Annotated in this window: 142 protein-coding genes, 3 tRNA genes and 9 pseudogenes; 81 read left to right on the top strand and 73 right to left on the bottom strand. The window is 41.3% G+C overall.

Translation table 11 applies throughout. The annotated features are described in order from the left end of the window. Positions 1 to 74: 74 nt before the first annotated feature. The 4 genes from WKU26_RS01760 to WKU26_RS01745 form a co-directional block, all read right to left on the bottom strand. Positions 75 to 1,646, bottom strand: a complete 1,572-nt coding sequence (locus WKU26_RS01760) for a peptide MFS transporter (protein ID WP_340320679.1) — start codon at positions 1,644 to 1,646, stop codon at positions 75 to 77. A 113-nt stretch (positions 1,647 to 1,759) separates the two neighbouring features. Then, positions 1,760 to 3,313, bottom strand: coding sequence for a peptide MFS transporter (locus tag WKU26_RS01755; protein WP_340320678.1), 1,554 nt, complete (start codon positions 3,311 to 3,313; stop codon positions 1,760 to 1,762). Between the two features lie 214 nt (positions 3,314 to 3,527). Continuing rightward, complete coding sequence (locus tag WKU26_RS01750) at positions 3,528 to 4,139, bottom strand: OmpH family outer membrane protein (protein ID WP_340320687.1); 612 nt, start codon at positions 4,137 to 4,139, stop codon at positions 3,528 to 3,530. 30 nt (positions 4,140 to 4,169) lie between these two features. Continuing rightward, complete coding sequence (locus tag WKU26_RS01745; protein WP_340320677.1) at positions 4,170 to 4,397, bottom strand: hypothetical protein; 228 nt, start codon at positions 4,395 to 4,397, stop codon at positions 4,170 to 4,172. A gap of 152 nt (positions 4,398 to 4,549) precedes the next feature. Here WKU26_RS01745 and WKU26_RS01740 point away from each other — a divergent pair. The 3 genes and pseudogenes from WKU26_RS01740 to WKU26_RS01730 form a co-directional block, all read left to right on the top strand. Further along, a pseudogene (locus WKU26_RS01740) lies at positions 4,550 to 4,798 on the top strand (cytosol nonspecific dipeptidase); the annotation flags it as partial. A gap of 378 nt (positions 4,799 to 5,176) precedes the next feature. After that, complete coding sequence (locus WKU26_RS01735; RefSeq protein WP_340320676.1) at positions 5,177 to 5,899, top strand: hypothetical protein; 723 nt, start codon at positions 5,177 to 5,179, stop codon at positions 5,897 to 5,899. A gap of 55 nt (positions 5,900 to 5,954) precedes the next feature. Next, positions 5,955 to 6,539 (top strand): hypothetical protein, encoded by a 585-nt coding sequence (locus WKU26_RS01730; protein WP_340320675.1) that lies wholly within the window; start codon positions 5,955 to 5,957, stop codon positions 6,537 to 6,539. Between the two features lie 240 nt (positions 6,540 to 6,779). Here the strand turns inward: WKU26_RS01730 and WKU26_RS01725 are convergent, their stop codons facing one another. Next, entirely contained in the window at positions 6,780 to 7,775 is a 996-nt protein-coding gene (locus WKU26_RS01725) for an IS110 family transposase (protein WP_340320674.1), read from the bottom strand. Between the two features lie 299 nt (positions 7,776 to 8,074). After that, the gene (locus tag WKU26_RS01720; RefSeq protein WP_340320673.1) at positions 8,075 to 8,278 is read right to left on the bottom strand and encodes a hypothetical protein; all 204 of its coding nucleotides are present in this window, start codon (positions 8,276 to 8,278) and stop codon (positions 8,075 to 8,077) included. 656 nt (positions 8,279 to 8,934) lie between these two features. Between WKU26_RS01720 and WKU26_RS01715 the strand changes: the two genes are divergently transcribed. From WKU26_RS01715 to WKU26_RS01705, 3 genes are read left to right on the top strand one after another with little or no spacing between them, the layout of a single operon-like run. Then, positions 8,935 to 10,392 (top strand): aminoacyl-histidine dipeptidase, encoded by a 1,458-nt coding sequence (locus WKU26_RS01715; protein WP_340320672.1) that lies wholly within the window; start codon positions 8,935 to 8,937, stop codon positions 10,390 to 10,392. Then, on the top strand, positions 10,389 to 11,405 hold the full coding sequence (locus WKU26_RS01710) for an endonuclease/exonuclease/phosphatase family protein (RefSeq protein WP_178265547.1): 1,017 nt from the start codon (positions 10,389 to 10,391) through the stop codon (positions 11,403 to 11,405). The genes WKU26_RS01715 and WKU26_RS01710 overlap by 4 nt, the downstream gene beginning before the upstream one ends. A 23-nt stretch (positions 11,406 to 11,428) precedes the next feature. Next, complete coding sequence (locus WKU26_RS01705; protein ID WP_340320671.1) at positions 11,429 to 12,358, top strand: DMT family transporter; 930 nt, start codon at positions 11,429 to 11,431, stop codon at positions 12,356 to 12,358. A 208-nt stretch (positions 12,359 to 12,566) separates the two neighbouring features. Here the strand turns inward: WKU26_RS01705 and WKU26_RS01700 are convergent, their stop codons facing one another. After that, on the bottom strand, positions 12,567 to 13,181 hold the full coding sequence (locus WKU26_RS01700) for a Crp/Fnr family transcriptional regulator (protein ID WP_340320670.1): 615 nt from the start codon (positions 13,179 to 13,181) through the stop codon (positions 12,567 to 12,569). Between the two features lie 137 nt (positions 13,182 to 13,318). Here WKU26_RS01700 and hcp point away from each other — a divergent pair, with 137 nt between their 5' ends. Together hcp and ric are read left to right on the top strand one after the other, a co-directional pair. Further along, positions 13,319 to 14,974 (top strand): hydroxylamine reductase, encoded by a 1,656-nt coding sequence (gene hcp, locus WKU26_RS01695; RefSeq protein ID WP_340320669.1) that lies wholly within the window; start codon positions 13,319 to 13,321, stop codon positions 14,972 to 14,974. A 1-nt stretch (position 14,975) separates the two neighbouring features. Continuing rightward, positions 14,976 to 15,707, top strand: a complete 732-nt coding sequence (gene ric / locus WKU26_RS01690) for an iron-sulfur cluster repair di-iron protein (protein WP_445323200.1) — start codon at positions 14,976 to 14,978, stop codon at positions 15,705 to 15,707. 305 nt (positions 15,708 to 16,012) lie between these two features. Here ric and WKU26_RS01685 read toward each other — a convergent pair. The 4 genes from WKU26_RS01685 to recR all read right to left on the bottom strand — a co-directional run bounded on the left by WKU26_RS01685 (position 16,013) and on the right by recR (position 17,856). Further along, a tRNA-Asp gene (locus WKU26_RS01685) sits at positions 16,013 to 16,086 on the bottom strand. Between the two features lie 151 nt (positions 16,087 to 16,237). Next, a complete protein-coding gene (locus WKU26_RS01680) occupies positions 16,238 to 16,777 on the bottom strand; it encodes a GNAT family N-acetyltransferase (protein ID WP_269876230.1) in 540 nt (179 codons plus the stop codon). Beyond that, a complete protein-coding gene (locus WKU26_RS01675; protein ID WP_340320667.1) occupies positions 16,774 to 17,226 on the bottom strand; it encodes a hypothetical protein in 453 nt (150 codons plus the stop codon). Before WKU26_RS01675 ends, WKU26_RS01680 begins: the two co-directional genes overlap by 4 nt. 12 nt (positions 17,227 to 17,238) lie before the next feature. Then, positions 17,239 to 17,856, bottom strand: coding sequence for a recombination mediator RecR (gene recR / locus WKU26_RS01670; RefSeq protein WP_178267301.1), 618 nt, complete (start codon positions 17,854 to 17,856; stop codon positions 17,239 to 17,241). A gap of 71 nt (positions 17,857 to 17,927) precedes the next feature. On the opposite strand from recR, the gene WKU26_RS01665 reads away from it, so the two are divergent. Beyond that, complete coding sequence (locus WKU26_RS01665; RefSeq protein WP_340320666.1) at positions 17,928 to 19,400, top strand: sodium:solute symporter; 1,473 nt, start codon at positions 17,928 to 17,930, stop codon at positions 19,398 to 19,400. Between the two features lie 41 nt (positions 19,401 to 19,441). Here WKU26_RS01665 and WKU26_RS01660 read toward each other — a convergent pair whose 3' ends face one another. Next, a complete protein-coding gene (locus WKU26_RS01660; protein ID WP_178267297.1) occupies positions 19,442 to 20,323 on the bottom strand; it encodes a pyridoxamine kinase in 882 nt (293 codons plus the stop codon). A 43-nt stretch (positions 20,324 to 20,366) separates the two neighbouring features. Continuing rightward, entirely contained in the window at positions 20,367 to 23,129 is a 2,763-nt protein-coding gene (locus WKU26_RS01655) for a hypothetical protein (RefSeq protein ID WP_340320665.1), read from the bottom strand. A gap of 158 nt (positions 23,130 to 23,287) precedes the next feature. On the opposite strand from WKU26_RS01655, the gene WKU26_RS01650 reads away from it, so the two are divergent. Next, positions 23,288 to 24,793 carry a TrkH family potassium uptake protein gene (locus WKU26_RS01650; RefSeq protein WP_340320664.1) on the top strand — a complete coding sequence of 502 codons (1,506 nt, stop codon included), beginning with the start codon at positions 23,288 to 23,290 and terminating at the stop codon, positions 24,791 to 24,793. Between the two features lie 114 nt (positions 24,794 to 24,907). On the opposite strand, the gene gcvP is transcribed toward WKU26_RS01650, so the two are convergent. The 4 genes from gcvP to WKU26_RS01630 are packed head-to-tail and all read right to left on the bottom strand — an operon-like array spanning position 24,908 to position 29,950. Next, a complete protein-coding gene (gcvP, locus tag WKU26_RS01645) occupies positions 24,908 to 27,760 on the bottom strand; it encodes an aminomethyl-transferring glycine dehydrogenase (protein WP_340320663.1) in 2,853 nt (950 codons plus the stop codon). Positions 27,761 to 27,811: 51 nt separating this feature from the next. After that, entirely contained in the window at positions 27,812 to 28,450 is a 639-nt protein-coding gene (locus WKU26_RS01640; RefSeq protein WP_340320662.1) for an MBL fold metallo-hydrolase, read from the bottom strand. A gap of 15 nt (positions 28,451 to 28,465) precedes the next feature. Beyond that, a complete protein-coding gene (gene rsmG, locus WKU26_RS01635; protein WP_178267292.1) occupies positions 28,466 to 29,092 on the bottom strand; it encodes a 16S rRNA (guanine(527)-N(7))-methyltransferase RsmG in 627 nt (208 codons plus the stop codon). Between the two features lie 6 nt (positions 29,093 to 29,098). After that, positions 29,099 to 29,950, bottom strand: a complete 852-nt coding sequence (locus WKU26_RS01630) for an RsiV family protein (RefSeq protein ID WP_340320661.1) — start codon at positions 29,948 to 29,950, stop codon at positions 29,099 to 29,101. 163 nt (positions 29,951 to 30,113) lie between these two features. Here WKU26_RS01630 and lipB point away from each other — a divergent pair, with 163 nt between their 5' ends. Further along, on the top strand, positions 30,114 to 30,785 hold the full coding sequence (lipB, locus tag WKU26_RS01625) for a lipoyl(octanoyl) transferase LipB (protein ID WP_340320660.1): 672 nt from the start codon (positions 30,114 to 30,116) through the stop codon (positions 30,783 to 30,785). 104 nt (positions 30,786 to 30,889) lie between these two features. On the opposite strand, the gene WKU26_RS01620 is transcribed toward lipB, so the two are convergent. The 4 genes from WKU26_RS01620 to feoB form a co-directional block, all read right to left on the bottom strand. After that, positions 30,890 to 30,962 (bottom strand) — tRNA-Lys (locus tag WKU26_RS01620). Between the two features lie 16 nt (positions 30,963 to 30,978). Continuing rightward, positions 30,979 to 31,050: transfer RNA gene (locus WKU26_RS01615), tRNA-Cys, on the bottom strand. A 73-nt stretch (positions 31,051 to 31,123) separates the two neighbouring features. Further along, positions 31,124 to 31,294, bottom strand: a complete 171-nt coding sequence (locus tag WKU26_RS01610; protein ID WP_340320659.1) for a FeoB-associated Cys-rich membrane protein — start codon at positions 31,292 to 31,294, stop codon at positions 31,124 to 31,126. A gap of 23 nt (positions 31,295 to 31,317) precedes the next feature. Beyond that, entirely contained in the window at positions 31,318 to 33,810 is a 2,493-nt protein-coding gene (feoB, locus tag WKU26_RS01605; protein WP_340320658.1) for a ferrous iron transport protein B, read from the bottom strand. A 228-nt stretch (positions 33,811 to 34,038) separates the two neighbouring features. On the opposite strand from feoB, the gene WKU26_RS01600 reads away from it, so the two are divergent. From WKU26_RS01600 to tilS, 5 genes are all read left to right on the top strand, one after another. Further along, a complete protein-coding gene (locus tag WKU26_RS01600; protein ID WP_178267286.1) occupies positions 34,039 to 34,725 on the top strand; it encodes a response regulator in 687 nt (228 codons plus the stop codon). Further along, the gene (locus tag WKU26_RS01595) at positions 34,722 to 36,092 is read left to right on the top strand and encodes a HAMP domain-containing sensor histidine kinase (protein WP_340320657.1); all 1,371 of its coding nucleotides are present in this window, start codon (positions 34,722 to 34,724) and stop codon (positions 36,090 to 36,092) included. The genes WKU26_RS01600 and WKU26_RS01595 overlap by 4 nt, the downstream gene beginning before the upstream one ends. A 169-nt stretch (positions 36,093 to 36,261) precedes the next feature. Next, positions 36,262 to 38,913: a magnesium-translocating P-type ATPase gene (gene mgtA, locus WKU26_RS01590; RefSeq protein ID WP_340320686.1), complete on the top strand. Its 2,652-nt coding sequence runs from the start codon at positions 36,262 to 36,264 to the stop codon at positions 38,911 to 38,913. A 3-nt stretch (positions 38,914 to 38,916) separates the two neighbouring features. Continuing rightward, positions 38,917 to 39,966, top strand: coding sequence for a hypothetical protein (locus tag WKU26_RS01585; protein ID WP_340320656.1), 1,050 nt, complete (start codon positions 38,917 to 38,919; stop codon positions 39,964 to 39,966). Between the two features lie 18 nt (positions 39,967 to 39,984). Continuing rightward, positions 39,985 to 41,271, top strand: a complete 1,287-nt coding sequence (gene tilS, locus WKU26_RS01580; RefSeq protein WP_340320655.1) for a tRNA lysidine(34) synthetase TilS — start codon at positions 39,985 to 39,987, stop codon at positions 41,269 to 41,271. 531 nt (positions 41,272 to 41,802) lie between these two features. On the opposite strand, the gene WKU26_RS01575 is transcribed toward tilS, so the two are convergent. After that, positions 41,803 to 42,249 carry a hypothetical protein gene (locus WKU26_RS01575; protein ID WP_340320654.1) on the bottom strand — a complete coding sequence of 149 codons (447 nt, stop codon included), beginning with the start codon at positions 42,247 to 42,249 and terminating at the stop codon, positions 41,803 to 41,805. A gap of 143 nt (positions 42,250 to 42,392) precedes the next feature. On the opposite strand from WKU26_RS01575, the pseudogene WKU26_RS01570 reads away from it, so the two are divergent. The 4 genes and pseudogenes from WKU26_RS01570 to WKU26_RS01555 all read left to right on the top strand — a co-directional run. After that, a pseudogene (locus WKU26_RS01570) lies at positions 42,393 to 43,103 on the top strand (ATP-binding protein); the annotation flags it as partial. Between the two features lie 326 nt (positions 43,104 to 43,429). Then, positions 43,430 to 44,158, top strand: a complete 729-nt coding sequence (locus WKU26_RS01565) for a hypothetical protein (RefSeq protein WP_340320653.1) — start codon at positions 43,430 to 43,432, stop codon at positions 44,156 to 44,158. Between the two features lie 6 nt (positions 44,159 to 44,164). Continuing rightward, on the top strand, positions 44,165 to 44,527 hold the full coding sequence (locus WKU26_RS01560) for a VOC family protein (protein ID WP_340320652.1): 363 nt from the start codon (positions 44,165 to 44,167) through the stop codon (positions 44,525 to 44,527). A 167-nt stretch (positions 44,528 to 44,694) separates the two neighbouring features. Then, positions 44,695 to 44,907 (top strand): annotated as a pseudogene (locus tag WKU26_RS01555) (hypothetical protein); the annotation flags it as partial. A gap of 214 nt (positions 44,908 to 45,121) precedes the next feature. On the opposite strand, the gene WKU26_RS01550 reads toward WKU26_RS01555, so the two are convergent. Next, positions 45,122 to 45,682: a nitroreductase family protein gene (locus tag WKU26_RS01550; protein ID WP_340320651.1), complete on the bottom strand. Its 561-nt coding sequence runs from the start codon at positions 45,680 to 45,682 to the stop codon at positions 45,122 to 45,124. Positions 45,683 to 45,855: 173 nt separating this feature from the next. Here WKU26_RS01550 and WKU26_RS01545 point away from each other — a divergent pair, with 173 nt between their 5' ends. Beyond that, positions 45,856 to 46,416, top strand: coding sequence for a cyclase family protein (locus WKU26_RS01545; protein WP_340320650.1), 561 nt, complete (start codon positions 45,856 to 45,858; stop codon positions 46,414 to 46,416). A gap of 2 nt (positions 46,417 to 46,418) precedes the next feature. Then, complete coding sequence (locus tag WKU26_RS01540) at positions 46,419 to 47,564, top strand: DUF418 domain-containing protein (protein ID WP_340320649.1); 1,146 nt, start codon at positions 46,419 to 46,421, stop codon at positions 47,562 to 47,564. A gap of 347 nt (positions 47,565 to 47,911) precedes the next feature. Here the strand turns inward: WKU26_RS01540 and WKU26_RS01535 are convergent, their stop codons facing one another. Further along, positions 47,912 to 48,322 carry a SecDF P1 head subdomain-containing protein gene (locus WKU26_RS01535; RefSeq protein WP_340320648.1) on the bottom strand — a complete coding sequence of 137 codons (411 nt, stop codon included), beginning with the start codon at positions 48,320 to 48,322 and terminating at the stop codon, positions 47,912 to 47,914. Between the two features lie 104 nt (positions 48,323 to 48,426). Here WKU26_RS01535 and WKU26_RS01530 point away from each other — a divergent pair. Then, positions 48,427 to 48,894, top strand: a pseudogene (locus tag WKU26_RS01530) (transposase); the annotation flags it as partial. A 174-nt stretch (positions 48,895 to 49,068) separates the two neighbouring features. Continuing rightward, positions 49,069 to 49,317, top strand: coding sequence for a hypothetical protein (locus WKU26_RS01525; protein WP_340320647.1), 249 nt, complete (start codon positions 49,069 to 49,071; stop codon positions 49,315 to 49,317). Between the two features lie 325 nt (positions 49,318 to 49,642). Here WKU26_RS01525 and WKU26_RS01520 read toward each other — a convergent pair whose 3' ends face one another. Further along, complete coding sequence (locus tag WKU26_RS01520; RefSeq protein ID WP_340320646.1) at positions 49,643 to 50,785, bottom strand: iron-containing alcohol dehydrogenase; 1,143 nt, start codon at positions 50,783 to 50,785, stop codon at positions 49,643 to 49,645. Positions 50,786 to 51,608: 823 nt separating this feature from the next. Between WKU26_RS01520 and WKU26_RS01515 the strand changes: the two genes are divergently transcribed. The 9 genes from WKU26_RS01515 (at position 51,609) to WKU26_RS01475 (ending at position 62,110) form a co-directional block, all read left to right on the top strand. Beyond that, positions 51,609 to 53,114 carry a class I SAM-dependent DNA methyltransferase gene (locus WKU26_RS01515; protein WP_340320645.1) on the top strand — a complete coding sequence of 502 codons (1,506 nt, stop codon included), beginning with the start codon at positions 51,609 to 51,611 and terminating at the stop codon, positions 53,112 to 53,114. A gap of 9 nt (positions 53,115 to 53,123) precedes the next feature. Further along, on the top strand, positions 53,124 to 53,849 hold the full coding sequence (locus WKU26_RS01510; RefSeq protein WP_340320644.1) for a hypothetical protein: 726 nt from the start codon (positions 53,124 to 53,126) through the stop codon (positions 53,847 to 53,849). 11 nt (positions 53,850 to 53,860) lie between these two features. Next, positions 53,861 to 54,952, top strand: coding sequence for a restriction endonuclease subunit S (locus WKU26_RS01505; RefSeq protein ID WP_340320643.1), 1,092 nt, complete (start codon positions 53,861 to 53,863; stop codon positions 54,950 to 54,952). A gap of 11 nt (positions 54,953 to 54,963) precedes the next feature. Then, positions 54,964 to 55,368: a hypothetical protein gene (locus WKU26_RS01500; protein ID WP_340320642.1), complete on the top strand. Its 405-nt coding sequence runs from the start codon at positions 54,964 to 54,966 to the stop codon at positions 55,366 to 55,368. A gap of 155 nt (positions 55,369 to 55,523) precedes the next feature. After that, on the top strand, positions 55,524 to 56,807 hold the full coding sequence (locus WKU26_RS01495) for an AAA family ATPase (protein ID WP_340320641.1): 1,284 nt from the start codon (positions 55,524 to 55,526) through the stop codon (positions 56,805 to 56,807). Between the two features lie 6 nt (positions 56,808 to 56,813). Then, the gene (locus WKU26_RS01490) at positions 56,814 to 57,494 is read left to right on the top strand and encodes an RloB family protein (protein ID WP_340320640.1); all 681 of its coding nucleotides are present in this window, start codon (positions 56,814 to 56,816) and stop codon (positions 57,492 to 57,494) included. A 46-nt stretch (positions 57,495 to 57,540) separates the two neighbouring features. Beyond that, a complete protein-coding gene (locus WKU26_RS01485) occupies positions 57,541 to 60,663 on the top strand; it encodes a type I restriction endonuclease subunit R (protein ID WP_340320639.1) in 3,123 nt (1,040 codons plus the stop codon). A 131-nt stretch (positions 60,664 to 60,794) separates the two neighbouring features. After that, on the top strand, positions 60,795 to 61,508 hold the full coding sequence (locus tag WKU26_RS01480) for a hemerythrin domain-containing protein (protein ID WP_445323197.1): 714 nt from the start codon (positions 60,795 to 60,797) through the stop codon (positions 61,506 to 61,508). After that, positions 61,505 to 62,110 carry a response regulator transcription factor gene (locus WKU26_RS01475; RefSeq protein WP_338158439.1) on the top strand — a complete coding sequence of 202 codons (606 nt, stop codon included), beginning with the start codon at positions 61,505 to 61,507 and terminating at the stop codon, positions 62,108 to 62,110. The genes WKU26_RS01480 and WKU26_RS01475 overlap by 4 nt, the downstream gene beginning before the upstream one ends. Before the next feature lie 208 nt (positions 62,111 to 62,318). Here the strand turns inward: WKU26_RS01475 and trpA are convergent, their stop codons facing one another. Genes trpA through trpB form a run of 7 tightly spaced genes read right to left on the bottom strand, consistent with a single transcriptional unit; the run spans position 62,319 to position 68,683 of the window. Next, positions 62,319 to 63,098, bottom strand: coding sequence for a tryptophan synthase subunit alpha (gene trpA / locus WKU26_RS01470; RefSeq protein ID WP_340320638.1), 780 nt, complete (start codon positions 63,096 to 63,098; stop codon positions 62,319 to 62,321). Further along, positions 63,095 to 63,712 (bottom strand): phosphoribosylanthranilate isomerase, encoded by a 618-nt coding sequence (locus tag WKU26_RS01465; protein ID WP_340320637.1) that lies wholly within the window; start codon positions 63,710 to 63,712, stop codon positions 63,095 to 63,097. Before WKU26_RS01465 ends, trpA begins: the two co-directional genes overlap by 4 nt. Further along, complete coding sequence (gene trpC / locus WKU26_RS01460) at positions 63,709 to 64,497, bottom strand: indole-3-glycerol phosphate synthase TrpC (RefSeq protein WP_340320636.1); 789 nt, start codon at positions 64,495 to 64,497, stop codon at positions 63,709 to 63,711. Before trpC ends, WKU26_RS01465 begins: the two co-directional genes overlap by 4 nt. Positions 64,498 to 64,501: 4 nt before the next feature. Next, complete coding sequence (trpD, locus tag WKU26_RS01455; protein WP_340320635.1) at positions 64,502 to 65,497, bottom strand: anthranilate phosphoribosyltransferase; 996 nt, start codon at positions 65,495 to 65,497, stop codon at positions 64,502 to 64,504. 12 nt (positions 65,498 to 65,509) lie between these two features. Further along, a complete protein-coding gene (locus tag WKU26_RS01450; RefSeq protein ID WP_340320634.1) occupies positions 65,510 to 66,073 on the bottom strand; it encodes an anthranilate synthase component II in 564 nt (187 codons plus the stop codon). 16 nt (positions 66,074 to 66,089) lie between these two features. Further along, a complete protein-coding gene (locus WKU26_RS01445; RefSeq protein ID WP_340320633.1) occupies positions 66,090 to 67,490 on the bottom strand; it encodes an anthranilate synthase component I family protein in 1,401 nt (466 codons plus the stop codon). An 8-nt stretch (positions 67,491 to 67,498) separates the two neighbouring features. Continuing rightward, positions 67,499 to 68,683, bottom strand: a complete 1,185-nt coding sequence (gene trpB, locus WKU26_RS01440; protein ID WP_340320632.1) for a tryptophan synthase subunit beta — start codon at positions 68,681 to 68,683, stop codon at positions 67,499 to 67,501. A gap of 560 nt (positions 68,684 to 69,243) precedes the next feature. On the opposite strand from trpB, the gene WKU26_RS01435 reads away from it, so the two are divergent. Genes WKU26_RS01435 through WKU26_RS01425 form a run of 3 tightly spaced genes read left to right on the top strand, consistent with a single transcriptional unit; the run spans position 69,244 to position 72,025 of the window. Continuing rightward, entirely contained in the window at positions 69,244 to 69,972 is a 729-nt protein-coding gene (locus WKU26_RS01435) for a porin family protein (protein ID WP_340320631.1), read from the top strand. A gap of 23 nt (positions 69,973 to 69,995) precedes the next feature. After that, positions 69,996 to 71,195 carry a S41 family peptidase gene (locus WKU26_RS01430; RefSeq protein WP_340320630.1) on the top strand — a complete coding sequence of 400 codons (1,200 nt, stop codon included), beginning with the start codon at positions 69,996 to 69,998 and terminating at the stop codon, positions 71,193 to 71,195. A 17-nt stretch (positions 71,196 to 71,212) separates the two neighbouring features. After that, the gene (locus WKU26_RS01425) at positions 71,213 to 72,025 is read left to right on the top strand and encodes a hypothetical protein (RefSeq protein ID WP_340320629.1); all 813 of its coding nucleotides are present in this window, start codon (positions 71,213 to 71,215) and stop codon (positions 72,023 to 72,025) included. 153 nt (positions 72,026 to 72,178) lie between these two features. On the opposite strand, the gene pflA is transcribed toward WKU26_RS01425, so the two are convergent. From pflA to WKU26_RS01410, 3 genes are all read right to left on the bottom strand, one after another. Then, complete coding sequence (gene pflA, locus WKU26_RS01420; RefSeq protein WP_340320628.1) at positions 72,179 to 72,907, bottom strand: pyruvate formate-lyase-activating protein; 729 nt, start codon at positions 72,905 to 72,907, stop codon at positions 72,179 to 72,181. Between the two features lie 128 nt (positions 72,908 to 73,035). After that, positions 73,036 to 75,258, bottom strand: coding sequence for a formate C-acetyltransferase (pflB, locus tag WKU26_RS01415; protein ID WP_340320627.1), 2,223 nt, complete (start codon positions 75,256 to 75,258; stop codon positions 73,036 to 73,038). A 178-nt stretch (positions 75,259 to 75,436) separates the two neighbouring features. Next, entirely contained in the window at positions 75,437 to 76,333 is an 897-nt protein-coding gene (locus tag WKU26_RS01410) for a DUF4858 domain-containing protein (RefSeq protein ID WP_269876261.1), read from the bottom strand. A 203-nt stretch (positions 76,334 to 76,536) separates the two neighbouring features. Here WKU26_RS01410 and miaA point away from each other — a divergent pair, with 203 nt between their 5' ends. From miaA to WKU26_RS01375, 7 genes are all read left to right on the top strand, one after another. After that, positions 76,537 to 77,454 carry a tRNA (adenosine(37)-N6)-dimethylallyltransferase MiaA gene (gene miaA, locus WKU26_RS01405; protein ID WP_340320626.1) on the top strand — a complete coding sequence of 306 codons (918 nt, stop codon included), beginning with the start codon at positions 76,537 to 76,539 and terminating at the stop codon, positions 77,452 to 77,454. Positions 77,455 to 77,466: 12 nt separating this feature from the next. After that, positions 77,467 to 78,399, top strand: coding sequence for a diacylglycerol/lipid kinase family protein (locus WKU26_RS01400; protein WP_340320625.1), 933 nt, complete (start codon positions 77,467 to 77,469; stop codon positions 78,397 to 78,399). A 16-nt stretch (positions 78,400 to 78,415) separates the two neighbouring features. Continuing rightward, complete coding sequence (kdsA, locus tag WKU26_RS01395) at positions 78,416 to 79,210, top strand: 3-deoxy-8-phosphooctulonate synthase (RefSeq protein WP_340320684.1); 795 nt, start codon at positions 78,416 to 78,418, stop codon at positions 79,208 to 79,210. 98 nt (positions 79,211 to 79,308) lie between these two features. Continuing rightward, positions 79,309 to 80,058 (top strand): class I SAM-dependent methyltransferase, encoded by a 750-nt coding sequence (locus WKU26_RS01390; protein ID WP_340320624.1) that lies wholly within the window; start codon positions 79,309 to 79,311, stop codon positions 80,056 to 80,058. A 189-nt stretch (positions 80,059 to 80,247) separates the two neighbouring features. After that, a complete protein-coding gene (locus WKU26_RS01385) occupies positions 80,248 to 81,711 on the top strand; it encodes a DUF3375 family protein (RefSeq protein WP_178267258.1) in 1,464 nt (487 codons plus the stop codon). Further along, positions 81,708 to 82,286 carry a DUF4194 domain-containing protein gene (locus WKU26_RS01380; protein WP_269876264.1) on the top strand — a complete coding sequence of 193 codons (579 nt, stop codon included), beginning with the start codon at positions 81,708 to 81,710 and terminating at the stop codon, positions 82,284 to 82,286. The genes WKU26_RS01385 and WKU26_RS01380 overlap by 4 nt, the downstream gene beginning before the upstream one ends. Next, positions 82,270 to 85,662, top strand: coding sequence for an ATP-binding protein (locus WKU26_RS01375; protein ID WP_340320623.1), 3,393 nt, complete (start codon positions 82,270 to 82,272; stop codon positions 85,660 to 85,662). Before WKU26_RS01380 ends, WKU26_RS01375 begins: the two co-directional genes overlap by 17 nt. Positions 85,663 to 85,701: 39 nt before the next feature. Here WKU26_RS01375 and WKU26_RS01370 read toward each other — a convergent pair whose 3' ends face one another. Continuing rightward, the gene (locus tag WKU26_RS01370; protein WP_340320622.1) at positions 85,702 to 86,292 is read right to left on the bottom strand and encodes a hypothetical protein; all 591 of its coding nucleotides are present in this window, start codon (positions 86,290 to 86,292) and stop codon (positions 85,702 to 85,704) included. 294 nt (positions 86,293 to 86,586) lie between these two features. On the opposite strand from WKU26_RS01370, the gene WKU26_RS01365 reads away from it, so the two are divergent. From WKU26_RS01365 to WKU26_RS01350, 4 genes are all read left to right on the top strand, one after another. Next, positions 86,587 to 87,627: an alcohol dehydrogenase gene (locus tag WKU26_RS01365; protein ID WP_340320621.1), complete on the top strand. Its 1,041-nt coding sequence runs from the start codon at positions 86,587 to 86,589 to the stop codon at positions 87,625 to 87,627. Between the two features lie 191 nt (positions 87,628 to 87,818). Beyond that, positions 87,819 to 88,379 (top strand): flavin reductase family protein, encoded by a 561-nt coding sequence (locus WKU26_RS01360; protein ID WP_340320620.1) that lies wholly within the window; start codon positions 87,819 to 87,821, stop codon positions 88,377 to 88,379. Between the two features lie 38 nt (positions 88,380 to 88,417). Beyond that, positions 88,418 to 89,356 (top strand): endonuclease/exonuclease/phosphatase family protein, encoded by a 939-nt coding sequence (locus WKU26_RS01355; RefSeq protein WP_340320619.1) that lies wholly within the window; start codon positions 88,418 to 88,420, stop codon positions 89,354 to 89,356. A gap of 20 nt (positions 89,357 to 89,376) precedes the next feature. Then, complete coding sequence (locus WKU26_RS01350) at positions 89,377 to 90,033, top strand: heterodisulfide reductase-related iron-sulfur binding cluster (RefSeq protein WP_340320618.1); 657 nt, start codon at positions 89,377 to 89,379, stop codon at positions 90,031 to 90,033. 24 nt (positions 90,034 to 90,057) lie between these two features. Here the strand turns inward: WKU26_RS01350 and WKU26_RS01345 are convergent, their stop codons facing one another. The 3 genes from WKU26_RS01345 to WKU26_RS01335 form a co-directional block, all read right to left on the bottom strand. Then, positions 90,058 to 90,714, bottom strand: a complete 657-nt coding sequence (locus WKU26_RS01345) for a DUF1847 domain-containing protein (RefSeq protein WP_340320617.1) — start codon at positions 90,712 to 90,714, stop codon at positions 90,058 to 90,060. A gap of 64 nt (positions 90,715 to 90,778) precedes the next feature. Beyond that, on the bottom strand, positions 90,779 to 91,489 hold the full coding sequence (locus WKU26_RS01340) for a LytR/AlgR family response regulator transcription factor (protein ID WP_340320616.1): 711 nt from the start codon (positions 91,487 to 91,489) through the stop codon (positions 90,779 to 90,781). Then, positions 91,486 to 92,619, bottom strand: coding sequence for a sensor histidine kinase (locus tag WKU26_RS01335; protein WP_340320683.1), 1,134 nt, complete (start codon positions 92,617 to 92,619; stop codon positions 91,486 to 91,488). The genes WKU26_RS01340 and WKU26_RS01335 overlap by 4 nt, the downstream gene beginning before the upstream one ends. 247 nt (positions 92,620 to 92,866) lie before the next feature. Here WKU26_RS01335 and WKU26_RS01330 point away from each other — a divergent pair, with 247 nt between their 5' ends. Continuing rightward, the gene (locus WKU26_RS01330) at positions 92,867 to 93,466 is read left to right on the top strand and encodes a hypothetical protein (RefSeq protein WP_340320615.1); all 600 of its coding nucleotides are present in this window, start codon (positions 92,867 to 92,869) and stop codon (positions 93,464 to 93,466) included. Beyond that, entirely contained in the window at positions 93,463 to 94,020 is a 558-nt protein-coding gene (locus WKU26_RS01325; protein WP_340320614.1) for a hypothetical protein, read from the top strand. Before WKU26_RS01330 ends, WKU26_RS01325 begins: the two co-directional genes overlap by 4 nt. Before the next feature lie 83 nt (positions 94,021 to 94,103). On the opposite strand, the gene WKU26_RS01320 is transcribed toward WKU26_RS01325, so the two are convergent. Next, on the bottom strand, positions 94,104 to 95,129 hold the full coding sequence (locus WKU26_RS01320; protein WP_340320613.1) for a threonine aldolase family protein: 1,026 nt from the start codon (positions 95,127 to 95,129) through the stop codon (positions 94,104 to 94,106). Positions 95,130 to 95,593: 464 nt separating this feature from the next. Here WKU26_RS01320 and WKU26_RS01315 point away from each other — a divergent pair, with 464 nt between their 5' ends. Beyond that, positions 95,594 to 96,373, top strand: a complete 780-nt coding sequence (locus WKU26_RS01315; protein ID WP_445323199.1) for a carboxymuconolactone decarboxylase family protein — start codon at positions 95,594 to 95,596, stop codon at positions 96,371 to 96,373. A 73-nt stretch (positions 96,374 to 96,446) separates the two neighbouring features. Here WKU26_RS01315 and WKU26_RS01310 read toward each other — a convergent pair whose 3' ends face one another. Continuing rightward, positions 96,447 to 97,370: a helix-turn-helix domain-containing protein gene (locus WKU26_RS01310; RefSeq protein ID WP_340320611.1), complete on the bottom strand. Its 924-nt coding sequence runs from the start codon at positions 97,368 to 97,370 to the stop codon at positions 96,447 to 96,449. Positions 97,371 to 97,660: 290 nt separating this feature from the next. Here WKU26_RS01310 and WKU26_RS01305 point away from each other — a divergent pair, with 290 nt between their 5' ends. The 7 genes from WKU26_RS01305 (at position 97,661) to WKU26_RS01275 (ending at position 104,369) form a co-directional block, all read left to right on the top strand. Continuing rightward, positions 97,661 to 98,671 (top strand): alpha/beta hydrolase, encoded by a 1,011-nt coding sequence (locus WKU26_RS01305; protein WP_340320682.1) that lies wholly within the window; start codon positions 97,661 to 97,663, stop codon positions 98,669 to 98,671. A 7-nt stretch (positions 98,672 to 98,678) separates the two neighbouring features. Then, a complete protein-coding gene (locus WKU26_RS01300; protein WP_340320610.1) occupies positions 98,679 to 99,242 on the top strand; it encodes a sugar O-acetyltransferase in 564 nt (187 codons plus the stop codon). Between the two features lie 7 nt (positions 99,243 to 99,249). Then, positions 99,250 to 100,668 carry an MATE family efflux transporter gene (locus WKU26_RS01295; protein ID WP_340320609.1) on the top strand — a complete coding sequence of 473 codons (1,419 nt, stop codon included), beginning with the start codon at positions 99,250 to 99,252 and terminating at the stop codon, positions 100,666 to 100,668. Between the two features lie 26 nt (positions 100,669 to 100,694). Beyond that, the gene (locus WKU26_RS01290; protein WP_340320608.1) at positions 100,695 to 101,225 is read left to right on the top strand and encodes a cyclophilin-like fold protein; all 531 of its coding nucleotides are present in this window, start codon (positions 100,695 to 100,697) and stop codon (positions 101,223 to 101,225) included. Between the two features lie 12 nt (positions 101,226 to 101,237). Further along, the gene (locus tag WKU26_RS01285) at positions 101,238 to 102,104 is read left to right on the top strand and encodes a DUF3737 family protein (RefSeq protein WP_269876288.1); all 867 of its coding nucleotides are present in this window, start codon (positions 101,238 to 101,240) and stop codon (positions 102,102 to 102,104) included. 2 nt (positions 102,105 to 102,106) lie between these two features. After that, the gene (locus WKU26_RS01280) at positions 102,107 to 103,297 is read left to right on the top strand and encodes a MalY/PatB family protein (RefSeq protein WP_340320607.1); all 1,191 of its coding nucleotides are present in this window, start codon (positions 102,107 to 102,109) and stop codon (positions 103,295 to 103,297) included. 271 nt (positions 103,298 to 103,568) lie between these two features. Continuing rightward, positions 103,569 to 104,369: a TrmH family RNA methyltransferase gene (locus WKU26_RS01275; protein WP_269876290.1), complete on the top strand. Its 801-nt coding sequence runs from the start codon at positions 103,569 to 103,571 to the stop codon at positions 104,367 to 104,369. Positions 104,370 to 104,403: 34 nt separating this feature from the next. Here WKU26_RS01275 and WKU26_RS01270 read toward each other — a convergent pair whose 3' ends face one another. The 3 genes from WKU26_RS01270 to WKU26_RS01260 form a co-directional block, all read right to left on the bottom strand. Next, positions 104,404 to 104,802 carry an FKBP-type peptidyl-prolyl cis-trans isomerase gene (locus WKU26_RS01270; protein WP_340320606.1) on the bottom strand — a complete coding sequence of 133 codons (399 nt, stop codon included), beginning with the start codon at positions 104,800 to 104,802 and terminating at the stop codon, positions 104,404 to 104,406. 97 nt (positions 104,803 to 104,899) lie between these two features. Then, on the bottom strand, positions 104,900 to 105,997 hold the full coding sequence (locus WKU26_RS01265; RefSeq protein WP_340320605.1) for a glycerate kinase family protein: 1,098 nt from the start codon (positions 105,995 to 105,997) through the stop codon (positions 104,900 to 104,902). A 29-nt stretch (positions 105,998 to 106,026) separates the two neighbouring features. Then, positions 106,027 to 106,917, bottom strand: coding sequence for a LysR substrate-binding domain-containing protein (locus WKU26_RS01260; protein ID WP_340320604.1), 891 nt, complete (start codon positions 106,915 to 106,917; stop codon positions 106,027 to 106,029). Positions 106,918 to 107,063: 146 nt separating this feature from the next. Here WKU26_RS01260 and WKU26_RS01255 point away from each other — a divergent pair, with 146 nt between their 5' ends. From WKU26_RS01255 to WKU26_RS01240, 4 genes are all read left to right on the top strand, one after another. Continuing rightward, positions 107,064 to 107,942: an SMP-30/gluconolactonase/LRE family protein gene (locus WKU26_RS01255; protein ID WP_340320603.1), complete on the top strand. Its 879-nt coding sequence runs from the start codon at positions 107,064 to 107,066 to the stop codon at positions 107,940 to 107,942. A gap of 237 nt (positions 107,943 to 108,179) precedes the next feature. Next, the gene (locus tag WKU26_RS01250) at positions 108,180 to 108,386 is read left to right on the top strand and encodes a hypothetical protein (protein ID WP_269876295.1); all 207 of its coding nucleotides are present in this window, start codon (positions 108,180 to 108,182) and stop codon (positions 108,384 to 108,386) included. Positions 108,387 to 108,523: 137 nt separating this feature from the next. After that, positions 108,524 to 108,988, top strand: coding sequence for a flavodoxin domain-containing protein (locus WKU26_RS01245; RefSeq protein ID WP_340320602.1), 465 nt, complete (start codon positions 108,524 to 108,526; stop codon positions 108,986 to 108,988). Positions 108,989 to 109,008: 20 nt separating this feature from the next. Beyond that, on the top strand, positions 109,009 to 110,469 hold the full coding sequence (locus WKU26_RS01240; protein ID WP_340320601.1) for a catalase: 1,461 nt from the start codon (positions 109,009 to 109,011) through the stop codon (positions 110,467 to 110,469). 113 nt (positions 110,470 to 110,582) lie between these two features. Here the strand turns inward: WKU26_RS01240 and WKU26_RS01235 are convergent, their stop codons facing one another. From WKU26_RS01235 to WKU26_RS01220, 4 genes are all read right to left on the bottom strand, one after another. Further along, positions 110,583 to 111,074: a 3'-5' exonuclease gene (locus WKU26_RS01235; protein WP_340320600.1), complete on the bottom strand. Its 492-nt coding sequence runs from the start codon at positions 111,072 to 111,074 to the stop codon at positions 110,583 to 110,585. A gap of 20 nt (positions 111,075 to 111,094) precedes the next feature. Then, positions 111,095 to 111,985: an EamA family transporter gene (locus tag WKU26_RS01230; RefSeq protein WP_340320599.1), complete on the bottom strand. Its 891-nt coding sequence runs from the start codon at positions 111,983 to 111,985 to the stop codon at positions 111,095 to 111,097. Positions 111,986 to 112,046: 61 nt separating this feature from the next. After that, positions 112,047 to 112,517 (bottom strand): pyridoxamine 5'-phosphate oxidase family protein, encoded by a 471-nt coding sequence (locus WKU26_RS01225; protein WP_340320598.1) that lies wholly within the window; start codon positions 112,515 to 112,517, stop codon positions 112,047 to 112,049. Between the two features lie 43 nt (positions 112,518 to 112,560). After that, positions 112,561 to 113,190, bottom strand: a complete 630-nt coding sequence (locus WKU26_RS01220; RefSeq protein ID WP_340320597.1) for a hypothetical protein — start codon at positions 113,188 to 113,190, stop codon at positions 112,561 to 112,563. Between the two features lie 278 nt (positions 113,191 to 113,468). On the opposite strand from WKU26_RS01220, the gene WKU26_RS01215 reads away from it, so the two are divergent. Beyond that, positions 113,469 to 115,118, top strand: coding sequence for a dipeptidyl-peptidase 3 family protein (locus tag WKU26_RS01215; RefSeq protein WP_340320596.1), 1,650 nt, complete (start codon positions 113,469 to 113,471; stop codon positions 115,116 to 115,118). Between the two features lie 116 nt (positions 115,119 to 115,234). On the opposite strand, the gene WKU26_RS01210 is transcribed toward WKU26_RS01215, so the two are convergent. From WKU26_RS01210 to WKU26_RS01195, 4 genes are all read right to left on the bottom strand, one after another. Then, positions 115,235 to 116,212 carry a bile acid:sodium symporter family protein gene (locus WKU26_RS01210; protein WP_340320595.1) on the bottom strand — a complete coding sequence of 326 codons (978 nt, stop codon included), beginning with the start codon at positions 116,210 to 116,212 and terminating at the stop codon, positions 115,235 to 115,237. Between the two features lie 335 nt (positions 116,213 to 116,547). Next, the gene (locus WKU26_RS01205; RefSeq protein WP_340320594.1) at positions 116,548 to 117,921 is read right to left on the bottom strand and encodes a cytochrome-c peroxidase; all 1,374 of its coding nucleotides are present in this window, start codon (positions 117,919 to 117,921) and stop codon (positions 116,548 to 116,550) included. Positions 117,922 to 117,957: 36 nt separating this feature from the next. Next, positions 117,958 to 118,740 (bottom strand): cytochrome c biogenesis protein CcsA, encoded by a 783-nt coding sequence (gene ccsA, locus WKU26_RS01200; protein WP_445323198.1) that lies wholly within the window; start codon positions 118,738 to 118,740, stop codon positions 117,958 to 117,960. Between the two features lie 33 nt (positions 118,741 to 118,773). After that, the gene (locus tag WKU26_RS01195) at positions 118,774 to 119,679 is read right to left on the bottom strand and encodes a cytochrome c biogenesis protein ResB (protein ID WP_340320592.1); all 906 of its coding nucleotides are present in this window, start codon (positions 119,677 to 119,679) and stop codon (positions 118,774 to 118,776) included. A 1,119-nt stretch (positions 119,680 to 120,798) separates the two neighbouring features. Between WKU26_RS01195 and WKU26_RS01190 the strand changes: the two genes are divergently transcribed. The 10 genes from WKU26_RS01190 to WKU26_RS01145 all read left to right on the top strand — a co-directional run bounded on the left by WKU26_RS01190 (position 120,799) and on the right by WKU26_RS01145 (position 132,923). Beyond that, on the top strand, positions 120,799 to 121,227 hold the full coding sequence (locus WKU26_RS01190; protein ID WP_340320591.1) for a DUF3791 domain-containing protein: 429 nt from the start codon (positions 120,799 to 120,801) through the stop codon (positions 121,225 to 121,227). Positions 121,228 to 121,733: 506 nt separating this feature from the next. Then, positions 121,734 to 122,318, top strand: a complete 585-nt coding sequence (locus WKU26_RS01185; RefSeq protein WP_117689091.1) for a metallophosphoesterase — start codon at positions 121,734 to 121,736, stop codon at positions 122,316 to 122,318. Positions 122,319 to 122,322: 4 nt separating this feature from the next. Then, complete coding sequence (locus WKU26_RS01180; RefSeq protein ID WP_340320590.1) at positions 122,323 to 123,093, top strand: metallophosphoesterase; 771 nt, start codon at positions 122,323 to 122,325, stop codon at positions 123,091 to 123,093. A gap of 8 nt (positions 123,094 to 123,101) precedes the next feature. Further along, positions 123,102 to 124,418: a hypothetical protein gene (locus WKU26_RS01175; protein WP_340320589.1), complete on the top strand. Its 1,317-nt coding sequence runs from the start codon at positions 123,102 to 123,104 to the stop codon at positions 124,416 to 124,418. A 289-nt stretch (positions 124,419 to 124,707) separates the two neighbouring features. After that, entirely contained in the window at positions 124,708 to 125,016 is a 309-nt protein-coding gene (locus tag WKU26_RS01170) for a helix-turn-helix domain-containing protein (RefSeq protein WP_340320588.1), read from the top strand. An 8-nt stretch (positions 125,017 to 125,024) separates the two neighbouring features. Beyond that, on the top strand, positions 125,025 to 126,518 hold the full coding sequence (locus tag WKU26_RS01165) for a type II toxin-antitoxin system HipA family toxin (protein WP_340320587.1): 1,494 nt from the start codon (positions 125,025 to 125,027) through the stop codon (positions 126,516 to 126,518). 45 nt (positions 126,519 to 126,563) lie between these two features. Next, positions 126,564 to 127,760 carry a hypothetical protein gene (locus tag WKU26_RS01160; RefSeq protein ID WP_340320586.1) on the top strand — a complete coding sequence of 399 codons (1,197 nt, stop codon included), beginning with the start codon at positions 126,564 to 126,566 and terminating at the stop codon, positions 127,758 to 127,760. A 69-nt stretch (positions 127,761 to 127,829) separates the two neighbouring features. Beyond that, a complete protein-coding gene (locus WKU26_RS01155) occupies positions 127,830 to 128,381 on the top strand; it encodes a condensin complex protein MksE (protein WP_235327567.1) in 552 nt (183 codons plus the stop codon). Next, positions 128,365 to 132,027, top strand: coding sequence for an ATP-binding protein (locus WKU26_RS01150; RefSeq protein ID WP_340320585.1), 3,663 nt, complete (start codon positions 128,365 to 128,367; stop codon positions 132,025 to 132,027). The genes WKU26_RS01155 and WKU26_RS01150 overlap by 17 nt, the downstream gene beginning before the upstream one ends. Before the next feature lie 17 nt (positions 132,028 to 132,044). After that, positions 132,045 to 132,923, top strand: coding sequence for a hypothetical protein (locus WKU26_RS01145; protein ID WP_340320584.1), 879 nt, complete (start codon positions 132,045 to 132,047; stop codon positions 132,921 to 132,923). 368 nt (positions 132,924 to 133,291) lie between these two features. Here the strand turns inward: WKU26_RS01145 and WKU26_RS01140 are convergent. The 14 genes and pseudogenes from WKU26_RS01140 to WKU26_RS01075 all read right to left on the bottom strand — a co-directional run. Then, a pseudogene (locus tag WKU26_RS01140) lies at positions 133,292 to 133,474 on the bottom strand (CatB-related O-acetyltransferase); the annotation flags it as partial. 24 nt (positions 133,475 to 133,498) lie between these two features. After that, positions 133,499 to 134,788 (bottom strand): MATE family efflux transporter, encoded by a 1,290-nt coding sequence (locus WKU26_RS01135; protein WP_340320583.1) that lies wholly within the window; start codon positions 134,786 to 134,788, stop codon positions 133,499 to 133,501. Positions 134,789 to 135,049: 261 nt separating this feature from the next. After that, complete coding sequence (locus tag WKU26_RS01130; protein ID WP_340320582.1) at positions 135,050 to 135,616, bottom strand: YdeI/OmpD-associated family protein; 567 nt, start codon at positions 135,614 to 135,616, stop codon at positions 135,050 to 135,052. Between the two features lie 386 nt (positions 135,617 to 136,002). Continuing rightward, the gene (locus tag WKU26_RS01125; RefSeq protein ID WP_340320581.1) at positions 136,003 to 136,302 is read right to left on the bottom strand and encodes a glutaredoxin-related protein; all 300 of its coding nucleotides are present in this window, start codon (positions 136,300 to 136,302) and stop codon (positions 136,003 to 136,005) included. A gap of 1,416 nt (positions 136,303 to 137,718) precedes the next feature. Continuing rightward, entirely contained in the window at positions 137,719 to 140,676 is a 2,958-nt protein-coding gene (locus WKU26_RS01120) for a DEAD/DEAH box helicase (RefSeq protein WP_340320580.1), read from the bottom strand. After that, positions 140,673 to 142,460, bottom strand: a complete 1,788-nt coding sequence (locus WKU26_RS01115) for a phospholipase D family protein (protein WP_340320579.1) — start codon at positions 142,458 to 142,460, stop codon at positions 140,673 to 140,675. Before WKU26_RS01115 ends, WKU26_RS01120 begins: the two co-directional genes overlap by 4 nt. Then, complete coding sequence (locus WKU26_RS01110; RefSeq protein WP_340320578.1) at positions 142,453 to 143,631, bottom strand: DUF6361 family protein; 1,179 nt, start codon at positions 143,629 to 143,631, stop codon at positions 142,453 to 142,455. The genes WKU26_RS01115 and WKU26_RS01110 overlap by 8 nt, the downstream gene beginning before the upstream one ends. Then, entirely contained in the window at positions 143,628 to 146,342 is a 2,715-nt protein-coding gene (locus WKU26_RS01105; RefSeq protein ID WP_340320577.1) for an AAA domain-containing protein, read from the bottom strand. Before WKU26_RS01105 ends, WKU26_RS01110 begins: the two co-directional genes overlap by 4 nt. Before the next feature lie 12 nt (positions 146,343 to 146,354). Continuing rightward, complete coding sequence (locus WKU26_RS01100; RefSeq protein ID WP_340320576.1) at positions 146,355 to 148,670, bottom strand: DEAD/DEAH box helicase; 2,316 nt, start codon at positions 148,668 to 148,670, stop codon at positions 146,355 to 146,357. Continuing rightward, the gene (locus WKU26_RS01095; RefSeq protein ID WP_340320575.1) at positions 148,667 to 149,392 is read right to left on the bottom strand and encodes a hypothetical protein; all 726 of its coding nucleotides are present in this window, start codon (positions 149,390 to 149,392) and stop codon (positions 148,667 to 148,669) included. Before WKU26_RS01095 ends, WKU26_RS01100 begins: the two co-directional genes overlap by 4 nt. A gap of 6 nt (positions 149,393 to 149,398) precedes the next feature. Beyond that, entirely contained in the window at positions 149,399 to 153,511 is a 4,113-nt protein-coding gene (locus WKU26_RS01090) for an Eco57I restriction-modification methylase domain-containing protein (RefSeq protein WP_340320574.1), read from the bottom strand. 15 nt (positions 153,512 to 153,526) lie between these two features. Next, positions 153,527 to 156,406, bottom strand: a complete 2,880-nt coding sequence (locus tag WKU26_RS01085; RefSeq protein WP_340320573.1) for a helicase-related protein — start codon at positions 156,404 to 156,406, stop codon at positions 153,527 to 153,529. Between the two features lie 5 nt (positions 156,407 to 156,411). Beyond that, complete coding sequence (locus tag WKU26_RS01080) at positions 156,412 to 161,598, bottom strand: DEAD/DEAH box helicase (RefSeq protein WP_340320572.1); 5,187 nt, start codon at positions 161,596 to 161,598, stop codon at positions 156,412 to 156,414. A gap of 15 nt (positions 161,599 to 161,613) precedes the next feature. After that, on the bottom strand, positions 161,614 to 161,826 hold the full coding sequence (locus WKU26_RS01075; protein ID WP_072542540.1) for a helix-turn-helix transcriptional regulator: 213 nt from the start codon (positions 161,824 to 161,826) through the stop codon (positions 161,614 to 161,616). 167 nt (positions 161,827 to 161,993) lie between these two features. Between WKU26_RS01075 and WKU26_RS01070 the strand changes: the two genes are divergently transcribed. After that, positions 161,994 to 163,022 (top strand): hypothetical protein, encoded by a 1,029-nt coding sequence (locus WKU26_RS01070; RefSeq protein ID WP_340320571.1) that lies wholly within the window; start codon positions 161,994 to 161,996, stop codon positions 163,020 to 163,022. 206 nt (positions 163,023 to 163,228) lie between these two features. Here WKU26_RS01070 and WKU26_RS01065 read toward each other — a convergent pair whose 3' ends face one another. From WKU26_RS01065 to WKU26_RS01050, 4 genes and pseudogenes are all read right to left on the bottom strand, one after another. After that, on the bottom strand, positions 163,229 to 163,633 hold the full coding sequence (locus WKU26_RS01065; protein WP_340320570.1) for a hypothetical protein: 405 nt from the start codon (positions 163,631 to 163,633) through the stop codon (positions 163,229 to 163,231). A 20-nt stretch (positions 163,634 to 163,653) separates the two neighbouring features. Continuing rightward, positions 163,654 to 164,595 (bottom strand): annotated as a pseudogene (locus WKU26_RS01060) (relaxase/mobilization nuclease domain-containing protein). Further along, positions 164,585 to 164,893 carry a MobC family plasmid mobilization relaxosome protein gene (locus WKU26_RS01055; protein ID WP_340320569.1) on the bottom strand — a complete coding sequence of 103 codons (309 nt, stop codon included), beginning with the start codon at positions 164,891 to 164,893 and terminating at the stop codon, positions 164,585 to 164,587. The pseudogene WKU26_RS01060 and the gene WKU26_RS01055 overlap by 11 nt, the downstream one beginning before the upstream one ends. A 139-nt stretch (positions 164,894 to 165,032) precedes the next feature. Beyond that, positions 165,033 to 165,606, bottom strand: a pseudogene (locus WKU26_RS01050) (DUF6371 domain-containing protein). Positions 165,607 to 165,913: 307 nt separating this feature from the next. Here WKU26_RS01050 and WKU26_RS01045 point away from each other — a divergent pair. From WKU26_RS01045 to WKU26_RS01025, 5 genes and pseudogenes are all read left to right on the top strand, one after another. Further along, entirely contained in the window at positions 165,914 to 166,126 is a 213-nt protein-coding gene (locus tag WKU26_RS01045; RefSeq protein ID WP_340320681.1) for a helix-turn-helix transcriptional regulator, read from the top strand. Between the two features lie 261 nt (positions 166,127 to 166,387). Continuing rightward, positions 166,388 to 166,552 carry a hypothetical protein gene (locus WKU26_RS01040; protein WP_340320568.1) on the top strand — a complete coding sequence of 55 codons (165 nt, stop codon included), beginning with the start codon at positions 166,388 to 166,390 and terminating at the stop codon, positions 166,550 to 166,552. Positions 166,553 to 166,730: 178 nt separating this feature from the next. Beyond that, positions 166,731 to 167,186: pseudogene (locus WKU26_RS01035) on the top strand (PDDEXK nuclease domain-containing protein); the annotation flags it as partial. Between the two features lie 110 nt (positions 167,187 to 167,296). Then, the gene (locus WKU26_RS01030; RefSeq protein ID WP_340320567.1) at positions 167,297 to 169,375 is read left to right on the top strand and encodes an AAA family ATPase; all 2,079 of its coding nucleotides are present in this window, start codon (positions 167,297 to 167,299) and stop codon (positions 169,373 to 169,375) included. Further along, a complete protein-coding gene (locus WKU26_RS01025; RefSeq protein WP_340320566.1) occupies positions 169,372 to 170,601 on the top strand; it encodes an HNH endonuclease in 1,230 nt (409 codons plus the stop codon). The genes WKU26_RS01030 and WKU26_RS01025 overlap by 4 nt, the downstream gene beginning before the upstream one ends. A gap of 4 nt (positions 170,602 to 170,605) precedes the next feature. Here the strand turns inward: WKU26_RS01025 and WKU26_RS01020 are convergent, their stop codons facing one another. Then, entirely contained in the window at positions 170,606 to 171,118 is a 513-nt protein-coding gene (locus WKU26_RS01020; RefSeq protein ID WP_340320565.1) for a 3'-5' exonuclease, read from the bottom strand. A gap of 177 nt (positions 171,119 to 171,295) precedes the next feature. On the opposite strand from WKU26_RS01020, the gene WKU26_RS01015 reads away from it, so the two are divergent. Together WKU26_RS01015 and WKU26_RS01010 are read left to right on the top strand one after the other, a co-directional pair. Then, positions 171,296 to 171,859 carry a Crp/Fnr family transcriptional regulator gene (locus WKU26_RS01015; RefSeq protein WP_340320564.1) on the top strand — a complete coding sequence of 188 codons (564 nt, stop codon included), beginning with the start codon at positions 171,296 to 171,298 and terminating at the stop codon, positions 171,857 to 171,859. Between the two features lie 101 nt (positions 171,860 to 171,960). Continuing rightward, positions 171,961 to 172,392, top strand: coding sequence for a GNAT family N-acetyltransferase (locus WKU26_RS01010; RefSeq protein WP_340320563.1), 432 nt, complete (start codon positions 171,961 to 171,963; stop codon positions 172,390 to 172,392). Positions 172,393 to 172,485: 93 nt separating this feature from the next. Here WKU26_RS01010 and WKU26_RS01005 read toward each other — a convergent pair whose 3' ends face one another. Together WKU26_RS01005 and WKU26_RS01000 are read right to left on the bottom strand one after the other, a co-directional pair. Beyond that, positions 172,486 to 173,688, bottom strand: coding sequence for a 3'-5' exonuclease (locus WKU26_RS01005; RefSeq protein WP_340320680.1), 1,203 nt, complete (start codon positions 173,686 to 173,688; stop codon positions 172,486 to 172,488). Next, a pseudogene (locus tag WKU26_RS01000) lies at positions 173,658 to 174,131 on the bottom strand (transposase); the annotation flags it as partial. The gene WKU26_RS01005 and the pseudogene WKU26_RS01000, both read right to left, overlap by 31 nt. 138 nt (positions 174,132 to 174,269) lie before the next feature. Here WKU26_RS01000 and WKU26_RS00995 point away from each other — a divergent pair. Continuing rightward, positions 174,270 to 175,673 carry a hypothetical protein gene (locus WKU26_RS00995; RefSeq protein WP_340320562.1) on the top strand — a complete coding sequence of 468 codons (1,404 nt, stop codon included), beginning with the start codon at positions 174,270 to 174,272 and terminating at the stop codon, positions 175,671 to 175,673. The last annotated feature ends 201 nt before the right edge of the window (positions 175,674 to 175,874 follow it).

The following is a 175,874-nucleotide window of genomic DNA, read 5'->3' as shown; positions in this document are numbered from 1 at the left end:
TAAAAAAACAGAGACCATCTCAAGCTTATTTTGAGATGGTCTCGTCCTTTTATGATAAGTTGTATTGTAATCGCTTATTTAGCTACTTTTTCCAACCATTTTACCATAGAGAGCATTACTATCATGGAAGCACCGGTAGCGCCTACGAATACCAACCAGCATGCCCAGATAGGAACTGTGGTGTACAAGATACCTCCGACAAACAGCAGTGAGTTTCCTACAGCTGTAGCTGCAAGCCAGCATCCTTGCATCAATCCTTGCAAATGAGGAGGAGCCACTTTCGAAACGAATGACAATCCTAATGGAGAAATAAACAGCTCGGCTACTGTCAGGATGAAATACAAGCCAATCATAATCCATGGTGTAACACGGATGGCATCAACCTGTTCTGCAGTCATGGTACTCAAAGCATCTTTTGTTGGAAGTGTGAATGAGAATACCATAAGGAAGATGTAAGCCAAAGCTGCAATACCCATACCGATGGCAATCTTCATCGGAGTAGAAGGTTCTTTACCCTTTTCTTTCATTGAACTGAAAATCCACATGATAAGCGGAGTCAGTGTTACTACGAAGAATGGGTTTACAGACTGGAAGATTTCTGCTCCTTTGATTTGAGTAAATCCTAAATCGATATTGATTACACTGAGGTCTACATAGTCGCGGGCAAAGTAAGTCAGTGAGTAACCGTTCTGGTGGAACGACAACCAGAAGAAGATAACGATGCCAAATACAGCAAACAAAGCATAGATACGCTGTTTGATTTCTTTAGCGTTCATCTGGATTTCTTCTTTATTTACTGTTGCTTTTGCAGCTTTGCTTTCTGTTGCTTTCTTTCCTGGATCTGGGAATGTATTCTTGTTAGACAGATAGATTACCAGTGAAATAATCATTGCTACGATAGCAGCCATAAATGCATAGTGGAAACCACGGTTGAATACGTCAAGGTAATTGTTTACGAAAGCTCCCATGTCAGTAACAGCTTCACCGCTCAGAGAAACCTTGTTTGCCAATACTGTCAGGTTTTCCATAGCCTGTGGAGCCATCTGTGCACCACCCTGCATGGCTTCACGATATTGGTGACAGAGTTCCGGCAAAGTTGCATCATAATCGAAGTTGTTTGCTTTCAGCCACCAGTTACGGACACCAATTGCAATAAATGGAGCGAATACAGCACCTACATTGATAAACATGTAGAATATCTGGAATCCGGCATCGCGTAAATGTGAATATTTAGGGTCATCGTACATTTGTCCTACCAGCGCCTGAAGGTTTCCTTTGAACAAACCATTACCGAAGGCAATTACAGCCAATCCCAGGCAAGTTAATCCTAAGTAAAGAGGAAGACTTGGAACTGGAGTAGGAGTAGGGATGGCAATAATCAGATATCCGATAGCCATCAGAACGAGACCGGCGAAAATAGTTCCTTTAAAGTTTTTAGTTTTGTCAGCTATTATACCTCCGGCCAGAGCCAAAATGTAGATAGATGCATAAAAAGCTGAATAGATATATCCGGTTGTGGTTTCAGACAAACCGAATTTAGCAGAGATAAACAAGGTTAGAATTGCCATCATGATGTAAAAGCCAAAACGCTCTCCCATATTGGCTAAAGCTGCGGCAACCAACCCCTTTGGATGTTTGTTGAACATAAATTGATGAAGATTTAAAAAGTTAATATTAGATTTTATTAATATGCAAAGATAAAATTTTTATAGAATGTACATATGTTTTATCTGTATAAATTCATTTGTAGGGTATGCACTTATACGTCTTTCATCATTTTTTGTAATTTCCCGGAAATAACAAACAGGATGATGGCTGCTGCTCCACTCATAAATACAAACAGCATGAAGAAGTCGTAAAGGTTTTCTATCTGATATCCTAAAAAGTGTCTTACATTTCCATGTTCGGGATAGTATCCACTTAGAACTCCGGCAAATTTATTGGCTGCCGAAGTACTCAGATACCATACTCCCATCATCAGAGAAGAGAAACGTACCGGAGAGAGTTTGTATACCAACGACAATCCTATTGGAGCCAGACAGAGTTCTCCCATTGTATGAATCAGATACAATCCAGTAAGCCAAACCATGCTGACTTTTACACCGGGCTCAATGTCTTTTACACCGAAAGCAATGTATAAGTATCCCATTGAAAGGAGGAGCAAACCAATAGCTTGTTTGCGTGGAGAACTGGGTTCCAATCCTCGTTTGCCTAAGAAAGACCAGATAGCTGCAAAAACCGGAGCAAGCGTTACAATCATAATAGGATTGAACGATTGGAAATAGGCTGCCGGCATTTCCCAATTGCCTATATGACGATCGGTCTGCTCGTCTGCAAAGAATGTGAGTGAGGCTCCAGCCTGTTCGTAGGCAGCCCAGAAAAAGATGACAAAAAATGCAATAATATAGATTACCCCGATTCTCATTTTTTCGGTGCCAGTCAGCGAGTGGTCTGTGATAATCGTAAGTGGTATGATTATGGTTGTAGCATAAATCAAGGCACCTATCCAGTCGGTGTTGGCAAAGACAGACCATCCGGATGCATTCCAGTCGACAGCAAACAACAAGGTCAGAATCAAGGTTCCCATTACCATGAAAGTAGTTCTTTGGGTGGCTTTACTTTTGCAGGGTTGCTCTGGTGTATTCTTGTCTGCCTGAGGGTATTTGGCAGGAGGCATACCTACAGGCTCGCCATCGGGGCCGCAAATGTATTTGTTTTTGAAAATCTGGAATACGGTAGCTCCCAATAACATTCCTATACATGAAGCCAGAAATCCCCATTTGAAATCTTCCGGATGTCCGGTATTTCCAACTAACCCACATACTAGTGGGGCAAGTGTAGAACCTACGTTTACTCCCATATAGAAAATGGTGAAGGCTGCATCTTTTCTTTTATCGTCTTTTGTATAAAGTCTTCCTACCATGGTTGAAATGTTAGGTTTGAAAAAACCGTTCCCTAAAATAAGAAGACCAAGTCCGCAAAACATCAGATATTTTGCCAGAGCAATTTCATGAAAGAAACATGCACTGAGGAATAGCAGGAATTGTCCGATTGCCATTGTTAATGCACCTACAACAATGGAGCGGCGGTTTCCCCAGTATCGGTCGGCAATGTATCCTCCTATCAGTGGGGTAAGATAAACCAATCCTGTATAGCTGCCATATACTTGCGAAGCCGTTTCTTTGTCGAAGAGTAAGGCTTGTACCATGTAGAGCATGAATAGGGCACGCATGCCATAGTAGCTGAACCGCTCCCACATCTCTGTTACAAATAAAAGGTATAATCCTTTTGGATGCCCTTTTGTGTGTTTCATTTGCTTTTTGTTGATAAAATGTTATGATATTGATTAAAAAACTTTGCAAAAATAATAAATAAATCCATTTTTACAAAAATGAGGATTGAAGGGCTTTCTTTTTAAGGTTATGATAAGGATGAGATAAAAGTGTACTGTAACAAAATAAAAATCCCCTTTTGCCGTTATGTATTGGTTTTTGGCAAAAGGGGATTGTATATTTTGTATTAATCAATTATTTCTTAACAGCAGCACTTGGAGTATAACGTGCATTCAGTCCTTCTACGATTTCTTCAGTGATGTTGAATGCCTTGTCAGCATAAAGCAGGTTGTCAAAACCTGTATTGCTGAAAATCAAGCTATATCCTTTATCTTTGTTATACATTTTCAAGAATGAGTTGATAGAGTCGCGGAGCTGCAAGCTGTTTTTCTGGTTCTCAGTCTGCAATTCGTTAGCCAGTTTTTCCTGCAACTGCTGCAAATCGCGTTGCTTTTGTGCAATACGGAGATTTTCCTGTTCTGCACGTTCGCGGCTTGCAAAACCATTGTTTTCCAATTTACGCTGGAATTCTCTCATTTCTTGTTCAAGTTCCTTTGCTTTTTCGTTCAGAGTTGTACGGATGTTTTCTTCTTTCTGAATCATCATCTCATTCAAATCATTCCAAAAACGATATTTAGTCAGCAAAGAATCGATTTCTACATATGCGATTTTCAGTTCGCCTGATGCAAGAGCTGCAGCAGGTGTTGCATTGCCTTCATTAGCATTTTTGTTGTCGGCACATTGTGTAAACATAAATGCCATTGCCAGCATTAAAAATCCTTTCAGGATATACTTTGTTTTTTTCATCATGTTTTATATCTTAAAAAGTTAATATTATTAGTCATTTTGTTCTGGCTGTCTACGCTCTGCTATTGCATGCGGATTGGTAGCCTGAGCTTCCCGGTCCTGCGATTGTACACATCCTATTCCTCTTTTTCGCATAGCTTTGCTTCCGCTGACATGCGTATTGGGGAATCGTCCATTCTTTTTAAAGAGTATTTTTACAGATAATAGTGCAATACAAATAGCAACTATTAACATTGTTATCAGAATAGTCTTAACCATTTCTATTATTTTTGTGCTGCAAATATATAGTTTTTGTCACTATTCCATCTGCTTTTTGATTGAAAAAAGTACATACCGATGTGTAAAGTGAGCTATTTAACTTCTTTTTGCAGAAAAAATAAAGGGTAAAAACAATTTAATAAACTTGATTTATGGAAAAGAAAGATTTACAACCAGCTTCAGTGTTTCATTATTTTGAGGAAATATGTCAGGTTCCTCGTCCTTCCAAGAAGGAAGAAAAAATCAGAGCTTATCTGATTGGTTTTGCACAGAAGCATGGTTTGGAATATAAAGAAGATGAAGCCGGTAATATTTTAATAAAGAAATCTGCTACACAGGGTATGGAACATGTGAAAACTGTTATTTTGCAGTCGCACATGGATATGGTTTGTGAAAAGAATAAAAAATGTCTTTGCTAAATTTTAGGTATAGAACAAACAACCTTTAATAACCAGTTGGTTAATAAATAAGGTATGTTAATTAACTCAGCGTTGTTGTTTTTATAGGATTATCCGGATGTTTCAACTAAATGGCTATTCTGTGGGCAGGGAGAAATGTTTTTGAAAGAAGAGAGCAAGAACCAGCTGTTACTTCACAGTAAAACGAAAATGAAGATGCGTAATTTATGCGTGAAAGAATTATCTCTCTGGAATCGGAGAATAAGGTTCTAAGAGAAATGCTCGGTCTGCAGCGGGACTGCGAAAAGATTGCGTTGTAATTGATTTAAAAACAGGGAAAAGAATTAAATAATTTGTTTAACGGCTACTAAATATTATCTTATGAACGAAGAAATTACGATGGAGACAATTCTTTCTATCTTTAAAAATTATTCAGACGGAAAAAGATTAAAAGAAATAAAGGATTGTGTGGTGAAGATAAGTACTCCGGAGGGTGAACTGATGTGTCCCAATCAGGCTGAAATAGAAAAGCAGGTTGAGGATCTTATTAGGGCTGATAGGAAATTGGATAAAGAATCATCTTTGATTTATTCAAATGGTATTTATAAAAAGCGAAAAAGTAAACGTGATCCAGAAGAAGCTTTTCGTGCAAGTTCATCTGAATATGTAGGACGCGCAGGCGAGTGTGCAGTTATGTCTGAACTTATGTTCAGGGGTTATAACGCAAATAGAATGATGATTGATGAAGGTGTTGATATTGTTGCTGTAAAACGTAATATATATTATTATGTGCAAGTTAAAACTACATTTGTAAAGGATGGCAGAATTTATTGTCAGATTGGCATAGATAGATTTGATCATTATATAGATGCTCAGATAAGGTATGTTATTGTTGCCAGATATAGAGATAAGGATGAGGAGAAAAATATGTTTTTTGTATTTACTCCAAGAGAAATAGAAAAATATGTTCATGACAGGTGTATTAAAAGAGGAGAAACAAGTATTTCAATAAAAATAGCTTTCAATGATAAAACAGGTGAACCATATCTATATGATGAAAAAAATGCTGATATTTCTTGGAACAAGAATAGGTTTGATTTATAATATTCAAACGAATAAGAATAATATAAAATAAGATATATTCATAGGAAATCTGAAAATGAATAAATTATTTTTAATATTAATTTTGATTTTATTATCAATAAATGTTTATCCTCAATCGTCATGGGATAGAAATAAATACATATATAAAAATTATGATTATGGATTTGCTTGGATTTTCCCGGATTTTGCTAAATGGGAAGAGGATATGACGCTTGAAAAGCATACTGTATTTAAAGTTCGCCAACCGGATATGGGGATTGTGGTTTATATGAATGTAAATGATACTCCTGTTAAAGATTACTGGGAACAATATGATTTATTTCTTCAATTAATGGAAAAGTCTTTAATGATAATGAATAAGAACATCGGAGCAGAAATATATGATAAATCATATAAAAAGTTTTTATTGGCAGGGCAACATGCAGTAAAAGTAAAGTATAAATTTACAATTAAAGATGATAGATATGATACCCCTCTAAATACTTCTGTCGTTAGCTACTATTATGTCTCTAATTATAAATCTTACATTTTAACATTACAGGTTCCTACCGAGGTGTTTACATTTGAAGGATTTGAAGAAGAGGTTGTAACTGAAATTTTTAAAGGATATCATATTTTGTACTCTAAAAATCAAGATTAACCTCGTATGAACGAGTTATTATCAAATGGAGTAATATCTATTCTTTATATTTGAGATGGGATAATAATATAAACAAGAGGGTGAATTCTAAGTCCTCTCCAAATAAAATCTTTAAAATCTTGCCCAAGTTTACGTACCTTAACGTATTCTTGGGTAAGTTTGTATATGTACATGACAATTCATTAGAAATCCTAACGGTTCCCTAAATCTAAGAATTTTTCGAGGTTATTCCAATTTTTATTATGCAACCAATGTTACAAATGGGGTCTGCCTTCGTATCACGGCAAAAGCTCTAGCTATGATTTTAGCTCGTACGGCATTGATGACAGATGCTTTATGTTTTCCTTCCGCTATTTTTCTTTGATAATATGCTTTCATTTGTGGATCCCAAGAGATGGCAGTGATAGCAGCTCTGGTAAGGTATACTTTTATTTCTTTGCTGGCCAATGGAGATGTCTGTGTTTTTCCTCGAATGGAAATCCCTGAAGTATGTTCAAATGGGGCAACTCCACAATAGCAGGCTAATTTCCTAGGATTGTCAAATCTTTGAAAATTATCAGTTACACACAGTAATACAATAGCATTGATTATACCTATTCCTTTTATACTTCTTAATAATAGATAGTTTGTGTAAAGAGAATTATTAGCAGCTATTAATTGCTCCATAGCTTCTTCAACCTTCAGGATTTTTTCTTTTATTGAATCAAGTTGCTCTTCTAAAAAAGAAATGGATTCTGTTACATCAGCTAACTTAGCCATTTGGGAGAATGTTTCCAATAACTTTGTACCTGATACTTTTTGCTTAACCAAGTTATCACGTATAATAATCCACCCTCTTAATCTCACCAGGTCTTTATCTGGCAATTTGTATAATTTCAGTTTTCGATAGTGCAGTACCGCATAATTTGCTATTCTTTTGGCATCTATACGGTCATTTTTACCTCGTTGTAGACCTATTGATTTCTTTATGGTTAACTGACAAACTAAAGTTAAAGAGAATCCCATGGTAACACTAGAAACAGATAATTCCGTGACGTAACTACCCATATTTTCGGCACAAAACAAGACTTCAGATAAAGAAAGCTGATAATTGTCAATCCAAGCCAACATGGACTGTATTCCTTCCGGAGTGTTATCAAAAGACTTGTGAGACAATTCTTTTTCCTCAGCAGACATTAATGATGCATCAAAAGTGTTTTTTCCTACATCAAGACCTACAAAATGAGAATAATTCATAACTTTGTATTTACAGTATTAAACATATAGGAGAAGCAGCTAATACATTTATTAGGTCGTGAACCTACAATTCTAACTGGCTAGGTTCTCCAATTAAGAGAGTTGCAGTCTAATTCACCCTACAGTCATTTAAGACTAGTGTCAAAGTTAGTTCACTGCAACTCTTCTTTTTTAATATACACTTTTATTCTATTAGAATATTAATACTGCAAATGTAAATGTGTCAAAATTGTACTGCACCCCAAAAGTTGGACGTTCAATTAAAATTGATGATCAATTCATTGATGGATGCACGCAAATTAGACAGACAGATAGATATTGATAGTGGCAGGTCTCAGTCCTTTTCTGACAAAGCGCTCTTCCAGTATGCGTATATCGTTAGGAGTAATGTATCTGACAAGTGTGTCCGGCTTCAGAACGGAGGCCACAGCATTGTAGGAAGCCTGTACAATTATGGCATGACGATTGCGGCCACACTCCTGCAGCCTTTTCAGTTTATCCATGTACATGCCTTGCATTGTGATTGAGCTTGCATCACTCGGATCTTATAAAAGTGCATCTTTGATGGACGAACATGTATCGCATACGGAAGGATTTATACGCTTGAGACTTTCAAGATATTCTTCCATGACAAACTGCATCCGTTTGTTCATCATAGCTGCATCTTTCCGATAACACACCTGACCGTTTCAAACTGGTACTCTTCGTCAATCTCAAACTCCGTGGAAATGTAACGCACTTGCTTCTTGTGGGAGACAGCCAGGTATATACCCAGCTTGCCAGACGCTTTCCGGCGCGTAGGCAGAATTTTGTAGTTCAAAGTAGTCATAATGGTATGAGTATTAGTTTTCGACAAACCTTTTCGACAAACCTTTCATCTCACGGGTGGGTTTTCGGCTTGTTTTTTTATTCTCATGTTATGACTGAGAGAAAAAGGATATTTTGTAAATGTCTGATATACAATATGTTTAAAGGGCGCTTAAACAGCTCTTGGGAATAAAAATATTTTCTATTATTTTTGTGCTGCAAATATATAGTTTTTGTCACTATTCCATCTGCTTTTTGACTGAAAAAAGTGCATACCGATGTGTGAAGTGAGCTATTTAACTTCTTTTTGCAGAAAAAATAAAGGGTAAAAACAATTTAATAAACTTGATTTATGGAAAAGAAAGATTTACAACCAGCTTCAGTGTTTCATTATTTTGAGGAAATATGTCAGGTTCCTCGTCCTTCCAAGAAGGAAGAAAAAATCAGAGCTTATCTGATTGGTTTTGCACAGAAGCATGGTTTGGAATATAAAGAAGATGAAGCAGGTAATATTTTAATAAAGAAATCTGCTACACAGGGTATGGAACATGTGAAAACTGTTATTTTGCAGTCGCACATGGATATGGTTTGTGAAAAGAATAAAGATACAGAACATAATTTTGATACTGATCCGATACAGACCTATGTAGATGGCGAGTGGCTTAAGGCAAAAGGTACTACACTCGGTGCAGATAACGGTATCGGTGTAGCTACTCAGTTGGCGGTACTGGCTGCCGATGATATCAAGCACGGACCAATAGAGTGTCTGTTTACTGTAGACGAAGAAACCGGACTGACAGGAGCCTTTGCTTTGAAGGAAGGATTTATGGAAGGGGATATATTAGTCAATCTGGATTCGGAAGACGAAGGTGAATTGTTTATTGGTTGTGCTGGAGGTGCCGGTACAACAGCACAGTTCCCTTGTCCGATGATTGCTGCTCCGGAAGGTTACTTTTTCTTCCGTGTGGTAGTAAAGGGTTTGACCGGAGGACATTCGGGTGACGATATCAATAAAAACCGTGCCAATGCGAATAAGCTACTGAACCGTTATCTGGTACAGTTGAGCCAGAAGTATGATTTGTATCTGAGCGAGATAGACGGAGGTAATCTGCACAATGCTATTCCTCGTGAAGCATCGGCTGTGTGCGCTGTTCCTATGAAGGATAAGGAATCGGTACGTGTGGCGTTGAACATCTTCCTGGCTGAAGTAGAAAATGAATTTGCAGTAACAGAACCTAATCTGATGATGGATTTGGAGTCGGAAGCTGCTTATGCAGAAGTGATGGAGCCTCAGGCTATGAAGCGTTTCCTGCATTCTATTTATGCTGTACACAACGGAGTGTATGCGATGAGTCAGGATATCGAAGGACTGGTAGAAACTTCATCGAATCTGGCATCGGTAAAACAGCGTGACGGTATGATTGTAGTTGTAACAAGTCAGCGCAGTTCTATTCTTTCTTCTCGTAAGGATATGTCGCAGATGGTTCGTTCTGCATTCGAACTGGGTGGAGCTACAGTTACTACCGGCGATGGCTATCCGGGCTGGAAGCCTAATCCATCTTCTGAAATATTGCATATTGCCAAAGAAAGCTATTTACGTCTGTTTGGTACAGAACCTAAGGTGAAAGCAATTCATGCAGGATTGGAATGTGGACTTTTCCTGGAGAAATATCCTTCTTTGGATATGGTTTCGTTTGGTCCGACATTACGTGGCGTACATTCTCCCGATGAACGTATGCTGATTCCTACTGTCGACAAGTTCTGGCGTCATTTGTTGGATGTATTGGCTCATATACCTGCAAAAGCATGAAACTGAAAACAATATTAGGAGTTTTTGTTGTGTGCTGTACCTGTCTGTCGGTACAGGCACAACAACAGTTCCGTGTGATGGAATATAATGTAGAGAATTTGTTCGACTGCCGGCATGATTCGCTGAAAAATGATAAAGAATTTCTGCCGGAAAGTCCTAAGGGCTGGAGTTACAATCGTTATCAGGATAAGCTGAAGAAGATAGCAAAAGTAATTCTTGCTGCCAGTCATGAGCAGGTTCCCGATTTGGTAGGTTTGTGTGAAGTAGAAAATGAATATTGTTTGGATGGGTTGACCCGATATTCTCCCTTGCGTGATGCCGGTTATCGTTATGTGATGACTAATTCGCCCGATGAGCGAGGGGTAGATGTGGCTTTGCTGTATCAGCCGGCTACTTTTCGTCTTATCGGATCACAATATATAGGTATACCTTATAAAGAGATAAACCGTCGTCCTACTCGCGATATTCTTCATGTCACAGGAAGAGTAGTGAGCGGAGATACGTTGGATGTTTTTGTCTGCCATATGCCGTCCCGTTCGGGTGGGGAAGTCAAGAGTGAACCTTATCGTCTGTTTACGGCACGCCATCTTCGTCAGGCAGCCGATTCTGTGATGAGAGTCCGAAAGACCCCACATGTTATTATTATGGGCGACTTTAATGATTATCCTTCCAACCGTTCTATTGCCGAAGTGCTGGGAGCTGTAAAACCTGGTAGAAAAATACAGAAAACGACTTTGTATAATTTGATGGATGGAAAAGAAGGGGGAACTTATCGTTATCGTGGAGAATGGGGGATTTTAGACCATATGATAGTGAACGGCATGATGCTGAATAAAAAATCCCGGATTCGGACAAACTACAAGGAAGCACGGATTTTAACTTTCCCTTTCCTGTTGGAGGAAGATGAACGCTATGGAGGTGATACTCCTTATCGGACTTATTGGGGGAAAAGGTATCATGGCGGATATAGTGACCATTTACCCATCGCAGTCGATTTATATATAAAAGATTAAAGTATTAGTAAAGGTAAAAAGAGATGGAATGGCAAAAGTGGAAAGGACATGGAGCCATGTTCTGCGCAAATGCCATGTGGGGGTTAATGTCTCCTTTGGCAAAACTTGTTATGTTAGGAGGGGCGGTAACTCCTCTTGTTGTGACAGATTTGCGCATTTTTGGTGCAATGATCTTGTTTTGGATAGCTTCGTTTTTCAGAAAGCCTGAGCATGTAGGGCATAAGGATCTTGCAAAATTGTTTGTGGCTTCTTTGTTGGCAATTGTGTTTAATCAGGGCTGCTTTATCTTTGGAGTGGGACTGACTTCTCCGGCCGATGCTTCGATTATTACCACCAGTATGCCACTTATAGCAATGGTGCTGGCTGCTATTTATCTGAAAGAGCCTATTACAGGAAAGAAAGTATTGGGTATTGCGCTGGGAGCTACAGGAGCTTTATTGCTTATTATGGGAAGCCAGCATACCGATACGGCTCAAAAGGCTGGAGAGCATTATATCTGGGGCGATTTGCTGGTATTATTGGCGCAATGCAGTTATGCACTTTATATCGTGCTTTTTAAAGACTTTGTAGGTAAATATTCTTTGTTTACTATTATGAAATGGATGTTTACTTATGCTTTTATCTGCGCCTTACCGTTTTCGTATCATGATTTGCTGAATGCATCTTGGGATATGCTGACTTGTACTGAAATTGCTTCATTGACTTTTATTGTGGTAGGAAGCACTTTCTTCAGTTATATTTTTGTAGTGGTAGGTCAGAAGAACCTGCGTCCTACGGTGGCCGGTATGTATAATTATGTGCAACCGATCATTGCAAGTATTGTGGCTGTATGTTGGGGTATGGACTCATTTAACTGGGTAAAAGTGCTTTCTGTAGGACTGATATTTGGCGGAGTATATATGGTTACTATCAGTCGTTCCCGTAATGATTTGTCTCAGAAAGCAAAAAGTTGATTATTTACGTATTGTACGTATGAGTAGACAATAACCGGTTGTGATGAATGATGGTTTGTTATCAGCGCCGCTGTTTGTATAGCTGTTGATGTTGCCTCTGCAATCGGCGGTGCTGATTGTATAGTTGTTATTGTCGGCAATAGTTGAAGACTGGTGTCCGAAATAGATGGCGTTGAGTTAGCGCAGTTCGGGTTATAGAGTTGGAATCTTATTCTGCCTTCAGTCTATACCGGTTCTCTTCCTTTTCTATAACTCCTTCATTTATCAATACAGAGATAGCTCTTGAAAGTGAAGGACGGGCTACTCCTATGATGGAGGCTACTTCTTGTATGTTTTGTATTTGTCCGTGCCGTTTCAGGTAATTTACAATTCTCTCATTTAAGTTCTGTAAGGCAAATTCATTCAGTTTCTTGCTTAGAAAAACCGAACGGTCGGATATGTGTTGCAGAAAATTGCGAAGAACATTTTTGTCTGTTGTCATTAAGTCGAGGAAACCCTCTCTTGAGAGTGTCCAGATACGTACTTCTGTCTCTGCTTTTAGAGTGACAGGAAAAAAGTTTTCACTGCTATACAGGAAAGCAGGAGCCAATACTTCTGGAGCTTTCAGTCTTTCAATGATAATTTCTTTACCTTCATCATTAACCATACGTGCAGAAAGTTCTCCGGCGCATAGAAGCATCAATGAGAGACAGGGTGATCCTTGAAGTGCTATCAAGTCATCTTTCTTATAAGTGCTGATACGGTTGGACGTTTGTTGCAGAAACTCTTCTATTGCGCATCCTGTAAATAAGGGAAAGTCGCGTAACTCGTAGAATTTGCTCATGGCTTTATAGGGAAAACAGGATTTAACTTCTTTTTTTGTCGGGTGTAACATAGGTTACACTTCATCTGTATCCGATGGAATATCTTTGCGCAAAGATAAAGCAATATTTAGTAAAGTATTTATTTAAAGATATTTTTATGGAGAATAATCAGATGTTCTGTTTTCAGTGTCAAGAGGCGGCTAAAGGAATTGCGTGTACATTGAAAGGTGTATGCGGAAAAAACAATACTACGTCTGCCGCAATGGATTTACTGCTTTTTGTAGTAAGAGGTGTATCGGTTGTAGCTGATGTCTTGTATGACAATGGTATGACAGCCGATAATGAAACTTGCGGTTTTGTAACGGATGCTCTTTTTTCTACCATTACCAATGCAAATTTTGATGAAGAAAGTATTCTGGCGAGAGTAGACAAAGGACTTGTGCTGAGAAATCGCCTGATACAAAAAGCAGAAGAGGCTGGAATTGTTTTGCCGAAAGTGGATGAACTGAGTTGGCAGGGGAGTCGTGAGGTATATAAGGAAAAAGCGCAGCGTGTAGGCGTTCTTCGTGAAACGGATGCCGATTTGCGTTCATTGAAGGAATTGGTTCTGTATGGCTTGAAAGGAATAGCAGCTTATCATGAACACGCCATGCGCTTGGGATATAATGATGAGGCTATTCATGCTTTTATGCACCATGCCTTAAGATGTATGGCAGAAAATCTGTTATCTGTTGAAGAGTGGTTGAATTTAGCTTTACAGACAGGAGAATACGGGGTAAAAGTAATGGCTTTGTTGGATAAAGCCAACACAGAGCGTTATGGTCATCCTGAAGTCACTGCTGTGAATATTGGTACCCGTCAAAACCCGGGTATTCTGATTAGCGGACACGATCTGCATGATATAGAAGAACTTCTGAAACAGACAGAAGGAACCGGTGTGGATGTGTATACACATAGCGAAATGTTGCCGGCCCATTATTATCCGGCATTCAAGAAATATTCCCATTTTGTAGGAAATTATGGCAATGCCTGGTGGAAGCAGCGTGAGGAATTTGCTTCATTCAATGGACCGATTGTCTTTACTACAAACTGTATTGTTCCTCCTTCGGCTACGGCTTCGTATAAAGACCGTATTTTTACCAGCAATTCAACCGGTTACCCGGGATGTCGTCATCTTGAATCTGATGCAAACGGAAAGAAAGATTACTCGGAGGTTATTGCGTTGGCCCGTCAGTGTAAGGCTCCTGAGCAGATTGAAGAAGGTCAGATAATAGGTGGTTTTGCCCATCATCAGGTTTTGCAATTGGCAGATAAGGTCATAGAGGCGGTAAAGACAGGTGCCATACGTAAATTTATAGTAATGGCAGGATGTGACGGACGGATGAAGAGTAGGGAATATTATACAGAGTTTGCCCAGAAACTTCCTCACGATTGTGTCATTCTGACGGCAGGTTGTGCCAAGTACAAGTACAATAAATTGTCATTGGGCGACATTGATGGTATTCCACGTGTACTTGATGCCGGACAATGTAATGATAGTTATTCACTGGCTGTTATTGCTCTGAAGCTGAAAGAAGTGTTTGGTTTGAATGATATCAATGAATTGCCTATTGTGTATAACATAGCCTGGTACGAACAGAAAGCGGTTATTGTTCTGCTTGCCTTACTCTCATTGGGAGTGAAAAATATCCATTTGGGACCTACGCTTCCTGCTTTCCTTTCTCCGGGTGTGGCGAAAGTGCTGGTAGAGCAGTTTGGTATAGCCGGTATAGGAACTGTAGACGAAGATCTGAAATTGTTTAATATCTTATAAAATAAAAAGTATGAATATATTACATAAAAATGTGGGAGATATTGTGGCTGAACGTTTTTCAACCGCACAAGTATTTAAGCGCTATGGCATTGATTTCTGCTGTCATGGAGGTGTGACTCTGGAAAAAGCTTGTGCCAATGCCGGAGTGGATACAGCACAGGTATTGGATGCTTTACAAAAGGAGGAAACTGCCATAGCTGGAGGAGAAATTCCGTTTGCTTCATGGCCTTTGGACTTGCTGATAGATTATGTATTGAAAATACACCATCGTGGCATTCGTAGCAAGGGGCCGGAGTTGCTGGATTTAATCGCAAAGGTGAGAAGAGTGCATGGGGAAGCTCACCCCGAGTTGAATGAGTTGTACGAACTGGTCCGTGCATCTCTCGAAGACTTGGAAATGCATTTGCAGAAAGAGGAAAATGTCCTGTTCCCTTACCTGTACGACTTGTTTGAAGCTGCACAGCAGGAACATAGTATCGGAGCAATGCATTGTGGAAGTATTGCCAACCCGATTGGAGTCATGCATATGGAGCATGAGAATGAAGGCAATCGCTATTTGCACATCAGAGAAATAACTCATGGTTTCCGCGTCCCCGAGGATGCTTGTGGAAGCTATCGCCTGATGCTTGCAGAACTGGAGCTTTTTGTAGATGCTTTGTTTGAGCATATTCATATAGAAAATAATATCCTTTTCCCGAGATTCGTGGAATTGGAGAGAGAATGGGTGCGATAGAGAGTAGTATATATTTTTTTGAGGATGCTTCTGTATGGGTTGGGCTTGAGCCTGACTATATGGAGGCATTCTTGTTTTGTATTAAGAAATGAAGTCGCATAGAAGTTTGCAAGGGATAAAAAGGGCAGTTCGAAACTTTCAAAAACGTGACTTGTATCGTGAGCTTACGATACAAGTATCGTTGGCCTTCGATACAAGTCGCGTAAGCTCACGATACAAGTCGCGTTTTTTGAAGTAAATTGTAATGGGATAATTGTATATAAAAAGAAATCGTCCGTCTGAATTTAGACGGACGATTTTAAGTGCGGTGCGTACGGGACTCGAACCCGTGACCCCATGCGTGACAGGCATGTATTCTAACCAACTGAACTAACGCACCATTAAGTTTTTGTTTTTATCGTTGCTATCTCTCTCGATTGCGATGCAAAGGTACAACCTTTTTTTGAATTACCAAATCTTTTGGGCACTTTTTTGTGAAAAAAGTTATTTTTTTGTCATTCCTTCTTTTTGATGAAAAGCATAAGAACTTCTTATCGTGGAGTCAAAGTGTTTATTTTCTGTACAATACATACATCCTTATAGCCGTTTCCGGTATATAGCCATTCTTTCAACTCTCCGCAGATAAAATACCCACATTTTTGAAACAACTGTATGCATGCGATATTGTCTTTGCGAATATATGCATATATCTGGTGAATACCGAGCCGGCGAAAGCAGTGTTGTTCCAGCAGGAACAGAGCCATTTGGGCAAATCCTTGCCGGCGAAAGGACGGATGAATCACAATTCCTACTTCGGCCCGGTTGTGGCGTGGGTCGAACTGGAATAAATCAATAATGCCTGCAATCTGTTTGGATTGAGTTTCTATCAATAAGCGAAGCTGATGGTCTGCATACAAGTCGTTCTGGTTTTCGCTGATGTATTTTTTTAGTTGATAGCGGGAGTAGGGGGCAGTAGTATTGCCCATATCCCACAACTCTTCATCGTTTTCGAAAGCCAGCATCACATCGATATCTTCGGGCTCTGGTGCGCGGAGAGTTATTTCCTGATTTTGAAGTCTGTATGTATTCACTGTTTATCTTGCAAGTCAAGTTCGTTCAACATACGTTCACGTCCGGGGATGCAGAACATGGAAGCTATCAGTACCATGCCGACACATAACAAGCCTGTAGTATTCATGCTCCAGTAATAGATAGACAGGTTGATAAGGGCTGGAACCAACAGCAATGCGATGCGTACTTCATTCCACCGGCGATAGCTTTTCAATGCATCCATCAAGTTAAGCTGCTTGATGTATTTGGTAAGAGATAAACTGAACAGGCGGAGTGATACGGGAATCAGTCCTACTGTGAGTAAGATTCCTACAACCTGTAGAATGTAGTCGGCACGCGGATCATCTACGAAAATGCCTTGTGGCAGGATGTCCATTTCGTATAAAAGAACTGTTGCAGCACATAAAATCCACAACAGAAAATATTCTACCTTTAAGTAATTCAATAAACGGGTCATTTCTTTTTCCATGGTAATAAAGATTTATAGAGTACCGGTAAAGACGGTACGGTTTACGATTGATCGTCCTAATGTTACTTCATCTGTATATTCCAGCTCGTCGCCGATGGAAATTCCGCGGGCAATCATTGTCAGCTTTACATCGTAAGGGGCGAGTTTCCGGAAGATATAAAAGTTGGTTGTATCTCCTTCCATGGTAGAACTGAGTGCAAGAATAACTTCTTTCACTTCTCCCGATTTTACTCTTTCAACCAGACTTTCAATTTGAAGATCGGAAGGGCCGATGCCGTCCATGGGGGAAATGACTCCTCCCAATACATGGTACAAACCTTTGTATTGCTGGGTATTCTCTACTGCCATTACATCGCGGATGTTTTCTACCACGCACACGGTTGACGAGTCCCGTGAAGGGTTGGAGCAGATTTTACAAACTTCTGTATCGGATATATTGTGGCAGACTTTGCAGTATTTTACCTCGTGTTTTAATGTAATCATGGCATTGCCGAATGCTTCCACTGTCTGTGCATCCTGACGGAGCAGATGCAGTACGAGACGCATGGCAGTTTTCTTGCCGATGCCGGGTAGCTTGGCAAACTCACCAACGGCTTTTTCCAAAAGTGCTGACGGATATTGCTGGCTCATGTGTTTTCTTTTATTTGCGTGCAAAAGTACAAAAACTTCTCGCTATATTTGCCGCTAAAAGCAGAAATCTGATGAATGGAATATTTATTCTTGTAACAATTGTTCTTTACTTTGGCTTATTGTTATTGGTCTCACGTTTGGCGGGGCAGTCGCATGCAGACAATGATGCGTTTTTCCGTGGTAACAGACAGTCGCCTTGGTATTTGGTGTCATTTGGGATGATTGGGGCTTCTCTTTCCGGAGTTACCTTTGTATCGGTGCCGGGAATGGTAGGAGGTATTGATATGACTTATTTACAGACCTGTCTTGGGTTCAGTGTAGGATATCTGGTCATTGCACATGTGTTGTTGCCTTTGTATTATCGCTTGAACCTGACTTCTATTTATACTTATTTGGGGGAAAGGATTGGTGTACGCTCGTATAAAACCGGAGCTTCTTTCTTTTTGCTTTCCAAATTGCTTGGAGCTTCTGCACGCCTCTATCTGGTGTGTCTGATTCTGCAGCGCTATGTGTTCGATGTATACAATATACCTTTTGCCCTGACGGCTACGGGAACGGTTGTTCTGATTTGGCTTTATACCCGTCGGAGTGGCATCCGTACCATAGTGTGGACTGATACTTTACAGACTTTCTGTCTGCTTGCTGCATTGGGACTTATATTATATAAGGTATCGGATGTGCTGCATGTGCATGGAAGCAGCCTGTTTGAACTTGTACGCAATAGTGAGCATAGCCGTATTTTTGTGTTCGATGACTGGCATTCGAAGCAGAACTTCTTCAAACAGTTTTTCAGTGGAATCTTTATTACTATTGTGATGACAGGTCTCGATCAGGATATGATGCAGAAAAATCTAACTTGTCGTAGCTTGAAGGAAGCACAAAAGAACATGTATTGTTATGGGTGTTCTTTTTTACCGGTCAACTTGCTGTTTCTGATATTAGGCATTTTATTGCTAATGGCTTATTCGCAGTTTGGAGTGGAAATTCCGGCCAAAGGGGATGAACTTCTTCCGCAACTGGCAGCAGGGGGATATTTAGGATATGGAGTGTTGGTGCTGTTTACGATTGGGATTATTGCAGCAGCTTTTTCGAGTGCTGATTCGGCTCTGACTGCACTGACCACCAGCTTTTGTATTGATCTTTTGGGAATAAACCGCTATACCGAACAGAAGGCAAGAGGAATACGCCGGAGAGTACATTTCTTTATCTCATGTGTATTTATAGGTTGTATTCTGGCATTTGAAGCCATAGGAAGCCAAAGTGTTATTGACACTATTTACGTTTTGGCTTCTTATACGTATGGACCTTTATTGGGATTGTTCTGTTTTGGACTCTTTACACACCGTTGCCCGAGAGATCGTTTTGTTCCTTATATTGCATTGGCTTCTCCACTGTTGTGCTATGCATTGGACGAAACCGTGTGGAGGCTGACTGGATATAAATTCGGATACGAAATGCTGATGTTCAATGGCCTGCTTACTTTCTGCGGGCTGTATATGTTGAGTATGGGAAATCCGTTTCGAAAGGCAGTTGAAAAACTATAACAGGTTAGAGTCTTTTTTTCAACAGGCTGATTCCCTTTGGCTTATTCTACCAGTTCGTAGCTGCAAATCTGTATAGGCATATCCAGGTTGTGTAAGACTTTTTCCAACATAATACCTTCCAGATTGTTGTATTCATATCCGAATGTGGCGCGGATGCCTTGCAAGATGAATTGAGTCGCACGGTCGAGTGCAATTGGAAGACTGTCTCCCTGCATCAGCGAGCCGGTTATTACGCTGGTAAAGGTGTCGCCTGTCCCCGGATAATGGGCCGGCAAATAAGGACAAGTTACTTTCCAGTATTTATTCCCATTTCGATTATAGGCATATACAGAGGTCATGTGAGGGTTGTCTGCTACAGGCACACTGGTAACGATGACAATCTCCGGCCCTGCCTCCGACAGATCTTTCAGATAAAGTTTCAGCTCCTTATCGCTGACAGCAGACTGATAAGGTTTATCCAGCAGGCGGAACAGTTCAGTCATGTTGGGAGTAATGATATCAGCATAACGGATAAGATGGCGCATCTCTGTGACCATCTCTTCCGAAATACCGGTATATAACTTGCCATTGTCTCCCAATACCGGGTCGACTACAACCAGATCCTGGTCGGGACGGCGAAATTTAGCAATAAATTCACCTACAATCCGAGCCTGACGGGGAGAACCCAGATAGCCGGTGTAAAAAGTATCGAATCGCATATTCAGTTTTTCCCAGTTCTCGATGATGCGTGTCATTTCATCGGTAAGGTCGAGAAAAGAGAAAGTAGGATATTGGGTATGTGTCGATAAAACCGCTGTGGGTAGGGGGCAGACTTGAAATCCCATTGATGAAAGGATGGGAATGACTGCCATAAGTGATACGCGTCCTACCCCCGAGAGGTCGTGTACGGCTACTACTTTTTTTACTTGATTCTGAATATGCATAATTGGGTCTTTTAAAAATAACGTGCGAAAGTAGCAATAATGCTTAAATTTCCCAACCTTCTTCACGTAAAGCCTCTTTCAGTTGCTCAAAACTTTCGTTTTCTACTCCTTTCTCTATGAACTCATCGAAGGCATTGCCATTGAACTGTTGCCAGGTAAAATGGGAGTCAATATGAGCATCGGGGGCGATGGATAGATACAATTCCATTGCTTTTTCATAATCTCCCGTAAGTATATTGTAATGAGCCCATCGGCTGATTACCTGAGGCTTTTCCTTAAATTGTGAAGGAAGACACTGGTAAATCATTTCGGCAGCTTCGGGTTGTGATGCCAATAAAGAAATGTATAAGCCATTTATTAAAGTATCAATACCTTTTTGAGTCGTCACAAAAGCGTCAAATATCTGTATGCTTTGTATTTGAGTAATGGTGAAAGCCCGTGCTTCCTGATGGTGTGCATGCATAGCCAGAATGTGTTCACTGTCTATTTCTCCCTCCAGCATGTCATTGAACAGACCTTCGTAAGGCAGGCTGATTCTGTTTTTATTCTGGGGCTGGAAGCAGACCCAATAAAGATTACGTTCGGACGAGCGGCCGTTCTTGTCGCGGTAGGTGATGTGCAGCGGATGGTAACTGCAGATAGCCATCAGTAAGGTTTCTGCTATTTCACTGCCATTTCCTTCGTCCGAAAAATCGCAGATCATACTGTCGGTCAGGTAGGGAGTTTCCAGTCCTTCTATACGGCTTATTTCATCGTGTGCAATGAAATGTGGCTCATCGAGAATGACTTCTTTTCCTTCTATTCCCCAAGTGAATAATTCTGTCTTGACCTGAAGATTTTTTGACTCATAAATATATTGAGAACCATTATGCATTGTGGTGACACGGGTGTACGGATAATGCAGGGTACTTTTCTCAAGTTTTGCTTTCATATCTTGATAGGCCTGCAGTAAATCACGGTTTTCTTCGGGTGCATTTATTTCCGGTTGAACAGCCTCTTCTTTGCATTCAATTTTTTTGCTATTATCCGTTAATTCATTCTGTCCTTCAGTCTGTTCATCAATAGGTGCTTCCTCTGTCTCGTTTTCTGTACCTGCAGAGGTTGTATCTTCTGGCTGATTCTGTTCGGCTGTATCTTCTATGTCGTTTGCTTCTGTTTGTGTATCCTCCTTCTTTTGGCTTTCATTTTCCTTGTTAAGGTTTTCCTGCAAGGCTTTTACAGCTTCCTCTTTTTCCTGTTTAAGTTGCTGAAGTTTCTCTTGAAGTTCGGCACAGTCTTTTTCCAGTGCTGTATTATCTTGTATAGCCTGGTTTAAGTTACTTTCCGTGTTTATCTGCTCTTGTTTGGACTGCTGGAGCTCTTCTTTCAGATTGACTATATTCTTTTCCAATACAGCTTTATCTTCAACGCTTTGGTTGAGAGTCTGCAAGATGTCTGTGTATTGTTTTTGCCATTGTTGTACTTCTTCTGTAGTTCGATTATGTTCCTTTTCTACCTGAGAAAGTTGTGTATGCAGCAATTCTACTTCCTGCTGCAATTTTTGGTTTTCCTGTTGCTGTGCAGTAAGGCTTTCTTCGAGCTGTGCAATCTCTTTGTTGCGGTTTGTCTCTTCTTTTTCAAGACTCTCCGACAATGCTTTTACTTTCTCTTCTTTCTCTTGTTTAAGCTGTTGGAATTCTTCTTTTAAAGACGCTACGTTCTTTTCCAGTACAGCTTTTTCCTGCTCCGATTGAGCCAGGCTTTCCTGCGAATCCGTATATTTGTTCTGCCACTCTTGTACTTCTTTCTGTGTTTTCAGCTCTCTGTCTTTTGTTTGAGAAAGTTGTGCTTGGAGCTGTTTGTTTTCCTGTTGCAGGCTCTGGTTTTGATGTTGTTGTGCAAGAATGTTCTCTTTGAGCTGTGTCACTTCCTTGTTACGGCTCATCTCTTCCTTACTCAAGTTCTCCGATAATGTTTGAGTCGTTTTTTCTTTTTCTTCCTTGAGTAGCTGAAGTTCTTTTCTCAACTCATCAAGAGCTTTTTCCAATGTCGTGTTTTCTTGCTCTGATTGAGCCAGACTCTGTTGAGTGTTTGTATACTTGCGTTGCCACTCCTGTATCTCTTTCAATGCCTCTTGTTTATTGCTTTCTACTTGAGTCAACTGCGTGCGCAATGCTTCCAGTTCGTTCTGTAAACTTTGGTTTTCCTGTTGTTGGGCATGAATAGTAGCCTTATGGCCTTCCCTTTCTTGTTCTGTAGCCTGTAACACTTGTTTAAGCTGACTGTGTTCTGAAGCTGTATGGGTAAGAGTAGTGATTTGCTTGGCTTGTTCCTCTTTGGTGGTTTCCAGCAAGGCATATTTTTCACTTAGCTGTTCCAACTGTACAGCAAGCAACTGATTCTCTTCTTCTGCCTTTTGTGCCTGTTGGCGTACAGACAGAATCTGTTCGGACAACCGGTCGATTATTCCTTTCTGATCAGTGATTTCTTTCTCCTGCAGACCGCTGGTATGAAGTTGCTGCTCCAATTTAGTCTGTAAAGACGCTACCGTTTTCAGCAGACCACTTGAGTCTTTTTGTAAGATAGCGATTTCCTGCTGTTGGGCAGCAATAGCAATCAATTGTTCTTTGATTTTATCTTCTGATTTAGATAATTGTTTTTGGGCATCGGAGAGCTGTGTACGTTTGTATGAAACCTCCTTATTGGCATCCTTGATGAGGAAAGACAATTGTTGGTTTTTGGTTTGTAATACATCAATGCTGTTTTCCAGTTCTTCTATGTCAATACCTGTAAGTCCTTTTATCAGGTGCAGTGTAAGTTTATTCATAATAATCAGAAAGATAGATGATTTAAATTTGGCGCAAATTACGGAAATATTCTTGAGAGTACAAGAGTATTCCTCAATTTAAATTAATATTTATGAATGAAAATTTACTAAAAATGCTCTCTTTTCATTAGTTTTGTACGCGATAATGATAAATTGATATGGAAAATAAGATTACTTCAAATCTTTATGTAGGGAGAAACAAAAACAATAGTTTGATAAATAAGAAAATGATATTCCGTATTTTAGGCATTTTATTGTTCCTGGAAGGAATAATGTTTCTTGTGTGTGCCGGAGTATCGCTTTGTTATCGTGAAGCTGATTATATTTATTTTATATATTCAACTCTGATTGTAGCTGCAGTAGGAAGTTTGTTTTTGTTCTTAGGAAAAAATGCAGAAAATACGGTTACCCGTAGAGATGGATATTGTATTGTAGCGTTTACATGGTTATTGTTTTCTGGTTTTGGAATGTTGCCTTTTTATATTAGCGGTGAAATTCCTTCTGTAGCTGATGCTTTTTTTGAAACAATGTCAGGTTTTACTACGACGGGAGCTACTATTTTGGATGACATAGAAGCACTTCCGTATGGAATGTTGTTTTGGAGAAGCTTTACTCAGTGGATTGGTGGATTAGGGATTGTATTCTTTACCATTGCAGTTTTGCCTATTTTTGGAGTAGGAAATCAGGTCTTGTTCTCGGCAGAGGCTACAGGAGTGACTCATGATAAAATACATCCTAAAATCAGTATGATGGCAAAATGGCTTTGGACAGTATATGTTATTCTGACTGTAGTAGAGGCAATTTTGCTGATGTGTGGGGGAATGAATCTTTTTGATGCGGTATGTCATTCGTTTTCTACTACTGCGACTGGCGGATATTCTACGAAGCAGGATAGTGTAGCTCATTGGAATTCACCTTTTATAGAGTATGTAATAGCTGTCTTTATGATTCTCTCCAGTGTGAACTTCTCTCTGTATTTTATGTGCTTGAAGGGTAAATTTACTCATTTGCTTAAAGACGATGAGTTTAAAGGTTTCCTGATTTCAATAGGAGTTGTGACGCTGATTATTACCTTATCTCTGATAACTTATAATAATTATGGCGTGGAGAGTGCTTTTCGTAAGGCATTATTCCAGGTTGCTTCGGTACATACATCTTGTGGATTTGCTACCGATGATTATAATGCTTGGGCGCCATTTACTTGGATGTTGCTTATTTATACAATGGTGGCAGGAGGATGTACCGGTTCTACTGCTGGAGGTATAAAAAGTATGCGTTTGCTGATAGTCTTGCGTAATATCAAGAACGAATTCAGCCGTCTGATTCATCCCAGAGCAGTATTGTCTGTCAAGATTAACTCTCAGACAGTTTCACCCTCTACTATTTCTACAGTAATGACTTTTGTACTCACATTTTTTATCTGTGCTTTTGTAGGATGGGTTGCCCTGATGTTTCTTGGTGTAGGACTGACTGAATCTTTTAGTACAGTTGTTTCCAGCCTGGGCAATGTGGGACCGGGATTAGGGGCATTTGGTCCGGCTTTTTCATGGAGTGCCTTGCCTGATGCTGCAAAATGGATTTTGTCGTTTCTGATGTTGATAGGCCGTCTGGAATTGTTCGGTATCTTACTTATGTTTGCTCCAAGCTTCTGGAGAGGACAATAAGCAAGGAAATACGTTTTCTCTTAGCTGCCGGCAGTTGTATTTAATAAAAAAAACAGACCATATTCTGGAGCTTGTGTCTCCAGTATATGGTCTGTTTTCTTATATAAATCTTATTCAGGATTCAAACTTTCCATAACGTGTAGGCAAGAGGGTTCTGTCTCCCAAAGTATTATCTATTCGTGCTACATTTATCCAGAATTTATTCTCTCTGACACTTTCTATGGGGTAGACTGCCTTTTCGCGGCTGTATGCATGTGTCCATTGATTGCCTACAGCTTCATATTCCGGGTGAGGAGCGTTGATTAATACATTGTCTTCGCGAGAGGCATCTCCTTGTTTCACTTCTTCTATTTCTTTCCAGATTTGTTGCATGGAGCGAATAAAGTTATCCAGCTCATTCAGACTTTCACTTTCTGTTGGTTCAATCATCAATGTACCATGAACGGGGAAGGAAAGTGTAGGAGCATGATAACCATAATCCATGAGTCGTTTTGCTATATCGTTTTCGGAAATTCCGCTTTCTTCATGTGTTTTACGGCATTCCAGTATCATCTCATGCCCCACAAAGCCATTCTTTCCCTGATATACAACCCCATAAGTATCTTTTAAGGAAGCTGCCAGGTAATTGGCATTTAAAATGGCTGTTTCGGTAGCACGTTTTAATCCTTCAGCTCCCATCATACAGATGTATGCATAAGTAATCGGGAAAATACCGGCACTACCGTAAGGTGCTGCTGAAACTTCATTCTGCGGATGTCCAAAATGTACGTGTCCGGGTAAGAATGGAATCAAATGTTCGGCTACGCATACAGGACCTACACCCGGACCACCACCTCCATGAGGTATAGCAAATGTTTTGTGTAAGTTCAGATGACAGACATCGGCACCGATTGTTCCGGGATTTGTCAGTCCTACTTGAGCATTCATATTGGCCCCGTCCATATAGACTTGCGCTCCACATTTATGGATAATCTCACAGATTTCCTTGATGTCTGTCTCAAAAATACCATGAGTAGACGGGTAAGTAATCATCAGAGCAGCCAACTGGTCTTTGTGTTCTTCTGCTTTTGTGCGCAAATCTTCCAAATCGACATTTCCATGTTCGTCGCAAGCACAAGTCAGAGTCTCGTAACCGGCTTGTATGGCCGATGCCGGGTTGGTTCCATGGGCTGAGGCCGGTATGAGAATGAGATGGCGGTGTCCTTGACCTATACTTTCCAGATAGCTGCGTATGATGCGGAGTCCGGTATATTCTCCGGCTGCTCCAGAGTTGGGTTGTAAAGTTACTCCTGCAAATCCGGTGACAATTTTCAGCTGTTCGGAAAGATTGGTTATTAATTCTGTATATCCCACTGCCTGATCTTCAGGTACAAGAGGGTGGATATTCATCCATGCAGCGTTGCTCAATGGAAGCATTTCGGCTGCTGCATTCAGTTTCATGGTGCAAGAACCCAATGAAATCATAGAATGGGCGAGTGAAATATCTTTCCTTTCCAGTCGTTTGATGTAACGCATCATTTCAGTCTCTGTATGATATTTCTGGAATATTTCGTGGGAAAGATAGCTGCTGGTACGGCACAGTTCCTGCGGAATAGAATCTTGCTGTGGTATATCGTATACCTCATGTACAGACTCTTCGGCGGCAATTCCAAACACAGACAGCAACTGATGGCAGTCTGCCGGAGTTGTTGTTTCGTTCAGGCTGATGCCGACTTCTCCGTTGTCGAAATAGCGGAGATTGATTTCTTTGCTTAGTGCAATGGTGCGCAGTTTCTGAGGAGAAACATGTGCAGGAAGCCCTAAACGGAGTGTATCGAAGAAAGAAATGTTCTTTTGTGTGTATCCTAAATGAGTAAGCTGATTGCCGAGCCAGGTAGTCATGTGATGAATGCGTGTGGCAATCTCCTTTAAGCCCTCAGCCCCATGATATATTGCATAGAAGCCAGCCATTGTAGCCAATAAGGCCTGTGCTGTACAAATGTTTGAGGTTGCTTTTTCACGTTTGATATGCTGCTCGCGCGTTTGCAGTGCCATACGGTAGCATAAGTGTCCATATTTGTCTTTAGACAGACCGATGATACGTCCGGGCATGCTTCTCTTGAATTCGTCGCGTGTTGCGAAGTAGGCTGCAGAAGGTCCTCCATAGAACATCGGAATACCCAGTCTTTGTGTACTGCCAAATACAATGTCTGCTCCCCATTCTCCGGGAGGTACCAGCAAGGTGAGGCTGAGAACATCTGCGTCTACAGCCACTTTACATCCCGCTTCGTGCGCACGTGCTGTAAATTCTCGATAGTCCTCAATATTACCACTGTTGTTCGGATATTGTACAATACATCCGAAGATATCCGGAGTAAACTCCAATTCCTTATAGCTTCCTACGCGGACAGTAATACCTTGAGGGATAGCACGTGTCTGGATAACAGCTAGGTTCTGAGGAAATATTTCTTCGTCTACAAACAGAGTGTTGGCTCCACTTTTCTGTTGGGCACGAGAGCGGAGATTATGCATCATGGTAGCTGCTTCTGCCGCTGCCGTAGCTTCATCCAAGAGCGAGCAGTTGGCCAATGGCATAGCCGTCAGGTCGCTGATCATAGTCTGGAAATTAATCAAGGCTTCCAGTCGTCCTTGTGAAATCTCGGCCTGGTACGGGGTATATGAAGTATACCAAACCGGATTTTCAAATACATTTCTTTGAATGACAGGAGGAGTAAAGGTGTCGTACCATCCGCATCCTATGTAAGATTTGTAAATCTTGTTATGAGAGGCCAGTTGAGTAATGTGAGTCGCAAATTGATGTTCTGTCATGGCCGGTGGAAGTGCAAGCGGTTCTTTCAGAAGAATATTTTCAGGAATTGTTTTGCTGATTAATTCTTCAAGGCTATTCACTCCAACTTTTTCCAGCATGGTGGAAAGATTTTCTTCTGTAATGCCGATGTGTCTGTCGGCAAAGACATCTGTTTTCATGTTTTTAAGGTTTTATAAAGGTAGTAATGCGGTAATCCTTTTTTATGAGGATTACCGGAAGAAAGGGTTGGCTGTTTTTTCCCGTCCGATAGTGGTTGCGTCACCATGTCCGGGGTACACTGTCGTTTCATCGGGAAGGATAAAGAGGCGATTGGTGATTCCGTTTCGGAGCGTGGTAAAATCACCTCCGGACAAATCTGTACGCCCGATGCTTCCATTGAAGAGCACATCACCACTGAACATACATTGAGCTGAGGCTGCATAAAACACAAGACTACCGGGAGAATGCCCGGGCACGTGAATCGCTTCTAAAGTCGTATTGCCAAAACGAATAAGCTCTTTATCTTCGATGTATCGGCCTAAAGGTACGGCAGGTTCGTTGATTTCGAAACCAAACATGCGGCATTGGTCGGCTACTTGATTGAGCAGGAATTCGTCAGCTTTATGTGCTTCGGCCTGTAATCCGAATTCACGTTTGACAAACGGATTGCCAAACACATGGTCCAAATGCAGGTGAGTGTTCAGCAAGTGAGTTACTTTCAGATTGTTGTCTGTGATGTATCTTTTCAATTCCTGCTGTTCATCAGGGTAAAAGCATCCGGCATCAATGATTACCGCTTCCTTGGTGTCGTCCGATAATACATAGCAGTTTACCGGAAACATATTGAATTCAAATCGTTTAATTTTCATAGATGCAATCAGTTCTTATCGGTTGATAGTCACATATACCACTTTTTTAGTCTCGAAAAACTCTTCACTGAAAAAGTCTTTCAAGTCGGAAATTACAGTCTGGTGTTTCACCGGAAGAATTTCCTTTTCCAATTCTCCTCCTTTCAGGCAGATCAGTCCATTGGGAAGAGCATTCTGCTGCTCTTTTTTGATGTTTTTTCTGACTATTTTCAATAGGTCGGTAAGCGGCATTACGGCGCGGCTGACCACAAAATCGAACAGTTCCTTTTCTTCTTCAGCCCGGCAGTGTCGTGTCGTTACATTGGTTAGTCCTATAGCGTGGGCTATTTCTGTGGCGACTTTCACCTTCTTTCCTATACTGTCTACTAAATGAAAGTGAGTGTCGGGGAAAAGAATTGCCAATGGTATTCCCGGAAAACCTCCTCCTGTACCTAAGTCCATGATGGTTGTTCCCGGTTTGAATTGGATAATTTTAGCTATTCCCAAAGAATGCAGGATATGATGTTCGTACAGGTTGGTAATATCTTTGCGTGAAATCACGTTGATTTTACTGTTCCAGTCTGTATATAGGTCATATAATGCAGCGAACTGCTGTTTCTGTGTTTCTGTAAGGTTTGGAAAATACTTGAGGATAATGTCCATATTGTATTATTTGTTCAAATAAGTTTCTATATTGTTGTAAGGAATGGTCAGTTTGAAATCTCCGCAGGCATAAGGAGCAATTTCATATCGGTTGTATAAGAAGCTGACTTCGTCTTTGCCCAAAAGGAAGTTTTCCGGAATATAAGGATCGGATTCCAGCAAAATACCTATCGATTGCAAGTCTTCTATCGTACGGATGGTGTCTGTTTTCATCCGTGTGTTGACTTCTTTTATCAAAGCCTGTAAAATAAGACCACATATTTCTTTTTCGTTTTCTTTTTTAAATACATCTTCTGCAGTCAGAACTCTTCCGGAAGTTGCATCAATATTCAGCCATTTAGAGTAAGTGTTGGGGTGTGCCCCTCCTGTAGATTCGAATGTAGCTACAGTATAGTTCCATATGCTGTCTCTTCCTTTTTCCAGATTAGCCTGGATGTCATATCCATAATTGTACCATCCCGGAATATCCTGTTCGTCCATGCCGTTATATACATCAGCCTCGTAAAGCTTCAGTACATCTGTTCTATACGAACGTATGTAGTTGTCGGCCATTTTGGCTGAAACAGATTCGGGAGCTACTCCGATGTATTTCCCTTCGAATAAATTCTTTTGTATTTCACTGTTGATCAGCATAGACAGTGAATCTTCAGCTGAAGCCGGAGTCAGATAAGTGTACTCTATATAGATTTTACAGGAAGGAGATGATTTTACATCGGACTTCAGGTAAATCGTTGTATCAATAACGGAACTGGTTATTTCAGCCTGTGGCTTTTGTTTCTGTTCAGTACAGCTTTGCATCAAAATACCGGATGCAAGGAAACAAAAGAAAGTAGATAGTAAAAGGTAAGTTTTTCTCATTGCCTTTATTCTTTTGAGGTTATTCTATGTTTTCTGTCTCTATTTTGACAAATATAGTATTTCTTCTCGAATTGACCACTTAAAAAAACGACTTCTTTCGTGTGTATGAGTTAATATTTCTTTTTATTTTTGTCAATATGCTACTTTAAATGAAATGGATATTATGAAAACAGAATATTGGGGGCAGATTGCCTATGCTGATTCGTGGCATCGGCAGGCAGAGCTGTTCGAGGAATTGGTTGCGGCAAAACAGCAGCATCTGCCGTATTGTAATCGTTTGATTTTTTGCGAGCATCCGCATGTATATACTTTAGGCCGTCATGGAAAGCCGGCAAATATGTTGCTGAATAAAGAGCAGTTGCAGGCAGTTCATGCGGAGCTGTTTCAGACAGACAGGGGAGGGGATATCACGTATCACGGACCGGGACAAGTGGTTTGTTATCCTATTTTAAATTTGGAGGATTTTCATCTGGGCTTGAAGGATTATATTAACTTGCTGGAAGAAGCTGTAATCAGAGTATGTGCAGCCTATGGGATACAAGGGCAACGGGTTGCCGGAGCTACGGGAGTATGGATTGAGGTGGGGACTTCAAGAGAACGTAAAATTTGTGCCATAGGAGTACGCAGCAGTCATTATGTGACGATGCACGGACTGGCACTAAACGTAAATACAGATTTACGATACTTCAGTTATATACACCCTTGTGGATTTGTGGACAAAGGAGTTACTTCTATTGCCTGGGAAACCGGATGTGAAGTTTCTATAGAAGAAGTTGTGAAAAAGCTGGAGTATGAATTAAGAGATTTGCTGGAAAGAAGAATGAAAGTTTCTTGAACGGCAGTAGTGTCGGCTGAGTTGTTGTTCTGAAAATACAGAAAGAATGATAGTGGATAAAAAAAGAAAAGACCTTTAAGAATTTCTTAAAGGTCTTTTTATTGTACACCCTCAGGGATTCGAACCCTGGACCCACTGATTAAGAGTCAGTTGCTCTACCAACTGAGCTAAGAGTGCATCCGTTTTTTTAGGGAGGTTCCTGGCGGATTCGAACCGCCGTACACGGTTTTGCAGACCGCTGACTAAGCCACTCATCCAAGGAACCGTTGCTTGTTTTCTCAATTGCGATGCAAAGGTACGACTATTTTTGTAATTTGCAATAGCTATGCTTAATTTTTTTAAATTTTATCTTTGCATGAGTTGGCTTTCTGAGACAGTTGACACCCGGAACATCCACAACTACAGCCATTTCCTTTGCCTGCACTTTTTTTCTTAAAAAATCCGAGAATGTGTTTCCCCGCGTAAGCAACGCAGAGAAACACAATAATATATACAATGATGTTTTGCATAAACAGGTTGTTTTGACTTTAAATTATACAATCAGACTGCCTATCTGGAATACAAGGAAAGATACAATCCATGCCAGTATAGTGGTGTATCCCGCAGCAAAGGCGGCCCATTTCCAACTGCCCGACTCCTGCCTGATGGCTGCAATGGTAGCTATACACGGGAAGTAAAGCAGGGTAAACAGCATATAGGCAAAGGCTACCAGTGGTGTAATTTGCGATTGCTGTGCAATACGGGTAGGCAGTGTGTCGTCGTCCAGATTTCCGTCGTTGGTATACAAGACTCCTAGTGTACTGACCACTAATTCTTTGGCTCCAATACCCGACAGAATGCCGATACCCATTTTCCAGTCGAATCCTAAAGGCTTGATTACCGGTTCGATGGCTTTTCCTACCTGTCCGATGTATGAGTTTTCCTGTTGTTCTGCTATTGTATCATATTTATCGTGATTCGGGTAATATCCTAAGAACCAGATAATGATAGATGCAATCATGATAATGCCTCCCATCTTTTTCAGATACTGTGCACCCTTTTCCCATGTATGTCGTAAGACAGCTTTGCTGGTCGGCATACGGTAAGGAGGAAGCTCCATTACAAAAGGCGTATCGTCACCCTTTATCAGGAATTTGGTAAACAGACGGGCCATCAATACAGCCAGCAGAATACCGGTTGCGTAGATTATCAGCAGCATAAGTCCTGCCTGATGAGGGAAGAAGGCACCCACCAGTACCAGATAAATAGGTAGACGTGCACTGCAGGATATCAGCGGGTTAATCAATATCGTGACCAGTCTCGATTTGCGGCTTTCGATAATACGCGATGACATGATAGCCGGCACATTACATCCGAATCCCATAATCAGAGGAATAAACGATTTGCCGTGCAGCCCCATCTTGTGCATAATCTTATCCATAATGAAAGCAGCTCTTGCCATGTATCCGGAATCTTCCATGAAGGAGATGAACAGATACAGCAATAAGATATTAGGCAGAAATACAATGACACCTCCTACGCCCCCTATGATACCATCTGTAATCAGATCCTTCAGCGGACCGGCCGGCATGAATGCCTCTACCAAGGCTGCAATTTGTTCTACAATCCATTCTATCCCTGCTTTAGGGTATTCTCCGAAAATGAAGGTACATTCAAACATCAGATAGAGGAAGATAAAGAAGATAGGGAAGCCCCAGATTTTATGTGTAACGATGCTGTCTACAATGCGGGTAAACATCTCGCTGTTCTGATGCTTGTCGATGAAAGTTTCTTTCAGTGCTCCGGAAATAAATCCATATTTTGCATCTGTAATTGCCTGTTCACAATCCTCGTTCAGCGACAGTTTTATCCGCTGCTCTTCTTTATGCAGTGTAGTGAGAATTTCGTCCCGGTTGGGAAGATTATTGATTACACTGGTTTCAATGTCTTTATCATTCTCCAGTAGCTTGATAGCCAGAAAACGGGTAGAATATTTACTGCGGATATTTTCGTTCTTGCCTATTTCCTTTTTTACAGCATCGATGGCTCTTTCCAGTTTAGGTCCGTGGTTGATGTGGATGTGGCGGATGTAGTTCTGGGTTTCAATTCCTTCCTCTTCCCCCGATGTACTTCCGTATTTATGGTCCGGTACATATTCATCGTGCCAGGTGCGGAACTCCCGTAAGGCTTCGGTTTCTATTTCTTCTTTCTGTCCTTTAAAGTCAGCTCCTTCATACAGTCCGATAATGACATGAAACAACTCCTCTATACCTTTGCCGTTTCTGCTGATGGTTGGAACAATGGGGACTCCCAACAACTGGCTTAGCTTTTTGTGATCCAGCTTGTTGCCACTATGCAGTAAGGCATCGTACATGTTGAGTGCGATAACCATTCGTACATTCATGTCGATAAGTTGTGTGGTAAGATATAAGTTACGTTCCAGATTCCCTGCATCTACCACATTGATAATGACGTCCGGTGTTTCTTCGATGATGTGTTTGCGCACATACAATTCTTCAGGGCTGTATGCCGACAAAGAATAAGTACCCGGAAGGTCTGTCAGCCGGAAGTGATAGCCCTGAAAATCGAAATGTCCCTCTTTGGCATCCACGGTTACTCCACTATAGTTGCCTACATGTTCGTGTGATCCCGATGCCACATTGAAGAGAGAAGTCTTTCCGCAGTTCGGATTCCCGACCAGTGCCACATTGATTGTGCGGCGTTTTCCTTGTGCAATGGCCTTCATTTTCTCGTCGGGCACAGGAATACTTTCGGAAATCGGTTCATGAAAGCTGAATTCGTTGATGGTAGAGCGCGCTTCTTCTTCGCTGATAATTTCAATCATGTCAGCCTCTTGCCGACGTAAGGATATCTCGTATCCCATTACCTTATACTTGATAGGGTCTTTTAATGGAGCATTCAGCAGTACTTCTACGGTTTTTCCTTTGATGAATCCCATTTCAATGATACGACGGCGGAATCCTCCGTGACCTAATACTTTGACAATGACTCCTTTTTCTCCAGTCTTTAATTCTGATAGTCTCATGCTTGTAATCTTTTGCATCGCAAAGATAAATAATAGAAAAATGCTGTGCAAGTTATTTAGATTGTTTTTAAATAACGATGCTTTTGCGTTTGATTACAGTTTATTTTAAAAGTGTTTTAAGTCATTGTTTTTTATTTTTGTTTTTCAGATAAAGTTCTGAAATAAGCCTGCTACAAGTTGAATTTCGGGTATAAATCTTATCTTTGTATTATTTCATTTCAGACAAGTATGCAAACTATTTTAATTATAGAAGACGAGAAACGGGTAGCCGATTTGCTGAAGGCCGGCTTGGAAGAAAACGGTTATCAGACCATGGTAGCCTACGATGGAGCCATGGGCTTGAGGCTGTTTCAGGCTTACTCGTTTCAGCTGGTTATATCCGATATTATTTTACCCAAACTGGACGGCTTTGAGTTGTGCAAGGAGATTCGTAAGCAGAATGAGCGGATTCCAATTCTGATGCTCACGGCTTTGGGTTCTGCCGATGACAAGCTGGAAGGGTTTGATGCCGGTGCCGACGATTATATGGTGAAGCCGTTCGATTTCAGAGAACTGATAGCCCGGGTAAAGGTTCTGTTGCGGAGAAACGGAGAGGCGGTAGTAGCCCCTCCCGAAGAAGTAGTGTATGCAGACCTGGTCATCAACCGGAACCGGCATGAAGTGACGCGGCGGAATATTCCCATCAAGCTCTCTCCAAAAGAATACAATCTGCTCCTCTATATGGTAGAGCATGCAGAGAAGGTAATCAGCCGGGTAGAAATAGCAGAAAAGGTATGGAATACCCACTTCGATACAGGTACCAACTTTATAGATGTGTACATCAATTACCTGCGCAAGAAAATTGACAAGGAGTTCGATGTCAAGCTCATTCATACCAAGCCGGGAGTTGGATTCATTTTAACAGACAAATTATGAAGATACGTACAAAACTGACCTGGCAGAATACCGGCGTTACTGCAGCTGTATTTTTGTTTTGCATGTGCCTGATTTATCTGTTGAGCGAACAGGCACGCAGCCGTACGTTTTTCCACGATTTGAAGAGCGAGGCTTTGACCAAGGCACACCTGTATCTTCAGAATCAGGTAGATGCCCAAACCATGCAGTCCATTTACCTTAACAACAGGAAGTTTATCAACGAAGTAGAAGTGGCGGTCTATACCACCGACTTCCGTATGCTCTATCACGATGCCATACAAAGTGATATCATAAAGGAAGACCGGAGCATGATAAACGATATTCTGAAGCGCAAAGAAATCGAGTTTTATATAGGCCGTTATCAGGGAATCGGTATGCTCTATCCGTTCGGGGGAAAAGAGTATATTGTGACCGCGGCAGCCTACGACGGATACGGGTATGACAATCTGTATGAGCTGCAGCAAACACTTCTGATACTTTTTGTGGTGGGTCTGACCTTGCTGTTTCTTGCCGGATATTTCCTTGCCCGTGCATCCTTGAAGCCTATTCGCGACATTGTAAAAGAAGCAGAGAGCATCACGGCGCAGCATATCCACAAACGCCTTCCCGTGAAGAACGGGAAAGATGAATTGGGCGAACTCAGTACCACGTTCAATGCCCTGCTGGAGCGTCTGGAAATATCGTTCAATTCCCAGAAAATGTTTGTCAGCAATGTGTCGCACGAGATGCGTACCCCACTGGCCGCCCTGATGGCAGAATTAGACCTGGCCTTGCAGAAAGAAAGAACAGGAGAACAATACAGGCAAGCCATGCAGAATGTCTTGCAGGATGCCCGCCGGATGAACAAGCTGATCGACGGACTGCTCAATCTGGCAAAGGCTGATTACCAGAAAGAACAGATCAAGATGCAGGAAATCCGTCTGGACGAATTGCTGCTCGATGTAAGAGAATTCATTCTCAGGGCACACCCCGAGTATCATATCGATCTTCTGTTCGAGCAGGAGGAAGCCGATGACGACCGTCTGATTACCGTCATGGGAAACCTTTATCTGCTGAACATCGCTTTCTCCAATCTGATAGAGAACAACTGTAAGTACTCGGACAACAAATCTTCGTTTATACAAATCTCTTATTGGGACAAGCATACCGTCATTCGTCTTTCCGACAGTGGCATTGGCATGTCGGATACAGACAAAGCACATCTTTTTACCCTGTTTTACCGGGGAACACAAGAAAGTGTCACAGAAGGACACGGCATCGGTATGGCCTTGTCGCAGAAAATCATTCATCTGCATCAGGGTACAATCTCTGTACATTCGGAGGAAGGCAAGGGTACTACCTTTGTGGTTGAACTGCCTCATATCTGATATTAAAACGAACATAACCCTTTGTGTAAGAGTGGTATTGGAATTCACTGGAATTTTTCTAATGGTTTTCTAATACCACTCTAATACTTTTCTAACGGCTGCTTTGGCAAGTACGGTATACTTTTGCGGCGTGATAAGACAAAACAAATACTAACTTGTAAACCAAAGTATCATGTGGAAGAAAAAGAAACGTACCTCTCAATTTGCTTTTAATGCAGAGAAAGTATTTTTGGCAGCAGCACAACCACTCGAATCCGTATTCAGTTATTTTCAGACCACCCGTTCCGGTCTTGACTCGCAGGAAGTAGAGAGCCGTCAGTCTTTGTATGGTAAGAATGAAGTAGAGCATGAAAAGAAGAAAAATCCCATATCGTCGTTCGTCAAGGCGTTCATCAATCCCTTTATAGGTGTACTTACCGCTTTGGTTATCATCTCGTTTGTACTGGATGTGTTACTTGCCGAACCCGGAGAGCAAGACTGGACAGCCATTGTCATTATTTCCAGCATGGTGATATTCAGTGCTATTCTCCGTTTCCGTCAGGAATGGAAAGCCAACATGTCGAGCGAGGCTTTGCTGAAGATGGTAACCAACACTTGCTATGTAAAGCGTGTGGGTTGTCACGACGAGGAAATCAGCATCGCAGAACTGGTACCGGGCGACATTGTCATGATTGCAGCAGGCGATATGATTCCCGCAGATATCCGCATCGTCGAGGCCAAAGATCTGTTCGTCAGTCAGTCTTCCCTCACAGGAGAATCGGACCCCATAGAGAAATGTCCGGAACAGAAAGACCACAAGTACAGCAAGGGAAGTGTCGTCGAACTGGACAATATCTGCTATATGGGTTCTAACGTAGTCAGCGGGTCGGCCACCGGAATTGTTTTTGCTACCGGAAACCATACCTATCTGGGTACTATTGCAAAGAGCATTGCCGGACACCGTGCCGCTACAGCTTTCGACAAGGGCATCAGCAAAGTCAGCTTCCTGCTCATCCGTTTTATGCTTGTCATGATTCCCTTTGTATTTCTGGTAAACGGATTGACCAAAGGCGACTGGCTTGAAGCATTCATCTTCGCAGTTTCTGTGGCAGTTGGTCTGACCCCCGAAATGCTCCCTATGATTGTTACCGCCAATCTGTCGAAAGGCGCAGTGGCCATGTCGAAGAAAAAAACGATTGTAAAAGACCTGAATGCAATACAGAACTTCGGAGCCATGAATATCCTCTGCACCGACAAGACCGGTACATTGACCTGCGACCAGATTGTATTGGAAAAATACATCAATGCAGACGGAAGCAGCGATAACGACAAGCGTATACTGCGCCATGCCTATTTCAACAGCTTCTTTCAGACCGGACTGAAGAATCTGATGGATAAGGCCATCCTGTCGCACGTAAAGGAATTGTCTCTTGAGCATCTGAAAGACAATTACAGGAAAGTAGACGAAATACCTTTCGACTTTACACGCCGCCGCATGTCGGTCGTGGTAGAAGACAACCAGGGAAAACGCCAGATTATTACCAAGGGAGCGGTAGAAGAGATGCTTGAAATCTGTTCGCATGCCGAGTTCGACGGAAAGGTACAGGCTTTTACTCCGTCTCTGAAAAGCAAGGCAAAGGAGATAAGCGAACAAATGAATAAGCAAGGCATGAGAGTCATCGCCGTGGCGCACAAAAGTTATCTTGACAAGGACTGCTGTTTTGAAGTGAAAGACGAGAGCGATATGGTACTGATTGGCTATCTGGCTTTTCTCGACCCTCCCAAGCAGTCGGCTGCAAGTGCCATCAAGCAATTGCATGAACATGGCATCGAAGTAAAGATTCTTTCTGGCGATAATGATGCAGTAGTACGTACGATTGCCCGCCAGGTAGGTATTGATACCCGCCATGCGGTGACCGGTATGGAACTGGCTGCAATGAGTGAGGAAGAACAGCAGAAAGCGGTACGCGAATCGAATGTCTTCTCCAAACTGACTCCCATCCAGAAGACCCAGATTATTACCTTGCTTCAGGAACAGCAGAATACAGTCGGTTTCCTGGGCGACGGTATCAATGATGCCGCAGCTCTTCGTCAGTCGGATATCGGAATCTCGGTCGATTCTGCAGTCGATATCGCAAAAGAAAGTGCCGATATCATTCTGCTGGAAAAAGACCTGATGGTACTGGAAGACGGAGTACTGGAAGGACGGAAGACCTTTGGAAACATCACCAAATACATCAAGATGACGGCAAGCTCCAATTTCGGAAACATGTTCAGTGTGATGGCTGCCAGTGCATTCCTGCCTTTCTTGCCCATGCTGCCCATTCACCTGCTTATCCAGAATCTGTTGTATGACGTGTCGCAAACCACCATTCCCTTCGACCGTATGGATGCGGAATATTTGCGGAAACCCCGCAAGTGGGATGCCTCGGACTTGAGCCGTTTCATGATTTTCGTGGGTCCTATCAGTTCCATTTTCGATATTGTGACCTATCTGGTGATGTGGTATGTCTTCAGCTGCAATTCGCTGGAACATCAGACTCTGTTCCAGTCCGGATGGTTCATCGAAGGACTGTTGTCGCAGACACTGATTGTGCACATGATCCGTACGCGTAAGATACCGTTCATCCAGAGTTGCGCTTCCTGGCAGGTCACCGGTCTTACCTTCCTTATCATGGCCATTGGTATTCTGATACCTTTTACTCCTTTCGGCACCTCTATCGGGTTGCAGCCACTGCCTTTGGAGTATTTCCCGTGGCTGGCAGGTATCCTGCTTTCTTATTGCGTACTGACACAACTTGTAAAGAACTGGTATATCAAACGATTTGTAAAATGGCTTTAAATCATGCAGATAAAGAAACAGATCATGCTTGGGGTGATGATGGTGGTTGCGACGGGCAACCACCGCCTCGAAGCGCAGGAATTCGGACTGACTTACACTACCGAACTGCAGACCGATTTTCGTAAAGGAAGCAACTGGGTAAATTTGTTGCGGAGCGATTTCTCTTTTCCGATAACCCGTCAGGTGGAACTGAAAGCCGCTACAATCAGCGTGGCACGGACAAGAGAGGCGCGTCTGGCAGACGATTTGCAGACTTTTTCGAATATAGAGGAAGAAAACATTCCGCTTGCACTGGCTGTATGTGGGGCAGAGTGGCATACCGGAAGATCAACGTTCTTTGTAGGGATACGTAATTTGAATGAAGACTACTTCGCCTCTCCCTGTACCTCTCTGTTTACAAACAGCTCCTGCGGTATCTTCCCAACCTTGTCGGCCAATTATCCTATCGCCAACTATCCGTTGGCATCGGTAGGCATAGACTACAAGCTGACGCTGGAACATTGGGAGGTGGAAACTTCGCTCTACAACGGTACCGGTTACCGCATGTGGGCCGGAAGAGAAAATGTATTCCGTGTGTGTCCGGCTACAGACGGAATACTCAGTGTGGCATCAATAAACTATCGGAAAAATGGCAGCAACTATTATATGGGGTTTGCTTTACGCAGCGGCCTGCCTGTGGGCGATGAGAATGGAAACGAAACACAGGCATCGGCACCGGAAACGCAAAGACAACTGAACACCGTAATCTGGACGTATGCAGAGCAGCGTCTTTCTTCCCGTGTGTATGCACTGTGTCAGTATTCCTTCAATCCTACAGAAAAAAACGGATGCCGCAGCTATACAGGTGCCGGACTGGTCTGGCACTGCGGGAAGACAGAAGGAGGTGCATTTGCCGATTATGCCGATTTCTCTTCCGAACACGAATGGGCTGCCGAACTGACCTGGAAAGTTCCCTGCCTGAAACACGGATACCTGCAGCCCACTTTGCATCTTATCAGAAATAGTCATGAAAGCAAGGTGATTGGTTTGCTCCGGTTGGGATATTTCATTTAAAATTTATAAGTTTGTATCATGTTTATCCGTAAAATCAGTCAGTATATAGAAGACAGGCAACTGTTTTTCCCCGGAGCGAAAATCTTGGTTGCCTTGAGTGGGGGAGCAGACTCTGTAGCCTTGCTGCGTGTGCTGCTTCAGTTGGGATATTCCTGTGCAGCTGCCCATTGTAATTTTCATTTGCGCGGAGCCGAGTCGGACCGCGATGAGGCTTTTGTGCGTGGTCTGTGCCAGAAGTTCGGTGTACCCTTGTCTGTCACCCATTTCGACACACAGGCTTATGCCGTACAGAAAGGGCTGTCCATTGAGATGGCTGCCAGAGAACTGCGTTACGAATGGTTCGAGAATACAAGAAAGGTAATACATGCCGATTTCATCGCTGTGGCCCATCACCGTGACGACAGTGTGGAAACCTTCCTGCTCAATCTGATTCGTGGAACCGGTATTGCCGGACTGACCGGTATTGCTGCAGTCAACGGAAAGATTATACGTCCGCTGCTTGGTGCCGGACGAAGTGAGATTCTCGATTATCTGGCAGAGCTGGGACAGGACTATGTGACAGACAGTACCAATCTGGAAGATGCCTATACGCGAAACAAGTTGCGCTTGAATATACTCCCGCTGCTGCGCGAAATCAATCCCTCTGTCGACGAGTCGATAATGGAAACCGCACACCGTCTGGCCGATGTGGAAACGGTATATAGAAAATCTGTGCTCGAATCGTGTAAACGGGTGATGGAAAATGAAAACAGCATCAGCATACCCCGTCTGCTGGAAGAATCTTCTCCTCAGGCAGTGTTGTTCGAACTCTTATATCCGCTGGGCTTCAATGCCGCTCAGCAAAAAGATGTCTACCGAAGTCTTTCTGCCGAGTCCGGACGTCTTTTCTATTCCAAAACGCACCGTTTGCTGAAAGACCGCAATAACCTGCTGATTCAGAAACTGGAGAACCGTACAGTCTGTATGACTCTTCATCAGAAAGTAGTCGATTTGGCTACGGCAAAAACTTTGCTGCGCCACAAAAATGTAGCTTGTCTGGACAGAAGTAAAATACACGGTCCGCTGGTGCTCCGAAAATGGCAGGCAGGCGACCGTTTCATTCCTTTTGGCATGAAGGGCTTCAAGCGGGTACGCGACTATCTGTGCGACCGGAAATTCTCTCTCTACCAGAAAGAAGAACAATACGTAGTCTGTGCCGGGGAAGATATTGTGTGGCTGGTCAATGAACGGACCGACAACCGCTATCGTGTGACCGATGCAACTACCGCCGTACTTGTCTTGTCGGTAGAACCTTCGGTGGAGTGAGGTTGAAAAAAAGAGATTTTTTCAAAGTTATTTGATGGATATCGTGATATAAACACATAATAATCAAGTCAATGGGGAGGTTTTTAGCAAGCCTGAAAAAATGGTAAATACTACCTGTAAGGTGGAGATTTGGCGTTTTTGCGGGCTTGTTTTCACTCCCGCCTACCTTTGCCAATGTTTCAATCAGTTAAGGGAAAATAGAATACCGCTCTCCCTGCCCGAAGGGTAGGGGTTATGCGTTAGGGATTGCAGGGGAAAGCCCACAGCAAAGCGAGGACTTGCAGCGGAAAGCCCGACCTGAAGGGGAACGCCCAAAATATCAAATGCTGTCAATCACGTTCAGAATAGAATCCGGCTTCTCGACTGCTCTCAAAACAGAATCCGGGTCAAAACCCATATACCCGATATAAGTACGTATAAGGTTATAATGGCGTCTTGCATATGTAGTATCAATGGCACGGGCAGCATTGAAACATATAGGTTCATGATGGGCAATACGGTTCCTAAATTCACGAATAGCCGTCAGATCCTTTAAATATCTGACTGTTTTAAGCCATGTGCCTTGTTTGGGAATATTTTGAGCAATGTCTTGCCACCCACACGATAATTTCTCTTAGTGAAAAGATAAGTCCAGAAGCCAAAAGTAAAGGAAGCAACCATCTTATCATTGTTATAAACGCCCATAGCTGTATATGAATTCTGTGTCTTCTGAATATCGGCAGCATCATGTTCAAGTAGGCCACCAACACGTGCCTGATTGATTATCCAGTTGGTATCATGAAAATAACCTTGATAGTGTATATTGATAGCATTACGCAATATTATTTCAAACATACCTATAACACCATAGAAACGCTGGCTCAACTTGATATTATACTGATAAAGCCGTAAGGTTTTGGTTCTGTCATTGCCACAGGCTTGTGCGTATTTATTTAGTCTTGCTGGTGAAAGAACCCGCAAACATTCATCATATTTCATTTGAAAATTTATTAAAAGTGAAGTTTTTCTTACAAAAATAGAAATTAATGCCTATATTTGCAAGCGTAAGATCCTGCAGTCCCTGCTTGTAAGAGCAAACTACAGGGTTATTGTTTTTTATAGAAGTAAACGTAATTAAATAAAAGGGCAGAACGCTGACACCCTATTATTATCAAGACGGAACACGTACAGCTTATACACGAGTGGGTAATGAAAGTGTGGAATGCAATTCGCAACAACTTCTTTCATTGGTATTAAAGGGTACGCACATGACCTGGGATTCTCTGCCTACACAAGTGGATGCCAACAAACATTCTTTCGTTATCCTTGCCAACACTTTCCGCGAGCAAACCCATCAGGAATGGAACGATAAGTATTTGGAATCATTCGGACTTGTCACATCTGAAGGCAAACTGACCAATGCCGGATTGCTGTTTGTAGACAATTGCACTGTATTCCAATCACGTATTTTCTGCACCCGTTGGACAGGACTTTATAAAGACGATGCAATCAGTTCCGTAGAGCATCGGGCAAATCTTGTATTGCTTTTGAAATATGGCATGGACTTCATCAAGAACTATACCATGAGCGGATGGGTGAAGATGCCGAACTATCGCCTGAATCTCCCCGACTATTCCGACCGTGCTATCTTTGAAGGATTGGTAAACCATCTTATCCATAGAGATTACACAGTAATGGGTGGTGAAGTACATATTGACATCTATGATGACCGGGTAGAATTGGTATCACCAGGAGCAATGCTTGATGGCACACAAATCCAAGACCGGGACATATATAAAGTACCGTCCATGCGCCGGAACCCTGTTATAGCGGATATGTTTACCCAATTGGACTAAATAGCAAGCCTGAAAAAATGGTAAATACTACCTGTAAGGTGGAGATTTGGCGTTTTTTGCGGGCTTGTTTTCACTCCCGCCTACCTTTGCCAATGTTTCAATCAGTTAAGGGAAAATAGAATACCGCTCTCCCTGCCCGAAGGGTAGGGGTTATGCGTTAGGGATTGCAGGGGAAAGCCCACAGCAAAGCGAGGACTTGCAGCGGAAAGCCCGACCTGAAGGGGAACGCCCTAACAGAAAATCAAGAATTTCTAATCTTTTTGGTAAGTAATAGATGATAAATAGCTACCTTTGAAGATGATACAGAAAGAAGAACAATAAATATGAAAGATAATTGGCTTGAAATATACGATATACTTAGTTACTGCATCAACAATGGAGTAATGGAATCAACCTACCAAAGAGAGATAGAGAACTGCTTTAAAATACTCGGCTGGAGAAAGACGAACGGCACTTTGCAGTCACAAGTGCCCATACCTATAGGAAGTAATAACTTCATCAGACCTGATATAGTATTTCAGAAAGAAAATGAGAACGGCAATATCGTACCTGTAATAGCGGTAGAGATAAAGAGACCGGACAACATAAAGAGTGAAAGACAGGAACTGCAACTGTTTTCATACATGAGACAGCTTCGTCTGAACTTTGGATTGTATATTGGAGAGAAAATACAGTTATATTATGATGCTCAGGACAACAAAGAGAATCCAATAGCAACCCCCGTACCTGTAATAAATGAACATATACCTGAGAGTAACAGTTCACAAACAAGAGATACGACTCGATTCTCCTTTGATGGTGGAGCAAAATACTATAACAAAAGAAAGTTTGTACTGGAGATTATAAAGGACTATATCCAAAAACATCCGGGAATAACATTTAATGAAATGGAAAAGGTATTCTATCCGGAAATTCATAGTAGAAGTAGAGGGGTTATCAAGAGATATGAGGAAGTACAGCAAATGGAAACAGCTATCATAATACCGGCACACAATATTCCGGCTTTCAAGCCAGCAAAGGAATTTGTAAAGGAGGTGAGTAAAATAAATTAAAGAAAGATGAGAAAAGAACATGAACTAGCAGACTGTATAAAGTGGGGATGGATATATCACCATACAGGAATACCAACAACCGAAAAAAAAGAGGGTGAAGTGTACATACCTCATTTGAAATTTTATGTATCCGGTTTCCCGACCAGTCCTTTTGGTATAGAATGGATGCGTTTTGAGGAAGATTGTCCCATGCACCCGCTGATAAAGAAAGTACCTCATATTGCATTTGAGGTAAAAGATATAGAAAAGGAAATAAAGGAAAGAGGGCTAACTGTACTAACACCGATAAACTCACCTGCAGAAGGTATATTTGTCGCAATGATAGAACACAATGGCGTACCCATTGAGCTTATTCAATTTGATATCTAATAAACTTTGGAACCTATTTCCCCTGTATCAGAAATTCAGGGGAAAACATCCTTCACGCAGCATATATATGTAAAATCACATCCCTATTCCAAAATCCCGGCTTCTTTTCCTGGTCTGGTCGAGTTCTTCCTCCAGCTGCTTCTTCCGCTGCGGTACCTGGTCGATTTCCGGAACTTAAAGCAACAGAAGAAAAGGTGCGTGCTGAAATGAAGTCTGAAGAACAGGCTAAAGAGCTCCAGGTTCTTCAGGAAGAAAACGACCGATTGCGTAACGAAATCAAAGTTCTTCAGGAGTACAAGGAAAAAGCACACCGGGAACTTTGCCGGGTACGTGATGAACAGAAAACATTCGGAAAAATACACGTGAATACGGAACTATAAACAAAGCAGATTGATAACGTGTTATACTATAAACAAAATAAAGAACAGAAATATGGACAAAATGGAATTAATGATATATCTGCATCGTAACAATAAAATGCAGGTCTATTACAGCTATGGTTTCTATATAGCTCTCCAATTATGAATATAAAATGCCTCTGGCTATTGAAAAGCCGGGAGGCTAAACTGTTTGTATTGATTTATGTAATTATCGTTAATCTATAAAACGCAGAATCTCTTCTACTTCTTTTCTTGTAGGAGCTTCATGATGTTCTCCATCTTCGTAACCGTAAACAATAAGCGCTGCCACTTTTTCGTTTTCAGGCAGGCCAATTCTTTTAGCAATAGCTTCGTTGTTGATTACTCCCAAAACACATGTGGCAACTCCTTTTGCATATGCAGAAAGACAGAATTGCAGACAAGCTATACCGGCATCAAAACACTCCCATGCAGCACTGTCACCCGGAACGGCGTCTTCCGGTTTTACCTTGCCTTCCAAAGAACCGCTTTTACCTGTTACATAGCTTAATACTACTACACCACTTGCTCTGGTGAGTGTTTTAGTATTATACACAAAACCTTGTACGCAGTTGTTGGCAATGTCTTCTATAATAGTCTTGTTATCAATTATATTATACCTTGCTATCTGGTAGTTGGACCAAGAAGGGGCAAACTGACTCAGTTTTACAATCTCTGTAATAAGTTCTCTCGGAATATCCTGACTTTTGTATTTCCGAACACTTCTTCTGTTTTTCAGTAATTGAATTGCATCCATAAACATAATTAAATTTGACATTAACAGCTACAAAAATAATGTAAACAAGATTGTTGGCAAAATCTTATGAACCCGTTATTGCAGAAAAAGTAATTTTCTCATTAGAAACAGTATTAAATTATAAGTTTTTATATACTTTTATCAGTTAGAATAAAAATAAACGAATAAAATACATGAAACAGTTACATATAAAATTGAATGAAAATTCATCTGTAATAAAATGGGCTGATGCACAAGCTGACAGAATAGGAGCAAGAGGACATGTAGGTACTCACTTGGATTGTTACACTAAAGTTCCGGAAAAGCCTGAATACAATATCACTGCAATCGTTCTTGATTGTCAGAATGAAATGCCCAAAGAGGAAGATATTAAAAGTCTTACCACCCTTGAAAATATGGCTTTGCTGTTGCATACTGCCAATTTGGAGAGAAACGAATACGGAACGGAAATATATTTCGCAACAGAAACATTCCTGAACGAGGAAGTCCTTCATACTATTTTGGAGAAGAAACCGCTTTTTATTATCATCGATTCTCATGGCATCGCTGAAAAAGGGAAGAAGCATATAGAATTTGATAAAATATGTGAAGCTAACGGCTGCCATGTAATAGAAAATGTTGATTTATCATGCATCGGCAATCAAAAGAAAGTTCAACTGAAAATATTAATCAATATTGAACACAAGTCAACGGGTAAACCATGTGAATTGTATTCATATAATAACAACCTATAAAAATGGCAAAAGAAAGACAATTAATTATTGACGGTTTTAGAGGATATGCCATAATCTGCATTGTGGCATTGCATTTTCTCAATCATTTCATTTCAATTTATCCAACTGACTATTTATTTCCAAGTTGGTTGAACAAGGCAGTATGGGAGACACTGTATTTCGTTTTTGAAGGAAAGTCATATACAGTATTTGCACTTCTGCTTGGAGTCACATACGGTATTCAATATACCAGACGCAAGGCAAGAGGGGAGAGCTTCAACCTTAGGTTTGTATGGAGAATGCTTGGACTGGTGATTTTCGGTTATATCAATGCTTTGATTTTTCCGGGTGGTGACCCTCTTGTTTCCTTTGCATTATCTTCCGTTATCCTGATAGTCGCATCATTCCTACCGACAAAAGGAGTTCTTTTGCTGGCTGGTCTGCTGCTTGTTCAGCCCATAGAGATATATCACATACTGAACTATTATATTACAGGGGCAGCCCCCGAGACAAAAAATCTGTCCGATGCCTTTTATGTACAATTAGCCCCTTATATCGAGAATGGGAACATTATGGAAATGTTCAAGGCAAATGTAACCATCGGTATGAAGGCTTGTCTGTTATGGGCTTATGATTTCGGAAGGGTAACACAGACCCCCGGATTGTTCTGTTTGGGATATTGGTTGTATATTACAGGCTTCTTCAACAACGGAAGAAAGCATACTCTCAAAAGACTGCCTGTTGTTCTGGTTATTGCCGGAGTGTTATTTTGCATAAGAAACTATGTACCAGATATGCTTGATGCAAATGTACAGGTACAAGCCAAGAAACTGTTTACTGCATGGTATAATCTTGCCGGAACAGGTATTCTGTCTATTGTAGTCTTATATCTGTTACAGAAATATGAAGGGGAAAGGTTATCAAGACTTTACTCATTCGGAAAAATGAGCCTGACCAACTATATAGGTCAGAATCTGGTCGGTTCATTTATTCTACTGCCTTGGGGATTGAACTTGGGAAAATATTTCGATGTAACTTCAAGTCTTCTATTGGCTCTCGTAATAGCTTGTTGTCAGATTTATATATCAAGCATGATTGCAGCAAGATATAAACACGGACCATTGGAAGGTATTTGGCATAAATGGACTTGGATAGGAACTAATAAATAAACATAAAGCCTCCGGCGAGATAACTTGCTGGAGGCTTTATGCATTTGCACACAACACCCAAAATACACAGCAAAACAATGTACAAAATGTTGGTGATACCCCAGATACGGAACTGTAATTTGGTATATGTTTATATCATAGGATGAGTGACACACATTTCAAGACTTTCTTCAGGATATCATGTGAATATAGTAATTGCTGGGTTATGTGTCGTTTTATCCTGTGGTCTTGGCTGTTGGTGCAGCCAGTTGAAACAGGAAAGGGATATGTACAAGGCTGGATATGAAAAGCTGTATAGAGAAATAAAAGAGCCTCAGAAAAAATAATCCTGAGGCTCTTTTATTACTCTATAATTGTTCTTTTAAGCTATTGTACACATTTTCAAGTAAAGAAGAATCGGAATTTGTAATTTGCATAAATTCAGAAGAAATTTTCTCGTTGACAAGAGGCATTGAAATGATAGTGCCATCATAAAAGAAAGCAATATATTTACCCTTTGATAAGCCTGTTGCTTTTTCCAGCTTTTTTATACCTTCTTTTTTGAGTTTCAACATGATGAAGATATTTCCAGAATTATCCGTTTCAAGAGAAACTCCTGATATATCATCAGTAGTCATAAAGGGAGTATCCGACAGCTCTTTACTATTATTGTCAGAAACATAATACCATCCGTTTTCTCTTTCTTTATTATCACATCCTGCAATAACAAAAAGACTTGAAATTAAGACTAATAAGCTAAAATAGATTTTCTTTCTCATAATTATTGAATTTAAATTGTTGCGTATTTGTCAAGCTCTTTGATTCATAGCGATAAGGTATTAAACTTATAGTGCTGAATTATAATATTTAAACGATTACCACTATGTTTCCAAAGTCTAAAGTTACAGAGATTTATTGTATGGCTGATGATTTTTGCAAGGAATTTGCGTTACAACAGGAAAAATATATGATTGAAGACAGTAAAAAGAAGCATCGCAACAAGCCCAACCGCATGAGTGATGCTGAGATTATAGTTATTCTTATTCTGTTCCATTCTGGCGGTTTTCGCTGTTATCTGATAATCAATGACAAGGGTGAAATTCTCAATTTCATGTTTACACCTGCAAACGTAGATGATCGTGAGCCATTGAAACAGGGTAAGTTCGTGGAAAACATTAAGGGAAAACTATGTGCAGATAAAGGATATATTGGGCAGGCTTTGTTTGAAAATCTCTTCCTAAACGGTATTCAGCTTGTTACAAAGGTTAAAAGCAACATGAAGAATTCACTCATGAGTATAGCTGATAAGATTCTGCTTAGGAAAAGAGCCTTGATTGAAACGGTCAATGACGGACAACTGTCTATTTTCTAATCTTATATCGAACTCATGTTAAATTAAATTGATACGAGAAAAGAGCACGAACTTGTTGAATGTATAAAGTGGGGCTGGATATATCATCATACAGGAATACCGACTACGGAAAAGAAAGAGGGAGAAGTATATATACCTCATTTGAAATTTTATGTGTCAGGATTTCCGACCAGTTTTTTCGGTATAGAATGGATGCGTTTTGATGAAGATTACCAAATGTATTCTCTCATACAGGAAATACCTCATATTGCATTTGAGGTACAGAATATAGAAAAGGAAATCAGGGAAAGGGGACTGAGGGTACTTACACCTGTAAACTCTCCGACAGATGGAATAGGGATTGCAATGATAGGGCACAATGGCGCACCGATTGAACTGATTCAATTTGAGAGAGATATGTGATATAAAAAGCTTCCGACGGAATAACTTGAGGATACTCTTTATTGGAGATAGCCTTCGTCTAATCAGTACTTGATATCTTGCTTTTTTATACTGCTATTTCCCCTTAATCGACGTCGTCGGATGTACAAATGGCGTCGTTGGCCCGTTGTTCAGCGCCGTTGGCTTTATAGCCGACGACGTCGGATACAGTCTGTGATTCGTAACGGCGGGCAATGGTTTTACAGATAAACCTAGCCATGATACAAAACCTTGATAAACAGAAAAAGAGTTCTTATGGAAGAAATCTTCTGCCGTAAGAACTCTTTTCTATTGTGGTAAATGAAAATTAGAGTACGCGAGTCAAAATAGCTTTGGCTGTAGCTCCGTCTACCAGACCGTCTTCGCCGAAGTGTACACCTCGTTCGTTAAAACGTTTTTCAATTTCGTCAATTACATCAGTACCGATACCTTCTTCGCTCAGGCGGGTAGTCAGGCCCAAAGAACGGAAGAACTCTTCTGTCTTGCGTATGGTTTCGTCGATACGTCTTTCGTGTGTACCGGATGCCACACCAAAAATACGTTCACCCAGCTGCATGATCTTTGCACCTTTTTCCTTGCGCAGCACATCCATTGTACCCGGCATTACAATAGCCAGTGTATGTCCGTGAGTCAGTCCGCAGAGCGCAGTCAGTTCATGACCAATCATGTGTGTAGACCAGTCCTGACTTACTCCCATCGCGATGAAACCGTTCAGCCCCATTGTAGCTGCCATCATAAAGTCGGCCATCAGCTGATAGTCGTGCTGGTTTTCGCGGATTTTCGGTGCAATCTCTACCAAAGTCTGCAGAATACCTTCTGCCCAGCGGTCCATGATGCGCGATTCTCCGGTTTTAGTCAGATACTGTTCCAATACATGTACGAACGTATCCGAAATACCACATGCTACCTGATGTGCCGGCAATGAGAAGGTCACTTCAGGATCGAGAATAGAGAATACCGGATAGTTGGCATAGAAAGCATATTTTTCTTTGGTTTCATGGCAAGAGATAACCGCTCCGTTGTTCATTTCAGAACCGGTAGCAGGCAATGTCAGTACGGTACCCAAAGGCACAGTATCGTGTGCCTGACCTTTCTTCACCAAATCCCATGCATCGCCTTCGTAAAGCAGACCGGCTGAAATCAGTTTGGTACCGTCTATCACCGAACCACCACCTACGGCCAGCAGGAAGTCCACTTTTTCCTGCTTACCCAGTTCGATAGCCTTACGCAGCGTTTCGATAGCCGGATTGGGTTCAATTCCCCAGAATTCTACAGTCTGGTGCTGGCTCAAAGCCTGCTTCACCTGGTCGTATACACCGTTCTTTTTTACACTTCCTCCTCCGAAAGTAATCATTACTTTTTTATCGGCTGGTATTTCTTGGCTCAGTTGGGCAATCATGCCTTTTCCCATTATCAGTTTAGTGGGATTCTGAAAACTAAAATTATTCATAGATTATTGTTTGTTTTAAAATAGCATACACAAAGGTAGTAAAAAGAACCGATACAGCCAATGGAAATGTCTTTCATCTATGGCCCCGCAGTTATTGCCGTGAATTTATGCGAATGAAAAATGCAGATTTGATGCAAAAATCAGGTGATTTGAGAGGAAATATGCCTGTTCCTTACATTGCAAGATGAAGGGAAAGTCTGTACGTGTAAAAAAAACGGCATGTCTGTTTATCAGTGAGTTATGGTGAAAGATGAAAGATGTGAAGCGTGTTTTGTATAATATTTCTGTAAACACACTAAAAACGCCACCTTTAAAGGTGACACACTTTGCACACTTGCTGCCACATAGCATAAATATCCTTCACATCTTTCACCGGCCTTTTAAACTACAGAAAGACAGAGGAATATGGGTGAAAGATAGACGCAAAATCAATCTTTCACCATCTTTCATCTTTCACCCGGGAAAAATGTGTTTCTGCCTGCGGGTTGATGAGGATTAGTGCGCTATGATAATACAAACTTGATGCAAAATCATGCAAATCGGAGGAGGATACTTTGGCTTCCGATACTGCAAAATGAAGGGAACCGAAAAAACGGTTAAGATATGTTTGCTAATCGGGTAATCAGACCTGTTGTTGGCTTTTCAATGCTTTGACTATCAGTGAGTAATATGAATAGGCTATCCGAAAATAATCCATCAGTGTTTTACGTGTTTCTGTGTGTCGATTTTTCTTAGTATCTTTGAAAATGATTTAAAAAAAAGAATACTGTGGTTTATCTGTCATTGGGATAAAGTAAAGTATTGGTAAACAATAGACAAAAATATGGCAAAAAAAAGCAATACAGCCGACATTGGCTTTGAGAAAGAAATTTGGAAAGCAGCAGACCTGTTAAGAGGAAACCTTGACGCATCGGAATACAAGTCTGTGGTATTGGGACTGATTTTCCTGAAATACATTTCCGACCGCTTTGAAGTGAAATACCACGAACTGCTGGAAGAAGGCGACGGTTTCGAAGAAGACAAAGACGAATATACTTCCGAGAATATCTTCTTCGTGCCACAGGAAGCACGGTGGTCGGTTGTTGCAGAAGCGGCACATACTCCGGAAGTAGGTGCTGTTATAGACAATGCCATGCGACTGATAGAAAAAGAGAATACACGTCTGAAAGGCATTCTGCCGAAAAACTTCGCCCGTCCGGAACTGGATAAGAGAAGATTGGGCGATGTGGTAGACCTTTTCACTAACATTCAGATGAAAGAACACGGCGACTCAAAAGATATTTTGGGCCGTACCTACGAATACTGTCTCTCCAAGTTTGCCGAAGCCGAAGGCAAACTGGCCGGAGAGTTTTATACTCCGGCTTGCATTGTCCGCACGCTGGTGGAAGTGCTTCAGCCTTATAGCGGCCGTGTATACGACCCTTGCTGCGGTTCCGGCGGCATGTTTGTGCAGTCTGCCAAATTCATAGAAGGTCATCAGGGAAACATTAACAATATCTCTGTATTCGGACAAGACAGCAACCCTACTACATGGAAAATGGCACAGATGAATCTGGCTATCCGTGGTATTGAAGCCGATTTGGGAAAATTTGCTGCCGACACTTTCTTCGATGATCAGCATCCTACACTGAAAGCCGATTATATCCTTGCCAATCCTCCTTTTAATTTGAGCGACTGGGGAGCAGACAAGTTGCAGGATGATGTACGCTGGAAATACGGTATTCCCCCTTCGGGCAATGCCAACTTTGCATGGATTCAGCACATGATTCATCACCTCTCGCCGCACGGACGTATCGGTATGGTACTGGCCAACGGTGCTCTTTCTTCGCAAAGTGGCGGTGAAGGTACAATTCGTGAGAATATCATTAAGGCAGACTTGGTAGAATGTATTGTGGCGATGCCGTCGCAGCTCTTCTACACCACAGGTATTCCAGTATCGCTCTGGTTTTTGAATCGCAGCAAGAAACAGGCTGGAAAAATTTTGTTCATCGACGCCCGTCAGATGGGAACAATGGTAACCCGCAAACTTCGTGAACTAACCGAGGAAGACATTCTGCGTATCGCTAAAACTTACAATGAGTTTCAGGCGGGAACATTGGAAAACGAGAAAGGATATTGCGCCGTTGCCACACTCGACGAGGTGGCCAAGCAGGACTATATACTTACTCCGGGACGTTATGTAGGTATAGCCGAAGCAGAAGACGATGGCGAACCGTTCCAGGAAAAAATGGAACGACTCACTTCGGAATTGTCTGAGATGTTTGAGAAGTCACACCAATTGGAGGAGGAGATTAGAAAGCAGTTGGGGAGTATTGGGTTTAAGATTTAAAGCTAGCCTATGAACTGGAATTTATGTACGATTGATTGGACTGCTATTGGATCAATAGCCACTGTTATGGCTATGATTATAGCTTATCGGGCTATTTATGCATCTGTGAAGCAAAATAAAGATAATCAGAGGTTTCAACTTTTACTAGTTCAACGTGAAATTGAGCAAAAAAGATTAGATGAACTGGTTGAAAATATTATGATAATCAACGATTCTATACAGCCTATTATTGTAAAAGATTATTCTGTGAAACTAACAAATGGAATTTTTACTGAGGAAGATAGGCATTTTATAGATGGAATGGCTGCAAAAGACTGTTCGGACAGTAATAGATTACGTATTCAATTAATGAAGTATGATAAAGAAGAAGCTGTAAAGGATGTTTTAATAGCATTGAGAAATCTACGTTTTAAATATGGTGAATGGGTAAGAATCCTTAGCAATTTATATACATTTAAGACGAGCCGATTATATCTCAAGCCCGAACTTGAGAAGATGATTTCTACCATGAAAAAGACGATAGTTGAAATTAATCCCCAAATGGAACAAAATGCCGATCAAATCCTCAGTATAGAAAAAGGTGACTTAGATAAGGCTATCAATTTAATGAGTATATATAGTTATATGATAAATAAGTATATACTGAATAATCGAAAGGTATTTGAAAAAGAGTTATTGGCTTTTGTTAGAAAAGAGCAAAGTAGAATTGATAATATATCTCTCATAAATCAATAAAGTAAATGGGAATGGAAGAGTGGAAAGAATATAAGTTAGGAGATGTGTGTCAGCGTCTAAAAAGTGGTAAAAGTATAAAAGCTGATCAAATTTTAAGACAAGGAAAATATCCTGTAATTGGAGGTAATGGTTTACGAGGATATACAAATGAACCTAATTTTATAGGCGAGGCTGCTATTATTGGACGCCAAGGAGCATATTGTGGAAATGTACGATATTTTAAAGGAGCAGGATACATGACAGAACACGCTATTGTGTTAGTTGGAAACAAATTAACCAATACAAAATACCTATCCTGCAAATTGAGTTTAATGCAATTAGGGCATTTATCTGCACAATCAGCCCAACCTGGTCTTTCTGTTCAACTATTATCTAAACTACCTATTATTCTTCCATCAATTGAAAAACAAAATATTATAGCAAATATTATTCAAACTCTTGACGACAAAATCGAACTAAACCGCCGTATCAATGAAAATTTAGAGCAGCAAGCACAAGCTTTGTTCAAGGCTTGGTTTGTAGATTTCGAACCATTCAAGGATGGAAAGTTTGTAGATTCAGAACTTGGAATGATACCGGAAGGTTGGAAGGTTGGAAATTTTGAAGAGTTTGTTGAAGTTAAATATGGTAAAGACCATAAAAAACTAGCGTCAGGAACTATACCTGTTTATGGTTCTGGAGGAATAATGAGATACGTAGACCGGTATCTCTATAATAAAGAATCTGTTCTAATTCCACGCAAGGGAAGTCTAAATAATGTAATGTATGTAAATCATCCCTTTTGGACTGTAGATACAATGTTCTATACACATATGAAAATAGAAGGAATAGCAAAATTCATTTATCTGCTAATAAGTCCTAAAGATTTATTATCTATGAATAGTGGTTCTGCAGTCCCAAGCATGACGGTTGATATTTTAAATAAGATTGCAATTATAATTCCTCCAACAACAATTTTACAGCAGTTTGAATCTATTGTAAAACCTTTTTTCATAATGGCGGAATCATTGCAGAAAGAAAATCAGAGACTTGCTCACCTCCGAGATACTCTTCTCCCCAAACTAATGTCGGGAGAACTAAAGATAAATGATTTGAGCATTTAAGACTTACTTATATGGAAATGACTGTTGATATAATATTTTCAATACTAAATATGATGCTGTCCGTTACAGCAATTGGGATTGCGATAAAATCGTCACGAAGTACATCAAAAGATGCCACAAGGCAGATTGAAAGTATCAAGCAACTTTCTAAAATACAGATTGAAACTTCTATAAAACAAATGGAAGTTGAGATTCAAAAGAATCTTCTCTTGGCCAAACAAGCTCAAGAAGAATTGGATAAAATAAATAGAATAAATAGTTCCCCTTTAGCAGGCCAAATTGACTGGAAAAGGGAAATGTTACGAAAAAATACGGAAGAAAAGCCTAAAAAAGACTTGGATTTCTATCGCTCTTATACAAACGATCTTAAAGAGATATGCCACAGTTTAACTAAATTGAAAAAAGAGTTGAAATAAATATTACTACAAAAGTCTTAGAATGCTTAATTTTTGCAATAATTTGACAAATATATTGTTTATCTAAATTAAACTTATATATTTGCGCGTAATAATTGATACAATTCGTCGGAATCATGATACTAAGAGCTACAATAGAGAACCTATATTCTTTCATGGAAGAAACCGAAATCAGCTTCGTAGCCGGAAAGAGTACAACACATGGAGAGCAGGTGAGCAGAGCAGAAAAGCGTGACGACATCTCTGTACTGAAAGCCGGTATTATTTACGGAGCCAATGCTTCCGGGAAAAGCAATATTATCAAGGCCGTTTCCATATTGCAAAAGATTGCCTTGTCGGGTGTTCCCAAGAAATACGTAGAACCGTTCAAGTTGGCTAAACCCAACAATAAGCCATCGAAAGTGGAAGTTGAATTCAAGGCTGGCAAAAAGTTTTTTGCGTATGGAGTAGCGTTTACTATCAGGGGAATGGTAGAAGAATGGCTTTACGAAATAACCAGCCGCAGCGATAAAGAAATTTATACACGTAAGGTAACTTCCGATGGCAATGAATTTACTTTTGGAACAGTAAACGGTGATGCAGAAACTTTGCAATTTCTGAAGTTTATAAGTCAAAGCACCCCTTCCACAGACAGTTTCCTTTCCGAATACATCAAGAGAAACGGAAAAGGATTGTCTTTGATGGATGAGGTATACAGATGGATGAAGGAAAGCTTGAAGATTATCTTTCCGGATTCGCGCTATCAGGGTATATCAATCCGCGCAGAAAAAGATGAAAACTTTGCCACAGCTACAAAATCTTTATTGGAATACTTCAATACGGGTATTGTGGATATTCGCCGTATCAAGATACATAAAGAGGATGTGGATTTGCCTAAAGATTTGATTAATGAACTTTTGGCAGAAGCAGAACCGAACAAAAATTTTGTAATTGCTTCGCCAACAGCTTCTACAACTTATTTTTTTGAAACGGATTCGGAGGGAAACACTGTTATCTACAAGCAAAGTGCCATTCATATGACAGATACCTACGATGAGGTTCCATTCGAAATGAATGAAGAATCGGACGGTTCTATCCGCTTGTTAGACTTTATTCCTATGCTGATTGACTTGCGTCTGAACGAAGCCGTATATCTGGTAGATGAAATAGACAGAAGTATGCATCCTATGTTGTCAAAAAAACTGCTGGAATATTACTTCAGCCATCTTTCTACCGAACGTGACACACAGTTGATCTGCTCTACTCATGAATCTAATTTGCTGGATTTGGATTTAATCCGTGCAGACGAAGTCTGGTTTGTGGAAAAAGGACGGGAAGGAGCTTCACACCTTACTTCGCTGGCCGAATACAAACCAAGAGAAGACATACGTAAAGGTTATCTGCAGGGGAGATATGGAGCAATACCTTTCTTTGCACCTGTCCGCAGTTTAAAATGGTAAGAAGCTATGAGAGTACGGAAAGAGTTTAAACGGCGGGAAGGTGTAAAGTCGGCAAGACTGGTCGTAATTGCGGCCGAAGGCAGAAGTACGGAAAACATCTACTTTGAATCGATGAAAGCTTCACTATGTGCTTCGGATGTTCATGTAGAAGTACTTCATCGCGATTCGAACGACTCAAGTCCGGAGAATGTGTATGAGCAGATTCGTAAATTTATGGCAGAATACAACATTGAAGACGACGATCAGTTGTGGATTGTGGTGGATAAGGATAAATGGAAGGATAAGATGCTTTCAACTGTAGCGTTATACTGTGCACAGAATGCCAATCTGCACTTCTGCGTGAGTAATCCTTGTTTCGAACTGTGGCTGCTCTTGCATATAGAAGATGTGGCTACATACGACAAAGAACAAATGGAAGCTCTCTCGAAGAATAAAAAGGTAAATACCCAGAATACCTGGCTGAAAAAACGCCTGAAAGATCTTACCGGACACTATCGTGAATCGGACTATGATGCAACGGAACTTCTTCCGCACATAAATACAGCAATAGAAAGGGCAGAAAAACTGGATACAGTTCCCACTGACAGATGGCCACAAAGGGTAGGTACAAGAGTTTACCTGTTGGCCAAAAGCATAATAGGAAAAACAGAATATACAGACAAATCTCAACGGGGCGGGAAAGAGTAATTTTTTCTTTCTTTGAGTTCCTAAACCAGCTATACGAACAGATACTATGTCATTCACAGAAGAAAACTACGAGAAAGCCGTGATAGCCCTTTTCGAGCAGATGGGCTATACACATCTTTATGGTCCTGATATAGAACGTGATTATTATGTGCCTTTCTATGAAGAACAGTTGACAGACAGTTTGAGTAATGTGAACAAAGGAAAGCCGCAAGTTGCCATCCATGAAGCCATTGCCAAACTGAAAGATATTGATACCGGAAGTCTGGCACAGAAGAATGAACTGTTTATGGACTACCTGCAACATGGCATAGAGGTTTCGTATTTCGACGGTAAGGAACAACGGAATGAGATTGTCTATCTGATAGACTATGCACATGCAGAGCGTAATGACTTCAAGATAGTAAACCAGTGGACATTTGTGGAATACTCTGAAAAGCGTGCAGACATTGTTCTGTTTATAAACGGACTGCCTCTTGTGGTGATGGAATTGAAGTCTCCCTCACGGGAAGAAACGGATGCATCGGAAGCCTATCTGCAACTGCGCAACTATATGAAAGAAATCCCGTCACTTTTCATTTACAATGTGTGTTGTGTGATGAGTGACATGGCTTGCTCGAAGGCTGGAACACTTACAAGCAAAGAAGACCGCTACATGGAATGGAAAACCAAGGACGGTGACTATGAGAGTACGGACTTTGCCGATTATGATACGTTCTTTGAGGGTATTTTTGTAAAGGAGCGTCTGCTGGATATTATCAAGAACTTTATCTGCTTTTCGAAAGATGAATCGGGGGCTGCAAAAATATTGGCCGGATACCATCAGTATTTTGCGGTAAAAAAAGCTATCGAACGGACTAAGATTGCAGTACAGAATGACGGTAAAATTGGGGTGTTCTGGCATACACAGGGAAGTGGAAAATCGTTGTCGATGGTATTCTATGCTCATCTGTTGCAGGACGAAATATCCCAACCTACAATAGTGGTCATCACCGACCGGAACGACCTGGACGATCAGTTATATACTCAGTTTGCCAAATGTAAGGACTTCCTGCGTCAGGTACCCGTACAGGCCAAAAGCCGTGAAAATTTGAAAGCACTGCTGGCCGGACGTGAAGCAAACGGTATTATCTTCACTACCATGCAGAAATTTGAAGAATCGGCAGAACCTCTGTCGCTCAGAAAAAATATTGTGGTGATGACAGACGAAGCACACCGCGGACAGTATGGTTTTGAAGAAAAAATCCGTATGACCAAAAATGAAAAAGGGGAAGACATTGCCAAACGTGTAATAGGTACTGCTAGAATTATTCACGACTGCCTGCCGAATGCTTCGTACATAGGTTTTACCGGTACGCCTATCTCTACGAAAGACAGAGACACAGTAGAGGTGTTCGGAAACTATATCGATATTTACGACATGACTCAGGCTGTAGCCGATGGTGCTACTTGTCCGGTGTATTATGAATCTCGTGTACTCAATCTGAATCTGGACGAAGCAACACTGAAGGCTATTGACGAAGAGTATGATTGGCTGGCTGAAGAGGGAGCGACGGAAGAACAGATAGAGAAAAGCAAACAGGAAATGTCGCATCTGGAAGAGATTTTGGGTGCTCCGGAAACGATAGATTCTTTGTGTCGGGATATTCTGGCACATTACGAAGAGAACCGCCAGTATGAACTGACCGGAAAGGCTATGATTGTGGCCTATTCGCGTTCGATAGCCATGAGTATTTACCACAAATTGCTGGAGCTTCGTCCTGAATGGAATGAAAAGGTAAAGGTGGTAATGACAGGCAGCAACAAAGATCCGGAAGAATGGCACGACATTATCGGCAACAAACAATATAAGAAAGAACTGGCCAAGCGCTTCAAGGATAATAATGACCCGATGAAGATTGCCATTGTAGTGGATATGTGGCTCACGGGATTTGATGTGCCTTCACTGGCTACAATGTATGTGTACAAACCCATGAGCGGACATAATCTGATGCAGGCTATCGCTCGTGTGAACAGAGTGTTCAATGGTAAGGCAGGTGGACTGGTGGTAGATTATATCGGTATCGCAAAAGCGTTGAAGGAGGCCATGCACGATTATACTCGTAGAGACCGTAAGAATTTTGGTAATCCGGATATCAAGGAAACAGCAATGCTTAAATTCCGGGAAAAACTGGAAATATGCCGCGATTTGTTTCACGGATACGACTATAGTAATTTTCAGAATTCTTCGGATTTTGAATGTGCAAAAATCATAAAAGGTGGGGTGAACTTTATCATGTCACCGGACAAACAGGAGCAGCTGTTATTATTCAAAAAAGAAGCTATGCTTCTGCATAACTCACTTACCTTGTGCCGCAGTCTGCTGGACGAGTTACAAAGAGCCGATGCTTCATTCTTTGAGGCAGTCCGTACTCTGCTCTCACGAATGACAGGAAAAGGAAAAGTAAGTAAGCGGGAAATAAATGAAAGAATCGGTGAACTGCTTAAGCAAAGCATAAAAAGTGAAGGGGTGATTAACTTGTTCTCGGATATAAAATCTGAGTTTTCATTGTTTGATGCTGCATTCCTCGATGATATAGCAAAAATGAAAGAAAAGAATATTGCAGTAGAGTTGTTGAAGAGATTGTTGGCTGAGCGTGTCACCTTGTATCAGAGAACAAACATTGTTCAGGCTGAAAAATTCTCAGAACTGCTGAACCGTTCTTTATCGAATTATTTGAAAGGGTTGATTACCAATGAAGAGGTCATACAGGAACTTCTTACATTGGCCAAGGAAATTTCAACTTCTGAGGCTGCCGGAAATGATTTGGGACTGACACGTGAAGAAAAATCATTCTATGATGCTCTGACTAAGCCAGAAGCAGTTCACGATATGTATTCTAACGAAGAATTGGTGGCTATGACAAAGGAACTGACAGAGAATCTTCGTAAAAACCGTACGATAGACTGGCAGAAAAAAGAATCGGTACGTGCCGGTATGCGTAAAATGATAAAACGTCTGCTGAAAAAATATCATTATCCACCTGAAGAAGCAGCCAATGCACTTGAAACAGTTATACGTCAGTGTGAGCAGTGGACAGATAATGAAGTTGTGGAAGGCGCCCCAAGAATGTATAGCCTGCAAAATGATTATGCTTCAATAGCTGCAGAGAATACAGTAAAGTTTCAATGAAATAGTATGATGGACAAAGCTGGATTCTTTCCTTTATGAGAGTTCTTTAGTCTGTCTTTACTTCCTGAATATACCAACAAATAGGGATTGTGTGTCGTAGATAATTTGTCTTATTTTGCAACGGAAAAAATATGAATACAGTAATTAATATGTGTAGAACCAAGATATATAAGCCGACGGATAAAATGAGTGACCTGATTTGCGAGAACTATACCTTGCTGCAGGTGCTGAGTCGTTTTGGCGTATCGCTGGGCTTTGGAGACAAGACTGTACAGGAGGTGTGCGAGATGAACGAGGTGGACTGTACTACCTTTCTCGCTGTAGTCAACTTCCTGACGGAGGAGAATAACCGCATGCAGGATCATCTGAAGGATATTTCTCTGGTAGCCTTGATGAACTACCTGAAGCAGGCTCATTCCTATTTTCTTGACTTCCAGCTTCCTACTATACGTAAGAAACTGATTGAGGCAATAGACTGTTCTACACAGAACGAGATTGCTTTTCTCATTATACAGTTTTTTGATGATTATGTGAGCGAGGTTCGCAAGCACATGGAATACGAGAACGAAAGAGTTTTTACCTATGTCAATGCATTGTTGCGTGGAGAACGTTCCGGCGAGTATAATATCAGTGTGTTTGCCCGTCATCATGATCAGATAAATGCAAAATTGACCGAATTGAAGAATATCATTATAAAATACTATCCGGCCAATGGAGATAACCAACTGTTGAACGCTACGCTGTTCGATATTTTTAGTTGTGAAGAAGATTTGGCATCGCATAACCGGGTAGAAGACTATCTGTTTGTTCCTGCCATCATGGAATTGGAGAAGGAGGTCAGATGAAACCAAGAGAAGTGATAACTGTAGCGGTTGCAGAATCGTCGATGATTGTGCGTCATGGTCTGGTGGTGTTGCTGAAACATTTGCCCGACCTGAATGTGCAGACTATTGAAATTACCTCGAAGGAGGGACTGCAACACTGCATGGAGGCTCATAGTCCTGAGGTACTGATTATTAATCCTCAGTTTGACGGATGGTTTGATGTGGAGACTTTTAAGTCGGAATACGGAAATACAGGCATCAAACTGATTTCGTTGATATATAATGTGGTGGATGCCAATCAGCTGAAGGGGTACGACGGTACGGTGAACCTTTTCGATGATATGGATTCGCTGAATGCGAAGATTGCAGAACTGATGAATCTGGAGGAAGAGGAAAACGACCAGAATTCTTTGAGTCAGCGTGAGAAAGAAATTGTAGGGTGTGTGGTGAGAGGAATGACCAATAAGGAGATAGCGGAAAAGCTGTTTATTTCTATACATACGGTTATTACGCACCGGCGTAACATTACCCGAAAGCTGCAGATACACTCGGCTGCCGGTCTGACTATTTATGCGATTGTCAATAAACTGGTGGAACTGAGTGAAGTAAAAATGAAGTTATAGTGTATTGCAATCCGGGGAGGAACGGAAAATACCAACAAATAGGTATTGATGCAGTCGGCAATAGTTCCTACCTTTGCAGTGTTAGTCATAAAATTACGTAAACCACAAAGTAAAAAGTTAGTTATTAGTTAGTTGTAGCCTGCGAAGTGATTCGCGGGCTACAACTGCTTTAGGGGGATAGGTTGGGATGGGTGTGCAGTAGGCTGTGTCAGTCTTGTTGCAGGCATTCCATTAGGCGGTCGGCTGCTTTTGCTGCATTTCCCTGTTCTTCTTCCAGCAGGGTGACAAACTTGCTTCCGATGATACATCCGGCTGCATGGGCTGCTGCTGCCTGGTAGGTCTGACGGTTGGATATGCCAAAACCAATCATGCGGGGATTTCTCAGGTTCATTGCTTCTATGGATTGGAAATAGGCTTGTTTCTGTGCATCGAAGTCTTGCTGTGCTCCGGTGGTAGCTGCCGAGGAAACCATGTAGATAAAGCCGTCGGTATGTTCATCAATCAGGCGGATGCGTTCTTCGCCTGTTTCCGGTGTAATAAGCATGATTACTTTCAGCTGATAGCGGTCGGCTATGGGCTTGTAGGTGTTCAGGTAGTTTTTAAACGGCAGGTCGGGGATAATCATCCCATCGATACCACAGGTCTGGCAGCTTTGACAAAAGGCTTCGAAGCCATATTGCATGATGGGATTGAGGTAGCCCATCAGAATGAGAGGTATCTGTACTTCACTGCGTATGTCGGCCAACTGGGCGAAGAGTTTTTTCAGTGTCATTCCGTTGCGGAGGGCCTGTGTGGCTGCTGCCTGTATGACGGGGCCGTCGGCCATCGGGTCGCTGAAAGGGATGCCGATTTCTATCATGTCGATACCTTTTTGTGCCAGTGTGCGGATTACTTCAGTAGTCTGTTCCAGGCGGGGAGTTCCTGCACAGAAATAAATAGACAGAATGTCTTGCTTCTTGTTGCTGAATAATTGATGGATACGGTTCATGGTATATTCTGTTTAAATTGTGAAATAAAGTTTTGTAGTAGTGTGGTATCTTTCATGGCGGGTTGAATTTCGAAACCGCTGTTCAGATCGATACCGGCCCATTGGGAGTGCCGGAAGTGGGAGAGGGCTGCCAGACTGTCCGGTCGGAGTCCGCCACTCAGTAGAAAAGGGATGCTTCCCTGATAGTGTGACAACAAACTCCAGTCGAACTGTTTTCCCGAACCTCCATACTGCGGACAGGGGGTGTCGAAGAGGTAGTAATCGCAACAGCTTTCATAGGCTTCGGTCTGCTTTAAATCGGACAGGCTATGAACGGCGAAGACTTTGATGATTCCCAAACCTTCGTTGTGCAGTGACTGGCAAAGCGCGGGTGATTCGTTGCCGTGTAACTGCACGTAATCTAACTGCAGCTCTTTGGCCCGGCGGATGAGTTCATCGAAAGGGGCGTTGACAAATACTCCGACGCGTTTAGCCTTTTGAGGGAGGTAGGCCGGAGTATGGGAAACGTAGCGCGGGGACTTGTGGTAGCAAATGAATCCTATCCAGTCTGCTCCGGCTGTTTCTGTTTGGCGGATGTTGTCGGGGTCGCGCATCCCACAGACTTTGACTATCATACTTGTAATGCTTGAATGAAGTTGTACAATGCTTCTCCCGGACGGGGGGATTTCATAAAGGCTTCTCCCATGAGGAAACCGTGGAATCCGGCCTCGCGGAGTTGTTTTACTGTCTCGGGCTGTGAAAGGCCGCTTTCTGATACTCGGGTAAGTTCTTCGGGTAACAGCCTGGCCAACTGAAACGAAGTGCTCACGTCTGTGTGGAAGGTACCCAGATGGCGGTTGTTTACTCCTACCATGTCGATATGGGGATTGAGGTGATCCAGCTCACTTTCTTCGTGTATCTCGAGCAGGACTTCCATCTGTAACTCATGGGCCAGATGGGCCAGTTCTTTGCACTGGCCGGTGGTGAGGCAGGCTGCAATCAGCAACACGGCATCGGCTCCTTTTAGCTTGGCCTGAACAAGCTGATAGGGGCTGATGATGAAGTCCTTGCGCAGCAGGGGGAGCTGTACGAGTGAACGGCAGGATTGAAGATCTTTCAGACTACCGCCAAAGAACGGTTCATCGGTGAGGACCGAGAGGGCAGAGGCACCGGCCTGCTGATAGGCAGGGGCTATTACTTCGGTCTGGGCATTTCTGTGTATCCAGTCTTTGGAAGGAGAGCGTCGTTTGAACTCGGCGATAATGCCGAAGGGGGATTGTCTTAGTGCCTGTTTCATGCTGATGCCGGGCATGGGAGTATCCAGCAATGCTTCCAGTGCGGAGAGTGGTACGGCTTGTTCCTGAGCTTCTATCTCGCGGCGCTTATGGGCGATAATGGTCTGTAAGATGTCTTCTTTCATACGTTTAGCTGTTTAGTTCGATGAATTTCTTTAAGGTGCGTAATGCTTTTCCGCTTTGCAGTGACTCGCGGGCGATGGCTACACATTCTTCTATTGGTTTTAGTGGTTCCATGGCCTGTATGGCAAAGGAGGCGTTAATCAGTACGCATTCGGTTTGTGCCTTAGTGGCACAGTTGTGCAATACATTGTCGAAGATGCGGGCGGCTTCCTGAGGGGTGTTTCCTCCGAACAGTTCTTCCTGGCGAACGATGTCAAATCCCAATTCGGATGGTTTGTAGATGGTTTCATACCGGTTGGTCATGACTTTAAACTCATCGGTCAGCGAGATTTCATCGTATCCGTCGAGGTTGTTGACTACTGCGAAGCCAACGCCTAGTCTTTGTAAGGTGTTGGTGTAAAGCCTCATCTGGGTGAGGTCTGCTACTCCCAGCAGCTGGTAAGCCGGCAAGCAGGGGTTGACCAGTGGGCCTAACAGATTGAACAGGGTTCTGACTTCCATGGCCTTGCGCACAGGGGCGACGGTCTTCATGGCGGGATTGAAAAGGGGGGCATGCATATAGACCATGCCGCATTTTTCCATGGAGCGGAGGAGTTTATCCTGTTCGTTGGTGAACCGGATGCCGTAACACTCCATGACGTTGCTGGCTCCGCTGATGGAAGTGGCTCCGTAATTTCCATGTTTGGCTACTGGGTATCCTGCTCCGGCTACAATGAAGCAGGCGCAGGTGGAAATATTAAAGGTGTTTTTACCATCGCCTCCTGTGCCTACAATGTCGATGGGACGGTATGCCGAGAGGTCGACTGGGATGCGGGTGCTGAGTAAGGCGTTGCGGAAGCCTATCAGTTCTTCTACCTTAATGCCACGCATCTGAAAGACGGTGAGCAGAGAGGCAATCTGTATTTCGTGGTAGCGGCCGGCGGTGATGTCCTGCAAAAGCTGGCAGGCTTCTTCGCGGCTTAGCTCTTCGTGGTTGAAGAGGCGTTTCAATAGTTCTTTCATACGTCTGTCCGATTAATGGTGAATCCAGTTGCTTATCATTTGTTTTCCATCGGGGGTGAGTACCGATTCGGGATGAAACTGAATACCGTGGATATCCAGTTTTTTGTGGCGTAGTGCCATGATGTAGCCTTCCTGACTGATGGCTGTGATTTCCAGAGATTCGGGAAATCCTTCGCGGTCTACTACCCACGAATGGTATCGTCCTACGGGAATTTCCTGAGGTAAGCCTTCGAACAGATAGTCTGAAGCTATAACTTTTACCGGGCTTTGGATGCCGTGGAAGACTTCGTTCAGATTGGTGAGTTTTCCTCCGAATGCTTCGCCGATGGCCTGTTCTCCTAAGCAGACTCCCAGAATGGGCTTCCGTCCGGCATATGTACGGATGACATCCAGCAGCAGACCGGCTTCGGCAGGAATGCCTGGTCCGGGGGAAAGCAGAATCTTGTCGAAGGCTTCAAGGTCTTCCAATGCAAAGCAGTCGTTTCGCAATACTGTTACTTCTGCACCCAGCTCTTTGACCAGGTGGCTCAGATTGTAGGTAAAAGAATCGTAGTTGTCTATAATTACTATTTTCATATCGTTCGGTGATTGGTTAAAGTTGTTCTGCCAGCTGGATGGCTTTTTTCAAAGCTCCCAGCTTGTTGTTTACTTCCTGTAACTCGTTTTCTTCGTTGCTTTGTGCCACAATACCGCCTCCGGCCTGGAACCAGAGTTCATTGTTGCGGCTGACAAATGTACGGATGGTAATGGCTTGGTTTAATGTGCCGTTCAGTCCGATGAATCCGATGCATCCTCCATAAGCTCCCCGGCTGTGTGGCTCGAGTTCGCTGATGAGTTGCATGGCGCGTACCTTGGGTGCACCGCTCAGGGTACCAGCCGGGAAGGTGTCGATAAATGTGCGGATGGGATTGCTGTCTTCGTCCATATCTCCACTTACTCTGCTTACCAGATGGATGACGTGGCTGTAGTATTGCGGTTCTTTATAGAATTCTACCCGTGCATTATGACAGTTGCGGCTGAGGTCGTTTCTGGCAAGATCTACCAGCATGACGTGTTCTGCATTTTCCTTTGGATCGGCCAGCAATGCCTTGGTCAGTTGCTTGTCTGTTTCTTTATCACCGCTTCGCCGGGTGGTGCCAGCTATCGGGTCTATGGTTGCTTTTCCGTCTTCTATCTTACAGTGCGTTTCGGGAGAGGAACCGAAAATGCGGAATCCGCCAAAGTCGAAATAGAAAAGATATGGAGACGGATTGATGCTGCGTAATGCACGGTAGAGCTTGAAGTCATCGCCTTCGTATCGCTGGATAAAGCGGCGTGATAATACAATCTGGAAAACATCTCCCTGCATGCAATGAGCAATGCCCTGCCGGATGTTGGCCTTGTGCTCTTCGTCGGTCAGTGTGCTGGTAGCAGGACCTACGGCACGGAAGTCGTAGGTGGTATAGTTGCGGTTGTGGATGGCTTTTTCCACTTCGCTGAGGTGTGCCGGTTCTCCTTCTCCCAGCATCTCAATCAAGACCATTTCGCTTTTATAGTCGTTGAATACAATCAGGTATTTGTATAGGATATAAAGAATTTCCGGTGCATCGTTTTTGGCATCAGTGCTGTCTTTTACCTGAATCTTTTCGAAATAGCGTACTGCATTGAATGTGGTGTAGCCATACAAGCCGCAATATCCGGCATATTCTCCTTCGACCTGAAAATGGGAGATGAATTCACGGATGGCTTGTTCTACCTGGTAATCGTCGCTGATGTTCCGTTCTTCTTGTTGGCCGTCGGGAAAGACAAAGGTGGCAATTCCATGATTGATGCGGATGCTGGCGATGGGATTCAGACCGATGAACGAGCGGTTGTTTTCTACACCGTGATAATCGGAACTTTCCATCAGCACACTCTGTGGGAACAGGTCGCGTACTTTCAGGTAAGTGCTTACAGGGGTATGCAAATCGCCCAATAAACTTTTATGGTTGGTAATGTAAGTATATTGTTTCATAAAGCGGATTACTGTAGGTTATAGTTTAGGTAAGTATTTAAATCTTTATCGCCGCGTCCTGATACGGTGAGCACTACGATGTCGGTTGGCTTGAAGGACATTTTGGGGAGGGCTCCCAATACATGTGCCGATTCGAGCGCCGGAATAATTCCTTCGAGACGAGTCAGCTCGTAGGCTGCACGTATGGCTTCGTCATCGTTTACAGCCAGTACGGTAGCGCGACGTTGTGCAGCCAGATTGGCATGCATCGGACCAATGCCCGGATAATCCAGTCCGGCAGAAATGGAGTAGGGTTCCATAATCTGTCCGTCTTCGTCTTGCATGACCAATGTTTTGGAACCGTGGATAATTCCTAAGCGTCCTAGATGGATGGTTGCGGCTGAGAAAGGAGTGTCTATACCTTTTCCTCCGGCTTCGGCCAATACAATCTTTACCCGTTCATCGTCTAAATAGTGATAAATAGTGCCGGCTGCATTGCTTCCTCCACCTACACAGGCCATCAGGTAGTCGGGATAGTCACGTCCTTCGTGCTCCATAAGCTGTTTTTTGATTTCTTCGCTGATGACAGATTGCAGACGTGCTACCATGTCGGGGTAGGGATGTGGTCCGACGGTAGAACCAATTACGTAATATGTATCGGCCGGATGACAGCACCAGTCTCGTATGGCTTCGTTGGTTGCATCTTTCAAGGTCATGTTACCGGAAGTGACCGGATGTACTTTGGCTCCCAGCATTTTCATACGTTCTACATTGACGTGTTGGCGTTCTACATCGGTCTTGCCCATATAAACTACACATTCCATACCCAGCAAGGCGCAGACTGTAGCTGTTGCTACTCCATGTTGTCCGGCACCGGTTTCGGCAATGATGCGTTTCTTACCCATTCTTTTTGCTAATAACACCTGGCCGATGGCATTGTTTATTTTATGGGCTCCTGTATGATTGAGATCTTCACGTTTCAGATAGATTTTACAGCCATATTTTTCGGATAATCGTCTGGACAGGTATAAAGGTGAAGGTCGTCCTACGTAATCGCGCAATAGGGAGGAAAACTCTTGGCGGAAGCTTTCGCTTTCCAGTACTTGCTGGTAAGATTCTTTTAGTTCGGTTACACACCGGTGCAGTATTTCCGGAATGTATGCACCGCCAAATTCTCCATAAAAGCCTTCGTTGTCTACTTGATAAGTTTTCATATTCATCTGTTTTTTTGTTGTTTCGGATAAAGGAAAAAGGGAATAAAAACAAAACGGGCTGCCGTAAAGTACGACAGCCCGTTTTGCTATATCTGAAGATGGTATATACACACGACTGATGCCCTTACGACCTTGTGAGTTGTAAGTAGCGCCACCAGAAGAATGTATTTGTCATCTTATTATTCATAATTGTTTATTTGCTTGTTGTTTCTTTTCGGCAAATATAGAGATAAAGTTTTTATCTTTTGCAATGGAAAAGCAATTTTTTTAGATAATTTTTAATTGTATAGATGTAATTTGTTGTATATTAAAGTGTTTTATGGTTGAAGATATTTTGTGTGTTTTGAGATACTCCATATAAAACAGCAGATATTGCTGTTGGGTACTTGTGAAACCAAAGAAATGACAGTTTGGATAATGTTGTTGATGTGAATATCCTCGATACTATGTATTGAAGTTTTTCTGTTATAAGAAAAATATTTTAACAATATACTTGATTGGTATAATTTTATATCTTTGTAAAAAATACTAAATTAATACAAATAGCTACTTAATCTATTATGAAAGCAATTAAATTCCATTGTTTGCAATATTCCATTGTTTGCGGATTATTGTTAATGTGTCTTCCGGTAAAGGCACAATGGGCTGTTGGTTTGCAAGCCGGTTATACCCATAACTCATTAACCACTTCATCTGGCTATTTTTACGATAGAGTCTATTATCCTCAAGGTGGTCTGACTATCGGTATTCCTGTAAACTATGCATTTACTGAATGGTTTTCTTTGGGCGCTGAGGCTGCTTTTGTACAGAAATCTTATGATGCACGTCGCTCGGGTTATTTTGATATATTGCATGAAAAGGTTCAAAACAATTATTTCTCAATGCCTGTTTATGCGAATTTTTCATTCGGTGGAACACGTTTAAGAGGATTTATGAATGTAGGAGCTTATTGGGGTGCTTGGTTGTCAAGTTATAGGAACGGTGCTATATACTGTAATTTCACTGATAAAACTCCTGATTATGTATTGGGCATAGAAGATGAAAACCATATCTATTATTATGATGAAAAACTGGAATTTGACTCCAGACGAGACAATCGGTTTGAAGCCGGAGCAATGCTTGGAGCTGGTATTTCTTATTTTATATCTTCTAATATTAAGATTTTTGGAGAATGCCGTTATTATTATAGTCTGACAGATATGCAGAAAAATTATATGAAAAAACAGGTTCCCCGCTATAATAATACTTTTGCTTTTCAGGCCGGTTTTATGTTTCTTTTTAATAAGTAAAAAATAATATAGATTTTAAAAATATGAAGTTTAAAGTAATACTTGCAGTGTTGTTATTTTTAGGTTTTGTATCATGTAGAAAAGAAATGCCAAGAATGCAAAATCCTAATAATCAGGTTGTACATAATTGGGATGAACTGTTTGAGTCATATTGGAACGGAATGAATTATCACTATGTATTTTGGGATATTGATTCTACAGATTGGGATAAGGTGTATGATGAATACAAACCTAAATTTCAAGAAATAGCCAAACTTGGTTTTAAAGATATAAAAGTGAATGACAGAGCGGTTGAGTGGATAAAAGATATGTCTGCTTCGCTGATAGACCAGCATCTTCAGATTATAATTAGCCTTCCTGGTAACGAAAAGGATAGGGTTTATCCCCTGTTTCCTCCACTTGAAAATTTGAAGAAAAGGGAGGGGTATCATGAATTACTTCTAAAAGAAAGATTGTATGCATTAATAAAAATGCATAATGAAGGGCGATGGAGCGGACCGTTGCCATTTGTTTTATCTGATGAAGAAGGGAACAATGTCCGGTATTATTCTTCTTGTTTGATAGATAATAAGATTGCATATTTGGGATTTTCCAAATTTTCCTTTTCACAGGATTTATCAAATCAATTAGTGTATCAAATATTTGAATATTATTATGATATGCTTGATAATAACTCTGAATTGAAAGGGGTAATAATTGATTTGAGAGGAAATTATGGTGGTTATTTGAATGATTTGAAATGGGTGCTTGGGAAGTTTGTTAAAGAACCTTTAAAATTTTGTTATACGAGAAAGAAAAACGGCTTAGGGCGCTTGGATTTTACACCATATACTCCTGAATATCTGTATCCTTTTGATTATAAGCGCGAACTTAATATTCCTGTGGTAGTTTTGGCCGATATGAATTCTATTAGTATGGCTGAAATAACAACTCTTGCTGTAATGAATTTGCCAGGTGGAAATGGAGTTTTTATTGGAGAACAGACTTGGGGAGGTAATGGGAATTTAAATTCGGATTTTGATTATACTTATGGGGGGCAGTTTTCTAACCAGAAACTTAATGTGAGTACATGTATGTCGAGCTTAGTTGATATAAATAAAGTATCGTATGAAGGAAGGGGAATAAAGCCTGATATAGAATTGCCACTTGATGTGGAAAAGCTAATTAATGAGCAGATAGACAATCAGTTGGAATATGCGATTAATTATATAAATTCAAAATAAAGAAAGAGAGAGGTAAAATGAGGAATTTTTGGAAGAAATTTAGTTCAACAGAGTGGTGGATAAATGCCTCGGGTGCTACTTTTGGAACAGTTATGGGTATTGTTCTGACAATAGGGGTTACCTATTGGCAACAAATGAAAAATCAGGAAGAAATGACCCGTAAAATAGCTAAAATTACGCTTCATAACATTGATGTGCGGGTGAATAATTTATCAGAATTATTTGATTTTTTTGCTGAAAAAGATTCTATTTATTGGATGTTACAATCTCATATGCCAGATAGCTTGGATAAAATAGATAAGGATACATTGGATTTTTATATGGCTACGCTTATGTGTCGTACATTTCAAGCTTACGATACAAAGTCGGAGGACATTTTTTCCAGTAGTTTTGAAGTTTGGCAGTTTCTGGACAATGAGAAGGTGATAGGGCGTATCAGTAACTGTTATAGCGCTTTAAATATTTGTGAGCAATGGATAACAGAAATCAATGAGAATTTTTTGGAGATTTCTAAAGAGAGATTTGTTGATGCAGTTGCAAATGACAAAAGTTTTAATTCAGTAGAATTTGTTAAAGACTATTTACGAAATCCGGAAGTATTTTATTTCTATAGGAATTTGGTACAAGTTTCAATGGGACACAATGTGTTGAGAACAATTCAAGAACTGAATGATTATAATAAAAAAGTGCTTGGGCTTAATCAGGCTGAATTGGATGATTTAGGAAACTTGTTGGGAGATAATAGCAGTCACATATATTATCAAATGGAAAAAGATTCAGTGTCTCAGGTTTGCGATACGCTTACGCATGATTCTTTGCCTGAAAGATGAGGATTTTAAGTATTTTATAAAGTACAGAATTCGAGACAGTTTTTTCTTGAATTCCTGATAAGCAGAAAAGTGTATTCAGCCAGAGAAACTCTGTTACTGGATACACTTTTTTCTGCCTTTTATGAAAACTAATCCTGATGTTTAATATAAGGATTAGTTTACGTATACTGTTTTAAAATATTTTTCGAACAGGGCTTTTGCTTCGTCCAACTGTTCTGGAGTATTTTGTTTGACATCTTTCAGTTTATATTCCATATTCATCGCTTCATACTTATGTACTCCTAAAGTATGGTATGGAAGAATCTCTATTCGCTGTATGCTTTGATAATCTTTAAAATGATTTCCCAAGGCTTCTATATCTTCATGGAAGAAACTGTATCCTGGTACCAGTACATAACGTAACCAGAAAGGCTTTTGGTTCTCTTCCAACCATGCAGCAGTTTTTAATGTCTGTGTATTGCTCCGTTCGGTCAGGATTTTATGGCGAGTGTCGTTAAACTCTTTGATATCCAATAGTACAAGATCGGCCAGTGAGAGCAGTTCTTTTACATCTTCATTCCAAATACTTCCGTTGGTATCTACACAAATGTGTATACCGGCTTCTTTCAGCATGCGAAACAAAGGGACAAGAGCCTTAGCCTGGAAAGTAGGTTCTCCTCCGCTAAAGGTAATTCCTCCTTTTTTGCCAAAGAATGGCTTTTGGCTGATGGCCATTTTCAGAATATCTTCTGGAGCCGTTTCTTTGCTTTCTCCTTTGGCATCGATTGTATCGGGGTTGGCACAATACAGGCAACGGAAATTACATCCTTGTAAGAAAACTACCAGTCGAATGCCCGGACCGTCGTATGTGCCTAATGATTCATAAGAATGTACTCTAATCATCTGAATTGGTTTCTAAATAAAAATGCCATTTCAGGCAATAGTATCCGTATAGAGTGTTCATTTTTTACTGTCGAATACTGGCTTACCCGAAATGACATTTCTATGTAAGTTATAAAATCAACTTTCTATTACATGCGTTCGTGGAAGCTACGTGAAATTACTTCCAGCTGGTGTTCGCGGCTCAACTTGATAAAGTTTACTGCATAACCAGATACACGGATAGTAAGCTGTGGATATTTTTCAGGATGTTCCATTGCATCTTCCAGCATTTCGCGGTTCAATACGTTTACATTCAAGTGGTGTGCACCCTTCACGAAATAACCATCCATCATTGTTACCAGGTTTTCGATACGGTTTTCCATATCTACGCCCAATGATTTCGGAACGATAGAGAATGTATTACTGATACCGTCCTGAGAATCGCGGTAACGCAATTTTGCTACAGAACTTAAAGAAGCTACAGCTCCGTTCTTGTCGCGTCCGTGCATAGGATTTGCTCCTGGAGCAAAAGCTACACCTTTGGCACGACCGTCTGGAGTAGCACCTGTCTTCTTACCATACATTACGTTAGAAGTAATAGTCAGGATAGAAAGAGTCGGTTTTGCATTCTTGTAGATAGGTAATTTCTTCAATTCTTCGTCGAAGTAGTAGATCAAATCTACAGCCAAGTGGTCTACGCGGTCGTCATCGTTACCGAAGCATGGGAATTCGCCTTCGATTTCGAAACCTTCTGTCAAGCCGATATCATTACGTTTTGCAGTAACTTTTGCATATTTGATAGCAGACAGAGAGTCTACAGCGATAGACATACCTGCTACACCGTATGCCAGGTTGATAACATGATGAGTATCAACAAATGCCATCTGAGCTTTTTCGTAATAATATTTGTCGTGCATATAGTGGATGATATTCATCGCTTCGTTGTATACACGAGCCATTTCTTTCAAGACCTTCTTGTAGTTAGCCAATACTTCTTCGAAGTTCAATACATCGCCGCTCAATACAGGGATGTCTTTTACCATCAATGTTCCGGTGTTTTCGCAACGTCCACCGTTGATAGCCAGCAACAACGCTTTAGCCAAGTTACAACGTGCACCGAAGAACTGGATGTGGCGACCTATATCCTGGTAAGATACACAACAAGCAATACCGTAGTCATCAGAGTTACGCACTTCACGCATCAACTCGTCGTTTTCGTACTGGATAGAAGAGGTGTCGATAGATACCTGTGCACAGAAGTTCTTGAAACCTTCCGGCAATTCAGGGCTCCACAGAACTGTCAAGTTTGGTTCTGGAGAAGGACCGAGGTTGTACAGTGTCTGCAAGAAACGGAATGAAGTCTTGGTAACTTTTGTACGTCCATCGTTGAAGCGTCCGCCGATAGCTTCGGTTACCCATGTCGGGTCACCGGCAAAAATATCAGTGTAAGCTTGCATACGCAGATGGCGAACCATACGCAGTTTGATAACAAACTGGTCGATTAATTCCTGTGCATGTGCCTCATCGATGTTTCCGTGAGCCAAATCGTATTCAATATAAATATCAAGGAATGATGATACATTACCCAAAGACATGGCAGCACCATCCTGTTCTTTTACAGCAGCCAGATAAGCCATATATACCCACTGAACGGCTTCCTGTGCGTTCAAAGCAGGACGGCTCAAATCAAGACCATACTGCTGACCCATAACCTTGATTTCTTTCAGAGCTTTGATTTGCTCTGCTACTTCTTCACGCAAACGGATGCGTTCGTCTGTCATAGGACCAGTCAAATGACGCAAGTCGTCTTGTTTTGCTTCGATCAGGCGATCGATACCGTACAATGCCAGACGGCGGTAGTCACCGATGATACGTCCGCGTGCATAATTGTCTGGAAGACCAGTCAGGAATCCCAAAGAGCGGAAAGAACGAATTTCTTCTGTATATGCATCGAAAACGCCATCATTATGTGTTTTGCGGTAGTGAGTGAAGATATCTTTAACTCTAGGATCTACTTCCACTCCGTTTTCACGACATGCTTTTTCTACAACCTTAATACCTCCGAACGGTTTGATAGCGCGGCGCAATACTTCATCTGTTTGCAAGCCGACAATAACCTCGTTATCCTTATCAATATATCCGGCAGCGAATGATGTAATGGTTGAAACTGTCGATGGGTCGAGTGAGCGTACACCGTTGTTAGCACGTTCTTCAGCCAAAGCTTCCAAACATTTGTTCCATACTGCTTTTGTACGTTCTGTAGGACCTACCAAGAATGAGGCATCGCCTTCATAAGGGGTGATGTTTGTCTTTACGAAATCTGTTACATTGATTTCATGGTTCCAACGACCTTCTTTAAAATTCATTGCCATAGTAAATAAATTAATGTGTTTTATGGTTCAACTTTTAAAACCGTGGCAAAGATACGAATTTAGGTTAATTTTTACAATACCTAAAAATAAGTATATTATTAATTTGTAATGATTGCAATAATGTCGTTTGGAGAGTTCCTGTCAGCTTTATTGGAAATATAAAATGTTGCGTATATCTTCAGTCTTGTTGTTCTTTTAATCTTCGGATTTGCTTTTCTGTTTCGTAGGCATTGTGTTTAATCTTGTCTTTCCGCAAAAACTCTTGTCGGCGAATAGAATCTTCTGCCATTCGTTGTTTGATATAGGTAGAGAAACGTGATTCCCCTTCTTCTGGCTGTGTACGCAGCTTTTGTGAGTTCGGTGTTACATTTTTTTGTGCCTGTTGAGGGGTTGACAAACTATCTGCCTGTGTCTGGTATATAGGAAGAAAAGGTATAAAATGAGGAAACTTGGCACTATCGGCAGCAGTAGGCTGGTATTCCTTGTAAGTTTTCCAGGCATTGGCATGCTTACGGTTGTGTCTGATGGCACGACCTCGTTTAGTCAGCGATTCATATAATAACTTATCGGCATCGAAGACAACCGCAACCGACGGTCCTGCGGGAGTATTGATGCTACTATACATTTCCCCGGTTCCAGGTTTAATGCTTTTCCCATATTCTTCTTGATAATTTTTAAAGGGATTCAGTGTCCAATGAATTTTCCATTGTTTTTTAAGGCTTGGTATTACGTCGTAAACGGGGTTTTCTCCAAAACGAACCCATATTGTATAAGGCTCAGGCCGTACGTAATATTCTATCTTTTTCACCTTAGTCGTGTCGGTTAAACTTCGTGGCATAGATAAATCACTACGGAACTTCATCCATTTTTTTTCAAGAGGAGCATCAATGGGTTGTTCTATCACCTCTTGAGTACCACGGTTGAAATTGAACTGAATCATTTTCACCGCATCCATATTGAGCTTGAGTTCTTCTTCTTTCTGTTGTGCTTGTAAAGTGGTAGGCAATACAGAACCAATGCAACAAAATGTAATGTTCCAGTAACGTTTCGTTTTATTTATAATGTGTATTGCCATGTCTTGTTGTCATTTTCAAACAAAAGTACGAAAATAGATTGAGGATGTACTGTGGTTTGCAAATTTTTAAAAGTCTTTCGTCTTTTGTAACGTGAGGTAGGAAGAATGCTTTTGTTTCAATGCAAAAGTCAGTTTTTTGCGCATATCTGTGATGCATGTGCAGAAAAAAGTTATCTTTGTCCATTGAATACTTAAAAAGAAATATGAATTACGATTTAATCACGATACTTGGTCCCACAGCCTCTGGAAAGACACCATTGGCGGCTTCTCTGGCTGCCCGTATGGGTACAGAAATTATAAGTGGAGACAGTCGTCAGATTTACCGGCGTATGGATTTGGGAACGGGAAAGGATCTTGCCGACTATGTAGTAGACGGGCATCCGGTTCCCTATCATCTTATTGACATAGCCGAACCAGGATATAAATATAATGTATTCGAATTTCAGCGTGATTTCCTTTCTGCTTACGAAGATATGCGGAAACGGGGCTTGTTGCCTATATTGTGTGGAGGTACCGGGATGTACATTGAGTCTGTGCTGAAAGGATACAAGTTACTTCCTGTACCGGAAAATCCCGAACTCCGAACAAAACTGGCCGATAAATCGTTGAAAGAGTTGACAGATATATTGGCTACTTACAAGAAATTGCATAATTCTACAGATGTAGATACTGTAAAGAGAGCTATTCGGGCTATTGAAATAGAAGAGTATTATCTTCATCAGAATGTGGAAGAGCGAGCTTTTCCTGAAATCCGTAGCCTTATTATCGGAGTGGATATTGACCGTGAACTGCGTCGTGAAAAGATTTCCCGGCGTTTGAAGCAAAGACTTGATGAGGGAATGATAGAAGAAGTGCGGGCTTTATTGGAAAGCGGCATTGCTCCCGAAGACCTGATTTACTATGGTTTGGAGTATAAATATCTGACTCTTTACGTGACCGGTGAACTGACTTATGAGGAAATGTACCATCAGCTTGAGATTGCGATTCATCAGTTTGCCAAGCGGCAGATGACGTGGTTCCGGGGGATGGAGCGAAGAGGGTTCACCATTCATTGGATTGATGCAACCTTGCCCATGGAGGAAAAGGTAGACAAGATATTATCGTTAGTTGCAACTCATTAAAACAAATAGAATATGGCAGTAGAACCAACCCGTTGGGGAGTGATATATAATCCGAAAGCAGGAAGCAGAAAAGCGCAAAAGCGCTGGAGAGATATTCGTGCCTATATGGAAAGCAAAAATGTGCAGTTTGATTATGTACAGTCTGAAGGGTTTGGTTCGGTAGAAAGACTGGCCCGTACACTGGCAAACAACGGTTATCAGACGATTGTCATCGTAGGTGGTGACGGTGCGTTGAACGATGCAGTTAATGGTATCATGTTGTCGGATGCTGCAGACAAGCATCAGATAGCACTTGGAATCATCCCCAATGGAATAGGAAATGATTTTGCTAAGTATTGGGGGCTTGACTCGGACGATTACAAGGGGGCAGTAGATGTGCTGATTAACCGCCGTTTGCGTAAGGTGGATGTTGGTGTATTTTGTTCGTTCGACGGAGAGAAACACGTGTCTCGTTATTTCCTGAATGCGGTATATATCGGTTTGGGAGCACGTATTGTACGTATTACCAATGAAACCCGCCGCTTTTGGGGAATACCTTTGATTTCTTACCTGGCCTCTTTGTTTCTGGTTGCCTTCGAGCGTAAATTGTACCGTATGCACTTGAAAGTAAACGGAGAGCACATACGGGGCCGTTTGATGGCTGTTGCCATCGGTAGCGGAAGAGGATATGGATTGACACCAAGTGCGGTTCCTTATAATGGATGGCTGGATGTTTCACTGGTTTACCGTCCGGAGTTGAGAGAACTGATTTCCGGTCTGTGGATGCTCCAGCAGGGGCGTTTGCTGAATCATAAAACCGTGAAACCTTATCGTACACGGAAGGTGAATATATTACGGGCCCAGAATGCGGAAATCAGCCTTGATGGAAGAATTGTCTTCGACCGTAATTTCCCGATAGATATAACCATTGCTCCGGAAGCATTGACATTGATAATTCCTAATTAAGATTATGATACATACAATTTCAGATTTAAAGAATAGTGAGAATTTCTTTCTATTGGCAGGTCCCTGTGTGATAGAAGGTGAAGATATGGCGTTGCGCATTGCAGAACGTATTGTAAAAATTACGGATAAGTTGAATATTCCTTATGTATTCAAGGGTTCATACCGCAAAGCCAACCGTTCGCGTTTGGACTCATTTACCGGTATTGGTGACGAGAAGGCATTGAAGGTACTGGCTAAGGTGCGCGAAATATTCGGTGTCCCCGTTGTGACCGATATACATGCCGCAGATGAGGCTGCTATGGCTGCCGAGTATGTAGATGTACTTCAGATTCCGGCATTCCTGTGCCGTCAGACCGATTTGCTGGTAGCTGCTGCCAAGACCGGTAAGATTGTAAATATCAAGAAAGGTCAGTTTCTTTCGCCCGGTGCCATGAAGTTTGCGGCCGATAAAGTTGTAGAAGCCGGAAATCCACAGGTGATGCTTACCGAACGTGGAACGACTTTCGGTTATCAGGACTTGATTGTAGACTATCGCGGTATTCCGGAAATGCAAAGCTTCGGCCATCCTGTAGTATTGGATGTGACTCATTCTTTGCAACAGCCCAACCAGACTTCGGGAGTGACCGGTGGAATGCCTCAGCTCATCGAAACCGTAGCCAAGGCGGGAGTAGCCGTTGGTGTAGACGGGCTTTTTATGGAAACACACGAAGATCCGTCGGTGGCAAAAAGCGATGGAGCAAACATGCTTAAACTGGACTTGCTGGAAGATTTGCTGGTACGGCTTGTGCGCGTACGCCAGAGCATTTTGTAGTGTAAGCCTGTAATGAGATTATAATTAAGAAAAGCGTATGGAAATTGATGTGCCATTTTCATACGCTTTTTATATAAATGTATAGATACAGATTAAGAATGACAGAAATAGAACTGATGATGCATTTGCATCTGAATAATAAACGCCAGGGGCCTGGAAGTGAGGAGGCTACAAACCTTGCACTGAATTTGGCAGGAGTTGATAAGCAGAAGAAATATAAGATAGCAGATATAGGTTGTGGAACCGGTGCTCAGACCCTGACATTGGCCAAAGCTCTTCAAGGAGAAATTGTTGCGGTCGACTTGTTTGATGAGTTTCTGAAAAAACTTGAAGAACGTTTCGAGAAGGAAGAGGTTGTTGCTTCGGTACGTACACTATCTGCTTCGATGGATAGTCTGCCTTTTACAGAAGAGGAGTTTGATATGATTTGGTCCGAAGGAGCAGTGTACAACATGGGATTTGAAAATGGAGTGAACTATTGGAAAGGCTTTCTGAAGAAAGGCGGTATTCTTGCCGTTTCCGAGTTGTCTTGGCTTACCGGTAAGCGTCCGTCGGAACTGGAAGAATTTTGGGTTGGAGAATATGCCGAAATGGCTCCTGTATCAGAGAAAATCAGAATTCTTGAGAATGCAGGATATAAAGTTCTGGGACATTTTATCCTGTCCGATGAATGCTGGCTGGAAAATTACTACAATCCTCTTCTGGCTTCTCATGCCGGATTTTTGAGCCAGTATGGCGATATGGAAGCAGCCCGTCAGATTGTGGAAACCGACAGAAGCGAAGTTGCTTTTTATCAGAAATACAAAGATTATTATAGTTATGGCTTTTATATCGCGCAAAAGCTATAAGAATTCAGATTATAACTTGCCGAAGGAGATTGTAGAGTTGGGCTTATAAAGTCGGACTCTACAATTTTTCTTTTAAGCCTTGCAGACCGATAAACTTTTTATTGTTTGTATCAGCTACTTGTTTCCTTCTGTTCTGCTTGTCCATAATGAAAAAAATCACTAATTTCACGCCCCATTTTGAATAAATGTATGGTGTCAGAAGAAAATTTATTATCCGATATATTGAATAACTCTCCAAGTGTGGAGCTTCTCAAGCAAAGAAACAGGGAGATTATAGTTTTATTTCTTTACAAGACTTTCTATCGTCACCGCGAGCCGGTGTCTTACGAGGTGTTACGCCGCAATCTGGTAGACTATCTTACTTCGGCCAATCTGGAGAACGACGAAGAAAACGATATTTCCGTATTCGATTCGTATGAGGAAAAAGCATACAAATATATCCAGCGATGGACCGACAAAGGCTTTCTGCGCAATTATCAGGAGGAGAGTGGAGAAGTGTTCTATGAACTGTCCTCGTATACCAGCAAAGCCATCGACTGGCTTATCAGTCTGAAGCGGGAAGAGTTTGTAGGTACAGAGTCGAAATTCATGAACCTCTTCGGGCAGATCAAGGAACTGGTGGAATTTACCAACGAAGATGCCTCGGAACGAATCCGTATGCTGGAACAGAAGAAGATGGAAATCGAACATCAGATTCAGAGTATCCAGGCCGGAGAGAGTGCCGTGGTGTACGAAGAGTATCAGGTTTTGCCCCGTTTCCGCTACATTACCCAGACGGCAAAGGAGTTGTTGTCCGACTTTAAGGAGGTGGAAGATAACTTCAAGGCCATTACCAAATCCATTTACCAGAAACATGCCGAAGGAGATGTGTCGAAAGGAGAGATTCTTGGTTTTACCTTCGATGCACTCGAGAATCTCCAGCATAGTTCGCAAGGAAAGAGTTTCTATGCCTTTTGGGAGTTTCTTATGACACCTTCCTTGCAGGAGAAGTGGGATGAGATGGTAAACGATTTGTACAGTTCGATTGATTCGAAACAAATCCGCCAGGAAGACTTGTTCCTGCGCAATATGAAGGGATACCTGTACAATAGCGGGAAGAAGGTGTATCAGGCCAACGACAAGATGGCCGAAAAGCTGAGCCGTATTATTTGTGAGAGTGGAAAATCGCAGATTATGGCTTCCCAAAGAGTGACTCAGGATATTCAGGCACTCTTGTTGCAACTGGCCGCAAAGAACATAAGGCCGGATATTTCCATCGAACTGGAGACCGAGCCGGAGATTGCACTTCCTATCGAACGGAAACTTACTCTGGAAAAAGCTGTGGAGATAACCTACGACAAGGTGCTGGAGGTAGCCGAAGGAGATATAGCCGAAGCACAACATGCCGAAAGCCTGTTTGCAAACCGTACGATAGACCGCGAGGTGCTCCGGTTGAGGATTGCCGGTGCACTGAAGCGCCGTAAGCAAATCTCCCTGCCGGAGGTAATCGAAGAAAACGGAGGACTGGAGAAAGGCTTGTCCGAACTATTCGGATACATCAGTGTGGTACGGAAGTTCCGTCATCATATTCATCCGGAGCGTACGCAGACCATCCTTTTCAATGCGGAACAACAGAAATCAATTGTCATACCCGAAATTATTATATTACGATGAACTTAGATACAATTATAGCTCCCTACGGCCGCGTGGTGGTACGATTGCTGAAAGGACCGGTGGAGTGTACCGATAAGGCTTTGTGGGAGAATATCCTGAACTATCAGACGGAGATTCAGAAATACCTGTCGCACATCGGACTGGAACTCATCATCAAGCGCGACGAAGGTTTTGCTTATATCAAGCAGATAGTAGACGACGAGGGAAAGACCATCGGACTCATTGCCCGCCAGCAGCTGGGCTTCGAAGTATCGGTGATTCTCATTATCCTGCGTCAGATGCTGGAGGAGTTCGATAGTAACATCGACGAGCTTTACGCTACAGAGCGCTTTGTGAGTGCCGACGAGCTGAAGGAACGCATCGAAATGTTCCTTCCCGAACGCTTCAACCGTGTAAAGTTGCTCAACGAAATCGATTCGTACATCAACCGTATCGTGAGTCTGGGCTATCTCAAGGTCATCAAGCGCGATAATGTAGATACGTATCAGATACACCGCATTATCAAGGAGAAAGTAACATTGGATAAACTACAGGATTTTAAGAATAAACTTCAGGAATATGTTGAGTCTGTTTAGTACCGGTTCCGATGCATCGGGATTCCGTTTGCAATATATGGAGATATACAACTGGGGAACCTTTCACGAGAAGATTTTCCGCATGGAACCCCAGGGAAACAATGCCCTGCTTACCGGAGCCAACGCTTCGGGAAAGAGTACCATTATCGATGCCTTGCTCACCCTCATGGTGCCGGCCAAGAAAGACCGTTTTTACAACCAGTCGTCGGGGGTAGAGAAGAAAGGAAACCGTACGGAGGAAACCTACGTGCTGGGGCATTATGGAAACATCCAGCGCGAGGGAGAGAAGGGTGCCACTACACAGGCCCTGCGCGACCAGTCGGCTTACTCCGTGCTGCTTGCTACGTTTACCAATACGGAGCAGCGTGTAGTGACGATTTTCCAGGTACGATGGTTTTCCGGTGGAGAATTGCGCCGTACCTTCGGACTGGCACATTGTGCTCTTGAGATTAAGCGCGACTTCCAGCCTTTCGACGGCAAGGGAGTATGGCGTCGCCGTCTGGAGAGTGCATACAAGGGAAGCCGGAATATGGTGGAGTTTTTCGAAGGACCGGTGGGCTATGCCGAACGTATGACTCAGCTTTTCGGAATGCGCTCCGTCAAGGCGCTGGGATTGTTCAACCAGATTGTGGGTGTAAAGGTGCTCGACGATCTGGACGACTTTATCCGTACCAATATGCTCGAAGAGCAGAATGCCGAGTCGCAATACATCATGCTGAAAGATAGCTTCAAGACGCTCATGGATGCCAAGACCAACATCGAGAAGGCACGCGAGCAGATTGCCATGCTTACCCCTATTGCCGAGCTGGCGGGAAAGATACAGGAGGCTACAGACCGTATCAAGCAACTTGGAGTAGATCGGGAAACGGCTGAATACTGGTTTGCGCGGAAAACCATCGAACTGGGTGAAGCGCGTATCGACCAGGCTCAGAAGGAAAAGAAACTCTTGCACAAGGAAGAAGATAAGCTCCGTCAGGAGGAAGAGCGTCTGAAAGCGGAAGAACGTACGCTGGCTCTTTCCATTGAAAACGACGAGGTGGGACGCAAGGTAAAGGAGATGGAGCAGGAAATTCTTCACCTGGGAGAACTTCGCGACGAACGTATGCGCAAGATGGACGAGTACAACGAGGTGGCTTCCCAATTGTCGCTCGCGGCCAACCCCGAGAAAGATACGTTCCGGAAGCAACGTGAGGAGACGGAAAAACGCCTTGAACAACTCTCCGGCGAGATAGAAAACCATATCCGCGAGGCCGTGTCGCTGGAAAACGAACGCAATGCCATCGGAGCTGAGATAGAAAGCCATCTGGCTACCATCGAGGCTTTGAAGAAGAACAAGAACAACATCCCTGTGCGCGAATCGGAAATACGCGACTTGATTCTGGCACATACGGGAGCTACGAAAAAGGAAATTCCTTTCATCGGCGAGCTGATTCGGGTAGCCGAAGACCATCTGGAATGGGAAGGTGCCATCGAAAAAATTCTTCATCATTTTGCCTTGCATCTGCTCGTTCCCGAAGAGTATTACCATGAGGTAAACCAGTTTATCAATGAAACCAATCTGAACGGACGTATCACGTATTACCGCTATCGTACATATAATTCGCTGGCGGGTATCGATACGTTTGCGGACACAGAAAACCGGGTTTTAGACAAGATAGAAATACGTTCCGACTCCGTGTACGAAGACTGGATTCGCGATACCATCTTCGAAAAGTATAATTATTCCTGCGTAGACTCGTTGGAGGAATTCGAACGCTATACCGAGAAGGCGGTGACGCGCGAAGGACTGGTGAAGTTCTCGCACGAGAGACATGAGAAAGACGACCGTGCACACGTTGCCCGTAAGGAGAATTACATTCTGGGTTGGGATAATCAGGAGAAGATTGCGCTTCTTCAGCACGAGGTGAAAAAACTCCAGGAGAAAGACATCGAACTCCTTTCGCGGATGAATACCATCGGTGCCGAGCGTCAGAAAGTGCAATATATCTACGATTTGAGCAAGAAGCTGGTCGATGCTTTTGCCGACTACGATGCACTCGACTGGAAAGAGTATGCGCTTCGTCTTCAGGAGAAACAGGCCAACAAGACCGAACTGGAACAGAACAACAACACCATCCAGGCTTTACAGAAGCAATTGGAAGAGGTGAAAAATGCGCTCCAGAAGATATCCAAGGAAGATATAGCCCATAAACTGAAGCAGATTTTCGGTGTAGAACGGAAGATAGAGGAGACTCAGACCGATATAGAGGAGGCACAGAAGCGTATTGCTTCGCTCCGCTCGATGATGCTTACCGACTTCGAACAGGCTTACAAAGACTTGAAGGATTGTACCTACGAAAAGCTGAAGCAGGAGTATACCTCGTTCATGAACCGCAACGACCGCGAGAGAGGGAAGCTGGCCAACGGAAAACGGGAGTTCGAAGATGAGGCTAAGAACCACATACGCACCTTCAAGTATCCGTCGGAGTACATTACGGAGAAGTTCAAGGACTGGCGCTCGGATGTAGACGCTTTGCCCGAAGCCGAACACATCGAGCTGATAGAGGAATACCGGCACTTGCTGGCACGTCTTCAGAAGGAGAACTTGCCCAAGTACGAAAAGCAATTCGACAACTACCTGCAAAAGACACTGATAGACAAGGTGGGCGAGTTCCGTATGTTTTTCATGCACTGGAAAGATGCCATCGACGAGAACATCAAGATGCTCAACGAATCGTTGCAGGGCATTGATTACCGTTCGCGTCCGGTCACTTATATCCAGCTTGTGGCACAAAGTCGGGCTCACGAGGAGGCGCGCGAGTTCCGTAAGCTTATGGATGAGGCTATGCCCAATATCCAGCAGATGAATGCTACGGTAGACGGACGGAAGATTCATTTCCGCGACCATATAGAGCCCTTGATGTCGCGTTTGGAAGACGAGGATTGGCGCAAGAGGGTGATGGATGTCCGTTCCTGGTTCTCGTACAAGGCAGAGGAGTTCAACCGCGAAACCAAGCTCAAGGAAACTACTTACGAAAACATGGGGCACCTCTCGGGAGGAGAGAAGGCACAGCTCACTTATACCATATTGGGTTCTGCCATCGCTTATCAGTTCGGGCTTACCAAAAGTGGAATGCAGGAAAATTCCTTCCGCTTTATTGCCATCGATGAGGCTTTCAAGGCGCAGGACGAAGACAAGGCACGCTATCTGATAAACTTGTGCAAGCAGCTTCATCTCCAGCTTCTGGTGGTAACGCCGAACGACAACATTCATATCGTAGAAAACGATATCTCGTTTGTGTACTTTGTAGAGCGTAAGGAGGAGAAGACTTCATGGCTTTATAGCATGTCGATAGAACAATGGCAGGCAGAGAAGAATCCGGACAGGCTCTTCTGATGTACTACTTACCCGATAGAACGATACTGAACCATTCGGTCAGGAGTGCCTGGCGCTCCGGCTGATGTGGTTCAGTATTTTTTTTCTTGCCACCTTTAAGCCGGGCGACAAAAGATCCGGTTCCATGACCTCCAGATGCATGCGTAGTTCCTCCAGCAATTCCGGGAAATGAACGCATTGCTGATAGGCCAGTTTCATGCAGAGTGCTTTTACTCCGGTAGATTCCTGTACTGAAATCATATGCTTCAAGCAAAACTCGAGGAAAGTACCGTTTATTTCCTCTTTATCAAAAGGTTGTTCGAGCAGAATCGTTAGTATCAAACGGCGTTTCCCGGTATTTGTAGTCTGCATGGCTTCCTCTATCAGTTCCTTTTGTCTGGAGTAAAGCCATGGGGTATGGCAGGCATCAAGATGGGTAAGTATCCATGCGGCATTGGCCGATACACGGAGGTCGGTATGATAGACCCATGTGTATAGTGCATGTATTCCACTCTCGTTTTCCTGGAGCGAGAGCAGAGATATTATTTCCCGGATATCGTTTTCGTGTATTCTTTCGCTTAGTCTTTTCAGAAGGTCGGAATGGTTCATGTCTGTTTGAATATTATTTCTTTTGCAAAGATAGTATTTCATGGAAATCCGGCTCTAACACGATACTACAATCGTCGTCGTAGTCTGTATGGCCCACGTCGCCGGCTCTCTAAACATCGACGTTGTTTTTACGTACGACGACGTCGGATATAGATTTCTTCCGATGGCGGAGACTTTCTCGGCAGATTGCAGAAAGAGTGTCGGCTCTTCGCGGAATAGAAGGAAGAAAGGTAAAATATCAGGTAATTTTTATCGGCCGAATCGGGGAATCTTTTATCTTTGTGGGAGGATGCCTATGAGGATAGAAGGCAGAATCTTGAAAAACAGAAATAGCTTATGTTAGCGTATACTTATGTAGAAAAAGGCCGTTTCGAGTTGCGTGAGAAACCGGTTCCTTGTATAGAAACTTCGCACGATGCACTGGTACGCGTCACGCTGAGCAGTATTTGTACCAGCGATTTGCACATCAAGCATGGTAGCGTACCCCGGGCTGTACCCGGTATTACCGTAGGCCATGAAATGGTGGGAGTAGTAGAGCAGGTAGGCGAGGAAGTCACTTCGGTAAAACCGGGCGACCGGGTAGCGGTCAACGTAGAGACGTTTTGCGGAGAGTGTTTCTTTTGCCGGCACGGCTATGTCAACAATTGTGAAGACCCCGACGGAGGATGGGCGTTGGGATGCCGTATCGACGGAGGACAGGCCGAATACGTGCGGGTTCCTCATGCCAATCAGGGACTGAGCCGTATTCCTGATGGTGTGACCGACGAGCAGGCTTTGTTCGTAGGCGATATTCTGGCTACAGGCTTCTGGGCAACCCGTATTTCGGAAATCACCCCCGACGATACGGTGCTGATTATTGGAGCTGGTCCTACGGGCATCTGTACCCTTTTGTGTGTGAGATGGAAGCATCCGCGCCGCATCATCGTATGCGAAAAATCGGAAGAACGTGCCCGCTTCGTGCGCGAGCATTATCCCGACGTATGGGTGGTACATCCCGACGAGTGCAAAGAAGCGGTACTGGCGCACAGTGCCCATGGAGGAGCCGATGTGGTGATGGAAGTTGCCGGAACCGATGATACCTTCCGTCTGGCCTGGGAGTGTGCCCGTCCCAATGCCATTGTGACCGTGGTAGCACTTTACGATGCCCCTCAGATACTTCCTTTGCCGGAGATGTATGGCAAGAATCTGACGTTCAAGACCGGTGGGGTAGACGGATGCGATTGCGACGAGATACTTCGTCTCATAGCCGGAGGAGAGATTGATACGACTCCTCTCATCACTCACCGTTTTCCGCTCGGGAAAATAGAAGAGGCATACCGTATCTTTGAGAACCGGCTGGATGGAGTGATTAAGATTGCAATAGAAGAACCTGAATAAGGAGGAAATGCGATGAAAAAGTTATTGATGTTCTTGTGCATGTGTATAAGTTTGGGGGCTTGCCGAAGCGGTGCTTCGTGAGTGGACAGACAAGATAGCGCGCCGGGGATACGATACCTCGAAGCTCATCTTTGTAGACCAGACTTCTGAAAAAAACAAATAAACCCGTTCATTCGATAAAGACAAAGAATATGAGAAAGAATTTTGGAACAAAAACATGGTTGTATCCGATGCCGGTATTTATCGTAGCGGCATACGATGCAGAAGGAAAACCCAATGCCATGAACGCGGCATGGGGAGGAATTCATACAGACAATATGGTAGGAATCTGCCTGGCCGAAGAGCATAAAACCACACAGAATATTCTCTCTACAAAAGCATTTACCGTGAGTATGGGCACCGTAGAGCAGCATGTGGCATGCGACTATGTGGGTATCGTTTCGGGCAACGACGAGCCGGATAAATTGGCAAAGGCGGGCTTTCATGTAGTGAAGTCGGAGTTTGTCCATGCTCCGGTTATCGAAGAATTGCCTATGACACTGGAGTGTGAGCTGGTATCGTACGATGCGGAAACCTGCTATCTGGTAGGACGTATCGTGAACATCTCGGCCGACGAGCATATCCTGAGCGAGGACGGAAAGATTGATGTAGCAAAGCTCAATCCTATTCTGTACGATCCCATCCGTCACGACTATCGGGCAATGGGTGGGAAAGTAGGAAAGGCTTTTTCCGACGGACGTGCACTGAAGTAAATTCCATTATCAGGTATAGTTTTAAAAATACAGCAGCTATGGGAAAATTTTTGTTTTCTATTATTTATATTATGATATTTAGCTCTTCTTTTTTAAGAGCTCAGAATGTGTTGAATGAGAAATATGAACGTCATTGGGAATCGGGATACGAGAAGGTGCGGATTATTTCTTATAATATATTTAATGGATTTGACTGGGGAAAAGATATCGACCGTCAGAATCGGTTTGTAGGTTGGATCAGGCAACAAGATCCGGAAATTCTGGCCTTGCAAGAATTGTGTGGCTTTACACAAGAAAGTTTGTCTGCTTTGGCAAAACAATGGGGGCATCCGTATGCCGTGATTGTAAAGGAAAATGGTTATCCGGTAGGGATTACTTCGAAGAAACCGATTGATGTGAAAAAAAAGATGCTGGAAAATTGCGGACATGGTTTGCTTCATGTAAAGACATATGGGTTTGATGTGCTGGTGACACATTTGAATCCCCATAATGCCAATCAGCGTAGGTTGGAGGCTGAGACAATCACGACGTACATCAAAGCACACCAATTGGATACCTGTCTGCTGATGGGAGATATGAACGCTCATTCTCCGTTTGATGCGGATTATATGGAGATGACTTCAACCGATTTATTGATGAAACATGGTGGTAAGGACAGTCCTAATTTATTAGACGGGCATTTTGACTATTCTGTTATATCCCGTTTCCTTTCATACCCTCTTATAGATGTTTGTCAAAAGTTTACCGATGTTTCCGAAAGAGTCTCTTTTCCGACTCCTGTTTTAATGTATCTTTCCAGAAAAGATACGGTCCGTAAACGGATAGGAGAACGATTGGACTATATTTTTGTTACTCCAACACTTGTTTCGGGCGTGGTGGATGCTTTTGTATATAATGGAGAAGATAATGATTTTCTTTCAGACCATTATCCGGTAGGAGTAGATTTATTGTATAAAAAAACAGAGCACTTGAAATAAAACAGAAAGAAGGTAATAATATGAATAATTTTTATGTTCCAGGTTGTGCGCTGATGTCGTACAAACCATATTTAGCTGATAAACTGATACAGTTTCTTGAAACCCGATACGGTAGACCTGAATCTTTTTATACCTGTTGTTTTCAAAAACCTGATATTTCGCCCGATACCCGGATTCTTACTCCGTGTGTGGCTTGTATGGATGTGTATGAGAAACGGGGATATACGGTAGAGTTTCTCCTTTCCGATATAGCCCGAAGCAATGATTTTCCTTTTCCGGATTATGGGGGTATGACAATGAGTATTCAGGATACTTGCTATGCCCGTAAAAGACCGGATGTTCATCAAACCATTCGTTTATTGCTGGAGCGTATGAATATTCGTATCGTTGAGCCGCAGGCCACTTGCTCACATTCCAAATGTTGTGGTCAGACTCTCTATGGTAAGACAGATACTTCTAAGGTAGAGGATTTAATGCGGAAGAGAGCAAATGAAATGCCTTGCGAGAATGTAGTAGTTTATTGTTCTTCGTGTATTGTAAGTATGATGGTGGGAGGAAAAAAACCTCGTTATATTTTGGATTTATTGTTCAATGAGGAAACAGATATGCATTGTTTTACTATTGATGACTGGAATAGAAAACTGAATCTTTTTAAAAGTAAACATACTTGCAGATAACGGGGCAGGTGAAGTTTTTTTATATTATTCTTTGCTTTCCTTTTTCCCCTCGAAGAACTTCTTCCGGTAATACGATTGAGCCGTATACAGCGCCGCCACGGGATTGTTTCCCGTTACCCGGTCTTTGGTGACCAGTGTGGTGACGTATGCATCGGAGTACTTGTAAAACAAGCTATCGTGGCCTACACACAGACCGATGACTACATTCAGCTCCGTCTTCGCTTCGTTGAGCAGACGTGCCTGGAGGATAGGATTGCACATGGCGGCTCCAATTTCTTCGCACTTGGCAGGAATTCCTACCGACGATTTGGCTTGTCCGGCCACTTTGCATATCACCGAGTACGCCTCAAAGCCGTTTGCTCTCAGAATCCGTGCAAAGATGCGTGCCTCGTTTATCAGGCCGATGCAATTGGCAATTCCGATACGGCGGGCACCTATTTTGCGGGCAAACTCCATGATTTCCTGCACGCGCGTCCATTGGCAATATCCTTCGTATTCCACTTCGGCACTCGCTATCATGATGCGCCGGTTATCTCCCTCCTCGTAGCGCTCCAGTGCCCATTGGCGGTCTTCCTCCTTCAGGTTTGTAGTAGGGCAGAAATCCGGATACGTACGGTCTTTATATTTACAATTCTGTGTACCGCAATCTACACAGGTATGCGTTTCGTGTTCTTTTTCCATAAAGCGTTATAAATGGTTTCGGTATGGCAAAGATACGCATTTTCCGAGAAAAAGCCTTTGGCCGTCAGAATAAACCTTGACTATGGATATACTCCATAAACTGTTCCCTGTAGTTTTCGCTTACCGGTATGTACACGTCTTTGCCGAACAAAATGCGGAAGCGTGAAATCTCCCTTATCTTTTTCAGATTTACGATGTACGACCGGTGTACCCTCATAAAATGCGAGGGCAGCAATGAAGAAAGTTTTTGTAAGCTGTTCAGAGTGATGACCGGTTTGGGGCGGTCTTCCAGATAGATACATACATACTCGCTCATTCCTTCTATATACAGAATTTTTTCTTTCTCTATGCGCACCATCTTGTATTCGCTTTTCACGAATAAAGTTTGCCCTTCCTCTTCTTCTTTAGGCGAGTTATGGTTCATCTCATAGATTTTGCGTGCCTTTTCGGCTGCTTTCAGACACTCGGCAAATCCGAACGGTTTGGTCAGATAGTCGATGGCATTGAGGCGGAAACCTTCGATGGCATATTCGGTATAAGCCGTAGTAAAAATCACCATAGGCGGATGAACCAGCGAACGTATAAAGTCCACTCCATTCATATCGGGCATATTGATATCGGCAAAAATAAGATCTACCTGTGAATGCGCCAGTACTTCCGAAGCCTGGATGGCATTCCGGCAGGAAGCCGTTCGGGTAAGAAAAGGAATACGGTCGATGTATCCTTCCAGTTGGGTAAGAGCCAAAGGCTCATCGTCGATAATCAGACATTTCATGATAGTGGAGGTATGATAAGTAAAACATGATACGAGGATGCATCTTCCGTAAGGGTAAACGTATAATTGTTTCCATAAAGCAGATGCAAGCGTTTCTTTATATTCTCTATCCCGATACCGTGATGTTCGTGGGCTGTACAGGTATGCTTGCTATTGTGGCATGCAAAGGCAATTCCCTCGTCGGTACGGGTAATACTCACTTCGATATACGAGCTTTCCTGATAGCTGACTCCATGCTTGAATGCATTTTCCAACAAAGTGATAAAAAGCAAAGGTGGAATCTGGATATCGGGAACAATCACCGGAAAATTGGTCTTTATAGTGAGCTGTTCTGTATATCTTAACCGCATCAGGGCGATGTAGTTTTCGAGAAACTGAATCTCCCGCTCCAGCGAGATACGGCTTTTATTGGCTTCGTACAGCACATAACGCATCAGCTTCGACAATTCGAGAATGGTCTGCTTTGCTTTTTCTCCGTCGATGTCTACCAGTGCATGAATATTATTCAAGGTATTCATGAAAAAGTGCGGATTAAGCTGATACTTCAGATACTGGAGCTCCGATTCCAGATGCTGGTGCTCGAGCTCTTTTAATATCTCCTCATCATGTAGTGATTTGAGAAATAACCGGATCGTAAGGTTGAATCCCACCAACAGAATTGCTACAATGATGTGAATAAGCAGAAAGGGAGGGTGTATGAGTGGAGCCGGATGCATTTCACTTCTTTTGTGGGTAAGTGGAGGGGGATAATCACAATAAGAGCGGATTTGAGGAGCTGATTTCTTCAAGGATATATTGTGCTCTTGGATGTCGGGATTAGGAGAGAATACTTTGAAGCCTTCCGGTAAAACAACAAACAAGAACCCGATTGTAAAAACGAGTGATACAATGTATCCCATGTAATATTTCTTCAGAAGAAGACGGGGAATTAATAAATAATTGTGAATGAGAAATAACAGGAAGAACGGACACATAATGAGCCATACGCCCGATACTTCCTTCCATAATTCATTGGGATGAAAGGTCTTCTCGTTGAGTAAAAAGTTTACGAATGGAGTTCCTAAAATTAAAATCCATATGAAGGCGTAAATAATTTGTTCTAATAAAAGATGCTTGTGTTGGCTTTTCATCATGACATACAATTGTTTTTCGGAAACAAAAATAGAAATACAATGAGCGGTGTTGCAACTAAAATCGGCCAATGGGCTGATTTTACAGACCAACCACTTTTATTTTCAGTTTTATAAAAAAAACGCTTTTACCGGATTAAGTCTGATGATATTCAGCATTGGCCGATAGAATAGAGGCGTTTACTGATTCTATTTTCGGATTGTTTTTCTCCTTTTTACATTTGCCCTCAAACAAAATAGACAGAATATGAGAATGATGAAGCGAACCATATGGGCTTTGTGTGGGGTAATGTGGATGAGTATTCCCGGGTATTCTGCGGGCGATGTACGTTACGATGAACCTCAGAAGCAGGAAACATCCTTTAAAGAAATTCCCAATCCGGAAAAGGCCGCCCGCAAACGGGTAGACGAGTTGGATAAAGTGTTGCATCTTAGTAAAAAGCAGTATAAGAAAATTTATAAACTCCTATTAAAAGAAGAGAGAGATAGGTTGGAGCAGGAGATAGGATATATGTCTATGCGAACAGAGTGTCCATTACCTCCGATGGGAGGAGGATATCCTCCTGCCGGAAGCGGACACCCTGGTGGCTTTAGGGAAGGATTCAAGGGAGAACGCCCTCCGATGCCTCCTCCGGCCGGCGATGAAGAACGGGCGGAAAAAGAAGCCGAACGGATAAAGAAGAGAACGAAAAAGATGCGTAAGATTCTTACCGATGAACAATATGATATATGGCTCACTCTGAAACCCGAGCCGCCTGTAAAGGGGAAGAAGCCTTCCGGCTTCCATCCGGGCGAAGATGAACGACCTTCCTTTCACCCCGATTCTTCTGAAACCTGTTGCGAATGAAAATGAACTGGAAGAAAGGATGGGGCATAGGAGCTATAGTGGCTCTGTGTCTGGTATCGTGTAGCGAAGAAGAAATAGAGTATTATCCTATGGGCAAGAAACATTTGGGAGAGACTTATACCGAATATTCAATTGCTAATATCTGGTCGACCGACTCTGTAAGTCGTATCCCTCTCAATTTTTATGCCGAAGAAGTGACTTCACTTCCGTACGTAGCTTACGATGAGTCGGCTTGTGTGTTTACATTTCATCGGGGAAGTACTGACAAATATCTTATTTCGTGGGATTATGATACAGAAGGAAGTTATGTGGAAGTGCAATATGGACAGAACGGCTTGTGGTATACGGTCAATGCGCAAAAGCATACTGGCACTTACCTCCTGACGGCCAACGACGGCATGGGGGTGAGAATGTGTATCCAAAGCGGCGGATCGATGATACTCAGTGACGATGAAATAAAATATGGTATTGGTGTCACTGTATATAAATTTAAAATTGAAGAGGCAGAACCGGAAAGCACGGAAGAAGATTGCTATCAGGTGAGTGGAAATTGATTCGCATGAATATGTTCTGTGTATAGCAGCCCGCTGGAGGAGGAAGTCGGTTCCTTTCCGGCGGGCATTGCTATTTGGAGAGGTTATAGTAAGCGTATAAAGGCATCGACATCCTCTTCGCGTGTAGCCCAGCTCGTAACGAAGCGTACCATCGTTTCCGTTTCTCCACGCGGTCCCCATAGTTCGAAGGTCGCGTGAGACAAAAGCCGGTCCATCTCTTCGTTGGGTAAGCAGACGAACTGCTGGTTGGTAGGCGAGTCGATAGGAAGTTTGTATCCCTTTTCCACGAAAGCCTTTTTCAACTTCAGGGCAAGGCGTACGGCATGTGCTCCGATGCGTTCGTAAAGCCCGTCTGTAAAGAGCGTTTCAAACTGGATACCCAGCAGACGGCCTTTTGCCAATAAGGCTCCGTGTTGTTTCACCAGGGGGAAGAAGTGCGGAAGACGTTGCGCACGAGGAGCTACCACCGCTTCGCCGAAAAGTGCACCCACTTTTGTTCCTCCGATGTAGAACACATCGCAAAGCCGGGCAATATCCTTAAGCGTTACATCGGTATTTTCGGCCGCCAGTCCGTATCCCAGTCGTGCTCCGTCCATATAGAGCGGTATCTGTGCCTTGCGGCATACTTGGCCCAAAGCTTCCAGTTCGTCGAGGGTATAGAGTGTGCCCAGTTCGGTAGGATGTGAAATATACACCATTCCCGGAGCCACCATGTGTTCGTAGGTCTCGTCACGATAAAAATCCGTGATGTATTTATCTACTTCCTCTGCTTTTATTTTCCCGTCGTGCGAAGGCAGGGTAATGACCTTGTGCCCTGTAGCTTCGATGGCACCCGACTCGTGTACGTTGATGTGTGCCGTTTCCGTAGCCAGTACTCCTTCGTGATGTCTGAGTAAGCCGTCTATTACGGTAGCGTTGGTCTGTGTGCCTCCTACCAGAAAATATACCGCGGCTTCGTTTTGTGCACAAGCCTCACGTATCTTTTCTTTCGCCCGTTGCGTATACGCATCACTTCCGTATCCGGTAGTCTGCTCCAGATTGGTTTCTACCAGGCGCTTCATCACTTCCGGATGTGCTCCTGCCATATAGTCTGTGTCGAAATGTATCATTTGAGTTTTAAGTTTTTAAGTTTTTAAGTTTTTGAGTTTGTGGGTTTGAGTTTTTAGGTTTGAGTTTTTAGGTTTATGCAAAAGTAGGAAAAAGTTTGATTTTAAGTTTTTTAGTTTTTTAGTTTTTGAGTTGGTAGGTTTTAGTTTTTAGTTTGTAAGTTTTGGGAGTGTAATCAATCAACTCAAAATCAAACTCAAGAACTGAGAACCTAAACTCACAAACTTAAAAACTCAAAAACTTATATTGTCATTTGTCACGTTTGTCACGGGCAAGAGCAAACTCACACCTTGTCTCCTAACTCAAAAAAAATACAAGTAAAAAAGGTAGTTTTATCCGTGTTGCGGGTATATCGATGCAGATGGAAAGTCACTACTTTTGAAAAAAAGAAAGTAGACCAGCAAATAAAAGGCAAATCATTATGAGAACAAGTTTACTGATATTCATTACATTTATTTCATTCAATATGGTAAAAGCACAGACTCAAGTCCGGCAGACCGCCGGCAGAGAACAACTGGGCGATTTTGCGCCTAAGTTTGCAGAACTGAACGATGATGTACTCTTTGGAGAAGTATGGAGCCGGACCGATAAACTTGGCTTACGCGACCGGAGTATGGTCACCCTGACGGCTTTGATCAGTTCGGGTATTACAGATTCTTCACTTACTTATCATCTTCAGACGGCCAAGAAGAATGGTATCACCCGTACCGAGATAGCCGAAATATTGACTCAGATTGGATTTTATGCCGGATGGCCCAAGGCATGGGCGGCTTTCCGCCAGGCTAAAGAAGTCTGGAAAGAAGAAAAAGAGCCTTCAGATTCGAAAGAAGCTTTCGAGCAGGAAATGCTTTTCCCGCTTGGTGCACCCAATGATGCCTTTGCACGTTATTTTATCGGACAGAGCTATTTGGCTCCTTTGTCTACCACACAAGTAGGAATATACAATGTTTCTTTTGAGCCGGGATGCCGTAATAACTGGCATATTCATCATGCCGCAAAAGGAGGTGGACAGATTCTTATTTGCATAGCCGGAAACGGATGGTATCAGGAGTGGGGGAAAGAGGCTCGTCTGCTTCAACCGGGTGATGTGGTCAATATCCCTGTGGGAGTAAAACACTGGCATGGAGCCACAAAAGACGGCTGGTTTGCCCATCTGGCTATTGAAGTGCCCGGAGAAGAAACCTCCAATGAGTGGTTGGAGCCAGTGAGCGATACCGACTACGAAGAAATAGAACAACAAAGGTAAAAACGGTAAAACACGAAGCAGCTTTCCGGTCAAGAGGAAGAGAATGCCGTTTCGTGTTTTCTTAGTCTGCTCATTATGTTATACTGGTGATATTGAAACTTCCGTTACGATATTCTCCCGGTGTACATCCTACCCGTTTCTTGAAAATCCGTGTAAAGTGCTGGGGATACTGAAAGCCCAGGCGATAGGCTATTTCACTTACATTTCGTGTTTGAGACAAGATTTCTTCTTTGGCAATATTGATCAGTTTATCCTGAATATATTCCTGTGCGGTACGTCCGGTTTCTTTTTTTACCAGATCACCGAAATAATTGGGAGAGAGACAAGCACGGTCGGCAAAATATTTTACCGTAGGGAGTCCTTGCTCTTGTGGCAATTGGCTTTGGAAATACCAGTCAAGTTCTTCTTCGAATTTTGTCAGCACATCTTTGTTGGCCGTAGCACGGGTAATGAACTGGCGTTCATAGAAACGCATGCAATAGTCCAGAAGCAGTTCGATGTTGCGCACAATGAGTCGGCGGCTATGTTTGTCGATAGGATGTTGGAGCTCTGCTTGTATGTTGGACAGGCAATCCAGATAAATCTGTTTTTCTTCGTCCGAAAGGTGGAGCGCTTCGTTCGAGGCATAAGAAAAGAATGAATACCGTTTGATTTCCCTGCCCAGTGAAGTACCCTGAATCAGATCGGGATGAAAAAGCAGTCCCTGGGCCAACGGGCGTGTTCCTTCTTCCATTTTCACTTCCACTACTTGTCCGGGAGCAAAGCTCGTTACGGTACCCTCCTGATAGTCGTACGGCTGGCGTCCGTAACGTAAATCGCCACAACGGGTTTGTTTCAGAAACAAGGCATATACGCCATAGTTTAGAGTAAAATGAGTAGGATATGTAGTTGCGTTTTTTAAGTCGACTACGGCCACAAGCGGATGTAGCGTTTCCAGTCCGTACAAACGGTTGTATTGGTCTATACTTTTCAGGTTGATGATGTCACTTGTGTTCATGGCATGAAATCTTTTTTATTCGTTCTTTATTTGCAAAGTTAGCGATTCTCTTCCGAACTCTCCCTACCCATATTACGGTTTATAATACATACGGAAACGTTTTTATCAATGTTGGGAGTCATTGTAAGTAGCCTTCTGTAATTTGGGTAATACAATCCGTAAACGAGGTATAGTTTCTTCTTCTTCTTCTTCGGAACTTTGTATCCGAACCAAAAACAGATTATAGTATGAAACAGGGATGGAAAAAATGGGGCATGGTAGCTGTACTGTGCCTGTGGGGAACCACAAAAATGTGTGCCCAGACAAACGGATTAAATAAAGATAGTATGATGGAACAAAAACTGACTCTTACAGAAGAATGGGATAAGACATTCCCGAAAAGCAACCGTGTAGATCATAGAAAGGTAACCTTTCATAATCGCTACGGCATTACGCTGGCCGCCGACCTGTATATTCCGAAGCAGGCAGAAGGGAAATTGCCTGCCATTGCCGTGAGTGGTCCTTTCGGAGCGGTAAAAGAACAATGTAGCGGACTCTATGCGCAGACGCTGGCAGAACAGGGCTTTCTCACGCTTGCCTTCGATCCCTCGTTTACCGGCGAGAGTGGAGGTGAACCCCGCTATGTAGCTTCGCCCGACATCAATACAGAAGACTTTTGTGCGGCGGTAGACTATCTTTCTACCTGTCCCGAAGCCGATGCAGAGAGAATCGGTATTCTGGGCATCTGCGGATGGGGAGGTTTTGCTCTTAATGCGGCGGCTATCGATACCCGTATCAAAGCTACGGTGGCTTCTACCATGTACGACATGACGCGGGTAACGGCCCGGGGGTATTTCGATGCGATGGATGCCGATGCACGTCAGGAACTTCGGAAACAATTGAATGCCCAGCGTACGGAAGATTACAGAAGCGGAACCTATGCCCTGGCCGGAGGTGTAATCGATCCTCTGCCCGATGATGCTCCTCAATTTGTAAAAGATTATTACGCTTATTACAAGACTCCGCGTGGCTATCATGCCCGCTCGCTCAACTCGAACGGCGGATGGAACAAAACCTCTTCGCTTTCTTTCCTCAATATGCCTATCCTGATGTATAGCGACGAGATTCAGAGTGCTGTACTTGTGGTGCATGGAGAAAAGGCCCACTCACGCTACTTTGGCGAAGATGCTTTCAAGAAGCTGAAAGGAGCGAATAAGCGCTTGCTTATCGTGCCCGGTGCCAGCCATACCGATTTGTACGATAATCTGGAAAAGATTCCTTTCGGAGAGATAACGGCTTTTTATCGTGAACATTTAAAATAATTATAAGATGACACTCGACAATTTTTTGCAACATGTCAAGGCACGCCGTCCGCTCGACACTCCCGAGATTTACCGGCTGATGGATGAAATGAACGACGAGGCACGCCGTATTACCTGCCAGATGAACTACACTTACCATACGCAGGAGGAGCTCCGTGTATTATTCTCCCAGCTCACGGGACATCCCGTAGACGATACGTTCCGCGTGTTTCCTCCGTTTTATACCGATTTCGGAAAGAATATCCGTGTAGGCCGGAATGTGTTTGTGAATGCCGGATGTCATTTCCAGGATCATGGCGGGGTAACACTGGGCGATGGTTGCCTGGTGGGGCATAATGTGGTATTTGCCACACTGAACCACGATTTCCGTCCCGAGTACCGCGCCGCTATGTTTCCGGCTCCTATTGTGGTAGAAAAGAATGTATGGATTGGCTCGAATGCCACTATTCTTCAAGGGGTAACTATAGGCGAGGGTGCCATTGTAGCGGCCGGTGCCGTGGTGACGAAAGATGTACCTCCCCGAACGGTGGTGGCAGGAGTGCCGGCAAAGGTAGTGCGGTCTGTAGACTGATGAACGAATGAAAGGAACCGAAAAGACCGAAGAACTTCTTGCGTTGATACGTGAGGGGAAAGCGATCACCCGATCCGGACAGATTCGTTTGGTAGTAAGGTTGAGTATTCCTGCCATCGTAGCCCAGTTATCCTATATCCTGATGCAATATATTGATGCCGCGATGGTGGGAAGTCTGGGTGCCGGTGCTTCTGCCTCTATCGGATTAGTCTCTACTACTACCTGGCTATTCTGGGGACTTTGTACAGCCATGGGTATGGCCTTCTCTGTACAAGTTGCTCATCAGATAGGAAGCGGCAATTTGAAAGAGGCCCGTGCCGTATTGAGGCAAGGCATAGGAGCTGCACTCTTTTTTTCCATTCTTTTAGCCCTTGTTGGAATTGCTTTAAGTGGAGTACTTCCCCGATGGCTCGGAGGAGAGGAGTCGATACGGCACGATGCATCACTTTATTTTCTTGTCTTTTCTCTTTTTTTGCCGGTACTTCAGATGAATTTTCTGGCAGGAGGAATGCTCCGGTGTAGTGGTAATATGCGTGTACCCAGCCAGACCGGAGTGTGGATGTGTGTGGCCGATATCATATTGAACTTCTTTCTGATATTTCCTTCGAGGGAGATACAGATAGGTACGGTATCTGTGTTTGTTCCGGGTGCCGATCTGGGTGTAGCAGGAGCAGCATTGGGTACAGCCTTAGCCGAAACATTTGCTACGGGATATATGGGATGGTATCTTTTTGTCCGTTCTTCGGTGTTACGCCTTACGTCGGAGAGTGGAAGCTTTCTTCCTAAAATGGAAGTCATAAGGAAAGCACTCCACATCGGGTTGCCCATGGGGCTGGAGCATATCGTGATTTGCGGAGCCCAAATAATGACTACCGTCATAGTTGCTCCGCTGGGTATCTTTGCCATTGCCGCCAACTCGTTTGCCATAACCGCCGAGAGCCTTTGTTATATGCCTGGTTATGGGATAGCTGATGCCGCTACCACATTGGCAGGGCAGAGCTATGGAGCCGGACGGTTCGCTTTGACACGTCGGTTTGCTTTCATTACGGTAGGATTGGGAATGGCGGTTATGGGGATAATGGGAGTAGCCATGTATGTATGGGCTCCCCACATTATCGGACTCATGACTCCCGTACCCGAAGTCCGCGAATTAGGAGTCATGGCACTTCGCATTGAAGCCTTTGCAGAACCCATGTTTGCCGCTTCTATTGTATCTTATGGTGTGTTTGTAGGAGTTGCCGATACACTTGTTCCCTGCCTGATGAACTTCTTTAGTATTTGGGCCGTACGTCTTTCGTTGGCCGCTCTGCTTGCTCCGTTGATGGGGCTGAAGGGAGTATGGATTGCGATGTGTGTGGAGCTCTGTTTCCGGGGAGGTATTTTCTTATGCCGGCTCTGTGGTAACCGGTGGATAAAAAATAAATAAATGTAATTTGTAAAACTATTTTACACATGAAGACAGGATGGAACTGTATGTGGACTTTGCTTTTTGTGGCCATGATTGGTATGATGTCGTGCAGCCCCGATGAGAGGGGGTATATGGAAGAAAAACAACCGGTACCTCCTTCAGAAAGTGGAGAAGGGAATGAAGATTATAATAATCCCAATAATGAAGAAGATAAAATGAACAGAACGATACAGATTCGGATAGGAGAGAAGGTTTTCTCTGCTACCCTGGAAGACAATGAAACGGCACGCGCCTTTGTATCCCGTCTTCCTATGACGGTTACGATGACCGAAATGAACGGTAATGAGAAATATTACACCTTGCCCTACTCGTTGCCGGTAGATTCCTATCGCCCGGGTACCATTTATGCAGGTGATTTACTTTTGTGGGGAAGCAATACGGTTGTTTTATTTTACGATCGTCTTTCTTCTCCTTATTCCTATACCCGTTTAGGGAAAATAGATCAGGCAGAAGGATTGGAAACGGCGGTAGGATATAACGATGTAGAAGTAACTTTTGAGTTGAAAAACAATTAAATGGCAACGCATATGGAATTGATAAAAAATACTGAATTTGGAGGAGAACGTCCTCTGTTTGCTTCGCACAATCTCCACCTGGATCATGTAATAATCCGTGCAGGAGAATCGGCTATAAAAGAATGTAGCAATATCCGGGCTACTAATTGCCGTTTTGAAGGAAACTATCCTTTCTGGCATGTACATGGCTTTAGCATCGAGAATTGTTTTTTCGATGTTGGCGGACGCTCTGCCCTGTGGTATTCCGATCATCTTGTCATGAAAGATACCCGCATTGATGCGCCGAAGATGTTTCGTGAGATGTCGGATATAGAGATAGAAAATGTAGAAATAAACGATGCCGATGAAGTATTCTGGCGTTGCCGGAACATCCGTATTAAAGACTTGAAGCTACACGGCGGTACGTATCCGTTTATGTTTAGCAATGAGATATATGTCGACGGATTGGAGAGCGATAGCAAGTATGTGTTTCAATACGTAAAAAATGCAGAGATTCATCATGCACGGATTACCACCAAAGATGCGTTTTGGGAGGTGGAGAATGTGACCATTTATGATTCCGAGCTGAATGGAGAGTATTTAGGATGGCATTCACGGAACCTGCGTCTGGTAAATTGCCATATTACCGGCGAACAGCCACTTTGTTATGCCCATAATCTGGTACTGGAGAACTGTACTTTTGGACCGGAATGCGACCGTGCTTTCGAATACAGCAGTGTTCAGGCTACCATTCGCGGAGCCATTGGCGGGGTAAAAAATCCGTTGTCCGGATGCATCACCGCCGAGAGTTACGGAGAGATTATTCTCGATGAGCACATCAAGGAACCTGCTTCTTGTGAACTGAAACTTTGGGACGGACAAACCTGTTTTGATGATTGAATATGAAGTACGATTTTGATGAGATAATTTCCCGCCGTAATACCTGCTCTTATAAATGGGATGGAGAAAACGGTGAAGAAGTGTTGCCTATGTGGGTAGCCGATATGGATTTCCGTACCGCACCTGCTATTGTACAGGCTTTGCAGGAACGGGTTGCACACGGAATCTTCGGGTATACCCGTGTTCCTGAGGCATACTATGAAGCCGTGTCGGACTGGTTCGGACGGAGACACGGATGGAAGATACCTTGCGAATGGATGATTTATACTTCGGGGGTGGTACCGGCTTTGTCGGCGGTAATCAAGGCTCTGACCGTTCCGGGCGATAAGGTTGTAGTACAGACTCCGGTATATAACTGCTTCTTTTCTTCAATCCGCAACAACGGGTGTGAGTGTGTCACCAGTTCCCTGGTAAGAGAGTGTGACACTTATCGCATAGATTTCGAAGACCTGGAGCGGAAAGTGGCCGGAGCCAAACTGATGGTTCTTTGCAATCCGCACAACCCTGTGGGACGTGTGTGGACAAAAGAGGAACTGGAACGTATAGGTACAATCTGCATTCGGCATGGAGTAACCGTTGTGTCCGATGAAATACACGGCGAACTGGTGTATCCCGGACACGTCTACACACCTTTTGCTTCTTTGTCCAATGAATTTGCCCGGCACTCTGTGACGTGTTTTTCTCCCAGCAAGGCTTTTAATATAGCCGGATTGCAGATAGCTACCATTGTAGCACAGAATGAGGATGTACGCAGAAAAATAGATCGTGCCATCAATATCAATGAAGTATGTGATGTAAATCCTTTTGGCGTAGTAGCAACTCTGGCGGCATATCGGGAAGGCGAGGAGTGGCTCTGCCAGCTGACGGACTACCTGTGGGAAAATTATCAATGCATGAAACGGTTTTGTGCCACCTTCCTGCCTCTTTTTCCTCTGATGAAGCTGGAAGGAACTTATCTGGTATGGATGGATTGCCGGAAGTTGGGCGTTTCGTCTGCTCATTTAGAAGAACATCTGATTCGGGAAGTCGGCTTACATCTCAATGCCGGTACTATGTATGGAGAAGAGGGAGAAGGCTTTATGCGCTGGAATATTGCTTGTCCCCGTGCTTCGCTTATCGAGGGGCTGGAGCGTTTCCGGAGTTATGCAGACAGGCATCTTGAGCCAGCTGAAGCATGTAGAGAAAACAGATAAGATAGGATGCGGCTCGGCATTCCCTTCACTCAAAAGCAAGCTTTTGGCTTGGTACTGCGCTCGCCTTTCACTATCTTTTGAGAAGATAGGAGTCGGCTCGGCATAGGTCAAACTTTGAAAACTTTGTTTTCCGTTTGCCTCTGCACTCGCCTTTCACTATCTTTTGAGAAAATAGGATGCGGCTCGGCATTCCCTTCACTCAAAAGCAAGCTTTTGGCTTGGTACTGCACTCGCCTTTCACTATCTTTGAAGGCGGAAAAAGAAAAGAATTATGCCAGTTATCGAAATAGAATCGCTCCGTCATCCAGGAGTAGAAGTGTTCAGTACGCTTACCGAAGCTCAGTTGCGCAACCGTATCGACCCGCTTCGCGGAATATTCATTGCCGAGAGTCCTAAGGTGATTCGTGTGGCGCTTGATGCCGGTTACGAGCCCGTGGCTCTGCTTTGCGAGCGGAAACATATTGCGGGCGATGCGGCCGACCTGGTGGCACGTATGCCACACTTGCCTGTATATACGGGCGAACGCGAACTTCTTGCCCGGCTCACGGGGTATACCCTGACGCGCGGTGTGCTTTGTGCCATGCGTCGTCCGGCTCCTCTTACGGCCGCCGAGGTATGCCGCGATGCACGCCGTGTAGCCGTAATTCATGGAGTGACCGATACGACCAACATCGGAGCCATTTTCCGTTCTGCCGCCGCACTGGGTGTAGACGGTATTCTGCTCACGCCCGATTCGTGCGACCCCTTGAACCGTCGTGCCGTACGTGTGTCGATGGGTTCGGTGTTTCTGGTGCCTTGGGCGTGGAGCGAGCATCCTTTCCAGAGCCTTAAAGAGGCAGGATTCCGCACGGCTGCTCTGGCACTCACTCAGCGCTCCGTATCGCTCGACCATCCGGCACTGAAAGCCGAGCCTCGTCTGGCACTGGTCTTGGGAACCGAGGGCGATGGACTTCCTGCACAGGCCATCGAGGGAGCCGATTATGTGGTACGCATCCCCATGTTCCACGGAGTAGATTCACTCAATGTAGCCGCCGCTTCGGCCGTAGCTTTCTGGGAACTTCGTGTGCGCTAAGGCAGTTTCCTTGTGTGCGCACACGCTCTGCACGTTATGCGATGCCCAGCAGCTCGATTTCGAAAATCAGGGTAGACCCTCCCGGAATGCCCGGTTGCGAGAATTTCCCGTAGCCCATTTCTGCCGGGATGTACACCTCCCATTTGTCGCCCACACACATGCGTTGCATGGCGATAATCCATCCCTCTATCAGGTCGCTCAGGCGGAAGGCGATGGGTGTTCCTCCGCGGCTGCTGTCGAATTTCTTTCCGTTGATGGTACGTCCGGTATAATGTGCGGTCACGATGCTTCGCGGAGTAGGATGCTTTCCGTCGTTTGCTCCCGAAGCCAGTACCTTATAATAAATTCCTTTTGGCAGAGCCATTACACCTTCTTCCTTAGCTTTGGCAGCCAGCCATTCTTTGTTGGCCTGTATGTATTCCTGTTTTCCCATTTTTAATGATGATTTGGTTTCTGTGCAAATTTATCACTTTTTTCTCATTTTTTAGAAGCCAATTGTCTTTCCGTAAGCAGGCGAAGAATAAGTATCACTACCCCTGATAAGGCTTCCTGCACAAAGCGGGGAGCCTGTGCTTTATCCGGCTGACCCATGCTTGCAGGTTTTTTCGGGCGGTTTCGGGGCGCATAGCCTCTTCGATAGGCATGTATGCAGGAGTAATACCGTCGGCACGGGCAAATCCTGCCTTGAGGAGTGATTCCGTATCGCTGGTTTGTCCGGCTACCAGCCAGACGGGGATGTGCTGCTTCTGTGCGCTTCTCAGAATACGTTCCGGCAACTTGCCCATGAGTGTCTGCCGGTCGGCACGTCCTTCGCCGGTGATAATAAGGTCGGCATTGCTTATTGTTTCGTCGAAGCGGACGAGACGAAGCAAGAGGTCGGCTCCCGATTTTACTTCTGCCCGGAAGTACTGTATGAAGGCATAGCCCAAACCTCCTGCCGCTCCGGCACCCGCTACTTGCGAGGCATCTCTTCCGAGTTGTGCGGCCGAGTGGCGGGCAAAGAGCCGTGCCTGCCGGTCGAGCTGTTCTACCATCTGGGGAGTGGCTCCCTTTTGAGGACCAAACACAAAGGCTGCTCCATTTTCTCCGTAAAGCGGATTGCGTACATCGCTGGCCAGGAGAAAACGGCATGCGGGCATACGGCTTGAGGGCAGTTCGTCGATGCTCTTGCTCCCGGTGAAGCGGTCGGCCAGTGCCTGCAACATACCCTTTCCGGCATCGCTCGTTCCGCTTCCGCCCAGACCTATGATAAACGTGCGGCATCCCCGGCAGAGGGCATCGGCAATGAGTTCGCCTACTCCGTAGGTGGTAGCCACGAGCGGATTCCGTTCGTCTTCTTTCATCAGAGTCAGTCCGCAGGCTCTGGCACTTTCTATCACGGCCGTACCGTCGGGGGCAATTCCGTAAGGGGCAGAGATGCGTTGCATGAGCGGATTGTGCACTTCTGTTTCTACAATGCTTCCGTGCAGAGCCGAAACAAATGCTTCGAGCATTCCTTCGCCTCCGTCGGACATGGGCAGGGTGAGCACTTCTGTGTCTTCTCCGCTTAATGCTTGTGCAAGGGTGCTTTCTACCTCTTCCGAAGTAAGACATCCTTTAAAAGAATCGGTAGCTATTACGATTTTCATAATCAATTCATAGAATGGTAAGGTTATAATCAGTGTTTATGTGGAGCGATAACCTGTTGGAGAAATTTGGCAAAAGCCAGTGTAGATTTCTTCCGGTAGACGCCCTGCGGCCAGAAAAGAAAGCCTTGCGTAGCAAGCCGTTCGACCGATAGAATAGGGATTTTTACCAAATCAGGTTCCTCGTGTACGGCGGCTTCGGTCAGTATGGTAGCCCATTTGCCTCCTTCGAGCAGGCGGATGATGGTCTGTACGTCGTTCACCTCCATGCCGATGTGCAGATGGAGTTTCTTGTTGGTGCAAATTTCTTCAATTTTCTGCCGTGTGGCAAATCCTCTGGCAGGAAGAATAAGAGGGGTTTGCGACAATTTGTTCAGTGTGATGGATGAGATGGAAGCCAGCGGGTGCGACCGGTGGGCGATGAAATACAGACCGGAGGAAAACAGAGGCAATGTGTCGAAGTTGCCATCCAGTTTTTCCGGAAGAAAAGAAAGTACACAATCCATGCGGCCTTCTGCCAGTTGTGCCAGAAGTTCGTCCGAAGTAGCAAATGTAATGTTTATCTTTATCTTGGGATGAGCCTGTGTAAATGCCATCAGGGCATCGGTAAGCAGGGTACTCAGACTATATGTGGCACCGATGTGCAGTTCTCCCGTTTCCAGTTCCTTTAAATCTTTGATGATTTGTTTTCCGCTTTCTGCATCCTGTATGGCTTTTCTGGCATAGGGCAGGAAGGCTTTGCCCGCTTCGGTGGGTACTACCCGCTTTCCGATGCGGTCGAATAGCAAAATATCCAGCTCTTCTTCAAGTTGCTTGATTTGTTGCGAGAGTGTACTCTGTGAGATAAACAACAGGCGCGATGCCTCCGAGAAATTCTGATACTCGTAGGCTTTCTCAAAGTATTTCAATTGTCGTAATTCCATCCTTTTATCAATCGGTTTTATCGATGAATATCATCGAAATATAGTGTTTTGCAAATATAGTATTATTCTTTTCTCCTTTCTATTTTTGCCTCACAAAATAAACGAACCGATAAGGTGATACGAATCAATATCTAAAATCTGAATAAATGATGAAAACTTTGTTGAGTATGATTTTTGCCGGTATATCGGTATTTACGATATCGGCACAGAGTGTAACAAAAGAGGTAACAGACGGCATACGCTATTGCGAAAGCACTTATCCTTACGAAGGAGGCATGCTGATAGCTAACTTTGGTACAGAGCAGCTCAATCCGCTCAATAGCGAAGGAAAAGGATACATCGTGTGGCACAAAGACGGAAAGAACCAGGTGCTGATAGCGGCCGACGGACATTTGTCGGCTCCCAAAGGTATGTGGGTGCACGAAGGTTTTCTCTATGTATGCGATGTGAATAAGGTGATGGTCTACAACCTGGAAGACAAGAGTGCAGAGCCTTATACAATCCAGTTGCCCGAAGGCCATCTTTTTGCCAACGATGTGGTGGTGGACGGAAACTATCTGTATATTTCTGTAACGAATACGGATACTGTTTTCCGTGTAGATATAACTCGCCCGTCTCAGCCGGGAACTCCCGAGGTATGGCTTTCTGTACCGGGACCCAACGGCCTGTTGTTGTACAAAGGTGCGCTTTACGTGGCGTCTTATCCTGCCGATGGGAATACGGCCGACCGGAATGTGGTATATCGTGTAGCCGATATGAAGAATCCTTTGCCGGAGAAGTGGATTGAAACTCCGGGACAATACGACGGACTGGCACTGGCTTCGGATGGTAAGGCTATTTATTTGACAAACTGGACTCCGGCTCAAATCTGCAGAGTTGATTTGGCGACCCGTGAGATGAAGGCTCTTGATGTAGACCTGGCACAACCTCTGGTAGGACCGGCAGACATTTCCGTGATGGACGGTTGCATCTACATTCCCGATCTGCCCAATAGTCGGGTAGTGGTCGTAAAAGAAGCGGAATGAGAGTGAGAACTGGAAAACGTCCTTTTGTTTCGTGAATGGATTTTGAACCGGCGTTGTCGGCTATGCGGTCGGCGACGCCGTTTCCATAATCAACGCCGTTGAATTTACGTCCGGCGTCGTCGGATATACTCCATTGTCAGATGATGTCTTTATACCGTTTGAACCTTTCTGCTAATGGAATGTTATTTCGTAGAAAATGATAACTTTGTATATTCCCTTATTCTAAAATAGAATCTTATGATACCTCCTAAAATTGATCAGTCTACCAAAGAAGAGCGTCAGGCATTTGTAATCGAGGCATGGAAATGTTTGCACGATTGTGAGTCGTGTGGAAAATGTCACATCCTGAAGGGAAAGGATGCGGAAACCCTATATGCCGATTACATTGAAGGGAAACGAACCTACATGGATGTGACACTGGATATACGGAATAAAAGTTACTGATAGGGAGAGTCGTACTTTCTTTGGGGAGTTTGACTTATCGTTTTTACCGATTAGTCTTATCGGAAAAAAAGATTTTTTCAAATAAACCGACTCCTGTTTTTCTTCGTTATGTTTTTAGATCATGAAATAAAAACATAATGAGCACTCAATCTATACATACAAAAGGAAAACGAGCCGTTGTTTTATATTATAGCCATAAAGGAAAAACAGCCGGTTATGCCCGTGAAATAGCCATGTATCTTTGGTCGAAAGGACTGAACGTCAGTTTAAGTGCTATTACGGATTATGATCCGGAACGGCTCAATGAAACGGACTATCTGATTTCGGGATGCTGGACATGCGGATGGTTTGTCGTGGGGCAGCATCCACATGAGCGTTGGAACACTTTTAGCCGGAAAATAGCAGGGCGAGTACCTGCAGAGCATACGCTTCTTTTTACAACTTATAAAATCCGGACTGGCAGCCTTTTCCGTAAAATGAAAAAAGTTTTGGGTATACAGAGTAAACAGAAAGTACCTTATCTGAAATCGAAAACCGGTTTTTTGACCGATGCGGATAAAAAACGGCTGGATGGTTTCATAAATATTTCATCTATTCAGTAATTATTAAAAATGTTGTAGTTATGGAGAATAAAAAACTTACAAGCGCTTCTGGCGCACCGGTTGCCGACAATCAGAATGTAGCAACCGCAGGTCGGCGAGGCCCGATGCTTTTACAGGATGTATGGTTCCTGGAAAAACTGGCTCATTTCGACCGTGAAGTGATTCCCGAACGTCGTATGCACGCCAAAGGTTCTGGAGCTTTTGGTAAGTTTACGGTAACCAATGATATTACGGCATATACCAAAGCCGCTATATTTTCTGCTATTGGTAAGGAAACGGAAGTGTTTGTCCGTTTTTCTACGGTAGCCGGAGAGCGTGGCGCGGCCGATGCAGAGCGCGATATCCGTGGCTTTGCCATTAAGTTTTATACAGAAGAAGGCAATTGGGATTTGGTAGGCAACAATACTCCGGTCTTCTTTTTGCGCGACCCTCTGAAATTTCCCGACTTGAATCATGCCGTTAAGCGCGACCCGCGTACCAATATGCGTAGTCCGCTTAATAACTGGGATTTCTGGACTTCGCTCCCGGAAGCCTTGCATCAGGTAACTATTACCATGAGCGACCGTGGTATTCCGGCTTCTTATCGTCATATGCATGGGTATGGTAGCCATACTTTCTCGTTGATTAATGCACGTGGCGAACGGGTGTGGGTAAAATTCCATTTGCATACCCAGCAGGGCATCAAGAACCTTACCGATCAGGAGGCAGAAGCTATCATCGCAAAAGACCGCGAGAGCCATCAGCGTGATTTGTACGAAAGCATCGAGCGGGGTGATTTCCCACGATGGACAATGTATATCCAGCTGATGACGGAAGAGCAGGCTGCTAATTGTCCGTTTAATCCGTTCGACTTGACCAAGGTCTGGTCGCAAAAACAATATCCGCTGATCGAAGTGGGAGTTCTGGAACTGAATCGTAATCCGGAGAATTATTTTGCCGATGTAGAGCAGGCAGCCTTTAATCCGGCTAATGTAGTGCCTGGTATCAGCTTCTCGCCTGACCGTATGTTGCAAGGCCGACTTTTCTCATATGGTGATACTCAGCGCTATCGTCTGGGTGTAAATCACCACCAGATTCCGGTAAACCGTAGCCGTTGTCCTTTCCTTAATATGTATCACCGCGACGGACAGATGCGTGTAGATGGCAATCACGGTTCTACATTGGGATACGAGCCTAATAGCTTTGGCGAGTGGCAACAACAGAGCGAGTATAAGGAACCGCCTTTGGAACTCGATGGAGCGGCTTACCAGTGGAATTATCGGGAAGATGATTCGGACTATTATTCACAGGCCGGTGATTTGTTCCGCTTGATGAATCCTGAGCAACAGGAGGCTCTCTTCGGAAATACGGCTCGTGCAATGGGAGATATTCCGGATATGATTAAAATCCGTCATATTAAGAATTGTCTGAAAGCCGATGAAAATTATGGTAAAGGTGTAGCTAAAGCATTGGGGATTTCACTGGAGCAAGTTATGGAATAATAGCTCCGGCTTAGAACTATAAATAAAAATCAGCCAACCGATTCGTTTTTATAATTACGAATGGGTTGGCTTTTTTGTATAGATTACATTGTACTTCAAAAGACTATCTGCATTTACAGAATTTCTCTTGCTATCCACGCGCAAGCTTCGGCATCGGCCAGAGCGTGGTGATGATTTTCCAGGCGGTATCCGCAGGCCGCGGCTACGGTATGCAACTGGTGATTGGGGAGTGTAGGGAATACTTTGCGGGCTACGCACAGAGTATCGTAAAACGTGTAGTCGGGATAGTCCATCTGATAGACCCGGAAGACCGCCTTCAGGCAACTCTCGTCGAAAGGGCGGTTGTGTGCCACGAGTGGGAGTCCCTCGATAATCGGTTCAATCTGTCTCCATACATGGGGAAATACCGGTGCATCTTCGGTATCTTCACGGGTGAGTCCGTGTACCTTTGAGCACCAGTAATTGTAATAGTTCGGCTCCGGATTGATCAGCGAGTAAAAAGTATCTGTTATCTTACCGTTTCGTACTACAACTACGCCAACGGAACAGACCGATGAGCGCTGGTTGTTGGCGGTTTCGAAATCGATAGCTGCAAAATCTCTCATGTATCCGTTTGCTATATATCTTATCGTTTGGTCACGGTAATCATAAATGTAACGGCCACTATGGCAATGGAGATTCCTACAATGATGTTTGTGGTGAGTGGTTCGCCAAACATAACTGTTCCGACCACGATGGCCGTAATGGGTTCGAATACGCCAAGTACCGAAGCTTTGGTAGCTCCGATGTTGCGCGAAGCGATGGCAAGTGTAGCCGTAGAAACGATGGTGGGCAGAAGAGCAAGTCCTACGAGGTTGAGCCAGTCTGCTCCGGTAGTGATTCCGGCGGTTATTGCGGTATCGGAACAGAAGATTTTCCCGAGAAATACAATTGCTCCTACCGTAAGGGCATAAAAGGTGAGCAAGGAATTGGATATGCCGGCAATGACCTTGCTACGGTTGATGATGACGATGAAAAGTGCGTACACCAGTGCCGAGGCAATTGAAAGTAATACACCGATGGGATTGATGGTTTGTGAACCGTCGCTTTGTGTCATGATAAGTACCCCACCAAAGGTAGCGGCAATGGCAAGCCATACGGGCCACGAGGGGACGACTCTCAGAAATACCATGATGATGGCTACAAGAACGGGGTAGAGGAAGATGAGTGTAGTAGCCAGTCCGGAAGCGATGTATTCGTAGGCTTCGAAAAGGAAGATACTGCTTGCGGTGTAAAGTAAGCCGAGGGCAAACAACACACCAATCTGCTTTCCGGAAACTTGAAAACTTTGTTTACGGAGTATCAGAAACAATCCTAAAAGTATTACCGCAAAAGAGTAGCGGAAGAAAAGTATGGACTCTGTAGCAGCACCGTTTTTCATCAACGGAACCGCAAACAAGGGATTCAACCCGTATGTAATGCCGGTGATAATTCCTGCCGGATAGCCGATAATGGCATTCTTGCTTAGTTTCTTCATGTGATGGTAGATGTAAATTATTGTGTTTAACCCGTCTTTTGGTGTAGCAAAACCGGGAATATCAGAACTGGAAATGTACAGGCTTGGCAAATTCGGCTTTATGTTCCAGTCCTTTCACGTTACCTAAATTAGTTAACCAGCCGTCAATGTGCTTCAGGTAGAACACTTTGAAGATGGGATTCTGGCGCATATCCTTGTAGAGTGCATTGACGATGGCGCTTTTCTCGATAATGGCATCGCGGATATCCTGACGTTCCTCGAAAACTACTTCGGCCGAGAAACGGATCCATGGAGTCTGTATCTCGTTTTCCTCCAGCTTGCATCCACAAAGTTCTATGGTAGGATTGACCTGTAATTCAGCATAGATTTCTTTCTTTGAGTTGGTGCAGAACCATAGTTTATCGTCTTCCAGCACCATGTATTGCATGGGACGTACCTTCGGTTTGCCATCCAGTCCGATGGTAGCCATGAACTGGATGCCGACGTGGTCCAGATAATCGGCCACTTCGCGTAGGGTAATATTTTCGTTCATCCTTTTTTAATTGGCTTTTAAAAGATAATTGTTTTCGGTGACTTTATGGAATCCAACGCCGGTTAATCTCCTTAACCAGTCCGCTTTCTATTCTAATACGGGTATTCATCTGGAAAAAATCACGACGATTTTCGGGCAAATTGCTCAGATATGTGTACTGGTTTTCGGAAATTGTGTCGCACGGGTCGGAAAAATCCTCACCGCAATCAATGAGTATAAAGTCGTCGGCAAGTTTTAAAGTGGTATTGCCTATTTCCTGATATATGGAGTGATTGTTGAAAGTCGTTGCCCGATAAGTGCCCCCTTCATGGGCGGTAAGGTCCACTCCTCTTCGCTCAATACCACCATTGATTCCTACAAAACCGTCTCTTCTTTCGAGGGAATCTACAACTATGGGTTCGCCTTTAAGCATAAGCGTATCTCCTTTCTGTAGGCGGTTGATGGTAACAGAGTCGTACAGAAACTCTCTGTAAGCCGTAATATCGAGGCTTTTTTCCTGCCGGTTGATGTTCTCACAAACAAAGGCGACCGCTACGGTACAATTGTTGAGCGAATCAATGGAGGAGAACCCGTTTTCCAACGGAACCACACATTGATGGCTTGTTGCCTGATTTCCATCTGCACATCCCATGAGAGAGAGCAGCGAGGTGATGATTAATGCGTAATGTTTCATTTTTTTCTATCGTATTGATGATGTGTTTTGCTTATGGATTTCTTTTGGTAGTAAATGTCCGAATGTATGGAGGTTTATTACCGAAATGCTTACAAATGTACTAAATAGTTTGAATAAAATACCGGAATATGGATTTTATATGAATATGAGATGCTGCCTGCGGAGCAAGGCTATCCGAACCGGAAACAAGAAGAAAGAAATAAAAACCATATCTTTTGATGGTTGAGATGTTTGGGAGTTTTCGTATCTTCGCAAACAAACAAAACAATCGATAGAGTATGAGAAAAAGAATGACTAACCTTTCGGCTACATTGCTGGGAGTTACCGTAGCGGCTTCTACTTTGTTCTCGTGTGGAAGCCAGCAAAAGGAATCACCGATGAAAGCAAAAGTTGAGGAGTATGCCTCTGTGGAATTGAAATCGGATCTTGTAAACAATTTGAGTGACAAGGAGAAAGAACTGGTAAGAATTTTCTTCCAGGTGGGAAAGATTACTGATGATCTTTTCTGGAAGCAGACTTTTGGCGACAAGAGTAAGCTTGATACCCTTACCGATAGCTATGCAAAAGAGTTTGCCATGATTCAGTATGGAGCGTGGGACCGTCTGGATAACAACAAACCTTTCCTGGATGGATATGGCGAAAAACTGGATGTGTGCAACTATTATCCTCACGATATTACCGAAGCGGAGTTTAACGCGTTTGAAGATGCAAATAAAGACTCATGGTATACCGTAATTCGCCGCAATGAAGATGGTTCTTTGAAGAGTGTTTGGTATCATGAAGAGTATGCTCCGGAAATAGAACGTATCTGTTCTTTATTGGAAAAGGGGGTTTTACTGGCAGAAGATCCGGGTTTAAAGAATTACCTTGAAAAGCGAATCGAAGCATTTAAGACGGATGATTATCTGGAGAGTGACCTGGCATGGATGGACATGAAGGATAGCAAGATTGATTTTGTGACAGGACCTATTGAAACTTACGATGATATGTTCCGTGAAACCAAAGCATCGTACGAGTCGTTTATTTTGCTGAAAGATGAAGCCAGAAGCAAAGACCTTGCCAAGTTTGTAGCGATGCTTCCTGCTCTTCAAAAAGAGTTGCCTTGCCCGCCGGAATATAAAACATTTGTACCGGGTACATCGTCAGACCTGAACGTGTATGATGCGGTGTATTATGCTGGTGATTGTAATGCGGGAAGCAAGACGATTGCCATCAATCTGCCAAACGATGAAAGAGTGCATGCATTGAAAGGTACACGCCGTTTGCAATTGAGAAACTCTATGAAAGCTAAATTCGATAAGATTCTCTTGCCTATCGGACAACTTGTCGTTACTCCCGAACAACAGAAGTATCTCAACTTTGATGCATTTTTCTGGAATGTGACTTTCCACGAAGTGGCACATGGACTGGGTGTGAAACAGACTATTCGTACCAATGAAAGTGTAGATGCGGTAATGGGTACGGAAAAGACTTCATGGGAAGAAGCAAAGGCTGATATCTTGGGCTTGTTTATGGTGACTAAGCTGATAGAAATGGGTGAAATTACAAATATTACGGCCGAAGACGCAATGGCTACTTATATTGCGGGTATCTTGCGCTCGGTTCGATTTGGTGCGGCTTCTTCGCATGGTAAGGCTAATATGATGTGCTTTAACTACATGGAAAAAGCAGGTGCATTTGCACGTGATGCCAAAGGTCAGTATGTCATTAATTTTGAAAAGGCAAAAGAGGCAATGAATAGCTGGGCTGCATTGATTCTTCAGACACAAGGCGATGGCAATGTGGAATTTGCCAAGAAGTACAGAGAAGAGAATGGTGGAATTACTCCTGAACTTCAGGCCGATCTTGATAAAATTAATGGAGCGGGTATTCCGCGTGATATTAAATTTATTCAAGGAGAAGAGATCCTTTTGGGAAAAGCTGAATAATTGTAATCTGAAATAATGAAAAATGCGGCTCAAAAATAGTTTGGGTCGCATTTTTTATTTTATGTTTTTATCATGTATATTTCAATGTGATATGTTTTGTTTGTAGGGGTTATATGTCAGGCTTCTTTATTTTTTTCTTCTTTGTCGGATTGTTTTCTGAAAATCTGTGCTGCGATACTTCCTGAAAAGTTATGCCATACCGAAAACATGGCTCCGGGTACGGCTGCCAAAGGGAACATGGCAAAGTGTGTAGCAGCAAGTGATGTAGCCAAGCCAGAGTTTTGCATGCCTACCTCAATGGAGATGGCCGAGCGTTTGGATGGTTCACTTCCACTTAGGGTAGCGAGAGCATAGCCTAATGTCAGTCCGAACACATTGTGGAGAATAACTGCTATGCCCACAATCAGACTACACGAAAGGATACTGGCAGAGTTATGCGCTACAATGATACCGATGATGAATGCAATAGACAGAGTGGAAATCATAGGTAGCAATGGTACTATCCGTTGAGTAGTCTGTCTGAAGTAATGATTGGCGGCAACACCCAATACAATAGGGACAATTACTACTTGTACGATACTTAAAAACATACCTGCTATGTCTACTTCCACCGATTTTCCGGCAAGCATCCAGACAAGGGCAGGGGTGAGTATGGGAGCCAGGAGTGTAGAAATTCCGGTCATCGCTACACTAAGGGGTACATCGCCTTTAGCCAGATAGCAGATGACATTGCTTGCCGTTCCTCCCGGACAACATCCTACGAGAATCACTCCGAGAGCGAGCTCTGCTGGTAATGACAACAACTTGCAGATGAACCATGCCAGGGAGGGCATGATGAGGAATTGTGCCAGTTCGCCTACAAGGATGTCTTTGGGGTGTTGCAAAACTGGTCTGAAGTCGGAAGGACGGAATGTGAGTCCCATACCGAACATTACAACACCCAGCATCGGGGTAATGGCCGAAGTTCCTATCCAGGTAAACGAGGAAGGGAAAAAGAGTGCTAGGATTGTTACCAGCACCACAACGAAGGTGATGTGAGCGGCAATCCATGCAGATATGGTGATGAATTTGTTTTTTCTTGTCTTTTGACACATGGGTATATAGTTTTGGTTAGAATTAGTCTGCAAAACTATAAAAAATCGTGTGAATCTTGTCTGAAGTCTTTTATAATAACCTTACCCGGTGTTAGTAATTTTCACTAGTTGCAGATTTTCAATATATCGGGATATGTTCTCAGTATGTAAATTCTTTGTTCGTTATTTCGTTAACTAACAGATGCTTTATTTATCAAAATAACCAGCTACAAAAACAAACAGTTCAGCAAGTCAATCTTGCTGAACTGTTATAAATAATTTATTTTTCAGTAATTGAAATGATTATTTAGAAGCAGTACTTCTTTCAGAAGATTGCATCTAAGATCAATGCAAAATTACAGATTGTCGTTAGTCAGAGTCTTACCCTTGTATTCTCCTGTCAGAGTCTTGAGGAACTTAACGATATCGGCAGTTTCGCTTTCAGTAAGGTTGACACCAACTTCATACTTAGCCATGTCGATTACAGCTTCTTCAAGTGTCTTCTTTGTTCCATCGTGGAAATAGGGACTTGTCAGCTCGATGTTTCTAAGCCCGGGAACTTTGAATCTGTGCATATCACGCTCGGTTTTAGTTTCCTTGTTACGGCCGTGATCTTCGAATGTTATCTCAGTACCTCTGTCCCCGAAGTAGTCTGCTCTCATACCCATCAGTTCGTATGATTGTCCTCCAAGATTTTCTCCAACGTGGCATGTAGCACAGTTATATTTCTTGAACAAGTCATAACCGTTTATTTCTTCAGCTGTAAGTATATTTTTGTCTCCCTTCAGATATTTGTCGAATCTAGAGTTAGGAGTAATCAGTGTGCGTTCGAACTCCTGAATAGCATCAGTAATTGTAGCCTCTGTAAATCCTTCAGGATATACTTCCATGAATACTTTTTCGAATGCCTTGTCTTCGGAAAGAACCTTACAGATATCATCGAAAGATTTATGTCCCATTTCGATAGGATTGAGTGGAGGACCACCAGCCTGTGCTGCCAGTGTTGCTGCACGTCCGTCCCAGAACTGGACAAAATTATAGTGAGCATTGAATACTGTAGGAGCATTTACACCACCTACCTGTTCCTTTATACCTACAGAGAACTGCTTGTTGTCTACACCGGCAGTATTCAGCGAATGGCATGTAGCGCACGATACGGTATTGTCTGCAGAGAGACGTGTGTCGTGGAACAGCATGTCTCCGAGGATAACCTTGCGGATGTCAACAGGAATAGAGTCGTGGATAGGACGTACAGGCTCGTTTGCAAACTCTGCAGCTGCAAGAAGGTTAGGATATGCCTGTGCTCTGTAGTTCTTAATCCAGTCAAGAGAAATTTCTGTTTTCTTGGCAGTCATTGATGACCCCCAGTGTATGAGGTAATACTTTGCCAAAGGCATAGTTCCATCTTTGATTACCTTTTCTACTTTTGCCAAATCTACTTCACTTATTTTTTCACCGTTTTTCAGAGCTGTCATCATAGGCTCAACGTCAAACTCTCTGTATCCTTTCTCAATGTCTTCCTTCACCAACTTGCCTGCTACAGGGAAATTGGCATAGAATGGAAGTTTCGGGGTAGCCGAGTGACATTCCATACATCCTCCGTCGGTAAGTATTGCAAGCATTCTCTCGTTGGCTGCAAGCGATTCAGAAGGAGCTTGGTTTACAAGGCGGTAAACTGTTACAGCACCTGCTGCAATCAGTAATGCTACCAAGATAATTTTTTTCTTCATAATCTCAAATTTTAAATGTTAGTTTCCTATTCTTAATTATTCTCTGTTATAAAGATGTACACTCTTTTGTGCTGCCGGAAGATAGTTTACTCCGTACCAGCACATCTGGAGCGATATAAATCCTGCGATGAGCAATCCATACAGCAGTTTCTTGCTCTTGTATGTTTTCTGCAGGCGTATGTGTATATACAGCAGATATACAGTCCATGTAATGGCAGCCCAAGTTTCCTTAGGATCCCAACTCCAGTAGTTGCCCCAGGCATCCTTAGCCCATATTGCTCCCGTCAGCATTCCTATTGTGAGGAAAGCAGTTCCGGTATATACCAGCTCGTCGGCAGTAGTTGTATATATTTCCTTATGCTTTTTCAGCCCGATACACCCTATTATAAATGCACAGCCAAGTACGGAGTATGAGAACATATATACAGTGACGTGCGGAATAAACCAAATGCTTTGCAGAGCTGGCATCAGTGACTGGTCGTGTATCTCGGGTTTCAGAATGTTGATTATACAAAATACAGTCGATAGCAAAGTAGAGAATGAAAGTATCCATCGGTATTTCCATTTTAAATATGTGATTAGTCCTGATATACCCATGAAAAGTGAGTACCATAGTCTGGTTTCACCCATGGTTCGGAGCGGAGGTCTCTGCAGATATATCCATAGCCCTACGATAAATACCAGAAAAACAATACTACCTGCCAAACTGGTAGCTATGGCTATTTTGGATATTCCATTCCTTGTAGCCGAGGTCACAGCACTGATAATCCACAAGATTACAGAGGCAATGGTGAATATATAGAATATGTCCCAGTTTATTGTCATCTTTATTTATATTATTGAGGTTTATGATTATTCTTTTAAAGTCTTTTTTTGAGGCCCTCCGATAAACATCCCGATAGCTCCGGCTATTGTCATTATTATACCTGTCAGCTGTACATATTTCCAAGGCTGGCGTACTATTTGCAGAATACAGTATTGTGGTTTGTCCGAGCGTGTGTCATAACTTACGAGATAAACATCTTCGCCCAGATTATATTCATACGGATGGTTTACCTCCAGGCTTACTTGTGATGATTTTCCGTTTTCTCTGTCGGAAATCTTTACTTCTGCGACATAACTTTTTGGCATTCCATTCTGATAGTGTTCGACATTGAAATCAATTAGCTGCATATTATAGTCGAGATAGAAATGCTGGCCTTCCATTGTTTGTGCCTCATTGTTCTCGCTTTCGAAGAATACTGGTATTCTGGCTGTCACAATGTCACTGCTGCCCATGAATCCTCCGAACAACGCAATCCATACTCCAGCATGGTTGAGAAGGAATCTCCATCTTTTCTTTTTTCTTGACTTAAATCCTCTGATGGTTATGGCTGCAAGATGTGAAAGCAGAATGAAAAGTATTGATACGAAAATCCATGATGACATGAAATTGTAGAATCCAAGTCGTCCCAATAGTCCGCTTTCGTTTTCCGCATCTACTGCAGACATCTGCGGAAACAGACCTATGACTAAGGTACCGCAAATAAACAGAAACAGGCTGAAGGCTGTGGTTTTGGGAGATACAATGACTTTTGATATATTGCTTTCGCTGTTATTGTCGTGGACGAGCGCATAAATGGAATAAACCCATATTACTCCAAGAATAACATTCAATGGAAATTCAAAAAAATGAAACGGAAAGTTTCCTGCACAGAATTGGATAACGACTGCTGCCATTATTAGAAAGAATGGTATCAGGTAGGAATTCTTCGTCATTTAGGTATTGTTATAGGTGTTCAATAATAGTTCTTGTGTAATTTATTGCAAAAATAATAAAAGCTATCTATTTTCAATATTATATGATATGAAAATTGTATTGATTACAAAAGAAAAGTTTGAAAATCATAAAGCGTTACTTTGACAGAGACCTGCTGAAGAGAATTGCTTCTATTGATTTATAAGAGATGGGCATAATATTTTTATTATAACATAGTTTCAGCAGTGGGATATGAAGTATGTCAAAATGGAATGTATTCTCTTGGGTTCTTGACAATCTGTTTTTATAAGCCTGAATGCTAAAGTGAGACGGTCTCATTCTTTTTTCGGATTGAGAAAGACATTCTTTATACGAACATAGATTCATGTTTTTATTCGTTTGTTTCAGCCGGCGGCGTCGGCTGCACATTTGACATCGTCGGCTGTACCGCCAACAACGGCAACTCTACAATCGGCGACGTCGATTGAAGCCTCCGACATTTATCAGCCTTTTATCACTTTACATGAGTGGTTTACAGTTCGGATAATTCCTCTTTTTGCCTGCTTATTATAGCAGGTTTTGGGTAAATAAAAAAGTCGCTGAGAATAAGCGACTTCATTATGGTTGGCTCTAATTTGTTGCAGTTTTGATTATAATATTTTATTTGTCGATGCAACATCGAAGCATATTTAATTATCAGCGTTTTAGCATTTTAATCGGTACAAATAGATTTTTGACAAAGAATTCATTTTCTATGTACAAGTGTAAACCTTTGTTTTTCAGTCTTTTGTTGATTTTATTTGTACCGCCTTTCTTCATTCAAATTTTGTATATCAAAAATCAAGTATAAAACTTTGATTCTTTGATAGTTTTATCCCATGCGCTACATGATGATGGTACAACAAAGATAGGTCTTTTTTGTGAATTTCTCAATGTATTAATGTGGAAAATAATAATATATTTAAGTAATACTTGTGGTGTAATCCGGAGATTATTTATGTTTTTGATTATGTAACAAAATCAAAAAAAAGTAAGACGATATTATATCATTATCATTTGGAACTTAATTTTTTTTCTATGTTGTTTCCAGTTTAGGATCTTTGTCATATGTTTGTTTTCCATGTGATAAAACGTATAATATGACAGATAGCATAGAAAATATAGGTTTGATGATTCGGGATGAACGTCTTCGCAAGGGACTTACTCAAGAAGAACTAGGTAAACGTATTGGAGTTGGAAAAGCTCAGATTTCAAAAATTGAGAGTGGAAAAGGACTTACAATAAATACAATAACAAAAGTTCTTGATGCTCTTGGTATGTCTGCTTCTGTTATCTTACAAAATACGCAGGCGATTGATAAAAATGTGATTGTATATATCGTTGCCGTTATCAATGAATTTGCCAAGACTTATCATATTTCTGTTCGTGAAGCAAATAATTATTTAATACGTTTTAATGGTATTGACTTCCTTACGGAACATTATGAAGCAGAACATCTGCTTTCATTGGATGATGCCATTCAGGATCTTACTCAAGTTTGTTTAAATAATGGAGATGGTATTCAATGAAATTATATCACGGTTCTGATGTTGGGTGTAGCAAGCGGTAGGATATTGAAAATAGATAAAGTATTGGTATTTTAATGTGTGACTTTTCATTTTTATATATAAGAATTTATTGATTCTCAATAATATTAGTAACTTTGCAATATAATTTATATATAACAACGATGCAACATAATAGAATGAACATACCTGCAAATACATTATATCGAAGCACAAAATGCTTTGAGCGTGTGTCGTATGTTCATGCATCAAGCATTGAATCATTGAATAAATACAATTACACTTTCCAACGATCTTTATGTATATTATTGAGGTTACAATGATGCTGATACCCCTCTGATAATGATATTAGAAAGCCGTCGGAAAGTCCTGATTAAAACTTTTCGACGGCTTTTTCTTCATGCCTTTTGGTGACATCCGCTCGATGCGTCCTTCTCCGTCAATTCCGTCCATGGGCAAAATACAATGTATTATTAACCGCGCAGTGATGCGCATAAAAGAACAAAATTATGAATTATAAATTTGATGGAAGCAGGGTGTTCTTTACATCCGACACGCACTTTAACCATACCAATATCATCCGGTTCTGCAACAGGCCCTTCAAAGATGTAACCCACATGAATGAAACGATAATAGCCAATTGGAACAGCGTGGTTGGCCCTGATGATATAATATTTCATTTGGGAGACTTTTGTTTGGGAGGTTCTGCCGAATGGATAAATGTACTAAATAGGTTGAATGGGAAAATATATCTTATAGCCGGCAATCACGATATAAAGAATCTCAGGCAGAATTATACGAAGTACTTTGAACAGATAACGATGCAGATGCATATTGAAGTTGATAAACAGAAAATTTATCTGAATCATTGTCCCTTCCTTTGTTATGGAGGAGCTTACAGTGATACATGGCAGCTTTTCGGGCATGTACATACCAGCAGGCATAACACCGGCAAGGATGTTCCGCGGTTGAAAATGCTTTTCCCGACTCAGTATGATGTAGGTGTAGATAACAATAATTTCACACCGGTATCATTTGCACAGGTAAAGATGATAATAGAGAAACAGATAGAACAATCAAAGGAAGGAGAATGATAAAATGAGAATACAATATATGAGTGATTTGCATCTCGAATTTCAGGAGAATAGCAGATATCTGAGATATAATGAATTGCCTGTAACAGGTGATGTACTGGTGCTGGCAGGAGATATTTTCTATCTCAAGGATAAGACTGCTCCAGTTATGAATTTCTGGAAGTGGGCATCCAAAAATTACCGTCAGGTATTGATTGTTCCTGGTAATCATGAATACTATAACTATTCGGATGTGATGGAACGCGGTTTTCAATGGAAGTGGATGTTGCGGGAGAATGTGGGTTACTATCAGAATCAGGTTGTCCGCATCGATGATACGGACTTTATACTGAGTACACTCTGGTCGCACATCAATCCGAATGATGAATATTTTGTATGGAAAGGTATGAACGACTTCCGTCAGATTAAGTTTGGCGGGAAGCTGCTGCAAGTGGAGGAATTCAACCGGATGCACGAGATCAGTATTGACTTTATTCGGAAAAACATCGAAGAGAGCATAGCAAACCATATTGTGGTGGTCACACATCATTTGCCTACACTCCAAGTAGTAGCAGCGCACCATAGAGGATCTGTTCTGAACAGTGCATTTGCAAGTGAGTATGATAATTTAATCGCCAATAGTAGGATTGATGCATGGATATATGGACATTCGCATACCAATATTGATACGGAAATAGGAGGGAGCAGGGTAATCTCTAACCAAATGGGATATATTTTTGCAAATGAGCATCTGATGAATGGATTTGAATCGGGCAAGTTTATTGAAATTAAATGAGTACAGCGATGAATGAAAGAAAAATCATAGATAGAAAATACCTTTGCGATTTAGCTAAGGAAGTTGGTCTGACTACATTAGATCTGGAAGCATTAGGCGAAAATCATCATTGGGAAATTGTTGTTGAAGGAAATTTACTGGAAAAGATGATTGAGACTCAGCGTCAGTTTGAGCGTCTTGCCGTGATTGGTGATGAAGAGTGTCGTGGGTTTTATATAGAGGTGCCTCGGCCAACATCAGAAGATTGGGGTAATGTAGAGGAACTGATTGCTTCGGGAGAATACAGCAGCATGGATGCATATCTGTCGGACTGGCTTGCGTTCAATCCGATGGAAACGCGCTGGTTCTATGTAACCTCAAGAAAATACGGGAATAACCGGTCGATTCATGTTACCGACCGGAAATTTACCCACTTTGTTATTTCTAACCGCTCCTCGTATAATGAAAAGGAGTTCGATGATGTTTGTTGCAAGGAGAACCTTACACGTTTTTTCGACTTTTTGCATCTTATGATTGGTGTTATTGTAGCAGATTCCGACGGGTTTAATGAGTATGTAGCAAACAATCTGCCATACCAACAACGTACAGGTAGGATTTCCAGAAAGAACCTGGTTCGTATAGTTCCGAGTCTTAGGATTGATGTAGAGGACCGTGAAATAACAGTTAAGGCTTTAGAGGACTCAATACAGGGGCGTTCTTTATTTCCTATAAAGACTATGACCATACGAAAGTATTGTAAATTCTATCGTATTGCTAACGAAACTTATAAGGCTTACCATAAGAAACGGGGTATCGGTGGACGTATCAATATGGATTCAAAAAGGGATCTCCAAAAAATCTCGGATGTGGCTTATTACAAGTATATGAAGTATGTGGATGTGGAGAACCTTTATAACGTCGACAGCCAGGAAGATTTCATACGGTTTGCAACGGATCATTACGGTGAACTTGGGCTTTCACGTTTGAATATCTTAGCTTCACATGTTCAACATCAGGGATGGAAGATTGTTGTTTCCAACAGTTATTCATCCAATGTCGGATTGGCTATGGAGGTGGCTGTCTCCCTGTATAAGGCTGATGCTCCATTACATATTTACGATGCTGAGAAACTTCTGAGTATTCTGAAGGAAGAGGATTTTGTCCGACTGGTTCCTGATTCATACCATAACTATATGGGATATCAGGAAGAAGGTACCGTATATGAGCTTCCTTGGGAGTATGAATGTTCTGATGAGAAAAACTCTTTTCTTACTCTGGAACAATATCATGATATTATTTCTCATACCGAATGGGAGCCTGAGAAACGTGTAGAGCCTATTTCTTAATGGAACGTCGTAATTAAAAGTTGGCTTATCTCCATGTCTATGCGTGGTTGATAAGCCATTTCTTTTGCAATCAAAACTTCATGAGGGAAATAGCGAAATTGGATATGGAACAAATACAAAATATAGGATTTATAATCAATCACTATGATTTGACGATAAGTTTTCTAAGAAAAATTAGTTTTATTCTCAGAAATTACATAGTTTTGTATTTATAATCTTTATAATAGTGAAGATTAATGCTTAAAAATATATGTAACTATCATTATAATGATATATAAATACGGCTTATATGGTAGATTTCTATGAATACTCCACGCCTGAGCTTGTAAGGCTATTAGGCAACAGATTTAAAGAATATAGAATTCGTTGCAATCTCACTCAGAAAGATGTTTCTGAGCAATCCGGTATTGGACTTACAACCATCCACAAATTCGAGAATGGTACAGCTGGCAATATTTCATTGTCAACATTTATTGTGTTGTTGAAAGTGGTCGGTCAGATTAACACTATAGACAATCTTCTTCCGGAGTTGCCTGAATCTCCTTACCTGATGCGTAGGGATGATAAAAAGGCACAGCGTGTCAGACACTCTAAATAGCATAAATTATGGTACAGTCGTTAAAAGTAATACTTTGGGGTGAGGAAATTGGTAGATTGGCATGGGATGCCAGACGCAGGTTGTCCTATTTTATGTATAATCCGGCCTTCTTGAAGAAAGGTCTTAATATTTCTCCATTAGCTGCACCGGTTGATGGAGTGAGAGGACTTATGCCTGTATGGGGAGAAGAGGCCAAGATTTATCAAAAATTACCGGCATTTTTAGCAGATTCATTGCCTGACTCATGGGGTAATCAACTTTTTGAATTATGGCGCCAGCAGAATCACTTGTCAAACGCAGATATTACTCCTCTTGACAAACTCTCATTTATAGGAAAGCGTGGAATGGGAGCTTTGGAATTCTTGCCTGAGGTTTCAAGAGAGCGTAAGGCTGAAAAAATAGATATCAAATCATTGGCAAATTTAGCAGAGCGTATATTCTCAGAAAGAGAAAATGCCAGAATCCTGCCTGAAGAGTCGGTAACAATGCAGTCATTACTTACGGTTGGTACTTCAGCCGGTGGTCGTCAACCTAAAGCCATTGTTGCCATTAATCGAAAGAATGGTGAGGTTCGTAGCGGGCAGATTTCCGGATTAGAGGAGTTTGATTACTATCTGGTCAAATTTGGTAATTCGCAATATAGTTCGGCAGAATTGGAGATGTCTTACTATGAACTTGCTACAATGGCAGGGATAAATATGATGCCTTCAAAACTCTATCAGGTGGACGGAAATAATCATTTCATGACAAAACGCTTTGACCGTAATAATGGGAAAAAGATTCATACACAAACTTTGGCCGCAATTAGCCCCGATGCGGACAGTTACGAACAATTGATTACAGTATGCCGGAAGCTCCATCTGCCGGAAACAGACTGTTATGAGGTATTCCGCAGGATGGTCTTTAATGTATTGGCAAACAATACAGATGATCACAATAAGAATTTTTCATTCGTTATGAGTGAGGACGGTACTTGGCGTCTGTCTCCTGCATACGATGTAACTTATATATTTGACAATGGAGGATTCTTGCCAAATGAAGATCATTGCATGTATATTAGGGCAAAACTTAGGGATATAACACGGGATGATGTTATTCAATTTGCTAAAGATAATGGAATACGTAGGCCTGATGCAATAATACGTGATATAGTTAATGCCATAAAACAATTTCGTACGGTTGCCACTAAATATGGTGTTGCGGAACAGTGGATAGGACGTGTCGAAAACACTATATTTGACCGTCTGAAATCATGGGGAGAGTTAGAGGAAATGGCTCCTGAAATATGCGAATTTGTCATAAACGGACATACTATAAAGAATATCCGTATGGAGCAGGCATATAAGGGAAATTTCCATTTGCTTGCTGAAATAGACGGTCATGAACGTAAGTTTATTATTGGTAAGAATAAAGAAGAGTTTTCACTTATTGAATCAATGGGTATAGCAAACCTGTCATCGGATCAGCTCAAGGATATTGTTGAAAAGTATTTTATTCATTAAATTAGTAGCCATCTTTTCAGTAATAATTCTTATAATACTTGAACTATGAATACCTTTAAATCTATTGATGAGCTTTTGCGTGTACTTGAAAGAGAGAAACTTTTGTTGAAACAGATGTTTCAGAAAAGAGCTTCAACTTCCTTGAAATATGATTATGCACTCGAACTTACTGAATATAAAGAAGAAAGAATAAAATATCTTATTGACTACGGAATAATAAGAGATAGCGGAAATTTCCTTGAAATGGAGGATGTGTATCTTAAATTCTTCGAGGATGTTTTACAAGTCAATGAGAATATAAATGTTTCGTTTGTGGATGATTATCTGGGACGACTGAATGAGAATATTGATTATTATCTTAAAGAAGATAATGAGCAGCGGAAATATAATTATCACAAAGAAGTAAGAAGGTGTCTGAAAAATATTGCAATGATAACAGTGCGTAATGTAATAGACTTGAAACGCAACATTGACAATACTTACAAGAACGAACCAAACTATCGTGTAAAGCTCTCAAAATTGAAGAATCTTGATGAAAAACGTAAGAACATAGCACTTCTCATCAACAGGAGTGAAGATATAATAGACAACACTCAACCTGTCTTTTTCAGAGTTGCCATGGACACTCAAATGCGTATAGCGGTGAATGACGTGAAACTTCAGCTTAATGATTCCTATCATAATCTCATTGAGATAGAGAAGCAGATTATTCATTACCTGAATCTTATAGCTTATCAGAACAGGATATTCGAGAAAGTCCGCCGCTTGAAATACCTCCGTGACCAGTTCCTTTTAGACGAAAAAACTGATATACGTCAGGTTGTCAGTATGAGAAATCCTGTGTGGATGGAGCCTCAGACCAATTACAGAATAAAACTTTCGGTAGATAATCTGCGTACTTCTGCAGTGGCGTTGGAGATAATAAGAAAAATCATATCCAAAAGGAAGAACCTGGCTAAAGGTCCGAAGAATATGGCCGATGCTATACCTCAGGAATATATGAAAACAGAAGGTGAAGTTCTTGACCAGATAAACTTACAGGAAATTTATAATGCTTTCTCGGCATCAAGCAGTCACCTGTTTAAGTTTGTAATGAGCTATAATTATCATAAGAAACTGAGCACTGACGACAAAATCCTGTCTTTCTGCCAGATAGCGTCGCAGTATGCCGAAGGACTGAATTTCACCGACAAGTATGAAACAAGCCATAACGTGGAATATCCTTTGATATATTCCAGATGACTCCAAATAATTACAGATACTTCCCAATAATTACAGATACTTCCCAATAATTACATAATCAGAATAAGCATGAAATATACAGAAGAAATATTCAATATATTGAGTAAGGGCGGATTTATTTCTGCAAATAGTGTTTCTCCTGCAATAAAACGGTATTATGATGCCATAGAAGAGGATTTGACAGATTATTACGAATATTATAAAGGCATTGGTTTTTATCTCGAAGGTGGTGACGGATATTATATGTTCACCCGCCAGGAGGCGAAAGTCGACCTTGAACGCAAGCTTGAAGCAGTTATGAAGTGGATAGACTACCTAAGTTTCCTTAAAACGTATGACGCTACATTTGGTCCTGGGTTTAAGTTCCGTCCGGCAGACATAGAAGTTCAGATAAGTTGCCAGATTGAGCTGAAGGATAAGGCTTCCAAACTGTTTCAGGATAAGAAGAAATATAATGAGGTTGTGGAGAAACTTGTTTCTGAACTTGAAAAGGCAGGAATGATAGAACTCGAGAACGAACATGATAACACTTATAAAGTATTAACGGCATTTCACTATATGGAGGATTTGGTGGACTGCATAACAATATCGGAGGAAATGAACGATGAGATATCTCAATAAGGTAATATTTCTGAACAGCGCACATGTGCCGTATGCCGAAGTCAAGTTGGATGGCAATGTACATTTTATTGGTACCCAGGGAGTAGGTAAAAGTACCCTTTTACGTGCTGTCTTGTTTTTCTATAATGCAGACAAACTCAGATTGGGCATACCGAAAGAAAAGAAGAATTTTGATTCTTTCTATCTCCCTTTTGCCAACTCATATATAGTTTATGAAGTTATGCGCGAGAACGGTGTTTATACAGTAGTTGTAACGAAGTCGATGGGTAGGGCCGCCTTCCGGTTTATTGATGCGCCATACAGTAAGGAGTGGTTTGTTGACGGTAAAAATGAGGTTTCGGCCGACTGGAGTGTGATTCGTACAAGAGTGTCGGAATCGGGTGCAAGCGTGTCATCGCTGGTTACAGGCTATGATATGTTTCGTGATATAATATTCGGCAACAACAGAAAGCCGGATTTGCTTCAGTTCCGTAAGTATGCCATTGTAGAGAGTTCACGATATCAGAATATACCGCGTACAATTCAGAATGTATTCCTTAACTCAAAGCTTGATGCCGATTTTATAAAGGATACCATTATACAGTCAATGGATGATAATGAGTTTGTTGTTGATCTGAGTTATTACCGGAACCAGATAGAGACTTTCGAACAGGAATATTCTGATGTAATGTTGTGGATAAAGCAGGATAAGAATGGAGTGGTACCTGTAAGAAAACAGGCCGATACGGTAATAAAGAATTACAGAATGCTTCTGCTTGCTGAAAAGCAGATTAAAAACGGAAGACAGCACCTCAATTATTCTGAAAGGGTGGCAGGCCTGAAGCTCCCAGAACTGGAAGAACAGCTTCTGCTACTTAAAGAGGAAGCCGAACGGTTTACACGTTTACTTGGGGAAGAAAAATCCAAGTTTGACAGTGAACGCGACAAACTTTTAAAGTTAAGCGGCAGTATAGAATCTGACCTTAAGAAGATAAGGGAAAAACGTAAATATTATGAACAGGAACACATTGATGAGGTTATATCAAGAGTTAATAGAGAACCGGCACTGAAATACGAGCTGGAGTCTCTGAACAAAGTGTATAATGAACTCACGAGTACATACCGGGATGTAATAAGCAAATACTCTTTGATGGAACAGAGCATTGATGCCGATCTTGCAAGATTTGAGAATGAAATCAACAAAAGGGTATTATGTCTTGAAAACGAACTTGGTAAAAGAATTGCCGAATTGACAAAGAAAACCAACGGTCAGACAGATGAAGTACGCTCTGTTTATGAAGAGAAACTTAAAACACTTGCCGACAGCAAGGAGCAGCTTCTGGAAGAAATATCCAACCTGAAACAACAGAAAACGAGGGTTGAGTGTACAGCTCATTTCAAGGATGAGATACGTGACTGTGAGGAACGGTTGAGAAACATATCTTCCGAAGAAAAGGATACTGCCGTGAAAGTTGACCGTCTGAAATTGGAGTGCGACCGTCTCAGACAGAAGTCGGAAGCGGAAACTATGGCAGTTGAAAAAGAGTCTGACGCGAAAATAGATGAGATTTTACGCTGCAGAAAACAGTTGGACGCAGAAATAGAATCATTGGATGTGCTGATAAACAGCAGCAAAGGCTCTTTCTGCGAATGGCTCGACAAGAACAAGCCAGGATGGCAGGAAAGTATAGGTAAGATTGCCGATGAAAAACTTATACTCTACAATCAGAATCTTTCTCCCGAACTTTCAACCGATGAGGGAAGTTCTTTCTATGGTGTAAAAATTAATTTAGCTGAGGTACAGCGTGAGTTACGCTCACCGGAACAGCTTAAAGCTGAATTTAAGGCCAAATCTTCCGGAAGAGATGAATATACGAGAAAAATAAGCCTTCTGAATGAAGAAAAAACGAAGCGTACTGAAGAGATAAAGAATAAGTACAGAAAACAGATTTCAGCCATATCGGCTGAGAGGCATCTTATTGAAATTCAGTTACAGCAATATCCTCTTCAGATTAAGAATATAAAGGCGGAACAAGCTTCATGGGAACGTAAAGAATCTGAGTGGAAAAGAAACAGGCTCGATGAGATAGAAACACTTATAGGAGGCAAAGAAAAGGAAAGGCAAAAATGTTGTAATAATGAGGAACTTCTGAAACAGGAGAGAGAAAAGCGGATTCTTCAGATTTATGAGGAACAGAGAAAGGCGGAAAAGAAAGAACGCAGTGCTGTTGATATTGAGAAACATGCCGCACACAAGGAACTGTCCGACCGGCGTATGGATGCGGATAACAGGAAAAAAGAACTCTGCAAGTTGCAGAATGAGGAGTTGAACGGTAAGGGAGCTGACACATCGGTTATAAATTCCTATAAATCAAAAATTGATACAATAAAATCTGAGTTGGATTATATATCGCAAAAACAATCGTTTGTGTGGAATTATGAAAAAGACAAGAGAGAACTGTTTGACCATGAGCCGGAGTTGCGCGATAAAAAGAAGAACAATGAAATGCATCTGGATGAGCTTGCAGAAAAATATGCGTTGCGGAAAAACAAGCTCACCGGTCAGTATGAAAATGTAAAAAACAGTATAAACGAAAAGTCGGCCGAACGTGATGCCATTAAGAACGATCTTTGCGTTCTTGAGAATTTCCGCAAAGATGAAGGCTTCTGTCCTCCGGAGTCGTACACTCCCGAAGAACTTCCTACCAATAAACCTTGCGGTAAGATAGTGGAAGAACTGAAAAGTCTGATAGTTTCTCTTGGCAAGGATACTGAAAATTTCAAAAGATCGGTAAATCTGTTTAACAGTAATTTTACTGAAAGAAATACCTTCAGCTTTCCTCAGTCATTGTCGTGTGATTCAGATTACATGGATTTTGCATCCAATTTATGTGAGTTTGTGGAAAACAATAAAATTACCGAATATCAGAACCGCATAAGTGAAAGATACGTAAACATAATAAGACGCATATCAAAGGAAACAGGAGAACTTACCCAAAGCGAAAGTCTTATTAATAAGACCATTAAAGACATAAATGACGATTTTATTAAGCGTAATTTTGCAGGAGTTATCCGCAGTATCGAACTCAGACCATTGCAGAGTAACGACAAACTTATGCAGCTTCTTATAGAAATAAAGAATTTCAATGATGAGAATACCTTCAACATGGGTGAAATGGACCTATTCTCGCAGGATTCGCGTGAGAACGTTAATCTCAAGGCTGTAAAATATCTTAATGCATTCAGTAAACTGCTGAAGGATGAGCCTTCCAGAAAGAATCTTGTCGTTTCTGACACCTTTAACCTGCAGTTCCGTATTATCGAAAATGATAATGACACAGGCTGGGTAGAGAAAATAGCGAATGTAGGTTCCGACGGCACAGACATACTGGTTAAAGCAATGGTAAACATCATGCTTATCAATGTCTTCAAGGAAAAAGTATCAAGAAAATTCGGGGATTTCAAGGTGCATTGTATGATGGATGAAATCGGTAAGTTGCATCCCAATAATGTGAAAGGCATACTTGAATTTGCCAATTGCCGCAACATATTACTTATCAACAGTTCGCCTACCACTTATAATGTTGAAGATTATAAATATACTTATCTGCTAAGCAAAGATGCGAAAAGCAATACACGGGTAGTGCCATTGCTTACACGAAAATAAAAATGACTTGTAACAATATGGAAATAAATAAAAAACGATTTACAATATCTGTTGCGAAAAAATTACTTTATATGCTTGAAGGAAGAACTCTTCCTTCAAGCTCACTTCCGCGATGGATAGTTGATGAATTAAGGATAGAGGGCCTTATAACCGGAATAACTAATGGCAGCAGAGTTTCCTATCGGCTTACAGATACAGTGGCATTCGGCAGATATATTTCAGATAATTATACATTCGGCACATCTCTCGAAAGATGGATTGAAATCTTTTCCGGCGAAAACAAAGACCTGCAGCGCAGTATGCTTGTACAGGAAACCGGCGACTCCAAGACAGTAAAGCTTCGCACTTTCAGAGGTTTTCTTGTGAACTGTTACGAACCTGTTCATGCAAGAATAGGGAATAGTGAGTTTATTATATCCCCTCCTGAAGGAAGTGCTGTTTTCATACAAAAGCCAGATGAATTTCATATACCGTCAGACGTGACAGTAGTGGGAGTGGAGAATGGTGAGAATTTCTGTCGTATACGGAGTCAGAAGCATCTGTTTGGAGATAATAAAGTTCTGTTCGTTTCCCGATACCCCCAGTCGGCAGATTTACGGGAATGGCTTATTAAGATTCCTAATAGATATATACATTTTGGAGATTTTGATCTGGCAGGTATATGTATATATCAGTCAGAGTTTTATAAATTTCTGGGCGACAGAGCGAGTTTCCTTATTCCCGAAGATATTGAAGAAAGGTTGAAATCCGGAAATACGGGACTGTATGACACTCAATATCTTAGATATAAAAATCTGAAGATTATAGATTCACGTTTGAATGGGTTGGTTGAAATGATTCATCACTATTGTAGGGTGTATGAACAGGAAGGTTACATTGAAAATTGTACATACTAATTAAATTGCAAATCAATTTGGTTTCTAATAATTCTCTATATATTTCGCATCAATGGTGCTGATTTTGTTCTGACTATATTGGGATCACATATCAGCCCGAATTACGAGTATTTTGTGTAGAAAGATATGAATGACTTCCGTTAGATTAAGTTTGCGGAGAGGTTTTTGCAGGTGCAGGAGTTCATCGGATATGCGAGACTTTTTGACTCTATCTGCAAAAATATCAAGAAAAGCATAGCAAACTCTATATCGTGGCGGTTACCTATCATTTACCTACAAGATGTGAGTTGTGTACCATTAGTAGGATTGATGCCTGTATATTTGGATATTCGCATACCAATATTAACGTGGGAATAGGGGTAACCAGAATATCTACTTATTATCAATCGCTCATGGTTGATTAGAGAATGATATAGTACATTATTCTGTTCAAAAAGTAGTGGATTGGATGCAAAATCATTATAGATCGTATAATTGCCGACTTCAATAGACAGGTCTTTTACAACAGTATTTAGATAAACAGTCTGTGTATTTCCTGTACGAGGATATATTTTTTTTCATCACTATTCAAACGATTAATAGTTCTTGCATTTAAGATAGATAATGGAAAGCACTTCAAGCAATATCACATATAAATATTCTGCAGTCCAATATACAGACAGGGAGGAGCTTAAATTGCTTATCGTCCATAAATAAATCTGGTAGGCTATAATGGTTACAGTCTGAAAAATGAAGGTTGTACGTGTGGCACCTGTCCCTGTGACAGCATTCATATATACATAACCAGGTAAGGCAAAAGCATAATTCAACAAAGCTACTGTAAATGGCAGCTGTGCTATTTGCATCAGGCTCTCATTATCCGAGTAAATATTAAAAAGTGGATTGAAACAGATTATAGAAAAGATAATAAGTGGGAATCCCACAGCATATCCCAAACGGATAACCCGGTTACATAACGGGAAAATCTGATTCTTTTGTCCTGCTCCCAACAGATTACTTACCAATGAGCCGGTAGTTGCTGCCAATGAATTGACAATAACAAAAAACAAGGTGGATATGCTGCGTATGACATTTGTCGCTGCCAGTTCCAACTCGCCCAAATGTTCAATGGCTACGAAGAAGGCAAACCATGAGGCTACACCAATAAACGGATTGAACATGCTCCAGATAGAAACACGGCAGACATGATGGAATATGTTTTTATTAAACTGCCAGTTCAGACCATAAACCTTTCTGTCCATTTCTCGTAAAACATAGATAGACAATATTATCAATGAGCACAATTCTGCAAATGAAGATGCTATTGCAGCACCTGCTATTCCCATATCGAAATAAAATATGAGAAGCCAATTACAAGGTATATTCACTAATACTGCAGTGAAGGCTGCTTTGTTCAAGGGCTTTGTAAATGTGATACCGACCAGAAAAGATCGCAATGCAAGAAATGGAAATGAAAACATCAATCCCCAAATGCGCCAGTCCAAATAGTCTATAACAGCAGAATATACCTTCTCAGATGCAATCAGATTGCTCAGAATCATGGGAGAGAATATTTTAGAAATAGCGCACAGTAGAACTGCTAAACCCGACAGAAAAAACAATCCCTGAAAGAATGTCCTACCTGTTTCTGAATATTGCTGCTCGCCATTACGCCGTGCAATGACAACTTGTAAACCTATACTGAATCCGAAACCGAGCATATAAATGGCAAGATACCAGATTCCGGCAAGTGCAGATGCCCCCAATTCTATTTCACCAACATGACCTAAGAAGATAGCGTCAGTTATATTAATAAGTTGTTCGATAAGGATGCTCATCATAACCGGAAAGTTGATGAGCCATATGTTTTTATATGTATAATTCATTGTTCAACATGATAAAATACAACAAGTTCTGTCAACTGGTGACATAACTTATTTGTAAAGTAATTATTTGATATAATGGCAAAATAAAGAAGTACAGACCTGTATTATAAGCCTGTATATTAATAGCTTGAATTGAAAATGCTATTCATTATGCGTAGCTATATGCACAATTGCCATTTCATAGGTTGAACAATCTTTGTTTTTAATATCCTAGATACAAAGGTAATAAAAATAGAAATAGGTTAATGCTTTCCTGTATTTTTATAATCTTCCGTTGTCATTCCATTCTCCGTAAAGAAGTCCTTTTCGGGTATTTTCTATGAATTTGTTCAGGCGACTTTCAAAAAGTTCAGGCTGATTCTTTTTAATTTGGATAGTATCAATTCTGATTCGTTTATATAAATCAGGGAATTGGCAGAAGTTGTTCCACACTACTGGGTCGGATTGTAGTCTGTGTAATATATTCTTGTCTATGATAAAACCATTAGGTGACATATCAGGTAGAACGGCCCTTCCTGCATCTGTCATCAGTCCTAATCGTTCCATTCTGCGGCATCTTTCTTTATTGAGCTCGGACCAATTGCTTTTAGGCTTTCGTGGACAAAGTTTCTGGGCTGTTACATCATCTGCTATTTTCTTAGTGGTACTGTCTATCCAGCCGAAACATAGGGCTTCTTCTACAGCATCGATATACCAGAATGTATTGTTATCTGTAGGTCTTCCACGTTTCACAACTACCCAGCATTCTTTTTCCGTTTTATGGTTCTGTATTAGCCATTCACGCAGCTCGGTTCTTGATTTTACATCCAATAAATTATGAATTTCCATTGTTGGCCATTTTGATTTGTATTTCAAAAATACGGAAATATCTTTAATGTTCATTGGATGGCTTAAAAAAGATATTCCAATAATTTCTCAATATCGTTGAGTACTTTGCTAGGATTACATCTTTTTAAATCCTCATTGGTGAAATTTTCCCCATAAAACAAGTGGCATATAAGCATACCATATTCATCATCATTGCATTATATTGTATCTCCAATATACACGATTCCTGAAAGAGAAAGATAGCAAACCATATGAACTACCAATTATTATCTAAAGGCCAATTTGTGATTAACGGTCATTATTGGTACAACCTATCATATAATAAGCAGATTTCACATTTAAACTTTATTATATGATAGGTTAGATGTCTCAAAATATAGTTTATATCAGCAACCACTTCCGTCTATATTACATGATACTCCTTCTGTTATTGGTCTTGAAGCAAGTCCGGCTTCTTCTGGTATGAGTGTAACAGAGCCATCTTCTAGAACAAAGCATGGAATGCCTGCAGCTCCAACTTTTTTCGCTTCATTAAAAACAGGGCTATTATCACGGATTCTTAGAAATTCCTTTAAATGTTTTATATGCGAACCTATGTCTATAATCTCATATCTGTCGTCTCCCTGTATCTGTTCTTCAACATAAATACAGTCCGGACAAGTATTCATACTATAAATTTTAATCATGACGTATATTGTTATAAATTATTACTATTGTGCTGGGCATTAATAGTGAAAAACAAAAGATGTATCTCAAAAGTATGAAATGTCGTTTAAATATAAAAGTGCTTATTGCTTTTTTATACAATTCTACGTTATGTGATACAATTGTTTTTTGATGAATTGATGAAATGATGAGGTTATTGTTTGGATTTTGATTATGTCAATTTAGAATAAAAGTATGGTTTTAATGCATCTTAAAAAAGTTTTTTGTTATATACTATTATCCTTTCCATACTATACTTACATTTGGGGCGTTCAAGTTTATTTGTTTGCTACTTTAAGCCCTGTTTTCTTGTACATTGTTATTTTGTTCTAATCATATTTTTGATAGGTATAGTATACAATAAAAAATCTATTTCTTGAGGTTATCCTGTTGTATAATTTTGTTGGACACCCCCATATAAATTGTTTCAGTCGTATATGATATATTGGGGACTTTTAATTAAAAAAGATCCAAGTCTGTATTGGTTTTCTATTGCTCTTAATATGATAAAACGACTGTAGCTGCTGGAGAATAACTTTTTAATTTAGCTAGTTTTAAGCCTTTCTTACGATTGTTTTTGTGTATTGCTAATATTGGTACAGCTGATAATTTTTTGATCCAAATTATGGCAAAAATTCGATTCTCTGTTCTGTAAATTACATAACAAAATTATCCAGCTTGCTGCCATTTTAAACTGTCTTTTTCTAACGCCCTTTTTAGGAAGGGGGAATTAGGCTTCCCTCTTTTAAAAAAGTGAATAGGGCAAGCCCTTTTATAAACGCGTTTTTCTATGATAGTTTAGGGAAAAAGTGTATATCAAAGTATCTAGTAAAAGAGCTACTTTAATTGGCATTTTATCTGTGATTAATTGTTTGATTTTTATATAACTAATCTCTTCCCTATAGTTTCTTATAATCTTAAGCAAACGGAACATGTTTTGCTCATTTTTCTGCAATATTACAAATGGATTTTTATCTATCTTCTTGAATAGAAGTTTATTGTTGGATATTTTTGTTGTATACCCGAGAATATTGATGACAATGATATAAAAGACTTTTTGTTATGTGTTTCTATACAATGAATGAATCACAATTTGTTGAGCACTTTCTCCATTATTTTGTTGGTCATATTTTAAGTTATTAAGCAATAAATCTATTAGAATTATAATTGACTATTGATGGATACTTTATGTTGGTGAAGGTATTTATAATTCCCCTCAATTGTGAATGTTGTAATGATTAAAATCTCCAACTTTAGCCTTTGTTTACTTCAATTATAGGACTAAAAGCTGGAGATTTTTAGACTGTAATTTATAGATGAGAAGTAAGGTGATTTCTATTCTTTTATCTACTTTATCTGATTAAAAATAGAGCCTTTCGAGAGAAACTGCTTTATAATCATTTCCTTTTATTATATGGGCACAGATCAATTGTCAGTTCTTTGAGCTGTTCATCCGAGAGATGCATATTTTTCAAAAGGTTCAACAGTTCTTCCTGACGTGGCTGCCCTAGTGTCATGCGATACAAAGCAAGTACCTTGATAAGACGTTCGTACTTATATCGATCGCGACTGAGCGGATAAAGCGGAACAATACGCTCAATGTATTCCAATTTTGCCCGTTGTTCTTCCGTCAGATCTGCGACAGGAAGGCACCAATAAGGAACAATATCCGAATGGGTACCTTTCAAATTCGAATAAGCCAGAGAAAACAGTTCATCCCAAGTATGATAAGTTTCACTGCCATACAATTTTACCACATTTCTGCGAATAGCCAGACACTTAAATCGGTTGATACGACCTTCCCGTTGCTCTAGATCTACAGGATTTGAGGGTAGATTCCAGTGAACAATCTTTCTGGCATACCAATGAAAATCAAGGCCTTCCTGACCTATTGATGTTGTTGAAAGCAGGAACGGACGGAAAGGAGAATTGAAAGCCTTACGAATATTAGTGGTACGAGCGACTGATTTGTCAGTGACCGTTTTGTCAATGAATGGAATGGCAAAATGACAACGCATAAGTTGTTTCTTTTCTTCCATTCCCAATGAATCGGTTGTATCTATGCTAAGATTGCTTGTGCCAATAATAGCCTCCGTAACAGTATTTCCCAACATCTTTGTTTGTGTCATGTGGGCATATTCATCAAGTACAGCCTGTAGGTTACCTACCACACAGTAATCAAGAACTGATTCGTAATAATCATCATCGTTCTTTTTGTTATACATCAGGTCTATCACAGCTGCACTTTCAGGCTTGTTGAATACTGAGACGATTGCTTTAGCTACCATTTGGGCATCTTCTTCATTGCCGGATTGCCGATAAGCACATACAGCCGGTGAAGCGATGGCAATATCTGTCATCACATCCAATGCATTTGAAGGCACATACAAATCGTTCAAATCTTCCACTGGCTTTCCATCCAGTATTTTCATGAGAGTAAGAATAAGTTTGGCGTTGTTTCGCCCTTGTTGTGGAATACTACTTATGATAGTATTCTGTGCAAATACTTCTTGAATTCTCTGTTTTATGATTTTCCGGATTGAGGAAAGTTTCTCTCCATAAAATGTGGTAGGAGAGAAAAGACCGGATAGGGTTTGGCAAGGATACTCTAATAATCCGTCGGCTCTTAAACGATTCTCGCCATAACGGTTCTTCTTTTGAGAAGTATAGCGTATCTCTGCTTCTACCTTCTTTAACTCTCCCAAAGTATATAACTCCGAATAATATGACATCATGATGGAAATCATTCTCGGTACCATTTCCCATGAAGAGAATAGAATAATCTTGGAGAAGTTGCGAGCTTCGTTACTCTCAAATACACCTCCGGCTTTATAGTATGGATTAGAGGCAGGAACCCAAAGCAACAACTGTGTTTTCTTCTCGTGACGTGTACCAAATACGAGGTCGTGGAGATACTTTAATTTTCCATTAGCAGCAGGAATGGGACGATAATTATTGATGGCATACTTCGATAGAAGCAATGCGTCCATTTTTCCATATCTTTTTACGTCTGAGTGTTGTAATGCCGAAGCAATTCGTTTCTTCAGTTCGTATTTATCCATAAAGGACAACAAATAGGGTGACGATTTGACGTATTCCATGGGGAGATTACCTAAGCGCACTTTCGTATTTTCTTGATTTAGACAATCCATCAGATACTGCCCCTCTGCAAAAGAAAGGATATCTTCCGGTACGACCTGTACGTCACATACACGGGAATCGTCTATAATGCCACTATTAAACCGTTCCGTGCGGCACATCACTCCATACAGTGCTTCTTCTGCTTCATTCTTGGTTACCACAAGCGGTGTTAAATCAACCACATTTGTACGTTTGAGTGCAGCAGAATATGTGTGCCATATCAACTTGAACCGGTCCATTTTATCTTTTGTGGCATATAGAAAATCCATTACTTTCATGAAGTCCTGATAGTGCTCGTCATTCCCATTTGTATTTAACTCTTCAAGGGTGGAATAAGGTTTGTAGGGCGTAGCGGAAAGTAACAGAATCTTCGTATTGGAACGCTCGTTGTCAAAGAATTTGTTGGCCAGCATGGATTGCTCGTCATCGCCTTGTTCAAGCAACGAATTGAAGCGTTGAAACTCATCCATGATAACCAGGTCAGGGTCGAGCATGTCAATACTGATTTCTGCGAAAATACGACGTAGCTTATTGATCATCTCTGCCCTCTGACGATTATCGCAACCATTTTGTGCGTACTCAATCAATTGATTTGTAATAGTATCCGACAATCTCTTCTGTAACTTACTATGCATCTCACAAAGATAATCATCTCCGCATCCTTTGATTTTTTCGTTATAAATGTTCGTAAGCTCCTGCCAGTTTTTAACATTGCAGCTAAGAAAATCACCGATAACTTCCTTATAATCTTTGAGTTGAGCCAGTCCGCATAAAATATTATACATCAAGGCACGTTCATTGGCCGTTCCTTGTGCACTGTAAAAACGGAAGGAAGTGGAAGGAGTCAACGGAATGATTGATTCAGGCATTTCTCCCTGCTCATGCTGTTCTGCAATCCTTTTCTCAGCCAATTTGATATAGAGATGCTGCATTGACAGACGGCTCTCGCTGATGCTCATCCGATTTTCAACCCCTAATTTCTCAATGTTCTGGTCGGCTATGTTGGCATTCGAACAGATATAAACCACCTTAAAGAAGTCATCCTTCTCCTGCTTGTGCCATTCACGAACCAGGTTGATGACTTGTTTGGCTACGAACGTCTTGCCTAATCCCACTTCGTCGGCCAGCAATACTCGTCGATGACCTAAATTTTTATAGATATGCAGAATGCGATCTGCCGTAGCACGCTGAAAATCCTTTACTTCCTGACTCATAAGTGTTTTATTTGTTTAATAACGTTTTCAAATGTGTTGTACATCTCCATGAAATGGTCTGGGATGACTGTCTCGTCTGCTTTCTCTACGATTCGCCGGATAGAAGCGATGCGGTCAGGGTCTTTATAGGCCATTTTCACCATGTCTTCATAAAGTGAGGTACTAATTTGCTGTTCCAAAGAGGATGCCTTGTCATTGGCCAGCTCCTTTTCCAGTTGTTGGCTTTCCAATATATACTGTTCCACCTCATCAGTTAGCATGAATGCCAGATAGTTGATGAACTTTCCTTTCGTATTGATAAAGGAACGGAATATCGCTTTGTCTCGTTCATCAGTTGGTATTCCCTCCGTCTGTATTTTTATCAGACGACGCAAGTCTCCAATCCGTATCGTGTAAAATTCTGTTAATGAATCCAGTGCCATATCTTTAAATGTCAGCCCGTCAGCTAATACTTGTTCCTTGCCATCACATCCTAAAGGATAAAGAAAAACAGGCTCTGAAGGCATTCTGTTAGACTGGCATTGTATGGTGATGGTATAGTTTCCGTCATTAGATGTAATTTGTGCCTGCTGAATGGCCGAAATTGCACGACGCAGCATCAATTCGTTAGTGACATCCTCTTTCTCAGAGTCTTCCTCTGGTACCGAAAGAACCTGCTCGAACATACATTCCTTGCTGTCGTTTATCAGTTCACTCCGGTATTTTTCATACGAAGATTTATAGGGAGCAAACTTCAGGTGCAGTAAAAACTCCACATTCCGTCTGAATCCATTCATGGTGGCATTGGTAGAACCAAGATACAGATGGTTATAGCTGAGATTGCCCTCGTTTCGGCGTATGAAATACACTTTCTCGTGCAAGTCGACAGCTACATCTTTTTCCACCTTATCGGTCAGTACTTCCTTGGGAGCATAAACACCACCATTATTAAACAAGTTTATTACCTCTTGTGTAACTGATGCATGTCGTGTGATGAGTGTCTTTTTAGCACTAGGATTGCAACTGACCATTTGATTCAAAATATTCTTGTCCACAAAGGGGGAGATGACCAGCATTTCTGCCGCATGATTCAGCATACTTTGTTCAAAGCACTTTGTATATCCATCATATTCAGGTATCCCCATAGGGAAAAACTCGTAATCTTCAAAAGGAGAATCTGTAAGGTCAAATCGTTCAATGTAGTCAATGTCCTTACAGATAGAACGCATATTTTTACGGATAGTACGGTTATCGGCTTTTGCGATTAACCATGTGAGGAAGTCCACAAGAGGTGTATGTTTGACTTGCGCTTTTCTTGTGGCCGGTTTGGTGCCGATTTTACCGACAAGTTCACATACTACGTCCAAGTCATTGGAACCAGTAAGGTTCCTGGAAAGGACAATCAGTTTGATTTGCTGAGCATCGGTGTCCGGGTTCGTTTCTTTTATAATCCATACCTTGGGATGGAAATTTATGAAACTGCCTCCCTTTGCTTGCAGTGTTACTTGTACAACGCTCTGCTCCAATAGTGAATACACTTTGGAGTTGGCTTGCGGTACTGCCATACATCCTGCATTGCAGAAAACGGCAAACTTACCAGCTGATTTATTGATAGTCTCCAATATTAGGTGAGGAGAGCGCATGGCTGTTTCTGTCAGGTCGGTCATTGTGCCCAACATAAAGGGCACTGATAACAAGGAAGGCATGTCCAGACTATAGGTAGTACAAACCGCATAATCAATTACAAAGCCATCGCTTTGCAACACATCAGTATAGATAATATCATTCCATAATATATCAGCCATTGATAGCCTCCTTTCTTAATTCCTCGGTAAAGGTTTTTACCGTTTCCCATCGGTAGGTGAGTTTATAGTAGTGTATGCGATTCCTTTTATTATAAATATATGCTGGATTTCCAATTTTTCTTCGATTCCCTTTTACTCTTCGTTCCCGGTTGATAATCAACTGATCCAAACCGCCATTTTCTTCAATGTCATTGGCTGCAATGCGTTCCGCAACTTCTTTGCAAAACCATTTTCCGCTGTTCTCCCGTATACTTACTGCATTCAGCACTTTGTCTATGTTCGTACCACTATTCCGGTATTCTTTAAGTTTTTCCTGAAATTCGATTCGCATTTCTTCATCCTGGTATTGCGAATATATATAGTTATAGCGGATGTGCACCATATATATGAAATCAGCGAAGCGTCGGGCCAAATCTTGCAATTCTCCAATCTCCTGTGGCAAATGACGGAAGGGAATCTGTTCAAAACTATCGGCTATTGCAAAGTCAGGATTATCCACGATGTAACGTAATAAGGTACCTTGACATGCTTCTGCTTTCAGAATGTGATCCACAATGAAGTCTTTATCTTCTACGGTCAGATCTAATGTACATTTCTGGGTAAAATCATAATCTACATTAGGGAAAGAGCAGAACTGGAACAGACCTGACTTCTCGTCCGCATCGTCATTTGTATCTTCATCATCCGTCTTGGTCACTTTAGGGGCATTGTGCAATGCCTTTGAAGTTGAGTAGATTAGTTCATATAACTGTGGACTACGTAAAATTCCGAAAGTCTGTAATCCGGAATTGTAGATGTATGCCGGATCATATTTTACATAATTGTTTCCACTTTTACCAATCATCTCACTTCCTGTGATACCTCGTTTGTCCGCACTGCCATCGTATAGATTTTTTGTCATGATCCGTTCCAGACGGATAATTTCCGCTTTCACCTCCGATAGACGGTTATATTGTTTTTCTGTAGCCTTACGATAGAGTTGTGGCATGAGCGAGAAATACTTCATGTGCTTTTGCAGGGTAGATATTCCGGGAAACATACGGTCTGCAAAAGCATCACGGATACGGCCAATGCCGAGTTCGTCGAGAGCTACAGATTCAGAAGTCATTTTCAGTACTTGCATGACTCGGGTTTGTTCTTCTCTGTTGCTGTGTATATATCCTAATTTCATAAAATTGCTAATAATGATTTTTTTATCGTTTCCTGATTCACTGTATCTGTTGTGGAAATGCGAATCAGAGGAAGCCCTAACTTTGTGAATATTTGATTTTTCAACTTATCACGTGATAGTTGGGCGTCATTCTCCTTATGGAAATGCCATCCGTCCACTTCTATGGCACTGAACGGCTGTTTGGTCAGGGAATTATAGAGCAGGAAATCTATATGTGAGAATGGACTTTCTGCAAATGTTTTTTCTTTATCTTCCAGTTGATTCCAGTCGGTAATAAGTCTGGACAGTGGATAATGACAAAGTACTCCCGTATGAGGCAAACCTAATTCAGCAATGGCTTTTAACAGAATATCGTATATTAGATTCTCTGATAAATGTTCAGAGACAGCAGGATGAGCAGCTTCGTAAGCCAATCTTTCTGCCGTATATTGCTGATAGAGCAAATCAAAGACAGAATGCAACTTACTGGATTTCACCTCAAAATTGTTGTACTGAATATAACTGATTAGCTGGCTGAGATTGGAATCCTCTGGCATTTCATTTCCGTTCGTTACCAAACATAATTTGCTCTTAGCACGTGAAATGGCAACATTAAGTAAGTTGGCATCATCCGAGAATTCTGTAGGAGAGTTGTCTACCATACTCATAATAATAGTATCACATTCTCGCCCTTGATACTTGTGTACTGTACTGGATATGTCTTTTCTAACAGCTTGATTGATTGCTTCAGCTTGAGCCCGATACGGAGTAATAATACCTATACTTTCCGATTCTGTACATTCCGATAATACCTCTTGCGTAATGACATCTATTTCACGTTGGTTGAAATGTCCTCTGGCATGATTGCCGGGTACAGTTCGAATTACTTGCAATACATCTTTTTCTCCTTCGTCTGTAGTCATGGCAATCAGTTCTCCATTGTAAAAGCGCTGATTACAGAACTCTATGATTTTCGGATGGCACCGATAATGTTCTCTAAGCAGTGTTACTGGCGCATCCCGAAATATTTCTACGCACGATTGTAGAAAACTGTGCGTGACAGCATTGTATCGGTCGTCCACTTGGTATGTGGTCTGAATAGCCCTTAACGCCAATTCTTCTTCTCGACTTACCACATTGGGTAACTGTTTGTCGTCACCCACAATCACGGCGTTCATGGCACATGATAGAGCCAAAGCCCCCGTCTTAATATCCACTTGTGAAGCTTCGTCCATAATCACATAGTCAAAAACCATGTCTTTACTGATACAGCTTTTGGCCGAATAAGTGGTACTGAGCACAATCGGATATTCTTTCAGGAACTCTTCTGTTCTGCGCTTAATATCCTTGATGGTAAATTTTTTCCTTTGTCCGGTATTATACCGTTTAGCTATCTTGTCCTTCAATAGTTGTAGAGAAGAGGAACGAAGTTCTTTCATACTCTTTTGGATATCTATGCTTTGGAGTGCTGAAGCAATCGATTCCAGCTCTTGCTCTAATTCTGTTTTTCGAGAAAAGTAGTAGGCCGACTCAAAACTGTTTATGACATCTGTCGCTTTTCTATTTAAAAATGTCAATACTTTAGTTCCTAACAAGAAAGCCCATTGCAATCTGAACCATAAACCTGGCTTATGTCCGTTCTCAACTATCATCTGATAGCGGTTGAGCAAATTCATAAGTTTAGCCGATGGTTTGCCATTCAACCATTCATCTTCTGTATGGTTGTCTTCCCGCATTTCGTTGTATTTCGATTCTTTTAATAGGGCATCGTATTCTGCCTTTAGTTTGGCCTGCTTGAGTTGAGCATCAAATCCTTGTGAAACGTCTTGAAGTGAGTCTTTTGCCAGATTCTTTGTAGTTGTTTGTTCATCAATCTTCCAACCTGTCATAGCAGGATGCTCTGGCTGGTTGGCGATGAATGTTTCTTTGTTTTGTACACTACCCAGTTTGGCAACAAGGAAGCCTAATCCTTCTCCGTTTAATTTCTCAGCTACATTCTCTACAGCTGAGTTATTGTTTGATACAACCAATACTGTTTTACCTTTCATCAGCAGATTGGCAATAATATTCAGTATTGTCTGTGTTTTACCGGTTCCCGGAGGTCCCTGAATAATGCTTACCTGATGTGTTAACGCAGCTTCTACGGCCGCTTTTTGGCTGGCATTGCATCCAAACGGATAATAGACATGTTTGGGCATAGAGTAAGTTGCCAATTTTGTTTTGTCACCTAGGTATTGAGCCAAGGGAACATTGTCACGCTTCACATCTACCAATTCATATTGTTTGGATAGAATACTTTCATCATCTTCTTCCGTAATCAGACCTGTTTCATCAGCCAGTTTGCGAAGATAATCCCAAATAGAACCTTTATTTTTGTCAATCGGAGTACGGGTAATATAGACCTCGTTCCCTTCCAGATTCTCATAATAACCATTGTCATAGGTTACTCGATAAAAAATGTAGCGACCATCTGTAAAACGTAGCAAATCTGCTACATTGTTAATATGTTTATTATTGATGTATAGCCCTTTTTCTCCAAGATTGATTGTCTCAGGATGTGTGAGATAAAGCAAACGTGATGTATTGTAATTGAATACACGTGGTGATGACGAAAACCGAACAGTCCAAAGTCCATTCTTGTTTTGGTAAATAGAAGAAACACGTTCTGTGACAAACATTTGCTTGTCGCCGCGTTTCTCTAAATCTATAATCATACATTGGTTAGAATCCATATATTTTATCTGCTATAAATATCTTTCAATAAGAATTCTATGATCTTCAGATAGGTGTTCAATATTTTTGAATGTTATTTGATTTTCATCGATTGTTTCTATACAAGGTACTAGCCATTCAAAATCGTCCGCAGAAAATCCATATTTAAGTAGCCAAATCTCTGTTATATCAGTTGTCCCAAATTGTATAAAGTTCGATAAGTCAAGAGCAAGCGGGTCTTGTGTTGCTTGGTAATATAATTTCAAGACAGCACAAATAGGAGTTGACAGAGATAGATTAATTACTTTATCAATATAGTCATATGTATCATATACGAGTAAATCATATTTAAATGAATGAGGTGATGTTTGGAATAACGTAACATTCCGTGCATTTCTGTTGGGAAGGGATATTGCAATAGGAGTTCTTTTTAGTGTTAATTGTCCTAGTTCAATTGTTTTTTGTTCTTCTGTAATATCCCCATTTCTATATCTTCTGTTGATTTCTGCTTTTTTCGATTTTTGTTGAATATAGCTTTGTCTTAAAGAAACAATTTCTTTAAAAGATTTTCCTTGTACTCTCCATAGAAGCATTGGGATAGAGGCGCTAAGCACTGTTTTTTCGGCAGGCGTTAATTCTTGTCTTCGTAAGTGTACGACATATATTCTTCTGAAGTGCTCTTTAATACGATTCCTTTCGACGGTCGGTATTTCGTAATATTTATCTGCAGAAATTAATCTGCCTCTCTTAAATAATTTTTCTAAGATATAAGCTACATCATTAAACACATCAGAATCCAGAATTCGTTGTTTTTGAGATTCAGTAATCTTTAGATCATTATTAAATGTATTGTTTTGAATAGCCTCGATTATATCTTTATGATCTTCTGGTGCAGCATCTATATTTTCGGATAATGCTGATATCTCGGATAGTGTACTAGGATTAATTAAACGATTGCAGAATGTATTCTTATGAGATTCTGATATAACTACATATCCATAATCGAATACATTTGAATTATTAGTAGTTCTTCCAGCTCTGCCAATTAGATTTTTTAAGTCTAAACGTTTTTTGTCTTCTGAACCATTAAAAACAAAGTTATCAATCCATACGACATCAAAAGGCATATTGATCCCTTGAATCAGAGTTGATGTAGCAAAGCATATTTTTGCGAAGCCACCAGCAACGAATTCTTCAATCATCCATCGCATTTTTAATGGCATTGAGCCATGATGAAGCACAATACCTCTTTTCATCAGAGACAGAAGAAGTGAGTGCTTATCACCATGTAGCGAGCCGCCAATATATTCTTTTAGCCTTTCAAAAATAACTAATGCTTTGGCATCTTTTATTTCATCACATTGATCTATGTACTCTTTAAAATCTTGCATAAATTCTTCAGAGTACAGTTTGTCTTTTGAGACATAGACCAAAACACTTCCATTATTATTTAGGCAATCAAGGATAACATCATTGACAATTATAGAATCTGTATCCTGATATGGGGAGAACAGCTTGAATGTATTTCCCTTCTTGGTGTAGTATAATTTACCTACAGAATTTTGTTTATATACTTTATATGAAATGCGGTCGACTAAGTTGTTTCTTGTAAGTTGTGCTTCAGGATTTGATACGAACGGATGAGCAAATACCTTTTTTGCGTTAGGAATATAAAATTCACACTTTCTTACCAATGCATCAAATAGCATTCCTCTATATGCATCCTCAGTAATCTGTGCTTCATCGAATAATATAAGGCCTATATTTAAAGATCCTAATATAGGAAAAACATCATCAGCTCTTTCTGGGGTGACGATATATATGCGTCTATTAACATTATTACGATTAACGTCTTCTATGAATTGTAATACAAGGACGTTTTTGGGGACAATTTTTCTAATTGTGTTGATATATTCAGCTATGAGTGCACGAGAGGGTAAAACTATAACAACATCATTGTCAACAATTGACAATAAGGATCTAAATAGAAAGGACTTACCGCTGCTTGTGGGAGCTGAAAAAGAGAAAATTTTATTGTTGTTAATCTCTTTAAATTCACTCGCTTGTACTGGAGTGAAATCAAAACTTGTTGCCTGTTTTATTGAATCACGATGAAACTTATAGGATAGTTCAATAATAGACTGAGGTTCTGTAGTTTTATAGAACAGTCCCATTAGATACATTAATTGATGCTCATAATCTTTAAACAAGTCTGGATAAAACTTCTTGATGCAAGCTAATGTTTCTAGATGGCATGCTGAAACTGGACCAGACTTATGTATATCTATTAAGATATTATCCATTAATTCTTTAAGATAGGATATATCTTCGTTTCTTTTGACAATCATACTATTTCTACTGTAATTAGATAGACTTCTGGATAATTAAGTAAAGCACTAAATGTAGGATATTTAATAGCATTTTCTATTATATGCGGCAGGTTTCGTGTATTAACAGAGAATGCTGCGGCAAATCCTAATTGATCTGTTAAAACATTGCGTGCTGCATTCTCTGTTGCCAATACTCTAAGATGACGAAGTTCTCTACTCATCTTATTATCATTAATGAAATCGCGTATTTGATTAAAAGCGTCATAATATCCATTTTGAGTACTTTTATATTTGGCTTCTCCATATACAATTATATCAGAAGTACTTAATGTATGGAAATCAAAACCAGGATTACCTTTTATTTGTTCTTTCCATAATTCCGCTATTGGAATCTTTGTATGAGTAAGTCCTTGGACTAAAGCTTCTTGTGCATTCATTGAAACTAAATATTCACCTAAGTCATCTTTTAGATTTCCAGGTGTATAAGAAGCACTCAGATATTCGTTCGTTATCATATTGCACAAATCTCTAATTGTAGGTTCTGCACAAGCAAGATAATTGGCTTTGTCTATGTCGTCAAGTGTTGCCAACCAACTAGTATCTTGAAGCCATGTTATTATTTGCATAGCCTCAATTGGAATTTCTGCGCTTGATATTTGTGTATCAAGTTCAAATACACAAGGATGAGATGGTAACCCATAGTGTGTTAAATCAATTTGTTGGATATTTACGATGTTCATATAGATTTATCTGTTGAATCCAAATTTATTCCATGCCTCCATAACCAAGCGTTTGGTACGGTACTCGCCAAGTTCTCGGAGTTCTCGCTCTTTGAGCACGCGGAATGTTTCGTTGATACAGCCTTTGCCACACACATCTTCGGGATCAAGGATATAGCGAAGATCCTCAGTGGTAAGACCATATAAATGAGCAAAGATGGCATCTAGTTCGGCTTGCCATACAGCTCGTTGCCCTTCATTCCATATGACTGGTTCTTCAGGAAGGTCATACTCTGGTGGGCACTCTTCTCGTAACTCTTCCATCCAACCATCCAAGTCGTGGTTGAACCAGCAAAGGCGTGTTACACGCTCCACAATGTCCTGTTCGTAACCCGATGCGGAAACCTGTTCGGTTGTAAGGACTGGAAATTGTTTCACAAAACTGATACTGGCATGACTTCCTCCAATTTTTTGTCTTGTTGTATAATCAAATACTAATGAAGACATCATTCCCAAAAGCAGCGCTCCGGGCATAGTGCCACGCTCCACGAAGAGGAGCGTGGCACTATGCCCGACGCCTTCGGCGTCGGGAATAGGCGACACTATAAATGTGCGTTCGTTTGTCGAATTTGTAATATCTCGAAATCCGATAAGCCATTTATGTGTCCATTCCCAAATAATATTATCTTTAGCATCTACTTTAACAAGCCGATTCTCAACTTCCTCTTGTGGTATCCAATACCAAGGCATTGGAGTGTCGTAAGGATTTGCTAGTTGTTCTAAAGTTGGTGTCGGTACTGTATTGGGGCGCTCTCCTTCGGTAGGCCAATTAGCATAGTGATGATTATAATGCCAAATCATTTTTCCTTCATATAGTGGAACATAAATCTGATTATTCAATAAAAATCTATTTCCTTTTAAATATGCCCCTTCATTGATGAGTTGAGAACAAGTACGGAAAAGGTGGGAATCGTTAGACATATGAATCATGCTGCCAAACTTAATATTCCAAGGATTTTCACTTGTTGTATCATTTATCATCACTTTACAACGGCGATAAATCTTAGTAGTAAGCATTGCATCGCGACTGGTACGAAACACCGGGCATGTTTTTGTATTTGGATTTAGAAGTTCAAAATCTGTTGTTTTAAGTTTATAAATTCTTGCAGAATCGAGAAGGTGATCTAGACGAGTAAGATAAAATCCGCCTGAAACTTCACGTGGATTATTTTGTTTTTTCCCAACTGTAAGGAGACAGAATTTAAACATCCGATGAATATCAAATAAGCCTTCTTTATTCTCAAAATCATAAAGAGATATTAACCTGTTTTCTTCAATGAGATTTGAGAAAAATATCTTATTACTATCATTTACTGCAATACCTGTAGGCAATACCAATCCCCATGCCTCTCGTGAGCAATTATAACAATGCTCAGCAAATAAAGGATATAAATCAATATCTCCAGTTGCTGTCATCGAGAAACGACCGCTGAAGCGAACATAACGACTCATGGCTTCAGCATTAGCCAGAGCCATGTGGTATACTATATAAAGTTCTGGATCAGTTTTTTTAAGGTCTGCAATAGCCTGCTTCCGTTGTGCTGCGGTACCCGCATTTACAATATCCGCACGCCCATTCTGCTCAAACCATTTCTTATCTTCCACCTTGATTTTATCCCAAGGTGGATTACCACACATCACATCAAATCCGCCTCCATCAGCAAATACCTCGGGAAACTCAACGCACCAGTGGAAGAAACGATTGGTTTGTGCCACTTCGTTCACTTCTTGTTTGAACGAATCAGGAAGGACCTGCAAACCTTCTATCTCCTCAACTGTATAATCAAGATATTTTATCTCTTGTAATGCATTATAGACTGTACGAGTATAGGGAATATTGAATGGGGTAAATGTCTCGCTTTCATTATCAAATTCAGAAGTTAAGTCTGTTGTATGGAATTGTTTGTAGAAACTATAAACATATATATCACAAGCTCTTCGAAGACATTCTACACGAGGAGACTGCATCAATTCTTCCCATTTTGACTGTTTTGTAAGTTCTTGCAAAAGAGAATCCTCAGGTAAGGCATTTATCTCTTTTACTTTACCTGCTAATCCTATTTGCTCACTATCAATATTTTGAATAGCAATATCCTGACTAAATAAGGTTATAGATAAACCCATATTTTTCCCATTACGAACTAAATCAACATCTTTGAGTGCCTGTTTGTTGAGCTCAATAATTCTTTTCTTAGTTTCTTTGTCATTAGCAGTAAATGCTTCTTTGGGAACACCATTAAGGAGTACGTCAAGGTTGGTCACTCCAACTACAGAGTTACCACAACGAATATGATGATCAAGGAAAGAAAGAGGTTTTCCTGCACAATATCCTTCAATCCAAAGTACAACTTTACAAAGTTCTACAGCGTCAGGATTATAGTCAACTGCATAGATGCACTTCTGAATTACCTCACGAAGCGATTCGCGATAGTCGAGCGAAGCTGGGTTGTCTTCGCCAGTACGTAAGGTAGAGATGTACCAGGCCAAAGTTCGAGCCATGGCCAAAATAATATGACCAGAACCGCTTGCTGCATCACATACTTTCATAGAAAGAAGTGAACGAACTTTTTCCTCGGTAGTCTGACATTTAGCAATGCGTTCCTTTATCACCGGTTCCAATGTAGTACGGATTAAATTTTGTACGAGATCCGGACGGGTATAGTAAGAACTGGATGATTTTCTATCAAGTCCTGCTCCAAAAGTAAAGTTCCATTCTGAGACGGATGTTCTCGGCGTAATAATAGCACGCATTTCAAGAATACCCTCGTATACTGAACCAAACTCTTCTACATCAAGAGATGAATAATTAATCTTTACACGATTTTGCTTTTCATCTCTAAACTCATTTAGGCAAGAGAAAGCAGCAAGAAGCTGTTCATTGGTAATTTTGCATTGACGTAAATAATGTAATGTCTCAGAAGCGAATAATACGCCTCCAAGAGGTTTTATAAAGAGTGGAGCTCCGAATTTTTCATCTTCAAAAAGTCGGAAAGAATCCATTAATCCTTCCCATAAATCGCAGTAACGTTCATTGCGTAAATAGGGTAACTCTGACAAGCCACGTAAGCGAGACACTGCATAATATTTTTTGTAAATTTCCTGGCAACGAACTTTTTGATCATAATCATTATCTGTATCCGGAGCACCGATATTGTATACCAGATTGCGGTCTTCAATAATGAAGAGAAATAATAATCTGTAAATAAAATGAATCAGTTCTTTATTCAAAGTCTGTGCGTTTGCTTCACCATTGATGACAGCCTGTCTGAATACTTCATTACCTTCACCTTTTCCGCATACCACTGCATGGCCCAGTATTTCCATCGCTTTTTGAACGGCATCACTCAACCCGGCACGAATGCGGTTGCCGCTTTCAATAGAACGATTGAACCATTGTTCCATAATACAGGCATTATCCCCGCTGTGTGTAAAACGGGAAGTATGCATCAGTCGGAACAACAAGCAGAATTCAGCATAATGATCTTCTTCGACCATACGACGTATATCGAATTCAATATATGTAAGTTTGACTAATTGCCCTGTATTACGAATTATACGCAATACCTGACCATTAGTCACTATACCATACACATGTTCTGTATTATTTAAATAATCAAGCATAGTGGCTTGGGGTGACTTTTGACGGCGTTCACCTTTGATTCGCTGGTCGAGTGTGCATTTGTCGAGAAGATCTAATTCTGCATCACCAGTTTTATCTCCGACTATAATAATTGGCATTTGGTCCAATTCGGGGCAAATATAAGGTATGTCGAACTTACGTTCGCCTACTTCAATTTGTGTAGGTTGATAATCTAACTGATAATCAAGACTCGAAAAGAACCGCTCCATGAGACGACGTACAGCTTTCGTTCCATATGGGTCGCGAAGAGAGTTACGTTCAGAAAATAGTTTCCAATCGTTACGCAGACTGCTCCATGCATTATCAATTTTGGCCGTGAGCGAAACATCAAGATTAAAATCTTGTTCACGGTTGCCTTGCATGGAAGATTCAGTCTCTATTTCATGTAAAATATCATCTGAGAGAAGATGTCCATATATATGTATAGAAGTATAATCCATATCCAATAGTTTATTTTATAAATGTGATACTTTGGGCGTATAAACAAACGCAGCTATAACATCCATGGGGAGAATTGGCTTTACTACCTGATATTCTGATTCTGAAAGATACGTACGGTATCGTGCAAACGAACGTACAAGGTTGTTTGCACGTTCTGTGGCAATGTCGTCGGTGTGCAGGCGTAGTGTCGCTTCATTGTTAATCCATTCCAAACGGCGGTTGAAGATATTGCGTTGAGCAGCTAAGTCAATATTACCGGTTGGCTGTGAATCCAAAAAAAGATTTTGGCATTCAGCCTCTGAAATGAAATCATGATTGTCTACTTTCCCCTTATACCCAAAGAATATCATTTCCTCACCAACCAATTGATTATCGTTGTGTTTTGTCTCGCTAATTACAGATCGGACTCGCATAAGGAGTACGGTAGTAACCGTATCAACTTTGTCTGTCTCTATAACCATTGCACGGCAAGCTCCCAAGTCTCCGCCGTTGATTGTATCATTGACAACACTCCTTGAAAGATCTTCTACGAAAGTGTGATTACGTCCAATATACATGTAGTTTTTAGGAGTAGGCGAAGCAAATGAAATCCGCACTGTTCCTTTTTTATCTACCGTCCGTTGAAAGTAGGATTTCAAATTTTCTGGCAGTTCGATAAATTGGAAGGAATAGCACAGTGGAATACTATCCACTTTCACATTGATACCGGCATGTCGTAATTCTCCGATAACGAAATCCCTTGTATCGTAAATATCACCTATAACCTTTTTGGCTTCATTCAGACTTTCAATCAACCGGGTCGGATCCATTGCTTTCGTATTATGGGCAAAGTAGGTATGTGACTTCTTTTCAATTTCTACAGCTCGTTGAATACGTTTATCATGTTCTTCAACCGTTTCTGAAGCCCACTCCATATCAAAAAGAGTCGGCTGTTTAATAAATTCCTTTTTCGTGTCGAGTACAATAATCTCTTCCATAATACTCTCCATAAGCGTAGAATCATTATCGGCAATTGGGATGTAAATACCTAATGATTTTCGAATCTGATTTTGCTTACGATAAAGTACTTTCATGATGATTTTGTCGACAGGATTCGTGTCTTCATCAAAGAGTGTAAAAATCGCAACTTCTTTTTCAGTCTGTCCAAAGCGATCTATACGACCGTTACGCTGTTCCATACGATTAGGGTTCCATGGTAAATCATAATGAATAACACAATTAAAACCCGTTTGAAGATTTACTCCTTCTGAAAGGCAATCAGTACATACTAATACATGGCGAGGTGCTTTAGCTAATTCTTCAATCTTCATTTTACGGTCTTCATCCGTAAGTCGACTGGTTATCACTTCAACCGATACATCTTTGTATTTTTTATTGCCAGATAAATGTTTGGCTATATAGTCTTTACAATATTCTGCTGTCTGTATATATTGGCAAAAGACTATTGGAGCATATCCAGAATTTAAGGCAAACTCAACATTCTTTGCCAATTCTGTAACTTTGCTATCTTGTCCCTTTTCTTTGATTTCTCGAAGGATTGAAATGAATGAACGGAACTTGTTCTTCTCACTATTTGATGATTCCTCGTATGATTCAGGAATTACATCATCATTGAAAAGCCCATCTTTTAATGCATCATTAAACTTATAAATCTTGTCGTTATCTTCTGCTACATTTTCAGAATCATTAGAGCGTTTGTTTATTTTGTTCTGTAGCATGCTAATACCTGCATCTGGACTTGACATCACACCTCTGATAAGGGCCAATAGATCCCAGTAAATATAGCGTTGTTTTATTTTACCTAAAGAACGTGCAGCTTTGACACCTTCACGTACATAGTCTATAATGTTCATAAGGAGAGCATGGTACTGAGCACTTAATTCATATTTGGCATCAAATTGAACGCGAGTAGGAAATATCATATCATTTCCTACATAAGGTTTAACATCTGCACGACGGCGTTGGATAAAATAATGTGACAGTTCTTCACGTTGGCGAGCATCTTCCAATGTGAAATGCTCAAACTCAGGTTTTAAGAGCCCGATAAGTGATTGAAATTCCTCATTATTTCCACTATGAGGAGTTGCAGTAAGAAGTACTATATGCCTTTCTGATTTAGACAAATCAGAAAGTAAAGCATGGCGTAGCTGCTGACTCTTGTTGGCACCTTTGGGCTTAGCGCAAGTATGTGCTTCGTCCACTATGATAAATTCCGGACAATGTTGTAGAAACATTGGCTTTCGGTCTGAAGACTTAATATAGTCTATAGAAATGATTTGGAAGGGTATATCGCGGAACACATTTTGATTGGCACGCATATTCTTTTCCAAACGGCTTATTGTGCTGGAGCGGATAATTTCGGCTTCCAGTCCAAATTTATCGCGAATTTCATTCTGCCATTGCTCGCATAGGTGTGGCAAACATATAATAGCAAAACGTTGAATCTCTTTGCGATCCAAAAGTTCTTTAGCAATTAATAAAGATTCCAAAGTCTTACCTATACCTACATCATCTGAAATCAGCAAACGTATAACCTGGTGTTTCAGGGCCAATATGAGGGGGACCATTTGGTAGGGGCGAGGTTCAAAAGAAAGTCGTCCTAAACAATGGAATGGTCCTGCTATGTCACGAAATGATAATCGGCACGCATTATAAAGAATACGTGCTGCCTCAGGATAACTATTCGCTCCCACATCATCAGATGAGGGCTTGCGAAAATCATATGAGCAGACCATTGAATTTAGTTGGTCTTTATATAATGGCTTATACAGACCGATAACTTCGGCATCTGTACCACCTAAAGGTTTGATAATTAATATATCTTTATCTGATGACTGTTGAACCACCCATGGACGTGAGCGAAATTCAACAAGTGTTCCTGTCTTATATTCCATCTCAATTAACTTATTGGAGTAAATATGTCTGAATGTGCAGATACAAACTCTGCCAATGGTGTTTTATAATACCAAACGATGACTACATAGCCGGCATCTTCAAGCACTTCTCTTTTCTTTCTATCATCTTCCTGCACTTCTGGTAAATCATGAGGTGTTCCATCACAAAATACCACGATTCTATCACCATACATGAAGTCAGGTTGTACATAATATTTTTCTGGAAACATTGGCTGGGCTTTATCTGGTAAGCGAAGCTTATGTTCATATAAATATTTTAAGAATTCGTATTCTGTGCTGCTATTATGATCCCGGGTTGCTTCGAGTTCCTCATACTGTTTATCGTAGCTTTGAAGTTGGCCAGCATTACGCACTTCTATATCAGCATTCATCATGATAGATAATGTATTATATATTTTTCTAATATCAATAAGTTGATGATATGGCTGATTGTAGTAATTAAGCAAATTAGTATAATCTGCAGGAATTAACTTGGCACGCTCTTCCTCAGAGAGTGGTGTAGTTTTTCCATAACAGATTTCATAAGCTCGTTTTACTACAGCGTGATAAGATGCTGGCTCTAATACCAAGCGTTCTAGTACGCCTAATGAGCCTTCCGCGTTCTCGTAAATGAGAAGATTGGGGACTTTTTCTTCACCCATTACATCGGCTCCTATTTCACTACCTTCTATTTGAAAGACATCTTCTATAGCTTGCTTAAATGCATACAAAAATGTACGAACAGCTCCTTTATCTGATAAAGCAAGCGTATCAAGAGGCTGAATATAAATAGCATTTGCAGTTGTCTCTGTAAATAACTTGACGTACTTGATACTGTTTGGCTCTTCCGGATGCTGTTGTTGTTTTTGCATATGAATTGCCATACGTTCTGCGCTAATCCAGTCACCTGTTTTTGTATCAAAAGCGAAGCCATTCGCATTGTCGTCATTCTTTGATTCCAGAATATAGGTCAAGCGGCATGAGGGAATGTAACGAATATTGGCTAAATGAGTTCCATTATTAGTCTTCAGTTCACACACACTTATTGCACGAGTATCATCCGAAGAGAAGTAAGTGTTTAATTGATAGAACTTTCGGCTGCGTTCTTCTTCTTGACACGTAATTTTTTCGCTTTCTTGTGCTACCATGTCTTGCAATTGTATACAGTAGCCTGGTATCATTTTAGAGACACCATCAAGACTTTCTCCTGTGATTATATCTGTATGATGTGAAGCATTCTCTTGATTTTTATAAATTACTCCTGTTTTGGGATTGTAGAAAAATTTGTTAGGCGTTACTTCACCTGCCAACATCATGCGAGATACACGGAATTTACCACCATCATTGTAGATGATATTTTGAGGACCAAATTCTGTTAATGCCAATGATTTTGCCCGGCTAAGATATTCTACCTTATCACTATTTTTATATTGCAGTAAAGCTCTCTGAGGTAATTTTGTAAAATTATATCCTGGCAAGAATCCTTCACTGGCAAAATATCTGTAAGGATAGAATTCATTCTCTTCAGCATTTTTCCCTTGATTTTGTCCGAGAAGCATATCGCGAAGTTCGATTCCTCGTCTTTCCTTTAATAGTGCCTCTTTCTTTTCCTTGGAATTTTCACCATATATATTATTTCTAGTAACAGTTTGTGCTTCTTCAATCTGCTGTTGAGCTAATTTATATAAGCTACGCCAGCGGTTGAGAGCTTTGTCAAAATCATATAAATAACTATCCAAAATCCGGTCCATCCAACTGTCAGAGAACCAATATGGCATCTCTTTGTCGATTCTACTAGACAAATAATAGTCTGATATCGCTTGCTTAAAAATAGCTTTAATCTCTTGTTTTCGTTCTTTTGAAAGTTGGAGATGATGAACAACTTCGGGTTTTAACGTAATGTTATTTGCATTACTATAATCAACCAAATCTGCAATCCCGTTAGATAATTGAGGAATGGGGCATATGGATAATATAGTAGAATGCAAATGGGTCGAGAATAATTCTTCGTTAACCAATTCCATACGTGGTGCTTTTACCTCACCACTCACCATCTTTTCAGGATGACGAAGATAATAATTTTCGTGAGAGTTACGTGTACGGCAGTAAGTATAGATTAAAGCTGCTTGACCGCTACGTCCTGCACGACCGGCACGTTGAGTATAATTTGCTGGAGTAGGTGGAACATTGCGCATACCCACTATAGATAGGTCTTTAATGTCAATACCAAGTTCCATGGTAGGTGAACAGTATAGTACAGGAAACTCTCCATTACGGAATTGCTGTTCTCGTTTTTCACGTTCATCTTTAGGAACCTGACCTGTATGATCTTTCGCTTCCAAATTTATAATGGAAAGCGGAATATTTTTATAGAAGTTCTGAAAATATTTATTAGGGGTATAAACAATTTCATCCCCAATAGTCCTAATTCTTGTAAGATCTGTTCTCACATTTTTTTCATCACCTTTTTCCCATAAAATGCATGAATAAAATAATTGGTAAGCTCCGTCATTTTCTTGAATGTAATTACCCAATGCAGCAAATAAAGATTGCATATAGGAAACATAATCTTCTGAATTACGGATTGTTGCAGTACCTCCATTTATATTCAAGAAATCGCGAACAAAAAATGCCAATTTAGAGCGATAGCCAGCGACCTCTTTTCCAAAAGCCTTGCGCTTATTCTGTGGTTTTACAAAGCATAATGCATGTGAGGCAGTAATTCTGTCGTTATCGTCTAATGTCCATGGACTTTTTAGATTTTCTCTAACTTGTTTCTCTATGTCTTTTGCAGCCTCTTCTGTTCTATCATCAGAATATATGCACAATTTGTGACGCATATAATCCAATATTTGGGTGATGAAGCGTTCCTTATTTTCATCAGATAATCCGTCTAGTTCAGGTATATCATAGAGACGGTCGCAACCATTTTCACCTGTAATTTCGTCATGGAGATATTCATAATTAATCTTCAATAGTGCACATTCTTCAAGATTGGGCATGTTTACTTGCCAGTTTCCAGCCAGATCATCGTAGATGATAGTTCCTAAATATCTTTCCATTACATTTTCTACTTTCTTTGCACGCCCTCCAGTCCAATTGGGGAATCGGAAATAATCGTTATGAGAAAGATGAAGGTGCTTAAATACGAGTCTAGCAATTCTATCACTACCAATAGGCTCATCTGCTTCTTTTACAGCATTCCAAATGGCAGAGCGTATTTTACCTATACGTATAAAATCATTAAAATGGCCAGATTGTAGGGCAGCATCCTGACGAGCATCTACAAAAGTCATGACTTTACAGTCTGCAGGTTCTACATTTGCATTTCTCATTTTTATGACATTCTCATATGAAAGTACGGTTGTTGCTGTGCTTCTACCTTCACTACCAATTTTTGATAACTTAGACCATTCTTTACTTGATCCTGAATAGATAGCTTTTGCCGTTGGATCATACTTCAGTGGACTTGGCACATATATTCCTTCAATACACTCATTATTAACATCTTGAACTTCTGAAAGGTTCCCATATATTGTAAAATAAACTCTTTTTGGGAAACGATCTAAATAAGTTTTCTTAAATTTTCGATTCCCATTTTTATCTATAGTGTACCAGTCCTCTGGAATATCATCTGAATTTGGATTTAGTAAGAAATCTTCAACAGATTCATTCTTGTGGGGAACGATAATATAACCGTTATTTATAGTAAATTCTTGCTCTTCTTCATCTAATTCATTACGCTCATCGTAATTTCTGGGGAGAAGAGTGTCGTTTATAATTTTTACAGAATACAATTCATGTCCGCTTAAACGACTGAACATGATAGGATAATATTGTACTTTATGCTCATTATCAGACAATTCTTCACAATATAATTTTTCATCAACTGTAATGTAACGGTTTTCAGGATTTCCTAATGTTGCATATACATTGCCGGTCTGAGGAATAAATTGATGGATTTTATAAGGTAATAGATTAGCCCCTTGATTAATATTAATATCATTACACCAGTTTAATATATCAATAATGTGCTGAATACAAATATCTATTGAGACTTTTTTATCAATATAATTATGTAATTGTTCAGCTATTTTCTTAATAGAACAAGGAGCTCCTCTGAAGTACTTTTGTTCCTGTTTGTCAAAGCGCAGCGCAATGTTCTGCTCAATCCAATTGGCTGTAGGATGATTGCGGAGCATATCAGCATTTAAATCTGATTGAATAGGAGAATTTATAGCTGCTAGTATATCCTCTTTAGAATAATTAGTATTGGATAAGCCAACCTTCAAAGTCTCATCTACAACTTGATTAATATTATAGGAACTGCCAAAAATACAAGAAGCAACTTCTGCAACCTTTTGACGCTGTTCTTTATAGCTAAGTTTATCATCTGCAACCATTGTGGCAGATGTTCCAAAACATAACACAGGCTTTTTAGCTTGTGCCTTTATTCGCCTAATCAAAAATGAGACATCACTACCTTGCATACCACGATAGGTGTGCAATTCGTCAAATATCAAATAATGAAGATTCTCAAGGAAACAATCTCTGAGCCGTTTTTCATCACCAGCGCGAGTCATTAAAAGTTCCAGCATCATATAGTTGGTTAATATGATGTTGGGAGGCGTAGTTTGTATGCGTTCTCGAACTTGTGAATCTTCTTGTCCTGTATATTTGGCAAAAGTAAACGGGCATTCTTTTCCTGTTGCACTTTCATACTGTTGACGATATCGAGCCAGCTCTTCGGATTGAGAGTTGATGAGCGCATTCATAGGATATACAATAATGGCTATTGTTTTATTGATAGAATCCTCTTGATGTTGTAGTATATAATTGAAGATGGTAGCCATAAATGTACGAGATTTGCCCGAACCTGTACCTGAGGTTACAATAAATTCTTTATCTTGACATCCTAATTCTATCGCCTCCTGTTGGTGTTTATAGAAGGGATTCTTAAAAAATAATCCTAAATCTTTATGAATAGGGAAGCCATTTTTGATCATTTGACTTACATTGATTCCAGACGCAAAATTAGGATTAAACTGAATTAAGGCATCCGGCCACAATTTTTCGCTTTGAATGGCCTCACTAACCTCTTTTCTTATCCGTTTGTCTTTTATGGAAACGAAACTACCGATATAATCTTTATAGCTTCGTTTTAGTTCTTTGTATATATCTAATATATTCATTTGTATATAATCGTTCTATTGTTTTGAGCTTATTAATAGTTCTCGAATATCGACTTCTAATATTTGAGATATTCTTAATAATGTTTCAAGACTTGGTTGGGAAGTGTTTGTGCACCATTTGGATACAGTAGCAGGATCTTTCTCCAATTGCTTAGCTAGCCATTTATTGGTTCGCTTTTTCTCCACAAGCACAACCTTGATACGGTTTATGTCTTTTTCTTTTTCCATAAGGATTTTCTTTCGTTCCATGCAAAGATAAGAAAGCCTATCTATTTTCCATCATTTCAATAGGACTATTTGCAATATAAATTGCGAATTAGTTCAATATTATATAGAATAACTTCTTGTATAAGAATTTTCTCGTATTTTTGTATCTGGAAAATCGTCAAAAAGTCATGGATCACATATATCTTAATTCAGTAATTACTCAAGAAACAATAAATGAGATAAAGTTTTTATCTTTATATTACGATAAAATAAGTATAGTGCACGACATTGTTTATACTATTGAGTTAAATCCCAAAACAAATGAACCTTATGTTAAAGGGATACCTTTTTTACCTTCCAATTTTGAGCACGATTATAAATATTTATTAGAGGAAGGTGTATTAGAAATTATAAAAAGAAAGGAAGGTAAAGAAGATGATGAATTTGATTCAATATATGCAAAGTCAATTAGTAAACTTATTAATGATGAATGGGATTATCTATTCCCTAAAGATGGAGATAATATTATTATTTCAGATGAGATAAAAAATATTGTTCAATATACATTTAGAGATAATAAAAAGGTCCCATTAGATTTATTGTGGTATTTCTATGCGTTTAAGTTAAAAGGAAGTGTAAAATTACTCATTGAAGGCAAGAAGTGTTTGAATTCTAGCATTAATTTAGATTATCTTTTTAATAAGTATATATCATTAAATACCCAAATAAAGCCACAATTTGAATCGGGTAAACTGATTGAAAATGCAATTAATATGTCTTTACCATCAGTTGATATGTTAAATTTCGAAGATATTCTTGAACTAAAAATTAAATTGAAGGATGAATTAGCACAATTTTCAGATGTAATCCATTCTATTGAGTTTAAATATAAGAATCAAGACATAAATACAATATCTTCAAATGAGTATGATATTATATTTAAGCAGGAAATTGAGAAACCATACAAAGATCTCCGGCAAAAAATTAAATCCTTAAAAGGACGAACATTTTTATCCTTTGTGGATAAAGCTAAAGACATTAATACTTACATACCGATGATTGGTTCTTTTATTGCAAGTATTCCACTAAAATATTCACTTATGTTGTCTTTGGGGTTAATAAGTTTAGAAACTTATCATGAATATAAAATAAGTAAAAATGAAGTAAATGAAAATGGCTTGAATTATCTGATTAAATTGAATAAATATTCAAAATGATGTCTTAACTTATTATGTGATAATTTGTAGATTCCAATGTCTCATTGGAAATTTTAATCTAATGCTTTCTTTCATGGAAAAATTGACCCTATCATTGTAGAAAATATATTTTGATAGGGCTAACATTATTTCTATCTAGTTATAGCCATATAATGAAAATATTAAATCCGATTCTTTTAATAAATTTTTATTTGGCAAGTTAATGTTTACACCTCCAACTCCTTCAACGGCAATCCATAATTATATTGTCTGAAAAATCCTTTGTGGATAAGTTTCAGACCAAGGGCCTGATAATACTTGTAGTCATCATCCTCGGTGCAGAGGTATTTGAAACCATAGCGCGGGGCGTACTCCTTGAAGAATCGGGCTAGGTCTTTCAGGTTTTCCTGTTGGTCTCGTTTGAAGTTGCTACGCACAATGATAATGCTCCAGTCGGGGATACGGCCGACACCACAACAATATTCCCAGAAACGGATGTATAAATCCATTTCGCCTACATGGACAGAAACACAAATGCCGTTAGCGTTGTGCATGACGGAACAGCAGTTTCTGTAACCGAATCTCTCACATAAATAAAGATTGAAATCGTAAATAAAATCGGAATAGTTCATAATAATTTGAATTTTGATGGTTAATAAAGGCTGAAACCTCGCTTGCGTTTCGGTTTCTTTTTCTTCTTTTTAAGCCGGTTGGCCTCTATCGCTTCCTCCGTGTCATAATCCGTAGGAGAGGGTGTGAACAATCCTAGACTGATACCGGAATTATTCTCCTGCTGATATTTATGCCGAGGTTCCTCGCGTATGATTTTTGTCTGTGTTTGACGCTGGTTCATGGTAGCAGAAAGAGCGTTATATCTTAGTTCCTGGTCGATGTTCAGAAAACTGAACTAGCGGTCAATCTTGGAACCGCTAAAGGGCAGTTGGTTGCATGTGAACTTGACACCTTGCATCTCCCCGGTCGTGCGACTTAGCTTCCATTGCGTATCAATTCCGTATCTCCGTAAGGCCAGTCGCGGCTCACTCCAGCCTCGGGCGTTCGGAATTTTTCGTTTCAAAGCATGATAGATAAAATATTTACCCCTGTCGTGATGGAGTAACCACATGAAATTCACATGCTCTTTTCCTTCGGCAAAATGCAAGCGGTAACGAGCCGTCAGCATCTTACAAACTTTTTCATTTCGGTAGCGGTCGTTCTTGTCGCTGATGGTGTAGCCGTCATTATCCACCCGATTGTAAACGATGTGACAATGCGGATGGTTACGGTCGGTATGACGGGCGATGATGAACTGCGTGTTCTCAATTCCCATCAGCTTCATATAGTCGTGGGCAATTTTCAGCATCAGTCCATAATCGTCACGGATACGATCTCCGTCTTCTGCGGAGAAGCTCAATGATATATGGCCGACCGTGTTCTTGACCTTGTTGTTCAGTAAAGTCTGCAACTCGAATTGCTCCGCTATTTCTTCGGGCGAACCGTAGACACCAACCGCTTTCAGCAGACGCGATTTATCTTCTTTCAGCACATAGTTTACACATCCCGAAAACGATGTGCCCTTGACAATCTTACCTATCATCTTTGAGCTGTTTTATGAGTTGTGAAATCTCTTGGGCAACGGTTCGGCACTCATCTGCCACACGATAAAAACCGTAAGCGTTGGATCGTTTTGCAAGCTGGTTCAGGTTCGTGCTTTCGCCAATCAGTTTTTTGATGATGTCAAGATTTTCTTTCGTAATCCGTTCGCGCACTGTACCGTGTTCGATGAGTGAACGCACTACTTCGCTTTGACTGCGTTTACTGCGTCGGCTAAGTGCTCTGAGCCAACCGAACTGTTCGTCTGTAAGACGGATTGTAATTGTATTTTTCTTGTCCATAATATTTGCTTTTGAGATTAATAATTGTGACCATCGGGAGCCGTCTCACCGTCTTTTGAGGTGAGCAAGTGGCTGGGAAATGTAATACACCAGCATAAACTTGCTCCAGTGAAAAAGAAGTGAATCAGACATCTGAAAGTCATCGTTTGAAAAGTCCTTTCTGGGTATGTTGAACCGTTGCTGAAAGCGGTGCTTTCTCCACATTGGCAAGTTGTAAATCGAAAGTTTCGACCAGCGTTTTCAAGGCTGGATTCAACGTGATAAGACGATTAAGAATAACCTCCTTTGTTTCTTCTCTCAGCAGGAAATCGGCGATTTCATAACTCGCATCCCGCTCTTCTTTTGTTGCGTTTCTTTCCATAAAATCGAAGAGAGAAACCTCTATTCCCAAGCTCCGGATCATCTCCATTTTATTCGGTAGCTCCCAGGTTAAGGAAGAGCAGGACACGTCGGTTTCTCAATACGCTCATGGCATCCCGATTGAACGCCTCGTTCTTTCCGCCCGAAGCAATTCATAGATATTGCGGCAGATAGAAGCTGGATATTAAAGCACTTTTCTCACTCTCCACAAGGGCAACCGGACGTTGCTGGTCAGAAGACAAAAGGTGCTCACCAAACATAGGCAAGGTTAGCACAACGATGCGAACAGCATCGTGTCGAGATTTTGTGGGCAATAAATAATTTGCCACACCATTTACATTTTTGAATTGTATATAGATATTATTGATTATCAGTTGTTTGTGGGTAATATGATAGAAAAGTGGAGTGTTTTTTCTTTGAAGCAGAATAAAAACTGAATTTTAACACGTTTAACTTTTGTAAACCACGATAATCATGGAAGTGTGCAAGTTTTATAGTGATAATATTACTTACAAGAGATGGTCTGAATGTTTGTATTTGGTGGAGACAGTATGACGAGAGCCTCTTAATAAGTGTAAAATAAAGAATGCATAAATGAACTTTTGTAGTGAAATTTTTATTGATTGTTGATTATTTTACATACTTTTGCGTTCAAATTAAATAGATTTACAAAATGGTAACTTAAATAGAATCAAAGTTGTACTCATTGAAAAGAAACGGACGGCCAAATGGCTTGCCGAAGAATTAGAGAAGAATCCTGCTACTGTAAGCAAGTGGTGTACTAATGTATCTCAACCAGATCTGTACACACTAGACAAAATTGCAACATTGCGTGATATTGACAAGCGAGAGTTTATAACAGGGAAAGATTGAAGTCATGACAGATATTGTACAAATTCAAGAATCTGAGTATGACGCAATTCAGCGACAGGCTGTCGCAGTTATTGACAAGACAAGAGCAATGGTGGCAACAGCAGTAAGTCCTATCATAGGTACGGCTCATTAGGAGATAGGCAAGTTACTTCACGACAGAAAAGTCGAGAGCAAGCATGGAAGTGGTGTGATCAATTTTTATCCTATAACTTGAAGCAACGCTATCCTCAGATGGGTGTTTCTCCCAGAAACCTGTAGAATATGAAGAAGTTATACGGGCGATTCTGCAACAGCGAATCAAAACTGCGACAGGCTGTCGCAGTTATACCATGGGGACATATATTGACCTTGATGCGCAAGTTCGATGAAGATGACAATGCCATTATATTATGCACAGGAAATCACATCAAAAGGCTGGAATCGTGAACTTCTATCCAGTGCCATATCTCTGAAAATGCACATGAGGAAGTATACCTCTTCTGATAATAATTTTGAGCAGACTCTGCCTGCCACACAGGCGATGTTTGCCAATGAAATGTTCAGAAGCGGTTATAATCTTGGATTTCTTGGTGTTAAAGATCCTATATAGGGAACAGAACTTGAGGTTCGATTAGTAGAGAAGGTAAAGCAATTTCTTTTAGAACTTGGTAGGGGCTTCACCTATATTGGTATTGGCAACCAGTATGTGCTCGAATACAACGGAAAGCGGAGTAAGGTAGATATGCTTTTCTTCCATCGTGGTCTGCATTGCCTTGTAGCCATTGACTTGAAGATTGGCGAGTTTAAGCCGGAATATGCAGGCAAGATGAACTATTATCTGTCATTGCTTGACCGTTTGGTGCGTAGGGAAGATGAAAATCGTTCTATAGGCATTATCCTATGCGCTAAGAAAGACCGTGTGGAAGTTGAATTGACATTGGAAGATATGGACAAACCCATTGGTGCTGCTGATTACCAGTTGATTGTTTCACAGGAGGAGCTAAAGAAAATAGTTGCCGAAGAACTTGAATCTTTTAGTAAAGAGTTTACTATTTGTATGGAAACAGAGGAGGATTTTTAAAAAGAATAACTATGATACTATAAGTGAAGCATTTTAACACTTGTAAGGATGAACTCGATTTAATAGAAAAGGAATGATTGGGAAATCCTCATAAAAGAGCTTAAAAAAACATGGCATTTACAATTATCTGTATTCATCCAATAGTAGGATGCAAATATCTAAAGATACTAAAAGAGGGAGAATACTATTTCTTCAATGATTGGTATCGAGAAGAGAATGGACATATTATCAGAAATGAGGATAATATATTCAAAAAAGGCTTCTTTGGTAATGGTATTACAATCCAAGCTGTTGTCGGCAAAAACGGAAGTGGTAAAAGTTCACTTCTGGAGCTGATATATAGGATTCTAAACAACTTCTCTTATGTTACTACCGAAGGCGTTTATAGAGCAAAGGCAGAAAGATTATATTATATAAAAGGAATAAAGGCAGAACTATATTTTGAGTTAGATGGGCAACTCGGGTGTGTGAAAGTTGAAGATGATACCGTAACATTTGTCTATGGCGAGAATAATCCTTTAAAATTATACTTCCCCGGCAGCAAGAATTATGAGGAAACTGACGGCTGGCTTAACGCCAGACCATTGGACGGGTTTGATCATGATGCCATACGTGGCATGGAAAGAAGAACAATAGGGGAAAACATAGAAAAGACATTGAACCACTTCTTCTATTCTCTTGTGGTGAATTATTCCATCCAATCTTTGAACCCATGCGACTATGAGTATGAAGAAGCATATGGCGAAGATGCAGACGATTGGGCTGATAATTCTTGGCTGACAAGTCTCTATAGGAAAAACGACGGTTATATGGTACCCATAGGATTTGAGCCCTATAGAGGGAACAACCAGATAGACTTGGTAAATCAAAAGGAATTAGCTGAGGACAGAGTGGCTGCGTTGCTAATCGATGCAGAAAAACATGGTCATAAATTGTTGCCTGGGTATAGTTATAGTTCAATAGATTTTACTTATGACCAAAAGTTTTCTTTAAGATTTGACCATCCGGCAGAAGATGATGATATTTCCACGGATGCAATACAGAAAATTGCAGAGGACTTGAAGAGTGAAAGAAGTAATCTCTTTTTTGAATTCTACGGAATTGATGAGGGTTATAAACAGAATGATTGTCACCTCTTTAAGCGGGCTTTTATGTATCTGATAGATAAAACTTTCAGTGTAAGTCGTAATTATCCAGACTATGAAGATTACTCAGAACTATCGGATGCTTTCTTTGACTTGGAACATAAATTGCTTCCAAAAGAAAAAGACATGGTGGTTTCGCTTATAGAGAAAGTTAAAAAGGAACCATCGCATATAGGAGTGAAAGTTCACCAGACGTTGCATTTTCTTGAGAGGCTTATTTATATTGATGAGGCTGAACAGTCTGAAATGAATAATAATGGATTCTCTTATGAAGAATACATACAGCAATTCTTTCCTGACATGAATATTGAAGGCCCTAAGACTATCATGGAGTATTACCCACCGCCAATCTTCAGAAACTATATCTATCTGAAGAATGATATGAATCAAGAATGCATAGAATTTCCGTTGTTGAGTTCTGGTGAAAGACAATACCTTTTCATGCTATCAGCTTACCTTTACCATTTGAGGAATATCATTTCTGTACCGGAGAATGCAGGAAGGGTGAAGTATCATAATGTGTGCTTGTTTTTGGATGAAATAGAACTTTGCTTCCATCCTGAATACCAGAGATTATTTGTTGCCAACTTGCTTCAGAGTTTGAAAGACAATAAAGTTACAGAAAGTGTAAACGTGAATGTAGTACTAACGACACATTCACCTTTTGTGCTGTCTGATATTCCACAGAGTAATATCCTATATCTTGAAAATGGGGAAGATGTAAAGGAACAGATGAAGGTGAAGACTTTCGCATCGAACATCAATGAGTTGCTAGCAGAAAGTTTTTTCCTAAATGGAGGATTTGTAGGAGAGTTTGCTTGTCAAGTGGTTAATGACTTGACTAGTTTCCTATTGGGAAAACAACATGAACGTAGATGGGATATGGATTCTGCAGATCAATTGATTGAGACTGTTGGCGATGACGTTGTAAAGATACAACTACGAAGATTGTTTATTCGCAAGTTCGGAAAAAATAATCAAGCGTATAAGACGTGGGTGCAAAAAGAATTTGAGAGACTAGGATTGAACCAAGAGAACCGATGAGAAGGATTTTTATTGACGATAGGATAAAGAAACTCGCTGCTGAATACGTGAATCAACTGCCACTTGTGGTGGGTGAAGCAAAAGCACTTTTACAGAATTTGGCTGATGACTTAAAAAAAGAGTCAACAGATATTCTGATATGTACACCTGTAGAAGAAAAGAAGGCAAAAGGTAAATCAAGCGTAAGAAAGAAGACACGCCCCGATGCGATTGAGGCTAGAAATGCAGAGCAATCGCTAAAGGATAGACAGGAGATATTTAAAGGCGTTTGTCATAAGGGAAGCGATTATCTTAGGGTGTCAGAGTATGTTGAGAAGATTGCAGAAAAGTATGATAACCTAAATAATATGTTGCCGTCCAAGTATGATGAGTGTTTTTCCTATATCAATAGTACCTTGAAAGATGTTGCTGTAGATGATATTTGGATAAAGTTTAAAGGAAATAAGGATAAGCGACCACTTTATGAGGTGATTGTTGATGTGATGGGGTATGATAAAGTAAGAGCAAGACTGATGCCTAACTATGTGAAAAAACTTGGGATTAGATCTTGCGTTTATTGCAACGCCCAGTTTGCCATGACAACACTCATTGAGGATGTGCATGAAAAAATAAAGACAGGGAAAAGAGGTCGCCCCAAAGAAGCGAAGATTATACCATTGATGGGCGGTTATTATGAACTGGATCATAACAAGCCAAAGTCTAAATATCCGTTCCTATGTACCAACTTCTATAATCTTCAACCTTGTTGTAGCTCGTGCAACAAACGTAAATCTGCACAAGACTTGCCATATTCATTGTATTATGAGGAAGGTGACCCACATCCAACACCGTTACATTTTGCTATCAGTCCACAAGACGTGATTGATTTTCATACTAAAGGAAAGTGTAGAGGGGTAAAAGCATATCTTTGTGATGAAGATAACCCCAATCAACCAGTTGTGGCTAAGAAAGACGGAACGCTTGCAGAGCGGTTTAACTTTATTTTCGACATAGATAGGATTTATGCTGAGCATGAAGACGAAGTAGAAGAACTGCTATGGCGTAATAGGATATATACAAAGGGAATCGTGAATGCTACGAATAAACAATTTGCGGAGTTAGATATAGAAGGATTTGATTTTGAAAGATATATTCTAGGAACATATGCAAAGAAGGATGAGGTTTGGAAGCGACCTCTTACTGCTATGAAGCAGGATATATGGGAGCAGTTGGTAAAGGTGGAATAGATTATTAGGGCGAAAAAATAATTGGTTTCTGGGAACTGAAGAAAAAGATTGGTAGCGGAGGCAATGGCAAGGTTTGGGAATGCATAGACCAAGTCGGAAATGAATTTGCTATGTGGCGGAGGAATGGTGTGGGTTCCTTTTCGATTGAGTAAGGGTTTCCCCATTTGGAGATTCCGGACACTGATTCCGCGTATGTGATGTGCAGGCGTATCTTTGCCCTGGTCATGGCCACATAGAAAAGTCTTGCGGATTCTCTGATTTCTTCCGGAGTCTTCTTGTCAAAGAACGGATAGACACCATCGGTAGCCTCGAAGATGATTACATTCTCAAACTCCAGGCCTTTTGCCTTGTGGACTGTAGAGACGAACACCTTTTCTGTTATACATGAGCTGTCACACAGGTCGGCTTCACGGTAGGTTGTTATATCGAGAAGATGGGCTGAAAGCTGCTTCTTCAGGCTCGGAGTCTTCTCCGGAAAGATTACATCGTTACGGAGGAAGCTGAAGATGTACTGCATCTTCGGGTTGTCTGCCTAAAACTACGGCTCAATAATACGGCTTTCTTTTGTAATATGCAAATCACTAAAAAATATCCTGCCGTTAGGTATAATTATCTTATTTTTGACTGAGTGAAAGCATTTGTTTTTCCATTTGGATGATTTTCTATAATTTCTTGTATATTAATAACTTTGCAAATGAATGAATTCAATACATATCTCAAAAATTTAGACTATTCTCATATAAAAGATTTATGTGTGGAAAAAGGGAAATTGCGTACTTACCGTAAGAAAGATTTCTTTATCTGTCAGAATGAAATAGAACGTTTTGCAGGGTGGGTGAAAGAGGGTATATTCCAATATACATACATTGATGAAGAGGGTGAAGAACATATTGTAGGATATTCTTTTACTAACGAATTTGTATGTGATTACTCTTCCTTTATGAAAGGTTGTCTATCATTAGTAAATATTCAAGCAATAGCAGATTGTTCGGTCTATGAAATATCACGCCATGATTTGATTGAATATTTGGAAACGAATATGGAAACTCAACGATTCGGAAGATATGTAGCTGAAAATCTATATGAAATGGTATATGAAAGATTCCTTGATTTATATTGTAGTCCTGAAATACGATACAAGAAATTAATAAAACGTTGCCCAGACTTGAAAGAAGCAGTTCCTTTGAAAAACATAGCTTCATTCTTGGGAGTTACTCCCGAAACTATAAGCCGCATACGCCGTAAACTGGAAAAATAGTTCATCTTTTAACATCTATTGTATTAGTGTCTTGATAATTATCAAGACTTTATTTATTTATTCTCCGTTACTTTGTCATTTTAATTATTAAAGATACTGATATGATACGCAAACTAACGAAAGAAGAATACAAACATGCCGCCGATTTATCCTACCAAGTATATATGGAATGTGGCAAGAGCGATTTTACCAAAGAGGGCATCGAAACATTTAAAAACTTCGTATATAACACATCGTTGATGAATGCACTTGACTTCTATGGCGCCTTTGACCATCATCGACTGATAGGTATAATTGGCGTGAATAAAGAGAAACAGCATATTTCACTTTTCTTTATTCTGCCCATCTATCATAGGCAGGGTATCGGGAAATCGCTATTTGTCTATATGATGGATGATTGCAAATTTACTCACCTAACGGTGAATTCCACAACCTATGCCGAAGCGTTCTATCAATCTTTGGGATTTAAACAAAGAGGTGAGAAGGAGATAAATAAAGGAATTATAAGTATTCCAATGGAAAGAAACGTATGATTTTATCAATCACTAGATGTAATTCATTAATATGAAAAAAAGATTCATTATGTTCACAACTATCATCGCCTGTAATCTTCTGTGCATCACCTCCTACGAAAAATAACAGTCATATTCCACGTTCTGGCCGATAAGGGTACAGTCACCCACAAAGTCCATAAACGCACACAGACCGGTCCTACGGTCAACCTTTTCCGCACGCTCATATTCCAGAAGAAGAGGGTTTACAATGCCTCCGAGCATAGCCGGTATCGGCTTGTCTGTGTGAAGGATGATGTTGAAGCGGTCGGTAATCTTCCCGGCATTCACCTTGATGGCCGCAATCTGTACGATGTCACCCTCAAAGACATTCAAGCCTGTGGTTTCCGTATCAAAGATGACGTATTCGCCTTGGCAGCACCTGTACAGCTCCAGCATGTATGAGCTGCGCGTGTAGTTGAGAAAATCAGACGGCAGCAGGTAGTTATCACGGAGATACTTGACGAAGCGGCGAGCCTCTGAGTCTTCATTGAAGATACCTGTCCCGGTCAGGATCTTTGACCAAGCCATCATGTTGGAGTCCAAGTACACCACCTGCAGATGGGCAAAAAGCAGCTGCGCCTGTCGGGTAGTGAAAAGGTCTGTTCCGGAAATCTTGAAGTGTGGGATATTGCGGTTTGAGAGTTCACGCGAAATCTGGTCGGCATCCTTGTTCCAGGGCACAAGAACAGCCACCCTTTCATCAGGATGCGAGGTACAGAAATTACCAACACTTTCAGCCACAAGCCTAACTTCAGCGTCCTTTTCAGGAGCGGACATGATGCAGAGAGAATCCTGTCCGGCTTCAGTAAGATTGTTCGTCTTAGGCAGGAAATGAGGGTCAACATCAAGCTCCATGTTGGCGTATGTGTTGAAAACATCCAAGAGATATTTCGGGGAACGGTAGTTGAAATAGAGGCGGTGCATATTCTCTCCACAGCGTTCACGCAACCATTCAAGCGTTGCGAGCTTTGCGCCTATGAATGAGAAGATTGCCTGCTGCTCGTCACCGAGATAAAGCGTTACGTTTTCCTTAGAATGGTCAGTAAACAGGTCGATGATTCCGAACTGGAAAGGGGAGAGGTCCTGAACCTCGTCAATCTGAATCCAGGAATATTTCTTCAGCCTGTCCTGATGCTGTGAAGCGTGGATATAAGTCAGGATAAGCAGGTCATCGAAATCAACCAGATTCCTTTCTTCCTTGTACTGTTGGTATTTTCTTGCAAACTTGAACTGCTGGAGGCAGTCATCAGGTGAAGTTTGAACTCGAAAAAACATCCCATGGAACATATTCCTCGCTCGGAAAGTCCTTCTAAGATCTTGTAAATTAGTACCCGTTGGTTACGGCAGACACGCAGGGGGGCAATCGACAGAGCTGACGCCCGTACAGGTTTCCAACTTGACTTTCTTGATAAAGACAACCAGAGGAAGTATCACTTCCTTCCCAGTTCTACAAAACGGCTATAGGGCACACGGTAGGGGAACAGGTGTGTCAGATGCTTGCAGACATATCCCTTATAGTAATGCTTGAAACACCGGAAGCCGCCTGAATGGAATAGGATAAGAATAACAATTATTTCCGTATCATTCATACGGTTAGGTTTGTTACGGTGCTTGTATTCCTTGTCTTCAACCATATATTTTCCCTGTTGCAACGCAAATTCCTTGCAAAAATCCTCTGCTATACAATAAATCTCTGTAACTTTGGACTTTGAGAACATGGTGATAATCGTTTAAATGTTATAATTTGACACTATAAATTCAATGATTTTATCGCTATTTTCCTGATTTTTAAATAGATAATTGTCTATTTATATCTAACTCACGTTATATTAATAAAGTAATAATAAAATAGCATTATGTATCAAAGAAAGGAAAGTGCCAAGAATACGTATTATCCTTCATTTCTATGTATGGAGGTAGATACACCAGACTATCTGGATGCATTGATGCGGATGCCGTTTGACGAACGTACAGAAGCTGCCTTCTTACATGAATATATACACTATCTGCAAGACCTTACAACGGTTTCAGGGAACGCCCGTATAGAAACGATTGTAGATCAGGTCAAATGGATTGTTGGTGATGTTGCTAAGCATAAGAATAAATTGAAACTACCTCTGGATCCAAATGATACATGGGCTTATAATATGAAGCCTAACGCTTCTAGCTTAAAGCTCTGTAAAGGTGATTTTAAATTAAAAAATAAATCCGGAAAAGACATTACTCCCAATATTGTAACTCCTGTATCTTTCAGTTTGGTTAATGTTACGATTAACCTAGCGAATGGAACGCATGTGAAAGGGGGCGCCCAAGCTATATTTATTTTTCAGGATAAAAACGGTACGGAGTATAAGTATGCGGTCGGTGAACTTGCAATTTCTGAATCAATGGCTTACTTAATAGAAAACCATATCTATACTGATGTGTTGGCCAAAGGTGGAGACTGTCCCTATATGGTAGTTCAGAAAGTTACAGAATACAAGTTAGGAAGAATGCTTGATGATCTGTCATTGATAGCAATATGTGATATTTGTTTGATGTATTCGCTTCCAGGAAATGCTTTATACTATTTGTTAGAGGAGTTACAAACAATATCATGCCAGATAACACCTGCATTAATCTATTTGATAGGCCTTGGTCCTACCATTGGAAATAGATTTGGAAGGAATATGCCATGGATTTGTGAGTATATGAAAACTAATAGTCTCGCAAAGAAACAGATGTGTGACTATTTTACACATCCATATTGGGAGCAGATAGAAACAATTATTGGGCGAACATTTGATGATGTTCTGGCATATCGAACCAAACGTCCGACACTCTTCTTGGATATAGCATGTGGAGGAAGATTATTTAGAAATGAAGCATTTAAAACCACGATTGGCACATTGGGATGCTTATCAGTAAAAACAAGTGCAGATTTAGTGTATAATTTTCTCCCTCGATCATGTGAAGGTTTGAAAGTTGATGCCGACTGGTTCTTGTGTTTACATCAATTTTACAATCTTATGTTCACAAGTGATGCTGTTAGAACAGACCCTCATGGAAACAAATATATTGAGAAAGAGTGCGAATTGAAACAATGGTGTCATAATTGTTTTACAAAGAAAGGTGAGCCTGATTTAACGATGACAAGCTATAATTGTAAATGCTCACCATGGCTTAATACTTCACCAGATAAAATGGCACAATGTTCTTTTGGGAGGTTATGGGGGGCATTTGATTTACTCCATATAAAAAAGTTAAAGACGAAGACTTGAGAGCGGTGTATTGAATACCTCGCAACTGTCGCCAAGAAGCAAGTCGATGATGGAGTGAATCTCCAAGGATATTCCGTAAATATTCCCCCCTTTCTTATAAATCAAGAGAAAAGTTTTACTTTACGTGAGCTTTTCTCTTATTTTTTTCGGACAAATAGCCAGTCTTTGATTTTTACAGAATATTATTTAGTGTGAGTTAAA

The organism is Phocaeicola sp. HCN-40430 (assembly GCF_037890285.1).
GTDB classification, from domain to species: Bacteria; Bacteroidota; Bacteroidia; order Bacteroidales; family Bacteroidaceae; genus Phocaeicola; species Phocaeicola acetigenes.
Note: the sequence above shows the minus strand (reverse complement) of the source record. Positions and strands in the feature narration are given on the sequence as shown.

What these genes read in the sequence shown, in the direction of transcription:
- WKU26_RS01370 (WP_340320622.1), bottom strand. Translation starts at nt 86,292, where the DNA reads ATGAAATACTATCTTTGCAAAAGAAATAATATTCAAACAGACATGAAC.
- WKU26_RS01560 (WP_340320652.1), top strand. Translation starts at nt 44,165, where the DNA reads ATGAGAAAAGAACATGAACTAGCAGACTGTATAAAGTGGGGATGGATA.
- WKU26_RS01575 (WP_340320654.1), bottom strand. Translation starts at nt 42,249, where the DNA reads ATGAAATATGATGAATGTTTGCGGGTTCTTTCACCAGCAAGACTAAAT.
- WKU26_RS01755 (WP_340320678.1), bottom strand. Translation starts at nt 3,313, where the DNA reads ATGAAACACACAAAAGGGCATCCAAAAGGATTATACCTTTTATTTGTA.
- WKU26_RS01345 (WP_340320617.1), bottom strand. Translation starts at nt 90,714, where the DNA reads ATGGAAAAAGAACACGAAACGCATACCTGTGTAGATTGCGGTACACAG.
- WKU26_RS01305 (WP_340320682.1), top strand. Translation starts at nt 97,661, where the DNA reads ATGTGTGCCCAGACAAACGGATTAAATAAAGATAGTATGATGGAACAA.
- WKU26_RS01185 (WP_117689091.1), top strand. Translation starts at nt 121,734, where the DNA reads ATGAATTATAAATTTGATGGAAGCAGGGTGTTCTTTACATCCGACACG.
- WKU26_RS01190 (WP_340320591.1), top strand. Translation starts at nt 120,799, where the DNA reads ATGACAGATAGCATAGAAAATATAGGTTTGATGATTCGGGATGAACGT.
- WKU26_RS01310 (WP_340320611.1), bottom strand. Translation starts at nt 97,370, where the DNA reads ATGAACACAAGTGACATCATCAACCTGAAAAGTATAGACCAATACAAC.
- WKU26_RS01210 (WP_340320595.1), bottom strand. Translation starts at nt 116,212, where the DNA reads ATGTGTCAAAAGACAAGAAAAAACAAATTCATCACCATATCTGCATGG.
- WKU26_RS01090 (WP_340320574.1), bottom strand. Translation starts at nt 153,511, where the DNA reads ATGGATTATACTTCTATACATATATATGGACATCTTCTCTCAGATGAT.
- WKU26_RS01240 (WP_340320601.1), top strand. Translation starts at nt 109,009, where the DNA reads ATGGAGAATAAAAAACTTACAAGCGCTTCTGGCGCACCGGTTGCCGAC.
- WKU26_RS01320 (WP_340320613.1), bottom strand. Translation starts at nt 95,129, where the DNA reads ATGATACATTTCGACACAGACTATATGGCAGGAGCACATCCGGAAGTG.
- WKU26_RS01275 (WP_269876290.1), top strand. Translation starts at nt 103,569, where the DNA reads ATGCCAGTTATCGAAATAGAATCGCTCCGTCATCCAGGAGTAGAAGTG.
- WKU26_RS01495 (WP_340320641.1), top strand. Translation starts at nt 55,524, where the DNA reads ATGGAAGAAACCGAAATCAGCTTCGTAGCCGGAAAGAGTACAACACAT.
- WKU26_RS01265 (WP_340320605.1), bottom strand. Translation starts at nt 105,997, where the DNA reads ATGAAAATCGTAATAGCTACCGATTCTTTTAAAGGATGTCTTACTTCG.
- WKU26_RS01660 (WP_178267297.1), bottom strand. Translation starts at nt 20,323, where the DNA reads ATGCATATTCAGAATCAAGTAAAAAAAGTAGTAGCCGTACACGACCTC.
- feoB (WP_340320658.1), bottom strand. Translation starts at nt 33,810, where the DNA reads ATGAGACTATCAGAATTAAAGACTGGAGAAAAAGGAGTCATTGTCAAA.
- WKU26_RS01165 (WP_340320587.1), top strand. Translation starts at nt 125,025, where the DNA reads ATGGTACAGTCGTTAAAAGTAATACTTTGGGGTGAGGAAATTGGTAGA.
- WKU26_RS01235 (WP_340320600.1), bottom strand. Translation starts at nt 111,074, where the DNA reads ATGAGAGATTTTGCAGCTATCGATTTCGAAACCGCCAACAACCAGCGC.
- WKU26_RS01445 (WP_340320633.1), bottom strand. Translation starts at nt 67,490, where the DNA reads ATGAAACAATATACTTACATTACCAACCATAAAAGTTTATTGGGCGAT.
- WKU26_RS01350 (WP_340320618.1), top strand. Translation starts at nt 89,377, where the DNA reads ATGAATAATTTTTATGTTCCAGGTTGTGCGCTGATGTCGTACAAACCA.
- WKU26_RS00995 (WP_340320562.1), top strand. Translation starts at nt 174,270, where the DNA reads ATGTATCAAAGAAAGGAAAGTGCCAAGAATACGTATTATCCTTCATTT.
- WKU26_RS01205 (WP_340320594.1), bottom strand. Translation starts at nt 117,921, where the DNA reads ATGAAGAAAAAAATTATCTTGGTAGCATTACTGATTGCAGCAGGTGCT.
- WKU26_RS01250 (WP_269876295.1), top strand. Translation starts at nt 108,180, where the DNA reads ATGATACCTCCTAAAATTGATCAGTCTACCAAAGAAGAGCGTCAGGCA.
- WKU26_RS01545 (WP_340320650.1), top strand. Translation starts at nt 45,856, where the DNA reads ATGAAACAGTTACATATAAAATTGAATGAAAATTCATCTGTAATAAAA.
- WKU26_RS01450 (WP_340320634.1), bottom strand. Translation starts at nt 66,073, where the DNA reads ATGAAAATAGTAATTATAGACAACTACGATTCTTTTACCTACAATCTG.
- trpA (WP_340320638.1), bottom strand. Translation starts at nt 63,098, where the DNA reads ATGAACCGTATCCATCAATTATTCAGCAACAAGAAGCAAGACATTCTG.
- WKU26_RS01550 (WP_340320651.1), bottom strand. Translation starts at nt 45,682, where the DNA reads ATGGATGCAATTCAATTACTGAAAAACAGAAGAAGTGTTCGGAAATAC.
- WKU26_RS01640 (WP_340320662.1), bottom strand. Translation starts at nt 28,450, where the DNA reads ATGAAAATTAAACGATTTGAATTCAATATGTTTCCGGTAAACTGCTAT.
- WKU26_RS01485 (WP_340320639.1), top strand. Translation starts at nt 57,541, where the DNA reads ATGTCATTCACAGAAGAAAACTACGAGAAAGCCGTGATAGCCCTTTTC.
- WKU26_RS01030 (WP_340320567.1), top strand. Translation starts at nt 167,297, where the DNA reads ATGGCATTTACAATTATCTGTATTCATCCAATAGTAGGATGCAAATAT.
- WKU26_RS01475 (WP_338158439.1), top strand. Translation starts at nt 61,505, where the DNA reads ATGAAACCAAGAGAAGTGATAACTGTAGCGGTTGCAGAATCGTCGATG.
- WKU26_RS01725 (WP_340320674.1), bottom strand. Translation starts at nt 7,775, where the DNA reads ATGAATTATTCTCATTTTGTAGGTCTTGATGTAGGAAAAAACACTTTT.
- WKU26_RS01655 (WP_340320665.1), bottom strand. Translation starts at nt 23,129, where the DNA reads ATGAATAAACTTACACTGCACCTGATAAAAGGACTTACAGGTATTGAC.
- WKU26_RS01295 (WP_340320609.1), top strand. Translation starts at nt 99,250, where the DNA reads ATGAAAGGAACCGAAAAGACCGAAGAACTTCTTGCGTTGATACGTGAG.
- WKU26_RS01325 (WP_340320614.1), top strand. Translation starts at nt 93,463, where the DNA reads ATGAAAATGAACTGGAAGAAAGGATGGGGCATAGGAGCTATAGTGGCT.
- WKU26_RS01720 (WP_340320673.1), bottom strand. Translation starts at nt 8,278, where the DNA reads ATGGATAAACTGAAAAGGCTGCAGGAGTGTGGCCGCAATCGTCATGCC.
- WKU26_RS01160 (WP_340320586.1), top strand. Translation starts at nt 126,564, where the DNA reads ATGAATACCTTTAAATCTATTGATGAGCTTTTGCGTGTACTTGAAAGA.
- WKU26_RS01135 (WP_340320583.1), bottom strand. Translation starts at nt 134,788, where the DNA reads ATGAATTATACATATAAAAACATATGGCTCATCAACTTTCCGGTTATG.
- recR (WP_178267301.1), bottom strand. Translation starts at nt 17,856, where the DNA reads ATGAGCCAGCAATATCCGTCAGCACTTTTGGAAAAAGCCGTTGGTGAG.
- WKU26_RS01665 (WP_340320666.1), top strand. Translation starts at nt 17,928, where the DNA reads ATGAATGGAATATTTATTCTTGTAACAATTGTTCTTTACTTTGGCTTA.
- WKU26_RS01110 (WP_340320578.1), bottom strand. Translation starts at nt 143,631, where the DNA reads ATGAAATTAGGATATATACACAGCAACAGAGAAGAACAAACCCGAGTC.
- WKU26_RS01115 (WP_340320579.1), bottom strand. Translation starts at nt 142,460, where the DNA reads ATGGCTGATATATTATGGAATGATATTATCTATACTGATGTGTTGCAA.
- WKU26_RS01145 (WP_340320584.1), top strand. Translation starts at nt 132,045, where the DNA reads ATGGAAATAAATAAAAAACGATTTACAATATCTGTTGCGAAAAAATTA.
- WKU26_RS01390 (WP_340320624.1), top strand. Translation starts at nt 79,309, where the DNA reads ATGACAGAAATAGAACTGATGATGCATTTGCATCTGAATAATAAACGC.
- WKU26_RS01410 (WP_269876261.1), bottom strand. Translation starts at nt 76,333, where the DNA reads ATGGCAATACACATTATAAATAAAACGAAACGTTACTGGAACATTACA.
- WKU26_RS01105 (WP_340320577.1), bottom strand. Translation starts at nt 146,342, where the DNA reads ATGGATTCTAACCAATGTATGATTATAGATTTAGAGAAACGCGGCGAC.
- WKU26_RS01220 (WP_340320597.1), bottom strand. Translation starts at nt 113,190, where the DNA reads ATGAAACATTACGCATTAATCATCACCTCGCTGCTCTCTCTCATGGGA.
- WKU26_RS01360 (WP_340320620.1), top strand. Translation starts at nt 87,819, where the DNA reads ATGAGAAAGAATTTTGGAACAAAAACATGGTTGTATCCGATGCCGGTA.
- WKU26_RS01340 (WP_340320616.1), bottom strand. Translation starts at nt 91,489, where the DNA reads ATGAAATGTCTGATTATCGACGATGAGCCTTTGGCTCTTACCCAACTG.
- WKU26_RS01400 (WP_340320625.1), top strand. Translation starts at nt 77,467, where the DNA reads ATGGCAGTAGAACCAACCCGTTGGGGAGTGATATATAATCCGAAAGCA.
- WKU26_RS01010 (WP_340320563.1), top strand. Translation starts at nt 171,961, where the DNA reads ATGATACGCAAACTAACGAAAGAAGAATACAAACATGCCGCCGATTTA.
- WKU26_RS01015 (WP_340320564.1), top strand. Translation starts at nt 171,296, where the DNA reads ATGAATGAATTCAATACATATCTCAAAAATTTAGACTATTCTCATATA.
- WKU26_RS01005 (WP_340320680.1), bottom strand. Translation starts at nt 173,688, where the DNA reads ATGTTTTTTCGAGTTCAAACTTCACCTGATGACTGCCTCCAGCAGTTC.
- gcvP (WP_340320663.1), bottom strand. Translation starts at nt 27,760, where the DNA reads ATGAAAACAGATGTCTTTGCCGACAGACACATCGGCATTACAGAAGAA.
- pflB (WP_340320627.1), bottom strand. Translation starts at nt 75,258, where the DNA reads ATGGCAATGAATTTTAAAGAAGGTCGTTGGAACCATGAAATCAATGTA.
- WKU26_RS01715 (WP_340320672.1), top strand. Translation starts at nt 8,935, where the DNA reads ATGGAAAAGAAAGATTTACAACCAGCTTCAGTGTTTCATTATTTTGAG.
- WKU26_RS01375 (WP_340320623.1), top strand. Translation starts at nt 82,270, where the DNA reads ATGTTGAGTCTGTTTAGTACCGGTTCCGATGCATCGGGATTCCGTTTG.
- WKU26_RS01630 (WP_340320661.1), bottom strand. Translation starts at nt 29,950, where the DNA reads ATGAGAAAAACTTACCTTTTACTATCTACTTTCTTTTGTTTCCTTGCA.
- WKU26_RS01055 (WP_340320569.1), bottom strand. Translation starts at nt 164,893, where the DNA reads ATGGACAAGAAAAATACAATTACAATCCGTCTTACAGACGAACAGTTC.
- WKU26_RS01500 (WP_340320642.1), top strand. Translation starts at nt 54,964, where the DNA reads ATGGAAATGACTGTTGATATAATATTTTCAATACTAAATATGATGCTG.
- WKU26_RS01020 (WP_340320565.1), bottom strand. Translation starts at nt 171,118, where the DNA reads ATGCAGTACATCTTCAGCTTCCTCCGTAACGATGTAATCTTTCCGGAG.
- WKU26_RS01595 (WP_340320657.1), top strand. Translation starts at nt 34,722, where the DNA reads ATGAAGATACGTACAAAACTGACCTGGCAGAATACCGGCGTTACTGCA.
- WKU26_RS01385 (WP_178267258.1), top strand. Translation starts at nt 80,248, where the DNA reads ATGGTGTCAGAAGAAAATTTATTATCCGATATATTGAATAACTCTCCA.
- WKU26_RS01675 (WP_340320667.1), bottom strand. Translation starts at nt 17,226, where the DNA reads ATGGAAAAAGAAATGACCCGTTTATTGAATTACTTAAAGGTAGAATAT.
- WKU26_RS01330 (WP_340320615.1), top strand. Translation starts at nt 92,867, where the DNA reads ATGAGAATGATGAAGCGAACCATATGGGCTTTGTGTGGGGTAATGTGG.
- WKU26_RS01510 (WP_340320644.1), top strand. Translation starts at nt 53,124, where the DNA reads ATGAACTGGAATTTATGTACGATTGATTGGACTGCTATTGGATCAATA.
- WKU26_RS01380 (WP_269876264.1), top strand. Translation starts at nt 81,708, where the DNA reads ATGAACTTAGATACAATTATAGCTCCCTACGGCCGCGTGGTGGTACGA.
- WKU26_RS01245 (WP_340320602.1), top strand. Translation starts at nt 108,524, where the DNA reads ATGAGCACTCAATCTATACATACAAAAGGAAAACGAGCCGTTGTTTTA.
- trpC (WP_340320636.1), bottom strand. Translation starts at nt 64,497, where the DNA reads ATGAAAGAAGACATCTTACAGACCATTATCGCCCATAAGCGCCGCGAG.
- trpB (WP_340320632.1), bottom strand. Translation starts at nt 68,683, where the DNA reads ATGAAAACTTATCAAGTAGACAACGAAGGCTTTTATGGAGAATTTGGC.
- WKU26_RS01065 (WP_340320570.1), bottom strand. Translation starts at nt 163,633, where the DNA reads ATGAACTATTCCGATTTTATTTACGATTTCAATCTTTATTTATGTGAG.
- WKU26_RS01480 (WP_445323197.1), top strand. Translation starts at nt 60,795, where the DNA reads ATGAATACAGTAATTAATATGTGTAGAACCAAGATATATAAGCCGACG.
- pflA (WP_340320628.1), bottom strand. Translation starts at nt 72,907, where the DNA reads ATGATTAGAGTACATTCTTATGAATCATTAGGCACATACGACGGTCCG.
- hcp (WP_340320669.1), top strand. Translation starts at nt 13,319, where the DNA reads ATGGAGAATAATCAGATGTTCTGTTTTCAGTGTCAAGAGGCGGCTAAA.
- WKU26_RS01025 (WP_340320566.1), top strand. Translation starts at nt 169,372, where the DNA reads ATGAGAAGGATTTTTATTGACGATAGGATAAAGAAACTCGCTGCTGAA.
- rsmG (WP_178267292.1), bottom strand. Translation starts at nt 29,092, where the DNA reads ATGGACATTATCCTCAAGTATTTTCCAAACCTTACAGAAACACAGAAA.
- WKU26_RS01430 (WP_340320630.1), top strand. Translation starts at nt 69,996, where the DNA reads ATGAAGTTTAAAGTAATACTTGCAGTGTTGTTATTTTTAGGTTTTGTA.
- tilS (WP_340320655.1), top strand. Translation starts at nt 39,985, where the DNA reads ATGTTTATCCGTAAAATCAGTCAGTATATAGAAGACAGGCAACTGTTT.
- WKU26_RS01075 (WP_072542540.1), bottom strand. Translation starts at nt 161,826, where the DNA reads ATGGAAAAAGAAAAAGACATAAACCGTATCAAGGTTGTGCTTGTGGAG.
- WKU26_RS01150 (WP_340320585.1), top strand. Translation starts at nt 128,365, where the DNA reads ATGAGATATCTCAATAAGGTAATATTTCTGAACAGCGCACATGTGCCG.
- lipB (WP_340320660.1), top strand. Translation starts at nt 30,114, where the DNA reads ATGAAAACAGAATATTGGGGGCAGATTGCCTATGCTGATTCGTGGCAT.
- WKU26_RS01335 (WP_340320683.1), bottom strand. Translation starts at nt 92,619, where the DNA reads ATGAAAAGCCAACACAAGCATCTTTTATTAGAACAAATTATTTACGCC.
- WKU26_RS01465 (WP_340320637.1), bottom strand. Translation starts at nt 63,712, where the DNA reads ATGATAGTCAAAGTCTGTGGGATGCGCGACCCCGACAACATCCGCCAA.
- WKU26_RS01700 (WP_340320670.1), bottom strand. Translation starts at nt 13,181, where the DNA reads ATGAGCAAATTCTACGAGTTACGCGACTTTCCCTTATTTACAGGATGC.
- WKU26_RS01705 (WP_340320671.1), top strand. Translation starts at nt 11,429, where the DNA reads ATGGAATGGCAAAAGTGGAAAGGACATGGAGCCATGTTCTGCGCAAAT.
- miaA (WP_340320626.1), top strand. Translation starts at nt 76,537, where the DNA reads ATGAATTACGATTTAATCACGATACTTGGTCCCACAGCCTCTGGAAAG.
- WKU26_RS01270 (WP_340320606.1), bottom strand. Translation starts at nt 104,802, where the DNA reads ATGGGAAAACAGGAATACATACAGGCCAACAAAGAATGGCTGGCTGCC.
- WKU26_RS01300 (WP_340320610.1), top strand. Translation starts at nt 98,679, where the DNA reads ATGACACTCGACAATTTTTTGCAACATGTCAAGGCACGCCGTCCGCTC.
- WKU26_RS01745 (WP_340320677.1), bottom strand. Translation starts at nt 4,397, where the DNA reads ATGGTTAAGACTATTCTGATAACAATGTTAATAGTTGCTATTTGTATT.
- WKU26_RS01585 (WP_340320656.1), top strand. Translation starts at nt 38,917, where the DNA reads ATGCAGATAAAGAAACAGATCATGCTTGGGGTGATGATGGTGGTTGCG.
- WKU26_RS01285 (WP_269876288.1), top strand. Translation starts at nt 101,238, where the DNA reads ATGGAATTGATAAAAAATACTGAATTTGGAGGAGAACGTCCTCTGTTT.
- WKU26_RS01175 (WP_340320589.1), top strand. Translation starts at nt 123,102, where the DNA reads ATGAATGAAAGAAAAATCATAGATAGAAAATACCTTTGCGATTTAGCT.
- WKU26_RS01230 (WP_340320599.1), bottom strand. Translation starts at nt 111,985, where the DNA reads ATGAAGAAACTAAGCAAGAATGCCATTATCGGCTATCCGGCAGGAATT.
- WKU26_RS01750 (WP_340320687.1), bottom strand. Translation starts at nt 4,139, where the DNA reads ATGAAAAAAACAAAGTATATCCTGAAAGGATTTTTAATGCTGGCAATG.
- WKU26_RS01280 (WP_340320607.1), top strand. Translation starts at nt 102,107, where the DNA reads ATGAAGTACGATTTTGATGAGATAATTTCCCGCCGTAATACCTGCTCT.
- WKU26_RS01180 (WP_340320590.1), top strand. Translation starts at nt 122,323, where the DNA reads ATGAGAATACAATATATGAGTGATTTGCATCTCGAATTTCAGGAGAAT.
- WKU26_RS01600 (WP_178267286.1), top strand. Translation starts at nt 34,039, where the DNA reads ATGCAAACTATTTTAATTATAGAAGACGAGAAACGGGTAGCCGATTTG.
- WKU26_RS01170 (WP_340320588.1), top strand. Translation starts at nt 124,708, where the DNA reads ATGGTAGATTTCTATGAATACTCCACGCCTGAGCTTGTAAGGCTATTA.
- WKU26_RS01710 (WP_178265547.1), top strand. Translation starts at nt 10,389, where the DNA reads ATGAAACTGAAAACAATATTAGGAGTTTTTGTTGTGTGCTGTACCTGT.
- WKU26_RS01515 (WP_340320645.1), top strand. Translation starts at nt 51,609, where the DNA reads ATGGCAAAAAAAAGCAATACAGCCGACATTGGCTTTGAGAAAGAAATT.
- WKU26_RS01610 (WP_340320659.1), bottom strand. Translation starts at nt 31,294, where the DNA reads ATGCAAAACATCATTGTATATATTATTGTGTTTCTCTGCGTTGCTTAC.
- WKU26_RS01315 (WP_445323199.1), top strand. Translation starts at nt 95,594, where the DNA reads ATGGTAAAAGCACAGACTCAAGTCCGGCAGACCGCCGGCAGAGAACAA.
- WKU26_RS01095 (WP_340320575.1), bottom strand. Translation starts at nt 149,392, where the DNA reads ATGAACATCGTAAATATCCAACAAATTGATTTAACACACTATGGGTTA.
- WKU26_RS01425 (WP_340320629.1), top strand. Translation starts at nt 71,213, where the DNA reads ATGAGGAATTTTTGGAAGAAATTTAGTTCAACAGAGTGGTGGATAAAT.
- WKU26_RS01435 (WP_340320631.1), top strand. Translation starts at nt 69,244, where the DNA reads ATGAAAGCAATTAAATTCCATTGTTTGCAATATTCCATTGTTTGCGGA.
- WKU26_RS01735 (WP_340320676.1), top strand. Translation starts at nt 5,177, where the DNA reads ATGAACGAAGAAATTACGATGGAGACAATTCTTTCTATCTTTAAAAAT.
- trpD (WP_340320635.1), bottom strand. Translation starts at nt 65,497, where the DNA reads ATGAAAGAACTATTGAAACGCCTCTTCAACCACGAAGAGCTAAGCCGC.
- WKU26_RS01535 (WP_340320648.1), bottom strand. Translation starts at nt 48,322, where the DNA reads ATGAGAAAGAAAATCTATTTTAGCTTATTAGTCTTAATTTCAAGTCTT.
- WKU26_RS01070 (WP_340320571.1), top strand. Translation starts at nt 161,994, where the DNA reads ATGGATCACATATATCTTAATTCAGTAATTACTCAAGAAACAATAAAT.
- WKU26_RS01100 (WP_340320576.1), bottom strand. Translation starts at nt 148,670, where the DNA reads ATGATTGTCAAAAGAAACGAAGATATATCCTATCTTAAAGAATTAATG.
- WKU26_RS01080 (WP_340320572.1), bottom strand. Translation starts at nt 161,598, where the DNA reads ATGAATATATTAGATATATACAAAGAACTAAAACGAAGCTATAAAGAT.
- WKU26_RS01155 (WP_235327567.1), top strand. Translation starts at nt 127,830, where the DNA reads ATGAAATATACAGAAGAAATATTCAATATATTGAGTAAGGGCGGATTT.
- WKU26_RS01565 (WP_340320653.1), top strand. Translation starts at nt 43,430, where the DNA reads ATGAAAGATAATTGGCTTGAAATATACGATATACTTAGTTACTGCATC.
- WKU26_RS01195 (WP_340320592.1), bottom strand. Translation starts at nt 119,679, where the DNA reads ATGACGAAGAATTCCTACCTGATACCATTCTTTCTAATAATGGCAGCA.
- WKU26_RS01290 (WP_340320608.1), top strand. Translation starts at nt 100,695, where the DNA reads ATGAAGACAGGATGGAACTGTATGTGGACTTTGCTTTTTGTGGCCATG.
- WKU26_RS01260 (WP_340320604.1), bottom strand. Translation starts at nt 106,917, where the DNA reads ATGGAATTACGACAATTGAAATACTTTGAGAAAGCCTACGAGTATCAG.
- WKU26_RS01650 (WP_340320664.1), top strand. Translation starts at nt 23,288, where the DNA reads ATGGAAAATAAGATTACTTCAAATCTTTATGTAGGGAGAAACAAAAAC.
- WKU26_RS01225 (WP_340320598.1), bottom strand. Translation starts at nt 112,517, where the DNA reads ATGAACGAAAATATTACCCTACGCGAAGTGGCCGATTATCTGGACCAC.
- WKU26_RS01365 (WP_340320621.1), top strand. Translation starts at nt 86,587, where the DNA reads ATGTTAGCGTATACTTATGTAGAAAAAGGCCGTTTCGAGTTGCGTGAG.
- WKU26_RS01215 (WP_340320596.1), top strand. Translation starts at nt 113,469, where the DNA reads ATGAGAAAAAGAATGACTAACCTTTCGGCTACATTGCTGGGAGTTACC.
- WKU26_RS01520 (WP_340320646.1), bottom strand. Translation starts at nt 50,785, where the DNA reads ATGAATAATTTTAGTTTTCAGAATCCCACTAAACTGATAATGGGAAAA.
- WKU26_RS01120 (WP_340320580.1), bottom strand. Translation starts at nt 140,676, where the DNA reads ATGAGTCAGGAAGTAAAGGATTTTCAGCGTGCTACGGCAGATCGCATT.
- WKU26_RS01125 (WP_340320581.1), bottom strand. Translation starts at nt 136,302, where the DNA reads ATGATTAAAATTTATAGTATGAATACTTGTCCGGACTGTATTTATGTT.
- WKU26_RS01490 (WP_340320640.1), top strand. Translation starts at nt 56,814, where the DNA reads ATGAGAGTACGGAAAGAGTTTAAACGGCGGGAAGGTGTAAAGTCGGCA.
- WKU26_RS01355 (WP_340320619.1), top strand. Translation starts at nt 88,418, where the DNA reads ATGGGAAAATTTTTGTTTTCTATTATTTATATTATGATATTTAGCTCT.
- WKU26_RS01540 (WP_340320649.1), top strand. Translation starts at nt 46,419, where the DNA reads ATGGCAAAAGAAAGACAATTAATTATTGACGGTTTTAGAGGATATGCC.
- WKU26_RS01085 (WP_340320573.1), bottom strand. Translation starts at nt 156,406, where the DNA reads ATGGAATATAAGACAGGAACACTTGTTGAATTTCGCTCACGTCCATGG.
- WKU26_RS01130 (WP_340320582.1), bottom strand. Translation starts at nt 135,616, where the DNA reads ATGGAAATTCATAATTTATTGGATGTAAAATCAAGAACCGAGCTGCGT.
- WKU26_RS01040 (WP_340320568.1), top strand. Translation starts at nt 166,388, where the DNA reads ATGAAGAAGTTATACGGGCGATTCTGCAACAGCGAATCAAAACTGCGA.
- WKU26_RS01505 (WP_340320643.1), top strand. Translation starts at nt 53,861, where the DNA reads ATGGAAGAGTGGAAAGAATATAAGTTAGGAGATGTGTGTCAGCGTCTA.
- WKU26_RS01255 (WP_340320603.1), top strand. Translation starts at nt 107,064, where the DNA reads ATGATGAAAACTTTGTTGAGTATGATTTTTGCCGGTATATCGGTATTT.
- WKU26_RS01730 (WP_340320675.1), top strand. Translation starts at nt 5,955, where the DNA reads ATGAATAAATTATTTTTAATATTAATTTTGATTTTATTATCAATAAAT.
- WKU26_RS01760 (WP_340320679.1), bottom strand. Translation starts at nt 1,646, where the DNA reads ATGTTCAACAAACATCCAAAGGGGTTGGTTGCCGCAGCTTTAGCCAAT.